The following is a 226,591-nucleotide window of genomic DNA, read 5'->3' on the forward strand; positions in this document are numbered from 1 at the left end:
CACAACGCTCAGGAGGCCCCGATGGTCTGCGGCTGGACCGGGCCCATCCACTGGAGATCATTTACGGGACAGCCCTTAGGCAGCGTCCTCGTGGCCTGGATTGGCCCGCCTTCTGCTGTAGAGGGCCACCGGGCAACGCTGCGTACCAGAGCCGCCCGGGCCCCGGCGTGCCCCTTTCGGCCCTTGTCGCCTTCCGGCCTGTGGCGGCACCCTCGCAGCAGAACACGGAGCGTGGACGACCGGAGAGCGCCATGGAGCACCCACAGACTGTCGACAACGTGATGCGGTGTTTGCCGGGCACGATGCACCGGTCAGGGAGATCATGTAGCCGATGCACCGCTGGGCTGTCAGTCCAATTCCCGTGCTGTCGGCCGAGGGCCGCGGGCCACGTGGTGTCCGAGGCAGACGTTTTGTCGTGTTCCTCCTGGCCAGGGCGCTATCTCCGAAGGGCCACTCCATGCGATCGTCGCGCTCCTGCCAGTAGTCGGTGCCGTTCCGGTTCCGAGATCTCCATCGCTACGGACATCGCCACCAAGGACATGCCGCACCAAGACACCACAGCTCGGGCCACAGGAAGTCCGGCCAGAGTGCCAGGGTGTCCGTCGGCAGCCGTGCCGCCCGCTCGGCTCACAGGTGACGACCATGTGCACCTGGACCGGTCGCATTCCGCTCCTGCCCGCCTCCGCTCTCAGCCGTCGACCCAACCCGACCATTAGGTCGAGAAGCGAGGGATCGCCATGACTTCCGTACACACCACCCGGCAGAAGGAACCCGCCCAACAGGCCTGGGCCGGTGGCCTGACCGTCTTCGCCGCCATCATGCTCGGGATCACCGGCCTGGCCGGGATCGTCCGCGGCATCATGGCGATCGCGAAAGACGATGTCTTCGTCATCACGCCGAACTACGTCTTCAAGTTCGACCTGACTTCGTGGGGCTGGATCCACCTGGCCCTCGGCATCGCCGCGATCCTCGTGAGCTTCGGCCTGTCCCGGACCTCGACATGGTCACGCATCGCCGGCGTGGGCATCGCCGCCCTCGTCATCATCGCCAATCTCCTCTCCCTGCCCTACTACCCGGCCTGGTCGATCCTGGTGATCGCGATCTCGGGATTCGTCATCTGGGCCCTGTGCGTGGTGAAGCGGGACTAAGGTCTGCCGACGGAGATCGACCGATTCCACTCGCCGCCGGTCCGGCCCTTCTGCGGGGAGAGCTCCCGCAGAAGGGCCAGGTCGTGATCTGCCCGCACCGCCGGTCTGCTGATAATCATGGGGCGCCGTGGCATCGGCCTCTCGGGCCGCCGGGACCCCTTATGAGTCAGGCTAAGGGCTGTCCCGTAAACGATCTCGGTCTCAGGGGCGTCGGGGGTAGTCAGGGTGATCGCCGTAAGGTGCCACGAGGTCGAGCAGGTCTTCGCATGGCCAGGTCTCGCCGTCGTACTGGCAGTCATCGCGGTTGGCCCACGGCAGTTCGGGGTCGCCCGTGGCGGGACTGAGTGCATGGCGGGCGAGCACGCGTCGCTTGGCTTCGACCTCCCGCAGGACGCGAGCCGGGTCGTGCAGCGCGACGTGCAGGGCGATCGTGGGATGGAAGCCGGAGAGTTCTACTTGGCAGAAGTCGACGGTGTGCCCCTGAGCGCTCCACTCCCCGCAGCCGTCCCCGTCGCAGCGTCGGGCCAGGTCGGCCTCCTCGTCCAGCCGTGCGTGGAGGAACGTCACAAGGTCTAGGCTCATGGGGTCATTCTGGATGATGGGGCAGGACCGGTCGCCTGATTTCCGTGCTGTGGGCAGGACCTGGCGGGCAGGCGGACAACTGGGATGATCTTGCTGTGGCTGGTGTGATCACGGCGTCGGAGCCGTCCTGGATATTCCCGTTCACCGGGCTGAGCCCGCGGCAGTTCGGGAAGCTGGTGACGGTGCTGCGGCGCGAGGGGGCAGACGCGGTCCGCAGGGGCCGGCCGTGGAGTCTTCCGCTGGAGGGCCGGGCATTGCTGGTCGCGACCTACTGGCGCACGAACCTGACCATGCGGCAACTCGCCCCTCTGTTCGGGGTGTCCAAGTCAGCGGCAGACCGGATCATCGACCACCTCGGGCCGATGCTTGCTCTCCAGCCCCGCAAGCGCTTCGCGAGGGACACCGTGCTCATCGTGGACGGCACCCTGGTCCCCACCCGAGACCACACTGTGGCCGAGCGGTCGAAGAACTATCGGTACTCCACCAACCACCAGGTGGTCATCGACGCCGACACCCGCCTGGTCGTCGTGGTCGGTCGGCCGCTCGCCGGGAACCGCAACGATTGCAAGGCGTGGGAGGAGTCGGGCGCCAAGACAGCCGTCGGCAACACTCTCACGGTCGCCGACGGCGGCTACCCCGGCACCGGACTCGTCATTCCACACCGCAGAAAGCGCGGCCAGAGCGAACTGCCGGCCTGGAAAGAGGAACACAACAAGTCCCACCAGCACGTCCGAGCCCGCGTCGAGCACGTCTTCGCCCGCATGAAGACTTGGAAGATCCTCCGCGACTGCCGCCTCAAAGGCGACGGCGTCCACCACGCCATGCTCGGCATCGCCCGGATGTACAACCTCGCCCTCGCCGGATAGGGCGGCGGGCGCGACGGCCCACCCTGCCCGAGGCGACCACAAGATCATTTACGGGACAACCCTTAGGCACGGTTCTTGCGGGAGGCGTACGCCTTGTCGGCGCGGACCCGGTCGGGCCGGGTCCGCGGACGCCCCGAACCCAGACGAGCGACACGGACCTTCTTCAGGACGGGCTCGAACTGCGGGGAGTCACCGCGATGCCCGGCAGTGATCACGATCGACATGGGCTTCTGCCCCTGCTCGACGGCCAGGTGAAGCTTGGTGGTCAGGCCGCCGCGCGAGCGGCCGAGCCCGTGGTCGTCAGGCTCAACGGCGATGCCGCCGGGCGGCTCGGCCTGCAGATCCCCCTTTTCCTCGCCCCGGTGGCGTGCTGGTGAGCCCGGCACACGGTGGAGTCGATGCTGAGGTCCCAGGTGATGAGCTCCCTGGCGTCGGCCTGGGCCTGAAGCTCGCTGAAGATCCACAGGTGCCGTTCCGCTGCCAGCGGCGGAACAGGTCGTACACCCGAGCCCAGGGCCCGTAACGCTCCGGCATATCCCGCCACGGGACGCCAGTGCGGGTGCGAAACCGTATGCCGTCGATCAGCTGCCGCCGGGTCCATACCAGCGGACGGCCCGGCTTCTTGCCCTTTGGCAACAACAACTCCAGCCGGGTCCACTGCGTATCCGTCAGATCTCCACGTGCCATCCGGTGATCATCACAGACCGTGATCTACTTCTGGGCAAGGTGCCGATGAACGAGAAGCCGAGGTCATGACCAACCACTGCTGCGAGGCGATGAGCCGCCGCGTGAACGTGCCCTGCGACCAGCACGACGACCCCTTCGCCTGTCCGGACGCGCTGATCAAGTTCAGCGCCAAGTTCCAGGAGTACGGGCTGATCATCCACGACGGTGGCACATCGAGCATCACTATCGACTTCTGCCCCTGGTGCGGACGACGCCTCCCCGAATCACAGCGGGACCGATGGTTCGACGAACTGGAACGCCGCGGGATCGATCCGTGTGAGGACGAAGTCCCAGCCCAGTTTCAGGACGACCGCTGGCTCACCATCCTGTCTCAGGACTGACGAACCAACAGCCTCTCAAGCCACTTCCGATACGCGCCCTAACGACCTCGTGCATGGTTGGCGGTAGCGCGTCGAGAGCCGAGGGCCGGGGGATGTGTTCACGTTCGTGTACCGCTGGCCGTGGCGGCCTGCTGGTGCGAGAGCAGTCCGGCGACGGCTTGGATGGTGTCACTCATGTGCTCGCGGCGGCCGTGGTGGCGGGCGAGGGATCGCCAGTTTTTCAGATGGCCGATGCCGTGCTCGACCCGGATGCGTCGTGAGGAGTGGGCCTTGCGCTGACGCTCGTGCATCTCCTCGTACCACTCGGGCGGGTTCTTCTTGAACTTGCGGTGCGGTGGCGTCACCACGCGGCCGCCGGTCTGTGCGTCCAGGCCCTGGTAGCCGGCATCGGCGAGGATCTCCACGGCCGGACCGTCGGCCAGGAGCTCGACCAGGCCCAGCTTCCGGGCGTGCGTGATGTCCGCGCAGCTCACAGGCTCGGCCGGACTGCAGAACAGCAGCCGCCCCTCGGCGTCCGCCGTCGGCGATCGTGAGGGTCTTGCCGACGGCGGCCTTGGCTCCGGATTCCTCCCATGCCTTGCAGTCGTTGCGGTTTCCAGCGAGCGGCCGGCCGACCACGACAACCAGCCGGGTGTCGGCGTCGATGACGACCTGGTGGTTGGTGGAGTACCGGTAGTTCTTCGACCGCTCGGCGATGGTGTGGTCGCGGGTGGGGACAAGAGTGCCGTCCACGATGAGCACGGTGTCCTTCGCGAACCACTTGCGGGGCTGGAGAGCGAGCATCGGCCCGAGGTGGTCGATGATGCGGTCCGCTGCCGACTTGGACACCCCGAACAGCGGGGCGAGCTGGCGCATGGTGAGGTTCGTGCGCCAGTACGCCGCGACCAGCAGGGCCCGGTCCTCCAGAGGAAGGCTCCAGGGCCGGCCCCTACGAACTGCGTCCGCACCCTGGCGACGCAGTACCGTCACCAGCTTCCCGAAAGCGCGAGGGCTCAGCCCGGAGAACGGGGCTATCCAGGACGGTTCCGACGCCATGATCACACCAGCCACACCAAGATCGTTCCATGGGTTGACTGGCGGCTCGGCCCGCCTCTCAGCTGCCGCTCAGCGGAGACGCCCATGTGGGGTCGTGTCGGGACCTCCTCGTGAGGTGGGCCAGTAGGTGCTCCGCCGCGATGGAGGCGGTGTCTTGCGGCGTGCCGATGAGGGCCAGGGCGGCGGTGAGCCTTGCCGATGCTGTTTCCGGCACGTCCGGGTCGGTGAGGAGGGGAAGCAGCAGCAGGAAGCGGATGGCCGTGTCCTGGACGCCTTCGGCCGCAAGGGACGGGCTGTCGGCGATCCGGATCAATTCGCGCCATGACAGCCCAGTGCCCGAGAAGTCGCCGTCCCAGCTGGCGATCTGCTCGACGTAGTTTCTGGCTGGATGGGTGAGGAGGTAGTCGGTGCCGTAGTCGCCATCCAGGTTGCGGTAGACCACCACGACTCCGGGGCCGTCCTCTGCCGGCACTCTGAACACCGGCCAGCGTTCAGGATCGAAGAGGACCTCGGACAGGGCATCGGCACCGGCGCCGTCCTCACCGAACCACTCCGGAACCGGCCGCTCGGCACACCCCCCGGCGCTGCACATCGACAGGAGGTAGTTCGACCAGAAGCCCGGGCGGGCCGGCAATGACTCGCCCGCCACCAACGGGCCGACGTCGTATCCCTTGATCAGCACCCGTCGATCCTGTCACCAGCCACCGACACTGTCCGATTGGGGATCAGCAAGGGGGCAGCGCCCAGTTACGGGACAGCCCTTAGAAGCCATCTCATTTGGTGAGTCGGCGGTAGCAGATGAGAGTGCAGGCGATGCTGGTGAAGGCGAGGAAGTGGTCGGCTTTGCGTTCGTAGCGTCGGTGTAGGCGACGGTGGCCGGCGAGCCAGGCCATGGTGCGTTCGACGGTCCAGCGGTGGCGGCCCAGCCGTTGTGAGGACTCGATTCCCTTGCGGGCGATGCGGTGGGTGATGCCGCGCTGGCGTAACCATCGCCGCAGGTGGGCGTAGTCGTAGCCCTTGTCGGCGTGGAGTTTGGCGGGCCTGCGTCGCCGGGGTCCGCGGCGTGAGCGGATCGGCGGGATGCCCTTGACGAGCGGGATCAGGGCCTGGCTGTCGTGCAGGTTGGCCCCGGAGATGCCGATGGATATGGGCAGACCGGACCGTTCCGTGATCAGGTGGATCTTCGAGCCGTACTTGCCCCGGTCGACAGGATTCGGACCCGTCAGGTCCCCCTTTTCAGGGCGCGCATGTTCACCGAGTCGATCGCGCACCGTGACCAGTCCAGCTCGCCGCGGGCACCGAGTTCGTCGAGGACCAGGCGGTGGAGCTTGGCCCACACTCTGGCCTTCGACCACTCCGAGAACCGCCGGTGGGCGGTCGCTCCGGACGGGCCGAACGACGCCGAAGGCAGCTGCTGCCAGGTACAACCCGACGTGGCCACGAAGACGATCGCGGCCAGCACTTCCCGGTCGCCGTGTCGGCGCCGGCCACCGCCCTGCGGCCGCGACGGCGCCTCCGGCACCACCCGCTGGAACAACTCCCACAACTCGTCCGGCACCAGCCGCTCAACGATCCCCACCATGACTCACAGAGTAGCGAGTCGCCCAAATGAGATGGCTTCTAAGGGAGGCAGTAGTCCAGAGAGACGCGTAAGGGAATCTGCCAGTGAGGTCATCGCATACGCGGGATCCAGGAGTTCGTACGCCCGACGACCCACCGGCGCCGGTCCGGTCAGTGGTCTTCGCGCCGCGCAGGGCGATACGGGCATCGATCTCGCGGCCGGCCAGGTCGTCGTGGATTCGGTAGTCGTAGCCGGTGCCCAGAGCAACAGGCGGATACTCCGGCAGCGGTCCGAGGACCTGTTCGAGGGGGTTGAAGCGGTCAGGGTGCCGGGCAGCAGGGCGTGGTCGCGGACGTTGGCCGGTGCCGGCTCGACGACCAGGGGTGTACCAGAGCAGTCGGTCAACTGCGAGCTTTTCCAACCGAGTTTGGCTCAATCGACCGGGCTCTTCCCGGCGCTCGAACCGCCGGAAGGCGGCTCGGTGAAGCAGCCGTCCGCGCTCAGGCGGTCATGTTCGAGGCTGATCATGCAGTCGTAGGCGGTGAGGGAGAGCAGCCGCAGGCTCTCCTCTCCATCACGCCTACGGAGGTCCACTCGTCACGGCGTCGGCGCAAAGTGGTGACCGAGCAGTGTTCGTCGGCGGCGCGTTCGTATCCGCAGCCGAAGACCAGGGACCTGCACCAGCCTGTCGGAGACAACGGCGTCGCTGATCCGGGGTTAGAGACAGCCCAACGGGTGCCGGTCCTCGCGCTCGGGCAGGGGCGCGAGGAACTGATCGCCGAGGGACCGGGGCGAGGTGCGCGATGGGACGGCAGGCACGGATCGCTCGGTGATCATGAAGCGTAGGGAACTCCATAACCGGGTGAACCGTGCCCTGCTCTGTTGCCAGCACCGACTGCCGATACGCTCGTACAATCGTGCGGAGCGCGAAGTACCCGGCCGAGATTCCGGCACCGGCGTGAGGAAGGGGTCAGGATGTTCGATTCGAAGAAGAAGCTCACCCTCAACATGTTCAGTGCGCAGAAGAAGCTCAACGATGTAATGGCACAGCTCAGACCCGACCTAAGTCGGGAATCGCTCGGTGTCGGGCCCGAATTCCCGGGCGTCGCCCCGAACCCGCTCCTGAGCAGTGATGCACGGCAGCGCAATGCGGAATTGCGTAAGGGAGAGCTTGCGCTCGGCGTTCTCGTTGACTGGCGGGAGGTCAACAGCAACCCGCGCGTGGTCTTGATGTTGGACGTGGAGACCGCCGACGGCAGTTCGTTCCGCGGTATCGCAGATGAGGACCTTACGATCACCGAGCTCGCCCGACTCGCCCCGGGACAGACATTGCCCGTGCTCTATCGGCCGACCGTCAGGGACCACTACGTCGCCCTTACCCGGTCCGCGGACCCCGCCCTCGTGCAGCGGCTATCCGAGGAGATCGCGAGCCGCAAGCGGACTTGACCCAAAGCCATTGGCGGGATCCCCGCACCGTCATCACGGTCCGCTGCCTGATCAACCCCCCTGGTCTTTCCACCGCTGGAGCGCCCGCCAGCGAAACCCGCGCATCCCATGACAAATTGGCGGCCGCCCCAAGCCGCCGAACTGGCCACTCTCATTCCGGACTCACCAGCAAGGGCCACCTCGCGGTCGAGCGATGCTGCCCCCCCCGGCGGGCAGGCCGCGGACCGCCCACGCCCCCCGGTCCTCTGCAAGACAGCGGTGCGTGTCCCGGTCAGCCGTTCCATGTGGCCGGCCGGACGCGGTTGCCGCAAACAAGGCGTACTCCAGCCCTGCCCAACGCGCCCACTGCGCAGAGGCGACATCAAGGCGGCAATTCCGGAGAGGCCGACCGACCGCCAGTCGCAGGGAGAAGGGATGTCGGGGGCGCTCGGTCGGCCATAGGTACACGCTGTGCAAGGACCGCAACCCAGTAGGTCGCGCCCTCAGCACATTCAAGAGACGGGGCGGCCAACAGCTACCACAAAGACGACCGGACAGCTGCGCCAAAGAACTCAACCTGCCAGGCCCATCCTTTGGATGTGCCCAGTCACCGCGCAAGCAATGGCAGGTCATGGGCGTTGCGGCGATCTCGTCGTCGTTGACGCGGATGCCGGTGGGGTACTCAGCGCCGTCGAGTTCTGCCTGAACGACGAGGGCGATGCGGCTGGTGGTCGCGGCCATGACCCGGCTCCGCTCCGCGAGGTGGTCCTTCGACCACGGGTGGGTAACCGTTGGAACTTTCCGCCGTAAGCGGTGATCAGCAGTGGCATTGCCCATCTGCCGGGGTGACGCACCCGCCCCAGCAGGGCCTGCTCGGATTCCGGTTCCGCCGCTCCCACACCGGCCCGTATGCTCCCGGCCCCTAAGCGGAGCGGTCCTGATCATGCCGTGGCGCCCCGGCAACAGTGCTTTCGCCCCTGTGTCCAGTCGACGATGATGCTCATCCAGATGCGACGACAACGCTTGAAGCGGTTAAGGGATCTGCTGGGTGAACCGTGCGCGCGCCTACGTAGAACGCATGGTCCCGGCCGCCTCGCCCTGCGCCGCATCGCCGGTCGGCTTGCCCAGCGCGACTGTTGATCCGGGCTCGGAGCCGGGTGATGCCGTAGCTGCCGTCGCTTCGCGGTCGAGAAAGGCTCCAAGGTCCCCGATCGTACTCATCAACGGTGCGGGGAAGACCACGGTGGTGTTCTTGTCCACACCAATTTCCACCAGGCTCTGCAGATTGCGAAGTTGCAGGGCGAGCGGGTGATCCATCATCGTGTCGGAGGCCTCGCCCAGGGAAGCGGCCGCCAGGGACTCGCCCTCAGCACCGATGATCTTGGCACGCTTCTCCCGCTCGGCCTCGGCCTGTCGGGCCATCGCACGTTTCATGGACTCCGGTAGTTGGATGTCCTTGAGCTCTACCAACGTGACCTCGACGCCCCACTCAGTAGTCGTCACGTCAAGCATCTGACGGATGTCCAGGTTGATGCGCTCCGTCTCGGACAGCGTCTGGTCCAACGTGTGCTGTCCGACGACCTTACGCAACGTGGTCTGGGCGATCTGGTTGATCGCGGAGTTGACGTTCTCGATCGCGATGACCGACTTGACGGCGTCGACCACACGGAAATAGGCCACCGCCGAGACATCGACGCTGACGTTGTCCTGGGTGATGATGCCCTGGGACTGGATGGGCATCGTGACAATGCGCAGCGAAACGCGATGCAAGACGTCGACGAACGGAATCATGAAGCGCAGCCCGGGTTCGCGCGTGCCGATCAGCCGACCGAACCGGAAGAGCACAGCCCGCTCGTACTGCCGGACAATCCGTACCGCCATCGCGAGCGTGATCAGTCCCAGGGCGAACAGAACAACCAGGGTGATGATCAAGATGGTCATGTCTCGCTCCAAACCAGGGTGAGCATCGGCGAGTGGCCGTAAGAACGCGACATCGCCTGACCAGGGCATCCCGCGTAGAGAGTTCCCGGTTACTGTCGAGGCTGCCGTACCAGACCCGCCGCAGGGTAGGGCCGACCGGCCCTGTATCTCCGCCACTCAGGCTGGCGGCACGGAGCGGGGTGCCGTCTCACGCGCTCGTTCCTGTGCCCGCGCGCCCCGGCACGACGCCGCCACGCGTGCTCGTGACGAGGGAGGCACGACGCCCCTGCTGCGCCATATCGGTGGTGGCCGATTGTCTTGTGGAGAGGGTTCTCGTTGCTGCACCCCTTACGACCGACCCTATGTGCGGGCTTGCGGTATATCGCTTCCTGGCCAGGCCGACTGTGAAGGAGTCAGTATGGAACCGACACTGATCAACGGAATTCCCGCCCACCCGCTTCTGGTACACGCCGTGGTCGTGCTGCTGCCTCTGGCCGCGCTGTGTCTGGTCGCGTGTGCGGCCTGGCCCCCCATCATGCGGCGCTTCGGACTGGCTCTGCCGGCCCTGGCGCTGGTCGCGCTCGTCTTCGTGCCCTGACCACGAACGCGGGAGAGTGGTTGGAGGAAAGGGTCCAGGAGACGTCGCTCCTGGAGAAACACACGGAGCTCGGCGATGGGCTGCTTCCGTGGGCGGTCGGCGTCTTCGTGACCGCGACGGCGATCTGGTTCGCCTACCGGCGCGCGTCCTCTTCGGGGATCCCTTCCTTCAGCACCGAGCTCGACGCAGCTGCGATGGCACGGCCACGAACCCTGGTCTGGGTGATCGCCGCCGTCCTGTCGGTCGCGGTCGCAGCGGGCTCGATTGTGCAGGTGTACCGGATCGGAGACTCGGGCGCCAAGTCCGTGTGGCAAGGGTCTTTCAGCACCACGGGGAACTGACACCGGTCGACAGGCTTTGCCGGGTGCAGGATGCCCCGCCGGGGTCTTCCGTGGCCCGCATGAGTCAGATTCCCGCCGATCCCAGGGCGGTGCCCACCGCGTAGGTGGCCGCCATCGCGAGTGCGCCGCCCAGTACGTTGCGGAGGACGGCCCGTTTCACGGGGGCGCCGCCCAGCCGGGCGCTCGCGGTTCCGGTGAACCACAAAGTCGCCAGAACCGCAGCGGCGGTGAGGGCTACCCGGTACGAGGCCGGCACCAGCAGGATCACGGTCAGGGGCAGGAGGGAGCCGACGGTGAAGGAGACGAAGCTCGCTCCGGCCGCATGCCAGGCGCTGGTGAGCTCCTGCGGGTCGATCTTGAGTTCCGCGTCGGCGTGCGCCGCGAGTGGATCCCTGGCGGTCAGATGTTCGGCCACTTCTCGGGCCATTGCGGCGGGGAGCCCCTTCGCCTCGTAGAGCCCCGTCAGTTCGTCCAGTTCGGCTTCGGGTGTCTCGTCCAGTTCACGCTGTTCGAGCCGCAGCGCGGCGCGCTCGGAGTCGCGTTGACTGCTCACGCTCACGTATTCGCCCACCGCCATGGACATGGATCCCGCAAGCAGGCCCGCCAGGCCGGCCGTGAGCAGCGCTGCGTGGGACGCGGTGGCTCCCGCGACGCCGATGACGAGGCCCGCGGTGGAGACCACTCCGTCGTTAGCTCCCAGCACGGCGGCCCGGAGCCAGTTGAGGCGCCGCCCCAGGGAAGGGTGGTGGGGCTCGTCGTGCGGTCGTCCGTCAGCCGCCATGAGGACTGCCTTTCGGGTGATGGGGGTTGCCCCTGAACGGGAGTTGAAGGGCGTAGGAGAAGCGGGCGTCAGTCGATGTGGAATGGGACGGTGGTGACGACCACCTTGGGCAGGGGCCTGAGGGCTCGGCGCAGCCGGCCGGCGATGCCGCTGTGGAGGGGGCGATGGCGCAACCGGCGGGTGACGATCTCGGGGAGGATCACGGTCACCGTGAGGTCGGGGTGCTCGCGGTGGATGGCTTCGACGTAGTGGACGAGCGGACCGGCGATGGCGCGGTAGGGGGAGACCAAGGTTCGCAACGGCAGATGGCCGCCCCATACTTCCCAGTAGCGTCGGAAGCGTGCGGCCTCCTCGTCGCTGGGGCTGATGTGCAGGGCGAGCATCGGCTGTTGCAGTGCGGCGGCATAGGCCAGAGCCCGTAGTCCGGCGAGGTCGAGCGACGCGATGGCCACCACGGCGAGGTGGTGAATCGCAGCGGGTGTCTCCTCCTGCTCTCCGCGGGATGGTTCGGTCAGGGCGCCTGAACCGGCCCGGTGGGAGGTGACGAGGGTGTGTCCGGGCCGTTCTGCAGAGTCGGGGTGCAGGCGCAGTGCGCGGGCCACTTCGTCGTAGTGACGGCGGATTCGGGTGGTGGCGAAGAGGAAGAGCGCAATGATGACGAGGGCGACCCATGCTCCCGCGGCGAACTTGGTGATCGCGGCGGTGACGAGCACGAGGGCGCAGAGCAGGCAGCCGATGGCATTGAACACCAGGCTCTTGTGCCAGTGGGTGTCGCGCAGGCGCCACCAGTGGACCACCATGCCGGCCTGGGACAGGGTGAACGCGAGGAAGACGCCGACGGCGTAGAGAGGGATGAGCTCAGCTGTAGAGCCGCTGAACGCGACGAGGACGAGGCCTGCGGCCACGGACAGCAGGGCAATGCCGTTGCTGAAGGCCAGACGGTCTCCGAGCCGAAGGAAGAGTCGGGGGGCGTAGCGATCGCGGGCAAGCAGGTACAGGACGCGGGGAAAGTCGTTGTATGCCGTGTTCGCGGCCAGGAGGAGAACCGCCGCGGTGGCCGCTTGAACGGCCAGGAGGTGGGCGAGTTGGGACAGGACCGTCTCCCGGCCGTTGGGTACCACTCCCGTCATGTGGGTGAGGAACATGACGCCTGCGAAGAGGGTGATGAGGAGGGTCGCCATGACCGTGAGGGTGACGCGGGCGTTGCGCCAACGCACCGGCTTGAAAGCGGGCACCGCGTTGGAGATGGCTTCGATCCCGGTCATCGCCGTTGCTCCGGAGGCGAAGGCCCGCATGATGAGCAGGAGCCCGAGCCCTTCGGCGGCGTGTGCGGTCGCCGGGGCGGAGATGGTCTGGAAGCCACGCTGGTACGCGTCGGCCGCCCCTGCGGCCAACAGGGCGAACATGGCCAGGAGGAAGGCGTACGTCGGGGCGGCGAAGAGGGCTCCCGCCTGCCGGATGCCTCTCATGTTGCCGGCGAACAGCACGGCGATGACCCCGACACCGATCGGCACGGTCGCACCCCCCAGGCCTGGCAGAGCTGAGGTGATGGCGGCTACTCCCGAGGCGATCGAAACGGCGACGGTCAGCACGTAGTCGGTCATCAGACCGGCTGCTGCCGCCAGCCCGCTCAGCCTGCCGAGATTGTCGCTCGCGACGATGTAGGAGCCTCCTCCTCGCGGGTAGGCTCGAACTGTCTGCCGGTAGGAGAGGCTGACGGCGAGCATCAGGAACGCGATGGCGCCGGCGATCGGGAGGGACAGGGCGAGACCAGCAGCCCCGGCGAGGACCAGGACGGCCAGCATCGCCTCCGGTCCGTAGGCGACCGAGGAAAGGGCGTCCGCGGAGAGGACCGGCAGCGCGACGAGCTTGCGCATGCTCTCCCGAGCCAGAGCCGTGCTCTTCAGCGGCGGCCCGAGCAGGGCTCGCCGGGCACGACCGGTCGGACCTGGCGCGCGCGGCACCTCGGACCCTTCAACCGCGCTCGTCGCTCCTCCGGCGGGCCCCCCGATGGTGACCAGTCGGCCGAACCCTTCCGGGGTGACCAGGTCGGCGGTTGGCAGTACACCGAGTCGAGGGTCCACGGGCAGGGACCGCCCAACGCCCGCCGGATAATGCGAGGCTCCGGTCCACTCCTGACCGACCCGACGGAGGAGGTCGAGTTGGCGGTCGTCGAGCTCCGGGAGTACGTCGGCGGGGCTGGGCATCCCGGACGTGGGACTGCCCTCCGCGGCGCGACTTTTATCGCGATCATCCGGCATGCACCGATTGTGCTTTTTCCTGACCAGAGATGCGGGGCGACGCGCGACGCACGGTTGGGCAAGGGCGTAGACGCCGACGCGGCCGGGTGCGCCGGAACCGGAACGTCGGCCGCGCAAGTCTCAGCGGGGCACCGTGAGACGGAAGGTGGTGCGGCCGGGACGGCTGGTGACGTGCACGGTCCCCCCGTGTGCGGTGACCACCGCTCGAACGATGGCAAGGCCGAGTCCGGTGGACCCTGTGCTGCGGGAGCGGGCCTGGTCGCCCCGGACGAAGCGGCTGAACACCTCCGGCTGAAGCTCGTCGGGGATACCCGGTCCGTCGTCGCTGACACTGATCCCGATGTCTGTCGCAGAGACCGTCAGTGCGATGGAGACCTCCGTGCCGGCGGGTGTGTGCGTACGGGCGTTGGCCAGGAGGTTGCCGATGGCCTGGTGGAGTCGGTGGGCGTCTCCGGTGATGACGACCGGAGCGTCCGGGAGGTCAAGTCGCCAGTGGTGGTCCGGGCTTGCGGCGCGCGCGTCCTCCGTGGCGTTCAGGATGAGGAGAGTCAGGTCGAGCGGCCGCTCTTCAAGAGGGCGCCCGGCATCCAGGCGGGCGAGGAGCAGAAGATCGTCGACCAGGTGTGTCATACGCCTCGACTCGCTGCCGATGCGTTCGAGTGAGTGCCTCACCTCACCGGGCACGGGGCCACGGTGACGCAGCGCGAGTTCTGCGTGCCCACGGATGTTGGCGACCGGCGTTCGTAGTTCGTGACTGGCGTCCGCCGCGAAATGGCGGAGCCTTTCCTCGCTGGCCTGACGGCGTACCAAGGCGTCCTCGACGTGGCCCAGCATCCTGTTGACAGCAGCGCCGAGCCCGCCGACCTCGGTACGGGGATCGGCATCGGGCAGGGGGCCGGGCAGAGCCACCCGGCCCGTGGCCAGGGGCAGGTCGGCCACCTCGGCGGCCTGCTCGCCGACGCGCCGCAGTGGGCGCAGCGAAACGCGGACCTACAAGCCTCCCGCGATGCCGGTGACGACGATCGCGCCTGCGAACAGGGCCGCCTCGACCGCCGCGAGGCGGTGCACCGTCTCTTCGACCGGGCGCAGGGGGAAGCCGGTGATGAGGGTGTCGTTGTCATCACCGCGCACGGCGGTGACCCGGTACTTGCCGCGGCCCGAGAGGGAGATGGTGTGCGCCCCCTGGTCCAGCGGGATGTCCTCCAGGGCGCGGCGGTCCTCGGCCGTCATGGGAAGCGGCCGGTCGGTGTCGTCCTCGACGACGGCGGCCTCGCTGACCCTGCCGTCCGTGATCCGGGCTCCGAGCGTTCGCTCCGCCTGGCCACGGGTGTCCGACCGGTTGTCCGCGTCGGGTTCGCTCTCGCGCTCCAGGCTGGCGGCGAACCGGCCGCCGGAAGCGTACAACTGCTCATCCAGACGGCCCATCAGGAATCCGCGGAGGGCGAGCACCGTGGTGACCCCGACCGCGAGGCAGGCGAGAGCGAGCAGCGTGACCAGCCCCAGCGTCAGCTGGCCGCGCAGCGTGCGCGGCAGGAGCCTCCTCAAGAGGTTTCCGGCTTCAGGACGTAGCCGACGCCGCGCACCGTATGAATCATCGGGGGACGGCCTGCGTCGATCTTCTTGCGCAGGTAGCTGATGTAGAGCTCCACGATGTGCGCCCGTCCGCCGAAGTCGTAGGACCATACGCGGTCGAGGATCTGTTCCTTGGAAAGCACCCGTCGCGGATTGCGCATCAGGAAGCGCAGCAGTTCGAATTCAGTCCTGGTCAGTTCGAGATCCGTCCCGCCCCGGCTGACTTCCCGGGCCTCCTCGTCCATCACGAGTTCTCCTACGGTCAGCCGGTGCGCTCCGGGCTCGGTGGCCATCCCGGCTCGACGGAGAAGGCCGCGGAGCCGGGCCAGGACCTCCTCCAGGCTGTAGGGCTTGGTTACGTAGTCGTCGCCACCCGCGGTGATACCGGCGATCCGGTCCTCCACTTCGTCGCGGGCGGTCAGGAACAGCACGCAGACCCCGGGGTCCGTCCGGCGGAGCAGGCGCAGGACCTGCGGGCCCTCCAGGTCGGGCAGCATCCGGTCCAGGACCACCGCGTCCGGGTGGAAGACGTCTGCCGCCGCGAGGGCGCTGGCGCCGTCGGCGGCGGTTCGGACCTCCCATCCCTCCGCAGTCAGGGCGGCGGCGAGGACATCGGTGATGTCGGGTTCGTCGTCGACGACCAGGATCCGGACCGGTTCTCCACCCGGGCTGCGGAGGCGGGGTGCCTCGTGTGTCTCTTCCATGATTACTTCGGCATCCCCCGGTGGGCGCGCCGACGGAGGGAGGCGTGCCTCTGAGTTTCCTCTGAATCGGCGCCGGGACCGGCCCCCGGGGCTGTTTCAGAGGGTGTGCAGAGGATGAGCTGTGAGGCTGGGTCGATCGTCGCCGCAGTCGGCCTGTCGCCGCCAGAGGAGCACATGAAAGCCCCGCAGTCCACCGCGTCCGCCCCGCCCCCCGTACGTCGTCGCGCTTCAGGCCGCCCCGCCACCCCCTTCGTGGTGCAACTGAGCATCTGGTCAGGTGCCACAGCTGTCCTGGCCTTGTGGTGGAGCAACACATCCTCCGTGGTCGGCCCTGCGGACTGGCTCACCGGCGCCGGACGCATCACGGGTCTGTTGGCCGGGTACGCCTGCGCGGTCCTTCTGCTTCTGATGGCCAGAATTCCGTTTCTCGATCACCGCATCGGGACCGACCGGCTCGCCCGATGGCACGCGCTGGGCGGACGCTGCACGATCTCGCTGATCATCGCGCACACCCTGTTGATCATCTGGGGCTATTCCCTGACCTCGCGCACTGATCCGGTCCGCCAGACCACCACGCCCGTCCCGTACTACCCTGATCTGCTCAAAGGCACCGTGGGCTTGCTGCTCTTCGTGGCCACCGCGGTCCTTTCCGCTCGCGCCGCCCGCCGCCGGATGAGTTACGAAACCTGGCACTACCTTCACTTCGCCACGTACGTCACGGTCTTCCTGGCCTTCGGCCACCAGCTTTCCGACGGAGCCGACTTCGTCGGGGACCTTCCGGCCCGAATCGCCTGGTACAGCCTGTTCCTCGGGGTCGCCGCGCTGGTGGCCTGGTATCGGTTCGCCGTCCCGATCCGGCGGGGCTTCCGCCACCGCCTCCGTGTCACCGCCATCCACCAGGAGGCACCCGACGTGGTATCGGTGCATCTGAGCGGACGGCATCTGGAGGAGCTGGGGGCGGAGCCGGGGCAGTTCTTCCGTTGACGCTTCCTGACCCGCGGCCTGTGGTGGGCCGCCAACCCTTACTCGCTCTCAGCTCCACCGCACCCCCGGCACCTGCGGATCACCGTGAAGACCGCCGGAGGCCACAGTTCCGCGCTCTCGCGCCTGATTCCCGGAACCCGGGTCTGGGCCGAGGGACCCTACGGCTCCCTCACGGCGGATCGCGTCTCAGCATCCCGCGTTCTGCTGGTGGCCGGCGGTGTCGGCATCACACCTCTCCGCGCTCTCTTCGAGACGCTGCCCGGTCGGCTGACACTGATCTACCGGGCCCGCCGTCCGCATGATCTTGCCCTGCGCGGCGAGCTGGACCGTATCGCCGCCGACCGCGGAGCCGTCGTCCATTACATCCTCGACGACGAACCGTCCGTGACGGCTCGACGGCTCAGCGCCGCAGGTCTCAGTTCTCTGGTGCCGGACCTCGCTTCACACGACGTCTACCTCTGTGGGCCGGAAGGCATGACCCGGGCGGCCATCAACGCCTTGAGGCAGGTGGGCATACCTGCCTGGCGTATCCACTACGAGTCGTTCGCGTTCTGAGGAGGAGCCACCATACGCCGAGCCGCTCTCGCCACCGCCGGAACGAGCGCCCTGATCGTTACGCTGCTCTCGCTCAAGCCGCATCACCCGGCCCCCATGACCACCAGCCCACCCCACACCGCCCCGGCTCCATCGGCGTCGGGAACCACGCCGGGCAGGACGACCGCCAACGGTACGTTCACCGGCGCTCCCATCGACACACCCTACGGTGCCGTGCAGGTGGCCGCCGTTCTCACCAACGGGCGCATCACCGCGGTCAAGGTACTCAAGGCACCGGATCAGAACGGTCGCGACCAGCAGATCGCCGCCTACTCCCTGCCCCGCCTCACCCACGAAGCCATCAAAGCTCAGAGCACCAAAATCGACGCCGTGTCCGGCGCCAGCTATACCAGTCAGGGCTACATACAGTCGCTGCAGAGCGCCTTGGACCAGGCCCATGGCTGAGTCAGCGCCAGCACTGCGGCACGCCGAACCGGTCATGGGAACGGTCTTCTCCTTCGATATCCGCGACCGTCCCACCTCATCCATCCGCGATGCCCTCACGGACGCCGTACGACTGCTCCACCGCATCGACGCGGTGTTCTCCACCTACCGGCCCGGAAGTCACATCAGCCGATTGGACCGTCAGGAGATTCCCCTCGGTGACTGCCCGCAGCAGGTCCGCGAGGTGATGCGCCTCTGCGATCTGGCCACCGCTCTGTCCGACGGCTGGTTCAGCATGACGCCCGCCGGGCGCCTGGACCCCTCAGGGCTCGTCAAGGGCTGGGCGGTCGATGCCGCGTCGCAGCTCCTCATTGACGCGGGCGCGCGGAACTTCTGCGTGAACGGCGGAGGCGACCTCCAGGTCAAGGGTCGGGCAGATGCCTGTGCGCCATGGCACATAGGCATCGCCCACCCACTGCGCCCCGGCACCATGGCCACGGTCATCACCGTTCACCATGATCTGGCCATCGCGACCTCGGGCACCGGCGAACGCGGCTGCCATATCCTTCACCCGGACACCGGCGTCCCGGTCACCGATCTCGCGTCCGTGACGGTCCTCGGCCCCGGCCTGACCATGACCGACGCGTTCGCCACCGCGGCCTTCGCCCGAGGCTGCGACGCGCTTGACTGGCTGGGGTCAATGACCGGCTACGAGGCGCTCGCGCTCTTCCCGGACGGCCGTGAAATGCGGACGTCGGGGTTCCATCGATTCGAGAAGGACAGCCCCGGCGCCGCATGACCGGAGGCGTCACCACAGAAGGCTCTATCTGTGCGCTTCCCAGTGGACCGTTCGGCCCCCTCGTTGTGCCACTCACCAAGGGACACTGGAAGGGGGGGGTACGGATCGGAGGCCGATGATGCGAACTCTTTCTCCCGCCCGGCTGGCCAACGCACTCAGCGCGCAGGATCGCGAGCGGCTCATGGAGTACGGTCGTGAGCACAACTTCCCCCAGGGCAACCGGCTTTTCGAGGAAGGCAGCGTCGCCGACCGCTTCTGGATCGTGCGATCCGGGGCGGTCACGTTGGACATGCGTGTGCCCGGCCGGGGGTCGGCCATCATCGAACGGCTCGGTCCCGGCGAACTCGTCGGCTGGTCGTGGTTGCTCCGGCCCTACATATGGCATAACAGCGCCGAGGCCGAGACGCCTGTGCGCGCCGACGAATTCGACGCGACAGCAGTCCGGACGGCCATGAACGAGGACCCTGCCTTCGGCGCGATGATCGGCAACTGGGTGACGTCCGTGCTCGCCTACCGACTACAGGGAACCCGGCTTCGACTGCTCGACGAGTACGCGCTTCACGGCGGCGTGGTCCTCACGAGCCGCACCTGACGAGCCTGAACCAATGGATGGCACCGCGCGCCCCGCTCAGAGGCCCAGGAACCATAGGTTCATTACCTGGGTGCTGCCGGAGAAGCAGGGTGTCTGTGACGTCACCGGGGGCCGTTCCGGTCAGGTTTCTGCCCTGGCACGACACCGGCACCAGTCGGATCCGGCGGCTCCCGGTGCCGGCGGCTCAGCCCCGCCTGTACGGCGCTCGCGAGCACCCGGGCGGCGACACCGACGAGCAGCAGTCCCCCTGCCATCTGCGCCATCGTAAGCACGCGTCCCGTCTGAGAGCGTGCTGTGATGTCGCCGAAGCCGACAGTGGTGAAGGTAGTCAGGGCGAAGTACAGCGCGTCCGTCCTGGTCAGCGCTTCGCTGAACGATCCGGGCTCGGAGCGGTCCAGCAGGTAGTAGGAGGCGGCGAAGAGGACCAGGAAGAGAACCAGCGTGGCAGCCAGGCCCTCGACGGCTCTCAGGCGGGGGTGCGGAGAACGCGTGATCGCTCGCACCTCCCAACAGAAGACAAGCAGGACGACAAGCAGCCCGGACACCAACAGCACCGCCGTGCCAGGCGTGAGTCGCTCGTCCAAAGGCAGTAGGTAGTAGGCGGTGACCAGCCCAACGGCGACGGACACGGCGCGCACAATCGCTACCGCCGCTGCCCCTCTGCGCGAACGATGCGCGCCGTTGAGGCCCGGCCCTGACAAGGTGCCGCCCCGGCTACGTCCGGAGGTCTCTTCGCTCATCTCATGTCTCTTCATCTCGTCCGGGCCTGACACGCGAATCTTCCCGTTTTCCGCCTCGCTCCTGCGCCGGCGGAAGAGGATCACCCCCTGGCGGGTGACCCCGGCCCCCAGGGCACCTAAGAGATATCCCCGAGACGCCTTGGAAAGGGGCATGCGCCTCGTCCTGACGATCAGATCGGCCCTTCCCCCGGGTGCGCGGGAGGGGCCGACCGGCCCCTTCCGCGCACCCGGGGGAGAACAGAGACTGGACAGTGAACAGGAGGAGGTCATCGTGTCTGTCACTCCGCACACCGTCAGTGACGTCATGTCCCATGCCCCCGTCGCCGTCGGCAGCCATGCCTCCTACCGACAGGTGGTGGAGCTGATGGCGGAGGCGAAGGTCAGTGCGCTGCCGGTACTCGCGGGCGAAGGACGTGTCGTCGGAGTGGTCTCGGAAGCGGATCTGCTTCACAAGGAAGCCTTTCGTGGGAGTGGTCCGCCTGCCGCCGCGCAACTCGACGAAGCTTTCAAGTCCGCCGCAGTGCTGGTGGAGGACCTCATGTCCAGCCCGGCAGTCACCGTGCACGCGGACGCCCCACTCGCCGAGGCGGCCCGCATTATGGCGCGCAAACACGTCAAACGTCTTCCGGTGGTCAACTCGGAGGGCATGTTGGAAGGAGTCGTCAGCCGAGGCGATCTGCTCAAAGTCTTCCTCAGACCGGATGAGGATCTCCTCGCCGAGATCAGAAGAGAGGTACTCCAACCGATCTCCCCACCGTCGGATCTCGACGCCACGGTGGAGGAGGGCGTGGTCACCTTGAAGGGCTCTATGGCGGACCGTTCCATGGTGCCCGTCCTGGCGAGGGCCGCCCGGGCGGTCGAAGGAGTCGTGGACGTACGGATGGATCTCGGCTAAAGGCTGTTGCGGAACGTCTGAGATAGGGCATTCCTCCTGTATGGGTGGGATGTTGCAGGCTGAGCCGATGTGGGACGGTTCGAGAAGTTGGTGAAGGTAGTACGGGAGCGGGGAGGGGATGGTCCCGCTGGCGGACCGGGTCCTGCTGGTGGCCGTCTACTACCGGACCAACCTCACGATGCGGCAGGTCGCCCCGCTGTTCAAGATCTCCCCGGCCACCGTCTGCCGGGTCATGTGGTTCTCAAGCTGGCCCCCTGACCGGTGGACACCGGAGGGCGCCGCAATCAGGTGACCCGGTGGGGCCGGTGTGATGTGACGGGGAGGCGGGCAAGGCCGCTGGCGCCTCGGCTGATGCGGCGGGTCATCAAGGCGATGCCGCCCAGGTACGGCCAAGGTCCTGCCCGGCCTCCCCCGCCTGAGCACCGAGACGGAGGCCGCCGTGGACGACGACATGAACCCGCTGACCACCATCGTGGACAGGATCCGCGAGTACCTCGACCAATCAACGCCACGAGGGCGGTGTGATCGAGGCCGGGAACCTTGGGGGTGCCGCAGCAGCAGCCTCGGCATACGGTGACGGTGGGCCGCGCGGCGGGTTTGTTCGCTCACGTGGCGTCCTTGGTGGGGCGGGGCCAGGCTGTTTCGCGCAGCAGGCGCAGGCCGTTGAGGCCGACGATGACGGTGGATCCCTCGTGGCCGGCGACGCCGAGGGGCAGCGGCAGGGTGCCGATCAGGTCCCAGGCGACCAGGACGGCGATGAACGTGCCGGCGATGGCCAGGTTCTGGATCACGAGGCGGCGGGCGGTGCGGGAGAGCTGCACGATCGAGGGGATGGTGGCGAGTTCGTCGCGGACGACGACGGCGTCGGCGGTCTCCAGGGCGAGGTCGGAGCCGGCCTTGCCCATCGCGATGCCGGAGTGCGCGGCGGCCAGCGCGGGGGCGTCGTTGACGCCGTCGCCCACGACCAGCACCCGGCGTCCCTGGGCCTCCCACTCCTTCACGGCCGCCACCTTGTCCTGGGGCAGCAGCCCGGCACGCACGTCGGTGATGCCGACCTCGGCGGCCAAGTGGCGGGCGGCGCGCTCGTTGTCGCCGGTCAGCAGGACCGGGGTGTGCCCGGTCAGGCGGGTGAGGGCCGCGACGGTGGCCGCCGCGTCCGGTCGCAGCCGGTCCGTGATCCCGAGCACGCCCACCGCCACCTGGTCGCGCACGACCACGACCACGGTGCGTCCGGCCTCCTCCAGCTCGGCCATGACCGCTTGGTGGGCGTCGTCGTTCAGGAGCCGGGCCGGGGCGCCGACCGTGATGGTCCGGCCGCCGACGGTGGCGGTGACGCCCTGGCCCGGGGTCGACGTGAAGCCCTCTGTGTCGCTCAGGGACAGGCCCCGTTCGCGGGCCGCGGCGACGATGGCGCGTGCGAGCGGATGCTCGCTGGGGTGCTCGGCCGACGCCGCCAGCGCCAGGAGCGCGTCCTCGTCCAGGCCGCTGTCGGGCAGCGAGTGCCGGTCGGTGACCCGGGGGGTGCCTTCGGTGAGGGTGCCGGTCTTGTCCAGGGCGACGGTGTCGATCTGGCCGAGGCGTTCCATGACGACGGCGGACTTGGCGAGGACGCCGCGGCGTCCTGCGTTGGCGATGGCCGAGAGCAGCGGCGGCATGGTGGAGAGCACCACCGCGCACGGCGAGGCCACGATCATGAACGTCATCGCCCGCAGCAGCGCCGAGGACAGGGTCGCGCCGAAGGCGAGCGGGACCGCGAAAACGGCGAGGGTCGCGATGACCATGCCGATCGAGTAGCGCTGCTCGATCTTCTCGATGAACAGCTGGGTGGGGGCCTTGGTCTCGGAGGCTTCCTCGACCATCTTCACGATCCGGGCGATCACCGAGTCCGACGGGTCGCGCTCGACGCGGACGCGCAGGGCGCCGGTGCCGTTGACGGTGCCCGCGAACACCTCGTCCCCGGCCTGCTTGGCGACGGGCAGCGGCTCGCCTGTGATGGTGGCCTGGTCGACGTCTGAGGCTCCGTCGAGGACCCGGCCGTCGGCGCCGACCCGCTCGCCCGGCCGGAACAGGACGATGTCCCCGACCGCCAACTGCTCGGTGCCGACCGTCTCCTCGGTGCCGTCGGGCAGGAGCCGGGTGGCGGTGGTGGGCGCGAGATCGAGCAGGCCGCGCACCGAGTCCGCGGTGCGGGCGGTCGCGACCGCTTCCAAGGCTCCGGAGGTCGCGAAGATGACGATCAGCAGAGCACCGTCGAGGATCTGGCCGATCGCGGCCGCGCCGAGCGCGGCGACGACCATCAGCAGGTCCACGTCCAGCGTCTTGTCCTTGAGGGCTTTGATGCCTTCCCAGCCCGGCTCCCAGCCGCCGGTGACGTAGGTGGCGGCGAACAGGGTGCCCCACAGCCAGGCCGGGCCGTCCAGCAGGCAGAGGGGCAGGGCGAGCAGGAACAGCGCGAGGGCCGCGAGGGCCCAGCGGGCTTGCGGCAGCGCGAGCAGGCGGGTGCGACGTCGGGGCGGTTCCGGGCGCACGGTGCCGACGGGCGGCGCGGACCGCTGCTGGTCCAGGACAGAAGGCATGACAAAACAACCCTTCACGGGCGGACGGGGCTACACCTCCACCGCACAGGAACATATGAACAGCTCTTCATGTGTCATCGGTATGATGGGGCCATGGGCCACGGACGCGACACCACCACCAGCAGCGCCAGCACCCGCGAACGTCTCGACGCGGTCGGCACCGCCGACGTCGCCGCTACCCTCCAGGCCCTCGCCACACCCTCCCGGCTCTACATCCTGGCCCGCCTCCAGGAAGGGCCCTGCGCGGTCGGCGAGCTCGCCGAGGCCGTCGGCATGGAAGCCTCCGCCTGCTCCCACCAGCTCCGGCTCCTGCGCAACCTGGGCCTGGTCACCGGTGAGCGGCAGGGCCGCTCCATCGTCTACTCGCTCTACGACAACCACGTCGCCGAGCTTCTCGACCAAGCCCTCTACCACGTCGAGCATCTGCGCCTGGGGCTCCACGACACCGCGGCCCGCACTGCCGTCCCGACCGCCACCGGGCGCTGAGCACAGGACCGAGGGGACCGGCGCCTCAGTCCTGCTGGCCATCCTCCTCCAACCCGGGTGCGTCCCGGTCGGAGCAGCGGGCGCAGGGCGCCGACCGCCGGAACGAAGTCACCGGATAGGCAAGCGGGAACCCTACGGGACAGCTCTTGGCCACATCCCTCTCGGCCGTGTGAGATCGACGGACCGGTCCACCGCATGCACCCGGACCTTCCCTCCTGGGACAATGACAGAAGGGGCTCAGCAGTCGCATCCGATGGCAAGGACCGGAGATGGGCGATACACCAACGCACACCGACACCGCCGTGACGCGCATTTTCCTGCTGGACGACCACGAAGTCGTTCGCCGTGGACTGCGGGACCTCCTGGAGGCCGAGCAGGATCTCGTTGTCGTCGGCGAGGCGTCCACAGCGGACCAAGCCCTGGCCCGCGGGCCGGCGCTGAGACCCGACGTAGCCGTACTCGATGTCAGGCTGCCCGACGGGAACGGCATCGCTGTCTGCCGGGAACTGCGATCACGCATGCCCGACCTCGCGTGCCTGATACTCACCTCGTTCGACGACGAGGACGCGCTTCTCGACGCGATCATGGCGGGCGCGGCCGGCTATGTGCTCAAGCAGATCAACGGTTCGGATCTGGTGTCGGCCGTCCGTACCGTGGCATCAGGACGGTCCATGCTCGACCCGTCGACCACTGCCAGGCTCATGCGGTCCCTGCGCGAGGCCGAGGCAGATGCGCCGCCGGAGGACGAGCGGCTCTCTGTCCTCTCCGAGCGCGAGCGCTCCGTTCTCGATCTCATCGGCGAAGGACTGACCAATCGGCAGATCGCCAAGCGGCTGTATCTGTCGGAGAAGACCGTCAAGAACCACATTTCCCGCCTGCTCGGGAAGCTCGGGGTCGAGCGGCGGGTGCAGGCAGCTGTCATTTCAGCCGAGGCCAGGGAACATCGGCAGCACGGGCAGTGATGGCACCCTCCGGGCTTCGGTGGACGGCTTTCACGTCAGTCAGGTGTGGGTGGGGAAAGAGGTACCCGCCATTCCAGCACGGTGCCTTTCCGTGGATGCGGCTTCGCGCGGACAGAAAGAGTGCCTCCCAACCCCTCAGCCCGTTCCGTGAGGTTGCAGATGCCGCCGCGCCCCCGATCGTCGGGTACGCGCAAACCGACCCCGTCATCGCTCGTCGTCACCGTGAGAACGCCGTCGTCGGCGACGACCGAGACTTCAGCCCGGCGTGCCCCCGCGTGTCGGGCGACATTGCTGAGGGCTTCGGCCACGACCGCGACCGCATGGTCGGCCACCATTCGCGGGACCTCGGTGTCGATCAGCCCTTCCATGCGGAGGGCTGGTGCGAATCCGAGGGCGGGGGTGACAGCGTCCACTGTCTGGACCAATCGGGAGCGAAGTTTCGACCCTTGTCCCGGAGTTTCACGCTCTCTGAGACCGAAAACAGTGGTTCGGATGATCTTGATGGTGGTGTCCAGATCATCAATGGCACGGGCCAGTCTCTCTGCCGCTTCCGGGTGTTCCACCAGGGGGCGGGCGCTCTGCAGCGTCATTCCGGTGGCGAACAGGCGTTGAATGGCCAGATCGTGCAGGTCTCTGGCGATCCGCTCACGGTCGGCCAGCAGACTCATCCGCTCGGAGTCGCTTCGGTGGTCGGCCAGTTCGAGTGCCAAGGCTGCCTGCCCAACGTATCCGGGCAGTGCTGCGATCTCCGCGTGCACGAACGCCGGCCTGTTCAGGACGCGTCCGAGAATCATGACTCCGCTCAGCCGTTCCTTGGTCCCCACCGTGACGGCTACCGCGGGCCCGAAGCCGTCCCACCGCTCAGGCTGTACCTGCACTCGCGGGTCGCTACTGACGTTCTCTACCGTGATCAGGCCCTCTTCAGCAAGAGCTGCGGCGGCGAGCGTGCCCCGACTGCTGGGGAGGACGACGCCCCGATGAGACTCGGCCTTCTCTCCCAGAGCCAGCGAACCGGTCATCTCCCCCGCAGGACCGATGAGGTAGAAGACACCGAGATCCGCTCCTGTTATGTCGACCGCCTGGGCCAGCATCTCCTCGAGAACCTCTGTCTCGTCCTCGCCCGACAACAGGGCACGGGTGAGGTCGGAACTGGCTGCGAGCCACCGCTCTCTGATGCGTCTCTCCTCGTAGAGGCGGGCATTCTCGATGGCTATTCCTGCTGCGACAGCCAGGGTCGAGACAACAGCCTCGTCCTCCGCGTCGAAATCAGAAGCCCCACGCTTCTCTGTCAGATAGAGGTTGCCGAACACCTCATCGCGCACGCGGATGGGGACTCCCAGAAAGGAGTGCATGGGCGGATGGTGCGGCGGGAATCCCGCAGACGCCGGATGGTCGGAGAGTTCGGACAACCGCAGCGGTTCCGGGTGGCGTATCAATTCGCCCAGGATTCCGTGTCCTGTGGGGAGGCCGCCGATCTGTCGCCATGTCTCGCCGTCGATACCGGTAGGAAGGAATTCAGCGAGCTTTTGATCGCTCCCCACCACACCGAGGGCTCCGTACTCGGCATCGACGAGGGAGACGGCGGCTTCGACGATGTCACGCAGGACCTGGGGAAGGGCCAATTCCCGTCCCACCGACATGACAGCGTCCAGCAAGCCGTTCAGCCGGTCCCGGGCTCCCCGAACCCGGTCGATATGTACCTGCAGCTCGTCGAGCAGCTCGTCCAGTTTCAGCCGAGGGAGCCGGTGATCGCCGTTACCGACATCGGCCATGGAGCACCTCCGACGGGCCGCGAGAGCGACGTACGGGCGTGAATCCAACGCGGTTCCAATCTAACTCTCGGGCTCGATCTCCTCATGTCGGGCCTGTTCGGCTCCACGCTGGTGGAGGTGTCGCGCATTCCCGGAGCGGAAGCCGAAGCGCGCGAGCCTGGCCGCAAGGAATCCTGCCGGGGCACAGGCGATCGCCAGGGCGGCGGCCCTCCACCCCAAGGGCTCCGTGTCCAGTACGGCAACCAGCGGCGGGAGGTAGAGCGCGGCCGCGGCCAGCAGCGCGGAGGCCAGGACGGAAACCAGGAGGAACGGGTTCTCCGCCGTCATGGGCCGGTCCCGGAGGCCGATGACCACTCCCAGCTGGGCGGCGAGGAGGGCCAGGAAGAGGACGCTCTGCCACGGCTCGTCCCAGGCCCGAGCCGCAAGCCCGGCACTGAGACTGACTACGGTGACGACAGCTGCTGTCAGCGACAACTGTTGCCAGGCACCCCCTCCCAGAATGTGCTGGTCCGCCCGGCGCGGGGGACGTCGCATCACTCCCGGGGAAGCCGGCTCCGCTCCCATGGCCACGCCGGTCAGCCCGTGGGTCAGAAGGTTGATCCAGAGGATTTGTCCGGCGCTCAGGGGCAGGGGGAGGCCCAGGAGTGGTCCGATCAGCATGACGAGTATCTCCGCCGCACCGCCCGCCATACCGTAGACGAGAAATCGCCGGATGTTGTCGAACACCCGGCGCCCCTCTTCGACCGCGGCGACCACGGTCGACAGCTCGTCGTCCGTGAGCACGAGGTCCGCCGCCTGGCGGGCGACCTCGGTGCCGCGTCCGCCCATGGCGATGCCGATGTCGGCCTGGTGGAGTGCCGGGCCGTCGTTGACGCCGTCACCGGTCATCGCGGTGATCGCGCCGCGGGCACGCCAGGCGGCCACGATGTCGAGCTTCTGCTGTGGGTCCGTCCTGGCGAACACTCGCACCGCCGTGAGGTCGGGCACGCTTCCTGAGGCCACGTCCTCGCCGGTGACGACGTGATCGGCAGCATTCTGCGCTCCGAGCAGTTCGACGCGGTCGGCCACCGCACGCGCTGTGGCCGGGTGGTCACCGGTGACGAGTATCGGTGTGATCCCCGCGGCCCTGCACGACGCCAGCGTGGCGGTCGCGTGTGGTTTCGGTGGGTCACTCAATGCCACCAGGCCGAGCAGCCGGAGGTCTGTCTCCCCGGCCATGACCGGTTTCGGCGTCTTTTGACGGGGGCCTGAGGCGACTGCGAGCACGCGGTACCCGTCCTCCGCGAACCGTGCCGCTTCCGCGCGCGCCAGACGCAGGGTCTCTGGGGAGTCGGTGAGGACCGAAGGAACGAGGACGGCTTCGGGAGCCCCTTTCAGACACACCAGAACGCCTCCGGAAGGCACCGTGTGGATGGTGCTCATCCTCCTGCGGACGCTGTCGAACGGTGCCTCCGCAACTCTGGGGTGGGTGGAGACCAGCTCTGTGCGGTCCGGGCACCCCACTTTGAGCGCGGCCGTGAGGAGAGCGCCCTCCATGGGGTCACCGAGAGCCTCCCAGCGGCTGCCGGGGGACGCGGATGACGGGGGCCTGAGGGCGGCGTCGTTGCAGAGGGCCGTCGCTGTGAGCACTTCCTGTGCCTCATGCCGTTCTGCCGGACTCGCGGCCCGCCCACGGGCCAGAATGTCCCCCTCCGGTTCGTAGCCGACCCCCTTGAGTTCGACGGTGCTGTGGGGCGTCCAGACGTGCTGGACCACCATGCGCCCCTCGGTCAGCGTCCCGGTTTTGTCGGTGGCAAGCACAGATACCGAGCCGAGCGTCTCCACTGCGGGGAGCCGCCGCACCAGCGCATGGCGGGCTGCCATACGTCGTGCGCCGAGAGCCAGGGCAAGGGTGACGACGGCGGGAAGCGATTCCGGCACCGCGGCGACAGCGAGACTGATCGCGGTCACTGCCATCGTGCCCAAGGGCAGCCCTCGTATGAGTCCCTGCGCGAGAACCAGCACGCACAGGACCAGCGTCACCATGGCGAGCACGCGTCCAAGGGAGGCGAGCCGCAGTTGCAGGGGCGTGGGCCGACGCCGGTCGTCCAGGAGGGCGGCGATGCGACCGAGGGCGGACGCTCCCCCGGTGGCGGTGACGGTCGCGACGCCTCTGCCCCGGACGACGACGGTTCCGGCATGCAGCGGCGCTCCCGTGTCCTTGTCCACGGAAACGGATTCTCCGGTGAGCATGGATTCGTCGACCAACAGCGCGGCCGCTTCGTCGAGCGCGGCGTCGGCGGCGATGATGTCGCCCTCGGCCAGGAGGAGGACGTCTCCGGGCACGACGGTGGCGGCGGGGACGTCGTGGTCCGTCCCCTCCCTACGGACCCGCGCGTGGGGCGCGGAGAGCGCGGACAGAGCCGCCACCGCATTGTCGGCCCGTATCTCCTGAGCGACACCCACCGTGGTGTTGACCACGATCACGAGTCCGATGACCACGGAATCGGCGTGATCACCGATCGCCAGGGTCAGGGCGACGGCTGCGATCAACACCATCACCAGCGGGTCCCCGAGCTGGGCGAGGACCCTGGAGTAGAGCGGGCGCGCCTTTCGGACGGCGACTTCGTTCTGCCCCACCTCGACAAGCCGGTGTGCTGCCTCGGCTTGGGTGAGCCCCGGCATCCGACGGCGAAGACCGACGTCCGTTCGACCCTCCGCAGCAGACATGACGATCCGCTCACAAGACAGGGACCGTAACCACAGGACAGTGGGCCCGGTGCAGAAGTCCGTGCACGACGGATCCGAGCCTCATCCCCGTATAGCCGCCTTCACCTCGCCGCCCCACCACGATGCCCAGTGTGTGCTCACCCGCTTTTGCCAAGACCTCGACCGGGGAGCCGATCTGCACATCGTGGTGCACCGGTACGTCGGGATACTGCTTCTCCCACCTCGCGACTGTCTCGTACAGCAGACGGCGCTGGTTGTGGAACAGCGTGTCCCCGGTACGAAGCGAGAAGACCGGAGGCTGCCAGACGGCTAGCGCGTACAGAGCGCATCCTCGGAGAGCAGCTTCCTCGAAGGCGAGGGCCAGGGCGGCGTTGGACGGCTCACTGCCGTCGACGCCCACCACGAGACGGGACGCATCCGGACTGCCGGCGCCCGGAGGGTCGCCCACGACGACTACTGGGCAGCGAGCCTGAGCGGTGACCGGAATGACCACCGAGGCGGAACTGAGAATCTCTTCGGCACGGTGCAGATGCCGCGAACCCAGCACTACCAGACGCACACGGTGGGAAAGGAGCGCCAGTTGTCGCCCTGGGAAACCGTCGAGGAGCGAACCGGTGATCTCGATATCGGGCCATCGTCCTTGCGTCCAGGAGATCGCGGCCTCCAGGGTCCGTCGGCCCTCCCTCGAGAGTGTCCAGTGGTGCGGGGCATCGTCGACGTGCTGGGTGTCGTGCAAAGGAGGGACGGACAGGGCTAGGCGAAGGTGCAGCCCGCGGAGGCGAGCCTCGTCGGCGCCCCAGGTGGCGGCGGGGTGCCAGTCCCCGCGAGGGTCGACACCCACCACGACTTCCTGACGAATCTCTGCGCTGCTCATAGCGTGCTCCGATGATCGCCATCCTGGCAATGAACACCCCGACGAGTCCCCTTTACGGGAGCGCGCCTCACACCGAATGGGGTGACTCTTCCAGGCTGACAGCCGGTCTCCTTCTCGAAAGGGGCCGCCGGGTGCAAACCCGGGGACCGAAGGACCCATGCCGCAGGCGTCCCCGGCGGGGGCAGACAGGGGGAACCGGTCGGCCTCCGGACGGGACCGTTCGGCCCCTCCAATTGGCATGCGGCGGTGTTCGAAGGTGGTACCGGAAGCGCTCCGCGCTGTGGGGAGAAGTGGAGGCGCAGCAGGATGCGACATCTCCGAGTAGGCGACCTGATGACGGACGAAGTGCTCACGGTCAGCTCGGCGACGCCATCAGCGGCCGTCGTCGGCCTGCTCGCACGGCACGGCATCAACGGCGTCCCGGTGGTGGGCGAGGACGATCACGTCGTGGGGTTGATTTCGGCCAGTGACCTGCCGAGTCGGTCTGCTGCCACGGTCGGCGGAATGATGTCGTCCCCGGCTGTCACCGTCTACGCGGAGCAGACAGTTGCGGAGGCCGCCCGGCTCATGGTCCGTCGTGGCTGCGAGCGACTCCCTGTCATCGACGATGAGGAGCGCTTGGTCGGCATGGTGACCCGACGTGACCTCCTGGGCTTCTTCCTCCGGCCCGACGCCGAGGTGGTGCTGCGGATCCGGGACGGCATACTCGGCGAAATCTTGCGGGTACAGGCCGATGCCGTGCAGGTGCACGTGCTCGACGGTGTCGTCGTTCTCACGGGCAGACTGCCGCAGCAAAGCCTGATCCGAATCGCCCTCGCGCTCACCTCTCGAACCGAAGGAGTCGTCGCCGTGGTGAACCGCATCTCGGTGGAGACCGACGGCACGCATTCCCCGAAGAGACCGGGAACCGCTTCCTGATCCACCCGAGACAGGCTCCGGCGCCCCCTCTTCGGAGCACGAGGGCATGACCGACACGAGACAGGAAGATCATGCTGTCGATCGAGCAACGCATCACCGCCGTCGTCCCGTCGCTCGTCGAGGAGGCCGTGACCGCGCCGTCCATGCACAACGCGCAACCCTGGAAATTCGTCCACCGTTCCGGGACGAACCTCCTGTCTCTGTACGGAGATCCTGATCGGGCAATGCCCGTCGGCGACCCCGACCACCGTGGCCTGCACATCGGATGCGGGGCAGCGCTGCTGAACCTGCGGGTAGCCGCGGCATACCGCGGCTGGAAACCCCTTGCCCAGCTTCTGCCCGACCACCGCGACCCATGGCGTCTCGCTGACGTCAGGCTGGAGGACTCCGGGAACACGGACCCTCAACTGGCCGACCTGCATCCTGCCGTGCGGCTACGGCACACCAGTCGCTACCCGTTCACCGAAGAGGCGGTCGCACCCGAGATCCTGGACGAGTTGAGCGCGGCCGCACTCCTGGAGGGGGCGCGGCTCATCGTTCCCGGAGTCTGGCACGCCGACGCCGTCCTGGACTTGGTACACGACGCGGAGCTCTACGAATCAGCCAACGAAGCCATGAGAGCCGAGATCATCACGTGGACCCGCACGGGCAAAGCCGGGGAGGGCCCGGACACCGAGGGCGTCCCCTCGTACGCCTTCGGTCCACGTCAGCACGGGGTGACGGCCCCGGTGCGGGATTTCGACGTGCCACGAAGCTCACGGGACCGGGCGTCCGCCACCTTCGAAGAGCGGCCGCAGATCGCCTTGCTGGGGACGAGGTCAGACCTCGCTGCGGACTGGCTCAGGGCAGGTCAGGCCATGGAGCGGATCCTCCTGCAGGCCACTCTCGACGGGCTTGCGACCTCCGTGATCTCGCAGCCCCTGGAGTGGCCCGAGCTTCGGCACCTGACGCGTGACCCGAACTCCACGATGGGCTTCGTGCAAATGATCATCCGGTTCGGGTATGGGCCGTCAGGCCCGGAAACGCCGAGACGACCCGTCACGGAGATTCTGGAGATCATTTGACAACGGCACTCGCCCGGTGCTGTCTACGCTCATTTCGGGGATTCCTGAAGCGGCAGATGAAACCAGTGCTCCCTCCCCGGCAGCACCGCTACCCTTCTGCCCTCCGGGAGCAGCACCACGAGTGGACCCTGAGGCGAAGAGGGAACGCTGATGCCGATGCGCCCAGGGAGCAGCCGGATCCGCACCCCCCTGTGTCCCCGGAAGCACAAAGTGAAGGAGAATCGAGGAATCTCTCTGAGGGCCACGGGGTCTATACGCAGACCCTCCTCACCGGCTTCCAGACCCGTGATGCCTCGCTCGACCAGATCAAGTGTGCCCGCCATGGCACCGAGATGGATGCCCTCGCCGGTCGTCCCGCCCTGAAGGTCGGCCACGTCGCTCAGAAGTGCCTCCTCCACGTACCTCCAGGCCTCCGGGCCCTTCTGACGTGCAAGTACCCAGCCGTGCACCAGACTGCTGAGCGTCGACCCGTGACTGGTGCGCGGCAGGTAATAGGCGACTGTCCCGTTCCAGATCTCGTCGTCGAGCCGGTAGCCGAGGCGGCCGAAGAGAGCGGTCAGGTCGGCGGGCCGGAAGAGATGGCCGAGCATGAGAGCGTCGGCTTGCTTGGACGCTTGGTAGTTGTTGACCGAATCACCCTCCGCCTCCAGGATCCGGTCCAGTCTCCGGATATCGGCGTAGCGGCGCCGATAGCGCTCCCAGTCGAGTTCCTTCAGGTCCCCGAAACCCTCGAACTGGCTCAGCACACCGTCATGAAAGGGCACGTAAAGGCGGCGGGAGACGTCCTCCCAGCGCGCATGCTCCTGCGCGTCGATCGCCAGTCGCTCCGCGAGCTCCTCACGCCTGGCATCGGGCAGGGCGTCGAAGACCTCCAGGGCCCGGGCCAGGACCCATGCGGCCATCGCGTTGGTGTAGGCGTTGTCGTCGATGCCCGGCCGGTCCGCGCCCGGATACGCGTCGTGGTACTCGTCGGGGCCGACCACCCCCCGCAGCCGGTAGCGGCCACGGCCGGGATCGAAGGCCGCCGTGCTCGCCCAGTACCGGGCCACCTCCAGCAGGATGTCCGCCCCGGCCGCGTGGAGGAACCCTGGATCACCCGCAGCCTGTGCGTACCGCCAGGCGTTGAGCGCCACCGCGGACCCCACATGGCGCTGGAGGTGCGAATGGTCCGGCAGCCACCGGCCGGAGACGGGATTGAGGTGCATCGCCTGGGTTTCTTCACGGCCGGAACTGGCACTCTGCCAGGGGTACATGGCTCCACGCGCCCCGGCACGTCGGGCAGCCGCTCGGGCTGCGGGCAGCCGCCTGTGGCGGTACATGAGCATCGCTCGGGCGACTTCGGGGAAATGAAGGGTGAGATAGGGCAGGACGAAGAGTTCGTCCCAGAACACATGGCCCCGGTACGCCTCTCCGTGCAGCCCGCGGGCCGGCACTCCGACATCGAGCTCCGCCGTGTGCGGCGACAGGGTCTGCAGCAGATGGAACAGGTGCAGGCGCAGCACGTGCCCGCTCTCCCCGGGTACGTGCAGCTCCGCCTGGTTCCACATGCGCTGCCACGCAGACCTGTGCGACCGGAGCTGTCGGCCGAAAACGGGGGCGTGGGCGAGGCACTCCAGCGCTGCGGCCAGCGGGTCACCGGCGGGGCGGTCGAGTGAGGTGTGCAGGGCGACCGTCTTGGTGACCGTCACCGAACTGCTGGGGGAAACCGGGAGCATGAACCGCTGCACGGCAGCACGGGCGGCGTGAACGTACTCGGCAGGTCGTGCCGGGCTGGAGGTGGTGCGGACGGCGAGAGCCAGGTGGACGGCCGACTGGACAGTCCGGCAGGTGAGCCAGGCGACTCCCCCGGGCTCCGCTCCCTTGCGGTGTTCGGTGAGGTGCTGCCCGTCGAGGTCGCCGTAGCGTTCCACTCCGGCATTGGTGACAGCGCCGTCGAGAATCGACTCGACCTCGAGGCGACCGGCCCAGCCGTAGGCTCTGAACGCGCTGCGCTGAGCGGCCAGGCAATCGGTTCCCATGTGGACGAACCGCTGATGGGTGACGCGCAGACCGCGCCCCGCACCGTCTCGGTAGAGCAGACGGCGGGTGAGGACACCGGCTCGTAGGTCCAGATGCGTGGTGCAACGTCTCAGTTCGGCGGAGTCCGGCGTGAGCCACTGCCCGGGTGGTCCGTCTTCGGGCAGGCAGCGATAGCGCACCAGCGTCCAGTTCGGAAGGTTGACCAGGTCCTCGTTCTCCACCGTCCTCCCGGCGACGGTGGATGAGAGGCGGTCGTAGCAGCCGGCCAGATAGGTCCCCGGATAGTGCGCGTCGTCCGCCGCGCATTCCGGAGCGCTGCCCCGCGTGGCGAATCTGCCGTTGCCGACGGTGCAGAGCGCCTCGACCAGCCGCTCCGTGTGCGGGTCATAGGCGGAGTAGTTCCAGCTCCAGGCGTCGTTCATGGACGTTCCGCCCGAAGCTCGTCGACGAGAGCGGCAAGGTCGCGCAGCACGACATCCGCCCCCATGGTGTGCAGCGCGACGGCCCTGCCGGCGCTCGGTGTCCGGTCCAGCCCGACGACGAGACCGAAGCCGCCACGGCGGCCCGCGGCCACCCCCGCCTCCGCGTCCTCGACCACTGCGGCTTCGGCCGGGCGCAGCCCCATCCGGGAAGCGGCCTCCAGGAACAGCGCGGGATCCGGTTTGCCGGGAAGCCCGAGGCGTGCGACGTCCCTGCCGTCGACCACGGCGTCGAAAAAGCCGATGATGCCTGCCGCCTCCAGCAGGTCCCCGGCATGCCGTGAGGCGGAGGCTGCGGCGCACCGAACTCCCTTGGCGCGAAGGGATCGCAGCGCGGGAGCCACATCGTCGAATACGGGAACCGCCCGGGTCGAGAGCATATGGGTGAAGGCCTGCTCCTTGGCGGCGGCGACCGCCCAGATGCTGGTGCAGCCGGGCTGGTCGTCCGGTGCGCCCGCCGGCAGCACGATGCCTCGGTCCTCCAGGAAGGCGCGGGCTCCGTCAAGCCGTGCTTTGCCGTCCACGAGGCGTCGGTACTCCGCATCCGCGTCGAAGGGAGGCTGTCGCAGGTCGTCGGGCCGCAGCTTCTCGATGCAGTGGTCGAACGCGACTTTCCAGGCAGCGGCGTGCAGGGAAGCGGAATCGAGCAGCACACCGTCGGTGTCGAAGACGACGCCGCGTGTGCCGGGAGCGGCACCGGTCGCGGTTCCCGCGCCGCTCTCCTCGGAGGGTGACGGCGGCAGGTGAGGCATCCGTGGGTCACTGCGGGGCATGGAGGGCGACCTTCAAGGCTCCGGTGTCCGCCGCCCGGGAGAACACGTCATACGCCTCCTCCATCTCCTCCAGTTCGAACCGGTGCGTGACCAACTCGGCCGATGGCAGCCTGCCGTTCGCCAGCATCCGCAGCAGCATGGGAGTCGATGCGGTGTCCACCAGTCCTGTGGTGATGGTGACGTCCTTGATCCAGAGATCCTCCAGGTGGAGGGTGGCAGGTTTGCCGTGAACACCGATGTTGGCGACCCGGCCGCCGGGCCGGACCATCCGGGTGCACGTCTCGAAGGTCTCTGGTACGCCGACCGCTTCCATGACCACATCAGCCCCCAGCCCGTCCGTGAGGTCCGCGACGAGTTGCCCAGGCTCCTCGTCGGCACGGACGGTGGCTGCGGCGCCGAGAGATCGGGCCGCCTCCAGCCGGGCGTCCGCGAGGTCGACCGCGATGACCCGCTCGGGCGAGTAGAGACGGGAGGTGGCGATGGCGGCCAGACCGATCGGGCCTGCGCCGACCACGACGACGGTGTCACCCGGGCTCACGCCGCCGTTGCGGACACCGACCTCGTAGGCGGTGGGGAAGATGTCCGCCAGGAGGACGGCGTCGACACTGTCGACGGAATGGGGCAGCGGATAGACCGAGAGGTCGGCGAACGGCACACGGACATACTCCGACTGTGTGCCGTCGATGGTGTGGCCGAGCACCCAGCCGCCTCCGCCCCGGCACTGTCCGTAGCGGGCTTCCCGGCAGTAGCGGCACCTCCCGCAGGCAGAAATGCAGGAGACCAGCACCCGATCCCCCGGCCGTACGGTCCGTACATCGCCGCCGGCCTCCACCACGGTGCCCACCGCTTCGTGGCCCAGCACCCGCCCCGGCGTCACTTCGGGCACGTCACCCTTGACGATATGCAGATCGGTACCACAGATAGTGACCGCTTCGACACGCACGATGACATCGGCGGCGTCCTCGATGTCCGGATCGGGAACATCCCGCCAGGTCGTGCGGCCCGGTTCCTCAAAGACGAGTGCCTTCATGGCATGGCCTCTTCCTTGCCTCAGTTCCACGGAGTCGCTTCCAGACTGACTCCGCCGACCAGTGGCCCGCATGGGCCGGTCGGTACCCATCAGAGCCCCTGCCAGGCCCTGATGTCCTGGAGTACCGATGGGACAGTGGGAGTGCGCCCCGCACCGACAGCAAGGGGGAACTCCATGTCGCAGCCGACGCCGCCACCCGTCCCCCCGGCTTCCCGTGCGGCACTGCTCACGTTCCTCGGTGCCACGAGCACCGTGACCGGCAGCAAGTTCTTGATCGAGAGCGACCACGCCCGCATCCTCGTCGACTGCGGGCTCTTCCAGGGTTTCGCCGATCTGCGCCGCCGCAACTGGGAGAAGTTCGCCCGGCCCCCGGCCGACATCCACGCGGTCGTGGTCACCCACGCCCATCTCGATCACTGCGGGTATCTCCCCCGCCTCGTCCGGCAGGGCTTCCGCGGCCCGATCCTCATGAGCGCCGACACGGCACGGCTCGCCGAGATCGTTTTGCGCGACAGCGCCAGGCTGCAGATGGAATCGGCCCAGCACGCGAACACCCACGGCTGGTCCAAACACCGCCCCGCCAAGCCGCTGTACGACGACGCCGACGTGGAGAAGACGTTGAGCTTCTTCGATCCCGTGGCGGTCGGCAGCGACGTCGAGATCATGGCGGGCACCCGCCTCACACTGCACCGCGGAGGCCACATCCTTGGCTCCGCCTGGGCACGTCTCACCCTGGAGGACGGTCACGCATTGGCGGTGTCCGGCGATCTGGGACGCCCGGGTCACCCTCTGCTGCTTCCCCCGGAGCCGTTCTCCGGCGCCGACGTACTGCTGGTGGAGAGCACCTACGGCGACCGCCGGCACGCCCCCACCGAGAGTCGCGCTGCATTCGCCTCGACGATAGGACGCACCCTCGCACGAGGTGGCACCGTCCTCATCCCTGCCTTCGCCATCGACCGGACCGAGGTCGTCCTCCACGAGCTCGTCGAGCTACGCGCGGCCGGCGTCCTGCCGGCAGCGGTACCCGTGTACGTCGACAGCCCCATGGCCCTCGCGGCGCTGGACGTCTACCGGCAAGCGGTGCGGGACCGGTCGCCGGAGCTCAGACCGGACGTTATGGACCAAGGCGCGGGAGCTCTGAGCCCTGACCCGTTCCTGGCGGCCCGCACGGTCCAGGAGTCCATCGCCATCAACAGCACGCACGGCCCGTGCGTCATCGTCTCCTCGGCCGGAATGGCCACAGGCGGCCGAGTCCTGCACCACCTGCGCCGGCTGTTGCCCGATCCGCGCAACACCGTCGTCGTCGTCGGCTTCGCCGCAGCCGGAACCCGCGCCAGAGACCTGGTGAACGGCGTACCCGCGCTCAAGATGTTCGGCGAGTACATCCCCGTCCGCGCCGAAGTGGCAGATGTTCCGCACTTCTCGGCACACGCCGACGGGAGTCAGATCCTCGACTGGCTGCGCGGCGCCCCGCCCCCGCACACGACGTACGTGGTACACGGCGAGCCGTCGGCCGCCGAGACGCTGCGCGCCCGTATTTCCGACGAGCTCGGCTGGACCGCCGTCGTCCCACGCTCCGGAGAAGCCGTGCTGGTCCGATGACCGAATGCGATAACGGCCCGGCCCCACGCGTTCACACCGCTGACCTGCGGCCGTCTTACAGGAGAGGATCATGACTCCACACCCGTACACCGTGGCCGACGTCATGACGAGGAAGGTCATCGCAGTCGCGCGGACGGCGTCGTTCAAGGACATCGTGACCGCGATGTCGCGGTGGTCCGTCAGTGCTCTCCCGGTCGTCGAAGGGGAAGGCCATGTCGTGGGGGTGGTCTCGGAGGCCGACCTGCTACCGAAGGAGGAGTTCCACGAGCGGAGTCCTGGCCTCCTGGAACAGATGCACCGCCTCGACGCCACAGCCAAGGCAGGCTCCCTGACCGCCGAGGACCTGATGACACGGCCGGCCCTGACCATCGGCCCGGACGCAACTCTGCCACAGGCCGCCCGGCTGATGGCGACCCGCGGAGTGAAACGCCTGCCGGTCGTCGAGGGGGACGTCCTCAGGGGCATCGTCAGCAGGTCGGACCTGCTGAAGGTCTTCCTCAGGCCCGACGACGAGATCGCCGAGGACGTACGGGAGCAGGTGGTCGCGCGGCTCTTCCCTGTATCGCAGCAGAAGGTGAGCGTCCAGGCCGATGCGGGCGTCGTGACAATGTCCGGCCTTGTGAGGGAGGCACGCCTGATCCCGGTGGCAGCCCGTCTGGCACGGGCATGCGCAGGAGTGGTCGACGTTCGGTGCGAGCTGACCGCCGCCGAAACCCGGTGACCGGCACCCGTGCCGCCGTGCACACCTCTGATGGGAGGCGCATGCTCGAAGCATGTCCCAGGTGACCACGACAGATCTGTACGAGGTCACGATGGCCCTGTCCTACGTGCATGAGGGCATGCAGGCACCTGCCACGTTCAGCCTCTTCGCGAGAAACCTGCCTCCCGGACGGGGATTCCTCGTCGCGGCGGGGCTAGAACCCGCACTCGACTACCTTTCCGGGTTCCGGGTCGAGGCGTCGGACGCGAACGAGTTCGCGTCCGTGCTCCACCTCCCGCCCGAGGACCTCGCGCCGCTGCGAGGACTGGCTTTCGGCGGCCAGGTCCGGGCTGTTCCCGAGGGACGGCTGGTCTTCGCAGGAGAGCCGTTGCTCGAGGTCACCGCCCCGCTGCCGCAGGCCCAGTTGGTGGAGACGTACCTCTTGTCGTTGGTCTGTCATGAGACGGCGGTCGCCGCCAAGGCCGGACGGTGCGTCCTTGCGGCGGCGGGACGTCCACTCGTCGATTTCTCCCTGCGGCGGTGCCACGGTCCGGAAGCAGGCTCCCAAGCCGCCCGGTTGTGCGCCATGGTGGGCTTCGCGGGCACCAGCAACGTCGCCGCCGCGGCCCGGTACGGTATCGACGCGTCCGGCACCATGGCTCACTCCTACATCGAGTGCTTCCGCTCCGAGGAAGAGGCCTTTCGGGCTTTCGCCCGAACTCACCGGGGGCCCCTGACCTTCCTGGTCGACACGTACGACACCGACCGGGGGGTGGAGACCGCCGCCCGGGTCCTTTCGGACCTGGCGCGCGGCCCGGGGTGTGGCATCCGGCTGGACAGCGGCGATCTCGGGCTGCTCGCGCGCAGGGCCCGCGAGACGCTTGACGCGGCCGGGCTGCGAGACGTGAGGATCATCGCGAGTGGAGGTCTGGACGAGTACGGGGTCGACGCCCTGGTGCGCGGCGGAGCACCCATTGACGTCTTCGCCCTGGGTACACGCGTCGGTGTCGCCGCCGACGCGCCCTATCTCGACGCTGCGTACAAGCTGGTCGAGTACGACGGCACACCGGTCATGAAGCTCTCCTCGGCCAAGGTCACCGCTCCCGCGCCCAAGCAGGTGTTCCGTGGTCCAGGTCTCCAGGACGTCATCGGCCTGGAGACCGAAGAGCCGCCCGCAGACACGGAGCCGCTGCTTCGGACGGTCATGCGTGACGGGGTGCGGAGCGGGCCGCCCGATGATCTGGGCGCGGCCCGTGCACGGTTCGAAGCCGACCTCGCCGAACTGCCGCCGGACGCCCGGCGCGTCGAAGAGCCCGTGCCACCGGTGCCACGGTCCTCGGCGCGGCTGGAGGAGGTCACCGCGCAGGTGCGGGAGCGGCTCGCGTCACGGAGGCATCATGGCCGGCCGGAGGAGCGTACCGGGCCGACCGGCTCTGCCGATCCCGCGTCCGGCCGGCTGTGACGCCTGCGTGCGCGTCGCATCTCATCCGTTCCCCAGACGATGAAGGGGAAGGTGGCGACCAGCGCGACGACGTCCCAGGGCAGCGCAGCCGTGCCGAACAGGTCCTGGAGCGGTGGGAGATAGACGAGGGCTGCGGTGAAGACGAGTTCGAAGGCGATGCCTGCCAGTAGCAGCGGGTTGGTGAACAGGCCGATGTCCCGTAGGGCGGCGTGGTCGGTGCGGGCCGCGATCGCGGTGCCGACCTGGCAGGTGACGATGCCGGCGAAGGTGGCTGTGGTGGCCATGGTGTAGGCGTGGTGGAGGGCCGCCCCGTCGCCGGTGGGTGCTCCGGGGGTCCAGCCCGAGCGCCAGAGCACGTAGAAGAACGCTCCCATGACCAGGGCCGCCGATACGAGACCGAGGTAGCCCCAGCTGCGTATCAGCATGTCACGGGAGATGACTCCTTGGCGGTGCGGTCGGGGCGGGCGTTTCATGGTGCCGGGCTCGGATCGTTCGCGGCCCAGGGCCAGTGCGGGCAGGGTTTCGGTGCCCAGGTCGATGGCGAGGATCTGCAGCACGGTGAGCGGGAGCGGGACGGCTCCGGCCGACAGCGCGAACACGAGGAACGGCACCACCTCGGGTGTGGTGTGCGCGAAGATGTAGACGATGAACTTGCGTACGTTGTCGTAGACACGTCGTCCGGATTCGACCGCGGCGACGATGGTGGCGAAGTCGTCGTCGGTCAGCACCATGGTGGCGGCCTCACGAGCCACGTCGGTGCCTGACTTGCCCATGGCCACACCGATGTGGGCTCGGTGCAGAGCCGGTGCGTCGTTCACGCCGTCCCCCGTCATCGCCACGATCCGGCCGTGGGCACGCAGGGCGTCGGCCACTTTGAGCTTCGTCTCCGGCGAGGACCTCGCGAAGACCACTTCCACGTCGTCCTCGACCAGAAGGCGGTCCAGCTCCTCGTCGGTGATCGATTCGGAGGCGGCTACGACGTGCAGACGCGGAACTCCTATCCCTACTTCACGAGCCACGGCAGCCGCAGTGGCACCGTTGTCGCCGGTCACGATGAGCACGCGGATCCCTGCTTCGTGGCAACGGCGTACGGCCTCGGCAACCTCCGTGCGCGGTTGATCGTAGAGCCCGACCAGCCCCAGCAGCGTCAGCTCGGATTCGGCGTCCTCGCGCTGCGACGGGGCTTCCGCGCCCATGGGGCACTCCCGGCCCGCGACCGCGAGGACGCGCATGCCCTTCCTCGCCATGCTCTCCGCGGCCTCACGTGCCGGCGCCACGTCCGCCTGGGCGTGGACCTGGGGCAGCACGGCTTCGGGGGCTCCTTTGACCACGACCCGGAAAGGCACGGTCCCCTCGCTCCTCTGAACGACCGACATCAACCGGAGCCGTGGGTCGAACCGGAACAGCGACTGCCGCCCCGCGTCACGCTCGGCCAGGTCCAGGGGCATGCCCCGGTCGGCCGCACCTTCGACGAGGGCCTTCTCCGTGGGATCGCCCTGCAGGGCCCCCTTCTCCGTACGGGTGACAGTGGTGCACAGCGAGGCGGTGTGCGCGAGCTCAGCCGCCCATGGGCCGGGCGAGGCGCCATGAGCAGGGGTCCACACCGCCTGCAGCCGCATTCGGTTGAGGGTCAGTGTGCCGGTCTTGTCGGTGCAGATGACGTCCGTGGAGCCCAGGGTCTCCACAGCACTCAGCCGCTTCACCACCGCTCCCCGGCGGGCGAGTGACCGTACGCCCACCGCGAGTGCGAGCGTGATCGTCGGGAGCAGGCCTTCGGGTACGTTGGCGACCAGGAGGCCGATCGCGAACGTCAAGGAGTCGGTGAGAGGCAAACCGACGGCCACCCCGACGACGAGGAAGACCATTCCCATCGCGACAGCTACAGCGGCGATGAGCCAAGCCACCTTCTTGACCTGCTGTTCCAGAGGACTCGGCTCACGTCGGGAACGCTGGCTGAGTGCCGCGATACGTCCGAGTTCCGTGCGGTCCCCCGTCGCGAAGACCGTGGCCCGGGCCTGCCCTCCCAGACAGGTCGTCCCGCTGAATACGAGGTTGGGTTCCTCGATGAGCGGAGCCCCCGCCCGACCGGCGGCATCCGTCCTCTCCACGGGCGCGGACTCCCCTGTCAGCATGGAGAGGTCGACCTCGACTCCGCCCTCGGTCACCCGCGCGTCGGCCGGGATCTTGCCCCCTTCCTCCAGGAGGATCACGTCGCCCGGAACAAGGTCCCGGGCCTCGATCTGCTGTGTCCTGCCGTCCCGCACGACGAAGGCCTGTTCGGGCAGGTAGTGGGCGAGGGTCTCGACGGCCCGTTCGGCCTGACGTTCTTGGAGCAGCGCGAAGGCGGCGTTGACCGCGATCACGGCGAGGATCGCCCAGCCCAGCACGCCCAGTCCGGCTACGAAGGCGAGGGCCGCGGCAGCCCAGAGCAAGAGGGCCAGAGGGTGGGCCAGCTGAGCTGACACGTCGCGAATGATGGAGGAACGCGCCTTGGACCGCACTTCGTTGGGGCCGTGGACAGCCAGGCGCCGCGAGGCCTCGCGCGCGGAGAGCCCCTCGGGACCGGTGGAGAGTTCACGTCTCAGACGGGGAACGGGCTCGCTGGGATCGAATGCCTCGCCCGGGGTGGGAAAGGCATTGCCCTGGCCTCCGGTCGGTGTCTGCGTCATCGCTGGCCCCGTCGCGTGACCTCGTCGGACGAGCCGAAGGGCCGCACGGATGGCAGAGCCGTGGAGCGGCCGTCGTCACCAGACGGCTCGTAGTCGGTGCCCTTCACCATGCTGTCCTCCTGCCTCGCAACGGCCCAGCACCGCGCGACAGATCAGCTGGACGAGCCGAGTTGGGATGCGATGTGATCGGCCCACCGGCGGATGCGTTCCGGGTTGCGGAAGTCGCCGCCCTTCCCGTGCCGGACCATGCTGTGGGCAATCAGGCCGGGCGTCTGCTCTGTGAGCGCTCCACCGAACGTGATGTGCTCCCGGGCGCCGAGACGCTGCATCCAGCGGGCGACCCCGCGCACCGGCGCGATATCGCGCCGCTCGGCCGAATCGTCGACCGGACCACTGCTGAAGAGCCAGACGGACCGCCTCCTCAGCTCGTCCGCATGGCGGCGGGCGCATCGGCGGGCCTCGACGTGCCAGCGTCCGGCGTAGACAGCGCCCCCGAGAATCACACCGTCGTAGTCGCTCACATCGTTGACACGGTCGGCGGGTATCACCACCGCGTCGACCCCCTTGGAGCGGAGTTCCTCTCCCAGCTCCTCAGCGATTCCCTGTGTCGCTCCGTGCTTGCTTCCGTAGGCGATCAGCAGTCGTGTGCCAGGCATGTCAGACACCTAATCCTGTATCTCCGCGGGAACGTCCCCCTGTGTGCGGGTGCTCTCGGCGCGCGCCACGTGTTGCTTCACCGTCGCGAAGCTGTCCGGAGCCACAGAGATCGAGTCGATACCGGCTTTCACGAGGAACTCGGTGAAAGCCGGATCGTCACTGGGCCTCTGACCGCACAGACCGACTCCACGACCGGCCTCATGCGCGCCGGCCACCAGGCGCTCGATGCTGCGCGTGACAGCCGGTCCGCTCTCGTCGAACAGATGGGCGAGCGCTTCCGAGTCCCGATCGACGCCGAGCGTCAGCTGGGTCAGGTCGTTGCTTCCGATGGAGAAGCCGTCGAACCGTTCGGAGAAGTCCCGAACAAGAATGATGTTGGAGGGTATCTCAGCCATGACGTAGACCTTCAGCCCGTTGTGGCCGCGCCTGAGGCCTTGCTCGCCCATCACGTCGAGCGCCCGGTCGGCCTCGCCGGGCGTCCGGCAGAACGGAATCATGACGACGACGTTGGTCAGGCCCATCTCGTCGCGGACCCGGCGCAAGGCGCGGCATTCCAAGGCGAATCCCTCGCGGTATCCGTCGCTGTAGTAGCGGCTGGCCCCCCGCCAGCCGATCATCGGGTTCGCCTCGTCCGGCTCGAAAGGGCGGCCTCCGAGCAGTCGCGCGTACTCGTTGGTCTTGAAGTCGCTGGTACGCACCACCACGGGGTCGGGCCAGCGCGATGCGGCGATCCGGGCGACGCCCCGGGAAAGCCGGTCGACGAAGTACGCACCCCGGTCCTGGTATCCCTCGGTGAGTCGCTCGATGCCGCGGCGGTCGTCCGCGTCGAGCTCCTCCGGGTGAAGCAGCGCCATGGGATGGGCCTTCACCTGATGAGCGACGATGAACTCCAGCCGGGCGAGCCCGACCCCGTCGGCCGGAAGGCGCCACCACCTCAGGGCGGCGGACGGGTCGGCGAGATTGAGCATGATGCGCGTACGCGTCTTCGCGACGGCCGACAGATCGGTCTCGCGCTCCTCGTACGGGATCAGACCGTCGTAGACGCGCCCGCGGTCTCCTTCCGCGCAGGACACCGTGACGTCGCTCCCCTGCGTCAGGACACGCGTCGCCGAGCCGGTGCCGATGACAGCCGGGACTCCGAGTTCCCGGCTGACGATGGCAGCGTGGGACGTGCGTCCGCCGTGATCGGTGATGATCGCCGAGGCACGCTTCATCACAGGCTCCCAGTCCGGGTCGGTGAGAGAGGTGACCAGGACGCCGCCCTCGGGAAACGTCTCCCGGGCGACCGGGGCGGTCAGCCGTACGACCGGTCCCTGTCCGATCGCCTCCCCGACGGCTGTACCTTCGATCAGTGGCCGGCCGGGGTCAGCCTCCAGCCGGCATTCACGGATCGCGGTGAGGCGCCGTCGGGACTGCACGGTCTCGGGGCGGGCCTGGACGATCGCGAGCTCTCCGGTGACTCCGTCCTTGGCCCATTCCAGGTCCATCGGGCAGCCGTAGTGCTCCTCGACAGCTCTGGCCCATCCGGCGAGGAGGCGGATGTCGTCGTCGCCGAGCACCCGTTGTGCCCGTTCGGCCGGAGTCGTGTCCACGGTGTGAGTGAGTCCGCTGTCCATGTACACGGTCTTGCGACGTTTGGCGCCCACCCGCATATCGATCAGCGGGTTCAGGGAGGGGTTCTTGAGGCTGGGCTTGAAGACGGTGTACTCATCAGGATCCACCTGCCCGCTCACCACCGTCTCGCCGAGTCCCCATGCCGCACTGACCACGATCACGTCGGGGAATCCGGTCTCGGGGTCCAGGGTGAAGATCACTCCTGCGCCGGCCAGGTCTGCGCGGACCATGACCTGGACACCCACCGACAGCGCGACGGACAGATGGTCGAAGCCCATGCGTTCCCGGTAGTCGATGGCACGGTCGGTGAACAGCGAGGCAAAGCAGCGATGGCAGGATTCGAGCAGCTGTTCAGGCCCGCGCACATTGAGGTACGTATCCTGCTGACCGGCGAAACTGGCCTCGGGCAGGTCTTCGGCAGTGGCGCTGCTGCGCACGGCTACGGAGGGGGCCTCGCCGCCCGTGCCGCGAGCGAGATCCTCGTATGCCGTGACGATTTCGCCGGGAAGCGACGGGGGCAGTGGTTCGCGGAGTATCAGCGCGCGGATGGCCCGCCCGACTTCTGCCAGCGGGGTGCCGTCACGCAGACGCGCGATCTGGTCCTCGATGGAGGCGCGCAGGCCGTGCGCGGCCAGGAGTTCCTCGTACGCCTGAGCAGTCGTGGCGAATCCGGGCGGGACGCGCACACCTGCGGCGCCGAGGTGTGCGGTCAGCTCACCGAGCGAGGCATTCTTCCCGCCGACGCTCGGGATGTCCTGTCGGCCGAGCTCCGCGAACGGAATCACGTAGTGCCGCGACGTCATGGGAGTCTCCGTGGTTGCGCGTACGTAGGCGGTAGATCATCAGCACCGGTGGGGCGCACCCCCGGGGGCGAGGCCGACCCGCCCCGCAGGTGCGGAGTCACTCCTGGTCGCCCGGGTCCACGTACTGAGGGGGGACGATCTCGATGGGACAGTGCCCGTGATGGAGAACGGCATGGCTGACCCTGCCGAGCGCCGGACCGAGGCCCAGCACGTGGCGACGGCTGCCCAGAACCATCAGATCGGTGTGCTTCGAGGCCTCCACCAGGATTCCGGGCACACTGGTCCCCGTCTCGACGTGGTGCGTGACCGTGAGATCGGGACACGTCTCCCGTATCCGTATCGCCATCGCCGATACCTCGTGCACCTGTTGTTCGGCGACCTCGCCGAGGCTGTCGAGCATGGTGGTGACCGCACCGACCTGAGCCAGGACGTTGCAGACGCTCAGCAAGCGAAGGGAAGCCTTGCGGACCTGAGCCTCGGCGGCTGCCAGCATCAGCCAGTCGAGGTCGGACGAGCCGCGCACCGCAGCTGTGATCACACCGGTCGCAGGCCGGTCCGGCTCGCCCCTCACAACGATCACGGGAACCTCGGTCCGAGCGACGAGCCCCAAGCCGACAGACCCGAGCATCAGGGCATCGAAGCCGCCCAGGCCTCTGCTGCCCACGACGATGGTGCCCCGCTCACCAGCCGCCGCGCGCAGCCCGCTCACCGGGCTCAGACGACTCAACTCTCGCGTCACCGTCAGGCCGGGGTGTCGGTGGCCCACTGCTTCCGCCGTATCGATCAGCAGGTCCCTGCCCGCCTCGCGGATCGCCTGGATGGCTTCCACACCCGCGTAGAGCATGCGGTGGTCGGTGTCAGCAGCATGGACGACATGAAGGGGCCGACCACGACGGTCCGCTTCCTCCGCAGCCCACAGCGCGGCCGTGCGCGCCGGGGCCGACGCGTCCACACCGACGACAAGGGGCCCGAGTTCGACTGGGCGGGGAGCTGCGCTGGTCATGACTCCTCCTCGGAATGGTCCAGAGACCTGCCCTCACCACGGTTCCACCGCGGCGCATGGCAGACATGGGCCGTTCGGTCCCGATCGAGACCTGTCGGCCCTCCCCACCTTCCGGATCACGGCGGGAAGCTGGTCACAGACTTCCGCACCAGGAGCCCCGTACACCGAGGAGGCACTGTCATGACACGCCACGTCACTGTCGGCCTGGACGAATCCCCCGAGGGTCTCGCGGCAGCGCGGTGGGCCGCTCGTGAGGCCATGCTGCGCGACGCCCCGCTGCATCTCGTACACGTGGAGGAGTGGCCGGTCACTCCGGAGATACCGCAGACCTTCACACAGTCACTCGTCGAACGGTACGAAGCCCTGCTGCAGGAGACTGCGGACCGGGCCCGCCGGGACCACCCCGGTCTTGAGGTGACCACGGAACTGGTGCAGGGCCGGGCCATCGACGAGCTGACGCGCGCCGCGGACGAATCGGTGGTCACCGCGCTGGGTTCACGGGGGCTCGGATCACTTGTCGGCTTCCTGATCGGCTCGGTTTCTCTGGGTGTCGTGGCGAAGACGCGGAGCCCGGTCGTCCTCGTACGTCCGGAGGGGACCGATACCGCCTCCCCCACCGAGGAAGCCTCTGCCGGCAACCCGGGGATTGTCGTGGGTATCGACGTCTCCCACCCCTGCGACCCTCTGCTCGCCTTCGCCTTCGAACAAGCGGCCCGCGCAAGTTCGGGACTGCAGGTAGTACACAGCTGGTCTCTCCCGGCGACGTACACATACGCAGCGATCCTGGACCCGAGCGTGGGCAGTGGAGTCGGTCAGCACGCCGCCCAGGAACTGAACGACATGCTGCGCCCCTGGCGGGAGAAGTTTCCGCAGGTCAGCGTCTCCGAGACCTTGGTCATGGCTCCGCCGGCCAGTGAGCTCGTCCGGGCGTCCCGGGGAGCCGAGCTGGTCGTGGTCGGACGGCGCGGCAGCCGACATGTGGGTCCCCACATCGGCCACGTCGCCCATGCTGTGATCCACCACGCCTCCGCGCCGGTGGCCGTAGTGCCCGTATGACTGACCTCAGCCGTGGGCAGCATCTCCCTGGCTTCGAGCCAGGCCGAAGCACCAGGGCCGCACGGGCCGCGTCAGTAGGCGTCTCCCGGGGCATCGGGAACGAGAATCCTCCGCCCCGTGATGCGCCTGGCCCTCAGGAGCATGACGTGTTCACGCTCTTGTCCTGCCCAGGGAGTCGAGAATGCCGCTTCCCTGAGCTGCCGGGACGCATCACCGTCCGCAACCGGTCGAACGGTTCCCACGATCAACACGCTCCAGCCTCTACTGAAGGCGTCGTCGAAATGGTCGGCCTCGAAGGCGATCTCCGTGTCCGCGGCAGCAGCGAGCGGGGAATCGTCTCCCGTCCTGAACATGACCTCGCCGTCCAGCACCTGGTAGTTGACCGGCAGCACGACGGGTCCGTCCTCCAGAGTCAGGGCAACCCGTCCTACGCCGTGGTCTCCCAGCCGCGTCCAGCACGTGCCCTCGTCGAGTTCGACCATCCGAGCTCTACGGGCTCCGCGGCCAACGGCGGGCGGCAGGTCGCCCGCACCCCCTGACAGTTCCTGAACCGTGGTCTCCAGCGCGTCGGCAAGCCTGAGCAGAAAGCCGACGCCCGGCGTGGCGGGCTGTTCCTCGACGTACTCGATATAACCGGGCGCGGCCCCTGCCCGCAGCGCCACGTCCTGCCGTGACAGTCCGAGCTGGAGGCGGCGTGCCGCGATGCGTCGGCCCAGGTCGCCTTTGGCCGGAGGTGGCGTTGAGGACATCGCTGGCTCCTTACTCCTCGGCTTCTCCCTCCGAGCGGGTCCTGCACTTCACGCTAGCCAGAGCCAGGAGCGGACGCAGCGCGGAGGGCGGTGCGGTGTGGGGACTCAGGCATCTGTCGTCGCAGCATCGTTGACGCGCTGGGGCACGACGGCGACGGGGCACGCGGAGTGGTGCAGCGCTCGGTGGACCACCCTGCCGAGCTCGAGGCCGATGAAGCTTCCCTGACGTCGTGCTCCGACGACCAGCAGGTCGGCTGCGGCGGATCGCTCGACCAAGATCTTGGCGGCCGGCCCCTCCGGGGTGGCCCTGCTCACCGGGACATCCGGGTACTCCCGGGCCGGTCCTTCGAGTGCCTTGTCGAGGAGGGCGGCGGCGCGTGCTTCCGCCGAGTCTGCCGGATCGCCGGTGACGAGCTGGTGCTCGGCAGGTCTCCCGGCAGGTTGGCGCCACGTCTTGAGCACGTGGAGTGCGCACCCGCGAGTGGCCGCCTCATGGAAGGCGAAGCGCACCGCAGGAGCCCCGACATCCCTGCCGCCCACCCCCAGGAGGATACGTTCGTGTCGGGAGGCAAGCGCCACCTCGTCCCCACGCACCACGACCACGGGACACACGCTGCGGGCCGCCACCACGAGGCTCACCGAGCCCAGCAACACGGAGGCCAGTTGACCTCGTCCCCGTGAACCGACGACAACTGCCGAGGCCGAGGCGCCCTCTCTCAGAAGGGCGCTGGTGGCGTCCTCGGCGAGGACGTCGGTGGAGACCGCCAGAGCGGGCACGCGGAGCCGTGCACGCTCGGCAGCGGCGCCGAGGATGTTCTCGGCGAGAACACGACCCGCCGGCCGTTCCAGGCCGCCCGTCGGTACCGCTCCCTCGTACCGCTCCCAGAGCGAGGCGTACACCATCCTCAGCGGAGTCGCATGACGCGCGGCCTCGTCAGCGGCCCAGTCCACCGCTTGGAGACTGGATTCAGAGCCGTCGACCCCCACCACCAGCGGCGCCTGCATGATGCCCACCACCCTTCTTCGAAGGATTGACTTCTCCCAGGCTGGCACCGGGCACCGTGCCGGGCCAGGGCCGGTCGGTCCCCACCTCTCTCCGACCGACCCAGGAGCGGTAGGACTGGGTGCGCTGTGGGCTGATCGGTACCGGGCAGGGCCGCATGCCCCCTCCTCGGTCAAAGCACCCACATCAATACGCAGCAACGGGTACGAGCGCATGCCGCCCCGTTCCCCGTCGTGCTCGGTCAGCGGCTGCGCAGTTCCGCCAGCGTGCGGTCGAAGTCGAGGGCGCGGGGTCGGTTGTACGGGAGCTTCGCGAGGATCGCTGCCATGCCGCAGGTGTTGGTGAGCGCGGAGAAGACCAGCCCAGCAGCGATGCCGGCCGACAGGATCTGGAAGGCCGGGTGGATGAGAACGCCGAGCAGAAGGCCGAGCAGGACGAGGGCACCGGCAGTGAGACGGACCTGGCGCTCCATGCCCCACACGGTGCGGGCCGAGCCCTGCGGACGGTGGAGTTCGTGGCCGCCGGCAGCCCAGGCTCCGGTGCCGCCGGAGAGGGTCGAGGTGGTGATGCCGTTCTCGGCGAGGATCTTGCAGGCGTTTCCGGAGCGGGCACCGGATGCGCAGACGACCAGTACGTCCTTGCGGTGTGCAGCGTCGCGGATGTCGGACAGGGCGCGCTGGATGTGGTCCAGGGGGATGTTCAGGGCCCCGGGCAGGTGACCTGCGGCGTATTCGCCTGGGGTGCGGACGTCGATGACGGTCAGTTCGTGCAGGCGGGTGCGGGCTTCACCGGTACCGAGTGCGGTGGGCGTGGTCATGGCGGGTGTCATCCTTTGCTGTCGGCGGGGCTCCCACACGGGGGGAGTATATTTACCCCTGGGGGTATGTGATGAGGAGTGATGATGGAGCTTGATCTGGCGGGCGCGGAGCTGAAAGCGGTTCTGAACCGGCTGCGCCGGGCGCAGGGGCAGATCTCCGGGGTGATCCGGATGATCGAGGAGGGGCGGGACTGCGAGGAGGTCGTGACGCAGTTGGCGGCTGCGTCCCGGGCTCTGGACCGGGCGGGTTTCGCGATCATCGCCACCGGGCTCCAGCAGTGCCTCACCGAGATGGAGGACGGCAGTCGCTCCGGCGAGGACCGGGATGAGATGCGCGCCCGGCTGGAGAAGCTGTTCCTGTCCCTGGCCTGATGAGGCCGACCGGAGCGCGGCGGTGATGGTGCTCACCGCTCGGCTCAGATGACGACGTCTATGAGCATCCAGAGCGCCACCGCCAGCAGAACGTAGGCGAAGATGCGCTGGAGGCGCTGCCCGCTAATCTTGGTGGACAGGCGTTTTCCGTCCCAGGCGCCGAGGATCGCCGCTGCGGTGAAGGGGGCGATCACTTCCCAGCGCACGGCTCCTCCAGCCCCTGTTCTGGCGGTGAGGGCGGCCAGGGAGCTGACGGTGATGACCAGGAGGCTGGTGCCCACTGCCTGCTTCATCCGCAGCCCGAGGGCGCTGACCAGGGCGGGGACGGCGAGGAACCCACCGCCGACGCCGAGGAACCCGGTGACGGCGCCGAGCCCGGCTCCGGTGGCGGCCGCTTTGGCCGGACGTATCCGCTCGGGCGGCGCCGATCCGGTGGGGCGCAGCATGCGCAGGGCGGCCAGGGCGGCGATGGCTGCGAACGCTGCGGTGAGTACGGCGGCGGGCAGGTGCCCGGAGGCGGCCCCGGCGAGGAAGGCGGGCACGATGCCCGCGAGTGCGAACGGGGCGCCGGTCTTCCAGGCGACGTTGCCGTCGCGGGCGTGGGCGTACAGGGCAGTGGCGGAAGTCGCGGTGACGATGATCAGGCTGGCGGTGGTGGCCGAGGCCGGTGAGAAACCGAGCAGGTAGATCAGCGCGGGGACCGCGAGGACGCTGCCGCCACCACCCAGGGCGCCGAGGGCCAGACCGATGACAGCCCCGGCGACGAGGGCGAGTATGAGGGTGCTCACGCTATCGAGCCGCTGTTCCCGCGCTCGTCGACGACCGGATACCCGGCGGCGGCCCACGCGTTCATGCCGCCCTCCACGTCCACCGCGTCCGCGCCCCGTTCGGCCAGGAGCTTCGCGGCCTGCTGCGAGCGGTGCCCGCTGCGACAGATCACCACCAGCGCCCGGCCCTGCGCAGTCGCGGGCAGGGCCCCAGCCGTGACCAGGCCGGTCAGCGGGGCGTGCACAGCGTTGGGGGCATGCCCGGATTTCCACTCGTCTTTCTCGCGCACGTCCAGCAGAACGGCATCGGACTGATCACCATCGGTGATGTCCTGCGCCTCGTCGACGGACAAGCGCTTTCGGCTCTTGCGGAAGAGGAACATCAGATACTCGCCTCATCTTTCGTCGGCGCCCCGTGCGGGGGCGCCCGCCTGGTGCTGGTGCCTGGTCAGCCCGTCACGACGGTCAGCCCGGCCTTCTCGGCAGCGTCGAAGCCGTCGTCCACGGCCACCACCCGCCGACCGGCGGCGTCCAACAGGGAGGCGGCGATACCAGCGCGCATTCCGCCCGCGCAGTGCACCCACACCGTCCCGTCCGGTACCTCACCGATGCGCTGGTGCACCTGGTGGATCGGGATGTGCACCGAGCCGGCTATCCAGCCTTCGGCCCGCTCGGAATCGCGGCGCACGTCCAGCACCACGACCTCGTCCAGGTCCTGACCTGCCAGCTCGGCGAAGGTGGCGCGGGCGAACGAGGCAGGACGCTCCCCTTCACGCAGCCATTGCGCCGGTCCACCGGTCGCGGCGGAGGCGGGCCGGTCGATGCCGACGCGGACCAGCTCCCGCTGGGCCGCCGCCAACTGCTCGGCACTCTCCGCGAGCAGGGTCACGGGCTTGCCCCACGGAATCATCCAGGCCAGATACGTCGCGAGCTTGCCGTCCAGCTCGAAGTTGAACGAGCCCGCGACATGCCCCTCGGCGAAGGCGATCCGGCTACGCAGGTCCACGACCCACTCCCCGGCCGCGAGCCGGGTGGCGATCTCCCGCGGATCGGCGACCGCGGGCGGAGTCATGTCGACCGGGTCGGGCCCGCCGGCGTTGGCCGGGCCCATGTGCGCGTAATAGGCGGGCACGTCCTCCAGTCCGGCGAGCAGGTCGGCGACGAACGTGTCCACGTCCACCGTCAGGGCCGCGTTCGCCGTCTTCTCCTTGCCGATCGTCGTGCTGTCGCCGTCGGCCTGCGCGGAGGAACAGAAGCTGCCGAACCCGTGGGTGGGCAGCACGGCCGTCTCGTCGGGCAGCACTTCGGCCAGGCGGTGCGCCGAGGCGTGCTGGGCACGCGCCAACTCCTCGGTCAGACGGGGCTCGACGAGATCGGGACGACCGACCGTACCGATCAGCAGGGACCCGCCGGTGAACGCGGCCACCGGCCGGCCCGCCTCCCGCAGCACGTACGCGGTGTGGTGCGGAGTGTGCCCGGGAGTCGCCATCGCCGCCAGGTCCAGGCCGGCGGTGCCGTCAATGTCGACCGTGTCCCCGTCGTGCACGGGAGTGCGGGCGAAGGAGACGTGCGCACCGGCGGGCACCAGGTAGACGGCGCCCGTGATCCGGGCCAGCTCCAGTCCGCCGGTGACGTAGTCGTTGTGGATATGGGTCTCCACCACGTGCGAGATACGGACCCCGCGCCGGGCGGCCGCTGCCAGCACCTGATCGATGTCCCGGGGCGGATCGACGGCCACCGCGGCCGCCGGACCGCCGGCGAGATAGCTGCGGTTGCCCAGACCCTCCAGCTCGATCACGTCAACGAAAAACACCGTGATGCTCCTTCCGTGCGAGAATTACCCCCCGGGGTATGCAATCCACCGTAGCACCCTTACCCCCGGGGGTATATTTCGACTCGGGTGGCAGCAGTCATCCGCACGGCAGACCGGCCGGTGCTCCGGCCGACCGCTCCCGCGAACAAGGAGGCAGGCAATGGGCTACGACCGCACCGTGAGCGTGAAGGGGACGTTCGAGCAGGTTCAGAGCGAGGTCCGTGACGCACTGGCCGAGCAGGGCTTCGGGATCCTGACGGAGATCGACGTGCAGGCCACACTGAAGGCGAAGCTCGGGCATGACATGGAGCCCTACCTGATCCTCGGCGCCTGCAACCCGCCCCTCGCACACCAGGCCCTGGAAGCCGACCGCTCGATCGGCCTGCTGCTGCCGTGCAACGTCGTCGTGCGCGCCGACGGCGACCAGGTGGTCGTGCAGGCCGTCGATCCCGGCACCATGGTCACGCTGACCGGACTCGACGCGATGGCGCCCGTGGCCCGGGAAGCCACCCTCCGCCTGGACGCCGCCCTCGCCTCCCTGAAGGGAACCGGCGCGTGAGGACCGACACCGGGAACCACGCACAGACGGAGCACTGATCTTCCACTACCAAGTGGGACTGCGCGAGCACACCCCGACCCGGCACGGCCACAACGTCCGCAGCCTCGGCGGCGGGTACTTCGCCTGCGCCGCCGGCAGCCGCCGCTGATCAACCCCAACTATGGTCAGCCGCCCCGGTCTCGCTGCGACCAGGTTGTGCAGTAGCCCCAGCAGGTGGCACCGATCACAGCAGCATCTGAAAGGCTCTGACCTACGCCGACCACACCCCCGACATCGTCCGCGTCGTGATGGCAGCACCTCAGCCAGAGCGTGTCACCCGCGCTGCGGCCAACCTCACCGCTGCGGCCGAGCCGGGGTTCACGGACGTGTACCCCGGCTCGGCCCTTGCCACTGGCAGAGAGCACATGACCGCCTCCCGGGCACTGCCGCGGACTCCGCTGAACTCGCGGGCCGGCCTCCAAGAACTCGCATCGGCTGAATGCATGGCGTCAGGCGTCTCCCTCGCACGAACGGACCGGCCGAGATGCGCCCGCCGAGCCTTCGTGGTCGCCTGACGTCACGGGCACCACTTCGCCACGGCCTCGTCCCGAGGGACCCCCTACGGCCGCCGGCAACGCGACCCCTCCCCAAATCCACCGAGCCCATCCGGAGACGGCTGGTGTCCGAGCGAACTGTTACAACCACGTCCGACTCTTGCCCGAACGCTTGCGGCGCCCCAGCTCACGGCGACACCGTGCGAGAGTCCTTCGAGAGCATCTACACCCGCTGGCATCCACAGGTGCTTCGCTGGGCCAAGCGCCGCTGCGTCGATCCGCAGGAAGCCGAGGATGTCGCGCAGCAGGTGTTCGCCGACGTCTGGCGCTACTCCGGCAGGTACTGCCCTCGCCGAGGGGAGATCGGCCCCTGGATGTACGGCATCACGGTGCACAAGGCCGCCGACGCGTCTGCCGCTGTCGCCCGCAGGTACGAGGGGTTGCGCCGTCTGATCAGGAGCCCCGTCGCCGCGAACCCTGACGTCGGCGCCGGAGCCGTCGAGCGGCTGCACATCGCATCCTTCCTGTCGGAATTGCCGGACCAAAAGCGCGAGGTGCTCCTCCTGGCCTATTACCTGGACCTGACACAGCCGGAGATTGCACGGTTTCTCGACCTGCCTTTGGGGACGGTCAAGAGTCACACCAGACGGGGGCTCAGGGCTCTCGCCCGCCGCCTCGATGAACATGCGTGAAGGTATGACTCAGGAGTCCTCAGTGATGCCGCCCATGGCCTCAATCAGCCGACTTGCCATCCAGTCCGGTCCGCGCTGTCCGACCTCCCGCGTCCAGCGCGGCAGACCAGCGGGAAGGTCCGTCAGCAGCTGCCGCACCGCGTTTCCGGCCATGCGCGGACTGAGCCGGGACGGGTCGAGACAGGTCGCGACCTCGGCCCTCTCGGCGTCGTGGGCGATCGAGAACTGATCGCTGGAGAACGGCAGGATGAGCGCTGGAGTGCCGGATGCCAGGCATTCCGTGAAGGAATTGTTCCCACCATGATGAACCATGGCGTCGGCCCGCCCGAGGAGCCACCGCTGGGGGACCACATCCGCGATGTGCACGTTCGGAGCGGAGAGATGGGCAAGCGCTGCTGCGCTTTCTCCCGCGGCGACGACAACCGCTGCCTCCGGGACCTCGAGAAGCACACCTCGTACGAGCTTTGCCAGTACGTCGTCACGAGCCGACAGGAAGGTGCCGAGAGCCACGAGTACCAACCGGCTGTGCGTCTCTCTCAGCCTGTGCACGAGACCCTCCCACGCCTCGCCGGGGCTCGGCTCCGCGGCCGGTGCGCAGTGGCCCCCGTACAAGAACCTCGTGCCGTTCCGTGGATGCTCCGGAAGCCACTCGAATCGCGGATAGTTGAACAGCACGGCATGCCGGGAGGCGAGAGCGAAGGCTCGAACAGGTGTCCGGACCGTGGGCGCGTGCGTGCGCACGACTTCCGCGAATCGTTGCGTGAACGCCACGTCGTTGGCTCTCGCCGCCCGCCGCAGCTCGGCGACACGGCCCGGGGCGGGCTGGATCGCACGCGGCCAGGCGTAGGGAACGCCGAAAAGAGTGTCCGCCGTTTGGGGAACGTACGTCGGGTGCCCTGGACAGAACGTGGCATAGCGCAGCCCGAGGCAGTGAAGCGCCAGCGTGACCGGGTAGCTCAACTGGTCGACGACGTACCAGTCCGGCGACAGCCGAGCATCCAGGGTCCGTATCCCGGCGAGCACCCCCACCGGATCCGAGAGCATGTCCTCCCCGCGGTGCCGGGACTGGGTGAGCAGTGCCGCGATCGCACCGTCCCGGGTCGAACCGAGGAATTCCTCCAGTCGCTCTGCCTCCCGCGCGCCCTGCCGGGTGCGCTGGGCGATTCCCGTGTTCGCGTTCGGGCTGACGGTCAGGGAGACGAACTCGACGCCCGCCGAACGGGCGAGCGGCGCGAAGGAGGGCGCGCTGCCGAAATACACGTCGGCACCGCAACGGGCGAGCGCGCCCGCCAACACGGACAGGGGCTGGGCGTGTGAAAGGAAGGGAGGACTGACGACCGCGACGCGGGGCCGCCGGGCGTGACGCAAGGACCTCATGCCGAGACATTCGCCCCGGGTCGATGTCACGGATGCACGGTCCCTCACTCCTCCTCACGGCCGCGAGGGAAAAAGTCTGACCTCTCTGCGGCTCGCGCATCCATTCTCTGGCTCGGCGACGAAGCACTACCAGCCGACCGTCGTCGTCGAGGAGTTCCGATGAATCGCTCGCACCCTGCCGCGACCAGCGCTGATCGCACCCCGCGAAGCTGCGCGGCGTTCGCGTCCGATCCGTTCGTGGCGGCCAGGGCGGACCACTGGCGACGGTCGACCTGTGACCCTCCAGGATGGCGCGCGCCACATCCGAACCTGCTGGCAGAACTCGTTCAGGCCGAGTACCGACCGGATGGTGGTACGGATGGTCCGCCGACGCTTGCCTCCCGCAGGGATATGGCTCTGGCCCGATTGCGTCACCGGATGCGGTCCGCGAACGTACCACCGCCGTTGGAGTGCATCCGGCTTCTCGCCGGTGGTGCCCTGACCGGGGCAGCCGTCTTCGACGCATGGCCCTATGCCGTCCGGCGCCATGGGCCGAGGAGCGCCAGCGCCGCCTTGGAGCACGGCCTGCGAAAAGCCCGCGATCCCGACTCCGTGCGGTTCCTGCTCGATCTGGCCGCATCCTCGCGCCTGCGCCCACTGACCGAGGCGCAACTGCTGGCGCTGTCGGTGGGAAGGCACCGGGCAGTGCGCCATGCCGCCTGGCGCCTTATCGCCGCCTACGACCGCATCCATCTCCTGCCCACCCGAGCAGAGCACCAGGAAGACCCCTACGAGCGGCTACTAAAAGGTGCCCTGCGCAACGTCCCTCTGCAAGGCGCCGATGCCGTGGCCCTGCCCCCCGGAATCCTCGTGGCTCAGTCCATGCTCGTCGGACAGCTGGACCGCCCGGGCGAGGGTCTCAGCGGCGGTCTCAGCGTTCTTCTGGGCTCCCTGGGAGACGCTCTGGCACAGACCGGACGTGTCGCCGGCGTAATCACCGTGGTGACCGCGAGCCGACCGGAACTGGAAGCGGATCCGGTGCTTCTGCTCCGGAGGGCGAACGGGCACTGGATCCTCAGACTTCCCGTGGACAGCCCCCGCCGCGTACGACCCGAGGAGATGGGAAGCCACCGGGAGGCGATGGCATGGTGGGCGGCCAAACTCTTCGCGATGCTGGGCAGGTCGATCGACGTGCTTCACGTCCGCTACGCCGACGACGGATCGCTTGCGGTCGCCGAAGCCGCACGCAGGGCGGGGCTGGGGCTGGTGTTCACCGCGACACCGGACCCGCACCGCCAGATCACCGAACGGCACGACGTGGCCGGTGCGGAACCCAACAGCCTCCGCCACGACCTGCACCGGGTTTTTCTCGCGGATCGGCTGATCCAGCGAGCCGACCTTGTCCTCGGAATCGCAGCCGGGGACGAGGGATCGACCGGACTGCGCTCATACTTTCCGCAACTGAGCGATTTGGCCGGGAAGGGACCGGTCCGCACGACGCCGGAGGGCATCCCTCCCTACCGGCCACCGTCGAACGAGGTTCGCCGCCGCCGGCAGCTTCTCGCCGGGATCGATGCGATCGCCCTTGCCGACCCGGCCCGCATACCAACAGTTCTGCTCAGCGTAGGCAGGTTGCACCCCGTCAAACAGCAGGATCTCCTTGTGCGTTCCTGGGTGGATTCGGGGTGCTGTGAGAAGTCGGTTCTCGTCCTTGTAGGAGGCAGCCCGCCGAAGGACGAGGACGCCGTGGAGCGTTCCATGCGCGACCGCATCGGCGAGGCCGTCGCTTCCTCCCCCGAGGCCAGGAAGCGGCTGCTCCTCCTGCCGGCCCTGTCCAATGCGGAGGTGCGCTTGCTGGAGCATTCCCTGGCGGACCCAGCGAGGCGCATTCGCGCCCGGTATGTGTGTCCGAGCGCGAAGGAAGAATTCGGTCTCGCGGTGCTCGAAGCGATGGAGGCCGGACTGATGGTTGCGGGTCCGAAGCGCGGGGGCGTGTCGCACTACCTCGTCGACGGAACGAACGGCCTCCTGCTGGACACCTCGAACTCACGCACTCTCGGCGAAGGGCTGCGTCGCCTGGTCAGCATCGACGACGAGAAAGCCGATGCAATGGCACGCCGGGCCCAGAAGCTCGTCCGCTCGACGTACTCGTCGACGGCCATGGCTCAGGCGCTGGCTGATCACTATGCGTCCGTGCCGAGAGAAGCGGATTGCGGGACGGGCGGCCATCGCCGAGCCCTTCAATCGCCCAGCCACGTCCGCTCATGACCCGCGAGCGAGCGGCGGACGCGGCAGGCGCACGCCGTCCGAGGCGATGCCACCCCGTTTCGCGGACGGCGGACCAGATGGCGGCCTCTGCCTCTACGCCGAGGGCGGATCTTGTCGGATTCCGATCCGCCCCCGGGTCGACCGTCAACGGTCAGCGGTCAGCACCGCAGTCAGCGACACAGCGAAGCCGGCCGGGCAACGCCGCCGTCCTGACGCGTGAGGCGAAGCTCGCACGGGTCGACGCCGGCATCGGTGAATGCCTCGATCGCTGCGGCCGATGCCTCGGACCCCAAGGCCGGTGTCCGGGACAGGAGGAACCCTGCGGACCGCTCCTCGTTGGTCACGGCTGCCCAGGAGTAGTCAGGGGCCAGCCCCACCACCACGTAGTTGGCATTTTTGCCGTGGACGAAGCCGCCGCCGGGCCTGGGTGCGAAAGAGACGTTGAGGCGCGTGTTGGACTCGTCCAGCGACCGTGCCGCGCCGTTCACCTCGCTGGTGGACCCCCACCACGTGGTGCAGGAGTTCCGGACAGCGACGCCCCCATCCGACTGCGGGGTGTACTCGGCCCGCACATTCTTCTTGCACTGAATCTCGAACAGCTGGGGCACTGCCGCAATTTGGTACCAGGTACCGGCATACCGGCCGAGATCGACCCGGCTGACCTGCTGCGAGTCGGCGGCACTTACGCCGGCGGCGCCGGCCAGCGCCAGAGCGGTGCTGACAGCAACAGCCGCGGCGCGTCGGATCAAAGCAGTCACGATCACTCCTTGCTCGGTGGTCTACAGCACTGTGTGTTCAGCGCTGGAGGTCTGTTTGGATGCATCCCCGACCTCATCGCCGCGACGCCAGACGTCCTCCCCGACCCACTCGCCGACGATCTCCGTGTTACTGTTTCAACGATTGAGAATTTAGCGAGACGAACTAATTTGATTTTGGGTGAAGGGCTTGGCAGCGCGGCGTCCCCCCTACCGCTCGAATGGCGGCGCCTCACCGCCGCGGGGAAGATCGTTCCCGAGGGCCATGAAGACTGCACACCGGCTCCGTCGGGGCTCGCTCGTACTCCGGCCGATGCAGCGTCAGTCCTTAGTCCCCTGGTGAGCAACTACCCCCATAAGAGGTGAAGGCATGTCACACCACCGTGCTGTGCGGGCTCCAGCCTCCCCGTACGCAACTCACCACGGCCACGCCCAAGAAGTGCGAGCAAAGGAGGCGTTTCACTCCGCCCCGCAGGACGCTCAAAGTGAGCATGAGAAGGAAGGCCACGCCACGGAAGCCGAGGGCCATCCCGACAGGCCGTCAGCCGACTTCGGCCCAGACCCTGACTCCGACACGGCGAGAGCCGTGGAGCACGTGCTGGACGTTTACACCGGGCAGCGCGTACGCGACGCCCGGACAGTCGACCCGTTGTTCGCGCGAGAGGTCGCTGAACGAGTGCGGCTCTTCGCGTTGCGCGGCGGCAAACGCATGCGGGCACGATTCGCCTGGTGGGGCTGGCGTGCGGGTGGCGGCTCCCCCACCGGGAAGGACGCCGAGTCCGCCCTCCGGCTCGGAGCCGCTCTGGAGTTGATCCAGACCTGCGCGCTCATCCACGACGACGTGATGGACGGGTCGTCCCTGCGGCGCGGATCGCCGGCACTCCACGTCGAGTTCGCCGACAACCACGTACGGTCCGGCATGCGGGGAGACCACAATGCTCACGGGCGGGCAGCGGCGATCCTGGCCGGCGACCTGGCCCTGGCCTGGGCGGACGACCTTGTCGCCGACATCCTGACCGGATCAGCGAACCGTGAAGACGTCCAGAGGTTGTGGCGTGCAATGCGCGGTGAGATGGTCGCAGGCCAATATCTGGACATGCGCGCCCAAGCGGACGGCTCATCCACCACGGATCGGGCTTTGCGCATCGCCTGTCTGAAAACGGCTCTCTACACGGTCGAACGGCCCCTGGCTCTCGGCGCGGCACTCGCCGGAGCCGACGGCCGGACGACGTCCGCTCTGTGCTCCGCGGGGCGCAGCGCCGGTATCGCCTTTCAGCTGTACGACGACCTGCTGAGCGTGTTCGGCGACTCGTCGGTTACCGGAAAGCCATCTGGGGAGGACATTCGCGCCGGGAAACTCACGTACCTGACCGCGGTGGCGCGGACGTTGTCGGAAGAGGCCGGGGACGCCGCCGCTCGGCACGTGCTGAACCGATCACTGGGCGATTCCTCTCTATCCGGTGCCGGGCTGGACGAGCTGCGCCGAACCCTGGAGCACACGGGGGCTCGCAGGGCGACAGAGGTGGAGATCGATCGCCTCGTGTCGGACAGTCAGGAACATCTGTTGAGGGCCGCGCTGTCCGCGCCTGTGCACGGGCGGCTCTCCGCTCTGATCGGGTCAGTCGTCGGAATGCCCCTCGCCTACCTGGCCCCTGACGGCGACGTGGTCGGACAGCGGCCCTCCAGCACCTGCCGCGAGACAACGAAAGCTCCCTCACCAGGAAAGGGAATCAGGTGAAATCAGTACCGGGACCGACGGATCATGTGGTCGTCGTCGGAGCAGGTCTGGCAGGTCTTTCCGCGACGCTGCATCTTCTTGGTGCCCAGCGTCGTGTCACGGTGATCGAACGCGAGGCGTCGCCGGGCGGACGCGCAGGACGCTTCGACATGGGCGGGTTCCGCGTCGACAGCGGACCCACCGTGATGACCATGCCCGAGATCGCCGACGAAGCCTTCGCCGCCGTCGGCGACCGCTTGGCCGACCAGGTCGAGCTGCTGGAGCTACATCCCGCCTACCGGGCGCAATTCGCAGACGGAGCCCAACTGGATGTGCACACCTCCGCAGATGCCATGGAAGAGGAGATCCGCCGTTTCGCGGGCGACCGTGAGGCAGCAGGATACCGACGTCTGCGATCCTGGCTCACCGACTTGTACGCCGCGCAGATGCGGCGCTTCATCGATACCAACTTCGACTCACCCCTGCAATTGATGCACCCCGACCTGGCACGGTTGGCGCGTCTACGCGCCTTCGGACGGTTGGATCCCCAGATCGGTCGTTTCCTCTCGGACGAGCGCCTGCGACGGGTGTTCTCCTTCCAGGCCCTGTACGCGGGCGTGGCCCCCGAACGTGCACTGGCCGCCTATGCGGTGATCGCCTACATGGACACCGTGGCGGGCGTGTACTTCCCTCGCGGCGGGATGCACGCACTCCCTCGCGGCATGGCCGAATCGGCTGCGCGGGCGGGAGCGGATTTCCGCTGGAGTACCGAGGTCGAGCGCCTCGAACACAGCGGCAGCCGGATCACCGCCGTGGTGACGGCGCAAGGTGAGCGCATCCCGTGCGACGCCGTGGTCCTCACCCCGGATCTTCCCGTCGTCTACCGGCTGCTGGAGCGAGCTCCCCGACGAGCGGTGAAGCTTCAGCATTCTCCGTCCGCCGTGATCCTGCACGCCGGCACGGACCGGACCTGGCCTCAGCTGGCCCACCACACCATTTCCTTCGGCGCGGCCTGGAAGACCACCTTCCGGGAGCTGACCGTCGACGGGCGCGTGATGAGCGACCCCTCGCTCCTGATCACCCGGCCCACGACGCACGACTCCTCGCTGGCTCCCGAGGGCAAACACCTCCACTACATCCTGGCTCCGTGCCCCAACACGGACATCGGCCCCGGGGTGAGCGAGTGGCAGGACCTGTCGCCGCGGTACCGCGACAGCCTCGTCACCGAGCTGGAACGCCGTGGCCTGGACAACCTCGGCGCGTCGATCGAGGAAGAGTGCCTCGTCACTCCGGCCGACTGGACGGCCCAGGGGCATGTGGCGGGTACACCGTTCTCGGCCGCACACACCTTCGCCCAGACCGGCCCCTTCCGGCCACGCAACCTGCTGCGCGGAATCGACAACGCGGTCATCGCGGGCTGCGGCACCACCCCCGGCGTCGGCGTGCCCACCGTGCTGATCTCCGGCAAACTCGCAGCGTCCCGCGTCACCGGGCGTACCGGCACACCACGCGGGACGTCCGCGGCTCGACGCAGCGGCCCTCCCGCCCGGACAGCCTCCACCAAGGCTGTGAACTCATGACGCGACGAGAGCTCGACGCCGCCGGCATCGATGAGCCCGCACTGCGCGCGGCGTACACGCACTGCCGGCGACTCAACGCGCGGTACGGCAAGACCTACTTCCTCGCCACTCGTCTGCTGCCCGTCTCCCGCAGGCCCGCCGTTCACGCCCTGTACGGGTTCGCCCGCTGGGCCGACGACATCGTGGACGATCTCAGCGGCAACGCCACGCGAGCCCAGCGTGACAGGGCCCTGCACACGCTGCGGGACCGCCTGGACACCGGTCTGCGCACCGGTAGGAGCGAGGAACCGGTGGTTCAGGCACTCGTTCACACAGCCGTGCGGTACGACATCGACCACAGCTACTTCGTCGACTTCATGGCCTCGATGCTGAGCGACCTCGACGTCACCGACTACCCCACGTACGAGCATCTCGCCAGGTACATGCACGGCTCGGCCGCGGTGATCGGTCTGCAGATGCTGCCGGTGCTCGGGACCGTGACGCCCATGGAGGAGGCAGCGCCGCATGCGGCGGCCCTGGGTGTCGCTTTCCAACTCACCAACTTTCTCCGAGATGTCGGCGAGGATCTCGACCGGGGGCGGGTCTACCTGCCGGCCGACCTTCTGTCAGCCCACGGGGTGGACCGCGAACTTCTGCTGTGGAGCCGCAGAAGCGGACGGGACGACCCACGGATCCGGGCGGCCGTCCTGGACGTCGTGGCACTGACACAAGACGTCTACCGGCAGGCGGAACCGGGGCTGGACATGCTCGATCCGGTCACTCGGCCCTGCATGCGAACGGCGTTCACGCTCTACCGCGACATCCTGGGAGCGATCGAGGCGGACGGCTTCCAGGTCGTACACCGCCGTTCGGTGGTGCCGCGGCGACGCAGGGCTGCGGTCGCCCTCGCGGGGGCGATCCGGATGGCAACGGCCCGACGCGCGGGCGGCGGCCATCCGCGGGGCCTGCGCGACACTGCCCCGGACGCCCCGGGAGGAGAGCCGTTCCTTCACCGGCAGTCTGCACTGCGGCAGGAGAAGGAGCTGCCTCGGCTACCGCCTCACCCGTGACCTTCGGGGTTCGGTCCGACGCGAAGGGGAAACCGGCCTCGCGGGCTATGTACAGCGACCTCATGAGGAGAGATCCCGACATGACAGGACCGGACAACGGCGGCGGATCCAGTCGGCCGGAACGCCACCGCAGCCTGCGCAACCGTGTTCCGCTGCGTCTACGGAAGCCGGTTGCCTGGCACCGGCAAGGAGCCACCTGGCGCGAGGCGAAACCGGCGACCATCGCGGGGGCTCTCAAGCGGGCGAACGCGCTGCCCTCCGGGAACTGGTACGTGATCGGGGCGAGCCGGGAGATCGGAGGGCAGAAGCCCTTCGGCCGGAGCGTCGCGGGAACCGATGTCGTCGTCTGGAGAGACACGAAGGGCCGTCTCAAGGCGGGCCCCGGCAGTTGCCCGCACCTGGGCGCTCCGCTGCGGGACAGCCCGGTGGTGTGCGGAACTCTGGTCTGTCACTGGCATGGACTGGCCCTGGAGGGCGACGCGTTCGCCGGGTGGACGCCCTATCCGGTGTACGACGACGGCGTGCTGGTCTGGGTCCGTCTGGACGCCACCGGCGGGGAAGCCCCCCTTGACCGGCCCGTACTGCCGGCGCGACCCGATCTCATGGGTTCCGTCGCCGCCGTCTACACAACCGTGGGCACCTGTGAACCGGAGGACATCATCGCCAACCGGCTGGATCCGTGGCACGGCGCCTGGTTCCACCCGTACTCGTTCATCGACCTGAAAGTCCTCGACACGTCACACGGATCATCGCCTGACCATGAGGACGGCTTCGCGGTCGATGTCTCCTTCAAAGTCGCCGGCCGTGCCGTCATGCCCGTGCGGGCGGTCTTCACCACGCCAGAGCCTCGCACCGTGGTCATGCACATCACCGAGGGTGAGGGTGAGGGCTCAGTCGTCGAGACGCACGCCACCCCGCTGGAGCCCGACGCGCTCGGCAACCCTCGCACAGCAGTCATCGAGGCGGTCATCGCTACCTCCGGCCGCCCCGGGTTCGCCATCGCCAGGGCAGCCGCGCCGCTGCTTCGGCCCTTGATGCGCAGCACGGCGGGACGACTGTGGCGCGACGATCTGGCCTACGCGGAGCGGCGTTGGCACCTGCGCAGCAAGGGAAAGTTCCCGGGCTGAGCAACGGTGCGGAGCGGTAAGAGCCAGAGTCTCTCAGCCCTCAGGACACCAGCTGGGACCGTCGGAACTGCCGACGGTCCCAGCCTCAGGTCAGCGGATGAGGGTCATCCGCTCGTGGCCATCCCGGCGAGCAGACGCATCGCCCGGGACCTGCCGCTGCGCGGCACCGTCCACAACGCCTGCCCCCGCACTCCCCACCTTTCGAGCAGGGCGTTCGCGGCGAGGAATCCGCTGGTCGCGGCGCGCTCCATCAGAGCGACGGGCAGGTCGGTCCGCACCAGGTCACCCGCCAGCACGAGCGTGGGATCCGCGGTACGCACCTCGGGCCGGTCGGAGTAGGAGCCCACGGGGAACAGGGGGCAGTCCGCTCGCCACTCGTGCCGGGCGTCGACGATCTTCGCGTCCCGGCACTCCGGATAGACGCGGTACAGCTGGTTCAGCAGCCGTTCCTGTTCGACCGGCCTGTCGGCACCCGGTGCGACAGCGTAGGCGTGGAGCTCCACCACCGAACCTCCGGTGCGGGCGGCCCATCGGGCGGCCTCCCCTTCCCAGCGCTCCAGGACGCTGATGTTGTCGAGCGACTCGTAGCCGCCCGTGCCGAGGAAGCCCGCTCTGTCGGCTCGTACCGGACGGTCCAGCCACAGTCGGGAGACCAGGAAGGGCGGGGCGCTGCGAAGCCGGGAGATGCCGTCACGCCACTCGGTGTCGACGAGGTCGGGCGATGCCTCGACCAGCCGCCGCAAGCCCGGAACATCCAGGGCGAGAACGGTCGCGTCGAAGTGCTCGGCGGCTTCGCCGGCCGTGATCCGGTAGCCGCCCGAGCGCTGCGTTGCGACCGTCTCCACGAAGCTGCCGGTGCGCAACTGGACGCGGTGACTCTCCAGATAGGCGGCCAGTGGATCCCACAGAGCCTGCGGGAAAGGCTCGTCGGGAACGTCGAAGAGCAGGCCCTCGCTGGACCCCAGGAAGTAGATGTGGAACATCAGGACCAGTTCTGCGGCGGACAGTTCCCGCGGATCGGCGAAAAAGCTGCGGGAGAAGACCTCGAAGGCCAGATGCTGGGCTGCCTCGGGAAAGCGGATACCGGCCAGAAAGTCATGAGCGCTCATCGAGTCGAGCTGTCCGTAGACTTCCGGCACACGGACGTCCAGCAGCGGAAGCGCGGCACGCGGGTCCATACGTGCCATGTCGCGCCAGCCGAAGCTGGGACTGAGCGCCGCGAAGCCCAGCGCACTCCACGGCGGCGTGCGAGGGACTTTGGCGAAACTGTCGTAGAGACCCGAACTGTGCCGCAGCGGGTAATCCGGTACGGACGTCAGCATGCCGAGATTGCCGTCGATACGACGCAAGAGGCCGCGGAGGTTGTAGTACTGCCGGAAGAACGCGTGGAAGCCACGGCTCATGGTGGCCCTCGAACCGTCGGCCAGTTCCACCGGCCAGCCCGCGAGCCGGCCGCCGAGCGTCGCCTCGCTCTCGTACAGGGTGACGTGAGCGCCGCGCTCGGCGAGGCCGGTCGCGGCGGCCAGACCGGCGATGCCCCCACCGACCACCGCCACGCGTGGCGCGTCACCGGCGAACCGGGAGAGCCCCGGCTTCGGACGCAGAACCTCCGCCTGCCTGTCCCTTCCCCGGCGAGGGGTACTGCGGTCAGCGTTCCAGCGTGGTGACATCTGTGTGTTCCTTGTCAGGCGGCGGACGAGTAGAGGGCATGGGGAGGGCAGTCGCGCGTGCGGAGCACACAGGCCGGGCTCAGAAGCGCAGGTCTGCGGCCAACCGGCGGACCTGACCGCGAACGACCCGTTCATCACGAAGCCCCGCGGCGCAGAAAGGGCATCTCTGCGACGGTGCGCAGCATCGGCAGCACGGGAGTGGCGAAACCGATCGTGAGATCCTCACGGACGCTGGTCCGGCCGTCGAGGAAGCGCAGCATCCGCTCCATGGGAACGTGCTCGAAGAGGCGAGTGAAGAAGTCCGCACCCGCCACGCGTCCGCTGTCGAGAGCGCGCAGCATGACGGCGTCCAGGGCCAGCGAACGCCGGGAGTGGGCCTGTGGTGGAGCGGGCAGCGCACCCCGACGGTAGGCGGTAGCGATCGCGAGGCTCTGGCGCTGCACGGAGGCGAAGGTGTAGCCGGTCGCGGGCCTGGTCGCGCCTCCGCTGGTGCCGATGCGGAAGGTGTGGCGCCCGGTCTGCCGCGGAAACCGTGCGTCTGTCATCGGGATGACGCCCTGCTCGGTGTCCCAGACCTCGAACGACCCGAGACCGAGGATCTGGGTCGTGTAGTGCTCAAGCGCGGCATCGTAGGACGCCCGCGACAGCGGTGCCGCGGAGAATTCCGTGTACTCCACCAGTGCCCGGTCGGGTCCGAGGGGGAGGAGATAGCCGAACGAGAGCCCGCGCGCCGGTTGCGGGGTGCGGAAGTCCATGAGGCAGGCGGTGTCTTCAGCGAGGGGCGCGGTAGCACTGGCCAGGGGGGCATCGGTACGGACGAACCAGCCGCGGAAGTGCTGCAGCATCGTGGTGCGGCCGGGCGGCAGTTCCCGCTGCGGCCGCGAGTCGTACACCCAGCGTGCGTGCAACTGCACCTGCTTCCCGTCAGGTGTGGTGGCCGTGATCTGGGCGCTGTCGGGCAGATCCGCCACACGGTCGACGGTGGCGGTCAGCCGCTCCACGAGGGAGGAACCTGCCAGCCGGCGATCGACGAACTCCTCGAAACCACATGAGCGAATCATCTTGTAGCGCCAAGGGTGCGGCCGGCTTTCCCACTCCCGCCCGTCCGGCCCGCGGACGGACAGCCGCTCCCACGATCGGACCACCACGTCGTCGAAGTCACCGCGCCCCCGCTCCCAGAAGCACCACGTGCGCTCCGGAGGCCGCAGAGGGCCCGGCGGAGCATCGATCAGAAGCACACGTGGGGCCGGCCGACCGCAGCGGATCGCAGATGCCTCACCGAGGCGGGCGGGCGGGGACGTGAACCGGTAGGCGAGCGACAGCCCAGCGGCCCCCGCCCCGACAATGACGATGTCGGCGTCTGTCACAAGTACCTGTCTCTCCTCACGCAAGGCGGCTTCGGCACGCTATCCGCCATCAGAGATCACGAATTGTTCCATCACCGCACCCACGTGAGCAGCGCGGTAGGGGTGCCCGGCTCCGGAAGCACCGCGGCCCGCCCGATCGGACGAATTCTGCGTGTTCAACACCTTCCACCTGCATCCGAATCATGAATCTCCGCGAAGTCACGGATAGTTCCGTCCGTCACAGAGGCAAGGGGTACTGGTGCTCACGTTCGAAAGGAAAAGCATGGTGTTCATGAGGGTCGGGGGGCAAGAACACGCATCTGCTTCCTCGACCGCTGTACGTCGATGGGTGGGAGCGCGATGAAACTCAAGGACGAACTCCCCACCGATCACCATCTGGTCAGGGTGTACCGGGTAGGAGCCGCTGTGTGCGGGTGCATTCTGCTCGTCTTCGGATGTCTGGGCTTCGCGGACGCTCTGAGCCCCTTCAACACGTCGGGCGACCGCATCGCGGGCATGGCGACCAACATCGCTCTCAGTTGGGTTTCCGTCATCGTCGGCCTGGCCCTGCTCGCCGGTGCCGCAGTGGGCGGAAACTTCGCCTCCACGTTGAACATGACAATCGGAGCGCTCTTCATCCTGAGCGGCTTCTATCATCTGTTCGTTCTGGACAGGTCGGCCAACTTCCTCGACTTCGGTATGACGAACGTCATTTTCAGCTTCGTCATGGGGCTGCTGATTCTGACGTTCGGCATGTACGGGCGGGTTTCCAGCAAGCTGTCGCACGACAATCCCTACTGGCGCAGGCGGCACCCGCGCGAGGCTGCTCGGGAGGCGGCCCTCAAACGCCGTATCGCCATCGCGTCGGCCACGGACTCGGTGGAACAGCCCGGCCCGGAACGCCGACACCCGCTGGTACGAGGGGACGGCACCAACACTCCCTGAGGCCGGTTGGGGCCCGCGGCGTGGCCGCGGGCCCCAACCCGCCCCCCTGGTTCCGGAGCGAGGGTGAGACCTCTGGAATCAGGTGGAGGCGAAGGCTCCGCGGACCACGCTGTTGCCCGAGTGCTCGGGACTGCCGTTGAACTCCTGGACCGATACATCGACGATCGGGTACTCGCCCAGGTCAACGTTGTCCGGCACGGGCAGGACGGCGTGGCCGTCGGCGCCCAGGACACCCATGGAGATGAGTTTCTTGTGGCTGCGGTCCATGAGCCAGACCTCGAAGTAGCCTGTGGTCTTCGGCAGTCCCTCGACCTTGATGTCCAGCTTGCGCTGCCCCGCCGCGTCCCCCATCCGCGCGGAGCCGAGCGCGCTCGGCAGCAAGGGGTCGAGTGCCCTGCTCGTTCCGGCGACGGTGGACGGCTCCTGGCGATCCACCGCCCACCAGGTGAGACCGCTGCCCGCTGCGGCGCCGAGCAGCGCGGCCGCAGCCGCCAGCGCGAGAGCGGAGCGCCGCCGCCTGCGCCCGTTTCCGTCGCCCCCGGCCCTACCGTCCGGGACGGTACCGACATCTTCCACCGAGCTCGGCGGCGAACCGTACGTCGGGGAATCCTCGCCGGGGGTGGGCGAGTCCGCTCCCTTGGAAGACAACCCCAGTTCCGCGCAGATGCCCGACCACACCTCCGGCGGCGGCTCCACGAGTTCCAGTGGCTCAGCAGTCGATCGGCCGACATCGAGCACCCGGCGCAGGTCGGCCAGCTCCGCCGCACACTCGGTGCAGTCGAGTACATGAGCCGCGACGGAGGGCGGCGGTACGTCGCCCAGGGCGAGCATCGCCAACTCGTCCAGATCACTGTGCTGCACCGTCCACCTCCTCCATCTTGCGCTTCAGCGCGATGAGTCCACGCCGTGCATGCGTCTTCACCGTGCCCAGGGGAAGTCCGGTGCGCTCGGCGATCTGCATCTGGGTCAGATCGTCGAAGAAGGTCATCTCGAGCACCTGACGCTGGGCATCGGAGAGATCGGCGAGACACTCCCGCACCAGGAGTTGATCGACGACCGCGTTCGGGGTGGCCTCGGCCACCAGGGTGTGCTCGGCCTTGGCGGCGGACACCGCCTCCAGTTCACGCCGACGGCGCGACCGCTGATCGAGAGCGTCGGCGATCTTGAAGCGCGTGATACCCATCAGCCAGCCGGGAAGCGTGCCCCGCTCCGGCAGGAACCCCGCCCTCCCCCGCCAGGCTCCGATGAAGACCTGCTGCGCCACGTCCTTCGCCTCCTCCGAGTCCCCCAGCGCGCGGCTGGCCGCGCTGTAGACGAGGGACCCCCATCGGCGATAGGCCGCGGCCAGACACGCTTCATCGCCCAGAGCAAACCCCTTGGCAATATCCTCATCCGTCGTCGGCACGCCGTACAGACTAGTAGCCAGAACCCGAGGTCCACCCCAGGACATCGTCAGCTCGATTCCGGTACAGCAGTGATCACCAGGTTGTCCTGATAGCCGCCTCGGTCCTTCAGGTACGGCCCCGTGCAGGTGATCAAGGTGAGGACGGGCGGGCCGTCCCTTCGGAAGACACCGGAATCCGCGAGTTCTTCCTTGGGCACCGTCTCCCGGGAGGCGATCCGGTACACGCGAGTCGCCCCGTCCGCGGCACGCACCTCGACACGGTCGTTCTGCTCGACGTCGCTGAGCTCGGCGAGCACCCCCAGGCCCTGGGTCTGCGAATCGACGTGGCCGACAATCACCGAGGACCCCTCGGCGGCGCCGGGGGCCGGACCGAAGCGGTACCAGCCCACTCGGCGGGCGTCGTCGGGGACCTCTGCCTCGCCGTCGGGTGCCACCCCGACGGCGTCGACGGGCGCTTCCACACCCAGGCGCGGGATCACCAGCGAGCGCGGCGAGGCGATCACCGGCCTGGATGGACTCGAGGACGGCTCGGCACCCGGCGCGGAGGGCTGCGTCGAGGAGCCCGACGGCCCCCGGCTCGTCATGGTGGGCCGGGGGTCGAGCGGAGCCCCGAAGTCCGCCGGAACGTCGTCGTCGGTGAGCCGCTCCGTCGCGAAGACGACAAGCATCAACAGGACCGTGAGGGCGGCGGCGAGGAACCCCCAGCGTTTACGTGGGGAACGATGCTTCATCGACGAAGACCTCTGCTTCGGAAAGGGACGAGGGGGAGGGCAGCGGGACGGATCAGTCAGCTGCGCGCGTCCGTCCCGCCGGGTGTCGACGCTGTTCAGCGCTGCGAGGCGAACAGTCGGCGTCCGCCGACGACCGCACCCGCGAGAGCCAGGCCACCGAGCGCCAGGGACCAGCCGGGGAGTCCGGTGGTGTTCACCGCGTTCTCACCCGTCTCGCCTGCCGGGACTCCGTGCGGGGCGGAGTGAAGGTCCTTGAACGTCTGCGTCTTGAGCGCAAGGTTCTTGTCGTCGGCGCTGCCCCACGCGTAGACGACGGTGTTGGTTCCCTCGGCCAGGTCGAGGTCGGCGGGGCCGATGGCGACCGTGTCGGTGCCGGCCAGGGTCACATCGGCCTTGACGGTGCCGGCGTCGACCTCTCCCTTGACCTCCTTCGGGTTCACCAGGCCTTCGAAGACCGGGGTGCCTCCGGCGCGCACGTCGACGGCCGGAGCGGCGGCGACATGGCGGACCGTCAGTCGCGCCTTGCCCGCGGGAACCTTGGACAGGTCGTTGACGAAGGCGTTCAGGGCAGGCTTGCCGTCAGCGGTCAGGTGGGCGACGAGCGTGGCATTGGCTCCGGCGGGCACATCGACCTTCTTCTCGATGGCGGGCGTGCCGTCGGGGCCCTCGCCGTCCTTGAAGACCTTGATGTCGTAGCTGCCTGCGTCGAGCTTGAGCGGGTCGGTCAGAGTGCCGGGCGCGAAGTCGGGCAGCAGTTCCTTGCCGTTGGCGAAGACGTCGACCTTCAGACCGGGTACGGCGTGGAAGACCGAGACGGTGGCCTGGTCGTCCTTGGCGGCAGCGGGCGCCGCCACTGCGGGGGCGGCCGCGGTCGCTCCGATGACCGTGGCGGTGGCCAGGGTGAGCGCTGCCGTGATGGGCCGAGGAGTCATGAAAGTTCCCTTCTACGGGACTCCTTGACTGGAGTCTGTGCGAGGGATTCCGCCAAGGACGACGTCGCGGTTTCACTTCCCCTTGAAGATGTTCTATAAGAGCTTCAACAGACCATCAGCGTGTGCAGAGCTCCAGCGAGCGTGATATAGCTCGGGCAGGTCACAGGTCGGGGCGCCAGGCCGACTCGGGCCGGCGGTCCACACGCCCTGGAACAGGGAAGAGGCGTACGCCGCGACGTCACCGGCTGCGTCGGCGAGTGCGGCGGGACCAGGAGCGAGCGGGAGGCTTTCCGGTAGGCCAGGACATAGCCCGCGACAGATGTCACCGACCTCTCGCGGTGACTCCCCGGGTGTACGCCACCACGCAGCAGCTCCGCTCGCCCAGCCCTGCCCGGAGCTGGGCCTCTCTCACCTGGTGCGGCCGGACATCACGCCGGACAGAACAGGTGCGCAGGAAGTGGAAGGCGGTGGTGGCGAGAGCGCGTTCCGAGGCTTCGTACCTCAAGATCATGGGGGGGGTGGCCCAGGTATCGCTGGCCGCGTACGACATCCCCGCCGAGCTGCCGCCCGGCGACTGCGCTGGCCGGATGCTGACGCTGCGCCGGGCGGGGTGAAGACGCTGCTCGGACTGCAGCCGCAGTTGGTGACCGGCGTCCCGTTGCAGAGGTCGCGGTCCGGAATGCCGTCGACGACGCTGCGCAGGTAGTAGCCGCAGGTGGGACGGTTCTTGAAGTCGGAGGTCCCGCCGGGGCGCAGCCGCCAGATCCTGTAGTCGTCGTCGGTGAGGTAGCGGTCGGGGTCGGCCTGCGCGGGACGGTGGTCGCCCAGTACGACGAAGGTGTCGACTCCGGCTGCCGTGGCCAGGCCGTTCTTGTCGATGCCGTCGTCAGCACCGACACCCCACGCGGCTCCGCCCGTGGTGAGACCGTCCTCGATGGCTCGGGCGACGAAGGCCATGCTGCGGCCCATACGGTCGCGGGAGACGAAGTGCGAGTCGTTGATGGTGCCCGCGTAGTTCGGCCAGGAGAACATGCCGGTGGTGAAAGTGATCGCCGGGTCGTAGGGGTCGTAGAGCGCCTCGTCGGAGGTGACGCTGCCGCCGCAGGCGTCGTAGACGACGGCGCTTTTGATGCGGTGGCCCGCGCTGTCGCCGCCGAAGCCGCCTCCCTTGGCGACGACGGAGTTCTGGAGCGCGGTGCCTTTCCAGCCGGCGTAGTCGCGCTGAGGGCCTTCGCGTCGCGGAACGGGGCATGCCAGGCCCGAGCGTCCGGTGAGAAGGGTCGCGGCCAGGGGCCTTCCGGGCCCTTGGGAGAGCCGAGCAGTCGGCCTACGTGCCCACGACCGGCGTCGGAGCAGGGCCGACCGTCCCCGATAGGGACCGTTCGGCACTGCCCCGAGGCCGGCTCCACACGGCAGGGTGGAGATTCCGGGGGAAGAGCGCTCCGGGAAAGAGGTCGTCAATGTTGTACCGCACGGTATTCGAGGTGATGACCCACGACGTGTTCACCGCCGGCCCCAGGCTCCGTTCGACCTGCCCACCCAGTCCGCCTCTGCTCTCAGATGTCGACCAATCCCGACCATTCGATCGAGAAGCGAGGGATCACCATGACCTCCGTACACACCACCCGGCGAAAGGACTCCGCGCGCCAAGCCTGGGCCGGTGGCCTGACCGTCTTCGCCGCTGTCATCCTCGGGATCACCGGCCTGGCCGGGATCGCCCGCGGCATCATGGCGATTGCGAAGGACGAGGTCTTCGTCACCACGCCCAACTACGTCTTCACGTTCGACCTGACCTCATGGGGCTGGATACACCTGGCCCTCGGCATCGCGGCGATCCTCGTGAGCTTCGGGCTGTCCCGGGCCTCGACATGGTCACGCGTCGTCGGCGTGGGCATCGCCGCCCTCGTCATCATCGCCAATCTCCTCTCCCTGCCCTACTACCCGGCCTGGTCGATCCTGGTGATCGCGATGTCGGGATTCGTCATCTGGGCCCTGTGCGTGGTGAGGCACGACGAAGGACCGGTATAGAACGACCGATTCCACCAAGGCGGTCCTGGCCCTTCGACGGGGGTTCTCCCGCCGAATGACGCCCGAGCGCGAGCTGGCCGCACCGCCGATGTGCTGGAAACCGCGTGGCAACGATGTCGAACGGCTCTCGGTCCCGGAGCGCAGCGAACTGAACGAAATGCGGCGCCCCAGGTGCCCTGAAAGCCACCGGAGGCGCCGCAGCGTCGACCTATCTCGGGTCGCCCACTCCGCCCACAGCTGGGCTCTTCCCCTTGGTGCGACCTGGTGCGGCCGGACATCGGTCCTCCAGTGACGGCAGTGGCAGCTTCACCCGAGGAACGACAGACGTACCCGACGGTTGGCATTGTCCTTATTGGTGTCCACCAAACTCCGTTAAGGCAACCCCGAGGATAGCCCCCGCTCATCGACCTCGGCGATGGAAGCCCTTGGCGGCGCGCGCAGGGGCGGGGCGGCTAGGCCGTGTCTTCAGCTGTACGCCGTAATCGGCGGGACCTTGCCGGTGAGAAGGGACGTACCAAGTTCCTGAGCCTTGTACACGAGGGGATCGTGCAGGGTGAGCGTTCGGGCATCGCGCCAGAACCGGTCGAGGCCCGAGGAGCGTGCCGTCGCCCGAGCTCCGGTGAGTTCGAAGATGCGGCTGGTCGTCTCCGTCGCCGTGCGGGAGGACACAACCTTGGCAGCGGAGACCGCCAGTGCGGCCCGGCCACGTTCGGCCGAAGTCAGCGCGAGACCAGCTGCGTCGGCGTCCGAGAAGGCACGGGTCGCTTCGTCGGCGAGGAGTTGTGTTGCACGGAGGTCAGCGTCGAGGTGCCCGTACCCGGCGAGGATGTGCGGGTCGTCGACGGCGTTCTCCAGACCACTTACCGGCCAGGGGCGCGAAATCTCGCGTGTGTACTGGGCGGCTTCGGCAAGGGCGCCCTCGACGATGCCGACGAGGACCTGTGTGAGCACCGCCTGGAAGGCCAGGGAGACGAGTGACAGGCGAAGCCAGCGCGTGCTCGAATCGTCCTCGTCGGCTGGGAACGTGCCCAGCACATCACCGGGGTCGGCTCGGACGTCCTCGAAGACGATGCTCCCACTCGCGCTCAGACGCTGGCCCAGGTTGTCCCAGTCCGACGGGTGCGAGATGCCGCCTGTACCCCGACGGGCAACGACCACGAGTCGCGCCGCGCGATCAGCGCGGGTCGAGCTGACGAAGATGCGGTCGGCCACCGCGCAGCCGGTGGCGAACGCGCCTCGGCCGGAGATTGAGAGCGTGTCGCCGGTCTCGGTGGCGATGATCGTGTCGCGCGGGTTACTCACGGCGGCCACGAACAACTGGTCGGCCGCGACTTCCTGCCGCAGTGAGCAGGCCAGTTCGCCGTTGTCGTAGAGCGAGGCACGCCACAGGTGGAGGTAGTGATAGCCGAGGAGGTGTCCGATCGAGGCGTCGCCGGCGGACACGAGCCGGGTGACGGCGTGCGTCGTGCGGTGGTCGTCGGGATCGACGGCGAGCAGCCCGCTCTCGCGCAGCATCTGGATCTCGGCCAGCGGCGGCTGGTTGGCGTGCTGTCTCTCGACCGCGTCCTTCCGCAACCGCTCGGCGACGGCGCGGGCGGTGGTGACAGCGTCTGCGGGGTTCATCACGAGCCTGTCCTTTCACGCTGGGGGCGCCGGAACCGGCGGTGCATGAGAAGCAGGGCCGGGGGAATCAGCACGCACTGGGCGGCGACGGCCACCCAGAATCCGGGCAGTTGTCCGGCGGTCTCGAACTGGTAGTAGAGCCCGCCGCCGACCAACCCGCTGAGGAAGGCGCCGACACCTTCGGCCAGGCGCTGGTGGCTGAAGACCACGGCTGGGGAGCGTTTCGAGCGGGCGAGTGCTTCGAGGACGTTCTTCAGGAGCAGTACGGAGTTTCCCGCGCCGATGGCGAGGATGCCGACGGTGAACGCCACCTCGTTGCCACCGGTGAACGCGATCATGCCGACTGCCAGGCCCCCGAAGCCGAGCGCCATCGCTTTGGTGTAGCGCATCTGCTCGACACGGTCGGCAATCAGGGGCTGGAGCACGGCCAACACCAGGGAGTAGCCCATCATGGCCGCGCCGTAGAACACGGTGGGGACCCGGTCCTCGGCGTAGGACGACAGGTACTGGTAGAAGTGCATGTGCAAGTAGAGCGTCAGAGCCGTTACGGCGAAGGGCAGGACGGCGAGCCCCCGGAGGGCCCGGCGCAGCGGCTCGACCACCACGTGGTCGTCCCTGCTCTCCCGGGGCAGGAACACATGGCCGACCGTCATGAGCGCGTGCAGCACGGTGGCGGCGACGAACATCCCGCCGGGTTCGTGGATGAGCAGGGAACCGACCACCGGGCCGAGTGCGACGCCGACGTTGCCCGTGGCGTAGCTCGCGGCCACCAGGCGTGGTCGTTCGGTCTCGCTCGCGCCGTGGACGGTATACCCTCTGACGCTCGGCGAGTAGAGAGCCGTGGCAGCCGATCGTAGGAACAGCGCGGCGATGGTCACCGTCGGCCAGGCACCGCCGACGACGAATCCCAGCGATCCGAGTGTCTGCAGGATCATCGAGATCAATAGGCAGCGCTGGAACCCGATGCGCTCGGCGAGGGCAGCTCCCGGCACGCCGCCGGCGAACTGCACGAAGGTGGCCAGTCCGAGGACGACTCCCACCTGGCCCATGCTGAGTGACATGCGGTCACGCAGGAGGATGGCCAGATACGGGTAGACGGAGAAGCTGATCACGTTGACGAGGAATCCGCTGCCGAGCAGGGCGCGCTGTGTGCCGGTGAACGAGCGGACGCCGGACAGTACGGAACCGCCCGGCGCCTCACGTCGAGTGAACGTCACGCCGTCCGTGCCTTCTTCCCCCGCATGATCAGGCGGGTGGCTCCGCCGTCGTACGGCCGGCCGTCCCAGTCACCGAAGCACTCGACCTCCTCGAAGCCGACCTGCTGGAACATGTCCCGCAGTTCCCTGGCGCTGTAGACGTAGCAGGTGAGGGAGGAGTGCTCGGCCGTGTTGCCCCGCACCATCGTCCAGTCGGTCCGGTACCGGGTCCAGTCGTCCAGGATGGTGTCGCGCATGACGACCATGCCTCCCGGAATGTCGACGATCTTCGGTGGGCCGACCCAGGACGCATACGTCTCCTTGCTGAGCAGGTCCACGATCAACTGTCCGTCCGGTGCCAGTGACTCGTAGGCGTTGCGCAGGACTTGGAGGTTCTCTTCGGGGTCCTCGAAGTAGCCGAAGGAGGTGTACATGTTCAGCACGACGTCGAATGCCCCCGGTGCCACGTACTCGCGCGCGTCCGCCTGGACGAGCGCGGCTTCGACCTTGGCGTCCGCGCAGACGACGGCAGCTCGTTCGAGCAGTTCGCTGTGGAGATCCACACCCGTGGTCCGGTAACCCTGAGCGGCCAGGGGCACGGTGTACACCCCGACGCCGCAGCACTGGTCGAGCACGCGGCTGCCCGCCGGGAAAGCGAGCAGCGGCGACGTGGTCACCACCTCGGCGGCCCGCCGCTCCCTCTCGGGCGAGAAGAGCACCGCAGAGAAGCCGGACCACAGGTTCAGGTCCTCGTACCAGTCCATCGTTCCCCTCCCGTCGTGCGACGCAACGCGCGTCCCTTCTACATGTCGTGCCGCGAGCGGGAGAAGTTCCCGCTTCCGGGTGGCGGTCAGCGTGACGGGCGGACGCCCAGGCCCGGTTCGTCGCCCAGGACGATACTGCGGTCGTAGAGACGGAGTCCTCGGAACGGGGGGTCGCTGAGGTAGAGGTGTCCGTCCATATCGATGTGGTCGGCGAGCGGAGCGAGCTGCGCGGCCTGGCTGATGGCCAGCTCGGACTCGCACATGCAGCTGAGCATGGTCCGGAGCCCGGCTTCCCGGCCGGCCTCCATGACCCTGCGAGCCCCCCGGATCCCGCCGGCCTTGCACAGCTTGACGACGATGCCGTCGGCGTACGAGCGTGCGGCAAGAACACTGGCGACGTCGGTGCACCCCTCGTCGAGGAAGACCGGCAACCGGTCCGGGAACTCCCGGTAGCGGTGGTAGTCATCTACGGCCGTGGTGGGGAAGGGCTGCTCAATGAGCTGGATACCCAGTTGGCGCAGGCGGGGTGTAAGCGCGCGTGCGGTGTTAAGGTCCCACGCCTCGTTCGCGTCGATACGGACGGGCAGCGCCGTCACTGCCCGAATCGCCTCCAGCGCCTCCAGGTCGTCCGGCCCTCCGACCTTCACCTTGAGCGCACCCACCTCCGGTGCCTTGCGGACCGCGCTCACGGCTTCGTCCGGACTCGCCATGCTGATGGTGTAAACCGTAGGCCCCAGGGTTCTGGGCATGTTGAACAGCTCCCAGGTCGGCCGGCCCGCGGCCTTGCCGATCCAGTCGTGCACCGCACCGTCCAAAGCCATCCGTGCGCCGGCCGGCGCGTCCCAGTTCTCGATGCGGTCGAGGGCGAGCTGCGGGTTGTTCAGGTTCGGCCCGAGGATCTGCACGCCCTCGGCTTCCACCGCGTCCACGACGTCGTCGGCGGTCACTCCGCTGTACTCGGTCGGTGTGCCCTCGCCGAAGGCGGTTATCCCGTCGTACGTGAGGGTGACCATGCAGGTGTCGACGGAGTTGATCTCGCCTCGGGAGCTTTTCACCGTCTCGATGAGCTGCAAGGACTCGCGTCGCACGGCGAGTTCGGTCCTGCCGGAATCATGATCCATGGGTGAGCCTCTCTCGGTCGTTCAGGTCTTCTGGAACTTGGCGGGTCTCTGTGCCGACTTGTTTCACAAGGGATACGCGTGACGAGTGAAGGAGATGGCGATGGAATGGTTCGAGGACGAGACGTTGTGGGTCGATTTCTCGGATGTGTTGTTCTCCGCCGGACGTGCCGAGGAGGCCCGGGCCAGGGTCGGCTCGTCGCCGCTGCTGCGGGTGCCTGCCGGTGCCGCGGTGCTCGATCTCGGTTGCGGGCCGGGGGCGTACGCGATTCCGCTGGCCGGGAGCGGGGCCGCGGTCACCGGTGTGGATCTCAGTGAGGCTCTGCTCCGGCGCGCGAAGGAGGGGGCGTCGGAAGCCGGAGTGGAGCTGCGGCTCGTCCGAGCGGACATGCGTGAGTTCATCGAGCCTGACCGGTTCGATCTGGCCATCAGCATGTACACCTCTTTCGGTCTCTTCGCCGATCACGACGAGAACATGGGGGTCCTGCGGAATGTGCGGGCGAGTCTCAAGCCGGGAGGTCACTTCCTGATCGACCTGTACGGGAAGGAGATCCTGGCCCGGGACGGCGGTCTGCCGCACATCTTGGATGTCGAGGGCGGCACGATGATCGTCCGTGGCACGATCCTCGGTGACTGGGAACGGTTCCGGGACGACTTCATCCTGGTCCAGGGCGAGCGGGCCCGGACGGCGTTCGTCGAGCACACCCTCTACAGCGCGTTCGAGCTGAAGACGATGCTCGTCGAGGCGGGGTTCACCGACGTCGAGTGCTTCGGTGGCTTCGACGCCGAGCCCTTCGACAATCACGCCCGACGGCTGATCGTGCGAGGCAGTCGCGGGTCGGAAGCGGCCTAACACCGCGGGCGCGTCTCGGCATGCACGGCTCCCGCCGCGGTGACCGCACGGTGCGTGGCGATCTCCGCGGTGGGGCCCTCGGCGAGCACGATGCCCACATAGCCGCGTCCGTCGGTCAGTTGGTCGATGTTCGCTCCGATCGCCTTCGTCGGATACCAGGTGGGCTGCCCCGGGTAGCGGGAGATGTCCTCAAGACCGTGTACGGCGACGAGTTCGCCCGCCTGTGTCGGGTAGGCAAGGACGAACGCGACAGCCGGGCCTCCGGACAAGGGGGCGTCGAGCAGCCGTGGCCGGACGCCGAGTGCGAGGTCGACCAGGCCGCCGTACACGTTCACGTCGAGCGCGCGGCACATGGATTCCCCGACCAGCGCCCCGCCGATGCGGGGATTCACCTCGATCAGCCGTGGCCCGTCGGCCGTCATCGACAGTTCGATGTGGGCGAACCGGTCGGTGTATTCGAGAGCCGCGAGGACCTCCCCGAGCCACGCCTCGATCTCCCTCAGCTCGGCCGGCGGCAGCGCCACGGGAAACGCCGTCACGTCCTCCCGGAAGAAGGGCTGCGCGGACATGAGGCGGCTGGAGAGGCCCAGCAGCCTCGTCTCCCCCGCCCAGGTCACCGTCTCCGCGCTGTAGACCGGTCCGGCGAGGAACGGCTCGGCGAACAGTCCTCCGAAAAGGGAGGCGCCCTCGGCCTCCCGGTGGAAGCGGGAGAGGTCCTGAGCGTTGCGGATGAGCCACACGTTCTGGCTGCTGGTGCCTGCCGTGTCCTTGACGATGGCGGGCAGCCCGACGGTCGCGGCGAGCCGTTCCAGATCCACCGCGGCCGCCTCCTCCACCGGCATGGCCCCGAACGGGCTGAGTCCCTTGCTGTACAGGAGGTCGCGGACGCGGGCCTTGTCGCGTACGAGGCGGATGACGGCCGGGGCGATGCCGGGCAGGCCGAACTCGGCGGCGAGTTCGGTACCGGCCACGCCCCAGGTGTCCGTCGAGCTGATGAGGCCGCGAAGGTCCTCGATCGACGTGAGAGCCTCGGTGACCGCCTTTCGGTCGCCGGTGTCGACCGCGACGACTTCGACGGATCCGGCGGGCAGGGTGGCGAGTTCGTGCAGGTACAGCGGCTCCACACCGGTCAGCAGCACCAGTCGCTCGCCCGACTCGTGTGCGGCGCGGGCGAGGTGGGCGAGGCCGAAGGAGAGCATCTCAAGACAGGCGATGGTCATACCTACATGTCGGTCCCATGTCCGGGAAAGTTCCCGCTATAAGCGGATCCGAAGGCAGTTCCCGCCCGTGTGGACCGGGCTGCCCGGAATGATCCGTGATCAGCTCCGAACGGCGTCCTCGGCCGCTCGTATCTCCAGGGTGGGGATGGCCGCGAGGAGACTGCGGGTGTAGGCGTGGCGGGGGCGCGAGGTGAGATCCTCGGTGCGGCCCTGCTCGACGATGCGGCCGTCCTGCATGACGGCGATCCGGTCCGCCAACTGCGAGACGACGGCGAGGTCATGGGTGATGAACAGGCATCCGAGGTCGAGTCGTTCCCGCAGATCGCACAGGAGGTTGAGGACCTTCGCCTGGACGGATACGTCGAGTGCCGTGACCGGTTCGTCACAGATGAGCAGCCGGGGTTCCAGAGCCAGTGCGCGGGCGATCGCCACCCGCTGCTGCTGTCCTCCGGACAACTGGCGGGGGCGGCGGTCCCCCACCTCCGGGTTCAGCCCCACGAGGTCGAGGAGTTCAGCGACGCGCGCCGACCGGGACCGTGCGTCGCCCAGCCGGTGGATGCGCAGAGGTTCCTCGATGGCCTGCCGTACCGTCTGGCGCCCGCTGAGCGTCAGAGAAGGGTCCTGGAACACCATCTGGACCTGTCTCCGGTGCGCGCGAAGAGCGCGCCGCCCCCGGATCGCGTGTACGTCCGCCTCTCCCACGCGCACCACCCCCGTATCGGGGCGGTGCAGCCCGGTCACGACGCGCGCCAGGGTCGTCTTGCCGCAGCCCGACTCGCCGACCAGCCCCACGATCTCACCGGCCGCGACACTCATCGTGACGTCCTTGACCACCGTCACGGCGTTCGGACCGCCGTGACGAGCGCTCACCTCCACGATCTCTAGCACGAGGTGTCTCCCTTCCCCACGGCGACCGTCGGCCCACCGGGGTGCCGAAGGCAGGCCGACCAGTGCGTGGCCGCTCCTGCGAGTGCTTCCAGAGGAGGCGCCGCGTCCACGCAGGAGGCCACGGCAAGGGGGCAGCGGGGGGCGAACCCGCAACCGATGGCGTCGTCCGGGCCGGTGCCTCCCTGGCCCGGCATGGTACGGAACCGGGTACCGGGTGCCGTGCCCGGGCGCGGGACCGCGTCCAGCAGCCCCCGCGTGTACGGGTGGTCGGGCCGGGTGAGCACGGCGGCGAGGGGTCCCGTCTCCACGATCCGGCCGGAGTACACGACGGCGACTGAGTCGGCCAGCCGGGTCACCACCCCGAGGTCGTGGCTGACGACGACCATGGACATGGCCAGCTCCTCGCGCAGGCGGGCCAACAGGTCGAGCAGTTGGGCCTGCACGGTGACGTCGAGGGCGGATGTGGGCTCGTCGGCGATCAGCAGCTCGGGCTCACAGGCCAGAGCCATGGCGATCTGCGCCCGCTGACGCATTCCGCCGGACAGCTGGTGGGGGAATTTGCGTGCGACCGTGGTGGGGTCGGGCAGGCCGGCCAGGTGCAGGAGTTCCTCGGTGACCCGGCGGGTCGCGGGGCGCCGCCCTCCGCGGCCCGCATTGCGGACCGCCTCGTCGACGTGCGCCCCGATCGTCCTGAGCGGGTTTAGAACAGCCCCGCTGTCCTGGAAGACCACCCCGACCTTGTGGCCGTTGATCCGGCGGCGCTCCGCCGTGGTGAGCCCGACCATCTCGCACGTTCCGGCGCCGTCCGCCAGCGCGGCGGAGCCGGTGACCACCGCGTACGGGTCCAGCAGGCCGAACGGGGCCAATGCGGCCGTGGTCTTGCCGCTGCCGGTCTCGCCGACGAGGGCGAGGACTTCGCCCCGGCGGACCTCGTACGACATGCCCGCGACGACGCGACGCCGCTCACCGTCCCGCGGGTAGGTGACGGTGAGGTCCCGCACGCGGAGGACCGGGGTCACCTCGGGGCGTCCTCGCAGCGTCTCCGGTGGGGAGGATGTCGTACGCTCGGCGGCGCGGGGCGCGGACGGTGCGGCCTTCCGGCGCATCGGCCACGCCGACCCGGTTCGTGTCGGCCGGACCAGGCGGAGGACGGAGGGCCGTTCCTCGCCGGCCGCCAGCCGCTCACCGAGCAGGTTGCTGGCGAACACCACTGCCGTGATGGCGATGCCGGGCGGATAGGCGAGCCACCACGCGGAGTCCATGAACGCCCTGCCCTCGACGAGCATCTGTCCCCACTCGGCGTTCGGCGGCGCGACACCCAGGCCGAGGAAGCTCAGCGTGGCCACGCCCAGGACGATCGTGCCGACATCGGTACTGGCGTAGACGAGGCAGGGCGCCAGTGCCGGCGGGAGCAGGTGCCTGCCGAGGATGCGCGCACGGCCCGCGCCCAGCAGACGAAGTGCGTCCAGATGAGGGCTCTTGCGCAGGTCGGCGACGCGGGCGCGCGCGATCCGCGCGTACGGCGCCCACGACCAGAGGGACAGCGCCAGGATCAGGTTCTCCACACCGGGACCGCGTACGCCGATGACCGCGAGGGTCACCAGCATTCCGGGAAGCGAGACCACCACGTCGATCACCCGGGAGACGGCCCGGTCGAACCATCCGCCGAGATAGCCCGCGGCGGCCCCGATGACGGTACCGGCCGTCAGGGCGACCGCGAGCACGGCGGCGGTGACCGAAAGGGAGATCCGAGCACCGTGCAGGATCCGGCTGAGCTGGTCCCGGCCGAGCTGATCGGTACCGAGCGGGTGCTCCGAGGACGGCGGCAGCAGCCCGGCCGTGAGGTCGTTGGCGGTCGGATCGGCCGGGGAGACGACCGGGGCCAGTACCCCGACGACCGCGAAGAGGATCAAGGGCAGTGCCAGCAGCACCGTGCCGATCCACGCGCGGCGCCCCGGACTTCGTGCCTCAACGGTCATGGCAGCTCCTTCCGGGTTCGCGCTCCCGGAACACCGACCGGTTCGCGGAGCGCCGCGTCCGTACCCGAGGTCTTGCTCCACGGGAGCATGGGCCGACGGCGGGAACGGGCGTCCCCGCCCCGCCGGGAGCGGGGATCTATGAGCCCCTGGAGCACATCCGCACAGCGGTTGGCGAGGATGAAGCCGCCTCCCATGACGAGGGTGGCCGCCTGGAGCGCCGGGACGTCCCGGGAACCGGCTGCCTGGACGAAGTAGGCGCCCATGCCGGGCCAGCCGAAGATCTGTTCCACCACGACGGTGGCCACGAGAAGGCTGCCGATGCCGAACGCGGCGACGGAGAGGATCGGTCCGGCGGCATTGGGCAGTCCGTCCCGGATGACGATCGACAGCGTTCCACTGCCCCGTGCCTGCGCCGCGCGTACGTAAGGCCGATCGAGGGCATCGCGCAGCGTGACGGCGACCACGCGGCTGAGGACACCGGCAACGGGCAGGCCCAGTACGGCCATCGGCATCAGCCACGTCGAGGGGCCCGCCATCCCTGATGTCGGGAGCAGCCCGAGGCGGATCGCCAGATACAGGACGAGGAGATAGCTCAGCCAGAACGACGGGATCGAGCTGACCAGCAGCGCGCCGGTGCGCAGCGCCCCGCGCAGGACCCCGCGCCGGAGTACCGCACCGGCGACGCCGACGCCCACGCCGACCACGACGGCGACGACAGCGGATCCGCCCACCAGCGCCAGCGTGACACTCAGCCGGTCCGCGACTTCGGGGCCGATCGCGGCGTCCGTACGCAACGAGCGCCCGAAATCGCCGGTGCAGGCGTCGGCGAGCCACCGTACGTAGCGCACGGGTGCCGGGTCGTCGAGCCCGAGTTCCCCGCGGACGGCCTCGATCTGCTCCGGCGTGGCGGGGCGGCCGGCCCGGGTCGCCGCCAGCACCGCCGCGGGGTCGCCCCGCGCGAGCAGGACGAGGGCGAAGGTCCCCACCGACATCGCCAGCAGCACGCCGACGGTGTCCACGGTCCACCGGGCGACGTGACCGCCGGCGGTCGCCAGCCGGCCCAGCGGTCTCACCCGACCGTCACCCCGGTGAGATCCAGGTCCACGTCCGTGGGCGGGACGGCGAATCCCTTCACCGTGTCCCGGGTCGCGTAGATGCGCGGCCGGTAGACCAGGGGGACGAATCCGGCGTCGGCTGCGACCTCGTCGTAGAGCTTCTGGTACGCGGCGGCGCGTGCGGTGGGATCGTCCGCGAACACCGCCTTGTCGACCAGGTCTTCGGTGGCCTTGGTCACCCAGAGCGGGCCGCGGGCTCCGGAGGTGAACATGGAGACGATCGAACCCGAGGGGTCGTAGGGCGCGCCGAGTCCCTCGAAGAAGGTGATGTCGTAGGTTCCTTCCGCCCGCTCGTCGTAGTACGCGGCGGCGTCGACCGGGGAGATGTCGACGGCGATGCCGACCTCCTTGAGGGATCCGGCGACGGCCTCGGCCATGGAGCGGGGGTCGAGCTGTCCCTGGGCGGGGGTGGCGGGGATGAGCAGTTTGAGGGAGAGGCGCTTTCCGTCCTTGACCCGGTTTCCGCCGTCGAGGGTGTACCCGGCGGCGTCCAGTGTGCTGCGGGCCGCTGCCTGGTCGAAGTAGTCCGGCAGGTCGGTGCCCGAGTCGGGCACGTTCGGGGGGAACACCCGCCGTGCGGGCTTGCCGTAGCCCTGGAACAGGGCCTTGGTGAGGGCGCTGGTGTCGATGGCCTGGCGTACCGCCTCGCGCACGGCTCGGTCTCCGGCCGGGCCGCCGGCGTTGAACCCGAGCATGATCGAGACGTCCGGATCGCCGACGAGCGACGTGATGTCTCCGCGCCCGCTCAGTGTCTTGGCCTCGACCGGTGTGATCGGGGCCTGGTAGGCGCCGCCGATGAGGTCGATCTCCCGGTTGCTCAGAGCGTCGAGCCGGGCCTGGGAGTCCGGTATGACCTTGAACTCGACCCGCTCCAGCTTCGGCCGGGTTCCCCAGTAGTCGTCGTTGCGTACCAGCTTGGCCCCGGTCGCGGAGTTGGCCTCCAGCTTCCACGCCCCGGTTCCGACAGCCTTCTGGAACGTGCCGTCGGCTTTCGCCGCCTTCGGACTGAGCAGTCGTACCGGCCGGATGATCGACAGTTCCTGCAGCAGCGGCTCGTACGGCTCCGAGAGAGTTAGCCTGACGGTGTCCTTGTCCGGGGTCTCCACGGCCGAGATGACCTGGGAGGCCCGGAAGAAGGTGAACTTCTTGTTGCCCACCCACCGGTCGAAGTTCCACTTCACGGCGGCGGAGTCGAAGGGCGTTCCGTCGGTGAAGGTGACGCCGTCCCGCAGGTCGAAGCTGACGCTTCTGCCGTCCTCGGCGACGCTCCACGACTCCGCGAGTCCCGGCTTCAGCTTCCCGCCCTCCGCGTAGGTGACGAGGGGCTCGTAGACGGCGTCGAGCAGGACGAAGTTGCCGGTGAACGCATGGGGGTCCAGGGCCCCGGACTCCTCGCTCAGGCCGACGCGCAGCACCGTGCTGGTGGAGCCCGATGTGCCGGGGCCGGCGGAGCACCCGCCGATCAGCACGGTCGAGGCGGCGAGGACGACGAGGGTGGCGCGGGGTCGTAGCACGGACACTCCTGGCGGACGGTAGCCATGGCACGGTGGGGGATCGCCCACCGCGGGAGTAGTCGGTGGGCCGGTACGGATAGTTCCCGCCGATCACCAGATGCTTGCGTGGTCATAGTGACGCCCGTGCCTGACCGGCCTCCCTCGTCTCTGCCAGCGGATGCGCTCCGTACGCGATCCGCACGATCCCGTCGTCGTGCCGCGTGGTGGTGGCTTCGACGCCGAAGACCTCGCGCATGACCGCGGGGGTGAGGACGTCGAGCACCGGGCCGGCGGCGACCGCCGCGCCGTGGTCGAGGACGACGATCAGGTCGCAGAGGCGGGCGGCGAGGTCGAGGTCGTGGAGGACGGCCAGGGTGCTGACGCCGGTGGAGCGGATGAGGTGGAGGAGTTCGAAGCGGGCGCGGATGTCGAGGTGGTTGGTCAGCTCGTCCAGGACCAGCAGGCGCGGCTCCTGGGCCAGGGCGCGGGCGAGGAGGACGCGTTGGCGTTCGCCTCCGGAGAGGGAGGCGTACTCGCGTGTGGCGAAGAGGCGGATGCCGCAGCGGTCGATGGCGTCGGCGACGGCGCGCCGGTCGTCGGGGCCCTCGCGGCCGACCAGCCCGTGGTGGGGAGTGCGACCGAGCTCGACGATCTCGGCCACGGTGAGGCCACCGGTGCTGCCCGCCGGGTCCTGGAGGACCGCGGCGGTACGGCGGGCGGCGGTGCGGGGCGCGAGACGCCAGACGTCGTCGTCACCGACCCTCACGACACCCTTGGTGGGCCGGAGTGAGCGGTAGACGGTGCGGAGGAGGGTGGATTTGCCGCTGCCGTTGGGGCCGACGAGTCCGACGACCGCTCCGGGCAGGACTTCCAGGTCGACCCCTTGGAGGACGGGTGTGCCTTCCAGTTCGACGTGGACCTGGTCGACGGTGAGCTTCATACGGTGTCCAAGCCCTTGTTGCGGCGCAGCAGCCAGACGAAGAACGGGGCGCCGAGCAGCGCGGTGAGGATGCCGAGCGGCAGTTCGTTCGGGCGGATGAGGGTGCGGGAGAGGAGATCGACGAGGACGAGGTAGACGGCTCCGAGCAGCGCGGTGAGCGGGAGGAGCCGCCGGTGGTCGGCGCCGACCGTGAGGCGTACGAGATGGGGGATCATCAACCCGACGAAGCCGATGCCGCCGGCCACCGCGATGACCGAGCCGGTGAGCAGCGCGGTGATGACCAGCAGGACGGCACGCAGCCGGTTGACGTCCACGCCGAGGGCGGTGGCGGATTCGTCGCCCGCCAGGACGGCGTTGAGCTGCCGGCCGAAGAGCCCGAGCAGGGCCGTGCAGGTGAGGACGATGGTGGCGACGACGGGCAGTTGGTCCCACTGGGCTCCGGCAACGCTGCCGAGCATCCAGAACATCACCGTGCGCAGCTCGGTGGGGGTGGCCCAGAGCTGGACGAAACTGGTCGCGGAGAGCAGAACGTATCCGACGGCGACCCCCGCGAGCACGAGGCGGGTGGGAGCCAGGCGGCCTCGGCGGCGGCCCAGGGCGAAGACCACCGCCCCGGTGGCGAGAGCGCCGACGAAGGCCGCTCCCGCCACGCCCACTCCCCCGATGCCGATCCCGCCGAGGGTGATGACCAGGACCGCGCCGAAGGAGGCTCCGTAGGAGAAGCCGAGCACGGTCGGGTCGGCCAGCGGGTTGGCGACGAGGGTCTGTAGGACGGCACCGGCCACCGCAAGCCCGGCACCTGCGAGGGCCGCGAGCAGAACCCGGGGCGTGCGGAAGTTCCACACGATCTGGTCCAGTGCCGGGTCGTCGGTGGCCCCCTGTCCGGTGAGGTGGTGGGCCACGACGGTCCAGACATCGGCGACCGGGATCGTCACCGCGCCGATGCTGATCGCCGTGATCATGGCGGCGATCAGCGCGACGAGCAGGACGGTGACGCCGAGGGAGAGCCGCAGCCCCGTCAGAACGCGTCGGGGTGGAGTGCCTCGGCGATCTTCTCCACGGCCAGGTCGTTGCTGGGGCCGAGGTAGATCGAGTCGGACAGCACCACGTACGCGTCGTTCTTCGAGGCCGTCCACTGAGGGAACTCCTTGAGCAGCTTCTTGGCGTACGCCGTGGGGTCGGGGTCGTTGTAGCTGATGACGACGAGGGCGTCCACGTCGGCGGCGGCGACCTTCTCCTTGCTGAGGTCGGCGAAGGAGCCCTTGGCCGCGTTCTCGAAGGCGTTGGTGCCGCCCGCGTTGGCGAGGACGTCGTTGTAGATGCCCTTGGCGACGACGGAGCTGAAGTCGTTACCGCCCATGCTCATGTTGGAGAAGAGCACCATGACCTTGGGCTTCTTCTCGCCCTTGACCTTTTCGGCGACCTCGGCGATGCGCTTGTCGGACGCGGCGATCAGCTTCTCGGCCCGGTCGCTGACACCGAAGACCTTGCCCATGTCGCGCAGCAGGGTCCGGCTGTCCTCCATGGTCATCTTGGCGGCGTCCTGGTCGCAGCCCTGCGGCGAGATGTAGCTGTTGGCGCCGACCTGCTTCAGCTGGTCGCGGGTGGCGAAGCCGTTCTTGGCGTCGAAGCCGTAGGCGGTGGTGGACAGGACGAGGTCGGGGCGCTGGGCGAGCATCGCCTCGCGGGGGATGTCGAAGGCGTCGTTGAGCTTGATGTCGCCCTTCGGCAGCTTCTTGATCTCGTCGGCGCGGCCCGGGACCTCGGACATGCCGTAGGTCTGCTGGTTGACGACGATGCGTTCCTTCAGCCCCAGGGACAGCAGTGTGGAGACCTCGGCGACCGAGGCGCCGTTCATGACGACGACGCGATCGGGGGCCTTGGTGAAGGTCTGCCGCACCCCGCAGTTCTCCAGCGTCACCGGGTAGCCGCCGGACGAGGACGAGGCGGCGGGCTTCTCGGCCGCCGCCGTCTTCCCGTCCGACGAGTCCCCGCATCCGGCGGTCGCGAGGCCGACGACGGCCATCATTCCGAGGGCGGCGATCCGCTTGGTGGACATGTGTGCTCCTAGTTCATGGCCGGCCCATGGCCGGGGTTCGCATCAAAAGTCGGACGGGAGTCGGCGCCAGTTCCCGGCTCATGGGAGCCGGGCGCGGTCGGGGCCGGGAGATCGCCCCGGGCCACGCAGTGGTCCAGCTGCCGGAAGAAGGCAGCCCGGACGATCACCGGGTGATCGGGCGGGAGAGAACCTGCCGCTGCCGTGAGGCCGGTGCGCACGTGGTCGGCCTGAACGGCTGCCAGGGCGAGGTCTCCGTCCGTGCCGATCGGTGCTTCGGGCAGGGAGTCGAAGAACGCCAGGACCGCTGCGGCGTCCTCGGTGTCCTGGGATATCCGCTCCCGCCAGGTGTCCAGGGAGAGCGTCTCGACCGCGTAGCCGTACTCGCGCAGCCAGCGGTGCAGGTCCTGCTGGCGTACCGGGGTTCCCGCGTGGTGGTGGACCACCGCGGCCGGGCGCCGCGTTCCGGGGCCGGTCGCCACGATCTCGGCGGCCACCCGGTCGGCCGGGGTCCACGACTCCTCCGTGAAGAGGTCGGGCACGACGCCGACGGGTACTCCGGCGCGCAGGACCGTCCACAGGAAGTCCTGGCGGTTGACCGTTCCCGTACCGATCGGTCCGACGACGCGGCCGAGCCGGTGAACGGTCACAGGCAGACCGCGCTCGGCGGCCTGTTCCAGAAGGCGTTCGGAGGCCCACTTGGTCTGCTGGTATCCGTAGCGCAGCCCGTTGTGGGCGGCGAGGAACGACTCCGGGAACTCGGGGCTCAGGGCACGGGGCGGGCCGACCGAGAGGGTGGAGACGTAGTGCAGCGGGACGCGTCGCGGTGCGGCCAGCCGCAGGAGGGCGTGGGTGGAGTCGGTGTTGGCCGGGCGGAGCGCGGTGTAGTCGCGGACGACACTCACCGCCGCACCGTTGTGGACGATGGCGTCGACGGTGGTCCCGAGGTCGTCGAACTGCCCCTGCTCCAGGCCCAGAAGAGGCCGGGCGAGGTCAGCCGGGAGCGGGATCACCCGGCGGTGCTGGTCCGGCGACAGCGACAGGCCGGCCGCCACCAGTGCCGAGTGGACACGTTCCCGGGCTGCTTCGGGGCTTGCCGCCCGTACGGCGCAGACGACCTCGGCAGCGGTGCGGCGCAGCAGTTCGGCGAGCAGGTGGGTACCGACGAAGCCCGTGGCCCCCGTGAGCAGGATTCTCCGGGGCGGCCAGGCGGCCGTGTCGCCCCCCGGTCGGATGTCGGGGGCGAGGACGGTGTCGGCGGCCAGGGTGGACGGCAGTACGGACCCGGTCGCCGGGTCGCCCGGACGGGAGCCGGACTCGGTGGCCAGGAACGCGGCGAGGGCGGCGGAAGTGGCGTGCTGGAAGAGCCAGGCCACCTTCACCTCCCTCCCCAGCTCGGTGGCCAGGCGGTTGGCGGCCTGGATGGCCTGGAGGGACTGGGCCCCGCGGTCGAAGACGTCGTCGTGTTCGGTGAGGTCACCGGCCGCCAGTACCTGCCGCCAGACATCGGTGACGGCCTGCGTCAGCGTGTCGTCCCCTGAGGTGGCGTCAGCGGCTCCCGGCGAGGGGATCCGTTCGATCAGGGCGGTGCGGTCCGTCTTGCCGGACGCCGTGCGCGGCAGGCGGGGCAGGAAGCTGAGCAAGGTGGGGATCATCGCCGCGGGCAGCCGGGCCTTGAGGTGGTCGCGTACCGCGGAGAGCGAGGGCGGGTCCTCGGCAGGGACCAGGTGTGCGGTGAGCCTGCGGGCACCGTCGGGCAGCACCTGCCCCACCACGGCCGCGTCCTTGATGCCGGGGTGGGCGAGCAGGGCGCTCTCGACCTCGGCAGGCTGGACCCGGTGGCCGCTGATCTTGAACTCGTCGTCCACGCGGCCGAGATAGCGCAGGAGACCGTCCGCCCCGACCTCCACGCGGTCGCCGGTGCGGTAGGCGCGTGGCGCGGCGGGCAGACCGTCCAGCCGCACGAATCGCGCGGTGGTCTCTTCCGGCAGGTTGCGGTAGCCGTGGGCGAGCGCGGGACCCAGCAGGTACAGCTCGCCGTCGATCACGGCGACCCGGCTGCCGGGCAGTGGGCGGCCCACGGGGGTGTCATCGGGGGCGAGAGCCGGGTCGTTGAGGTCGGCTGCGGTGGCCACCACCGTTCCCTCGGTCGGCCCGTAGGTGTTGACCAGGCGAACGTCCGTCCCGACGGCCTTGCGCCACCGGGCCGCCCGCTCGGGCAGGGCCGCCTCGCCGCCGATCACGACGGTACGTACGCTGCCCGGCAGTGTGGCCGCACCGGTGGACAGGGCGTAGGCCACTTCGTGCCAGTACGCGGTCGGCAGGTCGAGGAACGTGACGGCCAGGCGCTCGCACACGGCGAGGAAGTGCGGGATCGAGTCCGTCATGTCCGGCTCGCGGATCGCCAGGGTGGCGCCGGAGCACAGCGTCAGGAAGATCTCCTCGATGCTGGTGTCGAAGTGGAGGGGCGCGAACTGGAGGACGCGGTCGGTGCGCCCGGGCCCGTAGCGGAGGCCGGCGGCGGCAATGAAGTGGGCCAGTGCGCCGTGCCCGACCTCGACGCCCTTGGGCTGCCCGGTGGAGCCGGAGGTGTGGAGCAGGTAGGCCAGGTCGTCCGGTCCCGGCGCGGTGAGTCCCGCGCGCTCGGGCTCCGTACCTCGCGGGCCGTTGGTCAGCAGGATCTCGCTGTCGGGGAAGAGATGGGCGTACCGCTGTTCGGTGACGACGAGGGCGGGGGCGGCGGAGGTGAGCAGGGCGGCGGTACGGTCCGCCGGGGCGCTCGGGTCGAAGGGGCAGTAGACGGCCCCGGCGGCCATGGTGCCGATCAGGACGGTGACGGCTTCGATGCCCCGGGGCAGTACGATGGCGACCCGGTCGCCGCTGCTCACACCGCGTCCGGCGAGTCGGTGGGCGAAGCGGCGGGCTTCGCCGAAGAGACCGGCGTACGTGAGGCTCCGCCCGCCCTCCTCGACGGCCACCGCACCGCCGCGGCGGGCCGCGTGGTCGGCGATCAGCGAGAGCACGGGGAGTGGCGGCGCGGGCAGCGGGTCACCTTCCAGCACGTGGATCGGTGGTGTGCCGCTGGTGGTCCGCGCGGAGGGCAGGGCGGTGAGCGGCTGTTCGGGCTCGGCGACCGCCTCCGTCAGCAGGGTGAACAGCGCCCTGCGGTGCTCCCTCACGTCGTCGGCGGTGTACAGGTCGGGGTTGGCGTCCACGGCGAAGCGCAGGCCGGTGCCTTCGGAACGGTCGTACACGTTGACGGCGAGGTCGTCGACGGGGCCGGCCGAGACGTTGTGGACGGTGCTGCGGTGTCCGGCGAAGCGCAGATCGTAGGCGAAGGGCATGATGTTGACGCCGGGGCCGGAGAGGCGTCGCCCGCCGCCCACGAGCCGCAGGTCGCGGCGGATCTGCTCGTAGCGGTAGCGCTGGTGCGGCAGAGCGGCGCGTATCTCCCGGGAGACGGTGGTGACCAGGGTCCGCAGACTGTCGTCCTGGCCGACGGGCACGCGCAGCGGCAGGACGTTGCGGACCATGGCGGGCACGCGCAGGGACACCGATCCGAAGCGGCCCATCGCGGGCACGCTGAGCACGATCTCCGGTGCCCCGGTGGCGCGGTGGAGGTGGGCGGCGGTCACGGCGAGGAGGATCTCCGACCAGGACACCTTCAGGGCGCGGGCGGTGGCGCGCAGCGCTGCCGTCTCTCCCGCGTCGAGATCGGCTGTGTCCCGGAGGAAGGAGGCGGCCGGGAGTGCGGAGCGGCCTGCGGGGGTGGCGACCTGGGGCCGGTCGGCGTACCTGCGGTTCCAGTGGTCCCGGTCACGGGCGAATTGCTCGGACGCACGGTAGGCGGCCTCCTCCTCCCGTACGGAGGCGAGTGTGCCGAAGCCGCTCGGGCCCGGCTCGGTGCCGGCCACGAGGGAGGTGTAGAGGTCGGCGACGCGGCGGGCGACGAGGGAGAGGCCGAAGCCGTCGAGCGCGATGTGGTGGACGCGGTGGTACCAGAGGTGCCGGTCGTGGGCCAGCCGGAACAGGGCATGGCCGAACAGCGGGCCGTGGGTCAGGTCGACGGGGCGGGCGATGTCCTTGTCCATCCAGCGCAGTGCGGCGGCGTGGGGGTCGGGTGCCTCGGAGAGGTCGGCGGTGTGGAGGTGCCACCCGGGTGTGGCTGTGTCGACCTGCCCGGGGCGGCCCTCCTCGTCCGCCGTGAAGACGCAGTGCAGTGCCTCGGTCTCCTCGACCGCCCGGCGCAGGGCGGCTTCGAAGTGGTCCACGTCGACCGGGCCTTCGATCACCACGTACTCGGCGGTGTTGTAGGCGGGGCTGGAGGGGTCGAGCTGGTGCCCGGTCCAGATGCCCTCCTGGGCACCGAGCAGCGGGTGGCGGCGAAGAGCGTGTTCAGGCGGTGCCATGATTTCCTGCTTCCTGTCGTGCTCGCTGCCGTTCGTCCAGGAGCTGCCACCAGTGCTGAAAGGTGGGGAGTTCGGCGAGGTCGATGAAGGAGACGTCGATGCCGTACTCCTGCCAGCGCTCGGTGAGCGTGACGAGGCGGAGGGAATCGAGCCCCGCGCCGACGGGGTTGTCGTCGAGGTCGACCTCTTCGGGCTCCTGGTAGAGCAGTTCGGCGAGATCGGCCCGGAACTGCTGGAGGGTGAGGGCTGCGGGCATGGTGGTCCCTTCTCCGTGCGCGGTGTGCGGTTGCCGGTGGGCAGCGCTCAGTTGACCTTGCGGTCGGCGTTGTCCCAGAAGCGGTCGCGGAGTTCGCGGCGGAGGATCTTCCCGCTGGGGTTACGGGGCACGTGGTCGATGAACTCGTACTTCGCGGGCAGCTTGAAAGCGGCCAGCCGGGGGGTGAGGAAGGTGTGGAGGTCGCGGGCGCGGACGGGTGCTCCGCCCCGGTCGGCGGGGACGACGAAGGCGTGGACGTACTCGCCCCACCGCTCGTCCGGCGCGCCGACGACCACGGCTTCGGCGACGCCGGGGTGGTGTTCCAGGACGTTCTCGATCTCCGCCGGGTAGACGTTCTCCCCGGCCACGAGGATGGCGTCCTTGATCCGGTCGCGGATGAAGACGTAGCCGTCCTCGTCGACGAAGCCGGCGTCCCCGGTGCGTATCCAGCCGTCGACGAGGGTCTCGGCGGTCTTGTCGGAGAGGTTCCAGTACTCGACCATGTGCGCCGGGGTGGCGAGGCAGACCTCGCCGACGGCTCCGGGCGGCAACGCGGTGCCGTGGTCGTCGATCACCTGGACGCGCACGCCCGGGTAAGGGCGGCCCGCGGCCTGCATGAGGGGCGACCCGGGTTCATGGACAGCAGGCGGCAGGCAGACGGCGGTGTTGCCGGTCTCGGTGAGGCCGTAGATCTGGGCGAACTCACAGCGGAACACGGCCAGGCTCTGCTCCAGCAGGGTTTCGGAGATCGGGGATCCGCCGTAGACGATCTTGCGGAGGGTGGCGAAGTCGGCCGGGGTGACGCCGGGCCGGGTCAGCATCATTCGCAGCATGGCGGGAACGACGCAGGCGGTGGTGATGCCGAGCCGGTGGATCAGCTCGACCGCCAGGGCCGCGTCGAAGGCGGGCATGGACACGACGGTGGTGCCGGCGTTGAAGTTCTGCGTGGCCCACCACAGGCCGCCGATGTGGAACCCGGGGATGCCGATCAGCGCCATGTCCCCGGCCCGCCAGTCGATCCAGTCCACGTCCGCCTCGGCCATGGCGTCCGCGATGGCGAAGAAGCTGCGGTGGGCCAGGACGACGCCCTTGGGGAGCCCGGTGGTGCCGCTGGTGTAGAGCTGGGCCACCGGGGTGTCACGGGTGGCCGGGTACGCCTCGCCGACTCCGGTGCCGGTCGCCTTCCAGAGGGTGTACCCGTCGTCCGTGTCGAGCGCCACGATGTGTTCGGGCGAGGTGGTGGGCATGCCGTCCACGACGGTGCGGAACTCCTCCTCGAGGAAGAGGAGCCGGGTGGCGGAGTCCTGGAGGATGTGGCTCACCTCGGGTGAGGTGAGCCGCCAGTTGACCGGGACGAGGACCGTGCCGGTCTTGGCGCAGGCGAAGAGGACCTCGTAATAGCGCTCGGACTCCTTGCCGAGGTAGGCGACCCGGTCCCCCGCCGTCAGCCCCTCCGCACGCAACGCCCGCGCGGCCCGGTCGCTCTCGCGGTGCAGATCCGCGTAGGTGAGGGTGGTGTCGCCGCAGATGACGGCCGGGGTGTCCGGCCGGTGTTCGGCGTGGAAGCGGGCGGTGTCGGTCAGTGTCGTGAGGCCGTGGTGCAGCCGGTCGCCCGTCTGCGGGCTGTCGGGGGATGCCATGCGTGATGTCCGTCCGGTGCCGGCCCGCGCTGGCGGGCGGGGAGGGGTCAGGTGATGTTGACGAAGGCGAGGGTGCCGTCGCCGTCGCACCGGCCACCCCGGGCGTCGCCGTAGCGGTAGGCGGTGGTGGCCATGAGGAGCGGCTTGCCGCCGGGCGCACGTCGCTCGACGGAGCGGAACTCCATCTCGCCGTGGAAGTCCCTGGCGTCGATGGGCCGTTGGAAGCGGGAGGCAAAGCGCGCGATGAGGATGTCGGGGAGCTGGTGACGCCAGAAGTCCTCCAGCGTCCAGCTCTCGAAGCCGGTCAGCAGCCCTTCCTTGACCGACTTGGCAACGAGGTAATACATCATCTGGTTGTAGGCGATGTTCACTTCGACCGCGTTCAGATGACCGGTGTCGTCGATGTAGCAGGACTCCGCGATCGCGAAGGTCGCGCGCACCCGGGTGAGCCCGCCGGGCAGGGCGGACACCTCGGCACTCAGCAGATAGCGGCAGTGGTCCTTGTACGGGGCGAGCACCCGGGGCAGCAGGTCCTCGTCCGTGGCGAAGAACCGTGTCGCGGTCGTGTCCGTGGCGGTCATGCCGCCTCCAGGCCCGCGTGGAGCTTGCGCTCGTCGTGGACGGTCACGCGGAAGGAGACCGTGGGCTCAGGTGTGGTGGTGTGCCGGGCGCAGTGAACGAGGCTGCGGTTGTCCCAGACGAGCAGGTCGCCCTGTTCGAAGCTCTGGAGGTGGATGTTCTCGTGCTCGAAGGAGCGGTCGAGCTGCCCGGTCGCTTCGAAGAGCCGCTGGAGCAGTTCCTCATCGAGCGGGTTGCCGTCCTCGTCCTCGATGCCGACGGTGAACCCCTCACTGAGGTAGAGCACCTTCTCGCCGGTCATGGGGTGGGTGAAAACAGTGGGCTGGCGGACGGCGGGGGTCTTCTCCTCGACCTCCTGGATGATCTCCGAGAGAGGGCGATAGACGTCGTGCGGGCGGACCTTGAAGTACTTGCGCACGGAATGAAGGCAGTGCGTGCCGTCGATCTCGTCCTTGAGGTCCTTCGAGAGCCTCTCGTAGGCGGCGCCCATGTCGATGAAGTACGTGCCACGGTTCTTGGCCGGTATGACCTGGGGGTAGATCAGGGTGATGCCGAACGGGTCGGGCATGAACTGGTAGTCGGCGTGCCAGAACTTGCCGGTCTTGGGGACGCCGATCTGCTTGCCGTTCTCGGGGACGTTGGAGGAGACGAACACCTCGGAGACGTCGGGGTGCTGGTACATCGGCTCGTAGTACGTCTCGGGGCGGCCGAGTCGGCGGCCCAGCTCCAGGAACGCCTGCGGGGAGAGGTCCTGTCCCTTGAGGACGGCGATCTTGCGTCGGTAGACGGCCTCCTTGAGAGCCGAGATGTCGTCCTCGGACGCCGAGGTGTGGTCGAAGTCCTCTACGGACGCGCCGATGGCGGTGGTGGTGTCGGTGATGCGCATGGTGGCGCTCCTTCCGGTTCGGTGGCGGGGGTACGGGCCGTGGTCGGTTCAGGCGGCCAGTCGGGCATCGATCAGCTCCGCGGTGGCGCCGAGGGTGAGGTCGGGAACGAGCTCGCTGTCGTCGACGGTCACGCCGAGGTGGCGCTCGATGTGGATGCTGATCTCGACCATCGTCAGCGAGTCGACGTCGAGGTCGGCGTAGGTCGCCTCGGGCCGGAAGTGGTCGGCGGGAGCTCCGTGCAGGGTGGTGAGGATGGACACCAACTGCTTGTAGGTGGCGGTCACGGGGTGGATTCCTCTTCGTGGTGGGCGGGTTCGGCGGCCGGGGGCAGATCCGGCCACGTAAGGAGGCAGGAGCCCCAGGTGAGGCCGCCTCCGAAGGCGGTGAGCAGGACCCGGTCGCCCGGTCGCAGGGACCGGTGCGTGTGGTCGTCGGTGAGGGCTAGCGGGATGGAGGCTGCTCCGGTGTTTCCGGCCCGCTCCACATGCCTGGCGCAGCGGTCGGCGGGCAGGCCGAGGTCGATGGCGACGGTGCGCAGGATGCGGAGGTTGGCCTGGTGCGGTACGAACCGGTCGACGTCGTCCGGGGTCAGGCCGGAGCGTTTCAGCACGGTGCGCGCCGATTCCGTCATCCGGGTCAGCGCATGCCGGAAGACCTCCTTGCCCCGCATGGCGAAGTGGCGTTCAGCGTGTGCGGTACGGGACGGGTCGGCGGGGAGGCGGGAGCCGCCGGCCGCGACAGTGATCATGTCTTCGTGGGCGCCGTCGCTGCCGAGGTCGAAGGCACTCAACGCCCCGGGCTCGTCGGCGTACCCGGCGCGCAGGACGAGGGCTCCGGCACCGTCCCCGAACACCACCGCGTTCTGCCGGTCGTCCGGGTCCACGATGCGGGAGTACACGTCCGCGCCGATGACCAGGACACGATCTGCGACGCCCGAGGTGATCAGGCCCGCGCCGGCGGCCAGGGCGTAGACGAACCCGGTGCACACCGCGCCGACATCGAATGCCGCCACCCCGGTCAGTCCGAGCCGCGCGGCGACCAGCGGAGCCGTGGCGGGACAGGTCCGGTCGGGGGTGGTGGTGGCCACCACGACGGCATCGGCCCTGTCCATACCGGAGTTGGCGAGGGCCCGGCCGCCTGCGGCCACGGCCAGGTCGGAGGTGGCCTCGTGCGGGGCCGCGATGTGCCGGGACCGGATGCCGGTCCGGGTGCGTATCCAGGCGTCGTCGGTGTCGAGCCGAGCAGCCAGCTCGGCGTTGTCGACCCTGCGTCGGGGCAGCACCCCTCCGACGCCGCACAGCACGGCGGCGCGGTCGGACCGCTCGGCGGAAGACACAGTCATCGTTCTCCTGGCCAGTGGTGGGGAAGCGGGTGTCGGAGCGTTCACGAGGAGGTCGCCCTCCGGGCCATGAGGGCGGTGAGCGCGCCGAGCGCCAAGGCCCCGGACATCACGAACAGAGCGGTCCGGATGCCGTCGAGGAGGTCCGCCGCCGAGGACTGCTGGCCGATGCCGGAGGCTGCGGCGACCAGCAGCGCGAGGCCGACGGCACCGCCGACCTGGAGCGAGGTGGACGCGATCCCGGAGGTGATGCCCTGGTCCCCCGGAGCGATCCCTGAGGCCGCGGCGATCCACAGGGCCGTCCACGCGGAGCCCTGCCCCAGACTGATGAGCACGATCCCCGGCAGCAGCGACAGGTAGGAGCCGTCCGACGAGACGGCGGGAATCAGGGCGAGTGCGCCGACGGCGCCGGCTGCCAGTCCGCCCACCAGTAGCCGCAGCATCCCGAAGCGGGCGACAGCGGGCGGCCCTGCCTGGGTGCCCGCCGCGACGACGACGGCCGGAAGCAGGAAGCAGAGGCCCGTGACGAACGCGTCGTAGCCCCGCACCGCCTGGAAGTACAGGGTGAGGAAATAGGGCAGCGAGCTGAACGTCGCGCTGAACAGGGCCGCGACCGCCGTGGCCATGACCAGCCCCCGGTTCAGGAAGAGGCGCACGGGCACCAGCGGGTCGGGCGCTCGGCGCTCGATGGCGGCGAAGAGGACAAGGAAGACCAGCCCCATCCCTGCCGCGGCAAGGGAAGCGGAACGCGTCCAGCCCTGGGCGGGCGCGTACACCAGCAGGAAGACGACCAGGGTGAGTCCGGCGGTGGCGACCAGGGCCCCGGCCGCGTCGAAGCGGCGTGTGCGGTCCCGGGGCTGATCGGCCGGAAAGAGCATCCGTCCCAGGACTGCCAGAGCGAGGGCCACGGGAACGTTGACCAGGAACACCGAGGGCCAGCCGTACCCGTGGACCAGGACACCGCCGAGCAGCGAGCCGAAGCACAGGCCACCCGCTCCGGCGGCGCCCCAGATCGCGAGCGCTCGGTTACGCACCGGGCCTTCGGCGTACGTGGTGTTGATCAGCGACAGCGTGGCGGGGAACAGCAGGGAGCCGCCGATGCCCTGCGCCGCGCGGACGGCGAGCAGCACTCCGGGCGACTGGGCCAGCCCTCCTACCAGGGAGGAGGCGGCGTATATCGCCGTGGCGAGGACGAACATCCGGCGACGGCCCAGGAGATCGGCCGCGCGCCCGCCGAGCAGCAGGAAGCCGCCCGTGGTGACGACGTACGCGCTGACCACCCACTGGAGGTCGTGGTCGGAGAACCCGAGTTCCGCGCCGATCTCGGGCAGGGCCACGTAGACGATGCTGTAGTCGAGGGAGATGACGAGCTGGGCGAGCGCCAGGACGACCACGGGGAGGCCGAGGCGTCGGCGCCCCGCTGTCGGCTCGGCGGCGGTCGCGGACATGATCGTCCCTTTCTGGGAGTGGATCCGGCGTACGGGCCGGGAAGGAGCGGACGGTGCGTGCGGGCATGCCGGAGACCGCCCCGGCGTCGGGCGTGAGGGGGCGTCGGGAGCACGTCCCGCAGGGGCCGGTGGGCCCTGTGCGGGGCGCGGTAGGGATCACATGTCGGCGAGGAGCTTCCGTACCTCCGTCACCAGGACGGTCAGTGCCCGGCGTTCGGCCAGGGTCGTCTCGGGGTGCCAGAGGTCGACGAGGAGACAGGTCCGCGGCCGGTCACCGCGGTTCTCCGCGTGGTGCTCGAAGGAGTAGTCGAAGAGCAGACAGCGTCCTTCTTCCCAACCGCGGGTCTCCCCGGCGACGGTGATGTCGCAGTCGGCCGGGATGTCGACGGCGAAGTGGAGGTTGATGCTGAAGTTCCACAGGTCGCTGTGGGGAGCGATGCGGGACCCCGGGAGCAGGGTGGAGAAGTGGCTTTCCAGGAGAGGGCAGATCAGGCTGTCGGCGACGCCGACGTCCCTGATGACGCCGAACGCGGTGGGGGCCAGGTCGGCGGACGCCACGTTGAGCTGACCGTCCTGGTAGAGGTAGAGGGACTGCCAGTCATCCTGGCGGGTCAGGTAGTGCTCGTAGTCGGAGAACGCCGTACGCCGGGTACGCCACGCCCGCTCGTGCTCGGCACGGATCGCGCCGTGCGCGCTCTCCAGCGCGTCGACCAGCGAGCCGATGGCCGGATCGCTCCGCGGATCGTGCCAGGGCCGCTGCGAGATTCCCGGCAGAATCCACTTCGCGCCCGCTTGGAGCGGATGTCTCGGAATTCCACCTGGCGCCATCATCTCCTCCACCCGCGCCAGCGAGTCGGGGCCGAACTCCGCACGTATAGCGGCGAACTGCTCGTCCGTCGTCTGCATCACGCATTCCTTCCCGCCCGAGCCGAAAAGGTCTGGACCATAAAGACCCATCCTTAGCGGCAGCGACCTCATCGAGGGTTGGTGGCCGCTTCGTATCAAAAGTCGAACGGGGGTCCGGTCGAGTTCCCGTCATGGGCGAAAGAACTGATCGAATCTGCACACGACGGAGAAGGAACAGCGTGGCTCAGCCGCTCTCTTCCTGCGCGTCGGAGCCGAAGACGGTGAAAAGGGTCTGGACGACCTCGTCCGAGGCCGTCTCCCTGCTTCCCGCGTTGTACGGCGGCTGCGGCGCGTACTCGATGAGAAGTTGCACGGCCTGGGCCACGTCGTCGCCGGAGATCTGACCGGCCAGCGTCAGGGCCATGTCGATACCGGCCGACACGCCGGCACCGGTCGCGTAGTGACCGTCGATGACGACGCGTTCAGGCGTGGGCGTCACGCCGAATTCGGTGAGCTGGTCCAGCGCTCCCCAGTGGGTCGTAGCACGCCGACCGGCCAGGACCCCGGCGGAGGCCAGCACCAGCGAGCCCGTGCAGACCGAGGTCATCCAGGTCGCCGTCCGGTCGGCATCACGCAGCCAGGCGTGCAGAGCGCCGTCCGTCATCTGCTCGGCCTGCCCGGGACCACCGCCGATCAGCACCACATCAGGGGCAGGCACCTCATCCAAGCGCTTCACCACGTCGATCGACAGACTGCCCAGGTCGTTGGTCACGAGCCCGGGGTTCTCGGCGACGAATACGGTCCGGACCCCTGGCAGGCGCCCCAGGACTTCATAGGGGCCGATGACGTCCAGCGCGGTGAATGCGGGGTAGAGAACGATCGCGACCTGCACGGAAATCTCCTCCGGTGAATCGGCCATGGCACATGCGTGAAAACGCGTGGCAATTAAGCCGACGGAAGAGACCGTCGTGATCTTCGCTTGGCCTACTCGCCCTCACCGCCCGGAAGCGGACTCAAGGGAAAGCGACGACGTCCCGTCGGATCAGCTACCGCGCTGTCCCATAAGTCGGGCGCAAGAGCTTCCGGGTTCCCGGGCTCGACGGAATTCTTCGCCGGGATCGCGAAAGACCACGAAGGACGTTCACTCGCCTCGCCTTCAGGGTGCGGACCCCAGGGTGACCGGCCGGACGTCGGCTTCCACCGTGATCGTCCCGGACCGCTGGAATGCGAGAGTGAACGCGACGCGCTCCCCCGGCCGCCACGAAGGATCGGAGCGGACGGTCACCGCCGAGCCGTGCGGGGACATCGCCACCTCCCCCTCCGCGGGGACCTCCACGCTCCCGGAGCTCTCCCGGAAGGCCCCGTTCTCCTCGTTCATGCGGTGCACGGTCAGCTCGGCGGCCGAGACCGCCGGCGAGGTGACCGAGAGGAGCCGGTCAGGCGCACCACCGGTGTTGACGATGCGGAAGTAGGCGTTGGTGTTCCGGCCCGGCATCACCGGTAGCAGGACCCGGGCTTCCCTGACCTCGATCTTCGCGGGGCTGCCCGCATGGCCGGCACCTGCCCAGGCCGAGAGGCAGCCGATGGCGGCGAGTGAGACCAGGGCGACGACCAGGCCGGTGCCGGTCGCCTCGCGTGCACGGCGCAGACGGGAGGAAGCGGAAGGTAAGGAGTTCATGTACGCGCGGTTCCTCGGCGAGAGACGGATATGAGCTGCGGTGGAGCGTCGTGGGTGGGATCAGTGCGCGTCACACCATGCTCCGTGCGGCGGTACGGGGGCGGGGACGGGACTTACCGGCCGGTGAGGGCTGCCAGGTGCGCAGCCGCAGGCTGTTGGCCACGACGAGGACCGAGCTGAGGGACATCGCGACGGCCGCGACCATGGGGTTGAGCAGCCCGACCATGGCCAGGGGCATGGTCACGGCGTTGTAGCCGAAGGCCCACACCAGATTGGTGCGGATGGTGCCAAGGGTATGCCGGGCCAGCCGGACGGCGTCCGCGAGTGCCTCGATGTCGCCGCGTACGAGGGTGACGTCGGCGGCGCCGATGGCTACGTCCGTCCCGGTGCCCATGGCGATGCCCAGGTCGGCCCCGGCGAGTGCGGCGGCGTCGTTGACGCCGTCCCCGACGACAGCGACCCGACGCCCCTCGGCCCGCAGTCGGCGCACCAGTTCGGCCTTCTCCTGGGGAGTGCACCGGGCGTGGACTTCCGCGATGCCGAGTTCCTCGGCGACCGCCCGTGCGACGGGGGCCCGATCACCCGTGGCGAGCACCGGCCGGACGCCGAGCCTGCGCAGCCGGTCTACGGCGCGGTAACTGCCGGGCCGTACGAGATCGGTGACCTCCACGATCGCGGCGGCGGCGGCGTCCACGCGAACCAGCACCGCCGTACGGGCGGACTCATCGGCCTGCTCACATGCGGCGCGCAGTGGGGCGGGCAGTTCGGAGCCGTCCGGTGTCAGCACCTCGACCTCGCGCCCCTCCACCGTTCCGCTCACCCCGTGGCCCGCCGTGGCGCGGAAGCCGGTCACCACGGGCAGGCCGTCGTTTCCGGCGGCGCGCCGGGCGAAGGCCGTGATCGCGTGGCCCAGCGGGTGCTCCGAGCCCTGCTCCAGCGCACCCGCCAGCCGAACGGTCGCGTCCGCGCCCGGGCCGTCGGGCGCGGCGGTGACCCGGCCGACGCTCATGCGTCCGGAGGTCAGGGTCCCCGTCTTGTCGAGCACGACGGTGTCGACGTGCTGGAGCCCTTCGAGTGCCTGCGGTCCACTCACCAGAACGCCCAGCCGCGCCCCGCGTCCGGTGGCGGCCATGAGTGCCGTCGGGGTCGCGAGCCCCAGCGCACACGGGCAGGCGACGACGAGCACCGCGACAGCGGCGGTGATCGCGGCCTGGGGGTCGGCGCCGGCGCCGAGCCAGAAGCCGAGCGTCGTGGCCGCGAGCGCCAGGACGACGGGGACGAAGACTCCGGCGACGGTGTCGGCCAGCCGCTGGGCGCGGGCCTTGCCGGCCTGGGCGTCGGTGACCAGCTGGGTGATGCGGGCCAGCTGGGTGTCCGCGCCGATGGCAGTCGCCCGCACCAGCAGCAGGCCGCCCATGTTCACGGCACCGCCGGTGACCGAGGCCCCCGGCCCCACCTCCACGGGTTCGGACTCCCCCGTGACCAGGGACAGGTCGACGGCCGAACTGCCCTCCGTCACCTGTCCGTCCGTGGCGACCCGCTCCCCCGGGCGCACCACGAAGGTGTCGCCGGTCCGCAGCTGCTCGATCGGCAGGAGTTCGTCCGCGCCACCCCGGCGTACGGTGACCTCCTTCGCCGCGAGGCGGGCGAGTGACCGCAACGCCGCCCCGGTCCCCCGCCGGGCCCGGCCCTCCAGGAACCGGCCCAGCAGGACGAACAGCGGTACGCCCACCGCCGCCTCCAGGTAGACGTGCGCCATGCCGTCGGAGGCCGAGGGGATCAGGCTGAACCCCATACGCATGTCGGGCATACCGGCACCGCCCAGGAACAGGGCGTACGCGGACCAGCCGAACGACGCGAGGACGCCGAGCGAGACCAGCGTGTCCATGGTCGCCGTCGAATGCCGCAGACCGCTCAGCGCACGACGGTGGAAGGGCCAGGCACTGGCCGTCGCCACAGGGGCGGTGAGGACGAAACACAGCCACTGCCAGTTGTCGAACTGCAGGGCCGGAACCATCGACAGCACGAGCACGGGGACCGACAGCACGGTGGTGACGAGCAGACGCTCCCTCTCCCGCCGCGCCTCTTCGCCGGACGCCTCATCGGCCTGGGCGGGCCGTTCCTCCTCTCGCGGCTTCACCGACTCAGCGGTGTAACCGGCCGCGACAACCGCGGAGATCAGCTCCTCCGTTGTCACCTCCGCCGGATGGCTGACCCGGGCCCGACCGGTGGCGAGGTTCACCTCCGCCGTGACACCGTCCAGCTTGCCCAGCTTGCGCTCGACTCTCCGGACACAGGCCGCACACGTCATCCCCCCGACCGTGAGGTCGGTGGCGACGACAACAGGAACCACGTCAGCCGCCATCAGTGACCGCCCCCGTGCTCCGTCGGCGTATCCGCGTCCCGTGAGGGCGAGTCACTCGTGACCCCGGGGCCATGCATCCCCGGCGCGACCGGCCCAACGGCCCGGCCCACCGCGTAGGCCCCCGCGAACACCACACCCAGCAGCAGGAGGAACGCCCAAAACGCCGGTGGCGGGAGCGAACGGGCGGTCTTCGCCCCGGGCCAAGGGTCTGCCTTCTGCTCCACAGGTGGCTCCTCGCCGTTCGGGACACGAACCGATACACAACGGCTCGCGGTATTCCAGAAGTCGAAGAGAAACCGGCGAAAGTTCCTGGGCAGCCGGGTGAACAGCGTCACAGCGCCCGTACGGGTGAAGGAGGGAGCAGGCCCGGGTCGGCGAACGACCCCTGTGGTGACCGGCTCACCGAAACTGCCGCCCGAGCGGCCGGTGAACGCCGACCCCCCGCTGTCCGTACAGGCAGGGGACCCACACAAGGAGCAGAGCATGAACGAGAACCGCTACCGCGTCGCCGGAATGACGTGCGGCCACTGCGTGGCAAGTGTCACCGAGGAAGTCGCCGAGGTACCGGGCGTCGACGCGGTGGAGGTCGATCTTCCCGACGGGACGGTCCAGGTCCGCGGCAAAGACCTCGACGACAACCGGATCCGCCTGGCCATCGCCGAGGCCGGATACACCGTCATCGAGCCGGTAGGGGTCTGACACCACGGTTCGCGATGCGGAGCGATGATCTCCGCACCGCCCGGGTCCGGGGTTGGGCGCGGGTCCGGGAAGCCCCACTCCCCGGACCCGCGTGGCCGTCATGCGCTGACGGCTGCGTCGAGGCGGCCGGCCTTGGCCTCCTCGATCAGGGACCCGAACTGGTCCGCGCTCATCTGCACCCGCTGCCCGAAGTCGTCGGTGATCACGATCCGGCGCTCGGGCGGGGCGGCCTCGTCGACGAACAGTTCCGGACAGCCGCAGTTGCAGTTGCCGCAGAAGGTGGCCAGCGGTTCGGGTGATCCGGTCATCGTCCACTCCTCCACATCCATCGGCCCCGGGCAGAGCCAGGAGCCCGAGTACCGAGGTGATGCCCAGCACCTCCGGGCAACAAGCTCGGTCGATGCCGAGCGTGGAGGCACGGCGCATCGGCCGCGTGCACCCGATGCACCCGGAACTCTCGGATGGCCGGGAACTGGAAGCCGGTGCCGTACGACCATTCGGATGTCGGCGAGGTGGGCTTTCGGGCAGCAGGGCAAAGCACGGAACACGCCGAAGGGGACCCGGTATGGAGGTGTGGGCGGGGCAGTGCCAGGATCGGGAAACATGTCGGTGGGATGGCGGTTTCGCGCCACACGGTCCGCGCTCTTCGCGGTCGTGTGCGTTTCGCTGGCTGCCCTCGGTCACGCCCTCATGTCCGACGCCCCGCTCCCGTGGTGGTCTCTGGGGCTGAGCCTCGCCGGAGTGGGCACGCTGACCTGGCTCGTCGCGGGAAGGGAGCGAGGCCAGGCCGGCGTCATCGCGTTCACCGTCGCGGTGCAGGCGGCCCTGCACGCGGCCTTCACGCTCGCCCAGACCATGCAGCAGACAGCTGTGGGGGCCGACGGCGAGTCCGCCCTCGCAGCCAGATGGGCGGACGCCTTGCTGTGCGGCCCCCACAGCAACACCGCTGCCGCGGCCCGCGCCTATGACGTCGCCGCCCAGGCTGGGCTGACGGAAAGCATGCCGCTGCCCAATCTGGAAGGCGGCTCCTCCGCCATAGCGGCCATGGGGCACGCCTCCCACGGAGCCCATGCCGCCCACGGAGCCCACGCGGCCCAGTCCGCACACGACATGACCGCGATGACCGGGACCGCCTCCTGGGGCATGCTCCTGGGACACGTCGTGGCGGCACTGCTGTGCGGACTGTGGCTGGCGCGCGGCGAGCGTGCCGCCTTCCAGATCCTCCGCGCCCTCGCGGAACGCGTCGCCCTTCCCTTCTTCCTGCTCGACGCGCTCCGCCCTCTGCCTTCCGCGCCCCCGGCCTCCGCCTACGACCGCTCCGTCACGCGCCCGCAGTCGCGCCTGCTCTCCGACACCCACGTCACCCGGGGACCGCCCCGAGAGATCGCTGTCCACTGACAGCCGGCTCACGTCCGCCGCTCAACGCCGCCGACGTGCACCCCCGTGTCTCCTGCGCGGGTGCGATCTCTCATTCTCCGGACCGGCACACGCCCACAGGCCGCGCCCTGTCCGGACACCCGGAAGGAACCGCAGTCCCATGCTTCCTGCCCAAAGACACACCGGGGCGACGGAGGACGAAGTAACTGCCTGGGCTCTCGGCGCCGCAGCGGGCGACGCCGACGCCTTCGAGCATGTCTTCCGAGCCCTCCACCACGACGTCCGCCGCTATGTCACGGCCCTGGCCGACGACTCACAGGTGGCCGAGGACCTGGTCCAGGAGACGTTCCTGCGTGCCGTGTCCACCGTCCACCTCTTCCAGGGACGCGGCTCGGCCCGCGCCTGGCTGCTGACCATCGCCCGACGAGCGGTCGCCGACAGCCTGCGACGCGCCGCTTCCCGCCCCCGCCTGGCCGACACCCCGGACTGGCAGTTCATCGCGGAGTGCAGCCAGCCGCGCGACCTGCCCGGCTTCGACGAAGGCATCGCCCTGATGTCGCTCGTCGAGGCGCTGCCGGACGACCGCCGCGAGGCGTTCGTCCTGACCCAGCTCCTGGACATGCCGTACGACGACGCGGCCCGCACCAGCGCGTGCCCCGTGGGCACCATCAGATCCCGGGTGTCGCGAGCACGCACAACGCTCTGCGCGATGCTCGACGACAGAACGCCGGCTCTGGCCTGCTAATTGCGGCCGGACTCCGTCATCGCGGTTGTTCGGGGCGAGTCCGTCCCGAACAACCGCGAGACTACGGGTTGTCCCAGAACGACCCGTCACAGCTTGGGAAATGGTGGCGTCGTCCATCAACGGCAGCAGCTTCTGGGCAGGCATCGCCTCCTCCGGCCGCACGGAGGAAGCCATCACAATGGCTGACTGGCCCGCGTATCGGCAGCCCTCCTGGATCGCGCGCAGTTCCGTCTGCGCGCCCCAGGCCTCCATGGTGAAACGGTTCTCGTCGGCACGGTCCAGGCGCCGTCGTGCCCATACTTGACGAGCGTCTTGTTCTCGCCCCGCACCTTGTAGCCGGTGTTCCGGCAGTCGACGACATTGCGGCCGAGCCGGTCCAACGCTGCGGCGGCCAAGCCGTCGTACGGTCCCTCAAGTCACGGAGCCACGGGCCCTGACCGGGACGGTTCACAGGATCCGTGGTGCCGGAGACCTCCCAGTCGTAGTCGGGGGCACGTCCCAGCTGAACAGCCTTGGTCAGCCGAGGAAGCTCAGCCGCACCTGGCGGTCCGGGTTGTCACGGTTCGTATCCACCAAACTCCGTTAAGGCAACCCGAGGATAGAGCCAGTCAACGAACCCCGCTAGGTTCTGTCGTCAAATGTCACGCCCACATCAGGAGTGAGGCGAGGGTGACGGCTGCTTCGTAGGACTGGACGGTCTTGTCGTAGCGTGTGGCGATGCCGCGCCATTGCTTCAGACGGTTGAAGCACCGCTCCACGACGTTGCGGTGCTTGTAGGCCTCGCGGTCGAAGGCCGGCGGGCGGCCACCGCGGCTGCCCCGCCGGGCCCGGTTGCCGATCTGGTCGGCCGCTCGGGAATCGTGTGGGGGATGCCGCGGCGGCGGAGCCAGGTGCGGATCGCCTTGGAGCTGTAGCCCTTGTCGCCCAGGACGTGATCGGGCCGGACGCGGGGACGGCCGGGGCCGATCCGGGGCACCCTGATCGCGTCCATCACGGCGGTGAACTGGGTGCAGTCGTTGGTGTTGCCGCCCGTCACGACGAAGCCGAGCGGACGGCCCCGGCCGTCGCAGGCCAGGTGCACCTTGCTGGTCAGACCGCCCCTGGACCGGCCGAGGGCCGGGTCGCAGAGCCCCCTTTTCGAGCCCCGGCAGCATGCTGGTGAGCCCGGACGACCGTGGAATCGACCGACACCAGCCACTCGATGTCGCCCGCCGCGTCGGCCCTCGCCTGCGCGGCCCGCAGCATCCGTTCGAACGTCCCGTCCGCCGCCCACCTGCGAAAACGCGTATGCAGCGTGGCCCACGGCCCGTAGCGCTCGGGCACATCCCGCCAGGCCGTCCCGGTCCGGAACTTCCACACGATCCCGTTCAGGACCTTGCGGTCATCCAGCCGCTTCCGCCCCCGCAACGACACGGGCAGCAACGGCCGGACGAACTCCCACTCAGCATCAGACAGTTCATGACGACGTATCACGACACCATGATCCACCAACGATGATCATTTGAAGACACCGCCTAGTTCGGGTCGCGGTTGAACTGCGCTGTCGACCAGCGGTACCCGAGTGCGGTCAGGCCGGCGCACCAGGCGATCGTGAGCCAGCCGTTGTTACCGATCTCGGTGCCGAGGAGAAGACCGCGGAGGGTTTCGATTGCGGGGGTGAAGGGCTGGTACTCGGCGATCGGCTGGAACCATCCCGGCATGGTCGCCGCGGGGATGAAGGCGCTGGAGATGAGGGGCAGGAGGATCAGGGGCATCGCCATGTTTCCGGCCGCCTCGGGGTTGGGGCTGGCCGCGCCCACCGCGACCGCGATCCAGGTCAGTGCCAGGGCGAACAGCGTTGCCAGCCCGAGTGCCGCGGCCCACTCCAGCAGGGTGGCGTCCGTGGTGCGAAAGCCGATCGCCACCCCGACCGCGCCGACCAGGACCACGCTCATCACGCACTGCAGCACGCCGCCGACGACATGCCCCACCAGCAGAGACCCCCGGTAGATCGCCATGGTGCGGAAGCGGGCGGTGAGGCCCTCGGTCATGTCCGAACAGACGGACACCGCGGCTCCGATCACGGTGCTGCCCACGGTCATCAACAGCAGACCGGGGACGATATAAGCAATTATTCGGAGCGGTCCGCGCCACCGCCACCGATGCCCGCGCTCATCACGTCGCCGAAGATGTAGACGAAGAGCAGCAGCATCATGATGGGTGTGAGCAGCAGGTTCAGGGTCCCGGACGGGTAGCGCCAGGCGTGCAGGAGATTGCGGCGCAGCATCGTTCTCGAGTCGCGTGCAGCAAGGTAAAGGCTGCTCATCGGGCGTTCTCCTTGGGCTGGTTGTGCTGGGCCGGGACGGTGGAGGCGGTGAGGGCGAAGAACACGTCGTCGAGGTCGGGGGTGTGGACGGTGAGTTCGTCGGCTTCGACACCGGCCGAGTCCAGCCAGTCCAGGATGGAGCGCAGTTCGCGCTGGCTGCCGTCGCTGGGGATCTGCAGCGCCAGCGCCTCGTCGTCGCGGACGGCCTCGCGCAGGGCGGAGGCGGCGGACCGGTAGGCGCCCGGGTCGGTGAAGCGGAGCTTGACGTGCCCGCCCGGGACGATCCGCTTGAGCTCTTCGGCGGTGCCCTCGGCGGCGATCTTCCCGCCGTGGAGGACGGCGATACGGTCGGCCAGCTCGTCGGCCTCCTCCAGGTACTGGGTCGTGAGGAAGACCGTCACACCGTCGGCGACCAGCTCGCGGACGATGCCCCACATGGTGTGGCGGGAGCGCGGGTCGAGCCCGGTGGTCGGCTCGTCGAGGAAGATGATCCGCGGCCCGCCGACCAGAGTCATGGCGATGTCGAGGCGGCGCTTCATGCCCCCGGAGTAGCCCGCGGCGGGCTTCTTGGCCGCGTCCACCAGGTCGAAGCGCTCGAGCAGTTCGGCGGTGACGCGTCGCCCCTCACGCTTGGACAGGTGGTGCAGGTCGGCCATCAGCAGCATGTTCTCCTCGCCGGTGATCAGCCCGTCGACGGCGGAGAACTGACCCGTGACACCGATCGCGGCACGCACGGCCTGCGGATCGGCGGCCGGATCGTGGCCGCCGACGCTCAGTTCACCGGCGTCGGCGGTGATGAGGGTGGAGAGGATCTTGACGGCGGTGGTCTTGCCCGCACCGTTCGGGCCGAGCAGGGCGAAGACCGTGCCCTGCGGCACCGAAAGGTCGATACCGTCCAGGACGGCCTTGTCGCCGTAGGACTTGCGGAGCCCGACGGCGGAGAGCGTGGCCGGCGCCGGGCGACCGTCGCCCCTCCTTGATTCGTGCATGACAGATGGAGGCATATGGTTTCCTGATCGGTCAGGGGAATCGGCTACGTCGGCGCACAGGATCGCGGCACCACGCGGTGGGCTCGGACCACGTCTGATCGCGTTGTCCGAGGCTGAGGAATCACGTGCGGGGCAGGCCCGCCGGAGCGAGGCGGGGCCTACTTTTCAGTGGTGCCAGATGCCCTACTGGCGGACTCTTGACAGATGTCCGCGTAGGTACGAGATTCCTTGATCAAGCCGTCACAGAAGGCGGCGACATCCGTGCCGATCAGTTGCAGGACCCCCTTGCCCGCAGCGACGCCCTCCTCGAAGAAATCGACGATCCCGGGGAGCAGAGGTCCGTCGGGCAGGTCGACCGGTCCGACTTTGAAGAAGTACTTCTGCATTTCCTGGCAGACGATCCGGTAGTCGGGCGGAAGTGTCTTGACGCGAGCCGTGTGCGCGCGCCACTGCTTCTTGCCTTCGATGATGTCCTGGATGCCCACGTCAGCCTCCCAGCCGGTTCAGTTTCCTTGCGACGTTCCGGTTCAACTGCTCACGCCACCGGTCGCGGTAGGCTCGCGCGCCTGCGCCACCGACCAACGCCGCGCAGAATCCCTGGATATCGTCGCCGAGCACTTCCTTGGCGCCCTGCCCGTCCGCAGCTGTTTCTTCGAGGAGCCCCAGCGCGGGATCCAGGATCGGCATCACATTGCGGCCGGTGAAGTTGCCGTGGGGCAGGAGGTGGACCTTGATCCGCCCCTACGCCTCCCGGTGGTCGTCCGGCAGAACCGCAGCCCTGACTTCGAACGCCTTCCACTCCCTCGTGAGATCGCTGCCGGTGGTGGTCTCCCAGAAGCTCATCGCCCGCCCTCCTTGAGCTTGTCGATGCGTGTTGAGACGTACTGCCACTTCGCCCAGAACGTCGCGAGTTCCGTGCGGCCGGCGTCGTTGAGCGCGTAGAACTTGCGCGGCGGACCGACCCCGGACGGCCGTTTCGTCACCTGGACGAGCTTGTTCCTCTCCAGCCGCAGCAGGATGGTGTACACCGTCCCCTCGATGACGTCACCGAAGCCGAGGTCGTTCAGTTGGCGAGTGATGGCGTACCCGTAGGTTTCCTCGCGGTCGATGATTTCGAGCACGCATCCTTCGAGCGTGCCCTTCAACATCTCCGTCAGGCCGTCCATGGCGGTGCCTTCCTCACCCGCTCGGTACTCCGTAGTACCGAGTACCACTACACAGTATCACCGAGTACCGGTGATACGAAGGACTCGTCTGCATCAGGGGTACTCCCGGGGGCCAAGCGGGCGGGCGGGGACGGTGCGCGGGCAGGACCGGGCCGACGCCGTGACGATCGACGCCTGCTTCACCGCGGGCGTCATGGGCCTGTCGCTGCTGCCCCGCCTCGCCCGGGACTTCGAACATCGCGTCACCGATACCGAAGTGGAGAAATTGCGCGACGGTTCCTCCGTGACACCGCCAGCCGCACCATCCGGTTCGTCACCGACGAATCCGGCAGCAACGCCCAAACATCCAGTTCGAGTGGATCCGACGTGTCAAAGGCCACCGTGTACCGGTACATGAGGCTACTGGCCGACGGCAGCGCGCTGGAGGTCGAGGGCGAGCAGCGGGCGCCGGGAGGCTGTTGGGCGGCTCTATCGGCTGCGGCGCGAGCGGGCCGTGATCGGCGCCGACACAGCTGCCCCGGTTCCGGCCGAAGGGCACCGGCAGGTGTTCGCCGTGGCGATGGCGACCCTGCTGGCCGAGTTCATTGCCCACCTCGACCGACCTGGTGCCGATCCGGCCGCCGATCTGGTGGGCTGTCGCCGGCACCTGATGTGGCTCAGCCGGGACGAACTCACTTCGTTGATCGGCGAGATGCGTGACGTCTTGGTGCGCCGGATCACCAACGAGCCCTCGCCCGAGCGCAGCCGCTATCTGATCAGCCCGGCCCCTTTCCCCGCCGAGGAGTCCCCCGTCGGGACATGGTGGGGCCGCCTTTCAGACGGTCTGGCCGACCAGCGAGTCGGCGAGTTTGGAGAGGCGCTTGACCGCGCGGGGCTCCTCGGCGACGGCGGCCGGAGGGACACGCTGATCGCGGTCGTAGTAGGCGCCGTTGACGATCTCCACCGCCGGGTCGCAGAGCCGGACGACATGGGCCGCTCCTTCGGCCGGCGCTCCGCCCTCGTGGGCGTAGAGCGGCAGCAGGCTGGTGACGCAGACCCCGGGGTGTACGGAGACCGCGGCGACCCGGGGGTCCGCGGCGAAGACGGTCAGGGCCAGCTGGGACTGGGCGTAGGCCGCGAGCCGGGAGTAGCGCTTGGTCCTGTTGACGTCGTTCCACTGGATGGAACCCGCGCGGTGGAGCGAGGAGGACACGTTCACGACGCGGCCCCCGGGGTCGGCCGTGAGGGCCGGTTCGAGGAGGTGTGTCAGGAGGTAGTGGGCGAGGAAGTTGACCTGGAACGCGATCTCGTGCCCGTCCCCGGTGGTCGTGTGCCGTTCGGGGGCGGCCATTCCGGCGTTGTTGACGAGGACGTCCAGGCGCGGGTGCTTCGCGAGGATCTGCTGAGCCAGTTGCTCGACCTCTTCCAGTCGGGCGAAGTCGGCCCCGTGGGCGCAGAGTCGCTCGGCGGGCACGTCCGAGAGGGTGATCAGCCGGTCGGCGGCGGCGTGCGCCTCCTCGGCGGTCCGCCCGTGCAGGAGCACCGTCGCTCCGCGTTCGGCGAGCAGCCGAGCGGTCTGATGGCCGATACCGGTCGTGGCTCCGGTGACGAGAACGGTGCGTCCGGACAGGGAAGAAGACATGCGTCATCCAAGATTCTGGGAACGATGAGAACGAAGAGGCCCCGCGGCACGATGCTCGCGGGGCCGGAAGGTCGGGTTGCGGGGCGTCAGCCCTCGACACGCTCACTTTCCGAACAGCAGGCCGCGCGGCCGGACGACGCCTGATGAGGCGGCCGGTCGAGCAGGAGCCAGGTGCTGTTCACCCCTCCATGGAATCCCTTGCCGTTGCCGGAGACAAGCACGGCAGCACTCCTCTTACGCCCCTCTGACGGTGTGGCTCGGGGGCGCGGACCGTGGCCGGCCACCACGCTCTCAGGCGTCACCGGCATGACCGGCGTCGCCCGGTCTCGCGGTGTCTCCCCGGGGCAGCGTCAGGACCATGGTCAGCCCGCCGCCCGGAGTGTCTTCGGCAGTGAGGGTGGCCTGGATGGCTTCGGTGAAGCCTCGTGCGACGGCCAGGCCGAGCCCGACGCCCGCGCCTCGCGGGGCGTCGCCGAGTCGCTGGAAGGGTTCGAAGATGTGCTCCTTGGCCGTGTCGGGGACGCCGGGCCCGCGGTCGACGACGCGGAGTTCGACGCGGTCGCGCAGACTGCTGGCGGAGACGAGTACGCGCCGGTCTTCCGGGCTGTACTTGACGGCGTTCTCGACGATGTTGGCGACGATGCGTTCCAGCAGGCCGCGGTCGACGGCGACCATCGGGAGGGTTTCCGGGATGTCCAGTTCCACGCTGCCGTCGGGGACGCCGCGCAGCGCCATGGGAACGACCTCGTCGAGGTCCGTCTCCCGGATCAGCGGGACGACGGTCCCGGTGTTGAGGCGGGACATGTCCAGGAGGTTGCCGATGAGCGCCGAGAGGCGGTCGGCTCCGTCCTCGATGCCTTCGAGGAGCGCCTCGCGATCGGTCTCCGACCAGTCGACGTCGTGGGAGCGCAGTGAGGTGACCGAGGCCTTGATGCCGGCCAGGGGGGTGCGGAGATCGTGGCTGACGGCCGCGAGCAGTGCGGTGCGGAAGCGGTCGCTCTCGGCGAGTTTGCGCGCCTCCTCGGCCTGTCCGACCAGTCGTTGGCGGTCCAGTGCCACCGCTGCCTGGGCGGCGAAGGCACCCAGGACCCGGCGGTCCTCGGCCGGAAGAGCCCGGCCGCTCAGGACCAGGGCCAGGTTCTCCCCCACCGGTATGTCGACGTCGGCGGCCTCCGGGCGGTCGACCGGAGGCGTGCCGACAGCCGCCGTGCACGTCCAGGGCTCGACCTCGCTGGTCCGTTCCAGGAGGGCGACGGAGTCCATGGCGAAGGTTTCCCGGAGTCGCTCCAGCAACGCGTCGAGGGAGTTCTCGCCCCGCAGGATGCTGCCGGCGAGGAAGGAGAGGATCTCCGACTCGGCGCGCAGCCGGGCGGCCTGGTGGGTGCGGCGGGCCGCGAGATCGACGACCGAGGCGACGGAGACGGCCACCGCGACGAAGATGACGATGGCGACGATGTTCTTGGGGTCGGAGACGGTGAACCGGTGCAGCGGGGTGGTGAAGAAGTAGTTCAGCAGCAGAGACCCGAACGCGGCTGACGCGAGGGCCGGGAGCATTCCCCCGAGGAGGGCGGCCGCGACGGTGGCGGTCAGGAACAGCAGCATGTCGTTGGCGAGCCCGAGGTCGGGCACGACGGTGCTGAGCAGCAGGGTGAGGAGGGCGGGACCGGCGACCCCGGCCAGCCAGCCCCAGATGATCCGGGCCTTCCCCAGCCTGGCGCCTCGGGCGATGGGCAGACCTCGGCCCTTGGCGACGGAGTCGTGCGTGACGATGTGGACGTCCAGGTCGGGGCCCGACTCCCGGGCCACGGTGGCGCTGACGCCGGGGCCGAGCATGTACTGCCAGGTCCTGCGACGACTGACGCCGAGGACGATCTGGGTGGCGTTGACGCCCCGGGCGAACTCCAGCAGGGCTGCGGACACGTCGTCGCCGATGACGTGGTGGAAGGTGCCGCCGAGGTCCTCGACCAGCGTCCGCTGAAGGGCCAGCTCCTTGGGGGAAACCGCCTTGAGCCCGTCGCTGGCCGCGATGTAGACGGCCAGCACCTCGCCGCCGGCGCCCTTTTCGGCGAGGCGGGCCGCCCGGCGGATGAGGGTGCGGCCCTCGGGCCCGCCGGTCAGCCCGACGACGATGCGTTCGCGGGCCTGCCAGGTGGTGCGGATGTTGTGCTCGCCCCGGTACTGCTGGAGGTACTCGTCGACCCGGTCGGCGACCCAGAGCAGGGCCAGCTCGCGCAGGGCGGTGAGGTTGCCGGGGCGGAAGTAGTTCGAGAGGGCGGCGTCCATCTTGTCGGGCTGGTAGATGTTGCCGTGCGCCATCCGGCGGCGCAGCGCCTGGGGCGACATGTCGACCAGCTCGATCTGGTCGGCCCGGCGGACCACCTCGTCGGGGACCGTCTCGCGCTGCCGGACGCCGGTGATCGACTCGACGACGTCGCCGAGTGACTCCAGGTGCTGGATGTTGACCGTGGATATGACGTCGATGCCGGCCTTGAGCAGCTCCTCGACGTCCTGCCAGCGCTTGGCGTTGCGGGAGCCGGGGACGTTGGTGTGGGCGAGCTCGTCCACCAGCGCCACGGTCGGGGCGCGCTCCAGGACCGCGTCGACGTCCATCTCGGTGAACGTGCTGCCCCGGTACTCCAGCTCATGGCGCGGGAGGAGTTCCAGTCCGTGAAGCATCACCTCGGTGCGCGGCCTGCTGTGGTGCTCCACAAAGGCGATGACCACGTCGGTGCCGCGCTCGACCCGGCGGTGCGCCTCGGACAGCATCGCGTACGTCTTGCCGACACCCGGTGCGGCTCCGAGGTAGATGCGCAGCTTTCCGCGTCCCATGATGACTTCTCGTTCTTCCGTGGTGGATGGGCCGTCAGAGCTCGAACCGGTAGCCCATACCGGGTTCGGTGATCAGATAGCGGGGATGGGCCGGGTCTGCTTCGAGCTTGCGTCGCAGCTGGGCCATGTAGACCCGCAGATAGTTGGTGTTCTCCGCATAAGCGGGTCCCCAGACCTCCCGCAGGAGGGCGCGCTGGGAGACCAGACGGCCCGGACTGACGACCAGCATTTCGAGGATGTGCCACTCGGTCGGAGTCAGCCGGACGTTGGCGCCGTCCCGGTAGACCTTCTTCGCCACCAGGTCGATGGTGAAGCCGTCCGTCGTGACGACGGGCGAGGTTTCCGTCCCGGCTCCCGTCCGGCGTCGCCGGGTGGCCGCTCGCAGCCGCGCCAGCAGCTCGTCCATGCTGAACGGCTTGGTCACGTAGTCGTCGGCGCCCGCGTCCAGCGCACGGACCTTGTCCTCGGACAGGTGCCGGGCGGACAGGACCAGGATGGGTACCTGGCTCCACACCCGGATGGCCTTGATGACCTCGACACCGTCCATGTCCGGCAGCCCGAGGTCCATCAGGATGGCGTCGGGCATGAGGGATGCGGTCAGCCGCATCGCCGCATCGCCGTCGAGGGCCTCCTCGACCTCGTACGCACGTGCCTGGAGGTTGATTCTGAGGGCGCGTACCAGTTGTACGTCGTCCTCCACGACGAGTACCCGGGACATGGACTGTGCACTTTCCCCTTGGTTGTGGACAGCTAAGGAGCCGGTGGGATGCGGACTCTCCGTATCCCACCGGCTCACGTTCTGTCGGCTCGGTTCCATCAGTCCTGGACGAGATTTCGGAGCGCGGTGTTCAGCTCCAGGACGTTCACCCGGGGCTCTCCCATGAAGCCGAGGAGCCGGCCGGTCGTGTGGTCCTTGACGAGGTCCTCGACCTTCTTGACGTCGAGGCCGTTCTTCTCGGCGACCCGGTGGGCCTGGAGTTCGGCGTACGCCGGTGAGATGTCCGGGTCCAGGCCGGAGCCGGAGGACGTGACGGCGTCGGCCGGGACATCGGCGGGCTTCGCCTTGTAGGTGGGGGTGGAGTTGTCCTTCACCACGGCGGCCTTGGCGTCCTTCACCCACTGGATCAGTTCCTCGTTGTCGCCGGAGCGGTTGGTGGCGCCGGAGAGGAGCAGGGCGTACTGGGTGTTGACGCTGTTGGTGCCGAGGCCGTTGGACGGGCGGGGCTGGAACCACTTCAGGTCCGGGGCGGGTGACTCCTCCCCTTCCTTCAGCGGGAGGTCGTAGCGCTGGCCGATGAGGGACGAGCCGACGACCTGCCCTTCCTTGTCCTTGATCTCGGAGCCGTTGGCCTTGTCGTTGAACAGGGCCTGGGCCACGCCGGTCACGGCGAGCGGGTAGATCACTCCGCAGACGAGGGTCAGGACGAGCAGGGCGCGGAGCCCCGCACCGAGCACGCGCGCGGTGCTGCTGGCGGTGTTGTTGGTCATGGCGGATCAGCCGATTCCGGGGATGAGGGTCAGGAGCAGGTCGATGAGCTTGATGCCGATGAACGGGGCGATCAGGCCGCCGAGTCCGTACAGGGCGAGGTTGCGGCGCAGCATCTTGTCCGCACTGGCGGGCCGGTAACGGACGCCCTTGAGGGCGAGCGGTACCAGGGCGACGATGACCAGGGCGTTGAAGATGACGGCGGAGAGGATCGCGGACTCGGGCGAGGTCAGGCCCATGATGTTGAGCTTGTCCAGCGACGGGTACGCCACGGCGAACATGGCGGGGATGATCGCGAAGTACTTCGCGACGTCGTTGGCGATCGAGAAGGTCGTGAGCGCGCCCCGGGTGATGAGGAGTTGTTTGCCGATCTCGACGATCTCGATGAGTTTGGTGGGGTTGGAGTCGAGGTCCACCATGTTCCCGGCCTCCTTGGCGGCCGAGGTTCCGGTGTTCATCGCGACGCCGACGTCGGCCTGGGCCAGGGCGGGGGCGTCGTTCGTGCCGTCGCCGGTCATCGCGACGAGCTTGCCGCCGGCCTGTTCCCGCTTGATGAGGGCCATCTTGTCCTCGGGCGTCGCCTCGGCCAGGAAGTCGTCGACCCCCGCCTCCTCGGCGATCGCCTTCGCGGTCAGCGGGTTGTCACCCGTGATCATGACCGTCTTGATCCCCATCCGACGCAGCTCGTCGAACCGCTCCCGCATGCCCTCCTTCACCACGTCCTTGAGATGGATGACACCGAGCACGCGTGCCCCGCGGGCGTCCTCCACGGCCACCAGCAGCGGTGTGCCGCCGGCCTGGGAGATCTGTTCGGTGATGGCCTGCGCGTCCTCGGATTCGCTCCCTCCCCGCTCCTTGACCCAGGCCGCGACCGAGCCGGTCGCGCCCTTGCGGACCTTGACCTCGGCCAGGTCGACGCCCGACATCCGGGTCTGCGCGGTGAACGCGATCCACTCGGCGTCGGTCAGTTCCCCCTGGTCCCGCCCGCGCAGCCCGTACTTCTCCTTGGCCAGCACGACGATCGACCGGCCTTCGGGCGTCTCGTCGGCCAGGGAGGAGAGCTGCGCGGCATCCGCGAGTTCCGTCTCCTTCACGCCCTGGACCGGGACGAACGCGGCCGCCTGGCGGTTGCCGAGGGTGATGGTGCCGGTCTTGTCGAGGAGCAGGGTCGACACGTCGCCTGCTGCTTCGACCGCGCGGCCGGACATGGCCAGGACGTTGCGCTGGACCAGCCGGTCCATCCCGGCGATCCCGATCGCGGACAGCAGCGCCCCGATCGTGGTGGGGATCAGGCAGACGAGCAGGGCCGCGAGGACGATCAGCGAGGTCTGGTCGTCGGCGCCCGCGTAGATCGCGAACGGCTTCAGGGTGACCACGGCCAGCAGGAAGACGATCGTGAGGGACGCCAGCAGGATGTTGAGGGCGATCTCGTTGGGCGTCTTCTGCCGGGCGGCGCCCTCGACCAGGCCGATCATCCGGTCGATGAAGGTCTCGCCCGGCTTGGTGGTGATCCTGATGACGACGCGGTCGGACAGCACCTTCGTACCACCGGTCACCGCGCTGCGGTCCCCGCCGGACTCCCGGATGACCGGCGCCGATTCACCGGTGATCGCGGACTCGTCGACCGAGGCGACGCCTTCGACCACATCGCCGTCACCGGGAATGACGTCCCCGGCCTCGCAGACCACCAGGTCCCCGATCCGCAGATCGGTCCCCGGGACCTGCTCCTCGTCCGCACCGGCCAGCCGGCGGGCGACGGTGTCGGTCTTGGCCTTGCGCAACGTGTCGGCCTGCGCCTTGCCCCGGCCCTCCGCGACCGCCTCGGCGAGGTTGGCGAAGACGGTGGTGAGCCAGAGCCAGGCGGTGATCGCCCAGCCGAACCAGTCGGTCGGGTCGGTGAGCGCGAGGACCGTGGTGACCACCGAGCCGACCAGCACGACGAACATCACCGGCGACTTGATCATCACGCGCGGATCGAGCTTGCGCAGCGCGTCCGGGAACGACTTCAGCAACTGCTTCGGGTCGAACAGCCCCCCGCCGACACCGCCCCCGGAAGGCGACAGGTCTCCGTGCGGAGCTCGGGTGGGAGTGGGAGTGACGGTGCTCATGAGGCGAGCCCTTCGGCGAGCGGACCCAGCGCGAGGGCGGGGAAGTAGGTGAGTCCGGTGATGATGAGGATCGTGCCGACGAGCAGCCCCACGTAGAGCGGCTTGTCGGTGCGCAGCGTGCCCGCGGTCTCCGGCACCGGCTTCTGCTCGGCGAGCGAACCGGCCAGGGCCAGGACGAAGACCATCGGCAGGAACCGGCCGAGCAGCATCGCGATGCCGATGGTCGTGTTGAACCACTGGGTGTCGGCGTTGAGCCCGGCGAAGGCGGAGCCGTTGTTGTTGGCGCCGGAGGTGTAGGCGTACAGGATTTCGGAGAAGCCGTGCGCGCCCGTGTTGGTCATCGAGTCGGCGGGGGTCGGCAGGGCCATCGCGACCGCGGTGAAGCCGAGCACGAGCGCCGGGGTGACGAGGATGTAGCAGGCGGCGAACTTGATCTGCCGGGTGCCGATCTTCCTGCCGAGGTATTCGGGTGTGCGTCCGACCATGAGACCGGCGATGAACACGGCGATGATCGCCATGATCAGCATGCCGTAGAGGCCGGAGCCGACGCCGCCGGGAGCGATCTCTCCGAGCTGCATGCCCAGCATCGTGATGCCGCCACCGAACCCGGTGTACGACGAGTGGAACGAGTTGACGGCACCCGTCGACGTCAGCGTTGTACTCACCGCGAACAACGACGAGCCGGCGATCCCGAAGCGGGTCTCCTTGCCCTCCATGGCCCCGCCCGCGATCTCGAAGGCGGGCCCGCGGTGCGCGAACTCCGTCCACATCATCAGCGCGACGAAACCGACCCAGATCACCGCCATCGTGCCGAGGATGGCGTACCCCTGCTTCAGCGAGCCGACCATGCGGCCGAAGGTCCGCGTCAGCGCGAACGGGATCAGCAGGATGAGGAAGATCTCGAAGAGGTTGGAGAGGGGGTTCGGGTTCTCGAAGGGGTGGGCGGAGTTGGCGTTGAAGTATCCGCCGCCGTTGGTGCCCAGCTCCTTGATGGCCTCCTGGGAGGCGACCGCGCCGCCGTTCCACTCCTGCGTACCGCCCATGAACTGGCCGACCTGGTGGATGCCCGAGAAGTTCTGGATCGCCCCGCAGGCGACCAGGACGATCGCGCCGATCACCGAGATCGGAAGCAGGATGCGGACGGTGCCGCGCACCAGGTCGGCCCAGAAGTTGCCGAGCTCGCCGGAACGGGACCGGGCGAAGCCCCGTACGAGGGCCACCGCCACGGCCATACCGACGGCGGCGGACACGAAGTTCTGCACCGCCAGGCCGCCGGTCTGTACGACGTGGCCCATGGCCTGTTCGCCGTAGTACGACTGCCAGTTGGTATTGGCGACGAAGGAAGCGGCGGTGTTGAACGCCTGGTCCGGGTCGATCGAGGAAAAGCCGAGCGATCCGGGCAGCGAACCCTGCACCCGTTGCATCAGGTACAGGAACAGGACGCTCACCGCCGAAAAGGCGAGCACGGCGCGCAGATAGGCGGGCCAGCGCATTTCGGCGGCCGGATTGGCGCCGATGGCCTTGTATATCCACTTCTCCGGTGTGTAGTGCTTCTCGGAGGAGTAGACCTTGGCCATGTAGTCGCCCAGCGGACGGTAGGCCAGTCCAAGGGCAGCGATAAGAACGGTGAGCTGGAGCACACCAGCGATCTGGGAACTCATATCAGAACTCAGAACCTCTCCGGGTAAAGGAGAGCCAGCACCAAGTACCCGACCAAGGAGACGGCGACGATGAGGCCGACGACATTCTCGATACTCACAGCTTGGTCACCCCCCGGGCGACGAAAGCCACCAGCGCGAACACCGCGACTATGGTGACGACGAAGGCCAGATCGGCCATCGCGAGCTCCTGATTGACGTGGGAATGGAAACCGGCCGTGTGGCCGGATACGAGCAAACCTCGACTTCAGCTCATCGATGCGCCATTTTTACGGGCTTCATACGAACACCGGTCATCCTTTGACGCCAATCTGACAACGCCGAGCAGAGACCGATTACGGAGCGTTCCCATCGGTGACAGAGGGGCGCACAGCAGCAGCGTGCGACGGGGCCGCTCACCGCGATAGGAGCCTCTCCGGCTCAGAACCTGTCCGGCTTCACCAGCGCCACGACGAGATACCCGAGCAGGCACAGGGCGACGATCAGCCCGACCACGTTCTCCGCGTCCATCAGCGTTCCCTTTCGTCATGTGGGGGCCCGGCGGGATCCACAGGCCCATCGTCACCCGCCACCGGGCCGCGCGCGCTCCGCGTACCGGCTCATTGGCGCAGCCCTAGCGCCGGTCGCGCAGGAGCGGCGTATCGAAAGCGTGAAAAGCAGCCGGGCCGCGCGTACGAATCGCGCCAAGCCCCGTCGACGGTGGCGCGGAGAGGTCCGACGCTTTCCTCATCCCCACTCGTCTCTCGTCAGAAGGCACTGCCATGTCCGTACATCCAGGTGACCCGATAGCGGCCGTCCGGCCGACGCCCAGCTCGAACAAGCCGCCCGACACCCGCCACGGGGCAGCCGGCGAACGTCACCGGCTGACGGCTCTCCAAGGGCTGTCCGCCCTGTCGCTGGACGCGATGGCGTCGGTCGCCTACGGCCCCGAGTCGATCGTGCTCGTCCTGGCCGCGGCCGGCGCGTACGGACTGGGCTTCACCCTTCCGGTCACCCTCGCGATCGCGGTCCTGCTCGCCGTGCTCGTCGCCTCCTACCGGCAGGTGATCGCCGCGTTCCCGGACGGTGGCGGCTCCTACGCGGTCGCCAAAAGGCACCTGGGCCGCCGGACCGGTCTGGTGGCGGCGGCCTCGCTGATCCTGGACTACGTGCTGAACGTGGCCGTTTCCGTAACCGCCGGTGTGGCCGCTCTGACGTCGGCGTTCCCTCAGCTGTACGGGGAGCGGACGTGGATCTGCCTCGGTGTCCTGGTGCTCGTCACGGCGGTCAATCTGTTCGGGGTGGTGAGCTCCGCGAGGGCGTTCATCGTGCCGACCGCCGTCTTCGTCGGCTCGATCCTGGTGATGATCGCGGTCGGTCTCTTCCGGGACGGTCCGGCGAGCACCGCATCCGCCGCGGGGCACGCCTCGGCACTCGGGGAGGGCGCCACCACGGTCGGCGCCCTGCTGCTGCTCAAGGCCTTCGCGGCCGGCTGTTCGGCCCTCACCGGCGTCGAGGCCGTGGCCAACGCCGTCCCCTCGTTCCGCGCCCCGGCGGCACGACGGGCCCAGCACACCGAGGTCGCGCTCGGCGCTCTGCTCGGGGTGATGCTCATCGGGCTGTCCGTGCTGATCGGCCGCTTCCACCTCCAGCCGGTCGAGGGCGTCACCGTGCTGGCCCAGCTGGCAGACGCCTCCTTCGGGCACAACGCGGCCTTCTACGTGGTCCAGTTCGCCACCATGGTGTTGCTGGCACTGGCCGCGAACACCTCGTTCGGCGGACTGCCGGTGCTCATGAGCCTGCTCGCCTGCGACAACTACCTGCCGCACGTCTTCGCGCTGAAGGCCGACCGGCAGGTGCACCGGCACGGCGTGATGTGGCTCGCCGCCGTCTCCGGTGTTCTGCTGGTCCTCTCCGGAGGGGACACGAACACCCTTGTTCCGCTCTTCGCCATCGGGGTGTTCGTCGGCTTCACCATCTGCCAGGTCGGCATGGTGCGCCACTGGTACGTGCTGCGGCCCGGCGGCTGGCGGGTCAAGGCCGCCCTCAACGGCTTCGGGGCATCGCTCACCGGTGTCTCCGCCGTCGTCGTCACCGCCGTGAAGTTCACCGAGGGCGCCTGGCTGATCGTCCTGGCCCTGCCTCTGCTGGTGCTCACCTTCGGCAGGATCCACCGCGCCTACGAACGGATCGGCGCCCGTCTGGAACTGGGCCGGATACCCGAGCCTCCGCACCGGTCCCCGTCATTGGTCGTGGTCCCCGTCTCCGGCCTGTCGAAGCTCACCTGCCAGGCGCTGACCGCTGCCCGGTCCCTGGGCGACAGCGTCCTCGCGGTCACCGTCACCCACCCGGGCGACGAGGACCGTCGGTCGGCGGAGGCCCTTCGGCGCGACTGGGAACTGTGGAAACCCGGGGTGGAACTGGTCGAAGTCCACTCCGAACGCCGGGAGCTGGGCAGCCCCTTCTCCGCGTACATACGCACGTTGGGCGAGTCGCATCCGGGATTCCACGTCACCGTGCTCATTCCGGAAACAGAACCGGCCCACGTCTGGCAGCGGCTACTGCAGAATCAGCGAGGCTCCGTCATCGCCCACGCCGTTCGCCGGGACACGGCGGCGATCATCTGCCGACTGCGTTTCCGGGTCACCACCGAATCGCCCTGACGCATTCCTGACGGCATCCTGACGTCATCTCCCGTCCAGCCGTCAGAGGAGCGCCAATTCCCCGTCGCGGCCATGCAATTGCCTGGGCGGAGGCGATAAGTTTTCTTCGGCCGCCGGTGACCCGCATCGCAGATGACAGCCCGTGGGGGGCGATGGCGAAAGGTCCCGGCGGCCCTCCTCTTTCCTCGCCCGCGCCGGTTTCGCGGCGGTGGGTGTCCCTCTGATTCTCCCGAGAAGGCGTTCCCATGCCTCGCGCCGTCCTGCACAGCTCTCCTCCGAATACAGGGGAAGCACCGCCGTCTTCGCCCTCCCCGACGTCCCGCAGACGTCCAGGCGCGGTGAGCATTCTCCGCGAAGGGCACTTCGCCCACTGTGTACGAGATGCGCTGCGCAAGCTCAACCCCGGCGAATTGGTGCGGAAACCCGTGCTGTTGGTGGTGGCCGTCGGGTCCACACTCACCACTCTTTCCGCCGTCGCGCACCCTTCCGTGTTCTCCTGGTTCATCAGTTGCTGGCTCTGGCTCACGGTCCTGTTCGCGAATCTGGCCGAGGCGGTCGCCGAAGGCCGGGGCCGCGCCCAGGCGGCGTCGTTGCGCAGGACGCGCACGGAAACGATCGCGCTGCGGTTGGAGCACTGGACGTACGGTGCGAACCCGCGGCACGCCAGGACCGAAGCCGTCACACCCGCGGAACTCCAGCCCTTCGACTTCGTCCTCGTCCGGGCCGGCGAGACCGTCCCCGCCGACGGCGATGTGGTGGACGGAGCCGCGATGGTGGACGAATCAGCGGTCACGGGTGAATCGGCCCCGGTGCTGAGGGAGTCGGGCGGCGATCGGTCCGGAGTCACCGGCGGCACGACCGTACTGTCCGACGCGATCGTGGTCCGCGTCACCGCTCGGCCGGGCGACAGCTTCATCGATCGAATGATCGCGCTCGTGGAGGGCGCCTCACGGCAGAAGACACCCAACGAGATCGCCCTGAACATCCTGCTCGCCGCGCTCACCGCCGTGTTCCTTCTCGTCGTGATCACTGTGCAGCCCATGGCCGGTTACGCCGGGGCTGCACAGTCCACAACCGTTCTCGTGGCCCTGCTGGTCACCCTCATCCCCACCACCATCGGCGCGCTGCTGTCCGCCATCGGCATCGCCGGAATGGACCGTCTGGTACAGCACAACGTCCTGGTGATGAGCGGGCGGGCTGTCGAGGCGGCCGGGGACATCAGCACCCTGCTCCTCGACAAGACCGGAACCATCACCTTCGGCAACCGGCAGGCCGCCGCCTTCACCCCGATGCCGGGTGTGGACCACACGAAGCTCGCGGACGCGGCCCAGCTGTCCTCCCTCGCCGACACGACCCCCGAGGGCAGGTCCGTGGTCGCGCTGGCCGCACGCTACGGCCTGGTCGCGCCCCGGGAGGAGGAGCTGAGCAACCCCCGTTTCGTCGAATTCACAGCGCGCACCAGGATGAGCGGCGTGAACCTCACGTGGCCCAACGGGGCCGGCTGCGCCATTCGGAAGGGCGCGGCGACACAGATCGCCGAGTGGGTAGAGCAGCGCGGCGGCTGTGTGCCGCCCGAGGCCGCACAGTGGTCGGCGGCCGTCTCCGTATCGGGCGGCACCCCACTTCTGGTGGCCGTTCACGACTGGGACGGGCCGAGGGTGCTGGGCATCATCCATCTCAAGGACGTGGTGAAGGAGGGCGTACGGGAGCGGTTCGAGGAACTGCGCCGGATGGGCATCCGTACGGTCATGATCACGGGTGACAACCCGCTGACCGCGAAGGCGATCGCCGAGGAGGCGGGGGTCGACGACTTCCTGGCCGAGGCGACGCCCGAGGACAAGATGGCCCTCATCAAGCGGGAACAGGCCGGCGGCAAGCTCGTCGCGATGACCGGCGACGGCACGAACGACGCCCCCGCCCTGGCCCAGGCCGACGTCGGCGTCGCGATGAACACCGGAACCTCGGCCGCCAAGGAGGCCGGGAACATGGTGGACCTCGACTCCAACCCCACCAAACTCATCGAGATCGTCGAGATCGGCAAACAACTCCTCATCACCCGGGGCGCGTTGACCACCTTCTCGATCACGAACGACGTGGCGAAGTACTTCGCGATCATCCCCGCGATGTTCGCGACCGCCTACCCGGGCCTGGACGAGCTCAACATCATGGGCCTGCACAGCCCGCAGTCGGCCATCACCTCGGCCATCGTCTTCAACGCGCTGATCATCATCGCTCTCATCCCGCTCGCCCTGCGCGGCGTGCGGTACAGGCCCGCATCCGCCGAGGACCTGCTCCGCCGCAATCTCGCCGTCTACGGGCTCGGCGGCCTGGTCCTCCCGTTCGTCGGGATCAAGCTGATCGACTTCGTCATCTCCACCCTTCCGGGCTTCGGATGATTTCCGTCAGAGGGCCGTCAGGACCGCGTACATGCCCTTGAGTCGCAGGACTCGGAGACATTGACTGAGGGGGACCAACAGCAAGACCGGCTCTGTCGGGGCAGCCACCCACCTCTGTCAACGGCGTGGCTCACGACCACTTCCTCGCGCCGGTCCTTTCGAGCCCTGCTGCCGGCCGCGCCCGGGCCGGTCGGCAGCAGGCACCACGTGACCATGGCCCCCAAGGCCGGCCAGCGCTGCCTCCCGAGCCGCTGGCTCCTCCGCGGGGGCGGTCTCCGTCCAGGCCGCCCCCGCCCCTTCACAGAACGCGACCAGATCGGCTCACCCACCGAAGAAGCTCAACCGGACCTGACGGTTGGCATTGTCCTTATTGGTATCCACCAGGCAGACCGACTGCCACGTCCCCAGCTCCAGTCGGCCACCGATCACCGGCAGCGTGGCGTGGGGCGGGACCAGGGCCGGGAGTACGTGGTCGCGGCCGTGGCCGGGGCTGCCGTGGCGGTGCTGCCAGCGGTCGTCGGCGGGGAGCAGGTGGTGGAGGGCGGCCAGGAGGTCGTCGTCGCTGCCCGCGCCCGTCTCCAGTACGGCGATGCCGGCCGTGGCGTGGGGGACGAAGACGTTGAGGAGGCCGTCGCGGCCGGGGGCGGTGCGGGTGAGGAACTCCTCGCAGGCGCGCGTCAGGTCCGTGACCGTCTCGGCCGTACCCGTGGTGATGTTCAGGACCGTGGTGGTGAAGGAATCGGACATGCCTCCATCATCACCTCACCAGGGTGAGATGAGGCGTCCACGCTCCGAGACGCCATTGACCGTGTCCCGACCGGATGGCTACGTTCAGCGCCATGTTCCGATCAGCTCTGCTCACTTCGCGCGGTCACATCGACCTGCTGCGAGTGGCTTCCGCCGCGTGTTGTCGCGGCTGCTGACGTTCCCTCGGCGACTTCCGGGCCGCGCCCGCGCTGCCTGTCGTATTCCGTCGCTCCTTCTGCCGTAGTCGCGTACGGCTCAGTGCCGCTGCGCATCCGCACCGGCATCCGCTGAGCTTCCCCGCTTCGTCTCCCGCTTCGCCTTCGCCGGCCTTCCGTCGGTCCTTGTGCATGCGTGGTCACGGGGTTGCTCCGGCATGTCCGTGACGCCCTGGCCCGCTGCCCGCCTGCCCCTCTTCTCGCCCGCATTCCCTCTGTGCGCATCCGCGCGTCCCTTCCTGGAGCCGCCATGACCGTCAGCCACGCACCGCCGTCCGCGATGCCCGCACCCCTCGAGAAACCCTCCGCGCCGACGCGTACGCCGCCCGAGCTGGAGGCCGTCGTCCCGGCCTCCGTCCGGCGGTCGCGGTTGCGAGCCGCTCCGCGGTGGGTGCGGCGTGCGGTGGGGCCGCTGCTGTTGCTCGTGCTGTGGCAGGTGTTCAGTGCCACGGGGGTGCTCGATCCCGATGTCCTCGCCTCGCCCGGGACCATCGCCCGGTCCGGTGCCGATCTGATGGCCGACGGGACGCTGCCCGCCGCGATGGGAGTCTCGCTCCAGCGGGTGGTCGTGGGGCTCCTCCTCGGCGGGGTGATCGGGACGTCGCTCGCGCTCGTGTCGGGGCTCTCGCGGCTCGGGGAGGATCTGGTCGACGCGACCGTGCAGATGCTGCGCACCGTGCCCTGGGTGGGGCTCATCCCGCTGTTCATCATCTGGCTCGGGATCGGCGAGGCGCCGAAGGTGGCCCTCATCGCCCTCGGAGTGGCCTTCCACCTGTATCTGAACGTGTACGCGGGCATTCGGGGTGTTGATGCCCAACTCATCCAAGCCGGTACGTCGTTGGGGCTCGGGCGATGGGGTCTGGTGCGGCATGTCGTGCTGCCGGGGGCGCTGCCCGGGGCCATGACAGGGCTGCGCTACTCGCTGGCGACGGCCTGGCTCGCCCTCGTCTTCGGTGAGTCGATCAACGCCGACGCCGGGATCGGGTTCCTGATGAACCAGGCCCGGGAGTTCTTCCGGACCGATGTGATCGTCGTCTGTCTCGTCGTGTACGCCTTCCTCGGCCTCACCGCCGACGTCATCGTCCGGATCCTCGAAAGGCTGCTGCTGCAATGGCGACCGACCTTCACCGGCCAGTGAAGACCCTCCTCGAAGCCGGCCCCGCCGACACCTCTCCTCCGGCGTCCCACAACGGCGCCGAAGCCGCCGTACGCGTCGAAGGGCTCACCCGCTCCTTCGACGGGCGTGCCGTCATCGACGACCTCGATCTCAACCTGGAAGCAGGCGAGTTCACCGTCCTTCTCGGACGCAGCGGGTGCGGCAAGTCGACCCTGCTGCGGGTGCTGGCCGGGCTCGACCGGGAGATCTCGGGCACCGTCCTGGTCCCCCGCCGCCGTGCCGTCGCCTTCCAGGCCCCGCGCCTGATGCCCTGGAAGCGGGTGTGGCGCAACGTGCTGCTCGGGCTGCCGGGGAAGCCCGAACGTGCCGTCGCCGAGCAGGCGTTGGCGGAGGTCGGTCTTGCGGAGCGGGCCGGGGCGTGGCCGAAGACGCTGTCCGGCGGCGAGGCCCAACGGGCTTCGCTGGCCCGGGCCCTGGTGCGCGAGCCCGATCTGCTGCTGCTCGACGAGCCCTTCGGAGCGCTGGACGCCCTGACCCGGATCAAGGCCCAGCAGCTCGTGGCCGAACTCTGGCAGCGGCGCGGCTGCGCGGTGCTCCTGGTCACCCATGACGTGGACGAGGCCCTGCTGCTGGCCGACCGGGTGCTGGTGATGCGGGACGGGCGGATCGCCTACGACACGTCCGTCGCGCTGGACCGGCCGCGCGAGGTCGGTTCGCCCGGCTTCACCGATCTGCGCTCCCGGCTGCTGAGCGAACTGGGAGTCGAGGGCGCCGGCCGCGCCACCGGCCTCGGCGTCGAGGACGCCGGCCATGCCCAGGCCCGTACGGAGAGCGCGGAGAGCCCCGACCCATCGCCCGCGCGCCCCCACCCCCGTCACGGAGACCCGTCATGAAACGCCGCACCCTGCCCGCCCTGCTCCTCCCCCTCGCCCTGCTCCTCTCCGCGTGCGGCGGCGCCTCGTCCGCCGACTCGGGCGGCAACACCGACGGCAAGGGCAGCCTCACGCTCAACGTCGGTGACCAGAAGGGAGGTTACGAGGCGATCCTGCGGGCCTCCGGAGAGCTCGACGACCTCGACTACCGCATCAAGTGGTCCACCTTCACCTCAGGGCCACCCCTGCTGGAGGCCGTGAGCGCCGGGGCCGTCGACATCGGCGGCGTCGGCAACACGCCGCCCGTCTTCGCCGCCGGGGCCGATTCGAACATCACCGTCGTCGGCGCCACGCACGGCTCGCCGGCCGGTGAGGTCATCGTCGTGCCCGAGGACTCCCCGCTGAAGGAGCCCGCCCAGCTCAAGGGCAAGTCCATCGCCGTGGCCCAGGGCAGCTCCGCCCACTTCCAGCTGGTCGCCTCGCTCAAGAAGGCCGGGCTCGGGATCGGGGACGTCGAGCTGAACTACCTCCAGCCCGCCGACGCGCTCGCCGCGTTCAGCCGGGGCAAGGTCGACGCCTGGGCGATCTGGGACCCGTACACCTCGCAGGTCCTGCGCACGGCGGACGCCCGGGTGCTCACGACCGGCGAGGGCGTCGTCAACGGCCTCGGTTTCCAAGTGGCTTCGCCCGCCTCGCTCAAGAACGCGAAGAAGTCCAAGGCCATCGGCGATCTGCTCGTCCGGCTGGAGCGGGCCCAGAAGTGGGTGTTCGAGCACCCGGAGGAGTGGGCGAAGGTCTGGGCGAAGGAGACCGGGCTTCCGTACGACGTGGCGCTGGACGCAGTGAAGCGCTCCTACGGCACCCGCGTGCCAGTGGCGATCGACGACGCCGCCATCGCCTCCGAGCAGGAGATCGCCGACACCTTCGCCGAACTCAAGCTGATCCCAAGGCGGTTCGACTTCGAGGACTACGTCGACACGCGGTTCGACCGCGACCTTCCTCCTTCCTCCACCACGCCGCGCTCCTACGGAAAGGCCTCCTCATGAACGTCCATCTGCACTGGTTCCTGCCCACGGGCGGTGACGGCCGGACGCTCGTGGACCGGCACGCGTACACCGACGGCGGTATCAAGCGCGACCGGATCACGCCGGTGAGCGGGGTGCGTGCCCCCGATATCGAGTATCTGGCCCAGATCGCCAAGGCGGCCGAGCAGTTGGGCTTCGAGGCCGTGCTGACGCCCACCGGAACCTGGTGCGAGGACGCCTGGCTGACCACGGTGGCGCTCGCCCAGCACACCGAGCGGCTGAAGTTCCTGGTGGCGTTCCGGCCGGGGGTCATCTCGCCCGTGCTGGCCGCGCAGATGGCCGCCACCTATCAGCGGATCACCCGGGGGCGGCTGCTGCTCAATGTCGTCACGGGCGGTGACTCGACCGAACAGCGGCGCTTCGGGGACCATGTGGACCATGACCGGAGGTACGCGCGCACCGCGGAGTTCCTGTCGGTGGTGCGGGGCGCCTGGAGCGGGCAGCCGTACGACTTCGACGGGGAGCACTACCAGGTGGAGGGCGGGCTGACCGCGCTGCCGCCGGACCCGCTGCCGGAGATCTTCTTCGGCGGGTCGTCGGCGGCGGCCGGGCCGGTCGCCGCCGCGCACGCGGATGTCTATCTCACCTGGGGCGAGCCGCCGGCCGCCGTGAAGGAGAAGATCGACTGGATTCGCTCTCTGGCCAAGGAGCAGGGTCGTACAGTCCGGTTCGGCATCCGGCTGCACACCATTTCGCGGGATTCGTCGCGGGAGGCGTGGGCCACCGCCGACCGGCTGCTGGGCGACCTCGATCCGGAGACGATCGCGGCGGCGCAGCAGGCGCTGGGGAAGAGCGAGTCGGTCGGGCAGCAGCGGATGCTGGCGCTGCACGGCGGTTCGCGGGACAAGCTGGAGATCGCGCCGAACCTCTGGGCGGGCGTCGGTCTGGTACGCGGCGGGGCCGGGACCGCGCTGGTGGGCAGCCATGCGGAGGTCGCGGACCGGATCGAGGAGTACCACGCGCTGGGCGTGGAGCACTTCGTGCTCTCCGGATATCCGCATCTGGAGGAGGCGTACTGGTTCGGCGAGGGTGTCACCCCCGAGCTGTCCCGCCGTGGGCTGCTGCCGACCGTGCCCGCGTCGCCGCTGCTGGGCGTGAACGGTGCAGAGAGCCGGACCGCCACGGCGCCTGGCGGGGCTCCCCTGTTGCTCGCCGGGGGTCGCTGAGCCGTGCGGTGACGCTCGTCGGGCGCTCGGGAAGATCCCGGGCGCCCGACGAGTTAGTAGAAGCGTGAACATTTCTGGGGCACGCGAGCTGGACGTGGTCGTCATCGGCGCGGGTCAGGCGGGGCTGTCCGCCGCCTACCACCTGCGTCGCGTCGGGCTGGAGCCGGACGACGACTTCGTCGTGCTGGACCACGCACCCCGGCCGGGCGGCGCGTGGCAGTTCCGCTGGCCCTCGCTGACGTACGGCAAGGTCCACGGGATGCACGCGCTGCCGGGCATGGAACTGACCGGGGCCGACCCCGACCGGCCCTCGTCGGAGGTGATCGGCGCGTACTTCGCCGCGTACGAGGAGCGCTTCGAGCTGCGGGTCCACCGGCCCGTGGAGGTGAGCGCCGTACGGGAGGGAAGCGGCGGGCGGCTGCTGGTGGAGACGTCCGAGGGGACGTACGCGACGCGGGCGCTGATCAACGCGACCGGCACCTGGGATCGGCCGTTCTGGCCGCGCTATCCGGGCCAGGAGACCTTCCGCGGGCGGCAGTTGCACACGGCGAACTACCCGGGGCCCGAGGAGTTCGCGGGGCAGCGCGTCCTCGTGGTCGGAGGCGGCGCTTCCGGTACGCAGCATCTGATGGAGATCGCCGAGCACGCGGCCGACACCTTCTGGGTGACCCGCAGCGAACCGATATTCCGCGAGGGGCCGTTCACCGAGGAGTGGGGGCGGGCGGCCGTGGCGATGGTGGAGGAGCGGGTACGCAACGGGCTGCCGCCGAAGAGCGTGGTCAGCGTGACCGGGCTGCCGCTGAACGACGCCGTGCGGCGGGCCCGGGCCGAGGGGGTGCTGGACCGGCTGCCGATGTTCGACCGGATCACGCCGACCGGTGTGGCCTGGGACGACGGCCGTACCGTCGAGACCGACGTGATCCTCTGGGCGACCGGGTTCCGGCCCGCCGTGGACCACCTGGCACCGCTGAAGCTGCGCGAGCCGGGTGGTGGCATCCGGGCCGAGGACACCCGTGCCGTACGGGACGGGCGCGTCCACCTCGTCGGGTACGGCCCCTCCGCCAGCACCATCGGCGCCAACCGCGCGGGCCGCGCGGCGGTCCGGTCGGTCATGCGGCTGCTGAAGGAGACGGGCGGCGTGCGGGCCGGCGAGGAAGCGGGGCCGGCCGGGGCGGCCGTCGCCGTGTCCGTCCCGAGGGCGTGAACTCGAACCTGTTGCGCGGGGTCCCGTCGGCCTCGCCCCTCTCGTCGGCCGATTCGGTCAGCCCGTCGTGGCGGAGCCGCGGCTGCGGTTGAACTCCTCGACGTTCCTCTGCTGCTCGTCGTAGCTGTCGGTGAAGCGCGTATCGCCGGGGCCGAGCGTGACGAAGTAGAGCCAGGGGCCGGGCGTGGGCCTGACGGCCGCACGCAGCGCCTCCTCCCCCGGATTGCCGATGGGCGTCGGCGGCAGGCCCTTGATCCGGTAGCTGTTGTACGGGCTGTCCAGCTGCGTGTCGGCGGTCGTCGTGTCCAGGGTGGAGCGCTTCAGGGCGTAGTTGATGGTGGAGTCCATCTGCAGCGGCATGTCCTTGAGCAGCCGGTTGTAGACGACCCGGGCCACCTTGCCCATGTCGGCCGGGGTGTCGGCCTCCGCCTGGACGATGCTGGCGATGGTGACCGTGTCGTAGACGGAGACGTTGTTGCGCTGGGACCCCGCCGTCACATGGTCCGCGGCGAAGTGCTTGCGGGCGGTGTCGGCCATGTAGCGCAGCAGGCCCGCGGGCTCGGTCGCGTCGTCGATCGGATACGTGGCCGGGAAGAGGTACCCCTCGGGGTTGCCCTCGGCCTGGGCGGGCAGCTCCAGGTCCACCGTCGACGCCGCCTTCAGCGTGCTGCCGGGCTTCAGGTCGAGCGCCTTGTCGACCGCTTCGTACACCTGCGAGACACGGCGGCCTTCGGGGATCATCAGCGTGTTCTGCGGGCTCTCCCGCTTCCTTGGCGGCTCGTCCGATCCGGTCAGGGACAGCGGGATCAGGACGGCGGCCGACACGACGAGCAGTGCGCCGACGGCCAGGACGATCTTTCCGCGGCGGGTCGGGCGGAGTCTGCGACGGGGGCGGGCGTCCGGGGACTCGTTCACCATGCGGGCACGTTAACCCGGGGTGCGAGCCACGGCCGGTAGCCCGACCACGGCGTCGGCTCCGGCGACACGAACGCCGTACGGCGCGAGCAGAACACCCGTAGCCGGAACACACGAACAAGGGATCGGGTGTTCGCTGGAACGCGTGATCGTCAGGGGATTCGTTGCTCTTCACTCGTCCGGGGCGTGATGATTGCAGAGCGCAGTCAACGGGCTGCAGACCGCTACTGCGCAGTCCCACAGATGCACCACGTACAAGGAGAAAGACCAGATGAACTTCCTGACCAACCTGCTTGCCGGCGTCGTCCACTTCGTGGGTTGGCTCGTCTGACCATTGCTCCGCCCGGCGCCGTCGCTCCCCGTCCCACGGGAGCGGCGGCGCCGCCGTGTGTGGTGCTGCGGGTACGCCGCCGTTCGGCTCAGCCGTTCGCCGCGGCCGGTCCGGTGAAGGGCGGCAGTGCGGCGAACTCGGGCGCCACCGTCACCGCCGCCGCGAGGGTGTCGAGCGTCCGGCGGACCCGGGTGAGCGGGTGGTCCGGGAATTCCGTGTCCCACTGGGCGTGGTCCGCCGCGTGGAAGGGCAGCCCGCCCTGGACCTCGGGGGCGTAGGGGTGCGGCCGGAAGTACTGGTCGGGGCCGAGCTTGGCCATCACCACGGCTTCCCGCATGCCCGTCATACCGCGCTCCGCCGCCTGGATCTTCACCACGGTGCTGCATCCGGCGCGCGGCACCGTGAAGCTGCCGATGAATGCCTGGCCGTTGGGCTGGTTCGGCAGCGGCAGTTTGAGTATCTGCCGCAGGGCGGGCAGCTCGCCCAGTCGCTTCACCGATGCCTCGATGAGTCCGCCGCCCGCCCGGGCGGTGAAGTGGGTCAGACCGTGCCGCAGGGTCGGGCCGTCGTCCAGCGCGGCCGGCAGGTCCGGCGACAGGTCGAAGAAGTGCAGCGACAGCACATCCCCGTGGTCGTTCAGCCAAGCATCGGTGTCGACGGTGCGGTAGCCGGGGAGTTCCACCCCGAGGAGAGCTCTCATGCGCGGCGATCATGCCGTATGCGGGCCCTGGCGGTGACGTCAGGGGCGGCCTGATCGAGGGCCGGCCCGACAAGAGCGGTCAGGGGGCAGGGGCCGGGACCGGGTGGGAGTCGCGGCGGATCAGGGCGGCGTACCGGCCGTCGCGGTCGAGCAGTTCCTCGTGCGTACCGCGCTCGGCGACCCGGCCGTCCTCCAGGACGACGATCTGGTCCGCGTCGCGGACGGTGGAGAGCCGGTGCGCGATGGTGAGCGTGGTCCGTCCGGCGGACAGGGCGTCGATCGCCTCCTGCACGGCCTGTTCCGTACGGGTGTCGAGCGCGCTGGTCGCCTCGTCGAGGATCAGCACCGGAGGGTCGCGCAGGATCGTGCGGGCGATGGCGAGGCGCTGCTTCTCGCCGCCCGAGAAGCGGTAGCCGCGCTCGCCGACCATCGTGTCGTAGCCGTCGGGCAGGGAGGCGATGTGGTCGTGGATCTGCGCCGCGCGGGCCGCGGCCACGATCTCCTCGTCGGTGGCCTCCGGCTTGGCGAAGCGCAGGTTCTCGGCGACCGAGGCGTGGAAGAGGTACGTCTCCTGGGAGACGACGCCGACGGCCCGGGCGAGGGTGTCGAAGTCCAGGTCGCGGACGTCGATGCCGTCGAGCGTGACCCGGCCGCCGGTCACGTCGTACAGCCGGGGTACCAGGTAGCTCAGGGTGGACTTGCCGGAGCCGGTGGATCCGACGACCGCGAGGCTGTCGCCCGCGGGGACGGTCACGTCGATGCCGGTCAGCGTCGGGCCGTTCTTCTCGTCGTAACTGAAGTCGACGTCCTCGAAGGCGATCTCTCCGCGGATCTTCTCCAGGCGGACCGGATGCTCCGGTTCGGTGATGTCCACCGTGAGGTCGAGGTATTCGAAGATGCGCTGGAAGAGGGCGAGGGAGGTCTGCATCTGGACGCCGGTGGAGAGCAGGCTGACCGCCGGGCGGAACAGCCCCTGCTGGAGCGTGACGAAGGCGACGAGCGTGCCGATGGAGACGGCGGCGGCCCCGGAGGCGAAGGTGAGTCCGGCCGCCCAGTAGATGACGGCAGGCATGGCGGCCATGACGATGCCGATCGTGGACATCCGCCAGCGGCCGGCCATGTTGGAGCGCACTTCGAGGTCGACCAGGCGCTCGGACTCCTCGGCGAAGCCTTGGGTGAGGGAGTCGGAGCGGCCCATTGTGCGGCCCAGGAGGATGCCGCTGACCGAGAGGGACTCGGTGACCGTGGCGGCCATCGCGGCCATCTGCTTCTGGCGCTGGGTGGTGATCTTCTTGCGCTCATTGCCGACGCGGCGGCTGATCGCGACGAAGACCGGCAGCAGGAGCAGCGAGACGACGGTGAGCCGCCAGTCGAGGGCGAGCATGGCGACGACGGTCGCGATGACGGCCGTGAGGTTGGAGACCAGCGAGGTCGCGGTGGAGGTGACCGTCGCCTGCATGCCGCCGATGTCGTTGGCGATGCGGGACTGGACCTCTCCCGTGCGGGTCCGGGTGAAGAAGGCGAGCGGCATCCGCTGGAGCTGGGTGTAGACGGCGGTGCGCAGGTCGTGCATGACGCGCTGGCCGACGGTGGTCGAGATGAGGGTCTGGAGCACGCCGAAGACGCTGGTCATCACGGCGGTGAGGATCATGCCGAGCGCCAGCAGGGTCAGCAGGCCCGTGCGCCCCTGCGGGATGGCGGTGTCGAGGATCTCGCGCAGCAGGAACGGGGAGGCGACCCCGACCAGGGAGGATGCGCCGACCAGCAGGCCGACGACGGCCAGGCGGCCGCGGTAGGGGCGGAAGAGGCGGAGGATGCGGCGCACCTCGGCGGGCCGCCGGTCGGCGTCGGTGCGGGCATCGGGCGGGGGTGTCCACGTGGGTTCGTCGGGTTTCATGGGCTCCTTCGTCGGGCGTGAGGCGGGGCCGGGCAGTCCCGGTCCCGCACAGTGAGAGCCTAGCTCATTGTTACCCCTACTCACAATGAACAAGGTCCTGATATTGTTCCCGTATGGACGCCCCGGATTCCCCCGACCCCTCCGACTCCCCTGACTCCCCTGGTTCCCGCGATTCTCGTGATTCCCCCGACGGCCTGCTCGCCGAGCAGCTGCTGCGGCTCACCCGGCGGCTGCACCGCATCCAGCGCCGCCAGCTGGATCCGATCGACATCACTCCGGCCCAGTTCCGGCTGTTGCGGACGGTCGCGAGTTACGACGCGGCCCCCCGGATGGCGGATCTCGCCCGCCGGCTCGACGTCGTCCCGCGCGCCGTGACCACGCTGGTCGACGGCCTGGAGGCGAGCGGCCGGGTGCGCCGCGCCCCGGATCCCGACAGCCGCCGGGTGGTCCGCATCGAGATCACCGACGAGGGGCGCGCCACGCTGCGGTCCCTGCGCAGCGCGCGCCGGGCCGCCGCAGAGGAGATCCTGGCTCCATTGACCGCCGATCAGCGCGAGGTGTTCGGTGAGCTGCTGTCCGCTCTGGTCGACGGAATGCCGGAGCGCCACTGCTGAGCGGCGTTGCCGCGTGCCACCGCTGAGCGCCGAGCCGAGGGGAAGGCCGACATGCCGCTGCTGGAGCCCGATCCGGAAGCCCTGCGCCCCGGAACGGCGCGGGACCCCGCCCCCGACCGGGTGACCGACCGCAGCGCGGGCGGCACCCCGGAGCCGCTGCGGAGCGACCTGATCGCCCTGCTCGGCGCGGACAAGGTGCTCTGGAAGGTCTCCGACCTCGTGCGGTACGCCTCCGACGCCAGCCCCTACCGCTTCCTCCCCCGCGTCGTGCTGGTCCCCGAGGACCTCGACGACGTGTCCGCGATCCTGTCGTACGCCCATGGCAAGAGCCGTTCCGTGGTGTTCCGGGCCGCGGGCACGAGCCTCAACGGCCAGGCCCAGGGCGAGGACATCCTCGTCGACGTACGCCGTCACTGGACCGGCGTGGAGGTGCTGGACGACGGGGCGCGGGCCCGGATCCGGCCGGGCACCACCGTCATGCGGGCCAACGCCACGCTCGCCCGGTACGGCAGGCTGCTCGGCCCCGATCCGGCCAGCGCCATCGCCTGCACCCTCGGCGGGGTCGTCGCCAACAACGCCTCGGGCATGACGGCGGGCACCACCCGCAACTCCTACCGGACGCTCGCCTCGCTCACCTTCGTCCTGCCGAGCGGCACCGTCGTCGACACCGCGGACCCCGCCGCCGACGAGGAGCTGGCCCACGCGGAACCGGAGCTGTGCGCGGGGCTGATGGAGCTGAAGGCGGAGATCGAGGCGGATGCGGAGCTGACCGCCCGGATCCGCGCCAAGTACACGATCAAGAACACCAACGGCTACCGCCTGGACGCCTTCCTCGACGGGGCGACGCCGGTGCGGATCCTGCGAGGGCTGATGGTCGGCTCCGAGGGGACGTTCGGTTTCATCTCCGAGGTCGTGTTCGACACCCTCGCGCTCGACCGGCGGGTCTCCAGCGCCCTGTTGTTCTTCCCCTCCCTCACCGCCGCCGCGGCCGCCGTGCCCCGGTTCAACGAGGCGGGGGCGATCGCCGTGGAGCTGATGGACGGCAACACCCTGCGCGCCTCCGTCAGCGTGCCGGGCGTCCCGGCGGACTGGGCGGCGCTGCCCCGGGAGACGACGGCACTGCTGGTGGAGTTCCGGGCAGCCGACGAGGCGGGCCAGGCGGCGTTCGAGCGGGCGGCGGACACGGTCGTGGCCGGTCTGGACCTCGTCCGTCCGGCGGCGTCCGTGACCAACGCGTTCACCCGGGACGCCGGGACGATCGCCGGTTACTGGAAGGCCCGCAAGGCGTTCGTCACCGCCGTCGGCGGCTCCCGGCCCTCGGGCACCACCCTGATCACGGAGGACTTCGCGGTGCCGCCCGCCCGGCTGGCGGACGCCTGCGCCGCGCTGCTGGAGCTCCAGTCGCGCCACGGGTTCGACGCTGCCGTGGCGGGTCACGCGGCGCACGGCAATCTGCACTTCCTGCTCGCGTTCGACGCGGCGAAGCCGGCCGATGTGGCCCGGTACGACGCATTCATGCAGGAGTTCTGCGCGCTGGTGGTGGACCGGTTCGACGGGTCGCTCAAGGCGGAGCACGCCACCGGGCGCAATATCGCGCCGTTCCTGGAGCGGGAGTGGGGGCCGCGCGCCACCGAGCTGATGTGGCGGACCAAGCAGGTCATCGACCCCGCCGGGGTGCTCGCCCCGCGCATCGTGCTGGACCGGGATCCGCGGGCCCATCTGCGGGGCCTGAAGACCATTCCGAAGGTGGAGGCGGTCGCCGACCCGTGCATCGAGTGCGGATTCTGCGAACCGACCTGCCCCAGCGAGGATCTGACGACCACTCCGCGCCAGCGGATCGTGCTGCGCCGGGAGATGATGCGGCAGACCGACGGCTCACCGGTCGAGGCCGGCCTGCTGGACGCGTACGGCTACGACGCCGTGGACACCTGCGCCGGCGATTCCACCTGCAAACTCGCCTGCCCGGTCGGCATCGACACCGGGGCGATGATGAAGGGCTTCCGGCATCGCCGGCACACCCCGCGCGAGGAGCGGATCGCGGCCCTCACCGCGAAGAACTTCCGGGCGGTGGAGGCCTCGGCGCGGCTGGCCGTGGCGGCGGCCGACACGGTCGGGAACCGGGTGGGCGACGCGCCGCTCCAGGCCGTGACGCGGCTCGCCCGCAAGGCCGTGCGCCCCGATCTCGTACCGGAGTGGCTGCCGCAGATCCCCGGTGCGGCGGCGCGGAAACTGCCGGACACGGCACGCGTCGGGGCGAGCGCGGTGTACTACCCGGCCTGCGTCAACCGCATCTTCGCCGGGCCGGACGACGGCGACGCGGGGCCGGGACTCTCCCTGGCCGAGGCGGTGGTGGCCGTGTCCGGGCGGGCCGGAAAGCCGGTGTGGATCCCCGAGGACGTCACGGGGACCTGCTGCGCGACGATCTGGCACTCCAAGGGATACGACGCGGGCAACAGGATCATGGCGAACCGCATCGTGGAGGCCGCCTGGGGCTGGACAGCGGGCGGGACGCTGCCGCTGGTCGTGGACGCCTCCTCGTGCACGCTCGGCATCGCCGAGGAGGTGGTGCCCTACCTCACCGAGGACAACCGGGCGCTCCACCGCGAACTGACCGTCGTGGACTCGCTGGTGTGGGCGGCCGAGGAGCTGCTGCCGCATCTGACGGTGTTCCGGACGGCCGGCTCGGCGGTCCTGCATCCGACCTGCTCGATGGAACATCTGGGAGATGTCGGGCAGTTGCGGGCGCTGGCCGAGGCCTGTGCGCAGGAGGTCGTGGTCCCGGACGACGCGGGGTGCTGCGCGTTCGCGGGCGACCGGGGCATGCTCCACAAGGAGTTGACGGACTCGGCGACGGCCAAGGAGGCCGCCGAGGTCGACCGCCGCCCCTACGACGCCTATCTGTCGGCGAACCGGATGTGCGAGATCGGCATGGAACGCGCCACCGGGCACCCGTACCGCTCGGCGCTGATCGAACTGGAACACGCCACCCGGCCGACTCTCCCGTGAATCGGTGACGGCGGGCGCCAACACCCGCTCCGGCCTGCACAGATGAGCGTCTTACGGCCCCGATTGGTTGCACCAGTCGGGGCTTCGGCGTGCCGTGAGAAAAGTCCAAGGTTTGAGGACAAGAGTCCAAATACTTCCCTTGCGCACCATCAGCCTCACCCTCCAGGGTCCTTACCGAGCCCCGGTCCCGCCCGTACTCCGTACGGCGGGACCGGGCGTGCTCGCGCACCGTCTGAACCCCCACACCCCACCTGGAGGCTCGATGAACGACGACGCCCGGCCCGCACCGGAACCGCAGGACATCCCCCCGCACAGCGGCGCGGCCGACGAGGTGAACCGGCAGGATCCCAGCCGCCGTTCGGTGCTGTGGACCACGGCGGGCGTGGCCGGGGCCGGACTCGGCCTCGGCACACTGGGCGCAGGCACCGCGTCGGCGGCCGGGGCGCGTGGCCCCGAGGCCGTCACCGCCGCGGAAGCCGTGGCCGCCGCCCCTCCCCGGCAGGGCCGCACCATGGCGGGCGTGCCCTTCGAGCGGCGCTCCACGGTCCGGGTCGGCATCATCGGCCTCGGCAACCGCGGCGACAGCATGATCGACCTCTTCCTCGCCCTCCCGGGCGTCCAGGTCAAGGCGGTGTGCGACACGGTCCGGGACAAGGCGGAGAAGGCCGCCAAGAAGGTGACGGCCGCCGGTCAGCCCGCCCCGGCGATCTACGCCAAGGACGAGCACGACTACGAGAACCTCTGCAGGCGCGGGGACATCGACTTCGTCTACGTGGTGACGCCGTGGGAGTTGCACTTCCCGATGGCGAAGACGGCGATGCTGAACGGCAAGCACGTCGGGGTGGAGTGCCCGATCGCGATGCGCCTGGAAGAGCTGTGGCAGCTCGTGGATCTCTCCGAGCGCACCCGGCGGCACTGCATGCAGCTGGAGAACTGTTGTTACGGCAAGAACGAGATGCGGGTGCTGCGGATGGCGCACGCGGGTCTCTTCGGCGAACTGCAGCACGGCGCGGGGGCTTACAACCACGATCTGCGTGAGCTGATGTTCGACCCCGACTACTACGAGGGTCCGTGGCGGCGGCTGTGGCACACGCGGCTCCGCGGTGACCTCTACCCCAACCACGGCTTCGGTCCGGTCGCCAACTACATGGACGTCAACCGGGGCGACCGGGTCGTCAGCATCAGCAGCGTCGGCACCACGCCCCTGGGGCTCGCCGCGTACCGCGAGGAGCACATGCCTCCGGGCGACCCGAGCTGGAAGGAGTCGTACATCGGGGCCGACCGGACGATCAGCCTCGTGCAGACCGCCAAGGGCCGGGTGATCCGGCTGGAGCACGATGTGTCGTCGCCGCACCCGTACTCGCGGATCAACAGCCTCGGCGGGACCAAGGGCGTGTTCGAGGACTACCCGGAGCGGATCTATCTGGAACCCACGAACACCAACCACCAGTGGGACGACTTCAAGAAGTACGCCGAGTGGGACCACTGGCTGTGGAAGGAGCACGCCAATCCGCCGGGCGGCCACGGCGGGATGGACTACATCATGGTGTTCCGCCTGATGCAGTGCATGCGGCTCGGTCTGGTGCCCGACTTCGACGTGTACGACGCGGCGGTCTGGACGGCCCCCGTGCCGCTGAGCCATCTGTCCATCAAGGCCAAGGGCGCGCCCCTGCCTATCCCGGACTTCACCCGGGGCGAGTGGAAGAAGGCCCGGTCCGGCATGGACTCGGAGAAGCCCGCGGAGTGACGTCTCCGGGGTCCCGGGCCTGCTGGGCCCGGGACCCGCGGGGCGGGGCGACCGGGAGAAAACCGGTTGCCCCGGAACGGGACGAACAGGGACTCTTGCACGTCACCCTGTCTTCGAGGTCCGTCCGGATCTCCGTTTCACGAGCCCTGGGACGTCATGCAGATTCGCGACCTTCCGTATTCGGATCCCGGCGACCCCGATGTCCGTTCGGGTCCTCGCTTCCTGTTCTGGCTCGGCCGCAATCAGCTCGGCGGGCAGCTGAAGTCCCTCTCCTGGGGGCTGCTGCACCAGCTGGCCATCGCCGGTCTGCCGGTCACCGTCGGGCTCGCCGTCCAGGCCGTCATCGACCGCTCCGGGGGACGACTCGCCCTGGCGGGCGGCCTCATCGTGGCCCTCGGCGTGCTGGTCGCCGTCGGCGACACCATGCTCCACCGGACCGCCGTGACCAACTGGATCACCGCCGCCGCGCGGGTCCAGCAGCTGCTCGCCCGCAAGACCGCCGAGCTGGGCTCCGCGCTGACCCGCCGGGTCGCGGCCGGTGAGGTCGTCGCCGTGTCGACCGGCGATGTGGAGAAGATCGGCTGGTTCGTCGAGGCGCTCTCCCGGTTCGCCGCCGCGGCCACCGCCCTCGTGGTGATCTGTGTCGGCCTGGCGTTCTACCTCCCGTCCCTCGGGCTCATGGTGGCGCTCGCCATGCCCGTGCTCGCGCTGGCCGTGCTGCCGTTGCTGCCGCGTGCCACCCGCCGCGCCGACGAGCAGCGCGAGAAGGCGGGCAAGGCCACCGAGCTGGCCTCGGACACCGTCGCCGGGCTGCGGGTGCTCCGCGGTATCGGCGGTGAGGAGCTGTTCCTCGGCCGCTACCGCCGCGCCTCGCAGGAGGTACGCCGCGCGGCCGTGCGCAGCGCCAGGATGTGGGCGCTGATCTCGGCGGTGCAGGTGCTGCTGCCGGGGATCCTGCTGATCTCCCTGGTCTGGTACGGGGCGACGCTCGCCCGGGACGGCCGCATCGACGTCGGCCAGCTCGTCACCGTCTACAGCGCGGCCACCCTGATGCTGTTCCCTCTCCGCCACTTCGAGGAGATCGCGATGGCGTACTCCTTCTCGCGGCCGTCCGCCCAGCGTGCGGTGCGGGTGCTGTCGCTGCACCGCAGTGCGCAGGAGGCCACCGTCGAGGGGGTGGCGCCCACCGGTGATCTGTACGACCCGGCGACCGGTCTGATGGCCCCGCGCGGGCAGTTCACCGCCGTGGTCTGCGGCGACCCGGACGAGGCGGGCCGGCTGGCCGACCGGCTCGGCGGGCATGCGGAGACCGGCGAGGAGGACGAGAAGGCTGCCGCGGCGGCCCCGTCGGTGCTGCTCGGCGGGGTCGCCCTGGACGAGATCCCGCTGGACGCCGCACGGGCCGCGGTCCTGGTCCAGGACAAGGACCCGGTGCTGCTGTCGGGCACGCTCCGGGAGCTGCTGGACGTCCCGTCCTCGGGCCTGGTCACCGCGGACGCGGCGCTGGAGGCGGCCCAGTGCGCCGATGTGCTGAGCGCCCTGGCCCAGGCGTCCGCCGACAACGACGGGGACCCGATGCGGACCCGGATCACCGAGCGCGGCCGGTCCCTGTCCGGCGGTCAGCGCCAGCGCCTCGCGCTGGCCCGGTCCCTGGTCACCGACCCGGAGGCGCTGGTGCTGGACGAGCCGACCTCCGCGGTCGACTCGCACACCGAGGCACGGGTCGCCGACGGGATCGCGAAGCTGCGCCAGGGACGTACGACGGTGGCGTTCGCCTCGTCGCCGCTGCTGCTCGACGCCGCCGACCGGGTGGTCCTCGTCCACGAGGGCACGGTCGTCGCCGTGGGGAACCACCGCGACCTGCTGCGCACCGAACCGCGCTACCGGGCGGTCGTCACCCGCGAGACCGACGACGAGGCGGCCGCGGCGGACACGGCGAACGGCGTCGGCGACGTCCCCGCCCCGAAGAGCGACGACGTCCCCGCCATGAAGAGCATCGAGGAAATCGAGGAGAGGGCATGATCGGCGTCGCACCCCCGGCGTACGACCCCGCGGCCCCGGAGTCGGCGACGACGCTGCCCGTGGGCACACCGACGACCGTGCGGAGTTACGTACGGAGTCTGCTGCGCCGGCACCGCAGGGCGTTCACCATTCTGATCGTGGTCAACGCGGTGGCGGTGATCGCCTCGATCATCGGACCGTATCTGCTGGGCGGTCTGGTCGAGGACCTCTCGGACGGGGTCACCGACCTGCATCTGGAGCGTACGGCCGCGATCTTCGCGGTGGCGCTGGTCGTCCAGGTCGTGTTCACCCGCTCCATGCGGCTGCGCGGCGCGATGCTGGGCGAGGAGATGCTCGCGGATCTGCGCGAGGACTTCCTCGTCCGGTCCGTCGGACTGCCGCCCGGTGTGCTGGAGCGGGCCGGGACGGGCGATCTGCTGTCCCGGATCACCACGGACATCGACCGGCTGGCGAACGCGATGCGCGAGGCCGTGCCGCAGCTGGCGATCGGTGTCGTGTGGGCGGGTCTGCTGATCGGCGCGCTGACGGTGACCGCTCCCCCGCTGGCGCTGGCCGTGCTGATCGCGCTGCCGGTGCTGATCGTGGGCTGCCGCTGGTACTTCCGCCGGGCCCCCTCCGCGTACCGCTCGGAGGCCGCCGGTTACGCCGCCGTCGCCGCGATGCTCGCGGAGACCGTGGACGCGGGGCGGACCGTGGAGGCGCACCGCCTCGGCGGCCGCCGGGTGGCGCTGTCGGACCGGCGGATTTCCGAGTGGACCGCGTGGGAGCGGTACACGTTGTTCCTGCGCTCGGTGCTCTTCCCCGTCATCAACGCGACGTACGTGACGATCCTCGGCGCGGTCCTGCTGCTCGGCGGCTGGTTCGTGCTGGAGGGCTGGCTGACGGTCGGGCAGCTGACGACGGGGGCGCTGCTGGCCCAGATGATGGTCGACCCGATCGGTCTGATCCTGCGCTGGTACGACGAACTCCAGGTCGCCCAGGTGTCGCTCGCGCGGCTGGTCGGCGTCCGGGACATCGAGCCGGACGCGGGCGACGCCGAGGTCGGCCCCGACGGCCGGGACGTACGGGCGGACGAGGTCCGCTTCGGGTACCGGGAGGGCGTCGACGTCCTGCACCAGGTGTCGCTCGACGTGGCTCCGGGCACCCGGCTCGCCCTGGTCGGCCCGTCCGGCGCGGGCAAGTCGACGCTGGGCCGGCTGCTGGCGGGGATCTACGCACCGCGCACCGGCGAGGTGACGCTCGGCGGGGCCGAGTTGTCGCGGATGACGGCCGAGCGGGTCCGTGAGCATGTGGCCCTGGTCAACCAGGAGCACCATGTCTTCGTCGGTTCACTCCGGGACAATCTGCGCCTCGCCCGCGAGGGGGCCAAGGACGCGGAGCTGTGGGCGTCGCTGGCCGCGGTCGACGCGGACGGCTGGGCGAAGACGCTGGAGAAGGGGCTGGACACCGAGGTCGGTTCGGGCGGGTTCGCGCTGACCCCGGCGCAGGCGCAGCAGATCGCGCTGGCCCGGCTGGTGCTCGCCGATCCGCACACGCTGGTGCTGGACGAGGCGACCTCGCTGCTCGACCCGCGGGCCGCCCGCCATCTGGAGCGTTCCCTGGCCCGGGTGCTGGAGGGCCGTACGGTGGTGGCGATCGCGCACCGGCTGCACACCGCGCACGACGCGGATGTGATCGCGGTCGTGGAGGACGGCCGGATCAGCGAACTGGGCAGCCATGACGAGCTGGTGGCGGCGGGCGGCGCGTACGCGTCGCTGTGGCGGTCCTGGCACAGGTGAGGCAGCGCGTCGGAACGGCCCGGTGACCCCCGCCCGAACAGCCTGGGGTCACCGGGCCGTTCGGCGTCACCGAGGAGTCCGGATATCACAGGCGGTTCGGGCGTCACCGAGCCGCCCTGGGCGTCACCGGGCCGTTCGGACGGGGTGGGGCTGGAGGAGCTGGTCGACGGGCGCGTGGTCGTCGGTGAGCACCCGGGCGTTCCCCGTCCAGGTGGTGAGGGTGTCGCCGGTGGCGATCCTCCAGCCGACGTCCCGGGCGTCCATGGCTTCCTGGAGGGCGGGGGCGTCGAGCGGCCGGGCGGAGGCGACGACCACCATGTTGCCGCCGATGCTCGATGCCGTGGGGTCCAGGCCGATGTCCGCGGGCTTCCCGAGCAGCGCGACATGCGGGAAGGTCGCGGCGAGGGTGGCGACCTCGGCGCGGGCGAAGGCGAGCCGGCCGTGGTCGATGAGGTTGGTGACGTACAGACCGTCCGCGTCGAGCGCCCGGCGTACGTCCTTGAGCGCCTGGGACGTCGTGAGGTGCCAGGGCGCGCTGACGCCTCCGAAGGCGTCGCCGACGACCAGGTCGTGGCTGCCCTCCTCCAGCCGCCGCAGACCGAGCCGCCCGTCCTCCACCCGTACGTCGATGCCGGTCGCGGCGGGAGTGCCGAGGCCGAGCCGGTCGCGGTCGATGCGGACGACCCCGGGGTCGATCTCGGAGACGAGGCTGCGGGTCCCGGGGCGAGCGGCCGCGAGGTAGCGGGGGAAGGTGAGGCCGCCGCCCCCGATGTGGTGGGCGGTGAGCGGCTCGCCCTCGGGGAAGGCGGTGTCGACCACGGAGGCGAAGGCGCGTACGTAGGCGAACTTCAGGTACGCCGGGTCCGCCACGTCGACGTAGGAGTGGCGCAGACCGTCCAGGACGAGCGTGCGGCCGCTCTCCCGCTCGGGGTCCGCGACGACCCGGGCGCAGTGGTAGCGGGTCTCCGCGTCGCAGCCGCCGGGGGCGAACCCGGTGGCGAGGGTGCCCGCGACGACCGTGGCGAGGGCCACGGCCGTGGCGCGCCGCCACCGCCGGGCCTGCCAGCCGACCAGGGCGGCCCCGAGGACCAGCAGCGTACCGAGGCCGATCAGGATGGAGCTGACGGGCAGCCGGGAGACCAGGACGAATCCGGTGAGCACGGTGCCGACGATGGCTCCGAAGGTTCCGACGCCCGACAGCCGTCCGACGACCGTCCCGGTCTCGGCGAGGCTGGTGAGCCGCAGCTTCGTCACGAACGGGGTCACCGCGGAGAGCAGCGCCCCCGGCACCAGGAGGGTCGCCGACGCGACCAGCAGGAGCAGCGCGGGCGACCACTCCGCGGTGGTGCGCAGCAGGAGCGGGGTGAGCGCGACGACCACGCCCGACACCCCGAGCGCGGGGGCGATGAGCCGGTGCGGATCGACCTGGTCCGCGATGCGCCCGCCCAGCCAGGAGCCCAGGGCGATGGCGGTCAGCGCGATGCCGATCACCATCGTGCTGGTCTCCAGGGTGAGACCGAGGTACGGGGCCAGCAGCCGCAGGGCGACGATCTCGACCACGAGGACGGCGGCCGAGGACCCGAAGACGAGGACCGCCGCGGCCCGGGAGCTCAGCCCCTGGCCGCGGGGCGGGGCGTCGTCCACGGAAGACACGGGAGAGCCGTCGGCCACGGGCGAGGAGGGCGAGGTGGTCACCGCAGCATCCTCGCACGGGGCGGGCGGCCGAACTCCCGCCGTTCCAGAGGCCGGAGGGGGAGGACAACCGATCCGGGCAGGACGGGAACGGAAGTTCCCGGAAATTGCGGTGCGTCCGCGCCGGGGCCGGTGGTCCCATGATCAGGTGCGCAGAGACGAGAAGCCCGGGCCCGAAGCGGCCATGACCGCCGTGACCACGCCTGCCGTGGCCGGAGCCGACGCGACCACGACCACGACCGTTGACCGGGGACGTTTCCCGGACGCCGTGACGCCCTGGGAGGACCCGGTCTGGCGCGCGGAAGCGCTCGCCTGGGTGGCGGAGGGCCTCGCCGCTCAGGGGCTGGTGGAGTCGGGCCCCCGGGCGGTGCGGCTGCGCCCCTGGTCGGTGCTGGTGCGGCTGACCGTCGCCGGGTCCGCGCCCGTCTGGTTCAAGGCCGTTCCGCCCGCCGCGGCCTTCGAGGCGGGGCTCACGGAGGCGCTGGCACGCTGGGTCCCGGCCCAGGTGCTGGCCCCGCTCGCCGTCGAGGCGGCACGGGGCTGGACGCTGACTCCGGACGGCGGTCCGGTGCTGTCGGAGGTCCTCGACGGACGGCCCGGCGACCCTGATCCCGGGTACTGGGAGGAGCCGCTGCGGCAGTACGCCGCGATGCAGCGGGAGCTGACCCCGTACGCGGAGGCGATCGAGGCGCTGGGGGTTCCGGCGGCCCGGCCGCGCGACCTGCCCGCGCTGTTCGACCGGCTGGTCGCGGGGAGCGCCGCGCTGACCCGGGAGGACCGGGCGGCGCTGGAGGCACTGCGGCCCCGGGTGGCCGACTGGTGCGAGGAGCTGGCGTCGTCGGGGGTGGCGGACTCGTTGGACCACGCCGATCTGCACGAGAAGCAGTTGTTCGCACCCGTGGCCGGGCGGTACGCGTTCTTCGACTGGGGCGACGCCCTGGTCGGGCATCCGTTCTGCAGTCTGCTGGTGCCCGCGCGGGCGGCCCGTGAGCGCTGTGGCCCCGAGGTGCTGCCCCGGCTGCGGGACGCCTATCTGGAGCCGTGGACCGGCGGGGGTGTCACGACGGCCGGGCTGCGCCGTGCGGTGCGCCTGGCGTGGCGGCTGGCGGCGCTGGGCCGGGCCGCATCGTGGGGGCGGATGTTCACCGTACCGCCGGGTGGTCCGGGCGTGTCCGGGGATGCCGAGGGCGCCTACTGGCTGCGGGAGCTGTCGGCCGCCCCGCCCCTCTGACCGGGCCCCGTTTCACCCCTGCCAGGAGGCGGATGCCGGAGCATCCGGTGAGGATGAGGGGTGAATCACCCGGTAAACGGGGCAGGCGAGCGCAGAACCACGCAAGCCCGAGAAGGGACGCAGACCGTGGCACCACCCAGGATTCTCGTCGTCGGCGCCGGCTTCGCAGGCGTCGAGTGCGTACGCCGTCTGGAGCGCAGGCTCGCTCCGGGCGAGGCCCAGATCACGCTCGTCACACCGTTCTCCTACCAGCTCTATCTGCCGCTGCTCCCCCAGGTGGCCTCCGGGGTGCTCACGCCGCAGTCCGTTGCGGTGTCGCTGCGCCGCAGCCGCCGCCACCGGACCAGGATCGTGCCGGGCGGCGCGATCGGCGTGGACACGCAGGCGAAGGTCTGCGTGATCCGCAAGATCACGGACGACATCGTCAACGAGCCGTACGACTACCTCGTGCTGGCGGCGGGCAGCGTCACCCGGACGTTCGACATCCCCGGGCTGCTGGACAACGCCCGGGGGATGAAGACGCTGGCCGAGGCCGCGTACGTCCGCGACCACGTCATCGCCCAGCTGGACCTGGCGGACGCCAGTCACGACGAGGCCGAGCGGGCCTCCCGGCTCCAGTTCGTGGTGGTCGGCGGCGGGTACGCGGGCACGGAGACGGCCGCCTGCCTCCAGCGTCTGACGACCAACGCGGTGAAGCACTATCCGCGGCTGGACCCGCGCCTGATCAAGTGGCATCTGATCGACATCGCGCCCAAGCTGATGCCGGAGCTCGGCGACAAGCTCGGCCTGGCCGCGCTGGAGGTGCTCCGCAAGCGGAACATCGAGGTGTCGCTCGGGGTGTCGATCGCCAAGGCGGGGCCGGAGGAGGTCACGTTCACCGACGGCCGGGTGCTGCCCTGCCGGACGCTGATCTGGACCGCCGGGGTGGCCGCGAGTCCGCTGGTCGCCACGCTCGGCGCGGAGACGGTACGCGGTCGGCTCGCCGTGACCCCGCAGATGCAACTGCCGGGCGCGGACGGGGTGTTCTCGCTCGGCGACGCGGCCGCGGTGCCCGACCTGGCGAAGGGCGACGGGGCGGTCTGCCCGCCCACCGCACAGCACGCGATGCGCCAGGGCCGGGTGCTGGCGGACAATCTGATCGCCTCGGTGCGCCACGAGCCGCTCAAGGACTACGTGCACAAGGACCTGGGGCTCGTCGTGGACCTCGGCGGCAAGGACGCCGTGTCCAAGCCTCTGGGCATCGAGCTGCACGGGCTGCCCGCACAGGCGGTGGCCCGGGGCTACCACTGGTCGGCGCTGCGGACGAACGTGGCGAAGACCCGGGTCATGACGAACTGGATGCTGAACGCGGTCGCCGGTGACGACTTCGTACGGACCGGGTTCCAGTCCCGAAAGCCGGCGACGCTGCGGGACTTCGAGTACACGGACGTGTATCTGACGCCCGAGCAGATCAAGGAGCACACGGCGGCGACGGTCATCAAGCACTGAGCCGCCGAGCCCTGTACGAGCGCGCCCCTTCAGGACAGGGGGCGCGCTCACCGCTGCCGGGACAGCACCGTCTCCACGGTGTCCGCCTCCTGGGCGGTCTTGTCGTCGCGGTAGCGCAGGACGCGGGCGAAGCGGAGGGTGACCCCGGCGGGGTAGCGGGTGGAGCGCTGGAGTCCGTCGTAGGCGATCTCCACGACGAGTTCCGGGCGTACGGTGACGACGTGGCCGTCGTCGTCGGTGGCCAGCTCGCCCAGCCTCTCGGTCTGCCACTCCAGCACGGCGTCCGTGAGCCCCTTGAAGGTCTTCCCGAGCATCGCGAACGTACCGTCGGAGCGCCGTGCGCCCAGGTGCAGGTTGGAGAGCTTGCCGGTGCGCCGGCCGCTGCCCCACTCGACGGCCAGCACCACGAGGTCCAGGGTGTGCACGGGCTTCACCTTCAGCCAGGACGCGCCCCGGCGGCCCGCGCTGTAGGCGGCGGCGAGGTCCTTGACGACGACGCCCTCATGGCCGCGCTCCAGGGTGTCGGCGAGGAACGCGTCGGCCGCCGCGCGGGCCTGCGGGTCCTCCGCGTCGGGGACGAGGGTGCGGCGGACCCGGAGGTGCTCGGGGAGCAGCCGGGCCAGGGCCGCGTGGCGGTCGGTGAAGGGCAGGTCGAGCAGGTCCTCGTCGTCGACGAGGAGCGCGTCGAAGAAGACCGGGACGACGGGCACGTGCGCCGCCGCCTCCGCCACGTCGCGCCGTGAGCCCACCCGGGAGGCGGTCTCCTGGAACGGCCGGGGTCTGCCGTCCTCCCCGAGGGCGATCACCTCGCCGTCCAGGATGAAGCGGCCGGCCGGGAGGGCGGCGACGGCGGCGGTCAGCTCGGGCAGCCGATCGGTGATGTCGTCGAGGGTCCGGGTGTAGACGCGGATCCGGTCGCCGTCGCGGTGGACCTGCACCCGGATGCCGTCGAGCTTCTCCTCGACCGCGCACGCGCCCAGTTTGCCGAGGGCCTCGCCGACCGAGGCGGCGGTGTGCGCCAGCATCGGCTGGACGGGCCGCCCGACCGTGAGCCGGAAGGCAGCGAGCGCCTCGGGCCCGTCCGCGAGGAGGACCCCGGCGACCTCCTGGAGCGATCCGGCGAGCATCACGGCCCGCCGGACGTCGGCGGGCGGGGCGTCGGCGGCATGCGCCAGGGCGTCGGCGGCGACGGCGTCCAGGGCACCCTGGCGCACCTCGCCGGTGAGCAGGGCCCGCAGGAAGCGCTGTTCGTCCTCGGTGGCGGCGGCGAAGAGGGCGCGCAGGTGCTCCTTGCGCCGGGCCTGGGAGCCGGGTCCCGAGACGGCGGCGAGGGCGGTCAGCCCGGCGTCGACGCCGGTGACGGTGAGAGTGGGTTCCGCCGCGGGCTCCACGGGGTCGCCGAGGGACCGCCATCCCACCCCGATCCGGCCCTGGGGCAGCCGTCCGGCGAGGTACGGGATGACGACGGGGACGTCCTCGGGTCCGGCGTCCCGGAAGAGGCCGGCGAGGAGCGCCACCTTCTTGGACCGGGCGGAGGTGGCGGCGACCTCCAGGGACACCTGGGCGAGCTCGGCGAGCAGCATGCGCCCATGGTGCTACGGGGCGGAGCGCGCCGCCCGCCGGAAGGGCGCCGGGCGCGCCGCCCGCCCGCCGCGCGCCGGGTACGTCATATGAAGTTGAGGGCGGCCGCCCCGCCCACTCCCCCGAGGATCATGAAGGCGGGCATCAGCAGCTTGATCTCCACCCAGCTGCCGGCCCGGAAGCGCATGAACTTCGGCGGGCCGAGGGGGTACCACCGCTTGCCGCCGATCGGAAGGGGCCACAGGATCGGGCAGCCGGAGATGGTCAGGGCGTCGCCGATGTCGTGCACGAGGGCGCCGAGCACGATGGGCAGACCGAGCCACATGTACTCCTGGCCGGGGGCGTCGAACAGCCAGCCGGCCCCGTTGCCCGGCTGGTCGAGGACGCCCGCGAGGATCCAGGCGCTGGTCGCGCCGAGCATCCACACCAGGACGTCGCTGGAGACCCGGGCCGCTCGCCAGAGCAGACCCTCCACGGCGAGCACCAGATGGACGAAGAGGATCGCGAGGACCGCCCAGCGTCCTCCGGTGACGGCGGCGAAGGAGCAGCCGGCCCCCATCAGCACCGCGAAGAACCAGGTGTGGGTGAGGGTGCGGTGGCCGCCGCTGCGGCGGGGGTCCGCGGTGCTCTTGGTGGCCTTGTAGACGGCGTAGGAGAGCTTGTCGGTGATCTCGCAGAGAGCCTTGGAGATCGGGCCGAAGGCGCGCGAGATGGTCGCGGCCTTGTGGTCGAGGTCGGGGGCGAGCGCGGCTCCCGCGGAGATCAGGGCCCCGACGAGCAGGACCGGCCAGGGCATGGTGTAGCCCGTGGCAGCGGCCGCCGCGCCGACCCCGAGCCAGGCCGCCGCTCCTGAGAGCGAATGTGCCGGTCCCATCATGATCTTTTCCCGCCCCCAGTGGTTCGTGCGCCCATCACCGCTATGGAGCGGGCAGGTTGAGACCGCAGCGTATCGCCCATGATCTTGGTCGCGTCGGCCGGTTCCCTCATCCGGCCGGAAGACAGGCAAGATGGGGGCGTGACCCTCATCGACCAGCTTCCCCAGACCGCCGACCCGGACGCCCTCTTCGAGGCCTTTTCCTCGTGGACCGAGAGCCAGGGCATCACGATGTACCCGGCTCAGGAGGAGGCGCTGATCGAGGTGGTCTCCGGGGCGAACGTGATCCTGTCCACCCCGACCGGCTCGGGCAAGAGCCTGGTGGCGGCGGGCGCGCACTTCACGGCGCTGGCGCAGGACAAGGTCACCTTCTACACGGCTCCGATCAAGGCGCTGGTGTCGGAGAAGTTCTTCGACCTGTGCAAGCTCTTCGGCACCGAGAACGTCGGCATGCTGACCGGTGACGCCTCGGTCAACGCGGACGCCCCGGTGATCTGCTGTACCGCCGAGGTGCTGGCATCCATCGCGCTGCGCGACGGCAAGTACGCCGACATCGGCCAGGTCGTGATGGACGAGTTCCACTTCTACGCCGAGCCGGACCGGGGCTGGGCCTGGCAGATCCCGCTGCTGGAGCTGCCGCAGGCGCAGTTCGTGCTGATGTCGGCGACGCTCGGCGACGTCGCGATGTTCGAGAAGGACCTGACCCGCCGTACCGGCCGCCCGACCTCCGTGGTGCGCTCGGCGACCCGCCCGGTGCCGCTGAGCTACGAGTACCGCTTCACCCCGATCACCGAGACGCTCACCGAGCTGCTGGACACCCGGCAGTCGCCGGTCTACATCGTGCACTTCACTCAGGCGGCGGCCGTCGAGCGGGCGCAGTCGCTGATGAGCATCAACATGTGCACGAAGGAGGAGAAGGAGAAGATCGCCGATCTGATCGGCAGCTTCCGCTTCACCACCAAGTTCGGCCAGAACCTCTCCCGTTACGTGCGCCACGGGATCGGGGTGCACCACGCGGGGATGCTGCCGAAGTACCGCCGGCTGGTGGAGAAGCTGGCCCAGGCGGGGCTGCTGAAGGTGATCTGCGGGACGGACACGCTCGGCGTCGGCGTCAACGTCCCCATTCGTACGGTGCTGTTCACGGCGCTCACCAAGTACGACGGGAACCGGGTGCGGACCCTGCGGGCGCGGGAGTTCCACCAGATCGCCGGGCGGGCCGGGCGGGCCGGGTTCGACACGGCCGGGTTCGTCGTGGCGCAGGCCCCCGAGCATGTCATCGAGAACGAGAAGGCGCTGAAGAAGGCGGGCGACGACCCGAAGAAGAAGCGCAAGGTGGTCCGCAAGAAGGCCCCCGAGGGCTTCGTCGCCTGGTCGGAGTCGACGTTCGACAAGCTGATCCAGTCCGAGCCGGAGCCGCTGAACTCCCGTTTCCGGGTGACCCACACGATGCTGCTCGCGGTCATCGCGCGCCCGGGCAACGCGTTCGAGGCGATGCGGCATCTGCTGGAGGACAACCACGAGCCGCGCCGGGCGCAACTGCGGCACATCCGGCGGGCCATCGCCATCTACCGCTCGCTGCTGGACGGCGGGGTGGTGGAGCAGCTGGACACCCCGGACGCCGAGGGCCGGATCGTGCGGCTGACGGTCGACCTCCAGCAGGACTTCGCGCTGAACCAGCCGCTGTCCACGTTCGCGCTGGCCGCGTTCGACCTGCTGGACGCCGAATCGCCGTCGTACGCGCTGGACATGGTCTCGGTCGTCGAGTCGACCCTGGACGATCCCCGGCAGATCCTGGCCGCCCAGCAGAACAAGGCGCGCGGCGAGGCCGTGGGGCAGATGAAGGCGGACGGGGTCGAGTACGAGGAGCGGATGGAGCGGCTCCAGGAGGTCACGTATCCGAAGCCGCTGAGCGAGCTGCTGTGGCACGCGTACGACGTGTACCGCACGAGCCACCCGTGGGTGAACGACCACCCGGTGTCGCCGAAGTCGGTGATCCGGGATATGTACGAGCGGGCCATGACCTTCACGGAGTTCACCTCGCACTACGAGCTGGCCCGCACCGAGGGCATCGTGCTGCGGTATCTGGCGAGCGCGTACAAGGCGCTGGAGCACACGATCCCGGACGACGTGAAGTCGGAGGACCTCCAGGACCTGATCTCCTGGCTGGGCGAGATGGTGCGTCAGGTGGACTCCAGTCTGCTGGACGAGTGGGAGCAGCTGGCCAACCCCGAGGTGGAGACCGCGGAGCAGGCGCAGGAGAAGGCGGACGAGGTCAAGCCGGTCACCGCGAACGCGCGCGCCTTCCGGGTGCTGGTGCGCAACGCGATGTTCCGCCGGGTGGAGCTGGCCGCGCTGGACCGCGTACGGGACCTGGGCGAGCTGGACGGTGACTCCGGGTGGGACGAGGACGCGTGGGGCGAGGCCCTGGACACGTACTGGGACGCGCACGAGGAGATCGGGACCGGTCCGGACGCGCGGGGCCCGAAGCTGCTGAAGATCGAGGAGGACCCGGCGCACGGGCTGTGGCGGGTCTGGCAGGCGTTCGCCGATCCGGCGGGCGATCATGACTGGGGCATCAAGGCCGAGGTGGATCTCGCGGCGTCCGACGAGGAGGGCCGGGCGGTCGTCCGGGTCACCGAGGTCGGCCAGCTGTGAACCGGACTCCGACGCGCAACGGGAGAGGTACGGCATGACGAACCCGGCCGAGCATCTGGTCGATCTTCTCGACCTGGAGCCGATCGAGGTCAACATCTTCCGGGGCCGCAGCCCGGAGGAGTCCCTGCAGCGGGTCTTCGGCGGGCAGGTCGCGGGCCAGGCGCTGGTGGCGGCGGGCCGGACGACCGACGGGGAGCGGCCGGTGCACTCGCTGCACGCCTACTTCCTGCGGCCGGGGCGTCCCGGGGTGCCGATCGTCTACCAGGTGGAGCGGGTGCGGGACGGCCGGTCCTTCACCACCCGCCGCGTCACGGCGGTCCAGGAGGGCCGGACGATCTTCAACCTGACGGCGTCCTTCCACCGCCCCGAGGAGGCGGGCTTCGAGCACCAGCTGCCGCCGGCCCGGATCGTCCCGGACCCGGAGGAGCTGCCGACGGTCGCCGAGGAGGTGCGTGAGCATCTGGGCGCGCTGCCGGAGGCGCTGGAGCGGATGGCCCGTCGCCAGCCCTTCGACATCCGTTACGTCGACCGGCTGCGCTGGACGAAGGACGAGATCCAGGACGCCGATCCGCGCAGCGCGGTGTGGATGCGGGCGGTGGGCCCGCTGGGCGACGACCCGCTGGTGCACACCTGCGCGCTGACGTACGCGAGCGACATGACGCTGCTGGACGCGGTCCGTATCCCGGTGGAGCCGCTGTGGGGTCCGCGTGGCTTCGACATGGCCTCCCTGGACCACGCCATGTGGTTCCACCGGCCGTTCCGGGCGGACGAGTGGTTCCTGTACGACCAGGAGTCGCCGATCGCGACGGGCGGCCGGGGCCTGGCGCGGGGCCGGATCTACGACCGTTCGGGGCAACTGCTGGTGTCGGTGGTGCAGGAGGGTCTTTTCCGGCGGCTGGCGAGCGACTAGAGCAGCCTTTTACGTGCCCGGCAGCGGGTCCTGGTCGACCTCGTGGCGGCGGGTGCGGATGTCCGGCGGCGCCGGGTGCAGCTTGGCGTCGCAGGACGGGCCGAGGCCGGCCCGCCGCGAGTCGGTCCCGGTCAGGGGGCGGCCGCAGAGCCGGCAGCGGACGAGGCGGCGGCCCTCCGGCGTTCCGTCGTCGGTGGCCGACTCCTCGCGGACCGCTTCGTCGGCCCCGGGCAGGGGTTCGGGAAAGGCATCGGGTGTGTCCACCCCTCGATGATCCCAGCCCGGGCGGGCCGCCGCCCGCGGCCCCGGCCTTCCGGCCGGGGCGCCCGGTTTGCCGAACGGTGCCGGGGCCGCGTTACTGGAGTGAGCCCCGGGCCGCCTGCCGGGCACAGCTCCGTGCGACGGGGCCGGGAGCCGCGGAGGTGCCGGGATGGACATGATCCACATCCGCGCGGTGAGCCCGCCGGACCTGACCGACGAGGTCGTCGGCCTGCTCGCGGCCGACCCGTGCGTCCTCAACCTGATCGTCCAGCGCGACGCCGCGCGACGCCCCGACGGCGACGCCATCGCCTGCGACGTACTGACGGGGGCGGCCAACGACGTACTGCACCGGCTGCGTGCCGTCCACCTCGACCGGCGGGGCTCCCTCGTCATCGAACCCGTCGACATGGCCTTCTCCGGTGCGGCCACCGAGGGCGGGCAGCGCGAGCTGGGGCCGCTGAGCCGGGCGCCGGTCTGGGAACAGGTCGAGGCACGCATCAGGTCCGGGGGCCGGTACCCGCCGAGCTTCTACCTCTACCTGGTCATCGCCGGTCTGATCGGGTCGGTCGGCATCGTCACCAACTCGCAGATCCTGATCGTCGGGGCGATGGTTGTCGGTCCGGAGTACGGGGCGATCGTCAGCGTGGCGCTGGGGATCGACCGGCGCCACCGGTCCATGGTGCGCAGCGGGCTGGCCGCGCTGGGTGCCGGCTTCCTCCTCACCATCGTGGTCACCTTCCTCTTCGCCCTCCTCATCCGGGGTTTCGGGCTGGAGTCGACGGCGTTCGACCGGGGGCTGCGGCCCGTCTCCAACCTCATCAACACGCCGAACTTCTTCTCCGTCGCCGTCGCCACCCTGGCCGGGATCGTCGGGATCGTGTCGCTCACCGAGGCCAGGACCAGCGCCCTGCTCGGGGTGTTCATCTCCGTGACGACGATCCCGGCCGCCGCGGACATCGCCGTCTCCTCGGCCTTCACCAGCTGGTCCGATGTGCGGGGCTCGGCCATCCAGCTCGCCGTGAACATCCTCGTGCTGATCGTGGTGGGCACGGCCACGCTCAAGGCCCAGCGCACGATCTGGCAGCGGATCCGCCTGCGCCGCGACCGCCGACTCGCCGAGAGCACCTGAGGAACACCGGAAGGAGCCACCTCATGGACCGGGAAGCCGAGGCGCGACTGCGCGCCGCACCGAACGCGACGCCGGCCGAACGCGCGGCGCTGGGCAGGGCCGCCCGCCGGAAGGCTCCGCGGTCGAGTCATGCGGAGTTCTCCCCGTCGCCGCACCGGCCCGATCCGCTGAGCGTGCTCGAAGCGCAGTCGGCGGAGCGCGTTCCGGAACTGGTCCCGATCCGCTATGCCCGGATGACCGAGTCCCCGTTCCGCTTCTACCGGGGCGCGGCCGCGCTGATGGCCGCCGACCTGGCCGGCACCCCGGTCTCGGGGATCCGGGCGCAGCTGTGCGGGGACGCCCATCTGCTGAACTTCCGGCTGCTGGCCTCCCCCGAGCGGAACCTGCTCTTCGACATCAACGACTTCGACGAGACGCTGCCGGGACCCTGGGAGTGGGACGTCAAGCGGCTCGCGGCCAGCCTCGTCATCGCGGGGCGGGCGAACGGCTTCACGCACCGGGAGCGGGCCGGGATCGTGCGGGCCTCGGTCCGCTCGTACCGGGAGGCGATGGCCCGGTACGCGGGCATGCGCAATCTGGACGTCTGGTACGCGCGGACGGATGCCGAGCGGCTGCGCACGGTGGCCGCGGAGCAGTTGGGCGGGCGGGGGCGCAGGAATGTCGACCGGGCGTTGGGGAAGGCCCGGTCCCGGGACAGTCTGCAGGCCTTCGGGAAGCTGGCCGAGGTGGTCGACGGGCGGCTGCGGATCGCGGCGGACCCGCCGATGGTCGTCCCGCTGACCGATCTGACGCCGGGGGTGGACCGGGATGCGGTGTTCCGGCAGTTCGGCTCCATGCTGGCGGGGTACGCGTGCAGCCTGCCGCCCGACCGGCGCAGCCTCCTGGAGGACTTCACCCTGGTGGACGTGGCCCGGAAAGTTGTCGGCGTGGGCAGTGTCGGCACCCGGTGCTGGATCGTCCTGCTGCTCGGCCGGGACGGCGGGGATCCCCTCCTGCTCCAGGCCAAGGAGGCCGGTCCCTCGGTGCTCGCCGAGTTCGCCGGGGCGAGCCGGTACGCGAACCAGGGGGAACGGGTGGTCGCCGGGCAGCGGCTGATGCAGGCGGCCGGTGACATCTTCCTCGGCTGGGAGCGGGCCGACGGCCTCGACGGCCGGAGCCGGGACTTCTATGTGCGCCAGTTGCGCGACTGGAAGGGCATCGCCGAACCGGAGGCGATGGCGCCGAAGGGGATGCGGGTGTTCGGCGAGGTGTGCGGGGCCACGCTGGCCCGCGCCCATGCCCGGTCCGGGGACCGGATCGCCATCGCCGGCTATCTGGGCTCCAAGGACGTCTTCGACCGGGCGATCGCCACGTTCGCGGAGTCGTACGCGGACCGCAACGAGCTGGACCACCGGGCACTGGTGGACGCGGTGGCCGCGGGGCGGCTGCCCGCGGCCGGCGCGGACGGTCTTCCGGGGCCGGGCGGCTGACCTTCCGCACCGGAGGGTGTGTTCCCGGCGGCGGAGTGCGGCCCGGTCCGCCGCCGCGTGGTATCCCGGCGTGAAGCCGTGGGGGATGCCCTCTTCCGATGTCCGACGGCCGGGTGGGGTGTGCCCCTGCCCGACGGCCGGGGGGACGCCCCTTTCCCGACCGTCGTCACGCCGAGGAGCCGCGCCCATGCCGACCACGCCTCCGGCCACCCCCGTCACCGCACCGAAGGACCCGTACGCGGCGGTCCGTACGCGGAAGTACGCGGGGCTGCTGCTGATGGCGGCCGTCCTCGGGGTGCCGGTCTCCGCGATCGCCTTCGGCTTCCTGGCGCTGGTCTCGGAGCTCCAGTCGCTGACGTACACGGAACTGCCGAAGGCGCTGGGGTTCGATGCGACCCCGTCGTGGTGGCCCGTTCCGCTGCTCGGCGTCGCCGGGCTCCTGGTCGGGCTCGTCGTGCGCCGGCTGCCGGGCGGGGGCGGGCACCGGCCGGCGGAGGGGCTGGTCTCCACCGGCGCGCCTCCTGCGGCGGATCTGCCCGGGATCGTGCTCGCGGCGCTCGTCTCGCTGGGCGTGGGCGCGGTGCTGGGGCCGGAGGCGCCCCTGATCGCGCTGGGCGGCGGGCTGGCCGTCTGGGCGGCGGACCGCGTGAAACGGGACCTGGCACCGGATGCGCGGTCCCTGGTCGGGGCGTCGGGCAGCTTCGCCGCGGTGAGCGCCCTGCTGGGGTCGCCGCTGCTGGGCGCGTTCCTGCTGATGGAGGTGGCGGGTCTGGCCGGGCCGATGCTGGGCGTGGTCCTGGTGCCCGGGCTGCTCTCGGCGGGCATCGGCGCGCTGATCTTCACCGGTCTGGGGTCCTGGACGGGGCTGGGGACGTACTCCCTGACGCTGGGCGAGGTGCCGCCGGCGGCCACCCCGGATGCCGCCGGGTTCGGGTGGGCGCTGGTCCTGGGGGTCGCGGCGGCCTTCGCGGGCGCGGGCATCCGCCGGCTCTCGCTGGCCCTCCAGGAACGCGTGGAGCGGCGGACGGTGGTGGCCACGGCGGTCATGGGCCTCGTCGTCGGCGCACTGGCGCTGGTGTACGCCGAGACGTCGGGCAAGGAGGGTTCCGAGGTGCTGTACTCGGGCGAGCACGAGCTGGGCCACCTCCTCTCCACGAGCGCGGAGTACTCGGTCGGCGCGCTCGTCCTGCTCATCGTCTGCAAGTCGCTCGCCTACTGCGCCTCGTTGAGCTGCTTCCGGGGCGGCCCGGTCTTCCCCGCGATGTTCGTGGGCGCGGTGGGCGGTGTCGCGCTGTCCCATCTGCCGGGGCTGCCTCTCACGGCGGGGTTCGCGATGGGCGTCGGGGCGATGTGCGTGGCGATGCTGCGGCTGCCGATGACCTCGGTGCTCCTGGCGACGCTTCTGCTGGGCAGGGAGGGGCTCACCGTGATGCCTCTGGTGATCGTGGCGGTGGTGGTGGCGTACGTGGTCACCCTCCGGCTGACGCCCGCATCGGCGGACCGGGGCGGGGTACGGCCGGAGGCCGGGTGAGATCTCCCGTACCGGTGTCATCCGTACCGGTGGCGAGCAGCGCATCCGGGTAGGGGGTGGACGGCACCGGTGGAGGTGACGGTCGCCGGGGTGGCGCACACCGTGCACCCTGGAGGCAGCCTCCGCCCCGGGGCGCGCGGCCCGCTCCCGGCTGCGCCGCCGCGCCCCTTCGACCGTTCCGCCGTGAAAGGACCCCGCGCATGACCGAGATCGTCCATGTGTCCGCCCCCGAGCTGGTCACGTACGCCGACGACCTGGCCGGCCTGCTGGTCGAGACCGTCGATGAGGGGTCCTCGGTGGGCTTCCTGGCCCCGCTGGACCGGGAGGCGGCCGCGATCTGGTGGCGGGAGCGGGCCGCCGCGGTGGAGGCCGGGAGCATCGGCATCTGGATCGCCCGCGAGGGCGGCCGGGTCTCCGGGACGATCGCCCTGGTCCGCGCCCCGCTGCCGAACGCCCGCCACCGCGCGGAGGTCGCCAAGCTGATGGTGCGCCCCTCCGCGCGCGGCCAGGGGCTGGGCAGGGCGCTGCTCGCGGCGGTGGAGGCGTACGCGGCGAGCGAGGGCATCACGCTGCTGATCCTGGACACCGAGACCGGCAGCCTGGCCGAGCAGGTCTACTGCGGGGCGGGGTGGACAGAGGTCGGGAGCGTGCCGGGATACGCGGCCGATCCGGCGGGCAGCCTGAAGCCGACGACCTTCTACTACAAGGAGCTCGCCGCTCCGTGAGCGGCGGGCGGCACAATGAGCGGTACCACGCAAGGAACAGGGAGAGCTTCATGACGCTGCACGACATTCCGCTGCGCACCCTCACGGGCGAGCCGACCACGCTGGGCGCGTACAGCGGCCGGACCGTCCTGGTGGTGAACGTGGCCTCCAAGTGCGGGCTCACCCCGCAGTACGAGGGCCTGGAGCGGCTGCAGCAGAACTACGGGGACCGGGGTCTGACCGTGCTCGGCGTCCCGTGCAACCAGTTCGCCGGGCAGGAGCCGGGCAGCGCGGAGGAGATCCAGACGTTCTGCTCGACGACGTACGGGGTCAGCTTCCCGCTGCTGGAGAAGGTCGACGTCAACGGCGGTGACCGGCACCCGCTGTACGCGGAGCTGACGCGGCTGGCGGACGCGGACGGGGAGGCCGGGGACGTCCAGTGGAACTTCGAGAAGTTCGTGATCTCGCCGGCCGGTGAGCCGGTGGCCCGGATCCGGCCGCGCTCCGAGCCGGAGTCCACGGAGGTCGTGGCGGCGATCGAGGCGCACCTGCCCGCCTGAACAGGGGAAGGGGCCGTCCGGAGCAGGTCTCCGGGCGGCCCCTTCCGGCTGTCCGCTAGCGGATCGGCATGCCCGAGAGGGTGCGGGCGATGACCAGGCGCTGGATCTCGCTGGTGCCCTCGAAGATGGTGTAGATGGCCGCGTCGCGGTGCATGCGCTCGACGGGGTACTCGCGGGTGAAGCCGTTGCCGCCGAGGATCTGGATCGCCTGCGCGGTGACGTCCCGGGCGGTCTCGCTGGCGTACAGCTTCGACATGGAGCCCTCGGCCGAGGTGAACGGCTTGCCGGTGGTGGCCATCCAGGAGGCGCGCCAGACCAGCAGCCGGGCCGCGTCGATGCGGGTGCGCATGTCGGCGAGCTGGAAGGCGATGCCCTGGTTGTCGATGATCGGGCGGCCGAACTGGCTGCGGGTCTTCGCGTAGTCGAGGGCGACCTCGTAGGCGGCGCGGGCGGTGCCGACGGCCATGGCGCCGACGGCCGGGCGGGAGGCCTCGAAGGTGGCCATCGCCGCGTTCTTGACCCGCTCGCCGCCCGCCTTGGCGCGCTCCCGGGCGCGGGCGAGGCGCTCGTCGAGCTTCTCCTTGCCGCCGAGCAGGCAGTGGCCGGGGACGCGGACGTCCTCCAGGACCACCTCGGCGGTGTGGGAGGCGCGGATGCCGTGCTTCTTGAACTTCTGGCCCTGGGAGAGGCCGGGGGTGTCCGGCGGCACGATGAAGGAGGCGTGGCCCTTGGAGCCGATGTCGGGGTCGACGACGGCGACGACGACGTGGACGTTGGCTATGCCGCCGTTGGTCGCCCAGGTCTTGGTGCCGTTGAGGACCCACTCGTCCTTGGCCTCGTCGTAGACGGCCCGGGTGCGCATCGAGGCGACGTCGGAGCCGGCGTCGGGCTCGGAGGAGCAGAAGGCGGCGACCTTCACGTCGTCGGCGTCGCCGTACATCTGCGGGATCCAGGTGCCGATCTGCTCCTCGGTGCCGTTGGCGAGGACGCCGACGGCCGCCAGGCCGGTACCGACGATCGACAGGCCGATGCCCGCGTCGCCCCAGAAGAGCTCCTCCATAGCCATGGGGATGCCCAGACCCGTAGGGTCGAAGAACTGCTGGGCGTAGAAGTCCAGGGAGTAGATGCCGACCTTGGCCGCTTCCTGGATGACGGGCCAGGGCGTTTCCTCACGCTCGTCCCACTCGGCGGCGGCGGGGCGGATGACATCCGCCGCGAAGCCGTGGAGCCACTCCCTGACCTGCTTCTGGTCGTCGTTGAGCTCAAGCGTGAACTCGGCCATGTTTCCCCTCCAGGCACTGCGGTGAAAAACCATGCGTTACTCGCGGTAACCACAGTCTGTTACCGGCAAGTAGGTACTGTCAACCGTCATGGAGCCGATCCGGCGCCCGCCCCGTGGAGTGTTACGTTGCGCGGGCGTGCAGGAGCGGTGCGACGGCATCGCGTGGCCAGGGGTGGGAGAGACGACATGGAGACCGCACGAAGCTCCGAGCGACAGCGGACCGCGGCCGAGCGCCGCCGCCGCGAGTTGCTGGAAGCGGCGGACCGGGTGGTGCTCAGAGACGGACCGAAGGCCTCGATGAACGCCATCGCCGCCGAGGCCGGGATCACCAAGCCGATCCTCTACCGCCACTTCGGGGACAAGGGCGGCCTCTACCGCGCGCTGGCCAAGCGCCACACCGACGCCCTGCTCAGCGCGTTGCGCGCCGCGCTGGACGCGCCCGCGGAGCGGCGCGCCCGGGTGGAGGCCACGCTCGACACCTATCTCGCCGCGATCGAGGCCCGCCCGCAGGTCTACCGCTTCCTGATGCACCCCGCCGACGGGGCCGACGGCACCGCCGACGCCTCCCCCTCCGCCGAGCAGGGCTTCGACGTCGGCCGGCACTCCGCACCGCTGCTGCGCCGCCTCGGCGAGGAGCTGGGCCAGGTGATCGTCGAGCGGGTCGACCTGGGGCCGGACAGCGAGCAGATGGCCCGCATCTGGGGCCACGGGATCGTCGGCATGATGCACGCGGCGGGCGACTGGTGGCTCGCCGACCGGCCCTGCTCCCGCGAGCGGCTGGTCAGCAGCCTCGCCGATCTGCTGTGGGGGCGGCTGGCGGAGGCGGGCGACCGCGACGTCAAGGGCGGCCCGGGGTTCTGAGGTCCTGAGACACCGGCGCCCCGGGTGGGCTCAGCCCTGCCGCGCCCAGGGAGCCTTGCGCGCGGCGCGCAGTACCCGGGAGCGCCGCAGCCCGGTCAGCCGGTCGGGGTAGACGGTGCCCTCCAGGTGGTCGCACTCGTGCTGGAGGCACCGGGCGAACCATCCCGTCCCGGCGATCCGGACCGGCTCGCCGGTCATCGTGAGCCCCTCGACGACCGCGTGGTCGAAGCGTTCCGTGCCCGCTTCCAGACCCGGAAGTGACAGACAGCCCTCCGGTCCGCGTACGGTGAGTCCGTCCGCCTCGACCAGTTCGGGATTGACCACGTGTCCCAGATGGCGGACATCGTCGTCGTCCGGGCAGTCGTAGACGAACACCTTGAGCGGGACGCCGATCTGGTTGGCGGCGAGCCCGACACCCTGTGCGGCGTACATCGTGGCGAACATGTCCTCGACCAGCTTCGCGAGCGACGGGCCGAAGTCCGTGACGTCCTCGCAGGGCCGGTGGAGCACCGGGTCGCCGAGCAGACTCATCTCACGGACGAGTCCGGAACTGCCGGGGATCGGGCGGTTTCGCATGGCGGCAAGCGTACGTTCCGCCGGGGCCGGTCAGTTCCCGTGGTGCCGCGGTGCGGTCGATGCGGCGGACATCGATAGGCTGGGCGCGGACCGATGCAAGGAGGATCTAGGACGATGGCAGGCAACACGGAGCCGTTGTCGCCGCGGGCCAAACTGGCCGTGACGGCGGGCAAGGCCGCGGCGGCGGTGTCACGCGCCGCGGGGCGGGGCAGCGGATCGGTGATCGGCGGCCGGGTGGCGCTCAAACTCGACCCCGACCTGCTGGGGCGGCTGGCGCAGCACCTGGACGTGATCCTCGTGTCGGCGACGAACGGCAAGACGACCACCACCCGGCTGATCGCCGAGGCGCTGCGGGCCGCCGGGCCCGTCGTGTCGAACGCGCTCGGCGCGAACATGCCCGCGGGCATCACCTCGGCGCTGGCCGGCGGCTCGGACGCGAAGTTCGGCGTGATCGAGGTCGACGAGAAGTATCTGGCGGGGGTGGCCCGGGACACCACGCCCAAGGCCATCGCGCTGCTCAACCTCTCCCGCGACCAGCTGGACCGCGCGGCGGAGACCCGGATGATGGCCGAGCACTGGCGCGAGGGCCTGTCCGGCTCGAAGGCCGTGATCATCGCCAACGCGGACGACCCGCTGGTCGTCTGGGCGGCCTCCTCCTCGCCCAACGTGGTGTGGGTGGCGGCCGGTCAGGCGTGGAAGGACGACGCGTGGTCCTGCCCGTCCTGCGGCGGTGTGATGCAGCGTCCGGGCGACGACTGGTTCTGTGGGCAGTGCGGCTTCCGCCGCCCCGCCCCGAGCTGGGCGCTGAACGGCGACTACGTCCTGGACCCGCACGGTTCGGCGTGGCCGATCCACCTCCAGCTGCCGGGCCGCGCGAACAAGGCGAACGCCACCAGTTCGGCCGCCGTGGCCGCCGTCTTCGGTGTGCCGCCGCAGGTCGCGCTGGAGCGGATGTACCAGGTGCAGGCGGTCGCCGGACGGTACGACGTCGTCACCTTCCAGAACCGTGAGCTGCGGCTCCTGCTGGCGAAGAACCCGGCCGGCTGGCTGGAGACGTTCTCGCTGATCGACCCGCCTCCGACGCCGGTGATCCTCTCGGTGAACGCCCGCGGCGCGGACGGCACGGACACCTCCTGGCTGTGGGACGTGGACTACACCCAGCTGGCCGGGCACCCGATCTTCGTGCTCGGCGACCGGAAGCTGGACCTCGCGGTCCGCCTCGAAGTGGCCGGTCTCGACTTCCGGGTCTGCGAGAACCTCGACGAGGCCGTGCAGTACGCCCCGCCCGGCCGCATCGAGGTCATCGCCAACTACACCGCCTTCCAGGATCTGCGCCGTCGTGTCGGCAACTGACCCCGGCCCCGGCCATCTCCGGAGAGGACGAAGTATGAACAACGGTCTGCGTCTGGTCTGGGTCTACCCCGACCTGCTCAGCACCTACGGCGACCAGGGCAACGCCCTGGTCGTGGAGCGGCGGGCCCGGCAGCGCGGTCTGGACGTGCAGCGCGTCGACGTGCGCAGCGACCAGCCGGTGCCGACGTCCGGCGACATCTATCTGATCGGCGGCGGTGAGGACCGGCCGCAGCGCCTGGCGTCGGAGCGGCTGCGCCGCGACGGCGGGCTGGCCCGGGCCGCGTCCAACGGCGCGATCATCTTCTCGGTCTGCGCGGGCTACCAGATCCTCGGCCACGAGTTCGTCAACGATCTCGGCGAGCGCGAGCAGGGTCTCGGTCTGCTCGACGTGGTCTCCACCCGCGGCGAGGGCGCGCGGTGCGTCGGCGACGTCCTGGCGGACATCGACCCGCAGCTCGGGCTGCCGCCCCTGACCGGGTTCGAGAACCACCAGGGCGTCACCCATCTCGGCCCGACGGCGCGGCCGTTCGCCCGGGTCCAGTTCGGCCGGGGCAACGGCACCGGGGACGGCACGGAGGGCGCGTACAACGACACGGTCTTCGGGACGTACATGCACGGTCCGGTGATGGCCCGCAACCCGCAGATCGCCGATCTGCTGCTGAAGCTGGCCCTCGACGTGAACGCGCTGCCGCCCACCGACGACCGCTGGTACGAGGCACTGCGCGCCGAGCGGATCGCCTCGGCGACCCAGCCCGCCTGAGGCACATTCCGCTCGCATGAGCAAAGCCCTCCTGAGAGGGCTGACGCTCGGTTGAGCGACGGCCCGCCTGAGGGGTTTTCCGCTCGGTTGAGCGAAGTCCAGCAGGCGGACGGCCGGTTCGGCCCCGCCACTCTGCGCCGGTAGGGTGGCGGGGATCCAACCGGACGGCGTGGTCCGGTCGTCGACTTACACGTTGCAAAGGTTCCCGGGCCATGCGCATTGGCGTACTCACCTCCGGCGGCGACTGCCCCGGCCTCAACGCCGTCATCCGTTCCGTCGTGCACCGCGCGGTGGTGGACCACGGCGACGAGGTCATCGGCTTCCACGACGGCTGGAAGGGCCTGCTGGAGGCGGACTACCGCAAGCTCGACCTCGACGCGGTGGGCGGCATCCTGGCCCGCGGCGGCACGATCCTCGGATCCTCCCGCGTCCAGCCCGCGCATCTGCGCGACGGGGTCGAGCGCGCCCGCGGTCATGTCGCGGACCTCGGCCTGGACGCCATCATCCCGATCGGCGGCGAGGGCACGCTGAAGGCGGCCAACCTCCTCTCCGGGGCCGGGCTGCCCATCGTCGGGGTCCCGAAGACCATCGACAACGACATCGCCTCCACCGACGTCACCTTCGGCTTCGACACCGCCGTCGGTGTCGCGACCGAGGCGCTGGACCGGCTGAAGACCACCGCCGAGTCCCACCAGCGGGTGCTGATCGTCGAGGTCATGGGCCGTCACACCGGCTGGATCGCCCTGCACTCGGGCATGGCCGCCGGCGCCCACGCGATCGTGGTGCCCGAGCGCCCCTTCGACATCGACGAGCTGACCGCACTGGTCGGCAAGCGGTTCTCGGCGGGCAAGAAGTTCGCCATCGTGGTCGTCGCCGAGGGCGCCAAGCCGCGTGAGGGCTCCATGCAGTTCGAGCAGGGCGTCAAGGACATCTACGGCCACGAGCGGTTCGCCGGGGTGGCCACGCAGCTCTCCGGCGAGCTGGAGCAGCGGCTCGGCAAGGAGGCCCGCCCGGTCATCCTCGGCCATGTCCAGCGCGGCGGCACGCCGACCGCGTACGACCGCGTCCTCGCGACCCGCTTCGGCTGGCACGCGGTGGAGGCGGCGCACCGGAGCGAGTTCGGGATGCTGACCGCACTGCGCGGCACCGACATCGTGATGGTCCCGCTGGCGGAGGCGGTCGAGACGCTGAAGACGGTCCCGGCCGAGCGGTACGCCGAGGCGGAGTGCGTGCTGTAGGAACACGTCGTCCCAGAACTGCCCCCGGCCGCAAGAGCGGCCGGGGGCAGTTCTACTCTGGACCGGACAACCGGCACGAAACGGGGACGTGTCCCCATCGGGAGTGAACAGATGGATCACAGCGGGCACGGCATGAACATGGATCTGCCGCCGTTCACGCTGGGACGGGGGCTGGAGCTCTCCGTCGAACCGTTCTTCCTGACCGGCTGCATCCTCGCGCTCGCCCTGTACGGGTACGGCGTGGTGCGGCTGCGTCGGCGCGGGGACGGCTGGCCGGTGAGCCGGATCGTGTTCTTCACGGTGGGCGTGCTGAGCATCGCGCTGGTGATGTGCACCAAGCTCAACGACTACGGCATGGTCATGTTCAGCGTGCACATGGTGCAGCACATGGTGATCAGCATGCTGTCGCCGATCCTGCTGCTGCTGGGCGCCCCGGTGACGCTCGCGCTGCGCGCGCTGCCCCCGGCCGGCCGGGGGCGGACCGGGCCGCGCGAGCTGCTGCTGAAGCTGCTGCACAGCCGCTACATGAAGATCATCACGCATCCGGTGTTCACGATCCCGCTGTTCATCGCGAGCCTCTACGCGCTCTACTTCACGCCGATCTTCGACTTCCTGATGGGCTCCAAGCCGGGCCACATCGGGATGATGGTGCACTTCCTCGCGGTCGGCCTGGTCTTCTTCTGGCCGATCATGGGCGTGGATCCGGGTCCGCACCGCCCCGGCTATGTGATGCGGATGCTGGAGCTGTTCGCCGGGATGCCGTTCCACGCGTTCTTCGGGATCGCGCTGATGATGGCGTCGACGCCGATGGTGAAGACGTACGAGAATCCGCCCGCCTCGCTGGGCATCGACGCCCTGAGCGACCAGAACTGGGCGGGCGGCATCGCATGGGCGTTCAGCGAGATCCCCTCGGTGCTGGTGCTGATCGCGCTGGTCTACCAGTGGTACAACTCCGAACAACGTGCCGCCCGGCGCTCGGACCGGGCCGCCGACCGCGACGGCGACAAGGAGCTGGCGGCGTACAACGCCTATCTCGCCTCTTTGCAGGCGCGCGGACAGTAGCGCGGATGGCGCATACGGGGTGACCATGGGGACAACGGCCGCGCGGCCGACGAGGAGCGTGCGCGCATGTCCGGATCGACGAAGACCATGGGATACATGACCGTCGGGGCGCTGGTCGCGGTGACCGCGTACACGGTGGCACTGGGAAGCAGTGGCTGGCTCTGGTTCGGCTGGGTGGTGCTGGGACTGTGCACCATCGGCATGCTGGCCACGCAGGACACGTGAGCCGTCACGGCGGGTGACCACGCCTGACGGACCCGGAGCCGGGTACGCGTCGGGACAGCGCTTACCGTCCCTGGTGGTGCCGGGACCCTGCGGGTAGGGTCCCGGCACCACCATGACCTGGTAGTACGCAGTCCTGAGTCGGCCCGGCAGAGCGAGGTGCACCCACAAGGTGTTTTATTACATCCTGAAGTATGTCGTTCTGGGACCCGTTCTGCGGCTCTTGTTCCGCCCCCGTATCGAGGGTTTGGAGAACATCCCTACGGGCGGCGCGGCGATCGTCGCGGGCAACCACCTCTCCTTCTCCGACCATTTCCTGATGCCGGCCATCCTCAAGCGCCGCATCACCTTCCTGGCGAAGGCCGAATACTTCACCGGCCCGGGGATCAAGGGCCGGCTCACGGCCGCCTTCTTCCGCAGCGCGGGCCAGATCCCGGTGGACCGGTCCGGCAAGGACGCCGGTCAGGCCGCGATCCGCGAGGGGCTCGGCGTGCTGAGCAAGGGCGAGCTGCTGGGGATCTATCCCGAGGGGACCCGCTCGCACGACGGCCGGCTCTACAAGGGCAAGGTCGGGGTCGCGGTCATGGCGATCACCGCGGGGGTGCCGGTGATCCCGTGCGCCATGCTCGGCACGTTCGAGATCCAGCCGCCCGGCCAGAAACTCCCCAAGATCAAGCAGGTCGCGATCCGGTTCGGCGAGCCGCTGGACTTCTCGCGCTACGCGGGCATGGAGGATCAGAAAGCCGCGATCCGTGCGGTGACGGACGAGATCATGTACGCGATCCTCGAACTCTCCGGCCAGGAGTACGTGGACGAGTACGCGGCCAAGGTGAAGGCGGCCGAGCAGGCAGCAGCGCCGGCGAGGAAGTTCCCGAAGCTGCGACGCTGAGGGCGGATTCGCCACCGGCAGAGCGGTCTCGTCCGGGAGGCCCCGCTCCCCTAGCGTCGGATGCATGAGCAACGGACACGCATGGGTGCTGGGAGCGACGGGCCAGATCGGGCGGGCAGCGGTCCGCGCGCTGGCCGCCGACGGCTGGGAGGTCACCGCGGCCTCGCGCGGCGGAGGGCGGGACGAGACGTGGGACGCCGGGGTCCGGACGGTGGCGCTCGACCGCGACGCGGAAGGGGCGCTGGGGAAGGCGCTGGGCGACGGCTGTGACGTCCTGGTCGACATGGTCGCGTTCGACGGGGCGCACGCCCGGCAGTTGACCGGGCTGGCCGGCCGGATCGGCTCGGCGGTCGTGATCTCCAGCGGCGCGGTGTACGAGGACGAGCGGGGCCGCAGTTTCGACACCCAGGCCGAACCGGACGGCTTCCCGCGCTACCCGGTGCCGCTGCCGGAGAACCAGGCCACGGTGGCGCCGGGGGGCGCCACGTACGGCACGCGGAAAGTCCTGCTGGAGCAGGAGTTGCTGGCGGCGGGCGAGGCGCTGCCGGTGACACTGCTGCGCGCGGGCGCGGTCCACGGCCCGTACTGCCGCACACCGCGCGAGCTGTACGTGGTGAAGCGGCTGCTGGACGGGCGGCGGCGCCGGGTCCTCGCGTACGGCGGGGAGAGCCGCTTCCACCCGGTGCATGTGTCCAACGCGGCGGAGCCGATCCGCCTGGCCGCCGGGGAGCCGGGTTCGCGTGTGCTGAACGCGGCGGACCCCGAGGCGCCCACGGTCGCGGAGATCGCGGCGGCGATCGACGCGGTGCTGGGGCGGGAGACGGAGACGGTACTGATCGACGGCCCGGCGCCCGAGGGGCAGGTGGGCGAGACACCGTGGAGCGGCGCGCACCCGGTGGTCTACGACATGACGGCCGCCGGTGAACAGCTCGGCTACCGCCCCGTGACGGGGTATGAGGAATCGCTGCCGGAGACGGTCGAGTGGCTGGCCGGGGAGCTGACGGGGCGCGACTGGCGGGAGGCGTTCCCCAAGATGCTCAAGAGCTACGGCGAGGGCCTCTTCGACTACGCGGCGGAGGACGCCTGGCTGGCGGCGCACGACCGGGGCCGCCGCTGAGCGGCCCCGGTCGTCCACCGCAGGGGCGTCCTACGGCTTCGGCGTGGCGTGCGGGGTGCACGTCACGTCGCGCCGGTCGGTCTTCCCGGTGAGCAGGTAGGTGTCCACCCGCTCATTCACGCAGGGGTTCACCAGCCCGGTGACGCCGTGGGATCCGGCGTCCTTCTCGGTGATGAGCCGGGAGCCCTTGAACCGCTTGTGCAGCTCGACCGCGCCCGCGTACGGGGTGGCGGCGTCGCGGGTGGACTGCACGATGAGAACCGGCGGCAGGCCCTTGCGGGTCTTCACGTCCAGCGGGGTCTGCTGCTTGGCGGGCCAGGTGGCGCAGGGCAGGTTCATCCAGGCGTTGGCCCACGTCATGAACGGGTACTTCTCGTGCAGCCGGGTGTTGTCCCGGTCCCAGGTGCGCCAGTCGGTGGGCCACTTGGCGTCGGCGCACTCGACTGCGCTGTAGACCGCGTTGCCGTTCTCGGATGCGGCGTTGCCCGCGAGGTCGCTCATGTCGGGGGCGGCGGCGTCGATCATCGCCTGGGTGTCACCGGCCCGGTAGGCGCTCCAGGTCTTGGCGGTGGGGGCCCAGGCGGAGTCGTAGTACGGGGCACCCTGGAAGAAGGAGATCAGCTCGGCGGGTCCGACGACGCCCCCGATGGGCTTCTTCTTCGCGGCGGCCCGCAGCTCCAGCCAGGCCTTCTCGACCTTCTGCGGGGTGTCGCCGATGCCGTAGACATCGTCGTGCTGCGCGACCCACGCCTTCCAGTCGTCCCAGCGCATCTGGAAGGCGATGTCCTGGTTGAGGTTCGCCCGGTACCAGATGTTCTTCCGCGACGGGTCGACCACGCTGTCGACGACCATGCGCCGGACGTGGGTCGGGAAGAGCGTGCCGTAGACGGCGCCCAGGTAGGTGCCGTAGGAGACGCCGAGGAAGTTGAGCTTCTTCTCCCTGAGCGCGGCCCGGATGACGTCCAGGTCGCGTGCCGTGTTCGGCGTCGTCATGTGCGGCAGCATCGCGCCGCTGCGCTCGCCGCACCCCTCGGCGTACTCGCGGGCCAGCTTGCGCTGGGCGCGCTTGTCGGCCTCGCTGTCGGGGACCGGGTCGGCCTTGGGCGCCTTCACGAACTCCTGCGGGTCGACACAGGAGATCGGGGCCGAGTGGCCGACGCCGCGCGGGTCGAAGCCGACGAAGTCGTACGCCTTCGCGGTCTTCGTCCAGAGCGGGTTCTTGGCGGTGATCCGGGTGGGGAAGCGCATCCCCGAACCGCCGGGCCCGCCCGGGTTGTAGAGCAGGGCGCCCTGCCGCTCGGCCTTCGTGCCGGTACTGACGTGCCGGTCGACGGCGAGCTTGATCTTCTTGCCGTGCGGCTTGGCGTAGTCGAGCGGCACGGTGACCCAGCCGCACTGGATGGGGGCGCTCAGACCCCAGTCCTCCGGGCAGTCCTTCCAGTCGATCCCGCTCTTCGCCGCCCGCTGCGCCGCGACGGCGACCCCGCGCGCCTCGGCGTCGCCCCGGCCGTGGTGCCGGCCGTCGGCGCTCGCCGCGGGTGCGGCCATGGCCCCCGCTATGAGCGTGCCCGCGACGAGAGCCCCGGCCGAGCCGAGCACTGTCGTACGTCTCACGTGAATCCCCCTTCATCCGATCCGCCGCCGAGGGGGCGGAGTGGTCATCGGTACGTCGCGGGGATCCTTTCGTCTGTGGGGCACCTGGGGCCAGGGCGTACACCTGTTTCTTTACCGAACCCATAACCGGTGAAGGAAGTTCGCTGAGCGGACTCAGTCCTCGAAACTCTCCTTCAGCCCGTCCAGCAGTTCTCGCATCGCGTCGTCCAAAATCCCGCGTAGCAGGCGGGCGTCCGCTGCCACCGCGGTGACCAGGACGGCGGGGCCCGCCAGTGGGGTAAGCGCTGCGGTGGGGCCGAGGAGGCGGGCCGGGAGCGGGGCGTCCTCGAAGGACGGGTCGGCGAGGAGGAGTTGCCCGACGGCCCGGTGGCCGGCGAGGACGGCCGGGCCGTCCCAGCCGTCGGGGGCGTCGGGGCCGTAGGCCACTTGCTGGTCGAGGAGGGGGCGGCCCGCGCGGTGGACGGTGAGGCGGGTCGTGAGGGCGCCGGTGGGTTCGCCGTGGCGGCCGAGGATCTGTTCCTCGCGCAGCAGGAGGCGTGCGGTAGGGGCAAGTTGGACCCGGGTGGCCTGGTGCAGGCGGCTGCCGTGGGCGGAGACCAGTTGTTCGGGGAGCCAGTGCAGGATCGCCCCCTCCCCCACGGTCAGGTCGACGGTGTACGAGGACGGGTCGGCGTCCGGTCGTGGGCCCGGGAGGGCGACGGTGGCCGCCGCCGCATCGACGGTGAGGCGTGCGCCGTCGGCGGCCTCGGCCTCGATGGCGAGGCGGTCGCCGTTGAGCGGGGCGCTCATCGCGCCGACCACGGTGACCCGGGCGTACGGGGGGTGCGGGGAACGGGTGCGACGCAGGGCGAGCGGGCCTGCGCTCTCCAGGACGGGCAGGGCGGTGCCGCCCCGCCCGTCCGGCACCGCGCGGAGCCGGGCGCGCGCGTGGACGCTCACGCGGTCCAGGCGGTGAGCTGTGCGCGCACCCAGTCGGCGACCGGTCCTACGCCCTCGGCCGAGGTCAGGGAGGTGAAGGCGACGGGGAGGTCGCCGCGCTGCTTCTTGGCGTCCAGGGCCATCTGCTCCAGGTCGGAGCCGACGTACGGGGCGAGGTCCGTCTTGTTGATGACGAGGAGGTCGGCGGTGGTGACGCCGGGGCCGCCCTTGCGCGGGATGTCGTCGCCGCCCGCGACGTCGATGACGAAGATCTGCGCGTCGACCAGGCCCTTGGAGAAGGTGGCGGTGAGGTTGTCGCCGCCGGACTCGACGAGGATCAGGTCGAGCGGGCCGACCGCGTCCTCCAGGTCCTCGACCGCTTCGAGGTTGGCGGAGATGTCGTCGCGGATCGCGGTGTGCGGGCAGGCGCCGGTCTCGACGGCCTGGATGCGCTCGGGCGGCAGGACGGCGTTGTTCAGGAGGAAGTCGGCGTCCTCCCGGGTGTAGATGTCGTTGGTGACGACGGCGATGGAGAGACGGTCGCGCAGTTCCCGGCAGAGGGCGGCGACGGTGGCCGTCTTACCGGTGCCGACGGGGCCGCCGAGGCCGATGCGCAGGGCGCGCCGGGTGCCGTCGGGGCGGGTGGCGTCGGCGCTGACGGCGGCGGGGCCGTCGTGGGTGTGGCCGAGGTGCATGGGGCTGCTCCTGTTTCTTGGAGGTTCAGGAAGCTTTCTTGGAGGGTTACGAGGCGAACAGGCGGACCGGCCAGGCGGCGTGCGCCTCGGCGGTGATGTCGAGGAGCGGGGCCGAGGCGGCGGGCAGGGCGTCGATGCCCTGCCGGGCTGCCTCGGCGGCCTGTTCCGCGACCCGGTCCAGGTCCGGGGCGAGCCGGGCCAGGACGGCGGTGGCGTGGAAGGGGTCGAGGGAGAGGAGCCGGACGACGGCGGTGGCGGGGCCGCTGACGGTCTCGTACGCGACACAGTGCGCGGCGTCCTCGGGGCCGAGGCCCGCCGACCGCGCGGTGACCCCGAGGACGACGGGCTGGTGGGCGCCACGTGGCCGGGCCGCGGCGAGCGCGTCCAGTTCGGGACCGGGCCAGGTGGCGCGGGCCGCCCGCATCATCTGCCGGCCCAGCTTCCGGGCGGTGGCCCGCAGGGCTGGCGAGGGCGTACGGGCATCGGCGGCCTCGTCGAGGGCGAGCGGGTCGAGGCCGTGGGCCGCCGCCGCGGCGAGGGCGGCGGCGGTGAGGCCCGCGGTGTGCAGACGGCCCCGGCAGAAAGCGGCGAGGGAGTCGGCGTCCCGGACGCGGCCCTCGGCGACGGCCGGTTCGGCGCCACCGGAGTGGGCGTGGCCTCCGGCGGGGAACCGGCCGTCGGCGAGGACGAGGAGAGCTGCACGTGACATGGCTGTGGTCCGCCGGCTCTCAGAAGAGGAAGTAGCGCTGGGCCATGGGCAGTTCCGCCGCAGGAGCCGGCTCGACCGGATCGCCGTCGATGGTGACGGCGAAACTGTCCGGGTCGACGTCGACGCGGGGCACGGCGTCGTTCTCCCGCATGTCCGCCTTGGTGACCCCCCGGGTGCTGGTGATCGGCACGAACGGCTTGTCCAGGGCGAGCCGTTCGGGCAGTCCGTCCTCGATCGCGGCGGCGGAGACGAAGTTGAACGAGCCGCGCGCGGCCGCCCGGCCCAGTGCGCCGAACATCGGCCGGGGCATCACCGGCTGGGGCGTCGGGATGGAGGCGTTGGCGTCGCCCATCTGCGCGTACGCGATCTGACCGCCCTTGATGACGGTCTGCGGCTTCACGCCGAAGAACGCCGGATCCCAGAGCACCAGGTCGGCGAGCTTGCCGGTCTCCACGGAGCCGATCTCGCCGCCCATGCCCTGGGCGACGGCCGGGTTGATGGTGTATTTGGCGACATAGCGACGGACCCGGTGGTTGTCGGCCCGGCCGTCACCGGGCAGGGCTCCGCGCCTCTTCTTCATCACATGGGCGGTCTGCCAGGTCCGCAGGATCACCTCGCCGATCCGCCCCATGGCCTGGGAGTCCGAGGAGATGATCGAGATGGCGCCGAGGTCGTGGAGGATGTCCTCGGCCGCGATCGTGGAGGGCCGGATCCGCGACTCGGCGAACGCCAGGTCCTCGGGGACGGCGGGGTTGAGGTGGTGGCAGACCATCAGCATGTCGAGGTGTTCCTCGATGGTGTTGACGGTGTGCGGCCGGGTGGGGTTGGTCGAGCTGGGCAGGACGTGCGGCTCGGAGACCACGCTGATGATGTCGGGCGCGTGCCCGCCGCCCGCCCCCTCGGTGTGGTACGCGTGGATCGTCCGGCCGGCGATGGCGGCGAGGGTGTCGGCGACGAACCCGGCCTCGTTGAGGGTGTCCGTGTGGATGGCGAGCTGCGCGCCGGTCCGCTCGCAGACGGTGAGGCAGGCGTCGATGACGGCGGGCGTGGCACCCCAGTCCTCGTGGATCTTGAATCCCAGTGCCCCGCCGCGCAATTGGGAGTGCATGGCGTCCTGCGACATCGTGTTGCCCTTGCCGAGCAGCCCGATGTTGACCGGGAAGGTCTCCAGCGCCTCGAACATCCGGGCCAGGTGCCAGGGGCCGGGGGTGACGGTGGTGGCCTTGGTGCCTTCGGCAGGGCCGGTGCCGCCTCCGACGAGGGTCGTGATGCCGCTGGAGAGCGCCTGGTCGACGAGGGTGGGCGAGATGAAGTGGACGTGGGCGTCGACCGCCCCGGCCGTGAGCAGCTTCCCGTTGCCCGCGATGACCTCGGTCTCCGGGCCGATCACCAGGTCGGGGTGGACGCCGTCCATGGTGTCCGGGTTCCCGGCCTTGCCGATGCCGGTGATCCGGCCGTCCCGGATGCCGATGTCGGCCTTGACGATGCCCCAGTGGTCGATGACGACGGCGCCGGTGATGACGGTGTCGGGCGCGCCTTCGGCCCGGGTGGTGCGGGCCTGGCCCATGGACTCGCGGATCACCTTGCCGCCGCCGAACACCGCCTCGTCGCCGGCGTTTCCGGGGCCGCCGGAGCGGTCCTCCTCGATCTCGACGAGCAGATCCGTGTCGGCGAGCCGGATCCGGTCGCCTGTGGTGGGCCCGAACAGGTCGGCGTACACCGCCCGCTTGAGGTCAGGCATCGAGGGCACCTCCGGTTTCGCCGCGCAGGCCGGGGACGACGCGGCGGCCGGCGAGGGGGACGAGTTCGACGTCGGTGGGGATGCCGGGTTCGAAGCGGACCGCCGTACCGGCGGCGATGTTCAGCCGCAGGCCGTGGGCGGTGGTGCGGTCGAAGTGCAGCCCGGGGTTGGCCTCGGCGAAGTGGTAGTGGGAGCCGACCTGGACGGGGCGGTCGGCGGCGTTGAGGACGGTGAGGCGGGTGACCGGTCGCCCCTCGTTGACGGGGATGTCCCCGTCCCCGTACAGGATCTCTCCGGGAATCATCGGCGCTCCCCCGTCAGACGATCGGGTCGTGGACGGTGACGAGCTTCGTGCCGTCGGGGAAGGTGGCCTCGACCTGGACGTCGTGGAGCATCTCCGGGATGCCTTCCATGACGTCGTCCCGGGTGAGCAACTTCCGCCCCGATGCCATGAGTTCGGCGACGGTGCGGCCGTCCCGGGCGCCTTCCAGGAGGTGGGCGGTGATCAGGGCGACAACCTCGGGGTGGTTGAGCTTCAGCCCGCGCGCCCGGCGCTTCTCGGCCACGTCGGCGGCCACATGGATGAGCAGGCGCTCCTGCTCGTGCGGGGTCAGTTGCACGCTTCCACCTCATCGTCTTCCGCCCGGTTCCTGGCTCCGGACGCAGCGGGACCCTATCCCCGTTCAACAACTCGTTGAACGGGAACGGAGGTCTCGCGACCAGGCATTGCACGTTAGGGCGGAAGTTTTTCCATTGCGTTAACTGATCTTTTGCGGGGTGATGGACATCAGACCGCGCAACCCACCCTCCAGCACCTCGGGGCGCACGTCCCCGAACAGCGCCTCCTGCACGATGAAGCCCTGCGCCGTCGCGATCATCGTGCGCGCCACATGGTCGCCGGGCACGTCGCTGCTCAGGATCCCGGTGGAGCGGTAGGCATCGACGAGCCCCCCCCCAGGCGACACGCATGATGGCGTACCCCTCGTCGAGGAGTGCGGCGAGCCGCTCGTCGCGCAGCGTCTCGGACGCGAGCTGGACCACGAGCGCGGCGAAGATACGGCGTTCCAGTCCGTGCACCTGACCCGAGAGCACCCCGCCGAGCACCCGGCTGAGCAACGCGTCCGGGGTGGGGGGGGCGGCGTCATGCGGGCGGCCTCCTCCACCGCACCCAACCGCCGCGCGGTAGCGGTGATCCTGCTGATCCCCCTGATGGTGACCCTCGCCCTCTGGGCCTTCGCCTGGCCCGCCGCCCGGATCGCGCCGCGCGACCTCCCGGTCGGCGTCGCGGGCGCGGCGCCGGCCGCCGAGCAGCTGGAGCGGCGGTTCGAGCAGCGCGACGGCGCCTTCGAGGTGCACCGTTACGCCGACGAGGCCGCCGCCCGGGCCGCGATCGAGGACCGGGTCGTATACGGAGCGGTCGTCGCCACCCCGCAGGGGCCGCACCTGCTCACCGCGTCGGCGGCGAGCCCGGTCGTCTCCCAGCTGCTGCGCGAGGCCGTGACCGCGTCCGTCCCGGAGGGCACGCAGGTCGAGGTCACCGATGTGGTCGCCGCACCGGTCGGGGACCCGCGCGGCAGCGCGCTCGGCGCGAGCGTCCTGCCCTTGGCCCTGGCGGGAATGGCGGCCGGAGCCGTCGTCACCCTCATGGGGCTGCGCGGGGCGCGCGGCGCGTTGACCCTGCTGGCGGCGTCCGCACTGGTGGGGCTCGCCGCCGCGGCCGTGGCCCACAGCTGGCTCGGCGTGATCACGGGCGACTGGTGGACGGAGGCGGGCGTGCTCGCGCTCACCGTGCTGGCCATCGGCTCGGCGGTGGCGGGGCTCGGCGCCCTGTTGATGGTGCTGCTGGGCAACTCCTTCTCCGGTGTCACCAGCGCACCGCAGCTGCTGCCCGAGCCCGTCGGGGCGATCGGCCAGTGGCTGCCGCCGGGCGCGGGTGGTTCCCTGCTCCGCTCGGTCGCCTTCTTCGACGGGAGCGCGGCGGGCGGGCCCGTCCTGACGCTCACGCTCTGGTCGGCCCTCGGACTGGCGGCGGTGCTGCTCGCCCGGCGGACGCCGAAGCCCGCCGAAGCGGCCCCCGCCGAGCCCGCCCGGGAGCCGGCCCTGACCGGCTGAGCACCGGGTCCGGACGCGCCGAGCCGGGTGGCCCCTCCTCAGGGAGGGGCTGCCCGGCTTCGTGCTGTCGCGAGCGCGGTCCGGCGCGGACGCCGTCCGGTCCGAGCGTCAGGCGTCCCGGTCGTCGCCGTTGCCGTTGCCGCCGTGGGGGCGGTGCTCGGCGGCGATACCGAACCGGCGCCGTTCGCCCTGAGAGGAGGGCGCGGAGTTGATCGAGGAGACCGAGCTGATCACCTGCTCCTCGGCAGCAGCCTCCTCCGCTTCGAGTCGTTGCAGGTCAGCGGCGGAGACCAGCGCGATGAGGGGCTTGCCGTGCCGGGTCACCACGACGCGTTCGCCGCCGTAGACGACACGGTTGATCAGTTCGGCGAGCTCCGCCCGTGCTTGCGTCACCGGAATCTCGTAGGCCATAGTCACCATCATAACCTTCTGTACGTCCTGTACATTTTTTACGGATGGCCGGACACCCAGACGGATGGTCAGCTCCAGGAGAGAGGCACGCCATGATCCGCCCCGCCGCCCGCTACGTCCTTCCCGAGTTCACCGAGCGCACCGCGACCGGGACCCGGACGCAGGACCCGTACTCCAAGCTGCTGTCCGAGCGGATCGTCTTCCTCGGGAGCCCGATCGACGACACCGCCGCGACCGATCTCATCGCCCAGCTCATGTATCTGGAGCACGCCGATCCGGACCGTCCCCTGTCGCTGTACATCAACTCCCCCGGCGGTTCGTTCCAGGCGATGGCGGCGGTCTACGACACGATGCAGTTCCTGACCTGCGAGGTGGAGACCTTCTGCCTGGGGCAGGCCGGCTCCTACGCGGCGGCTCTGCTGGCGGCCGGGGCGAAGGGGCGGCGACATGCACTGCCCGGCGCGCGGGTAGTCATTCAGCAGCCCGCACTGGAGGAGCCGATGCGGGGCCAGCCGTCCGACCTGGAGATCCACGCGCGCGAACTGGTGCGCACCCGCGAGATGTTCGCGGCCATGCTGGTCCGGCACACGGGCCGGACCGCGGAGCAGATCACCGCCGACATCGAGCGCGACACCATCCTCGACGCGAAGGCCGCCCTCGCCCACGGGCTGGTCGACCACGTCGTGGAGAACCGCTGACCCACCCGGCCGCCGTACGACCGGCGCCCTACGACGCGAGGTGAGACGCCGATGGAGCCACCCGAGTTCCCGCCCCTGCCCGCGCTGACCCGCGCCGAGGGCGAGTTCGTCGACTGCTATCTGGCCGTGCTCGACCAGGTGGGCCGGATCAACCCGGCGCACGGCGGCGACACCTACAGCGCGCTGCGGGCCGCCCAGGCCCTGGCCTCCGGGGCGGCGGCCCTGCGCGACGCCCTGGCCCTGATGCACGAGCGCGGCGAGTCACGGCTCCACGCCGCCACCCTGGCGCGGGCCCTGCGCGTCCTGGACGGGGAGCGCCGGGCGGGCCGGGTCGCGATGCCTCCGCCGGTGACCGACCACCGGTGAACCGACCCGAAGTGAACTGACCCGAAGTGAACTGACCACCGGTGAACCGACCCGCCCGGCGCACCGAGAGCGCCTTACGGGAGCGGACCGGTCGGGCCGCCGCACGACACGCCCGATCCCTCGATCACATTTCCTCGCTCGTTCGGCGTAGGCCATCACCCGCGCGAGCGACGGCCCAACTTGCGTTCGGAGCGCGGCCCGTACTCGAAATGCATGCTTTCGTCCCTGGTGCGAGGGTGTGCGCCGGGCTCGTCGGCGAGCGCGAATCCGGCCTGTCCACCTGAATGGATCAGTGGTGAGGAGACTCACAAATCGCCGTTTCAGCTCGGAAATCCGGCACGGAGTGCGTCAAGATCCCTGGGACGACAAGCCCCCGCCGCCGCGGCGGGGCGGTCCGGGCGGACGCCGAGTCCTGCCGCCGCCCGGATGACTGGTCGACAGAAGTGGATCGGCAGGAGTGGAGGACCCGAGCACAACGGGCCGACCGGGAGACCGGGAAGCCCTCGGGGTGAAGCCGCGACGCGGCCGGGCAACTTCGCCAGCCCGAACCCGACAGGTCATCCTTCACAGGCGGCTGACGAAGGGTTGCGCATGTCTGCGCAGGTTCATGTCCCGTCTCTGTTCGCCCGGGTCGGTACGGCTTCGGCGCTCACCCTGGCCGTGACGTCCTCGATGCTGGCGCCCGGTCTGGTGAGCGATGCCGAGGCCGCCACCGCCCACTCGACGAAGGCCCTGAAGGTCGCCGCATCGAAGAAGGGGGCTCCCTACAAGTACGGAGCGTCGGGCCCCAGCCGCTTCGACTGTTCGGGGCTGACGCTCTACTCGTTCAAGAAGGCCGGCAAGAAGCTTCCCCGCACGGCACAGCAGCAGTACAACAAAACGCGCCATATCGCGAAGTCGCAGCGTAAACGCGGCGACCTCGTCTTCTTCCATTCGGGGCGCAGCGTCTACCACGTGGGCATCTACGCCGGGGCCGGGAAGATCTGGCACTCCCCCAAATCGGGGGACGTGGTGCGACTGGCGAAAATCTGGTCCAAGAGCGTCTGGTACGGACGGGTCCGCTGACCCACCGACCGGACGCTCTTTCCTTGCGCCACCGGCCCCGGCCGCCTCCCCTGCCGCCCTCCCCTGCCGGCACCGCCCCTGCCGGGCTCCGCTCTCAGCGCAGCAGCGGGCCGGTGACCAGGGCGAGTCCCAGTCCGGTGAGCGCCACCCCGCTGCCGCCCTCGATGGCGCGGGCGGTACGCGGGCGGCGCAGCCACCGGCCCAGCCGGTCCACGAGCAGGGCGACGGCCGGGAACCAGATCAGCGCCAGCACCACCACCAGGGCCGCGAGCAACAGGGTCCTGGGCAGCGGCGGCTGACCGTCGGGCACGAACTGCGGCAGCAGGCTGAGGAAGAGGACCGGGGCCTTCGGGTTGAGCGCGTTGGTCAGGAACCCCTGGCGCCACGCGCGTCCGAACTCCCTGGGCGCGGGTCGCTCCGGCTCGTCTTCCGGCGCCCCCGAAGGCGTACCGGATCCGTCCTGCGCCGGGCGGCGGCGGATCGCGTACAGCGCGCTGAGCCCGAGGTAGAGGACGTACGCACCGCCGAGCAGCTGGACGGCGCGGAAGAGCACGGGCATCGTCACCAGCACCGCGGCGAGTCCGGCGACCGCGAGGGCGGTGTGCACCAGCAGTCCTCCGGCGACGCCGAACGCCGAGGCCAGGCCCGCGGTGCGCGAGGCCAGGGCGTTGCGGACGACGACGGTGAAGTCGGCGCCGGGCAGCGCGACCATGCCGGCGGCGACCCCGGTGAAGGCGATCAGTTGTGCGTCCATGAGGTCCACCTTGGACCTGCGCAGCCTTTAGCGTGTACTTGCAATCTTCTGGGTCTGCCTAAAGGAACGCTTTCATGTACGACCCGACACGGCTCGCGGCGCTCGTGGCGGTCGCGGAGGCCGGATCGATCACCCGGGCGGCCGCCCGCCTCGGCTACACCGCGCCCGCGCTCTCGCAGCAGCTGGCCAAGCTGGAGCGGGAGGCGGGGGCGGCGCTGCTGGTGCGCCACCATCGCGGGGCGCGGCTCACGGCGGCGGGCGAGCTGCTGGCGGGCCGGGCCCGGCGGGTGCTGGACGAACTGGACCAGGCACGGCACGAGCTGGCGCAGCTGGCCGGGCTCTCGGGCGGCAGGCTGCGGGTGGGGACGTTCACGACGGCCGGGATCCATCTGCTGCCGCCCGTCCTGAGCGCCTTCCGGCGGGCCCACCCCGAGGTCGAGCTGGCCGTCGCCGACCACGAGCCGCCCGGCGGCATCGCCGCCGTCGCCGCGGGCGAGGTGGATCTCGCCCTGACGCACGCCTACGCACCGGGCGCGGTGGGGCCACCGCCGACGGGCGTGCTCGTCGACCCGCTTCTGGTCGAGGAGCTGGTGCTCGTCACATCGGTCGGGCACCGGCTCGCCGAGGGCACCGGGCGGCTGCCGGTCGGCGAGCTGGCGGGGCGCCCGCTGATCAGCAGTGCGCCCACCCATCCGCCCCGGCGCGGGGTCGAGGACGCGCTCGCCGAGGCCGGGGCGACGCCCGCGGTGGTCTGCGAGTCACCCGGGTACGCGCTGGTGTGCGCGCTGGTCAGTGCGGGGCTCGGCGTGGCGGTGGTGCCGGAGATGGTCGCCTCGATGGCACCGGCCCCCCTGTCCGTCCGGCGGCTGGAGCCCGCGTCGTTCCGCCGGACCATCTCGGTGGTGCACCGGGGCGACCGGTCGAGCTCGGCCGCGGCGACGCTGCTCGCTCTGCTGCGCAGCGGCTTCGGCCGCGGGGGCACGGCCCCGGGGCCGAACCGGGCTCCGGCGGGCTAGCCGCCCCACCGGGTCCGCGCCGACCGGTCGGGGCGGCGGCCGGTCGGTGCCGGGTACGCTCCGGCCGGTGAGCCGCTCCGGCGGGCCCGCCGGCCCGCGTGGCCCGCGCCGATCGGTCAGCCCATCGAGCCCGGCCCCGACCAGGTCAGCCCTGCACCGCGACGACCCAAGGCAGCGCGATCCAGACCGTCTTGCCGCCCTCGGCGGTCGGCGTGACCTGGAGCCGTCCGCCGCGCTCCTTGGCCAGCATCCGGATGATGACCATGCCCCGGCCGTTGTCCTGCCGTACGGCGGCGGGCAGTTTCTGGGGCCACCGGGGGTGACTGTCCGTGACGCCGAGATAGAGCTCCTCGTCGCGTTCGAGGCGCAGGTCCACGGTGAAGGTGGGCGACTGGCCGAACGTGTGCTGCACGGCGTTGGTGGCCAGCTCCGAGACGATCAGCCGGATGGTGTCGGCGAGCTCGCTGTCCTCCGACAGGCCCCATTCGGCCAGGGTCCTGGCGACATGTCTGCGGGCCACGGAGACCGAGACCGGATCGCTCGGCAGAGTGACGGTTGCTTCCTGATGGTCCGCCATGGCGACACCGCCCCTTTCCCGCCCTGGGCCGAGCGACGGTCGGCCGGGCTTGTGCTTCGCGCCAGATTGCCATTGATGCAGCTCCCTGTAACGAGGTTCGGCCAAGATATGCATATATCTGTCGCTCGAAGCGGTGAATTCGGGACCCGTACGGCGTGGACGGACGGCACACTGGCCCCTCTGCGGGTCGGCCCCGGCGACGGCTCGGCCCCTCCCGACAGCGGAAGGAGACCGGCATGCTGCACGGCCCCGTCGTCCGGCGGCGCAAGCTCGGTGAGGAGCTGCGGAGCCTGCGTCACGCCTGCGGGATGACCAGCCGGGAGGCGGCACGGCTGCTCGGCTGGCACCAGTCGAAGGTGAGCCGTATCGAGACCGGTGCCAGCGGGGTGACCCCGGCCGATGTGGCGCGGCTGCTGGACGTCTACGCGGTGTGCGACCCGCAGTTGCGCTCCCTGCTCGAAGTCCTCGCGGGGTCGGCGGGCGGCGGTGGTTCCGGCTGGTGGCACGCGTACCGGGGGCTGATCCCTCCGCAGTACCGCGACTTCATCAGTCTGGAATCGCAGGCCAGTACGGTCCGGACGCTGGAGACGTCGGTGGTGCCGGGGCTGCTCCAGACCGCCGGGTACGCCCGCGCCGTGACCCGCGCCTCGCTGGACGGGTTACCGGACGGCCGCCTCGACTCCCTGGTCGAGGTCCGGCTGACCCGTCAGCGGGTGCTGCGCGCGAGCCCGCCGCTGCGGTTCACGGCGGTGCTGGACGAGGCGGTGCTCCATCGTGAGGTAGGCGGTCCCGAAGTGATGCGGGACCAGCTGCAGCACCTGGCTCAGGTGTCTCAACTGCCGCACGTGGAACTCCAGTTGCTGCCGTTCTCGGTGGGCGGGTACGTCGGACTCACCGGCCCTTTCGTCATCTTCTCCTTTCCGAACATTTCTGATCTGGATGTGGTCGTTCTTGACCACCTGACGAGTAGCCTCTATCTGGAGCGGAGAGAAGACCTTGAGGCGTACAGCTCGGCCTTCCGTACCTTGCAGGCGCATGCGCTGTCGCCCGAACGCTCGCTGGACCTCATCACCGAGATCGGACGTAGCTTCAGACGCAGCTGAGGGGGCCGCCATGTCAGACCGACGCGCACTGCCCGCCGCACCGCCGCCATCGATGGCACCGCCGTCCACCCCGCCGCCCGCCCCGCAGTGGCGGCGCAGCAGCCGGTCGACCGGGATGAACAACTGCGTGGAGACCGCACGGTTCGCCGACGCGCTCCTTGCCGTACGCGATTCCAAGGACGTGGACCGGCCGCCGCTGCGGTTCTCGGTGGCGGCCTGGACCACCTTCGTGGACGGGCTCGGTGCGCGCGGAGCCGGTCCCGGGCCCGTCAGCTGACGTCGGCGCCCGCCTGCCGGGGGGCGGTGGCGACGATCGTGGCCACCGCGGTCGTGATCTGCTCCTCGGTCAGGTCGGCGCGCGCGGTCAGCCGCAGCCGGGAGATGCCGTCCGGAACGGACGGCGGGCGGAAGCAGCCCACCGCCATTCCGGCCGTGCGGCAGTCGGCCGCCCAGCGCACCGCCGCGTCCGCCGACGGCGCCCGGACGGAGACGACGGCCGCGTCGGGCCTCACCGCCTCCAGCCCGGCGGCGGTGAGCCGCGTGTACAGCGCGGTGGCCACCTCCCGGGCGCGGGCCGCCCGTTCGGGTTCCCGGCGCAGCACTCCGAGGGCGCCGAGCGCACCGCCGACGGCCGCCGGGGCGAGTCCGGTGTCGAAGATGAACGTCCGGGCCGTGTTGACCAGGTGGTCGATGACCCGGGCGGGCCCGAGAACCGCTCCGCCCTGGCTGCCGAGCGACTTGGACAGGGTGAGGGTGGCCACGACCCCGTCGCCGCCCGCCAGTCCGGCCGCCGCGAGCGCCCCCCGTCCGCCGTCGCCCAGGACGCCGAGGCCGTGGGCGTCGTCGACCAGCAGGGCGGCGTTCGCGGAGCGGCAGACCTCGGCCAGGGCCGGGAGCGGGGCGGCGTCGCCGTCGACGGAGAAGACCGAGTCGGTGACCGCGAGGGCCCGCCCCTCATGGGCCCCGAACGCCTTGGCGACGGCGTCCGGGTCGGCGTGGGGGACGACGGCGGTCTCGGCGCGGGAGAGCCGGCAGCCGTCCACGATCGAGGCGTGGTTGCCCGCGTCGGAGACGATGAGGGAGCCGCGCCCGGACAGCGCGGTCAGCGCGGCGAGGTTGGCCGCGTACCCGGAGGAGAGCACGAGGGCCGCCTCGAAGCCGCAGAACGCGGCCAGCTCCCGTTCGAGTTCGGCGTGCAGGGCGGTGGAGCCGGTGACCAGCCGGGAGCCGGTGGCGCCCGCGCCCCAGCGGTGGGCGGCGGCGGCCGCGGCGGCGGTGACCTCGGGGTGCCGGGTGAGGCCCAGGTAGTCGTTGCTCGCGAGGTCCAGCAGCTCCGGCTCGGCGTCGCGCGGACGCAGGGTGCGTACGAGTCCGGCGGCGGCCCGGCGGCGGGCCTCGGCGTCGATCCAGTCGAACGGGGCGAAGGACATGGGGCGGTCCCTGTCTTTGTAGGCAGCCCACAGACCCTAGCCGGGTGCGCAGCAGGTCAGGGTGTGGCAATACACACACCCCCGCCCGGGTCTCCTGTCTGGTTCCTCCTTGGCTGGAGGCGGTGCCGTAGGCCAGGATCATCTTTCATGGACCTGCTGAACACGCTGGTGGACAAGGGGCTGCGGCGCGAACTGCCGAGCCGCGAAGAAGCGCTCGCCGTACTGGCGACCTCCGACGACGAGCTGCTCGACGTGGTGGCCGCCGCCGGGAAGGTGCGCCGTCAGTGGTTCGGGCGGCGCGTCAAGCTCAACTATCTGGTCAACCTGAAGTCCGGGCTCTGCCCCGAGGACTGCTCCTACTGCTCGCAGCGGCTCGGCTCGAAGGCCGGAATCCTCAAGTACACCTGGCTGAAGCCGGAGGAGGCGTCCAAGGCCGCCGCCGCCGGGGTCGCGGGCGGCGCGAAGCGGGTCTGTCTGGTGGCGAGCGGACGCGGTCCCACGGACCGGGACGTGGACCGGGTCACCAGGACCATCGAGGCCATCAAGGAGGAGAACGAGGGCATCGAGGTCTGCGCCTGCCTCGGTCTGCTCTCCGACGGCCAGGCCGACCGGCTGCGTTCGGCGGGCGCCGACGCGTACAACCACAACCTGAACACGTCCGAGGAGACGTACGGGGCGATCACCACCACCCACACCTACGCGGACCGGGTGGAGACCGTGCAGCAGGCCCAGGCCGCCGGGCTCTCGGCGTGTTCCGGGCTGATCGCCGGGATGGGCGAGAGCGACAAGGACCTGGTCGACGTGGTGTTCGCGCTGCGCGACCTGGACCCGGACTCGGTGCCGGTGAACTTCCTGATCCCGTTCGAGGGGACGCCGCTCGCCAAGGAGTGGAACCTCACCCCGCAGCGCTGCCTGCGGATTCTGGCGATGGTCCGCTTCGTCTGCCCCGACGTCGAGGTGCGGCTCGCGGGCGGCCGTGAAGTGCATCTGCGGTCGATGCAGCCGCTGGCGCTGCACCTGGTCAACTCGGTCTTCCTGGGCGACTACCTGACGAGCGAGGGCCAGGCAGGTCAGGCCGACCTGGACATGATCGCGGACGCCGGTTTCGAGGTGGAGGGCGCGGGCACGACGACGCTGCCGCGCCACCGGGCCGACGCACTGGCCGGCGGCTGCGGTACGGCGGCGGAGCCAGCCGGGTGCGGAACGCAGGAGTCCGCGGGGTGCGGTTCGCACGGGGGCGATGGCGGCTGCGGACCGTGCGGCGGCCACGCGGAGCAGGAACCGGTGGCGGTCGCCGACACGGACGCGGACGTTCCGGCCGGGCGTACGGAGGCGAACGGCGCGCCGCGCACGGATCTGGTGGCGGTCCGCCGGCGCGGTGCGGGAACGGATCTCGCCCCCAATGCCTGAGCCGTACGCCCCCGCGCTCCCCCGGCAGGCCGCGCACTCCGGAGCCGCCGCGCCGAAGCCGTACGCCCCCGACGAACTGCGGGCGCTCGACCGCGCGCACGTCTGGCACCCGTACGGTCCGATGCCCGGCCGCCAGGAGCCGCTGATCGTGGAGTCGGCCTCCGGGGTACGGCTCCGGCTCGCCGAACCCGTGGAGGGGCAGCGCGAGTTGGTGGACGGCATGTCGTCCTGGTGGTCGGCGGTGCACGGCTACAACCACCCGGTCCTCAACGAGGCCGCACGCGGCCAGCTGGACCGGATGAGCCATGTGATGTTCGGCGGGCTCACGCACGAGCCAGCCGTCCGGCTGGCGACCCGGCTGGTGGAGATCACTCCGGAGCCGCTCCAGCATGTCTTCCTGGCCGACTCCGGTTCGGTGTCGGTCGAGGTAGCGGTCAAGATGTGCCTGCAGTACTGGCGTTCGGCCGGCCGTCCGGCCAAGCGGCGGCTGCTGACCTGGCGCGGGGGCTACCACGGGGACACCTGGCAGCCGATGTCGGTGTGCGACCCGGAGGGCGGGATGCACGAGCTGTGGTCGGGCTCCCTTCCCCGGCAGGTCTTCGCCGACGCCCCGCCGGACGGTTTCGACGCGAAGCCGGATGCCGGGTACGTCACGCATCTGCGGGAGCTGATCGCCGCGCACGCCGAGGAGTTGGCGGCGGTCATCGTGGAGCCGGTCGTGCAGGGAGCCGGCGGGATGCGGTTCCACTCCCCCGCCTATCTCCGGGTGCTGCGCGAGGCGTGCGACGAGCACGACGTCCTGCTGGTCCTCGACGAGATCGCGACCGGTTTCGGGCGTACGGGCACGCTGTTCGCCGCCGGGCATGCCGGGATCTCGCCGGACGTCATGTGCGTCGGCAAGGCGCTGACCGGCGGCTATCTCACGATGGCGGCGACGCTGTGCACCACCCGGGTGGCCGAGGGCATCTCCAGCGGCGAGGTTCCGGTGCTGGCGCACGGGCCGACGTTCATGGGCAACCCGCTGGCCGCATCGGTGGCCTCGGCCTCGGTGGACCTGCTGCTCGGGCAGGACTGGGAGGGCGAGGTCGCGCGGATCGGCGCGGGGCTGCGCACCGGGCTCGCGCCCGCCGCGGGCCTCGCGGGAGTCGTGGACGTACGCGTCCTCGGGGCGATCGGGGTCGTCCAGCTCGACCACGAGGTGGACATGGCGGCGGCGACCCGCGCGGCCGTGCGCGAGGGCGTGTGGCTGCGGCCGTTCCGCGATCTCGTCTACACGATGCCGCCGTACGTCACGGGCGACGAGGACGTGGCCCGGATCTGCCGGGCCGTGTGCGCCGCGGCACGGGAGGGCTGAAGCGCTATGTCGACGATTCTGGTGGTGTCCGGTACGGGCACGGAGATCGGCAAGACCGTGGTGACCGCCGCGGTGGCGGCCGCCGCGCGGGACCGCCGGGTCGCGGTCCTCAAGCCCGCGCAGACGGGTCTCGCCCCCGGGGAGCCGGGCGACGCGGCCGAGGTCGCGCGCCTGGCGGGAAGCCATGTGACGGCGGTCGAACTGGCCCGGTTCCCGGAGCCGTTGGCCCCGGCCACGGCCGCCCGGCGGGCGGGTCTCGCCCCGGTGCGGCCGTTCGAGGTCGCCGAGGCGGCTCAGAAGCTCGCCACCGAGCACGACCTCGTGCTGGTGGAGGGTGCGGGCGGGCTGCTCGTACGGTTCGACGACGAGGGCTCCACGCTCGCGGACGCGGCCCGGCTGCTGTCCGCGCCGGTGCTGGTGGTGGCCCCCGCGGGTCTGGGGACGCTGAACGCCACCGCGTTGACGGCCGAGGCGCTGCGGAGCCGGGGCCTCGGCTGCCGGGGTGTGGTGATCGGCAGCATGCCGGCGGAGCCGGACCTCGCGTCCCGGTGCAACGTCGAGGACCTGCCGGTGGCGGCGGGTGCGCCGCTGCTGGGCGCGGTACCGGCCGGTGCGGGTGCGCTGCCGGGCGCGGACTTCGCGGCCGGCGCGGCGCGGTGGCTCGCGCCGGAGCTGGGCGGGAGCTGGGCCCCGGGGCGGCGCTGAGAGGCCAAGAGCTCCGCGACGGCTTCCGAGGCCCCGGGCCGGAGCCCCGGGGCCGTTCGGGGACGGTCCCGGGGGCTATCCGCAGGCAATTCGGGGGAGAATTGTCCAGGAGCCTCACGCCCACTCCGTAACGGAGGTCCGTCATGCAGCTGCGCAGCAGGAAGCTGCCCCGGGACGCCGTGCACCACCCGGTCTTCGCCCGCTTCTACGCCCGGTTCAGCGAGGCCGCGGATGTGAAGGGCGGCGTCGCCGCGTACCGCGAGGAGCTGCTGTCGGGGCTCTCCGGCCGGGTCATCGAGGTCGGTGCGGGAAACGGGCTGAACCTCGCCCACTACCCGGGCGCCGTCTCGGAGGTGGTGGCCCTGGAGCCGGAACGCTCGCTGCGGCAGCTCGCGGTCCGCGCCGCCCTGCGCGCCGAGGTGCCGGTGGACGTGGTGCCGGGGGCCGCCGAGGCGCTGCCGGTCAAGAGCGAGGCGTTCGACGGGGCGGTGGCGTCCCTGGTCCTGTGCACCGTACGGGATCTGCCCCGGGCGCTCGCCGAGATCAAGCGGGTCCTGCGGCCGGGCGGCGAACTGCGGTTCTTCGAGCACGGGCTGGCGCCGGGGCGGGCGCTGGCGACGGCGCAGCGGGCGGCCGACCGGACCCTGTGGCCGCTGCTCTTCGGCGGCTGTCACACGGCCCGGGACCCGCTGGCCGCGATCGAGGCGGCCGGCTTCCAGCTGGGCACGTACCGCAGGCTGCGCATCCCGGAGAAGGGTCTTCAGATGCCGTCGTCGCCCTGTGTCCTGGGCGTGGCCCGCAAACCGTTCACGGAGAACGGGGGCTGAGCCTCACACACTCCACTGACGCAGCTCGTCGGCGATGGCCCGGACATCCGCCTTGCCCTGCTTCACCAGCAGCGCCAGATCGCGGACCTGCTCGGGCGAGGTGATGACCTTGAGCCCGGAGGCGACGAGGTAGCCGTACGCGACGGCCGAGGCGAACATGGCGTTGGAGTGTTCGAGCGCGGGCACGTGCAGCAGCAGTTGCAGCAGAGCGGCCGCCCGTGCGTGCGGGTCGCTGTAGACGCTGCTGCCGAAGATCTCCGCGTCATGCCGTGCCACGGCGGCGACGAGCGCGCCCCAGTCGACGACCTGCGGGTCTCCGGGTGTCTTGTGCTCGGCGACCATCAGCAGCCAGGAAAGATCGATCCGCAGGTTCAACGGGTGCCTTCGCGCTCCGGGCCGAACTCCTCGGCGAACACCGACTCGTACTGCTTCATGAAGTCGGCCGCGGCCTCGACGAAGGTGTGTCCCACCTCGCCCGCGTCCTGCTGGACGAGTTCTTCTATGTAGCGGTTCACGCTCATCCCCCTCTGCAGCGCGCGCTGCCGCGCGGCCTCGGCGGTGGCCTCGTCCACTCGGACGTTCAGCTGGGTCTTGGGCACCTGACCACGCTAGCGCGGTCGCGCTAGCACCGGCAAGGGGAGCGTGCGACCGCCCTGCGGAATGCGATCGACGCCCCGGCGCGGCGGATGGTGGGATGGCCGCCATGAACGATCTTTCCCTGTCGATACGGTCCGCGGCACCCGCCGATCTGGACGAGGTCCTCGCCTTCTGGAAGGGGGCCGCCGAGGGCACCAGCATCAGCGACGACGGGGACGGGGTAGCCCGCCTGGTGGAACGGGACCCCGAGGCGTTGATCCTGGCCGAGCGGGAGGGGGAAATGGTCGGCACGGTCATCGCGGGCTTCGACGGCTGGCGCTGCCATCTCTACCGCCTCGCGGTCCGCCCGGACCAGCGGCGCCGGGGCGTGGGCAGCGCCCTCCTCGCGGCGGCGGAGGAACGGTTCACCGCTCTGGGCGGGCGGCGCGCCGACGCCATGGTCCTCGACCGCAACACCTCCGCCCACCACGCCTGGCGCGCCGCGGGGTACGGGCCCGAGCCGCAGTGGAGCCGCTGGGTGAAGCATCTGACGGACTGACGCGGTAGGAGGGGGCGCCGCTGGGCAGACGCCTACGATGACCATGCTCCACCGACACCGCGCGGTCCCCCCGCCCCTGCCCGATCATGGGACGGAGGTGAACCGATGACCGAAGTGCTTCTGCTGCTCGTCGCCCTGCTGCTCTGCGTCGCCTGCGGCGCGTTCGTGGCGGCGGAGTTCTCCCTGACCACGGTGGAGCGCAGCGAACTCGAACGGGCTGTCGAGCGAGGCGAGCGGGGTGCCGCGAGCGCGCTGAAGGCCGTCCGGAGTCTCACGTTCCAGCTCTCGGGGGCCCAGCTCGGCATCACCGTGACCAACCTGGTGATCGGCATGCTCTCCGAGCCGTCCATCGCCAAGCTGATCCGCGGCCCCGTCGAGGCGGCGGGTCTGCCTCCCGCCGCCGCGTCCACCCTGGCGCTCGTCATAGGTACGGCGCTGTCCACGGTGGTTCTGATGGTGGTCGGCGAGCTGGTTCCGAAGAACTGGGCGATCTCCTCCCCGCTGGCCGTGGCCAAGGCGGTGGCGACACCGCAGCGGGGGTTCACGGCGGTGTTCCGGCCCTTCATCAGCCATCTGAACAACACCGCCAACCGGATCGTGCGCCGCTTCGGCCTGGAGCCGACCGAGGAGCTGGCATCCGCCCGCAGCCCGCAGGAGCTGGTGGCGCTGGCCCGGCACTCCGCGAAGGAGGGCGCGCTGGAGGCGGACACGGCCGAGCTGTTCGTCCGCACCCTGAACCTCTCGGAGCTGACGGCGGAGAACGTGATGACCCCGCGGGTCCAGGTGACCGCCCTGGACCTGCAGGCGACGGCCGAGGACGTCGCCAACGCCACGCGGGCGACCGGGCTGTCCCGCTTCCCCGTCTACCGGGGCAGCCTGGACACCGTGGTCGGCGTGGCCCACATCAAGGACGTCCTGGCGATCCCCGCCGACCGGCGGCCCCGCACCCGCGTCTCGGAACTGCTGCGCGAGCCGCTGCTCGTACCGGAGACGCTCACCGTGGACAAGCTGCTGGACCGGCTGTCCGGCAAGCTCGCCATGGCCGTGGTGATCGACGAGTACGGCGGTACGGCCGGGGTCGCGACGCTGGAGGACATCGTCGAGGAGGTCGTCGGCGAGGTACGCGACGAGCACGATCCGCACGAGACCTCCGATCTGGCCGCCGCGGGGGAGGACACCGACGGCCGCACCCTGTGGTCGGCGGACGGGGCGGCGCGCACCGACCAGCTCCGCAGGATCGGTCTGCGGGTGCCGGAGGGGCCCTACGAGACCCTCGCCGGGCTGATCGCTGCCGAACTGGGCAGGATCCCCACGGCCGACGACACGCTCGAACTGGAAGGATGGCGGATCGACGTGCTCGACGCCACGGGCCGCCGGGCCGCACGGGCCCTGCTGCACGCCCCTCTCCCCGGGTCCCAGGACCGCGAGGAGGAGGGACAGTGATCGTTCTCCAGCTCTTCATCGGCCTGCTGACCCTGGTGGCCAACGCCTTCTTCGTCGGAGCCGAATTCGCCCTGATCTCGGTGCGCCGCAGCCAGATCGAACCGGAGGCCGAGGCCGGGAACCGGCGGGCCCGCAGTGTCATCTGGGGCCTGGAGCACGTCTCCGCGCTGCTCGCCGCCGCCCAGCTCGGCATCACCCTCTGCACCCTGGTGCTGGGCATCGTCGCCGAACCGGCCATCGCGCATCTGCTGGAGCCGGTCTTCGACGCGGTCGGGGTGCCGCACGGTCTGGTGCACCCGCTCTCCTTCGCCATCGCGTTGAGCGTGGCGACCTATCTGCACATGCTGCTGGGCGAGATGGTCCCGAAGAACATCTCGCTGGCCGAACCGACGCGCAGCGCCCTGGCGCTCGGCCCGCCGCTGGTCGCGATGGCCCGGGCCCTGCGGCCGGTGATCTTCGCGATCAACGCGTTCGCCAACGCCCTGCTCAAGCTGTTGCGGGTGGAGGCGAAGGACGAGGTCTCCGCGACCTTCTCGGACGACGAACTGGCCCGGATGGTGCAGGACGCCGGGGACGCCGGACTGGTCGACGACCGTTCCGCGCAGCGCCTCCACCATGCTCTGGAGCTGGGGCGCCGGCCCGTGCGGGATGTGGTGATGCCGGTCGACCGGGTGCTGTACGCCCGGGTCGGCACGACCCCGGAGGAACTGGAGCGGCTCTCGTCCGAGTCCGGCTTCTCCCGCTTTCCGGTGATGGACCGCGAACAGCGCATCCTCGGCTACCTCCATGTGAAGGACGCCCTGGACGCGATGCCGCGCGACGTGCCCTTCCCGGTGTCGGCGATGCGGCCGATCGCCCGGGTCCGGGCGGCGACCCCGCTGGACGACGCGCTGACCGCGATGCGCCGCAGCCGGACCCACCTGGCGGCGGTCCTCGACGAGAACGGGAAGCTGGCGGGCATGGTGACGATGGAGGACGTACTGCGCGAACTCGTCGGACGGCCGGGCTCCCGCTGACCGGCCGCCCGACTGGCCTACCCGACCTACCGGCCGGTACGCTCAACGGGCCATGGAATTGAATGCCTCCTACACCAGTCTCGTCGCGGTCGGCGACTCGTTCACCGAGGGCATGTCCGACCTGCTCCCCGACGGTACGTACCGGGGCTGGGCCGACGTCCTCGCCGCCCGGCTCGCGGTCCGGTCCCCCGGTTTCCGGTACGCCAATCTCGCCGTACGCGGGAAGCTCATCGGCCAGATCGTCGACGAGCAGGTGGAGGCGGCGGCCGCGCTCCAGGCCGATGTGGTCACGCTCGTCGGCGGGCTCAACGACACGTTGCGCCCCAAGTGCGACATGGGGATGGTCAGGACCCGGCTCGAAGAGGCCGTGGAGCGTCTCGCACCGACCTGCAAGCAACTGGTGCTGATGCGCAGCCCCGGGCGCAGCGGGCCGGTGTTCGACCGGTTCCGCCCCCGGGTGGAGGCACTGTTCGCCCTGATCGACGATCTGGCCGGGCGGCACGGCGCCGTGGTGGTGGACCTCTACTCCGCGCCCTCGATCGCCGACCCCCGGATGTGGGACGTCGACCGGCTCCACCTCACCGCCGAGGGCCACCGGCGCGTCGCCGAGGCCGTCTGGCAGACGCTGGGGCTGCCGGCCGAGCTGGACTGGCGGGCGCGGATGCCCGCGACCGCACCGCCGCGCTGGGCGGCCCGGCGAACGGAGGACGTCCGCTTCGCCCGGCAGCACCTGGCCCCCTGGATCGGACGACGGCTCACCGGCCGCTCCTCCGGCGACGGACGCTCGGGCGCCCAGTTCGACGCCGCGACGGGCAAGGCCTTCTGGATCACGCCCGCCGACGCCGAGAACCCCGGCCCGGTGACGGAGTGGCGGCGCGCCGCCTCCCCCGCTCCCTCGTAGTCGGGCCCTCCCTCATGACCGGCCCTCCCTCGTAACCGGCCCTCCTTCGTAGCAAGCCACAAACGGGGGCGCGGCGCTGGCCTGCACGAACCGCCAGTAGAATCCGTTTACGTGAACGCCGTGTCTGCGAAGCCTCGCATCCCCAATGTCCTGGCCGGCCGCTACGCCTCCGCGGAGCTGGCCGTCCTCTGGTCCCCCGAGCAGAAGGTGAAGCTGGAGCGTCAGCTGTGGCTGGCGGTGCTGCGCGCTCAGAAGGACCTCGGGATCGAGGTGCCCGACGCGGCGCTCGCCGACTACGAACGGGTGCTGGACCAGGTGGACCTGGCCTCCATCGCCGAGCGCGAGAAGGTCACCCGGCATGACGTGAAGGCCCGGATCGAGGAGTTCAACGCCCTCGCAGGGCATGAGCAGGTCCACAAGGGCATGACCTCCCGGGACCTGACGGAGAACGTCGAGCAGCTGCAGATCCGCCTCTCGCTGGAGCTGATGCGCGACCGCACGGTGGCCGTGCTGGCCCGGCTCGGCAAGCTCGCGGCGGAGTACCGCGAGCTGGTGATCGCCGGACGCTCCCACAACGTCGCCGCGCAGGCGACGACGCTGGGCAAGCGCTTCGCGACCGCCGCCGACGAGCTGCTCGTCGCCTACGGCCGTCTGGAGGACCTGCTCTCCCGCTACCCCCTGCGCGGGATCAAGGGCCCGGTCGGCACGGCCCAGGACATGCTGGACCTGCTCGGCGGCGACGCGGGCAAGCTCGCCGAGCTGGAGCAGCGGATCGCCGGTCATCTCGGCTTCGCCGAGGCGTTCACCTCGGTCGGCCAGGTCTACCCCCGGTCGCTCGACTACGACGTGGTCACCGCCCTGGTGCAGCTGGCCGCGGCGCCCTCCTCGGTGGCGAAGACCATCCGGCTGATGGCGGGCCACGAGTTGGTGACCGAGGGCTTCAAGCCCGGCCAGGTCGGCTCGTCCGCGATGCCGCACAAGATGAACACGCGCTCCTGCGAGCGGGTCAACGGGCTGATGGTGATCCTGCGCGGCTACGCCTCGATGACCGGTGAGCTGGCGGGCGACCAGTGGAACGAGGGCGACGTGTCCTGCTCCGTGGTCCGCCGGGTGGCGCTCCCGGACGCGTTCTTCGCGTTCGACGGCCTGCTGGAGACCTTCCTGACGGTGCTGGACGAGTTCGGCGCGTTCCCCGCGGTCGTAGCGCGCGAGCTGGACCGCTACCTCCCCTTCCTGGCCACCACCAAGGTCCTGATGGGTGCCGTACGGGCCGGGGTCGGCCGAGAGCTGGCCCACGAGGCGATCAAGGAGAACGCGGTCGCCTCCGCCCTCGCGATGCGGGAGCAGGGCGCCGAGCGCAACGAGCTGCTGGACAAGCTCGCCGCGGACGAGCGGATCCCGCTGGACCGCGCGCAGCTGGACGAGCTGATGGCCGACAAGCTCTCGTTCACGGGTGCCGCCGGTGACCAGGTGACCTCGCTGGTCGCCCGGATCGAGGAGATCACCAAGCAGCACCCCGAGGCCGCGGGCTACACCCCCGGCTCGATCCTCTGACCGGCACCGCCGTCACCGTAGGACGCGCAAGGCGGCCTGACACCCGTGGCCGCATGACACCGAAAGCCGTATGACGCCGGAAGAGCTGAACGCCGCCCGTGGCCGCATCGTCCCCGATGTGGCCGCGGGCGGTCTGCGCGTACTCTTCTGCGGCATCAACCCGAGCCTGACGACCGCGGTGACGGGTCACCACTTCGCCCATCCGGGGAACCGGTTCTGGCCGGTGCTGCACCGTTCCGGTTTCACCCCGCGGCAGTTGCGTCCGGCGGAGCAGGGCGAGCTGCTCGGCCTCGGACTCGGGATCACCAACGTGGTGGCGCGGGCCACGGCCCGGGCGGACGAGCTGGACGCGGAGGAGTTCCGCGAGGGCGGGGCCGCCCTGACCGCCAAGGTCGAACGGCTCGCCCCGCAGTGGCTCGCGGTGGTCGGCATCACCGCCTACCGCACGGCCTTCGGCGAGCCCAAGGCCCGTATCGGCCCCCAGGACCGCACGATCGGCGGGGCCCGGGTGTGGGCCCTCCCCAACCCCAGCGGCCTCAACGCCCACTGGACGGTGCGGACCATGGCCGAGGAGTACGCCCGGCTCCGGGAGGCCGCGCCCGACCGGCCCGGCTCGTAACCCGCGTTGTCCGGATTCGTCGCTTCCGGGCGACCCAGGTTGCGGCTCGATACCGGCTTCCCTCGCTGGTCGCAGGGGTCCCGGCCAGCGAGTACGATCCGGCAGAACATGCGCACGAGCTGGGAGGACATACCGTGGGCCGGCTGACCGGTGGGGACCCGTCGCTGTTGCGGCGGATCAATTCCGCGGTAGTGCTGCACGCGCTGAGGGGGGCCGGCGCGCCGACGCTGACGGACCTGACGCGGATCACGGGGCTGTCCCGGCCGACGGTCGAAGGGGTCGTCGAGGGGCTCTTCGAAGCGGGTCTTGTGGTCGAGGCCGTGCCCGACGAGAGCGAGGCACGACGCCAGGGGCGCCCTGCCCGGAGGTTCCGCTTCCGGGCCGAGGCGGGGCACCTGCTCGGTGTGGAGATCGGCCCGCACCGGGTCTCGGCGCTCATCTCGGGGCTGGACGGGCGGATCATCGGGGCCGGCTCCCGCGTGGTGTCGGAGACCGCGGGCGCGGACGACCGGCTCGACCAGGTCCGGGCCGTCATCGCGGACGTGCTGCGCCGCACCGGAGTGGCCCGGAGCAGTCTGCGCGCGGTCGGCGTGGGCAGCCCCGGGATCGTGGAGACCGACGGCACCGTGCGGCTGGGTACGGCGTTGCCGGACTGGACCGGCCTCCCGCTCGGGGAGCGGCTGCGCCGTTCGTTCCGCTGCCCCGTACTCGTCGAGAACGACGCCAACGCCGCCGCGGTGGCGGAGCACTGGAAGGGTGCGGCCACCGAGTCCGACGACGTGGTCTTCGTGCTGGCGGGGCTGAGCCCCGGTGCGGGGTCCTTGATCGGCGGGCGGCTGCACCGGGGGTTCGGCGGGGCCGCCGGGGAGATCGGCGCACTGCACCTGCTGGGCAGGGAACTGACGCCGGAGCATCTGCTGTCGACGACGGACACCCCGCTGGACCCGCTGGACGAGCAGGCGGTGGCCGTGGTGTTCGCCAAGGCCAAGGAGGGCGACGCGGGGGCCCAGGCGGCGGTCGAACGGTTCCTTCAGCGGCTGGTGCACGATGTGGCGGCGCTGGTGCTGGCGCTCGACCCGGAGCTGGTCGTGGTCGGCGGCTGGGCCGCCGGACTGGACGGGGTGCTGGAGCCGCTGCGCAAGGAGCTGGCCCGCTACTGTCTGCGCCCGCCGCGGGTGACACTGTCGCTGCTCGGTGAGGCCGCCGTCGCGACGGGGGCGTTGCGGCTCGCGCTGGACCATGTCGAAGAGGAGCTGTTCGCCGTCGAGGGAGCCGTGACGGCCCGCCGCTGACCGTGCGGCAGGGCGCAGGCGGGCCGGGACGGAGCGCGGCAGACGCGGGCGGATCGCCGCTGCCCCTGCGGCAGACGCGGACCTGAACGACGCGCGCCCGATGCTCTCCCCGAGGACCGGAGTCGTCGGGGAGAACGGCGGGCGCGGGGCCGAGCGGGCCGCAGCGTCAGGAGGCCTGGCGCTCCGGCTGTTCGTCGTGGCTGATCTCCAGCGCGCCGGAGTCCCCGAAGGTGAGCCGGCAGGTGTCCGCGCGGTAGGTGGCGACGGAGACGGCCGCCGTACCGTCCACGGTGAAGTAGCGGGTGGTGACGACGAGGACGGGGGCGCCGGGGAGCCGGTCCAGCTCCTTGGCGTCGTCCGCCCGCGCGGAGCCGAGCTCGACGGAGCGGTCCTGGCCCTGGAGGCCGAGGCGGTGCAGCTCGCGCAGGACGCTCCGGGCGCGGACCGGGCCGGACGGGGCTTCGATGGCGGAGAGGTCGGGAACCGAGGAGGCGGGGACGTAGAGAAGCTCCGCCGCCACCGCCTGCCCCTGGGTGTCGCGGATCCGGCGCACCACGTGCACCGGCTCGGCGGGGTCCGTTCCGAGCATCGCGGCCACCGGCGCCGGGGCCTTGACCATGGTGCTGTCGAGCGGCTGCCAGGCCTCGCCGCCGACGCCGTCCGCCCATTCCCGCTGGTCGGTGGAGACGGCGACGCCCACGCGCGGCGGGGCGACGGTCGTTCCGACACCGCGGCGGCGCTGCAGCCTGCCTTCGAGTTCGAGCTGCTCCAGGGCCTGCCGGAGCGTGGCTCGCGCGACACCGAACCGCGCCGCGAGGTCCCGCTCGTTGGGCAGGATCTCCCCCACCGCAAAGTCCGAGTCGAGTGCCTCACTGAGCACGGTCTTGAGGTGCCAGTACTTCGGCTCCTGTACCGATTCCAGCTGCGTGGTCCCCACCCTGATCCTCCGCAATCGCCCGGCGCCATTTCCGCGACGTTATTTATTAAAGGTTCCTGCCTTAACTGGAGACCCTAGGACGGCATACCCCCTTGGTCAAGACCAATCCTTATTCCGTAACGCAGTGAAACGGGACTCTGGCGCAGAGCGTTCACACGACGTTCGTGGTGCCGTGAGGCGGGCGCAGCACAGAGCCCCGCCATCGCAGGGGACGGCGGGGCTCTGACCAGGCACGCGGCAGGCCGGTGGGGCGCATGGGGCCCGAGCGGGTCCGTGGCGCGTGCAGCTATTCGACGGGCAATCCGGAGAGCTTGTCCGGATTACGAATGATATAGGCGCATTGAATGACACCTTGGCTGACTTCGATCTGAAAGACCGTGTCGGCCTTCCCTCCGGTGAAGAAGACCACGGCGGGTCCACCGTTGAGCTCCATGACGCGGATCTCTCCGTCGGGGTCGAGTCCGGCCGCCACCGTGAAGAGGAAGCGGCCGACCTTGTCGGCGGTCTCGATGGTCCGCAGCGCCGCCTTCGCCTTGCCGCCGCCGTCGCTGACGAGCCGGACGTCCGGGGCCAGCAGGGCGAGCAGCTGCTCGATGCCGCCTCCGGAGGCGGCGGCCAGGAAGCGTTCGGTGAGGTCGCGCCGTTCGGCCGGGTCGACGTCGTAGCGCGGCTTGCGCTCCTCCACATGCCGCCTGGCGCGGCCCGCGAGCTGCCGGACGGCCGCCTCGGTGCGGTCCAGGGCGGCGGCGATCTCGGCGTACGGGAATCCGAAGGCCTCCCGGAGCACGAACACCGCGCGCTCCAGCGGCGAGAGCGATTCGAGGACGACCAGCACGGCGAGTGAGACGGATTCGGCGAGGACGGCGCGTTCCGCGGTGTCGGGCGGGGCGGGGTCGAAGTCCGTGACGACCGGTTCCGGCAGCCAGGTCCCGGGATACGTCTCCCGGCGCGACCGGAGGTGTCTGAGCCGGTCGATGGCCAGCCGGGTGGCGATCCGCACCAGGAAGGCCCGCGGCTCCCGGACGTCCTCGCGCGGCGCCGCCGACCACCTCAGCCACGTTTCCTGGACGACGTCCTCGGCGTCGGCGACGCGGCCGAGCATGCGGTAGGCGACCCCGGTGAGTACGGGCCGGTGCTCTTCGAAGATCTCGGTCGCGGCGTCGGCGGTCATCGATCCATCCCAGCCCACGGGCCACAGGCTGTCCAGCGGGAATCGCCGGGCCTCTTGAACTACAAGCTACCCGGCGGTAATTGTTGTTGACGAGATGTCTAACCACTCCAGGGAGCAGCAGCATGACCACAACGGCCTCCTTCACCGTCGCAACGGCCGACGGCCCCCGTCCGGTCTCGGTCGCGTACGAACGGACCGGCTCGGGCGAACCGTTGCTGCTCCTGCACGGCATCGGCCACCACCTGCGGGCCTGGGACCCGGTGACGCGGATCCTGGCCGCCGAGCGTGACGTGATCGCCGTCGACCTGCCCGGCTTCGGGACCTCGCCCGCGCTGCCGGACGGAGTTCCGTACGATCTCGGGACCGTCGCCCCGGTCCTCGCCGCCTTCTGCGGCGAACTCGGCCTGGACCGCCCCCATGTGGCCGGGAACTCGCTCGGCGGGCTGCTCGCGCTGGAGCTCGGCCGCACGGACGCGGTCCGGTCGGTGACCGCGCTGTCCCCGGCGGGCTTCTGGACGGAGGCGGAGCGGCGGTACGCCTTCGGCACCCTGCGGGCGATGCGCCGGAGCGCGCTGGCTCTGCCGGTGCCGCTGATCGAGCGCCTGTCGGGCAGCGCGGCGGGCCGGACGGCCCTCACCAGCACCATCTACGCCCGGCCCGGCAGGCGTTCACCGGAGGCCGTCGTCGCCGAGACGCTCGCCCTGCGTGAGGCGACCGGCTTCCACCAGACGCTGGAGGTCGGCCGGGGCGCGGTCTTCGACGAGGACGTGAAGGGTGTCCCCGTCACCGTCGCCTGGGGCACCCGCGACCGGATCCTGCTGCGCCGGCAGGGGGTCCGCGCCAAGCGGGTCATCCCGGACGCCCGGCTCGTGCGGCTGCCCGGCTGCGGGCACGTTCCGATGAACGACGACCCTGCGCTCGTGGCCCGCGTCATCCTGGACACCAGCCGCTGAGCCGTCGCGCGGGGTCTCCGGCGTACGGCTCCCGGGCCGTACGCCGGAGGCCCCGCGCCGCCCGAGGACGCCGGAGCCGTACGCCACACCGGCGCCGACCAGGAGGCTTCCCGCGCCCTGGGCGAGGCCGTACGTCCCGGCTCCGACCAAGGGGGCGGTCAGGGCGGCGGAGACCGGGATCAGCCCGGAGAAGAGCGTGGCGCGTTCCGCCCCGATGCGCTGTATCCCGCTGTACCAGCAGACGAACCCGATCACGGTGACGACGACGGCCTGCCACAGCAGCGCCGTAGCCTCGCCGCCCGTCGGGACCCGCAGGAACGAGCCGCCGTCCAGCAGCAGTCCGAGCAGCGCCGACTCGCCGGCCGCGACGCCGCAGACCGTCGCGGAGAGGAGCTTCGGGCCCAGCGGCCGCAGGACCGGGACGGCCAGGGTTGCGAAGCCGACCTCGCCCGCGAGCGCGCCCACCGAGAACAGCACGCCCGCCAGGTCGGTGCGCCCCCAGCCCTGGACGGTGAACGCCCCGACGGCGACGAGGCCTGCCGCGTACAGCGTGACGCGGGACGGACGTCGGCCGTCCAGCAGCGGGACGAGCACGCCGACCACGATCGGCGCACAGCCCACGAAGACGCCCGGAACAGCCGGTTCCGCCGTCTGCTCCGCCGTCAGGACCGCCAGGTTGAACCCGACCATGCCCACGGCGGCGAGCAGGGCGATCCGCCCCCACTGGCGGCGGGTGAGGCGTCGGAGCCGGGCCGTCGCGGAGTCGGGATCGCGGCGAAGGAACGGGATGAGCAGCAGCGCGGCGAGGCCGTACCGGAGCGCCTGGCCGCCCGCGAACGGATAGTCGCCGAGGACACTGTTGGCCGTGAAAGATGCCCCCACCAGCACACACGCGAGGGCCGCGAGGAGGGCCCCGCGCAGAGAGGTTGCGTTCATGGGTCCGACGCTAGGGTCGGCGACGGACCGGTTTAAGGTCCACTTCCATGACGAGTTCGGGGACCAATTCGGGGGCGGAGGCGGGGGCCGAGGTGGGCTCCGAGGCGGGTGCCGACTCGGAAGCCGGTCCGGGGGCCGCTCCAGGGTCCGGTCCGCGTCGCCCGGCGGCGGAATCGCTCTCTCCGGCCTGGGAGTTGCTGCTGCCCGCCGCTGCCGCTCCGGCGCGCGGGCGGGGGCGTGCGCTGCGGTCCGCGCTCCGGGAGGCGGTGCGCTCCGGCCGTCTGGCGGGCGGCACGCGGCTGCCGTCCAGCCGTGAACTCGCCGCCGATCTGGGGGTGTCGCGGGGTCTGGTCACCGAGGCGTACGAGCAGCTCACCGCGGAGAGCTATCTGCGCAGCGGGCGGGGCGCGGGCACCTGGGTGAGCGAGGGTGTACGCGCTGCGGAGCGCCTTGTACGCGACCGTGCGCCGGGCGCGGCGGGCGCACGCGTGGACTTCCGGCCCGGCACCCCCGATCTGTCCCTCTTCCCGCGCAGCGCGTGGGCCGCCGCCCAGCGGACGGTGTTCGGCCGGCTGCCGCACGGAGCGCTGGGCTACCCCGATCCGCGCGGGCTGCCGGAGCTGCGCGAGGCCCTGACCGGACTGCTCGCCCGGCGCCGGGGTGTGGTGGCCGATCCGGAGCGGCTGGTGGTCTGCTCGGGGGTGGCCCAGGCGACGACCCTGCTCGGCTTCGTCCTCCGGGACGAGGGCGTGGTGTCGGTCGGGGTGGAGGATCCGGGCAGCCCGGAACACTCCTCGCTGTTCGCGGCGACCGGCCTGGGCACGGTCCCGCTCCCCCTCGACGACGAGGGACTCGCCCTCGCGCCCCTGGAGCGCTCCGGCGTACGCGCGGTGGTGACCACGCCTGCGCACCAGTTCCCCACCGGAATCGGCTACTCCGCGCAGCGGCGCGGCGAACTGCTCGGCTGGGCGCGGGACGCGGGCGCCGTGATCATGGAGGACGACTACGACGGGGACTTCCGGTACGACCGGGCCCCGGTGGGCGCCTTGCAGGGGCTGGATCCCGAGCGGGTCGTGTACACCGGCTCCGTGAGCAAGTCGCTGGCCCCCGGTCTGCGGCTCGGCTGGCTGATCGCGCCCGCCGCGCTCACCGATCGGATCGTCGCCCGCAAACGGACGATGGACCTGGGCAACCCGGTGCTCGACCAGGCCGTGCTGACGGATTTCATCGTGGGCGGCGGCTACGACCGGCAGTTGCGGCGCTGCCAACGGGCTTACCGGGAACGGCGGGACGCGATGGTGGCCGCGCTCGACGAGCACTTCCCCGGCACGGCGGTCAGCGGCATCGCGGCGGGGCTGCACGTCATCGCCCGGCTGCCCGCGCGGTACGGCCCCGAGAACGTCTTCCTGGAGCGGGCGGCGGGGGCGGGCATCGCCCTGCGGCCGCTGCGCGACTGCGGAACGGCCGGCTCCGAGGACGGCACCCTGCCGCTCGTCCTCGGGTACGCCCATCTCGCCCCCGGGGACATCGCCCGGGGGGTCGCGGCGCTGGCGGAGGCGTGGCGTACCGGACGGGCCGGTTCCGGCTGAGCGGCCGGACAGCGCCGCGCCCGACGGGCGTCGTTCACCCGGGGTTCGGTCCCCGGCCGCCGCGAGGCACTAGGCATGGCGCAGACCGGTTCCGTACCGGGACGGGCCGCGCCCTTCCCGGTACGGTGCACCGCCCGACCACCTCCCTGGAGGCGCTTCGATGCCCCACCGTCCGCACCGTCCGCTCGTGTCCTCTCCCGGCCGTCGTGCCGTCCTGCGCGGTTCGCTGATCGCCCCGGCGGCCGTCGCCCTCTCGCCCGCCGTCGCATCGGCGGCACCCGCGCTGCACCTGGCGGGGCGGCCCGAGGCCTCCTGGGGTGTGCAGGTGGGCGGCGTCACCTCCTCGTCGGCGCTGCTGTGGGTGCGCTCGGACCGGCCGGCCCGGATGCTGGTGGAGACCTCGGCGACCGAGTCGTTCCGGCGGGTCCGCAGGTGGCACGGGCCGTCGATCGGGCCCGGAACGGACTTCACGGGCACCACGCCGCTGTACGGGCTGCCGCCGGGCGAGCAGGTGCACTACCGCGTGACGCTCGCCGATCCGGCCGATCCGCGCCGTACCGGAAAACCGGTGTACGGGACCTTCCGCACCGCTCCGGCGCGGCGCCGGTCCGGGGTGCGTTTCCTGTGGTCGGGCGATATCGCGGGCCAGGGCTGGGGCATCAATCCGGACATCGGCGGCTACCGGGTGTACGAGGAGATGCGCCGCCTGGACCCGGACTTCTTCCTGTGCAGCGGCGACAGCATCTACGCGGACGGTCCGCTGGAGGAGAGCGTGGCGCTGCCGGACGGCCGGGTCTGGCGCAACGTCATGACCGAGGAGAAGGCGAAGGTCGCCGAGACGCTGGACGAGTACCGGGGCAACTTCCGCTACAACCTGCTCGACCGGAACGTCCGCCGCTTCAACGCGCAGGTGCCCTCCGTCGTGCAGTGGGACGACCACGAGGTGCGCAACAACTGGTATCCCGGCCAGATCCTCGACGACGCCCGCTACACCGAGAAGAACGTGGACATCCTCGCGGCGCGCTCCGTTCGGGCCTTCCAGGAGTACGTGCCACTCGCGCCGTCGCACGGTTCCGGGCGGCGGTCGCGGATGTACCGGGTGGTCCACCACGGGCCGCTGCTCGACGTGTTCGTCCTCGACATGCGGTCGTACCGCAACGCCAACTCCCCCAATCGGCAGGCCGACGACGCGACGGGCATCCTCGGCGCCGAGCAGTTGCGGTGGCTCAAGCGCTCGCTCGCCGCCTCCCGGGCGGAGTGGAAGGTGATCGCCGCCGACATGCCGCTCGGCCTGGTGGTCCCGGACGGTGCGACGAACTTCGAGGCCGTGGCGCAGGGTGACCCCGGGGCCCCGCTCGGGCGGGAGCTCCAGATCGCCGAGCTGCTCCGCTTCGTCAAGCACCGCAGGATCACCGGCACCGTGTGGCTGACGGCCGACGTCCACTACACCTCGGCCCAGCACTACGCGCCGGAGCGGGCGGCGTTCAAGGACTTCGCCCCGTTCTGGGAGTTCGTGTCGGGCCCGCTGGCCGCAGGCGGCTTCCCGGCCAATGCGCTGGACGGCACGTTCGGCCCCGACCGGGTCTTCGTGCGGGCCCCCGACCGGGCCAATGTCTCGCCGATGGAGTCGCCGCAGTACTTCGGCGAGGTGGAGATCGACGGGGGAAGTGCGGAGCTGACGGTGCGTCTGCGGGCGGAAGGCGGGTCGGTGCTGTTCACCAAGGTGCTCAGGCCGGGCCGCGTCGGCCAGTAGCGGCGGCGAACGGCTTCGGAGCGAACAGGGGCGGGTGAACGCGGCGTTCCGCAGCGAACGACGGCTTCGGCGACGGCCGTTGTCAGTGCTGGGTCCTACGCTTTTTTTCATGACCCGATCCGTTCAGGCCTTGGCCTACGCACGCCCGTCCGCCCTGGCGTCCTCGCAGGTGGGGCCCTCCCTCGGTCTGGAGACCGCAGGGGGGCTCACCCCGCGCGGAGCGGAGGCGCACCCGCGGTTCTTCGCCGGTTTCCTCTCCGATCCGCGGATAGCCGCGCGGGGGCTGCTGGCGGTGGCGGACGTGGCCGCCGCCCGCTACTACCAGCGCACGCTGCCCGCCTCGCTGGACCCGGTGGTGACGGGGAACGGAGACCGGCTGCGCTTCGAGTCGTTCTCCGGCTGCTGCGGGGTGTATGCCCGGCTCGATGTGCTCCGGGAAGGGCTGGACGGGCAGGAGACGGGCCACGGAACGACGAATGTGGATGTGAACGCTCCGCTGCGGGAGGCGCTTTCGCGGATCACGGCGGACGATCCGCTGCATCTGCGGGTGGGGCCCGATGAACTGGCGGTGACCACCCTGGACGGTCCGGTGGTGGAGAAGAAGGTTCCGCTGCCCGACCGGTGGCTGCGCGGTTTCGCGGAGGCTCAGGTCGCCTCGGCCGGATTCGATCTGCGGGCCGAGCTGACGGCGGCACAGGCGGTGGCGTTCCTGCGGTCGCTGCCCCGCACCCCGTCCTCGGGGAACGCTGGGCGCGGCGCCCGGTGGGTGGTGGCGTCGGGCGGGTCCCTGCGCCCCACGACCCGGCCGGTCCCGGGCGCGGTGTGCCTGCCGGGCCCGGAGCGGCTGGTGGCGTTGCAGCGGGTGCTGCGCGACGCGACGGCCCTGCGGGTGTACGGGCCGGTGGCCGACGGTGCGGCGGCGGCGAGCGCCTGGGAGGTGGTGCTGCCGGGGATGCGGCTCACGCTGACGCTCTCCCCCGATTCCGCTCGGGGGTTCTCGGGCGAGGGCGGCGTCCTGGAGGCGCTGGCCACGGAGGACGCGGCGGCCGACGCCGAGCTGGTGTCGGTGCTGCTCGCCTGGGAGCCCCGGATCGAACCGGCGTCGCTGGCCGAGCAGTCGGGGCTGAGCGTGGAGCGGGTGCGGGCCGCGCTGACCCGGCTGGGCACGGCGGGCCGCGTGGGGTACGACCTGTCGGACGCCGCGTACTTCCACCGTGAGCTGCCGTACGACGCGGACCGGGCGGAGCGGCACAATCCGCGTCTCGTGGCCGCCCGCCGGCTGGCCGGCGAGGGCGCGGTGTCGCTCGACGGTTCGCGGGCGACGGTCGTCTCCGGGGACCGCCGCTACCAAGTACGGGAGAGCGGTTCCGCGTTCAGCTGTACGTGTCAGTGGTGGGCGGGCTACCGGGGGCGGCGGGGTCCCTGCAAGCACGCGCTCGCCGTGCGCATGGTCCGCCGGGGTGCGACGGTCGCCGGAGGTGCGCGATGAAGGAGCTGCTGACCGCCGTGCGGGCGGGGCGTCACCACGATGTGCCGCCGTTGGTGCTCGCCCTGGACCGGCCCGGCCGCCGGTCCGCGCTCGCCGAGCTGAAGGAGCTGCGCAAGGAGGTGCGGGGCTGGGACTGGCAGCGGCGCGACAAGATCCGCAAGGCGCTGCTGGTGGCCGGTGCGGGCTGTCACACCGGGGCGGCGGGGTGTGCCGCCTGGATCGGCGGCCGTGATCTGCGGGACTGGACCCGCTCCCCGTATCCGTTGATCCTCGCCTCGCTGAAGGACCGCGATCCGGCGTGGCTCGGCGATCTCGCCCGCCGCTTCGCGGTGCGCTCGGCCCTCTCCGAGGCGGAGTACACCTTCGTCGGCGAGCTGACCCGCATCGCCCGGGTCCCGCTTCCTGTCACGGACAACCTCGTGACGGGCTGGACGGAGCTGGTCGGCGCGGCGCGCTGGCGGCGCCGGACCCGCCGCCCGCTGACCGAGATCCTGCGGGACGATCCGCACAGCGCCGTGCTGGCGCCCCGGCTGTTCGAGATGGCCGAGCTGCCGCCGCAGGTCGACTTCTACGACGCGCCGGATTCACAGGACCACTGGCCCGGGGCGCTGTGCGCGCTGGCCGGGGACGGGGTGCTGGACCGGTCGTATCTGGTGGAGCGGTGCGTGGCGCGTCTGATGCGTGGCGGCAGATCCGTCGACCAGCGGTTCTTCCTGGCCGTTCTCCAACGGCTGGAGGCGACGGAGGACGAGGAGCAGCGGCACCTGCGGGACTGGACGGCGATGGCGGCGGACGGCATCGCGCCGGTCGCCTCGCATGCCCAGCAGGTGCTCGTACGGCTCGACGCGCGGGGCGCGTTGCCGACCCGGGAGCTGGCGGACGTGTCGGGGGCGCTGCTCTTCCGGCCGGAGAAGAAGCTGGTACGGGCCCAGTTGACGCTGCTGGGCAAGGTGCTGCGCCGGGACTCCTCGACGGCGGGCGAGCTTCTTCCGGCGGTCGGCGAGGCGTTCGGCCATGAGGGCATCGACATCCAGGAGCGGGCCCTGAAGCTGGTCGCCCGGTATCTTCCCGCCGCCGGTCCGGAGGTGCGGGAGCTGCTGGCATCGGCCGCCGCGCAGTTGGGCCCCGTGCACCGGGAGACGGTCACCGCCCTGTTCGGCGGTCTCGTGGAAGAGGCGCCGCAGGTGGCGTACGAGGAGTTGCTGCCGCCGGCGCCGGTGCTGCGGCGTCTGGAGCCCGCTCCGAAGACCGTGGCCGAGCTCGTCGAGGAGGTGGCCGCCCGGGTGAAGGCGCACGCGTCGGAGCACTGGATTCCGGCGTCGGCCGTTCTGGACACCTCGGCCGGGATCACCGGATTCGAGCGGGCGCTCGACGGCCTCGTCCGGCTGGCCCGGAGCGACCGGGAGGAGCTGACGGGGGGTTTGCGGGAGGCGCTGGCCGGGGTGCATTTCGTCGAGCACGGTCTGTCTCCGTACATGGTCGATCCGCGCGGCGTCTCGACCTCGCACGGGCTCTCGGTCGTGGTGGCCTCGCTGCTGGGCCTGGTGTCCGAGCGGGACAGGGTCGCCTGGCGGGCGAAGACGGTCGTGACGGGGGCGGACGCCTGTGCTCATGCCGCGCTGAACGGGGTGCTGCTCGACCGGGTGTGGGAGGCGTCGGAGGCGATGGCCGCCGGGCGGGTGCCGTTCCTGCTGGCGACGCCGACCTGGCACACCGGGGCGGTCGAGGCGGCCGAGCTCGTGGAGCGGCTGCGGACCTACCGGGATCTGGATGTCCGCCCGGGGCCCGCCGACTTCGCCCAGGCCCTGCTGCGGGTCCGCCGGGGCAGTGGTCCCGAGCGGGCGGAGGCCGCCGCGGCGGCCGAGGCGCTGGGCACCGGCGAGGGCGACCGGCTGGCCGCCTGGATCCGGGCCGAGGCTTCGGTGGCCCCGGTTCTGCGGCATCCGGCGACCACCCTCTCCCGACCGTCGGCCGGCACGTGGTGGCAGCGCACGACGACCGGCGCCCGCCAGGTGCTGCCGGCGACCCGGGAACGGCTGGTGATCCAGCGCGATTTCCCGGAGGCGTTCCACTGGCTGGGCCGCGCCCAGCTCCCCCGCGCCCAGGAGTGCTACCACTGGGGACCCGAGCGGTCCTCGCACTGGACGGCCACCCTGCCCGGCGACCCGGAGACGCTGGCCGCCTGGCTGATGCCTGATCTGCTGTTCGCCGCCGATCAGGGGCAGCGGGGAGCCGCCGGGTTCCTGCCCGCGCTGGCCGAGAGCGCGGGCGAGACGGGCGGGGCGATGCATCTCGCGCTGGCCTACGCGCTCGGCGCCCGGCACCCCGAGGACCGGACGGCGGCGGTGGACACGCTGCTGGTGCTGGCCGCGCGGGGGCGGCTGGACGGGGCGATGCTCGGGCGGGAGCTGGCGATCCTGGTCGACCGCGACCTGGTGAAGGTGAACCGCACGGCCGACGCGCTCGGCACGGCGGCCGCCACCGGCGCCTGCCGGACGGTGCTGACCGTGCTGGCGGCGATGCTGCCCGGTCTCCTGGCGTACGAGAGGACGCCCCGGGGGCTCGGGGACCTGCTGTCCGTGGCGGCCGAGTGCGCCGAGCGCTGCGGTACGGGCGGAATCGAGCCGATACCGGGGCTCGCGGCGACGGCGGGGCGCAAGGGCTCGTCCCAGACGGTCCGCCAGGCCGCCCGGCTGCTCGCCACGTTCGGGGACCGGGAGATCGAGGAGCGACCGGTCCCGGGATCTGACCGAAAAGCAACGATAGGGGACCAGATCAACACGTAACCCATCAGTCACAAGGCGTTCGTGATCAGGCAACACCGTTCGTTCACAGTGAGGATATGACTGATGTGACCTCCGCGAAGAGCGCCCGCCGTCCGCACCACTGGCGGCGGGACCTGATCGAACTGGCCGCCCTGTTCACCGCCGTGGCCGTGGCCGACGCGATCGCCAACCTGATCGGACACCAGCCCGACGGCCCCTACCTGCTCATGGCGTCGGCGGTGGCGCTCGTGGCCACGGCCGCGTTCCACACGTGGTGGGCCCGGCGCCACAGTCACGCGCCCCCGTCCGAGGAGGCGGACGCCGTGCCGGTAGGGGCCGGCGCGGCGGGTGGGACCGGCGCGTCGGCGGGCGGGGCCGAGGGCGCCGGCGGGATCGTCGGCGCCGAGGAGACCGGGACCACGCTGTGGCGGATGCGGACGACGGTGCTCGACGCCCCGGGCAGTCTGGCCGCGCTGTGCACGGCGCTCGCCGGGCTCCGCGTCGACATCCTCACCCTCCAGACGCACCCGCTCGCCCAGGGCACCGTCGACGAGTTCCTGCTGCGGGCCCCGGCCTCGCTCCAGGCGCAGGAGCTGTCCCGGAAGATCGCGGCCGCGGGCGGCGCCTCCACCTGGATCGAGCGGGCGGACGCCCACGATCTGGTGGACACCCCGACCCGGGTGCTGTCGCTGGCCACCCGGACGGCACTGGACGCGGCCGAGCTGCCGCTCGCCCTGCGCCAGTTGCTCGGCCGGTGCACCATCCACTCGCTGCCCGCCGTCTCCGTGACGGGCCGGGCGACCGGCCAGAGCGCCCCGGTCGAGGGCGTGCTGGAGGAGACGGTGATGCGGCTGCGGGACCCGTCCGGCGGGGTGATCTCCGTCGAGCGGCCCTATCTGCCGTTCACACCGACCGAGTTCGCGCGGGCCCGCGCCCTGGTCGAGCTCGACGCCCGGCTCGGTCCCCGCGTGCCGCGCAGCGAGGACGTCCTCACGCTGCCCGAGGGCAACGAGATCACCGTGCGCCGCGCGGACCGCGCCGATCTCGCCGCCGCCCGCGCCATGCACGACCGCTGCTCGCAGGACACACTGGGCCTGCGCTACCACGGTCCCGTCGCGGACGCCGACCGCTATCTCGACCATCTGCTGAGCCCCCGTTTCGGCCGCACCCTGGCGGTGCAGACGGCTTCGGGCAGGCTGGTGGCGCTGGGCCACCTCCTCTGGGACGGCGACGAGACCGAGGTCGCCCTCCTCGTCGAGGACGACTGGCAGCGCCGGGGCATCGGCTCCGAGCTGCTCCGCCGCCTGGTGGCGCTGGCCGAGGAGGCGGGCTGCGACAGCGTGTACGCGGTGACGCAGTCCCGCAACACCGGCATGGTGGCCGCGATGCGCGCGCTGGAGCTGCCCCTCGACTACCAGATCGAGGAGGGCACGCTCGTCATCACCGCCCGGCTGTCGAGTGAAGAGGCCGCACGGCCGTCCGCGCCGACGGAACGGGCCCGTCGCTGAGCGCCCGGCACAGATCCGCCCACAGGTCCTCGACGTCCTCCAGGCCGACCGACATCCGCAGCAGCCGGTCGCCGACACCGGCCGCCCGCCGGTCTCCCTCCTCCACGATGCGGTGGCTGATGGAGGCCGGGTGCTGGATCAGCGAGTCCACGCTGCCGAGGCTGACGGCGGGCGTGATGAGCCGCACCCCGGAGATCACCCGGTGCGGGTCCCCGTACACCTCGAAGGAGATCATCGCGCCGCCGATCCGCGGGTAGTGCACCCGGGCGATCCGCGGGTCGGCGGTGAGCCTGCGGACGAGTTCGGCGGCGCTCGTCGACGCCGCCCGGACGCGTACCGGCAGCGTGGACAGACCGCGCAGCAGCAGATAGCCGGCCAGCGGGTGCAGCACCCCGCCGGTGGCGAACCGCACCTGGCGCAGGGTCGCGGCGAACTCCTCGTCGCAGGCGACGACCCCGCCCATGACGTCCCCGTGGCCGCCGAGGTACTTGGTGGCGCTGTGCAGGACGATGCGGGCGCCGTGTTCGACGGGGCGCTGCAGGACGGGGGTGGCGAAGGTGTTGTCGACCAGCAGCGGCACGGTTCCGCAGGCGTGGGCGACGGCCCGGATGTCGACCTCGGCCAGGGTCGGGTTGGCCGGCGTCTCGACCATCACCAGACCGGTGTCCGGGCGGATGGCGTCGGCGATGCCCGCCGGATCGGTCCAGGTCACCTCGGTGCCCAGCAGCCCGGCGCCGAGCAGATGGTCGCTGCAGCCGTAGAGCGGGCGGACCGCGACGACATGGCGCAGCCCCTGGCTCGCGCGGGCGAGCAGGACGGCGGTGAGCGCGGCCATCCCGCTGGCGAAGGCGACGGCGCTGTCGGTCCCCTCCAGCCGGGCGAGCGCCGTCTCGAAGCGGCCCGTGGTGGGGTTGTCGAGCCGGGCGTAGACCGGCGGCCCGTCCGGGAGGGTGCCCGTGGTGGCGAAGGCGTCGATGCGCATCGCCTCGTCGCGCGAGTCGTAGGAGGGGTAGGTGGTGGACAGGTCGATCGGCGGGGCGTGCACACCGAGGGAGGCGAGGTCGTCGCGTCCGGCGTGCACGGCTTCGGTGGCGAGAGCCCTGGACGGGGTGGGAGCAGGGGGCGTCATCGAGACTTCGTTGTCCATGGCGTCACTCTGAACAGTTACCGGTTCGTAGCGGCCGATACCCGTGCTACGTTCGCCACATGTCCGATTCTGTCGCTCTCGATCCGGTGGATCTGCAGATTCTGCGGCTGCTGCAGAACGATGCGCGGACCACGTACCGCGAGCTGGCGGCCGAGGTCGGCGTGGCCGCTTCGACCTGTCTGGACCGGGTGGCCCGGCTGCGCCGCAGCGGGGTGATCCTCGGGGACCAGTTGCGCCTCGATCCGGCGAAGCTCGGCCGGGGGCTCCAGGCGCTGCTGCTGGTGCAGGTCAGGCCGCACCGCCGGGAGTTGATCGGGCCGTTCGTCGACCGGATCAGGTCGCTGCCGGAGTCACGCGCGCTGTTCCACCTCACCGGCCCCGACGACTATCTGGTGCAGGTGGCGGTGGCCGACGCGGCGGACCTGCAGCGGCTGGTCCTGGACGAGTTCACCTCGCGCCGGGAGGTGGCCCGGGTGGACACGCGGCTGATCTTCCAGCAGTGGGAGTGCGGTCCGCTGCTGCCGCCCGCCGCGAACTGACCGGCCGGGTTCGGACACCGGGCGGCCCCCGGTGATGACGGAAGGGCCGCCTCCGTACGAGGATGTCCGCATGTCAGACACTTCGAGCAGCGCGCTGCCCCGTCAGGTCGCCGACGCCTACGTCGACGCACTCATCGAACTCGACCCCATCACGGGCACCTATCTGGGTGTGCCCGCAAGCTCGCGCCGGCTGCCCGACTTCTCACCGGCCGGCCAGGAGGTGTCCGCCGGCCTCCTCCGCGAAACGCTGCGGAAGCTGGACGCCGCCGAGCAACTGCCCGGTGCGGACAGCGATGCCGAGCGGCGCTGCGGACGGCTCCTGAGGGAGCGCCTGACGGCGGAACTCGCCGTGCACGAGGCGGAGGAGGGCCTGCGGGCCGTCTCCAACCTGTCGTCGCCCGCCCACAGCATCACCGAGGTCTTCACCCTCACGCCGACCGCGACGGACGAGGACTGGGCGGCGGTCGTGGAGCGCCTGCGCGCGGTGCCCGCCGCGTACGAGGGGTACCGGGCCTCGCTCGCGCTCGGTCTGGAGCGCAAGCTGTACGGCGGCCCGCGCGCGACCGCCACCTTCGTCGGTCAGCTCACGGAGTGGGGCGGGGAAGGCGAGGGCGAGGGGTTCTTCGCCGAGTTCGTCGCCCCCGGCCCCGCATCCCTGCGGGCGGAGCTGGACGAGGCGGCCGGACAGGCGACGGCCTCGGTGCTCGCGCTGCGGGACTGGATGCGCGACGTGTACGCCCCGGCGATCGAGGGCGCCCCCGACCCGGTCGGCCGGGAGCGGTACGCCCGTTGGTCGCGGCTGTACAACGGCACCGACCTGGATCTCGACGAGGCGTACGCGTACGGCTGGTCGGAGTACCACCGGCTGCTCGCGGAGATGAGGACCGAGGCGGAGAAGGTGCTGCCCGGGGCCGGTCCCTGGGAGGCGCTCGCCCACCTCGATGTGCACGGCAAGCACATCGAAGGGGTGGACGAGGTCCGCGAGTGGCTCCAGGGCCTGATGGACGAGGCGATCGAGGCGCTGGACGGCACGCACTTCGACCTGGCCGAGCGGGTACGGAAGGTGGAGTCCCGGATCGCCCCGCCCGGCGGAGCCGCCGCGCCGTACTACACCAGCCCCTCCGAGGACTTCTCCCGCCCCGGGCGTACCTGGCTGCCCACCATGGGTGAGACCCGTTTCCCGGTGTACGACCTGGTCTCCACCTGGTACCACGAGGGCGTGCCCGGCCACCATCTGCAGCTCGCGCAGTGGACGCATGTCGCCGACACCCTCTCCCGTTACCAGGCCTCGGTCGGCATGGTCAGCGCGAACGCCGAGGGCTGGGCGCTGTACGCGGAGCGGCTGATGGACGAGCTGGGCTTCCTGCCCGACCCGGAGCGGCGGCTCGGCTACCTGGACGCCCAGATGATGCGCGCCTGCCGGGTGATCGTCGACATCGGCATGCACCTGGAGCTGGAGATCCCGGCGGACTCCCCCTTCCACCCGGGCGAGCGCTGGACCCCCGGTCTGGCCCAGGAGTTCTTCGGCAACCACAGCGGCCGCCCCGCCGACTTCGTGGAGAGCGAGCTGACCCGTTATCTGTCGATGCCCGGCCAGGCCATCGGCTACAAGCTCGGCGAGCGCGCCTGGCTGCTCGGCCGGGAGAACGCTCGCGCCGCGCACGGCGACGCGTTCGACCTCAAGGCGTGGCACATGGCGGCGCTCTCCCAGGGGTCGCTGGGCCTGGACGATCTGGTGGACGAGCTGTCGCGGCTCTGACCGGGCCGGCGGTACGTACGGTCCGGAGTCTCCTCAGGTGAAGGAAGGCAGCCTGTCATGACCGAGCGCAGCGGATTCCTTTTCTGCGCCGACCCGTTGAGGGCGTCGCGGCCCGATCCGCAGTTCGCCGGGGACGTCGCGGCGGCGCGGGCGGCGGGCGGCCGGATCGCCCTGCTCGATCATGACGCGCTGCTCTCCGGAGACGCGGCCGGGGCGGTGGCCCGGGTCGCGCGGGACTCCGGACCGTACTGGTACCGCGGCTGGATGATCCCCTCCGCCCGGTACGCGGAGCTGGAGAGGGCCCTCGGCGCGCGGGGCTGCACCCTGCTCACCGACGCCGTCGGCTACCGGCGGGCGCATGAACTCCCCTGCTGGTACGGAGATTTCGACGGGCTGACGCCGCACAGTGTCTGGTGCGCCATGGTTCCGGGGGCGCCACCGCCCTCCGCCGAGGAGCTGGCCGGGCTGGCGGCGCCGCTGGGGCCGGGGCCCGGCATCGTGAAGGACTTCGTGAAGTCCCGCAAGCACGAGTGGCACGAGGCCTGTTACGTGCCGGAGCTCGGGGACCGGAGACACCTGACTTCCGTGGTCGGCCGGTTCGTCGAGTTGCAGGGTGACTTCCTCGCGGGCGGTCTGGTGCTGCGGGCCTTCGAGCCGTTCGTCGCGGGCGGCGAGGCACGGGTGTGGTGGGTGGACGGGGAGGCGGTGCTCGTCACCGCCCACCCGGACACCCCCGACCGGCGCCCCTCCCCCGAACTCCCCTCCGTGCGGGAGGCGGTGGGCCGTCTCGGGCTGCGCTGGGTGACCACCGACCTGGCGTTGCGCGAGGACGGGGTGTGGCGGGTGGTCGAGGTCGGCGACGGCCAGGTCAGCGGACTCCCCGCAGGGGCGGCGACGGGTGACCTGTTCACCGCGCTCGCCACCGCCGGGGCACGCTGAGCCCCGCAGGGGACCGGGGCGCCTCCGCCTGAACCCGGGGCGCTCAGCAGCCGCAGTCGGCCGCGTCGACCGGAGCGGTCAGCGGATCGGCCGCGCGCCGCTCGCCGCCCTCCCAGGTCTCGTAGGCGAACCCCTCGCGCACCCAGTACTCGAACCCGCCGAGCATCTCCTTGACCTGGAAACCCCGTTGGGCGAGGGCCAGGGCCGCGCGGGTCGCGCCGTTGCAGCCCGGACCCCAGCAGTACGTGACCACGGGCACGGCCGGGTCCAGCAGCGCCGCCGCCTGCTCGGGGATCAGGGCGGTGGGCAGGTGGACCGCCCCGGGAATGTGCCCCTGGTCCCAGGACGCGGCGGAGCGGCTGTCCAGGACGACGAACCCGGGGTCGCCGTCGGCGGCGAGCGCCGATGCGACGTCGGAGACGTCCGCGTGGAAGGCGAGCGAGGCACCGAAGTAGGCGGCCGCGGCGGCAGGCGAGGCGGGCGGGACGCGCAGGACGGGGTGGTCGGCCAGGGCCGTGAGGTGCGAGGTCATGACCACGAATCTATGGCCGCAAAACCGGCCCGGGAAGTGAGATTCCCCGGCACCCCTCTTGAATCACCGGGAAAATCCCTGTTCCCTCGGGGAGGTGACCGACTATTCCCCGGACGCCACCGACTGGCGCATCCTCGACGTCCTCCAGCGCGACGGCCGCGCCACCTTCGCCGAGCTCGCCCGCGCCGTCGCCATGTCCCCGAGCGCCGTGACGGAGCGGGTGCGGCGGCTGGAGGAGCTGGGGGTGATCAGCGGGTACGCGGCGGTGGTCGACGCCGAGCGGCTCGGGCTGCCCATCCTCGCCCTGGTACGCCTGCGCTATCCGAACGGGAACTACAAGCCCTTCCATGATCTGCTGGAGAACACGCCGGAGATCATCGAGGCCCACCACGTCACCGGCGACGACTGCTTCGTCCTCAAGGTCACGGCCCGCTCGATGAAGCATCTGGAGGAGACCACCGGGCGGATCGGGGCGCTGGGCTCCGTCACCACGAGCGTCGTGTACTCCTCACCGCTCCCCCGCCGCGCGATCGGCCGCTGAACCGCCCGGAGGGGGCCCGGCTCACACGAGGCGGTGCCGGACGGACGAGCCCTGCCGCTCCTTGACCACTTCGAGCCGGACCGGGATCCGGCGGCGCAGGTCGGCCACATGGCTGACGATGCCCACGCTGCGGTCCCGCTCCCGCAGGGAGTCCAGCACGTCGAGCACCTCGTCCAGCGTCTGGTCGTCCAGGCTGCCGAACCCCTCGTCGATGAAGAGGGTGTCCAGACGTACGCCACCGGCCTCCTCGGTCACCACGTCGGCCAGGCCCAGCGCGAGGGCCAGCGAGGCGAAGAACGTCTCCCCGCCGGACAGCGTCGCGGTGTCGCGTTCGCTGCCGGTCCAGGCGTCGACCACATGCAGCCCGAGCCCGGCGCGGCGACCGCCGGTGCGGGCGTCGGAGTGGACCAGCGTGTAGCGGCCCGAGGACATCCGCTGGAGCCGTGCGGTGGCGGCGGCCGCCACCTGTTCCAGGCGGGCGGCCAGGACGTAGGCCTCCAGGCGCATCTTGCGTTCGTTGTCGGCGGAGGTGCCCGCCGCCAGTCCCGCGAGCCGGGCGATCCGCTCGTACTCCTGGCGTACGGGCCCCAGCCGCCGTACCTCCTCGGCGGCCTGCCGGGAGAGCCGGGTCAGCTCGCCACAGCGCTCGTCGGCGGCGGCGAGCGCGGACGACGCCTCGCGCAGCAGCCATTCCGCCGTCTCGAACTCTCCCTGTGCCGCCGATGGTTGGGCGGGGGGCCGTTCGGCGGCCTCGCGGGCGTCGCGTTCGGCACGGCGGTCGGCCACCGCGGCGGCCTCGGCCTGCCAGACGTCGATGCGGTGCTGGAGGTCGCGTTGGGCCGCGGCGTCGAGGAGCGTCGCGGCGGCGGCCTCCGGGGTGTCGAAGCCCGCCCGGAACGCCGCGTCGGAGAGCCGGTCGTCGGCCTCCTTGCGCCGCTGGGCCGCGTCCTGTTCGGTGCGTACGGCCTCGGCGGCCTCCGCCAGCAGCTCCACCCGGCGGATGAGGCGGTCCGCGTAGGCGGCGACGGACCCGGACTCGCCCCGGACGGCGGTGAGTTCGTCGTGCAGCGCGCCCTGCTCGCGGTCGAGCGCCTCGCGTCGGGAGGTGCGGGCGGCGGCCCGGCGCTCGGCCTCCTGCCGGAGTTCGAGGCGGCCGGCGTGCTCGCGCTCGGCGGCGTCGAGGGCCTCGCGGGCGGCGTGCGTCCCGGCGGCGAGGCGGTGCGCCTCGGCGTGCTCGGCGGTCAACCGGTCGACGGTGTCGCGGAGTTCTTCGACGGACGGGCCGGGGTCCGTCACCGCCCCGTGGCCGCTGCTCGCCGTCGACGCCTCCATGCCACCGGAATCCGCGTCACGGTCGTCCCCGTCGCGGGCCTCCCCTTCACGCGCCTCCGCATCGGCGGTGGCGTGGCGTTCGCGGACGAGCCCGAGGGCCTGCTCCGCGTGGGTACGGGTCTGCTCCGCGCCGCGGTGGGCGTCGAGGGCTTTCTCCTCGGTGGCCCGGTCGACATGGCCGTCGCCCTCCGTGGCGGGGGCCGGGTGCTCGGCGGAGCCGCAGACGGTGCAGGGCGCGCCGTCGACGAGTCCGGCGGCCAGCTCCGCCGCGATGTCCCGCAGCCGCCGCTCCCGCAGCCCGAGCCAGGTCTCGTGGGCGGCGAGGGCGCGCTCGCGGGCCCCGGCGAGCTCCTCCCGGGCAGCCCGCACCTCGGCGGCCAGGGTGTCGCGGCGTCGGGCGGCCTCCAGTCGGCGGCGGGCCGGGGCGAGGAGCCCGGCGAGCTGTTCGGCACGGGTCGCGGCCTCCTGCGCGGTCGCGATGGACTCCCGGAGCCCGGTGTGGACGGTGTCCCAGCCCGCGAGCCAGACCTCCGTGTCCCGGACGGTCGCGTCGTCGGCCCGGGATTCGCGCTCCAGCCGGTCCCGCTCCTCGTCGATCTCGGTACTGCGCGCCTCGGCCCGGCGTGCGGACTCCAGGCCGCCCAGCTCCTGCCGGAACCGGCGCTCCAGCTCGGCGAGTTGGCCGGGACCCGCGTCGGCGAGGTCGGGCGGCAGCTGTGCCCTGGCCCGGCCGAGGGCGTCGGCCGCCCGGCGGTGGGCGCGCTCCGCATCCTCCCGCAGCTCCAGCGCCGGGGCGACCCGGTCCGCCTTGCGGGCGCGCTCCAACTCCTCCTGGCAGCGGTCGTGTTCGGGGCGCCGTTCCTCCAGCACCGCGGAGCGCAGGCGGGTCTCCTCGTACCGCTGCTGGAGGCGGGCGAGTTCACGTACGGCGTCCAGTGCGTGGCGGGCCTCGCGCTGTCGGCCCTCGGCCCAGGCGACGACGCGGTCGGCGATGTCGAGCCGTTCGCGGGCCGTGGACCGGGCGATCGCGGCCCACTCCAGCACCGCTGCGGCGAGGCCCGGTTCGCCGGGCCGGGCGGCGACCGGTGTGGCCTCGGCCCCGGCGGGTCCGGCGGCCTGGGCGATGCGCTGGGCGAGGGCGAGGATCCGTTCGTCGGCGGCGGTGACCTTGGCCTCGGCGCCCCGGCGCAGTTCGGCGAGCCGTTCCTCGACGGCGGCGAAGCGGCGGGTGTCGAAGAGCCGGCCCAGGAGCTTGCCACGGGCCTCGGCGTCCGAGCGCAGGAAACGCGCGAAGTCGCCCTGCGGCAAGAGCACCACCTGGCAGAACTGGTCCCGGCTCATGCCGATGAGCTGGGTCAGCTCCTCGCCGATCTCCTGGTGCGACTTGCTGAGGGCGTGCCAGCCGCGCTCGGGGTCGTAACCGCGCAGCCTGCTCTGGGCCTTCTCCATCGTGAAGCCGTCGCCCCGCTTCTTGGGGCGGGGCTGGGCGGGGCTGCGGGTGACTTCGAGGCGGCGGCCGCCGACGGTCAGTTCCAGCTGGACCTCGGTGGGCAGGTCCACGGGCGCGTGGTCGCTGCGCAGGGAGGCCCCGGGGCTCTGCCGGGCGCCGGGGACGGTCCCGTACAGGGCGAAGCAGACGGCGTCCAGGACGGAGGTCTTGCCCGCGCCGGTGGGGCCGTGGAGCAGGAAGAGTCCGGCGGAGGACAGGGCGTCGAAGTCGACCTCCTGAGTGGCGCCGAACGGCCCGAAGGCGGTGATGCTCAGGCGGTGCAGTCTCACCGGGACACCTCGCGCACGGTCTCGTCCACCCGTACGTCGTCGAACGCGGCGCGCAGCACGGTGCGTTCGAGGTCGCTGGGGCCGCTGCCGCCGCGCACGTGGGCGACGAAGTCCTCGGCGATCTGGTGGTCGTCGCGGCCCTTGAGGCGCTGCGCGTAGGAGGCCCCCGGGTCGTCCGGCGGCCGTTCGGGGTCGAAGACGAGGCTGAGGGTGTGCGGGAAGCGCCGGGCGAGGCGGGCCATGGGGTCGGCGGGGCGGACCGGGTCGGTGAGGGTGGCCTCGACCCAGGCGTGCTCGTGGCGGTCCAGGGCGGGGTCCTCCAGCAGGGTGTCGAGGCGGCCGCGGAGCCGGGCGAGGGGCCGCTCCACGGGGCAGTCGATCCGTTCCTCGGCGGCGATGCCCCCGTCGGCGTCGAGGTCGATGAGCCACATGGTCTTGCGGTGGTCGGCCTCGGAGAAGGAGTAGGCGAGCGGCGAGCCGGAGTAGCGGACCCTGGCCGTGACCCGCTGGGAGCCGTGGAGGTGGCCGAGTGCCGCGTAGTCGACGCCGTCGAAGACCCCGGCGGGGACGGCGGCGACCCCGCCGACGGTGATGTCGCGTTCGCTGTCGCTGGGCTCACCGCCCGCCACGAAGGCGTGTGCGAGGACGACGGAGCGGGTTCCGGCGGGACGGGTGGCGAGGTCGGCGCGGACCCGGTCCATGGCGGCGGTGAGGACCGCCTCGTGACCGGCCTTGCCCGCCCCCAGGACGTCCTTGACCAGGGCCGGTTCCAGGTAGGGCAGTCCGTAGAACGCCACGTCGCCGTGGTCGTCGGAGAGGACGACGGGGGTGGCGCAGCCCTCGGGGTCGGTCCGCAGATGGATCCCGGCGCGTTCGAAGAGCCCGGCGCCGACGCCGAGCCGGCGGGCCGAGTCGTGGTTGCCGGAGATCATGACGGTGGGGACGCCGGCGGCGGCGAGCCGGTGCAGCGCCCGGTCGAACAGCTCGACGGCGGTGAGCGGCGGTACGGCCCGGTCGTAGACGTCGCCCGCGACGAGGACGGCGTCCACCTCGCGCTCCTCGACGGTCGCGACCAGATGGTCGAGGTAGGCGGCCTGCGCGTCCAGCAGGGAGACACGGTGGAAGGACCGGCCCAGGTGCCAGTCCGAGGTGTGCAGGAGCCTCACGCCATCACTCCGCCGGTCTTGGCCTGCATCGTCGTCCTCCACCCCGTGGGCCGCGCACCGGCGGCCCGTGATCCCGCTCGGCACCGACCACGCTAACGCCGCCGGGCCGCCGAACCCGCATCGATCATGATTTTGGCCCCCGTGGGCGCCCGTGGGATTGCCCTCACCTCACGAGGTTCACGCGGTTCACGCGGTTCACGCGGTTCACGCGGTCGCATCCCCGTACGCCTCGCCGCCCAGTTCCAGGGTCGCGGTCCCCGCGGTCGTGTCGGCCAGCCAGGCGGTGAACGCCTCGACATCGCCGTCCGGCAGTCCGATCTCGATGGTGACGGCCTCGGCGTACCGCACCTCGCGGACGTCCCGCCCGGTGGCCCGCAGATCGTTCTCCAGCTTTCCGGCCCGCTGGTGGTCGACGTGGATCGTGGCGAGCCGGAAGCGCTGCCGGGTGAGGGTGCCGAGCGCGTCGAGGGCTTCGCCGACCACTCCCCCGTATGCCCGGATCAGTCCGCCCGCCCCGAGTTTGACCCCACCGTAGTAGCGGGTGACGACCGCCACGACGTACCGCATCTCCCGCCGCATCAGCATCTGGAGCATGGGGACGCCCGCGGTCCCGCCGGGTTCGCCGTCGTCGCTCGCCTTCTGTACGGAGGCGTCGGCGCCGATCACGTACGCGAAGCAGTTGTGGGAGGCGGTCGGGTGCTCCTTGCGGACGCGGGCGACGAAGTCCTGCGCCTCCTCCTCGGTGGCGGCGGGGGCGAGCGAGCAGAGGAAACGGGATCGGTTGATCTCGCTCTCGTGCACGCCCGCGCGGGCGACGGTCCGGTACTGCTCCTGCATCCGTCCACCCTATGCGCCGCCGCGAGGGCGGGTCCCGGCGGGAATGGGGAGGTGGGGGCCGTGGGTTGTCCCGGCATGAACGCAGACGGCAGGAACGCAGACGGCAACACGGACGGCGGCACCGCGGACGGCGGCAGCGCGGTGGACTCGTACGCGGACGACGCGACCATCCGGCGGATTCTCGAGGACACGGGCGACACCTGGGCGGTGGTCGGGCTGTCGAACAACTCCTCCCGGGCGGCGTGGGGAGTGGCTCAGGTCCTCCAGCGGTTCGGCAAGCGGGTGGTGCCGGTCCACCCGAAGGCCGAAACGGTCCACGGGGAACAGGGGTACGCCTCGCTCGCGGACATCCCCTTCCCGGTCGACGTGGTGGACGTGTTCGTCAACAGCGAGCTGGCGGGCGCCGTCGCGGACGAGGCGGTGGCGGCGGGCGCGAAGGCGGTGTGGTTCCAGCTCGGCGTCGTGGACCCGGAGGCCTGCGGGCGGACGCGCGCGGCGGGCCTGGACATGGTCATGGACCGGTGCCCCGCGATCGAGATCCCGCGGCTGGGTGCTCGCGCCTGAGCTGCCCGGGTGTGCGGGACGCTTCGGGGTGGGCAGAATCCCCGCCGTGAAGGACGTACTCGATGTGACCGACAGGGCCCGGACGACAGCCGCGCTGACCGCGCTCGGCGTACGGCCCGGTGATGTGCTCCTGGTGCACGCCTCGCTGCGGTCGCTGGGGCCGGTGGCGGGCGGGGCACGGGGGGTGCTGGACGCGGTGCGCCGGGCCGTCGGGCCTGCGGGGACGGTGGTGGTTCCCGCCTTCACCCCGGAGAACTCCGACACCTCCCCGCACTACCGCGAGCGGGTGCGGGGCCTGGACGCCGGGGCCGTGGACGCCGTGCGCGCCGCGATGCCGGCGTACGACCCGGCGCTGACGCCCGCGCCGTCGATGGGCGCGCTGGCCGAGACCGTACGGACGGCTACGGGGGCCGGGCGCAGCGCGCATCCGCAGACCTCGTTCGCCGCGCTCGGCCCCGGGGCTGCGCGGCTGCTGGCCGGGCACCGCCCCGACTGCCACCTCGGGGAGGACTCGCCGCTGGCCCGGCTGTACGAGGCGGATGCCCGGATCCTGCTGCTCGGCACCGGCTACGCCACGTGTACGGCGTTCCACCTGGGCGAGTACCGGATGCCCGGCCCGCCGCGCCGGAGCTACCGCTGTGTGGTGGCGTCGCGGGGGGTGCGGCGGTGGTGGGAGTACGAGGATGTCGCCCTGGACGACGGGGACTTCGCGGCGCTGGGCGCGGCGTTCGAGGAGACCTCGGGCGAGGGTGACGTACGGGTGGGGCGCGTGGGCGCGGCGGAGTGCCGGCTCGTCCGGCTGCGCCCCGCCGTCGACTTCGCCGCGGCCTGGCTCACGGAGCACCGGACGGCCGGGAGTTGACCCGGCCGCCCCCGGCCGTTCGGGGGAAGGGGAGGCTCAGACGCCGAGGCCCTCGACGATCACCGCGCCCGGGAGGGCGGCGAGCGCCTTGCCGGGGACGATGAGCTTGCCGCGCCGGCTGCCGCTGCCGATCAGGACCCATTCCTGGTCCACGACGGCGGGGTCCAGCAGGAGCGGCCAGGCGGCGGGCAGGCCGATCGGGGTGATGCCGCCGTACTCCATGCCGCTCTCGCCGACCGCCGTGTCCATCGGGGCGAAGGAGGCCTTGCGGGCGCCGAGGTGCTTGCGGACCGCGCCGTTGACGTCGACCCGGGTGCGGGAGAGGACGACGCAGGCGGCGAGGGTGACGTCCTGGCCGCGCTTGCCCGCCACGACCACGCAGTTGGCCGAGATGTCGAGGAGTTCGGCGCCGTGGTGCTCGGCGAAGACGGCGGTGTCGGCGACGGCCGGGTCGCTGTCGACGTGGACGAGTTGCTCGGCGGTGAACTCGCCCCAGCCCGCGGTCAGCGCCGCGACGACGGGGGCGGGGAGCAGGGCGAGCCGTTCCGCGGCGGGAGCGGCGTCCTCGAAGGTGCCGATGGGTGCGCGCATGGCGCTCACGCTAACAGCGGCGGGAGCGGTGCCGGCCGGGCGTCTCAGGAGACGGGCATGCCTGCGAGAGGCGCCTCGGCGAAGGAGCCTGCGCGAAGGCGTCTCAGCGGACGGGCGGGATGGCGACGGCCATGGTGAAGACCGTCGGTTCGCCGCCCTCGTTGCGGTAGCCGTGCGGCACGTGCGCCTCGAAGGTGGCGGAGGTCCCGGCGGGAACGGCAAGGACGAGACCGTCGACGAGGAGGGTCAGTTCGCCCTCGGTGACGTGGAGGAGTTCGACGGTGCCCTCGGGGTGCGGGTCGGACGTGGTGCCCTCCCCGGGCATCAGCCGGCAGGTCCACAGTTCGAGCGGGCCGCGGGCCTCCGTTCCGACGAGCAGGGTGGTGGAGCTGCCCGCCTCGGTGGACCACATGCGGACGGCCCGGCTCTCCGGGACCAGCCGGACCTGGGGCCCCTGTTCGTGGTCGAGGAGGGTGGTGATGGGCACGCCGAGCGCGTCGGCCAGCTTCACCGTGGTGCCGACGCTCGGGTTCGTCCGCGCCTGCTCGATCTGGATGATCATCCCGCGGCTGACTCCGGAGCGGGCCGCGAGGGCGTCGAGGGTGAAGCCGCGCTCACCCCGCCAGCGCTTGAGGTTGCGGGCCAGCGACTGGGTGAGCTGGTCGAGGTCGGACACGTACCGTCCCTGCGGTGGATGGTCGAGAACGCGGTCAAGAATATTGCACTGCCGGCTGCCGTACGGTGCACTCTCCCGCCGCACTCCCCCGTCCGCCGGGCCGTACCGCCGCCCCACCGGGGCTTACGGGGTTTCCCGCACCTCGTCCAGCTCGGCGAGGGCCAGCAGCTGCTCGGGCGTGACGCCCTTCGGGATCGGCACGGGGGCGGGCGTTCGCAGGGGCGGCTGCCAGCCCTTCTCCGGGTCCCAGCTGCGTACGACGCGGGCGGGGGCTCCGGCGACCACCGCGTGGTCCGGGACCTCGCCCCGGACGACGGCGCCCGCCGCGACCACCACGTTCCGGCCGAGCCGGGCCCCGGGCAGGATCACCGCGCCGGTGCCGATCCAGCAGCCGGGGCCGATCGCCACCGGCTCCATCCGGGGCCACTGCTTGCCCACGGGCTCGTGCGGGTCGTCGTAGCTGTGGTTGGTCGAGGTGATGTAGACGAACGGACCGCAGTACGTGTCCGAGCCGATGGTCACCGTCGTGTCGGCGATCACATGGCTGCCGCGGCCCAGCACCACCCCGTCGCCCAGGGTGAGGATCGGATCGGGTCCCAGGTCCAGGTCCGGCATCATCCCGGCGGTGAGGGTGACCTGCTCGCCGATGATGCAGTGCGCGCCCAGCTCGATCCACGGCTCCCCGAACACGGTCCCCTGCGGGAAGGCGAGCCGGGTGCCCGCGCCGATCGCGCCGAACCGCAGCCGCCCGGGGTGCTCGGCGGTGACCGCGCCCGCCCGCTGTGCCCAGGCCCAGCCCAGGTGGACCGCGCGGGAGGCGGCGCTGCGCGGCCAGCGGGCGAGGAAGGAGAACGTGTTTCGGTTCTTCGGCACGCGCTCACGGTAGTCGGCGACGC

At 70.5% G+C, this 226,591-nt stretch carries 199 protein-coding genes and 10 pseudogenes; 94 read left to right on the forward strand and 115 right to left on the reverse strand.

Going from position 1 to position 226,591, the window contains the following annotated elements:
* The first annotated feature begins 737 nt into the window (after positions 1-737).
* Complete coding sequence (locus WQO_RS03355; protein WP_010056781.1) at positions 738-1,148, forward strand: DUF7144 family membrane protein; 411 nt, start codon at positions 738-740, stop codon at positions 1,146-1,148.
* 201 nt (positions 1,149-1,349) lie between these two features.
* Here the strand turns inward: WQO_RS03355 and WQO_RS03360 are convergent, their stop codons facing one another.
* Positions 1,350-1,730: a DUF6221 family protein gene (locus WQO_RS03360; protein ID WP_010056780.1), complete on the reverse strand. Its 381-nt coding sequence runs from the start codon at positions 1,728-1,730 to the stop codon at positions 1,350-1,352.
* 95 nt (positions 1,731-1,825) lie between these two features.
* Here WQO_RS03360 and WQO_RS03365 point away from each other — a divergent pair, with 95 nt between their 5' ends.
* Complete coding sequence (locus tag WQO_RS03365) at positions 1,826-2,596, forward strand: IS5/IS1182 family transposase (RefSeq protein ID WP_029181943.1); 771 nt, start codon at positions 1,826-1,828, stop codon at positions 2,594-2,596.
* Between the two features lie 62 nt (positions 2,597-2,658).
* On the opposite strand, the gene WQO_RS36670 is transcribed toward WQO_RS03365, so the two are convergent.
* The gene (locus WQO_RS36670; RefSeq protein WP_010056778.1) at positions 2,659-2,982 is read right to left on the reverse strand and encodes an IS5/IS1182 family transposase; all 324 of its coding nucleotides are present in this window, start codon (positions 2,980-2,982) and stop codon (positions 2,659-2,661) included.
* On the reverse strand, positions 2,903-3,283 hold the full coding sequence (locus WQO_RS36675; protein WP_010056776.1) for a transposase: 381 nt from the start codon (positions 3,281-3,283) through the stop codon (positions 2,903-2,905). The genes WQO_RS36670 and WQO_RS36675 overlap by 80 nt, the downstream gene beginning before the upstream one ends.
* A 65-nt stretch (positions 3,284-3,348) precedes the next feature.
* On the opposite strand from WQO_RS36675, the gene WQO_RS03375 reads away from it, so the two are divergent.
* A complete protein-coding gene (locus WQO_RS03375) occupies positions 3,349-3,663 on the forward strand; it encodes a DUF6980 family protein (protein ID WP_010056774.1) in 315 nt (104 codons plus the stop codon).
* Positions 3,664-3,761: 98 nt separating this feature from the next.
* Here the strand turns inward: WQO_RS03375 and WQO_RS37360 are convergent, their stop codons facing one another.
* The 5 genes and pseudogenes from WQO_RS37360 to WQO_RS34730 all read right to left on the reverse strand — a co-directional run.
* Positions 3,762-4,136, reverse strand: coding sequence for a transposase family protein (locus WQO_RS37360; RefSeq protein ID WP_010056773.1), 375 nt, complete (start codon positions 4,134-4,136; stop codon positions 3,762-3,764).
* 4 nt (positions 4,137-4,140) lie between these two features.
* Positions 4,141-4,713 (reverse strand): annotated as a pseudogene (locus WQO_RS37365) (transposase family protein); the annotation flags it as partial.
* A gap of 43 nt (positions 4,714-4,756) precedes the next feature.
* Positions 4,757-5,380 carry a hypothetical protein gene (locus WQO_RS03385; RefSeq protein WP_010056771.1) on the reverse strand — a complete coding sequence of 208 codons (624 nt, stop codon included), beginning with the start codon at positions 5,378-5,380 and terminating at the stop codon, positions 4,757-4,759.
* Between the two features lie 91 nt (positions 5,381-5,471).
* Positions 5,472-6,280, reverse strand: a protein-coding gene (locus WQO_RS03390) for an IS5 family transposase (RefSeq protein ID WP_107115796.1) whose coding sequence is annotated in 2 segments (ribosomal slippage) — positions 5,472-5,932 and positions 5,932-6,280 — 810 coding nt in all. Because the reading frame shifts where the segments join, the coding sequence is not laid out codon by codon here.
* Between the two features lie 104 nt (positions 6,281-6,384).
* Positions 6,385-7,078, reverse strand: a pseudogene (locus WQO_RS34730) (IS5/IS1182 family transposase); the annotation flags it as partial.
* Positions 7,079-7,234: 156 nt separating this feature from the next.
* On the opposite strand from WQO_RS34730, the gene WQO_RS03400 reads away from it, so the two are divergent.
* Positions 7,235-7,705 carry a hypothetical protein gene (locus tag WQO_RS03400; protein WP_010056234.1) on the forward strand — a complete coding sequence of 157 codons (471 nt, stop codon included), beginning with the start codon at positions 7,235-7,237 and terminating at the stop codon, positions 7,703-7,705.
* A 1,044-nt stretch (positions 7,706-8,749) separates the two neighbouring features.
* On the opposite strand, the gene WQO_RS03405 is transcribed toward WQO_RS03400, so the two are convergent.
* Positions 8,750-9,625 carry a slipin family protein gene (locus WQO_RS03405; RefSeq protein WP_010056232.1) on the reverse strand — a complete coding sequence of 292 codons (876 nt, stop codon included), beginning with the start codon at positions 9,623-9,625 and terminating at the stop codon, positions 8,750-8,752.
* Positions 9,626-10,022: 397 nt separating this feature from the next.
* Between WQO_RS03405 and WQO_RS36685 the strand changes: the two genes are divergently transcribed.
* On the forward strand, positions 10,023-10,202 hold the full coding sequence (locus WQO_RS36685) for a hypothetical protein (RefSeq protein ID WP_010056231.1): 180 nt from the start codon (positions 10,023-10,025) through the stop codon (positions 10,200-10,202).
* Positions 10,203-10,222: 20 nt separating this feature from the next.
* A complete protein-coding gene (locus WQO_RS36690; protein WP_010056229.1) occupies positions 10,223-10,543 on the forward strand; it encodes a hypothetical protein in 321 nt (106 codons plus the stop codon).
* 64 nt (positions 10,544-10,607) lie between these two features.
* Here WQO_RS36690 and WQO_RS03415 read toward each other — a convergent pair whose 3' ends face one another.
* The 4 genes and pseudogenes from WQO_RS03415 to WQO_RS03430 all read right to left on the reverse strand — a co-directional run bounded on the left by WQO_RS03415 (position 10,608) and on the right by WQO_RS03430 (position 15,861).
* The gene (locus tag WQO_RS03415; protein ID WP_029181872.1) at positions 10,608-11,324 is read right to left on the reverse strand and encodes a VIT1/CCC1 transporter family protein; all 717 of its coding nucleotides are present in this window, start codon (positions 11,322-11,324) and stop codon (positions 10,608-10,610) included.
* 68 nt (positions 11,325-11,392) lie between these two features.
* Entirely contained in the window at positions 11,393-13,201 is a 1,809-nt protein-coding gene (locus tag WQO_RS03420; protein WP_202970402.1) for an APC family permease, read from the reverse strand.
* 504 nt (positions 13,202-13,705) lie between these two features.
* Positions 13,706-15,130, reverse strand: a pseudogene (locus WQO_RS03425) (sensor histidine kinase).
* Complete coding sequence (locus tag WQO_RS03430) at positions 15,127-15,861, reverse strand: response regulator transcription factor (RefSeq protein ID WP_010056226.1); 735 nt, start codon at positions 15,859-15,861, stop codon at positions 15,127-15,129. Before WQO_RS03430 ends, WQO_RS03425 begins: the two are co-directional and overlap by 4 nt.
* A gap of 174 nt (positions 15,862-16,035) precedes the next feature.
* Between WQO_RS03430 and WQO_RS03435 the strand changes: the two are divergent.
* The 4 genes and pseudogenes from WQO_RS03435 to WQO_RS03450 all read left to right on the forward strand — a co-directional run bounded on the left by WQO_RS03435 (position 16,036) and on the right by WQO_RS03450 (position 19,214).
* Positions 16,036-17,400, forward strand: a pseudogene (locus tag WQO_RS03435) (ferredoxin reductase family protein).
* Between the two features lie 96 nt (positions 17,401-17,496).
* Complete coding sequence (locus WQO_RS03440; RefSeq protein WP_010056225.1) at positions 17,497-17,844, forward strand: FMN-binding protein; 348 nt, start codon at positions 17,497-17,499, stop codon at positions 17,842-17,844.
* 34 nt (positions 17,845-17,878) lie between these two features.
* Positions 17,879-18,622 carry an FAD:protein FMN transferase gene (locus WQO_RS03445; RefSeq protein ID WP_010056224.1) on the forward strand — a complete coding sequence of 248 codons (744 nt, stop codon included), beginning with the start codon at positions 17,879-17,881 and terminating at the stop codon, positions 18,620-18,622.
* 115 nt (positions 18,623-18,737) lie between these two features.
* Entirely contained in the window at positions 18,738-19,214 is a 477-nt protein-coding gene (locus WQO_RS03450; RefSeq protein WP_010056223.1) for a cyclic nucleotide-binding domain-containing protein, read from the forward strand.
* 101 nt (positions 19,215-19,315) lie between these two features.
* On the opposite strand, the gene WQO_RS03455 is transcribed toward WQO_RS03450, so the two are convergent.
* On the reverse strand, positions 19,316-19,954 hold the full coding sequence (locus WQO_RS03455; RefSeq protein ID WP_029181870.1) for a potassium channel family protein: 639 nt from the start codon (positions 19,952-19,954) through the stop codon (positions 19,316-19,318).
* 271 nt (positions 19,955-20,225) lie between these two features.
* Here WQO_RS03455 and WQO_RS03460 point away from each other — a divergent pair, with 271 nt between their 5' ends.
* Positions 20,226-20,849, forward strand: coding sequence for a CBS domain-containing protein (locus tag WQO_RS03460; protein WP_029181869.1), 624 nt, complete (start codon positions 20,226-20,228; stop codon positions 20,847-20,849).
* A gap of 69 nt (positions 20,850-20,918) precedes the next feature.
* Positions 20,919-21,084 (forward strand): annotated as a pseudogene (locus WQO_RS34735) (helix-turn-helix domain-containing protein); the annotation flags it as partial.
* 370 nt (positions 21,085-21,454) lie between these two features.
* On the opposite strand, the gene WQO_RS03465 reads toward WQO_RS34735, so the two are convergent.
* Positions 21,455-23,425 (reverse strand): heavy metal translocating P-type ATPase, encoded by a 1,971-nt coding sequence (locus tag WQO_RS03465; protein WP_010056218.1) that lies wholly within the window; start codon positions 23,423-23,425, stop codon positions 21,455-21,457.
* A gap of 93 nt (positions 23,426-23,518) precedes the next feature.
* Between WQO_RS03465 and WQO_RS03470 the strand changes: the two genes are divergently transcribed.
* Positions 23,519-23,911: an ArsR/SmtB family transcription factor gene (locus WQO_RS03470; protein WP_010056217.1), complete on the forward strand. Its 393-nt coding sequence runs from the start codon at positions 23,519-23,521 to the stop codon at positions 23,909-23,911.
* 269 nt (positions 23,912-24,180) lie between these two features.
* Entirely contained in the window at positions 24,181-24,873 is a 693-nt protein-coding gene (locus WQO_RS03475; RefSeq protein WP_029181868.1) for a response regulator, read from the forward strand.
* A 35-nt stretch (positions 24,874-24,908) separates the two neighbouring features.
* Here the strand turns inward: WQO_RS03475 and WQO_RS03480 are convergent, their stop codons facing one another.
* The 3 genes from WQO_RS03480 to WQO_RS03490 are packed head-to-tail and all read right to left on the reverse strand — an operon-like array spanning position 24,909 to position 30,228.
* On the reverse strand, positions 24,909-26,645 hold the full coding sequence (locus WQO_RS03480; RefSeq protein ID WP_029181867.1) for a sensor histidine kinase: 1,737 nt from the start codon (positions 26,643-26,645) through the stop codon (positions 24,909-24,911).
* 60 nt (positions 26,646-26,705) lie between these two features.
* Complete coding sequence (locus WQO_RS03485) at positions 26,706-29,354, reverse strand: HAD-IC family P-type ATPase (RefSeq protein ID WP_107115797.1); 2,649 nt, start codon at positions 29,352-29,354, stop codon at positions 26,706-26,708.
* Between the two features lie 10 nt (positions 29,355-29,364).
* On the reverse strand, positions 29,365-30,228 hold the full coding sequence (locus WQO_RS03490; protein ID WP_010056211.1) for a universal stress protein: 864 nt from the start codon (positions 30,226-30,228) through the stop codon (positions 29,365-29,367).
* Between the two features lie 333 nt (positions 30,229-30,561).
* Between WQO_RS03490 and WQO_RS03495 the strand changes: the two genes are divergently transcribed.
* Together WQO_RS03495 and WQO_RS03500 are read left to right on the forward strand one after the other, a co-directional pair.
* Positions 30,562-31,146 (forward strand): CBS domain-containing protein, encoded by a 585-nt coding sequence (locus WQO_RS03495; RefSeq protein WP_010056210.1) that lies wholly within the window; start codon positions 30,562-30,564, stop codon positions 31,144-31,146.
* A gap of 71 nt (positions 31,147-31,217) precedes the next feature.
* The gene (locus WQO_RS03500; RefSeq protein ID WP_010056209.1) at positions 31,218-32,210 is read left to right on the forward strand and encodes an Acg family FMN-binding oxidoreductase; all 993 of its coding nucleotides are present in this window, start codon (positions 31,218-31,220) and stop codon (positions 32,208-32,210) included.
* Between the two features lie 29 nt (positions 32,211-32,239).
* Here WQO_RS03500 and WQO_RS03505 read toward each other — a convergent pair whose 3' ends face one another.
* From WQO_RS03505 to WQO_RS03515, 3 genes are all read right to left on the reverse strand, one after another.
* On the reverse strand, positions 32,240-34,651 hold the full coding sequence (locus tag WQO_RS03505; RefSeq protein WP_010056208.1) for a glycoside hydrolase family 65 protein: 2,412 nt from the start codon (positions 34,649-34,651) through the stop codon (positions 32,240-32,242).
* Positions 34,648-35,361 carry an HAD family hydrolase gene (locus tag WQO_RS03510; RefSeq protein ID WP_225976759.1) on the reverse strand — a complete coding sequence of 238 codons (714 nt, stop codon included), beginning with the start codon at positions 35,359-35,361 and terminating at the stop codon, positions 34,648-34,650. Before WQO_RS03510 ends, WQO_RS03505 begins: the two co-directional genes overlap by 4 nt.
* 106 nt (positions 35,362-35,467) lie before the next feature.
* Complete coding sequence (locus WQO_RS03515; RefSeq protein WP_010056205.1) at positions 35,468-36,511, reverse strand: zinc-dependent alcohol dehydrogenase family protein; 1,044 nt, start codon at positions 36,509-36,511, stop codon at positions 35,468-35,470.
* Between the two features lie 174 nt (positions 36,512-36,685).
* Here WQO_RS03515 and WQO_RS03520 point away from each other — a divergent pair, with 174 nt between their 5' ends.
* From WQO_RS03520 to WQO_RS03530, 3 genes are all read left to right on the forward strand, one after another.
* Complete coding sequence (locus WQO_RS03520) at positions 36,686-38,113, forward strand: MBL fold metallo-hydrolase RNA specificity domain-containing protein (protein WP_010056204.1); 1,428 nt, start codon at positions 36,686-36,688, stop codon at positions 38,111-38,113.
* A gap of 70 nt (positions 38,114-38,183) precedes the next feature.
* Positions 38,184-38,834: a CBS domain-containing protein gene (locus WQO_RS03525; protein WP_010056203.1), complete on the forward strand. Its 651-nt coding sequence runs from the start codon at positions 38,184-38,186 to the stop codon at positions 38,832-38,834.
* A 52-nt stretch (positions 38,835-38,886) separates the two neighbouring features.
* Positions 38,887-40,275, forward strand: a complete 1,389-nt coding sequence (locus WQO_RS03530; RefSeq protein ID WP_010056202.1) for a nicotinate phosphoribosyltransferase — start codon at positions 38,887-38,889, stop codon at positions 40,273-40,275.
* Here the strand turns inward: WQO_RS03530 and WQO_RS03535 are convergent.
* The 4 genes from WQO_RS03535 to WQO_RS03550 all read right to left on the reverse strand — a co-directional run bounded on the left by WQO_RS03535 (position 40,209) and on the right by WQO_RS03550 (position 47,021).
* Positions 40,209-42,944: a cation-translocating P-type ATPase gene (locus WQO_RS03535; protein ID WP_010056201.1), complete on the reverse strand. Its 2,736-nt coding sequence runs from the start codon at positions 42,942-42,944 to the stop codon at positions 40,209-40,211. The two genes, WQO_RS03530 and WQO_RS03535, sit on opposite strands and share 67 nt — an antisense overlap.
* Positions 42,945-43,096: 152 nt before the next feature.
* On the reverse strand, positions 43,097-43,600 hold the full coding sequence (locus tag WQO_RS03540; RefSeq protein WP_010056200.1) for a flavodoxin domain-containing protein: 504 nt from the start codon (positions 43,598-43,600) through the stop codon (positions 43,097-43,099).
* Between the two features lie 9 nt (positions 43,601-43,609).
* On the reverse strand, positions 43,610-46,018 hold the full coding sequence (gene ppsA / locus WQO_RS03545) for a phosphoenolpyruvate synthase (protein WP_010056199.1): 2,409 nt from the start codon (positions 46,016-46,018) through the stop codon (positions 43,610-43,612).
* Positions 46,019-46,115: 97 nt separating this feature from the next.
* A complete protein-coding gene (locus tag WQO_RS03550) occupies positions 46,116-47,021 on the reverse strand; it encodes a universal stress protein (RefSeq protein ID WP_010056198.1) in 906 nt (301 codons plus the stop codon).
* A 180-nt stretch (positions 47,022-47,201) separates the two neighbouring features.
* On the opposite strand from WQO_RS03550, the gene WQO_RS03555 reads away from it, so the two are divergent.
* Positions 47,202-48,077 (forward strand): universal stress protein, encoded by an 876-nt coding sequence (locus WQO_RS03555; protein WP_010056197.1) that lies wholly within the window; start codon positions 47,202-47,204, stop codon positions 48,075-48,077.
* 71 nt (positions 48,078-48,148) lie between these two features.
* Here WQO_RS03555 and WQO_RS03560 read toward each other — a convergent pair whose 3' ends face one another.
* The 3 genes from WQO_RS03560 to WQO_RS03570 form a co-directional block, all read right to left on the reverse strand.
* On the reverse strand, positions 48,149-48,826 hold the full coding sequence (locus WQO_RS03560; protein ID WP_010056194.1) for a helix-turn-helix domain-containing protein: 678 nt from the start codon (positions 48,824-48,826) through the stop codon (positions 48,149-48,151).
* 105 nt (positions 48,827-48,931) lie between these two features.
* Complete coding sequence (locus WQO_RS03565; protein ID WP_010056193.1) at positions 48,932-49,840, reverse strand: universal stress protein; 909 nt, start codon at positions 49,838-49,840, stop codon at positions 48,932-48,934.
* Between the two features lie 230 nt (positions 49,841-50,070).
* Positions 50,071-50,646, reverse strand: coding sequence for a rhodanese-like domain-containing protein (locus WQO_RS03570; RefSeq protein ID WP_010056192.1), 576 nt, complete (start codon positions 50,644-50,646; stop codon positions 50,071-50,073).
* 84 nt (positions 50,647-50,730) lie between these two features.
* On the opposite strand from WQO_RS03570, the gene WQO_RS03575 reads away from it, so the two are divergent.
* Complete coding sequence (locus WQO_RS03575) at positions 50,731-51,018, forward strand: metal-sensitive transcriptional regulator (RefSeq protein WP_010056191.1); 288 nt, start codon at positions 50,731-50,733, stop codon at positions 51,016-51,018.
* A gap of 44 nt (positions 51,019-51,062) precedes the next feature.
* On the opposite strand, the gene WQO_RS03580 is transcribed toward WQO_RS03575, so the two are convergent.
* The 3 genes from WQO_RS03580 to WQO_RS03590 form a co-directional block, all read right to left on the reverse strand.
* A complete protein-coding gene (locus tag WQO_RS03580) occupies positions 51,063-51,806 on the reverse strand; it encodes a sulfite exporter TauE/SafE family protein (RefSeq protein ID WP_010056190.1) in 744 nt (247 codons plus the stop codon).
* Complete coding sequence (locus WQO_RS03585; protein WP_010056189.1) at positions 51,803-52,168, reverse strand: rhodanese-like domain-containing protein; 366 nt, start codon at positions 52,166-52,168, stop codon at positions 51,803-51,805. Before WQO_RS03585 ends, WQO_RS03580 begins: the two co-directional genes overlap by 4 nt.
* A gap of 65 nt (positions 52,169-52,233) precedes the next feature.
* On the reverse strand, positions 52,234-53,598 hold the full coding sequence (locus WQO_RS03590; RefSeq protein ID WP_029181864.1) for an MBL fold metallo-hydrolase: 1,365 nt from the start codon (positions 53,596-53,598) through the stop codon (positions 52,234-52,236).
* Between the two features lie 160 nt (positions 53,599-53,758).
* Here WQO_RS03590 and WQO_RS03595 point away from each other — a divergent pair, with 160 nt between their 5' ends.
* Positions 53,759-54,157, forward strand: coding sequence for a DUF302 domain-containing protein (locus WQO_RS03595; RefSeq protein WP_010056187.1), 399 nt, complete (start codon positions 53,759-53,761; stop codon positions 54,155-54,157).
* A 733-nt stretch (positions 54,158-54,890) separates the two neighbouring features.
* Positions 54,891-55,382 (forward strand): RNA polymerase sigma factor, encoded by a 492-nt coding sequence (locus tag WQO_RS03600; RefSeq protein ID WP_010056186.1) that lies wholly within the window; start codon positions 54,891-54,893, stop codon positions 55,380-55,382.
* 9 nt (positions 55,383-55,391) lie between these two features.
* On the opposite strand, the gene WQO_RS03605 is transcribed toward WQO_RS03600, so the two are convergent.
* Positions 55,392-56,678, reverse strand: coding sequence for a glycosyltransferase (locus WQO_RS03605; RefSeq protein WP_237274097.1), 1,287 nt, complete (start codon positions 56,676-56,678; stop codon positions 55,392-55,394).
* A 633-nt stretch (positions 56,679-57,311) separates the two neighbouring features.
* Here WQO_RS03605 and WQO_RS34740 point away from each other — a divergent pair.
* Positions 57,312-59,006 carry a glycosyltransferase family 4 protein gene (locus WQO_RS34740; protein ID WP_158073247.1) on the forward strand — a complete coding sequence of 565 codons (1,695 nt, stop codon included), beginning with the start codon at positions 57,312-57,314 and terminating at the stop codon, positions 59,004-59,006.
* Positions 59,007-59,176: 170 nt separating this feature from the next.
* Here the strand turns inward: WQO_RS34740 and WQO_RS03620 are convergent, their stop codons facing one another.
* Positions 59,177-59,764 (reverse strand): lipocalin family protein, encoded by a 588-nt coding sequence (locus WQO_RS03620; protein ID WP_237274098.1) that lies wholly within the window; start codon positions 59,762-59,764, stop codon positions 59,177-59,179.
* A 583-nt stretch (positions 59,765-60,347) separates the two neighbouring features.
* Here WQO_RS03620 and WQO_RS03625 point away from each other — a divergent pair.
* The 4 genes from WQO_RS03625 (at position 60,348) to WQO_RS03640 (ending at position 65,234) form a co-directional block, all read left to right on the forward strand.
* Positions 60,348-61,499, forward strand: a complete 1,152-nt coding sequence (locus tag WQO_RS03625) for a polyprenyl synthetase family protein (protein ID WP_010056179.1) — start codon at positions 60,348-60,350, stop codon at positions 61,497-61,499.
* Positions 61,496-63,058, forward strand: a complete 1,563-nt coding sequence (locus tag WQO_RS03630; protein WP_032747341.1) for a phytoene desaturase — start codon at positions 61,496-61,498, stop codon at positions 63,056-63,058. Before WQO_RS03625 ends, WQO_RS03630 begins: the two co-directional genes overlap by 4 nt.
* On the forward strand, positions 63,055-64,107 hold the full coding sequence (locus WQO_RS03635) for a phytoene/squalene synthase family protein (protein ID WP_010056177.1): 1,053 nt from the start codon (positions 63,055-63,057) through the stop codon (positions 64,105-64,107). Before WQO_RS03630 ends, WQO_RS03635 begins: the two co-directional genes overlap by 4 nt.
* 80 nt (positions 64,108-64,187) lie before the next feature.
* Positions 64,188-65,234: a DUF5914 domain-containing protein gene (locus WQO_RS03640; RefSeq protein ID WP_010056175.1), complete on the forward strand. Its 1,047-nt coding sequence runs from the start codon at positions 64,188-64,190 to the stop codon at positions 65,232-65,234.
* Between the two features lie 104 nt (positions 65,235-65,338).
* On the opposite strand, the gene WQO_RS03645 is transcribed toward WQO_RS03640, so the two are convergent.
* Both WQO_RS03645 and WQO_RS03650 read right to left on the reverse strand, forming a co-directional pair.
* A complete protein-coding gene (locus WQO_RS03645) occupies positions 65,339-66,904 on the reverse strand; it encodes an FAD-dependent oxidoreductase (protein ID WP_029181862.1) in 1,566 nt (521 codons plus the stop codon).
* 134 nt (positions 66,905-67,038) lie between these two features.
* Positions 67,039-68,271, reverse strand: a complete 1,233-nt coding sequence (locus WQO_RS03650; protein WP_010056171.1) for a lycopene cyclase family protein — start codon at positions 68,269-68,271, stop codon at positions 67,039-67,041.
* Between the two features lie 339 nt (positions 68,272-68,610).
* Between WQO_RS03650 and WQO_RS03655 the strand changes: the two genes are divergently transcribed.
* On the forward strand, positions 68,611-69,195 hold the full coding sequence (locus tag WQO_RS03655; protein WP_010056170.1) for a DUF4383 domain-containing protein: 585 nt from the start codon (positions 68,611-68,613) through the stop codon (positions 69,193-69,195).
* A 78-nt stretch (positions 69,196-69,273) separates the two neighbouring features.
* On the opposite strand, the gene WQO_RS03660 is transcribed toward WQO_RS03655, so the two are convergent.
* The 5 genes from WQO_RS03660 to WQO_RS03680 form a co-directional block, all read right to left on the reverse strand.
* Positions 69,274-70,056: an anti-sigma factor gene (locus WQO_RS03660; protein WP_010056169.1), complete on the reverse strand. Its 783-nt coding sequence runs from the start codon at positions 70,054-70,056 to the stop codon at positions 69,274-69,276.
* Entirely contained in the window at positions 70,043-70,600 is a 558-nt protein-coding gene (locus WQO_RS03665; RefSeq protein ID WP_237274099.1) for a sigma-70 family RNA polymerase sigma factor, read from the reverse strand. Before WQO_RS03665 ends, WQO_RS03660 begins: the two co-directional genes overlap by 14 nt.
* Before the next feature lie 47 nt (positions 70,601-70,647).
* Positions 70,648-71,331 (reverse strand): class F sortase, encoded by a 684-nt coding sequence (locus WQO_RS34415; RefSeq protein WP_010056167.1) that lies wholly within the window; start codon positions 71,329-71,331, stop codon positions 70,648-70,650.
* A 95-nt stretch (positions 71,332-71,426) separates the two neighbouring features.
* Positions 71,427-72,263, reverse strand: coding sequence for a DUF4397 domain-containing protein (locus tag WQO_RS03675; protein ID WP_010056166.1), 837 nt, complete (start codon positions 72,261-72,263; stop codon positions 71,427-71,429).
* 507 nt (positions 72,264-72,770) lie between these two features.
* Entirely contained in the window at positions 72,771-73,652 is an 882-nt protein-coding gene (locus WQO_RS03680; RefSeq protein ID WP_010056165.1) for a peptidase S51, dipeptidase E, read from the reverse strand.
* Between the two features lie 216 nt (positions 73,653-73,868).
* Here WQO_RS03680 and WQO_RS03685 point away from each other — a divergent pair, with 216 nt between their 5' ends.
* Complete coding sequence (locus WQO_RS03685; protein WP_010056163.1) at positions 73,869-74,291, forward strand: DUF7144 family membrane protein; 423 nt, start codon at positions 73,869-73,871, stop codon at positions 74,289-74,291.
* A 465-nt stretch (positions 74,292-74,756) separates the two neighbouring features.
* Here the strand turns inward: WQO_RS03685 and WQO_RS03690 are convergent, their stop codons facing one another.
* The 4 genes from WQO_RS03690 to WQO_RS03705 form a co-directional block, all read right to left on the reverse strand.
* Positions 74,757-75,914: an acyl-CoA dehydrogenase family protein gene (locus tag WQO_RS03690; RefSeq protein ID WP_010056161.1), complete on the reverse strand. Its 1,158-nt coding sequence runs from the start codon at positions 75,912-75,914 to the stop codon at positions 74,757-74,759.
* Positions 75,914-77,131 (reverse strand): MFS transporter, encoded by a 1,218-nt coding sequence (locus WQO_RS03695; RefSeq protein ID WP_010056159.1) that lies wholly within the window; start codon positions 77,129-77,131, stop codon positions 75,914-75,916. The genes WQO_RS03690 and WQO_RS03695 overlap by 1 nt, the downstream gene beginning before the upstream one ends.
* Positions 77,128-77,874, reverse strand: a complete 747-nt coding sequence (locus WQO_RS03700) for a class I SAM-dependent methyltransferase (protein WP_010056156.1) — start codon at positions 77,872-77,874, stop codon at positions 77,128-77,130. The genes WQO_RS03695 and WQO_RS03700 overlap by 4 nt, the downstream gene beginning before the upstream one ends.
* Before the next feature lie 86 nt (positions 77,875-77,960).
* Positions 77,961-78,995, reverse strand: a complete 1,035-nt coding sequence (locus tag WQO_RS03705; protein WP_010056155.1) for an enolase C-terminal domain-like protein — start codon at positions 78,993-78,995, stop codon at positions 77,961-77,963.
* A gap of 100 nt (positions 78,996-79,095) precedes the next feature.
* Between WQO_RS03705 and WQO_RS03710 the strand changes: the two genes are divergently transcribed.
* Entirely contained in the window at positions 79,096-79,845 is a 750-nt protein-coding gene (locus WQO_RS03710) for a class I SAM-dependent methyltransferase (protein WP_029181860.1), read from the forward strand.
* On the opposite strand, the gene WQO_RS03715 is transcribed toward WQO_RS03710, so the two are convergent.
* The 20 genes from WQO_RS03715 to WQO_RS03810 form a co-directional block, all read right to left on the reverse strand.
* Complete coding sequence (locus tag WQO_RS03715; protein ID WP_010056153.1) at positions 79,842-81,065, reverse strand: ATP-grasp domain-containing protein; 1,224 nt, start codon at positions 81,063-81,065, stop codon at positions 79,842-79,844. The two genes, WQO_RS03710 and WQO_RS03715, sit on opposite strands and share 4 nt — an antisense overlap.
* Positions 81,066-81,164: 99 nt before the next feature.
* Positions 81,165-81,953 (reverse strand): ABC transporter ATP-binding protein, encoded by a 789-nt coding sequence (locus tag WQO_RS03720; protein ID WP_010056152.1) that lies wholly within the window; start codon positions 81,951-81,953, stop codon positions 81,165-81,167.
* Positions 81,947-83,932, reverse strand: a complete 1,986-nt coding sequence (locus WQO_RS03725; RefSeq protein ID WP_010056151.1) for a dipeptide/oligopeptide/nickel ABC transporter permease/ATP-binding protein — start codon at positions 83,930-83,932, stop codon at positions 81,947-81,949. Before WQO_RS03725 ends, WQO_RS03720 begins: the two co-directional genes overlap by 7 nt.
* Positions 83,929-85,005 carry an ABC transporter permease gene (locus WQO_RS03730; protein WP_010056150.1) on the reverse strand — a complete coding sequence of 359 codons (1,077 nt, stop codon included), beginning with the start codon at positions 85,003-85,005 and terminating at the stop codon, positions 83,929-83,931. Before WQO_RS03730 ends, WQO_RS03725 begins: the two co-directional genes overlap by 4 nt.
* On the reverse strand, positions 85,002-86,561 hold the full coding sequence (locus WQO_RS03735; RefSeq protein WP_010056148.1) for an ABC transporter substrate-binding protein: 1,560 nt from the start codon (positions 86,559-86,561) through the stop codon (positions 85,002-85,004). The genes WQO_RS03730 and WQO_RS03735 overlap by 4 nt, the downstream gene beginning before the upstream one ends.
* A gap of 109 nt (positions 86,562-86,670) precedes the next feature.
* Entirely contained in the window at positions 86,671-87,480 is an 810-nt protein-coding gene (locus tag WQO_RS03740; RefSeq protein ID WP_010056146.1) for an ABC transporter ATP-binding protein, read from the reverse strand.
* Positions 87,477-88,442: a FecCD family ABC transporter permease gene (locus tag WQO_RS03745; RefSeq protein ID WP_010056145.1), complete on the reverse strand. Its 966-nt coding sequence runs from the start codon at positions 88,440-88,442 to the stop codon at positions 87,477-87,479. Before WQO_RS03745 ends, WQO_RS03740 begins: the two co-directional genes overlap by 4 nt.
* Positions 88,443-88,498: 56 nt before the next feature.
* Positions 88,499-89,539 carry an ABC transporter substrate-binding protein gene (locus tag WQO_RS03750; protein WP_010056144.1) on the reverse strand — a complete coding sequence of 347 codons (1,041 nt, stop codon included), beginning with the start codon at positions 89,537-89,539 and terminating at the stop codon, positions 88,499-88,501.
* Between the two features lie 8 nt (positions 89,540-89,547).
* The gene (locus tag WQO_RS03755) at positions 89,548-93,945 is read right to left on the reverse strand and encodes a non-ribosomal peptide synthetase (protein ID WP_010056143.1); all 4,398 of its coding nucleotides are present in this window, start codon (positions 93,943-93,945) and stop codon (positions 89,548-89,550) included.
* Positions 93,932-94,201: a phosphopantetheine-binding protein gene (locus WQO_RS03760; protein WP_010056142.1), complete on the reverse strand. Its 270-nt coding sequence runs from the start codon at positions 94,199-94,201 to the stop codon at positions 93,932-93,934. Before WQO_RS03760 ends, WQO_RS03755 begins: the two co-directional genes overlap by 14 nt.
* A gap of 47 nt (positions 94,202-94,248) precedes the next feature.
* Positions 94,249-95,841 (reverse strand): long-chain-fatty-acid--CoA ligase, encoded by a 1,593-nt coding sequence (locus WQO_RS03765; RefSeq protein ID WP_010056141.1) that lies wholly within the window; start codon positions 95,839-95,841, stop codon positions 94,249-94,251.
* 47 nt (positions 95,842-95,888) lie between these two features.
* Entirely contained in the window at positions 95,889-96,422 is a 534-nt protein-coding gene (gene scoD, locus WQO_RS03770; RefSeq protein WP_010056140.1) for a (2E)-enoyl-ACP glycyltransferase, read from the reverse strand.
* Positions 96,419-97,306: a (3R)-3-[(carboxymethyl)amino]fatty acid oxygenase/decarboxylase gene (gene scoE, locus WQO_RS03775; protein WP_010056138.1), complete on the reverse strand. Its 888-nt coding sequence runs from the start codon at positions 97,304-97,306 to the stop codon at positions 96,419-96,421. Before scoE ends, scoD begins: the two co-directional genes overlap by 4 nt.
* Positions 97,307-97,354: 48 nt before the next feature.
* Positions 97,355-97,591, reverse strand: a complete 237-nt coding sequence (locus WQO_RS03780; RefSeq protein ID WP_010056136.1) for an acyl carrier protein — start codon at positions 97,589-97,591, stop codon at positions 97,355-97,357.
* Positions 97,588-98,649, reverse strand: a complete 1,062-nt coding sequence (locus WQO_RS03785) for a beta-ketoacyl-ACP synthase III (RefSeq protein WP_032747339.1) — start codon at positions 98,647-98,649, stop codon at positions 97,588-97,590. The genes WQO_RS03780 and WQO_RS03785 overlap by 4 nt, the downstream gene beginning before the upstream one ends.
* 41 nt (positions 98,650-98,690) lie before the next feature.
* A complete protein-coding gene (locus WQO_RS03790; RefSeq protein ID WP_010056133.1) occupies positions 98,691-100,094 on the reverse strand; it encodes an MFS transporter in 1,404 nt (467 codons plus the stop codon).
* A 156-nt stretch (positions 100,095-100,250) separates the two neighbouring features.
* Entirely contained in the window at positions 100,251-101,000 is a 750-nt protein-coding gene (locus WQO_RS03795) for an aspartyl/asparaginyl beta-hydroxylase domain-containing protein (protein ID WP_010056132.1), read from the reverse strand.
* A 184-nt stretch (positions 101,001-101,184) separates the two neighbouring features.
* Entirely contained in the window at positions 101,185-101,832 is a 648-nt protein-coding gene (locus WQO_RS03800; RefSeq protein ID WP_010056131.1) for a DJ-1/PfpI family protein, read from the reverse strand.
* A 264-nt stretch (positions 101,833-102,096) separates the two neighbouring features.
* Positions 102,097-102,618: a copper chaperone PCu(A)C gene (locus tag WQO_RS03805; RefSeq protein ID WP_010056130.1), complete on the reverse strand. Its 522-nt coding sequence runs from the start codon at positions 102,616-102,618 to the stop codon at positions 102,097-102,099.
* 70 nt (positions 102,619-102,688) lie between these two features.
* Complete coding sequence (locus tag WQO_RS03810; protein ID WP_010056129.1) at positions 102,689-104,983, reverse strand: heavy metal translocating P-type ATPase; 2,295 nt, start codon at positions 104,981-104,983, stop codon at positions 102,689-102,691.
* A 483-nt stretch (positions 104,984-105,466) separates the two neighbouring features.
* Between WQO_RS03810 and WQO_RS03820 the strand changes: the two genes are divergently transcribed.
* Entirely contained in the window at positions 105,467-105,682 is a 216-nt protein-coding gene (locus WQO_RS03820; protein ID WP_029181857.1) for a heavy-metal-associated domain-containing protein, read from the forward strand.
* A 98-nt stretch (positions 105,683-105,780) separates the two neighbouring features.
* Here the strand turns inward: WQO_RS03820 and WQO_RS03825 are convergent, their stop codons facing one another.
* Complete coding sequence (locus WQO_RS03825; RefSeq protein ID WP_010056124.1) at positions 105,781-105,990, reverse strand: hypothetical protein; 210 nt, start codon at positions 105,988-105,990, stop codon at positions 105,781-105,783.
* Between the two features lie 382 nt (positions 105,991-106,372).
* Between WQO_RS03825 and WQO_RS03830 the strand changes: the two genes are divergently transcribed.
* Both WQO_RS03830 and WQO_RS03835 read left to right on the forward strand, forming a co-directional pair.
* Positions 106,373-107,080, forward strand: a complete 708-nt coding sequence (locus WQO_RS03830) for a hypothetical protein (protein ID WP_237274100.1) — start codon at positions 106,373-106,375, stop codon at positions 107,078-107,080.
* 139 nt (positions 107,081-107,219) lie between these two features.
* On the forward strand, positions 107,220-107,804 hold the full coding sequence (locus tag WQO_RS03835) for a sigma-70 family RNA polymerase sigma factor (protein ID WP_010056122.1): 585 nt from the start codon (positions 107,220-107,222) through the stop codon (positions 107,802-107,804).
* A gap of 641 nt (positions 107,805-108,445) precedes the next feature.
* On the opposite strand, the pseudogene WQO_RS35600 reads toward WQO_RS03835, so the two are convergent.
* The 15 genes and pseudogenes from WQO_RS35600 to kdpF (WQO_RS03910) form a co-directional block, all read right to left on the reverse strand.
* A pseudogene (locus tag WQO_RS35600) lies at positions 108,446-109,274 on the reverse strand (IS5 family transposase).
* A 44-nt stretch (positions 109,275-109,318) separates the two neighbouring features.
* A pseudogene (locus WQO_RS03850) lies at positions 109,319-110,109 on the reverse strand (ABC transporter permease).
* Positions 110,106-111,098, reverse strand: coding sequence for an ATP-binding cassette domain-containing protein (locus WQO_RS03855; protein ID WP_058953863.1), 993 nt, complete (start codon positions 111,096-111,098; stop codon positions 110,106-110,108). The pseudogene WQO_RS03850 and the gene WQO_RS03855 overlap by 4 nt, the downstream one beginning before the upstream one ends.
* Before the next feature lie 158 nt (positions 111,099-111,256).
* Positions 111,257-111,583 carry a DUF1048 domain-containing protein gene (locus tag WQO_RS03860; protein WP_010056807.1) on the reverse strand — a complete coding sequence of 109 codons (327 nt, stop codon included), beginning with the start codon at positions 111,581-111,583 and terminating at the stop codon, positions 111,257-111,259.
* A 1-nt stretch (position 111,584) separates the two neighbouring features.
* Positions 111,585-111,941 (reverse strand): annotated as a pseudogene (locus WQO_RS36700) (DUF1048 domain-containing protein).
* Complete coding sequence (locus WQO_RS03870; protein WP_010056804.1) at positions 111,938-112,264, reverse strand: PadR family transcriptional regulator; 327 nt, start codon at positions 112,262-112,264, stop codon at positions 111,938-111,940. Before WQO_RS03870 ends, WQO_RS36700 begins: the two are co-directional and overlap by 4 nt.
* An 814-nt stretch (positions 112,265-113,078) precedes the next feature.
* Positions 113,079-113,885 carry an SDR family NAD(P)-dependent oxidoreductase gene (locus WQO_RS03875; protein ID WP_010056803.1) on the reverse strand — a complete coding sequence of 269 codons (807 nt, stop codon included), beginning with the start codon at positions 113,883-113,885 and terminating at the stop codon, positions 113,079-113,081.
* A gap of 291 nt (positions 113,886-114,176) precedes the next feature.
* Positions 114,177-116,714 (reverse strand): sensor histidine kinase, encoded by a 2,538-nt coding sequence (locus WQO_RS03880; protein ID WP_058953864.1) that lies wholly within the window; start codon positions 116,712-116,714, stop codon positions 114,177-114,179.
* 34 nt (positions 116,715-116,748) lie between these two features.
* Positions 116,749-117,432, reverse strand: a complete 684-nt coding sequence (locus WQO_RS03885) for a response regulator (RefSeq protein WP_010056852.1) — start codon at positions 117,430-117,432, stop codon at positions 116,749-116,751.
* Positions 117,433-117,530: 98 nt separating this feature from the next.
* Complete coding sequence (locus tag WQO_RS03890; protein WP_010056853.1) at positions 117,531-118,202, reverse strand: potassium-transporting ATPase subunit C; 672 nt, start codon at positions 118,200-118,202, stop codon at positions 117,531-117,533.
* Positions 118,203-118,208: 6 nt separating this feature from the next.
* Positions 118,209-120,308 (reverse strand): potassium-transporting ATPase subunit KdpB, encoded by a 2,100-nt coding sequence (gene kdpB, locus WQO_RS03895; RefSeq protein WP_058953865.1) that lies wholly within the window; start codon positions 120,306-120,308, stop codon positions 118,209-118,211.
* Entirely contained in the window at positions 120,305-121,969 is a 1,665-nt protein-coding gene (gene kdpA, locus WQO_RS03900; RefSeq protein WP_010056765.1) for a potassium-transporting ATPase subunit KdpA, read from the reverse strand. The genes kdpB (WQO_RS03895) and kdpA overlap by 4 nt, the downstream gene beginning before the upstream one ends.
* A gap of 8 nt (positions 121,970-121,977) precedes the next feature.
* Complete coding sequence (gene kdpF, locus WQO_RS03905) at positions 121,978-122,067, reverse strand: K(+)-transporting ATPase subunit F (RefSeq protein WP_032747605.1); 90 nt, start codon at positions 122,065-122,067, stop codon at positions 121,978-121,980.
* Entirely contained in the window at positions 122,064-122,204 is a 141-nt protein-coding gene (locus WQO_RS36090; protein WP_010056766.1) for a hypothetical protein, read from the reverse strand. The genes kdpF (WQO_RS03905) and WQO_RS36090 overlap by 4 nt, the downstream gene beginning before the upstream one ends.
* A gap of 182 nt (positions 122,205-122,386) precedes the next feature.
* Positions 122,387-122,476: a K(+)-transporting ATPase subunit F gene (gene kdpF / locus WQO_RS03910; RefSeq protein WP_010056767.1), complete on the reverse strand. Its 90-nt coding sequence runs from the start codon at positions 122,474-122,476 to the stop codon at positions 122,387-122,389.
* Between the two features lie 251 nt (positions 122,477-122,727).
* Here kdpF (WQO_RS03910) and WQO_RS03915 point away from each other — a divergent pair, with 251 nt between their 5' ends.
* Together WQO_RS03915 and kdpB (WQO_RS03920) are read left to right on the forward strand one after the other, a co-directional pair.
* On the forward strand, positions 122,728-124,608 hold the full coding sequence (locus WQO_RS03915; RefSeq protein WP_058953866.1) for an APC family permease: 1,881 nt from the start codon (positions 122,728-122,730) through the stop codon (positions 124,606-124,608).
* A gap of 245 nt (positions 124,609-124,853) precedes the next feature.
* Positions 124,854-127,004 (forward strand): potassium-transporting ATPase subunit KdpB, encoded by a 2,151-nt coding sequence (kdpB, locus tag WQO_RS03920; protein ID WP_058953867.1) that lies wholly within the window; start codon positions 124,854-124,856, stop codon positions 127,002-127,004.
* 321 nt (positions 127,005-127,325) lie between these two features.
* On the opposite strand, the gene WQO_RS03925 is transcribed toward kdpB (WQO_RS03920), so the two are convergent.
* Positions 127,326-127,751, reverse strand: a complete 426-nt coding sequence (locus WQO_RS03925; protein ID WP_010062383.1) for a secondary thiamine-phosphate synthase enzyme YjbQ — start codon at positions 127,749-127,751, stop codon at positions 127,326-127,328.
* A 92-nt stretch (positions 127,752-127,843) separates the two neighbouring features.
* On the opposite strand from WQO_RS03925, the gene WQO_RS37260 reads away from it, so the two are divergent.
* The 6 genes from WQO_RS37260 (at position 127,844) to WQO_RS03950 (ending at position 133,410) form a co-directional block, all read left to right on the forward strand.
* Positions 127,844-127,927: a putative leader peptide gene (locus tag WQO_RS37260; protein ID WP_311307964.1), complete on the forward strand. Its 84-nt coding sequence runs from the start codon at positions 127,844-127,846 to the stop codon at positions 127,925-127,927.
* Between the two features lie 289 nt (positions 127,928-128,216).
* Positions 128,217-129,104 carry an ABC transporter permease gene (locus tag WQO_RS03930; protein ID WP_010062382.1) on the forward strand — a complete coding sequence of 296 codons (888 nt, stop codon included), beginning with the start codon at positions 128,217-128,219 and terminating at the stop codon, positions 129,102-129,104.
* Entirely contained in the window at positions 129,077-129,976 is a 900-nt protein-coding gene (locus WQO_RS03935; protein ID WP_010062381.1) for an ABC transporter ATP-binding protein, read from the forward strand. Before WQO_RS03930 ends, WQO_RS03935 begins: the two co-directional genes overlap by 28 nt.
* Entirely contained in the window at positions 129,973-131,001 is a 1,029-nt protein-coding gene (locus WQO_RS03940; protein WP_010062380.1) for an ABC transporter substrate-binding protein, read from the forward strand. The genes WQO_RS03935 and WQO_RS03940 overlap by 4 nt, the downstream gene beginning before the upstream one ends.
* On the forward strand, positions 130,998-132,206 hold the full coding sequence (locus WQO_RS03945) for an LLM class flavin-dependent oxidoreductase (protein ID WP_010062379.1): 1,209 nt from the start codon (positions 130,998-131,000) through the stop codon (positions 132,204-132,206). The genes WQO_RS03940 and WQO_RS03945 overlap by 4 nt, the downstream gene beginning before the upstream one ends.
* A 64-nt stretch (positions 132,207-132,270) precedes the next feature.
* Complete coding sequence (locus WQO_RS03950) at positions 132,271-133,410, forward strand: NAD(P)-binding domain-containing protein (RefSeq protein WP_010062378.1); 1,140 nt, start codon at positions 132,271-132,273, stop codon at positions 133,408-133,410.
* A 57-nt stretch (positions 133,411-133,467) separates the two neighbouring features.
* Here the strand turns inward: WQO_RS03950 and mltG are convergent, their stop codons facing one another.
* The 3 genes from mltG to WQO_RS03965 form a co-directional block, all read right to left on the reverse strand.
* Positions 133,468-134,328, reverse strand: coding sequence for an endolytic transglycosylase MltG (gene mltG, locus WQO_RS03955; RefSeq protein WP_010062376.1), 861 nt, complete (start codon positions 134,326-134,328; stop codon positions 133,468-133,470).
* Between the two features lie 416 nt (positions 134,329-134,744).
* Complete coding sequence (locus WQO_RS03960; RefSeq protein WP_029182468.1) at positions 134,745-135,356, reverse strand: hypothetical protein; 612 nt, start codon at positions 135,354-135,356, stop codon at positions 134,745-134,747.
* A 79-nt stretch (positions 135,357-135,435) separates the two neighbouring features.
* Positions 135,436-137,253, reverse strand: coding sequence for an ABC transporter ATP-binding protein (locus WQO_RS03965; RefSeq protein ID WP_010062372.1), 1,818 nt, complete (start codon positions 137,251-137,253; stop codon positions 135,436-135,438).
* Between the two features lie 113 nt (positions 137,254-137,366).
* On the opposite strand from WQO_RS03965, the gene WQO_RS03970 reads away from it, so the two are divergent.
* The 5 genes from WQO_RS03970 (at position 137,367) to WQO_RS03990 (ending at position 146,420) form a co-directional block, all read left to right on the forward strand.
* Positions 137,367-137,867 (forward strand): MarR family winged helix-turn-helix transcriptional regulator, encoded by a 501-nt coding sequence (locus WQO_RS03970; RefSeq protein WP_010062371.1) that lies wholly within the window; start codon positions 137,367-137,369, stop codon positions 137,865-137,867.
* Positions 137,868-137,918: 51 nt separating this feature from the next.
* Positions 137,919-140,873 carry an FAD-binding and (Fe-S)-binding domain-containing protein gene (locus tag WQO_RS03975; protein ID WP_058953868.1) on the forward strand — a complete coding sequence of 985 codons (2,955 nt, stop codon included), beginning with the start codon at positions 137,919-137,921 and terminating at the stop codon, positions 140,871-140,873.
* Positions 140,874-141,135: 262 nt separating this feature from the next.
* Positions 141,136-142,620, forward strand: coding sequence for a Gfo/Idh/MocA family protein (locus tag WQO_RS03980; protein WP_010062370.1), 1,485 nt, complete (start codon positions 141,136-141,138; stop codon positions 142,618-142,620).
* A 156-nt stretch (positions 142,621-142,776) separates the two neighbouring features.
* A complete protein-coding gene (locus WQO_RS03985; protein ID WP_010062369.1) occupies positions 142,777-144,642 on the forward strand; it encodes an ABC transporter transmembrane domain-containing protein in 1,866 nt (621 codons plus the stop codon).
* Positions 144,639-146,420: an ABC transporter ATP-binding protein gene (locus tag WQO_RS03990; protein ID WP_010062368.1), complete on the forward strand. Its 1,782-nt coding sequence runs from the start codon at positions 144,639-144,641 to the stop codon at positions 146,418-146,420. The genes WQO_RS03985 and WQO_RS03990 overlap by 4 nt, the downstream gene beginning before the upstream one ends.
* 123 nt (positions 146,421-146,543) lie before the next feature.
* Here WQO_RS03990 and WQO_RS03995 read toward each other — a convergent pair whose 3' ends face one another.
* On the reverse strand, positions 146,544-148,115 hold the full coding sequence (locus tag WQO_RS03995) for a fused MFS/spermidine synthase (RefSeq protein WP_010062367.1): 1,572 nt from the start codon (positions 148,113-148,115) through the stop codon (positions 146,544-146,546).
* Between the two features lie 181 nt (positions 148,116-148,296).
* On the opposite strand from WQO_RS03995, the gene WQO_RS04000 reads away from it, so the two are divergent.
* A complete protein-coding gene (locus WQO_RS04000) occupies positions 148,297-149,343 on the forward strand; it encodes an aminoglycoside phosphotransferase family protein (RefSeq protein ID WP_010062366.1) in 1,047 nt (348 codons plus the stop codon).
* Positions 149,344-149,469: 126 nt separating this feature from the next.
* Positions 149,470-150,831 (forward strand): NAD(P)/FAD-dependent oxidoreductase, encoded by a 1,362-nt coding sequence (locus WQO_RS04005; protein ID WP_010062365.1) that lies wholly within the window; start codon positions 149,470-149,472, stop codon positions 150,829-150,831.
* Between the two features lie 47 nt (positions 150,832-150,878).
* Here WQO_RS04005 and WQO_RS04010 read toward each other — a convergent pair whose 3' ends face one another.
* Both WQO_RS04010 and WQO_RS04015 read right to left on the reverse strand, forming a co-directional pair.
* On the reverse strand, positions 150,879-152,414 hold the full coding sequence (locus WQO_RS04010) for an ATP-dependent DNA ligase (protein WP_010062364.1): 1,536 nt from the start codon (positions 152,412-152,414) through the stop codon (positions 150,879-150,881).
* 83 nt (positions 152,415-152,497) lie between these two features.
* The gene (locus tag WQO_RS04015) at positions 152,498-153,289 is read right to left on the reverse strand and encodes a metal-dependent hydrolase (protein ID WP_058953869.1); all 792 of its coding nucleotides are present in this window, start codon (positions 153,287-153,289) and stop codon (positions 152,498-152,500) included.
* A gap of 78 nt (positions 153,290-153,367) precedes the next feature.
* Between WQO_RS04015 and WQO_RS04020 the strand changes: the two genes are divergently transcribed.
* Positions 153,368-155,941, forward strand: coding sequence for a DEAD/DEAH box helicase (locus WQO_RS04020; RefSeq protein WP_193407161.1), 2,574 nt, complete (start codon positions 153,368-153,370; stop codon positions 155,939-155,941).
* Between the two features lie 34 nt (positions 155,942-155,975).
* Positions 155,976-156,851 carry an acyl-CoA thioesterase gene (locus tag WQO_RS04025; RefSeq protein WP_010062360.1) on the forward strand — a complete coding sequence of 292 codons (876 nt, stop codon included), beginning with the start codon at positions 155,976-155,978 and terminating at the stop codon, positions 156,849-156,851.
* A 9-nt stretch (positions 156,852-156,860) separates the two neighbouring features.
* On the opposite strand, the gene WQO_RS04030 is transcribed toward WQO_RS04025, so the two are convergent.
* Positions 156,861-157,115, reverse strand: coding sequence for a DUF6011 domain-containing protein (locus tag WQO_RS04030; RefSeq protein WP_010062359.1), 255 nt, complete (start codon positions 157,113-157,115; stop codon positions 156,861-156,863).
* A 166-nt stretch (positions 157,116-157,281) separates the two neighbouring features.
* On the opposite strand from WQO_RS04030, the gene WQO_RS04035 reads away from it, so the two are divergent.
* From WQO_RS04035 to WQO_RS04055, 5 genes are all read left to right on the forward strand, one after another.
* Entirely contained in the window at positions 157,282-158,241 is a 960-nt protein-coding gene (locus WQO_RS04035) for a DUF389 domain-containing protein (protein ID WP_010062358.1), read from the forward strand.
* Between the two features lie 23 nt (positions 158,242-158,264).
* A complete protein-coding gene (locus tag WQO_RS04040) occupies positions 158,265-159,710 on the forward strand; it encodes a DUF2252 domain-containing protein (protein ID WP_010062357.1) in 1,446 nt (481 codons plus the stop codon).
* A gap of 187 nt (positions 159,711-159,897) precedes the next feature.
* The gene (locus WQO_RS04045) at positions 159,898-161,241 is read left to right on the forward strand and encodes a chloride channel protein (protein ID WP_010062356.1); all 1,344 of its coding nucleotides are present in this window, start codon (positions 159,898-159,900) and stop codon (positions 161,239-161,241) included.
* A gap of 200 nt (positions 161,242-161,441) precedes the next feature.
* Positions 161,442-161,966, forward strand: coding sequence for a GNAT family N-acetyltransferase (locus WQO_RS04050; protein ID WP_010062355.1), 525 nt, complete (start codon positions 161,442-161,444; stop codon positions 161,964-161,966).
* Positions 161,967-162,016: 50 nt separating this feature from the next.
* Complete coding sequence (locus WQO_RS04055; RefSeq protein WP_010062353.1) at positions 162,017-162,505, forward strand: glutathione peroxidase; 489 nt, start codon at positions 162,017-162,019, stop codon at positions 162,503-162,505.
* Positions 162,506-162,560: 55 nt separating this feature from the next.
* Here WQO_RS04055 and WQO_RS04060 read toward each other — a convergent pair whose 3' ends face one another.
* Complete coding sequence (locus WQO_RS04060) at positions 162,561-163,787, reverse strand: acyl-CoA dehydrogenase family protein (RefSeq protein ID WP_010062351.1); 1,227 nt, start codon at positions 163,785-163,787, stop codon at positions 162,561-162,563.
* 186 nt (positions 163,788-163,973) lie between these two features.
* Between WQO_RS04060 and WQO_RS04065 the strand changes: the two genes are divergently transcribed.
* Positions 163,974-164,648 carry a TetR/AcrR family transcriptional regulator gene (locus tag WQO_RS04065; protein ID WP_010062350.1) on the forward strand — a complete coding sequence of 225 codons (675 nt, stop codon included), beginning with the start codon at positions 163,974-163,976 and terminating at the stop codon, positions 164,646-164,648.
* A gap of 30 nt (positions 164,649-164,678) precedes the next feature.
* On the opposite strand, the gene def is transcribed toward WQO_RS04065, so the two are convergent.
* Positions 164,679-165,224 (reverse strand): peptide deformylase, encoded by a 546-nt coding sequence (def, locus tag WQO_RS04070; RefSeq protein WP_010062349.1) that lies wholly within the window; start codon positions 165,222-165,224, stop codon positions 164,679-164,681.
* A 114-nt stretch (positions 165,225-165,338) separates the two neighbouring features.
* Here def and WQO_RS04075 point away from each other — a divergent pair, with 114 nt between their 5' ends.
* The 7 genes from WQO_RS04075 (at position 165,339) to WQO_RS04100 (ending at position 171,865) form a co-directional block, all read left to right on the forward strand.
* Entirely contained in the window at positions 165,339-166,577 is a 1,239-nt protein-coding gene (locus WQO_RS04075) for a MurT ligase domain-containing protein (protein ID WP_010062348.1), read from the forward strand.
* A 34-nt stretch (positions 166,578-166,611) separates the two neighbouring features.
* Positions 166,612-167,337 (forward strand): type 1 glutamine amidotransferase, encoded by a 726-nt coding sequence (locus tag WQO_RS04080; protein ID WP_058953870.1) that lies wholly within the window; start codon positions 166,612-166,614, stop codon positions 167,335-167,337.
* Between the two features lie 212 nt (positions 167,338-167,549).
* Positions 167,550-168,575: a 6-phosphofructokinase gene (locus WQO_RS04085; protein ID WP_010062345.1), complete on the forward strand. Its 1,026-nt coding sequence runs from the start codon at positions 167,550-167,552 to the stop codon at positions 168,573-168,575.
* 111 nt (positions 168,576-168,686) lie between these two features.
* Positions 168,687-169,637, forward strand: a complete 951-nt coding sequence (locus WQO_RS04090) for a cytochrome c oxidase assembly protein (protein ID WP_010062344.1) — start codon at positions 168,687-168,689, stop codon at positions 169,635-169,637.
* 66 nt (positions 169,638-169,703) lie between these two features.
* Positions 169,704-169,862 carry a hypothetical protein gene (locus tag WQO_RS36340; protein ID WP_006122878.1) on the forward strand — a complete coding sequence of 53 codons (159 nt, stop codon included), beginning with the start codon at positions 169,704-169,706 and terminating at the stop codon, positions 169,860-169,862.
* A 169-nt stretch (positions 169,863-170,031) separates the two neighbouring features.
* Positions 170,032-170,748 carry a lysophospholipid acyltransferase family protein gene (locus WQO_RS04095; protein ID WP_010062342.1) on the forward strand — a complete coding sequence of 239 codons (717 nt, stop codon included), beginning with the start codon at positions 170,032-170,034 and terminating at the stop codon, positions 170,746-170,748.
* 64 nt (positions 170,749-170,812) lie between these two features.
* On the forward strand, positions 170,813-171,865 hold the full coding sequence (locus WQO_RS04100) for an NAD-dependent epimerase/dehydratase family protein (protein WP_237274102.1): 1,053 nt from the start codon (positions 170,813-170,815) through the stop codon (positions 171,863-171,865).
* A 30-nt stretch (positions 171,866-171,895) separates the two neighbouring features.
* Here the strand turns inward: WQO_RS04100 and WQO_RS04105 are convergent, their stop codons facing one another.
* From WQO_RS04105 to WQO_RS04140, 8 genes and pseudogenes are all read right to left on the reverse strand, one after another.
* Positions 171,896-173,479, reverse strand: a complete 1,584-nt coding sequence (locus WQO_RS04105; protein ID WP_237274103.1) for an alpha/beta hydrolase — start codon at positions 173,477-173,479, stop codon at positions 171,896-171,898.
* Between the two features lie 153 nt (positions 173,480-173,632).
* Entirely contained in the window at positions 173,633-174,418 is a 786-nt protein-coding gene (locus WQO_RS04110) for an urease accessory protein UreD (RefSeq protein ID WP_010062339.1), read from the reverse strand.
* A complete protein-coding gene (gene ureG / locus WQO_RS04115) occupies positions 174,415-175,092 on the reverse strand; it encodes an urease accessory protein UreG (protein ID WP_010062338.1) in 678 nt (225 codons plus the stop codon). The genes WQO_RS04110 and ureG overlap by 4 nt, the downstream gene beginning before the upstream one ends.
* Before the next feature lie 46 nt (positions 175,093-175,138).
* Positions 175,139-175,801, reverse strand: coding sequence for an urease accessory protein UreF (locus WQO_RS04120; RefSeq protein WP_010062337.1), 663 nt, complete (start codon positions 175,799-175,801; stop codon positions 175,139-175,141).
* A 19-nt stretch (positions 175,802-175,820) separates the two neighbouring features.
* Positions 175,821-177,542 carry an urease subunit alpha gene (locus WQO_RS04125; RefSeq protein WP_010062335.1) on the reverse strand — a complete coding sequence of 574 codons (1,722 nt, stop codon included), beginning with the start codon at positions 177,540-177,542 and terminating at the stop codon, positions 175,821-175,823.
* A complete protein-coding gene (locus WQO_RS04130; protein ID WP_010062334.1) occupies positions 177,535-177,846 on the reverse strand; it encodes an urease subunit beta in 312 nt (103 codons plus the stop codon). Before WQO_RS04130 ends, WQO_RS04125 begins: the two co-directional genes overlap by 8 nt.
* A 13-nt stretch (positions 177,847-177,859) precedes the next feature.
* Positions 177,860-178,162, reverse strand: coding sequence for an urease subunit gamma (locus WQO_RS04135; protein WP_010062333.1), 303 nt, complete (start codon positions 178,160-178,162; stop codon positions 177,860-177,862).
* Positions 178,163-178,300: 138 nt separating this feature from the next.
* Positions 178,301-178,711 (reverse strand): annotated as a pseudogene (locus WQO_RS04140) (TetR/AcrR family transcriptional regulator); the annotation flags it as partial.
* On the opposite strand from WQO_RS04140, the gene WQO_RS04145 reads away from it, so the two are divergent.
* Entirely contained in the window at positions 178,686-179,654 is a 969-nt protein-coding gene (locus WQO_RS04145; protein WP_010062331.1) for a hypothetical protein, read from the forward strand. The pseudogene WQO_RS04140 and the gene WQO_RS04145 sit on opposite strands and share 26 nt — an antisense overlap.
* Before the next feature lie 108 nt (positions 179,655-179,762).
* On the opposite strand, the gene WQO_RS04150 is transcribed toward WQO_RS04145, so the two are convergent.
* Positions 179,763-180,065, reverse strand: a complete 303-nt coding sequence (locus tag WQO_RS04150) for a type II toxin-antitoxin system Phd/YefM family antitoxin (protein WP_010062330.1) — start codon at positions 180,063-180,065, stop codon at positions 179,763-179,765.
* Positions 180,066-180,157: 92 nt separating this feature from the next.
* On the opposite strand from WQO_RS04150, the gene WQO_RS04155 reads away from it, so the two are divergent.
* The 3 genes from WQO_RS04155 to WQO_RS04165 all read left to right on the forward strand — a co-directional run bounded on the left by WQO_RS04155 (position 180,158) and on the right by WQO_RS04165 (position 182,194).
* Entirely contained in the window at positions 180,158-180,763 is a 606-nt protein-coding gene (locus tag WQO_RS04155; protein WP_010062329.1) for an ATP-dependent Clp protease proteolytic subunit, read from the forward strand.
* 51 nt (positions 180,764-180,814) lie between these two features.
* Positions 180,815-181,129 carry a hypothetical protein gene (locus tag WQO_RS04160; protein ID WP_010062328.1) on the forward strand — a complete coding sequence of 105 codons (315 nt, stop codon included), beginning with the start codon at positions 180,815-180,817 and terminating at the stop codon, positions 181,127-181,129.
* 591 nt (positions 181,130-181,720) lie between these two features.
* Complete coding sequence (locus tag WQO_RS04165) at positions 181,721-182,194, forward strand: C40 family peptidase (RefSeq protein ID WP_010062327.1); 474 nt, start codon at positions 181,721-181,723, stop codon at positions 182,192-182,194.
* A gap of 94 nt (positions 182,195-182,288) precedes the next feature.
* On the opposite strand, the gene WQO_RS04170 is transcribed toward WQO_RS04165, so the two are convergent.
* Positions 182,289-182,948, reverse strand: a complete 660-nt coding sequence (locus tag WQO_RS04170) for a LysE family translocator (protein ID WP_010062326.1) — start codon at positions 182,946-182,948, stop codon at positions 182,289-182,291.
* A gap of 74 nt (positions 182,949-183,022) precedes the next feature.
* Between WQO_RS04170 and WQO_RS04175 the strand changes: the two genes are divergently transcribed.
* Positions 183,023-183,964 (forward strand): LysR family transcriptional regulator, encoded by a 942-nt coding sequence (locus tag WQO_RS04175; protein ID WP_010062324.1) that lies wholly within the window; start codon positions 183,023-183,025, stop codon positions 183,962-183,964.
* A gap of 145 nt (positions 183,965-184,109) precedes the next feature.
* Here the strand turns inward: WQO_RS04175 and WQO_RS04180 are convergent, their stop codons facing one another.
* Positions 184,110-184,541, reverse strand: coding sequence for an ATP-binding protein (locus WQO_RS04180; protein WP_010062322.1), 432 nt, complete (start codon positions 184,539-184,541; stop codon positions 184,110-184,112).
* Between the two features lie 236 nt (positions 184,542-184,777).
* On the opposite strand from WQO_RS04180, the gene WQO_RS04185 reads away from it, so the two are divergent.
* Both WQO_RS04185 and WQO_RS34750 read left to right on the forward strand, forming a co-directional pair.
* Positions 184,778-185,644 carry a helix-turn-helix domain-containing protein gene (locus WQO_RS04185; RefSeq protein WP_010062321.1) on the forward strand — a complete coding sequence of 289 codons (867 nt, stop codon included), beginning with the start codon at positions 184,778-184,780 and terminating at the stop codon, positions 185,642-185,644.
* Positions 185,645-185,654: 10 nt separating this feature from the next.
* Positions 185,655-185,921 (forward strand): DUF397 domain-containing protein, encoded by a 267-nt coding sequence (locus tag WQO_RS34750; protein WP_079055521.1) that lies wholly within the window; start codon positions 185,655-185,657, stop codon positions 185,919-185,921.
* Here the strand turns inward: WQO_RS34750 and WQO_RS04190 are convergent.
* Positions 185,914-187,074 (reverse strand): 8-amino-7-oxononanoate synthase, encoded by a 1,161-nt coding sequence (locus WQO_RS04190; RefSeq protein ID WP_010062319.1) that lies wholly within the window; start codon positions 187,072-187,074, stop codon positions 185,914-185,916. The two genes, WQO_RS34750 and WQO_RS04190, sit on opposite strands and share 8 nt — an antisense overlap.
* 147 nt (positions 187,075-187,221) lie before the next feature.
* On the opposite strand from WQO_RS04190, the gene bioB reads away from it, so the two are divergent.
* The 4 genes from bioB to WQO_RS04210 all read left to right on the forward strand — a co-directional run bounded on the left by bioB (position 187,222) and on the right by WQO_RS04210 (position 191,370).
* Positions 187,222-188,484 carry a biotin synthase BioB gene (bioB, locus tag WQO_RS04195; protein WP_010062318.1) on the forward strand — a complete coding sequence of 421 codons (1,263 nt, stop codon included), beginning with the start codon at positions 187,222-187,224 and terminating at the stop codon, positions 188,482-188,484.
* Positions 188,477-189,838 carry an adenosylmethionine--8-amino-7-oxononanoate transaminase gene (locus WQO_RS04200; RefSeq protein ID WP_010062317.1) on the forward strand — a complete coding sequence of 454 codons (1,362 nt, stop codon included), beginning with the start codon at positions 188,477-188,479 and terminating at the stop codon, positions 189,836-189,838. The genes bioB and WQO_RS04200 overlap by 8 nt, the downstream gene beginning before the upstream one ends.
* A 6-nt stretch (positions 189,839-189,844) precedes the next feature.
* On the forward strand, positions 189,845-190,543 hold the full coding sequence (bioD, locus tag WQO_RS04205) for a dethiobiotin synthase (RefSeq protein WP_010062316.1): 699 nt from the start codon (positions 189,845-189,847) through the stop codon (positions 190,541-190,543).
* Between the two features lie 143 nt (positions 190,544-190,686).
* Positions 190,687-191,370: a class I SAM-dependent methyltransferase gene (locus WQO_RS04210; protein WP_010062314.1), complete on the forward strand. Its 684-nt coding sequence runs from the start codon at positions 190,687-190,689 to the stop codon at positions 191,368-191,370.
* A gap of 3 nt (positions 191,371-191,373) precedes the next feature.
* On the opposite strand, the gene WQO_RS04215 is transcribed toward WQO_RS04210, so the two are convergent.
* Both WQO_RS04215 and WQO_RS04220 read right to left on the reverse strand, forming a co-directional pair.
* On the reverse strand, positions 191,374-191,745 hold the full coding sequence (locus WQO_RS04215) for a hypothetical protein (protein ID WP_010062313.1): 372 nt from the start codon (positions 191,743-191,745) through the stop codon (positions 191,374-191,376).
* Positions 191,742-191,969: a hypothetical protein gene (locus tag WQO_RS04220; protein ID WP_010062312.1), complete on the reverse strand. Its 228-nt coding sequence runs from the start codon at positions 191,967-191,969 to the stop codon at positions 191,742-191,744. The genes WQO_RS04215 and WQO_RS04220 overlap by 4 nt, the downstream gene beginning before the upstream one ends.
* 95 nt (positions 191,970-192,064) lie before the next feature.
* Here WQO_RS04220 and WQO_RS04225 point away from each other — a divergent pair, with 95 nt between their 5' ends.
* The 7 genes from WQO_RS04225 to WQO_RS04255 all read left to right on the forward strand — a co-directional run bounded on the left by WQO_RS04225 (position 192,065) and on the right by WQO_RS04255 (position 199,330).
* Positions 192,065-192,505, forward strand: a complete 441-nt coding sequence (locus WQO_RS04225; RefSeq protein ID WP_010062311.1) for a GNAT family N-acetyltransferase — start codon at positions 192,065-192,067, stop codon at positions 192,503-192,505.
* Positions 192,506-192,610: 105 nt separating this feature from the next.
* Positions 192,611-193,948, forward strand: a complete 1,338-nt coding sequence (locus WQO_RS04230; protein ID WP_010062310.1) for a hemolysin family protein — start codon at positions 192,611-192,613, stop codon at positions 193,946-193,948.
* Positions 193,945-194,964, forward strand: a complete 1,020-nt coding sequence (locus tag WQO_RS04235; RefSeq protein ID WP_010062309.1) for a hemolysin family protein — start codon at positions 193,945-193,947, stop codon at positions 194,962-194,964. Before WQO_RS04230 ends, WQO_RS04235 begins: the two co-directional genes overlap by 4 nt.
* A 52-nt stretch (positions 194,965-195,016) precedes the next feature.
* Entirely contained in the window at positions 195,017-195,865 is an 849-nt protein-coding gene (locus WQO_RS04240) for an SGNH/GDSL hydrolase family protein (RefSeq protein ID WP_010062308.1), read from the forward strand.
* A 120-nt stretch (positions 195,866-195,985) separates the two neighbouring features.
* Entirely contained in the window at positions 195,986-197,419 is a 1,434-nt protein-coding gene (gene purB / locus WQO_RS04245; RefSeq protein WP_010062307.1) for an adenylosuccinate lyase, read from the forward strand.
* Between the two features lie 70 nt (positions 197,420-197,489).
* Positions 197,490-198,038 (forward strand): G/U mismatch-specific DNA glycosylase, encoded by a 549-nt coding sequence (mug, locus tag WQO_RS04250; RefSeq protein WP_010062305.1) that lies wholly within the window; start codon positions 197,490-197,492, stop codon positions 198,036-198,038.
* Between the two features lie 134 nt (positions 198,039-198,172).
* Entirely contained in the window at positions 198,173-199,330 is a 1,158-nt protein-coding gene (locus WQO_RS04255; protein ID WP_010062303.1) for an ROK family transcriptional regulator, read from the forward strand.
* Between the two features lie 166 nt (positions 199,331-199,496).
* Here the strand turns inward: WQO_RS04255 and WQO_RS04260 are convergent, their stop codons facing one another.
* Both WQO_RS04260 and sigJ read right to left on the reverse strand, forming a co-directional pair.
* Positions 199,497-200,267, reverse strand: a complete 771-nt coding sequence (locus WQO_RS04260; protein ID WP_010062302.1) for a GntR family transcriptional regulator — start codon at positions 200,265-200,267, stop codon at positions 199,497-199,499.
* Positions 200,268-200,553: 286 nt separating this feature from the next.
* Positions 200,554-201,438, reverse strand: a complete 885-nt coding sequence (gene sigJ, locus WQO_RS04265; RefSeq protein WP_010062301.1) for an RNA polymerase sigma factor SigJ — start codon at positions 201,436-201,438, stop codon at positions 200,554-200,556.
* A gap of 122 nt (positions 201,439-201,560) precedes the next feature.
* Between sigJ and WQO_RS04270 the strand changes: the two genes are divergently transcribed.
* Positions 201,561-202,391: an alpha/beta fold hydrolase gene (locus WQO_RS04270; protein ID WP_010062300.1), complete on the forward strand. Its 831-nt coding sequence runs from the start codon at positions 201,561-201,563 to the stop codon at positions 202,389-202,391.
* 93 nt (positions 202,392-202,484) lie between these two features.
* On the opposite strand, the pseudogene WQO_RS34755 reads toward WQO_RS04270, so the two are convergent.
* Positions 202,485-203,327, reverse strand: a pseudogene (locus tag WQO_RS34755) (DMT family transporter); the annotation flags it as partial.
* 47 nt (positions 203,328-203,374) lie between these two features.
* Between WQO_RS34755 and pdxR the strand changes: the two are divergent.
* The 5 genes from pdxR to WQO_RS04300 all read left to right on the forward strand — a co-directional run bounded on the left by pdxR (position 203,375) and on the right by WQO_RS04300 (position 212,431).
* Entirely contained in the window at positions 203,375-204,916 is a 1,542-nt protein-coding gene (gene pdxR / locus WQO_RS04280; RefSeq protein WP_237274104.1) for a MocR-like pyridoxine biosynthesis transcription factor PdxR, read from the forward strand.
* 160 nt (positions 204,917-205,076) lie between these two features.
* Positions 205,077-206,669, forward strand: coding sequence for an alkaline phosphatase D family protein (locus WQO_RS04285; RefSeq protein WP_010062297.1), 1,593 nt, complete (start codon positions 205,077-205,079; stop codon positions 206,667-206,669).
* A 109-nt stretch (positions 206,670-206,778) separates the two neighbouring features.
* The gene (locus WQO_RS04290) at positions 206,779-208,158 is read left to right on the forward strand and encodes an SWIM zinc finger family protein (RefSeq protein ID WP_029182464.1); all 1,380 of its coding nucleotides are present in this window, start codon (positions 206,779-206,781) and stop codon (positions 208,156-208,158) included.
* Positions 208,155-210,944 carry a DUF7825 domain-containing protein gene (locus WQO_RS04295; RefSeq protein WP_010062294.1) on the forward strand — a complete coding sequence of 930 codons (2,790 nt, stop codon included), beginning with the start codon at positions 208,155-208,157 and terminating at the stop codon, positions 210,942-210,944. Before WQO_RS04290 ends, WQO_RS04295 begins: the two co-directional genes overlap by 4 nt.
* Before the next feature lie 65 nt (positions 210,945-211,009).
* On the forward strand, positions 211,010-212,431 hold the full coding sequence (locus WQO_RS04300) for a GNAT family N-acetyltransferase (RefSeq protein WP_010062293.1): 1,422 nt from the start codon (positions 211,010-211,012) through the stop codon (positions 212,429-212,431).
* Here WQO_RS04300 and WQO_RS04305 read toward each other — a convergent pair.
* A complete protein-coding gene (locus WQO_RS04305) occupies positions 212,364-213,578 on the reverse strand; it encodes a trans-sulfuration enzyme family protein (RefSeq protein WP_010062292.1) in 1,215 nt (404 codons plus the stop codon). The two genes, WQO_RS04300 and WQO_RS04305, sit on opposite strands and share 68 nt — an antisense overlap.
* Before the next feature lie 59 nt (positions 213,579-213,637).
* On the opposite strand from WQO_RS04305, the gene WQO_RS04310 reads away from it, so the two are divergent.
* The 3 genes from WQO_RS04310 (at position 213,638) to WQO_RS04320 (ending at position 216,815) form a co-directional block, all read left to right on the forward strand.
* Positions 213,638-214,117 (forward strand): Lrp/AsnC family transcriptional regulator, encoded by a 480-nt coding sequence (locus WQO_RS04310; protein WP_006122929.1) that lies wholly within the window; start codon positions 213,638-213,640, stop codon positions 214,115-214,117.
* 70 nt (positions 214,118-214,187) lie between these two features.
* Entirely contained in the window at positions 214,188-215,876 is a 1,689-nt protein-coding gene (locus WQO_RS04315; protein WP_010062291.1) for a DUF885 domain-containing protein, read from the forward strand.
* 57 nt (positions 215,877-215,933) lie between these two features.
* Entirely contained in the window at positions 215,934-216,815 is an 882-nt protein-coding gene (locus tag WQO_RS04320) for an ATP-grasp domain-containing protein (RefSeq protein WP_010062290.1), read from the forward strand.
* 43 nt (positions 216,816-216,858) lie between these two features.
* Here WQO_RS04320 and WQO_RS04325 read toward each other — a convergent pair whose 3' ends face one another.
* Positions 216,859-217,353: a rhodanese-like domain-containing protein gene (locus WQO_RS04325; RefSeq protein ID WP_029182463.1), complete on the reverse strand. Its 495-nt coding sequence runs from the start codon at positions 217,351-217,353 to the stop codon at positions 216,859-216,861.
* 88 nt (positions 217,354-217,441) lie between these two features.
* Between WQO_RS04325 and WQO_RS04330 the strand changes: the two genes are divergently transcribed.
* Positions 217,442-217,888 carry an Lrp/AsnC family transcriptional regulator gene (locus WQO_RS04330; RefSeq protein WP_010062287.1) on the forward strand — a complete coding sequence of 149 codons (447 nt, stop codon included), beginning with the start codon at positions 217,442-217,444 and terminating at the stop codon, positions 217,886-217,888.
* Between the two features lie 21 nt (positions 217,889-217,909).
* Here the strand turns inward: WQO_RS04330 and WQO_RS04335 are convergent, their stop codons facing one another.
* The 3 genes from WQO_RS04335 to WQO_RS04345 form a co-directional block, all read right to left on the reverse strand.
* On the reverse strand, positions 217,910-220,999 hold the full coding sequence (locus WQO_RS04335) for an AAA family ATPase (protein WP_010062286.1): 3,090 nt from the start codon (positions 220,997-220,999) through the stop codon (positions 217,910-217,912).
* Positions 220,996-222,165, reverse strand: coding sequence for an exonuclease SbcCD subunit D (locus tag WQO_RS04340; RefSeq protein WP_010062285.1), 1,170 nt, complete (start codon positions 222,163-222,165; stop codon positions 220,996-220,998). The genes WQO_RS04335 and WQO_RS04340 overlap by 4 nt, the downstream gene beginning before the upstream one ends.
* Before the next feature lie 204 nt (positions 222,166-222,369).
* Complete coding sequence (locus WQO_RS04345) at positions 222,370-223,002, reverse strand: YigZ family protein (protein WP_010062284.1); 633 nt, start codon at positions 223,000-223,002, stop codon at positions 222,370-222,372.
* Between the two features lie 75 nt (positions 223,003-223,077).
* On the opposite strand from WQO_RS04345, the gene WQO_RS04350 reads away from it, so the two are divergent.
* Both WQO_RS04350 and WQO_RS04355 read left to right on the forward strand, forming a co-directional pair.
* Positions 223,078-223,566 carry a CoA-binding protein gene (locus tag WQO_RS04350; protein ID WP_010062283.1) on the forward strand — a complete coding sequence of 163 codons (489 nt, stop codon included), beginning with the start codon at positions 223,078-223,080 and terminating at the stop codon, positions 223,564-223,566.
* Between the two features lie 46 nt (positions 223,567-223,612).
* Complete coding sequence (locus WQO_RS04355) at positions 223,613-224,428, forward strand: AAC(3) family N-acetyltransferase (protein ID WP_010062282.1); 816 nt, start codon at positions 223,613-223,615, stop codon at positions 224,426-224,428.
* A gap of 36 nt (positions 224,429-224,464) precedes the next feature.
* On the opposite strand, the gene WQO_RS04360 is transcribed toward WQO_RS04355, so the two are convergent.
* The 3 genes from WQO_RS04360 to WQO_RS04370 form a co-directional block, all read right to left on the reverse strand.
* The gene (locus WQO_RS04360) at positions 224,465-225,019 is read right to left on the reverse strand and encodes a YbaK/EbsC family protein (RefSeq protein WP_010062281.1); all 555 of its coding nucleotides are present in this window, start codon (positions 225,017-225,019) and stop codon (positions 224,465-224,467) included.
* 103 nt (positions 225,020-225,122) lie between these two features.
* Positions 225,123-225,695, reverse strand: a complete 573-nt coding sequence (locus tag WQO_RS04365; protein ID WP_058953871.1) for a helix-turn-helix domain-containing protein — start codon at positions 225,693-225,695, stop codon at positions 225,123-225,125.
* A 123-nt stretch (positions 225,696-225,818) separates the two neighbouring features.
* Complete coding sequence (locus WQO_RS04370) at positions 225,819-226,568, reverse strand: acyltransferase (RefSeq protein WP_010062278.1); 750 nt, start codon at positions 226,566-226,568, stop codon at positions 225,819-225,821.
* Between the last annotated feature and the right edge of the window lie 23 nt (positions 226,569-226,591).

Source organism: Streptomyces globisporus C-1027 (genome assembly GCF_000261345.2).
GTDB classification, from domain to species: Bacteria; Actinomycetota; Actinomycetes; order Streptomycetales; family Streptomycetaceae; genus Streptomyces; species Streptomyces pakalii.

Excerpts from the sequence above, each read along its gene's own strand:
- WQO_RS04200 (WP_010062317.1), top strand. The coding sequence starts at position 188,477 with ATGCCTGAGCCGTACGCCCCCGCGCTCCCCCGGCAGGCCGCGCACTCC.
- WQO_RS04060 (WP_010062351.1), bottom strand. The coding sequence starts at position 163,787 with ATGGCCGAGTTCACGCTTGAGCTCAACGACGACCAGAAGCAGGTCAGG.
- WQO_RS03870 (WP_010056804.1), bottom strand. The coding sequence starts at position 112,264 with ATGGACGGCCTGACGGAGATGTTGAAGGGCACGCTCGAAGGATGCGTG.
- scoD (WP_010056140.1), bottom strand. The coding sequence starts at position 96,422 with ATGACCGCCACGGACACGACCGCGACACGGTTCTTCGCCACGGACGAG.
- WQO_RS03875 (WP_010056803.1), bottom strand. The coding sequence starts at position 113,885 with ATGTCTTCTTCCCTGTCCGGACGCACCGTTCTCGTCACCGGAGCCACG.
- WQO_RS03970 (WP_010062371.1), top strand. The coding sequence starts at position 137,367 with ATGGACGCCCCGGATTCCCCCGACCCCTCCGACTCCCCTGACTCCCCT.
- WQO_RS04210 (WP_010062314.1), top strand. The coding sequence starts at position 190,687 with ATGCAGCTGCGCAGCAGGAAGCTGCCCCGGGACGCCGTGCACCACCCG.
- WQO_RS03725 (WP_010056151.1), bottom strand. The coding sequence starts at position 83,932 with ATGACCGTTGAGGCACGAAGTCCGGGGCGCCGCGCGTGGATCGGCACG.
- WQO_RS03880 (WP_058953864.1), bottom strand. The coding sequence starts at position 116,714 with ATGGGACGCGGAAAGCTGCGCATCTACCTCGGAGCCGCACCGGGTGTC.
- WQO_RS04075 (WP_010062348.1), top strand. The coding sequence starts at position 165,339 with ATGGCAGGCAACACGGAGCCGTTGTCGCCGCGGGCCAAACTGGCCGTG.
- WQO_RS04305 (WP_010062292.1), bottom strand. The coding sequence starts at position 213,578 with ATGGACAACGAAGTCTCGATGACGCCCCCTGCTCCCACCCCGTCCAGG.
- WQO_RS03830 (WP_237274100.1), top strand. The coding sequence starts at position 106,373 with ATGTCCGACGCCCCGCTCCCGTGGTGGTCTCTGGGGCTGAGCCTCGCC.
- WQO_RS04225 (WP_010062311.1), top strand. The coding sequence starts at position 192,065 with ATGGCCGCCATGAACGATCTTTCCCTGTCGATACGGTCCGCGGCACCC.
- WQO_RS04175 (WP_010062324.1), top strand. The coding sequence starts at position 183,023 with ATGTACGACCCGACACGGCTCGCGGCGCTCGTGGCGGTCGCGGAGGCC.
- WQO_RS04045 (WP_010062356.1), top strand. The coding sequence starts at position 159,898 with ATGCCGACCACGCCTCCGGCCACCCCCGTCACCGCACCGAAGGACCCG.
- WQO_RS04360 (WP_010062281.1), bottom strand. The coding sequence starts at position 225,019 with ATGCGCGCACCCATCGGCACCTTCGAGGACGCCGCTCCCGCCGCGGAA.
- WQO_RS04150 (WP_010062330.1), bottom strand. The coding sequence starts at position 180,065 with ATGGCCTACGAGATTCCGGTGACGCAAGCACGGGCGGAGCTCGCCGAA.
- WQO_RS04270 (WP_010062300.1), top strand. The coding sequence starts at position 201,561 with ATGACCACAACGGCCTCCTTCACCGTCGCAACGGCCGACGGCCCCCGT.
- WQO_RS03515 (WP_010056205.1), bottom strand. The coding sequence starts at position 36,511 with ATGAAGGCACTCGTCTTTGAGGAACCGGGCCGCACGACCTGGCGGGAT.
- WQO_RS03990 (WP_010062368.1), top strand. The coding sequence starts at position 144,639 with ATGATCGGCGTCGCACCCCCGGCGTACGACCCCGCGGCCCCGGAGTCG.
- WQO_RS03835 (WP_010056122.1), top strand. The coding sequence starts at position 107,220 with ATGCTTCCTGCCCAAAGACACACCGGGGCGACGGAGGACGAAGTAACT.
- WQO_RS03355 (WP_010056781.1), top strand. The coding sequence starts at position 738 with ATGACTTCCGTACACACCACCCGGCAGAAGGAACCCGCCCAACAGGCC.
- kdpF (WP_010056767.1), bottom strand. The coding sequence starts at position 122,476 with ATGGACGCGGAGAACGTGGTCGGGCTGATCGTCGCCCTGTGCCTGCTC.
- mltG (WP_010062376.1), bottom strand. The coding sequence starts at position 134,328 with ATGGTGAACGAGTCCCCGGACGCCCGCCCCCGTCGCAGACTCCGCCCG.
- WQO_RS03805 (WP_010056130.1), bottom strand. The coding sequence starts at position 102,618 with ATGAACTCCTTACCTTCCGCTTCCTCCCGTCTGCGCCGTGCACGCGAG.
- WQO_RS04320 (WP_010062290.1), top strand. The coding sequence starts at position 215,934 with ATGACCGAGCGCAGCGGATTCCTTTTCTGCGCCGACCCGTTGAGGGCG.
- WQO_RS03405 (WP_010056232.1), bottom strand. The coding sequence starts at position 9,625 with ATGACCATCTTGATCATCACCCTGGTTGTTCTGTTCGCCCTGGGACTG.
- kdpB (WP_058953865.1), bottom strand. The coding sequence starts at position 120,308 with ATGAGCACCGTCACTCCCACTCCCACCCGAGCTCCGCACGGAGACCTG.
- WQO_RS04080 (WP_058953870.1), top strand. The coding sequence starts at position 166,612 with ATGAACAACGGTCTGCGTCTGGTCTGGGTCTACCCCGACCTGCTCAGC.
- WQO_RS03420 (WP_202970402.1), bottom strand. The coding sequence starts at position 13,201 with ATGCGCAAGCTCGTCGCGCTGCCGGTCCTCTCCGCGGACGCCCTTTCC.
- WQO_RS03985 (WP_010062369.1), top strand. The coding sequence starts at position 142,777 with ATGCAGATTCGCGACCTTCCGTATTCGGATCCCGGCGACCCCGATGTC.
- WQO_RS03810 (WP_010056129.1), bottom strand. The coding sequence starts at position 104,983 with ATGGCGGCTGACGTGGTTCCTGTTGTCGTCGCCACCGACCTCACGGTC.
- WQO_RS03855 (WP_058953863.1), bottom strand. The coding sequence starts at position 111,098 with ATGCACGAATCAAGGAGGGGCGACGGTCGCCCGGCGCCGGCCACGCTC.
- WQO_RS36340 (WP_006122878.1), top strand. The coding sequence starts at position 169,704 with ATGTCCGGATCGACGAAGACCATGGGATACATGACCGTCGGGGCGCTG.
- WQO_RS03925 (WP_010062383.1), bottom strand. The coding sequence starts at position 127,751 with ATGTCCGATTCCTTCACCACCACGGTCCTGAACATCACCACGGGTACG.
- WQO_RS04065 (WP_010062350.1), top strand. The coding sequence starts at position 163,974 with ATGGAGACCGCACGAAGCTCCGAGCGACAGCGGACCGCGGCCGAGCGC.
- WQO_RS03645 (WP_029181862.1), bottom strand. The coding sequence starts at position 66,904 with ATGTCACCACGCTGGAACGCTGACCGCAGTACCCCTCGCCGGGGAAGG.
- WQO_RS03505 (WP_010056208.1), bottom strand. The coding sequence starts at position 34,651 with ATGAACGACGCCTGGAGCTGGAACTACTCCGCCTATGACCCGCACACG.
- kdpA (WP_010056765.1), bottom strand. The coding sequence starts at position 121,969 with ATGAGTTCCCAGATCGCTGGTGTGCTCCAGCTCACCGTTCTTATCGCT.
- WQO_RS03415 (WP_029181872.1), bottom strand. The coding sequence starts at position 11,324 with ATGGCGGCTGACGGACGACCGCACGACGAGCCCCACCACCCTTCCCTG.
- WQO_RS03915 (WP_058953866.1), top strand. The coding sequence starts at position 122,728 with ATGTCCGTACATCCAGGTGACCCGATAGCGGCCGTCCGGCCGACGCCC.
- WQO_RS03480 (WP_029181867.1), bottom strand. The coding sequence starts at position 26,645 with ATGGCCGATGTCGGTAACGGCGATCACCGGCTCCCTCGGCTGAAACTG.
- def (WP_010062349.1), bottom strand. The coding sequence starts at position 165,224 with ATGCGAAACCGCCCGATCCCCGGCAGTTCCGGACTCGTCCGTGAGATG.
- WQO_RS03550 (WP_010056198.1), bottom strand. The coding sequence starts at position 47,021 with ATGACCAGCGCAGCTCCCCGCCCAGTCGAACTCGGGCCCCTTGTCGTC.
- scoE (WP_010056138.1), bottom strand. The coding sequence starts at position 97,306 with ATGCGCATCACCGACACCACCACCGCCATCGGCGCGTCCGTAGAGGAC.
- WQO_RS04345 (WP_010062284.1), bottom strand. The coding sequence starts at position 223,002 with ATGCAGGAGCAGTACCGGACCGTCGCCCGCGCGGGCGTGCACGAGAGC.
- ppsA (WP_010056199.1), bottom strand. The coding sequence starts at position 46,018 with ATGACGTCGCGGCACTACGTGATTCCGTTCGCGGAGCTCGGCCGACAG.
- WQO_RS03890 (WP_010056853.1), bottom strand. The coding sequence starts at position 118,202 with ATGACCAACAACACCGCCAGCAGCACCGCGCGCGTGCTCGGTGCGGGG.
- WQO_RS03575 (WP_010056191.1), top strand. The coding sequence starts at position 50,731 with ATGGAGCTTGATCTGGCGGGCGCGGAGCTGAAAGCGGTTCTGAACCGG.
- WQO_RS04055 (WP_010062353.1), top strand. The coding sequence starts at position 162,017 with ATGACGCTGCACGACATTCCGCTGCGCACCCTCACGGGCGAGCCGACC.
- WQO_RS03450 (WP_010056223.1), top strand. The coding sequence starts at position 18,738 with ATGATGCGAACTCTTTCTCCCGCCCGGCTGGCCAACGCACTCAGCGCG.
- WQO_RS04100 (WP_237274102.1), top strand. The coding sequence starts at position 170,813 with ATGAGCAACGGACACGCATGGGTGCTGGGAGCGACGGGCCAGATCGGG.
- WQO_RS37260 (WP_311307964.1), top strand. The coding sequence starts at position 127,844 with ATGTTCCGATCAGCTCTGCTCACTTCGCGCGGTCACATCGACCTGCTG.
- WQO_RS03885 (WP_010056852.1), bottom strand. The coding sequence starts at position 117,432 with ATGTCCCGGGTACTCGTCGTGGAGGACGACGTACAACTGGTACGCGCC.
- WQO_RS36685 (WP_010056231.1), top strand. The coding sequence starts at position 10,023 with ATGGAACCGACACTGATCAACGGAATTCCCGCCCACCCGCTTCTGGTA.
- WQO_RS04035 (WP_010062358.1), top strand. The coding sequence starts at position 157,282 with ATGGACATGATCCACATCCGCGCGGTGAGCCCGCCGGACCTGACCGAC.
- WQO_RS36675 (WP_010056776.1), bottom strand. The coding sequence starts at position 3,283 with ATGGCACGTGGAGATCTGACGGATACGCAGTGGACCCGGCTGGAGTTG.
- WQO_RS04090 (WP_010062344.1), top strand. The coding sequence starts at position 168,687 with ATGGATCACAGCGGGCACGGCATGAACATGGATCTGCCGCCGTTCACG.
- WQO_RS03635 (WP_010056177.1), top strand. The coding sequence starts at position 63,055 with ATGACGCGACGAGAGCTCGACGCCGCCGGCATCGATGAGCCCGCACTG.
- WQO_RS03960 (WP_029182468.1), bottom strand. The coding sequence starts at position 135,356 with ATGAGAGCTCTCCTCGGGGTGGAACTCCCCGGCTACCGCACCGTCGAC.
- WQO_RS03525 (WP_010056203.1), top strand. The coding sequence starts at position 38,184 with ATGACTCCACACCCGTACACCGTGGCCGACGTCATGACGAGGAAGGTC.
- WQO_RS03765 (WP_010056141.1), bottom strand. The coding sequence starts at position 95,841 with ATGGCATCCCCCGACAGCCCGCAGACGGGCGACCGGCTGCACCACGGC.
- WQO_RS03745 (WP_010056145.1), bottom strand. The coding sequence starts at position 88,442 with ATGATCACGGCGATCAGCATCGGCGCGGTGACGATCCCGGTCGCCGAT.
- WQO_RS03755 (WP_010056143.1), bottom strand. The coding sequence starts at position 93,945 with ATGGCACCGCCTGAACACGCTCTTCGCCGCCACCCGCTGCTCGGTGCC.
- WQO_RS04165 (WP_010062327.1), top strand. The coding sequence starts at position 181,721 with ATGTCTGCGCAGGTTCATGTCCCGTCTCTGTTCGCCCGGGTCGGTACG.
- WQO_RS04285 (WP_010062297.1), top strand. The coding sequence starts at position 205,077 with ATGCCCCACCGTCCGCACCGTCCGCTCGTGTCCTCTCCCGGCCGTCGT.
- WQO_RS03700 (WP_010056156.1), bottom strand. The coding sequence starts at position 77,874 with ATGGACTGGTACGAGGACCTGAACCTGTGGTCCGGCTTCTCTGCGGTG.
- WQO_RS03455 (WP_029181870.1), bottom strand. The coding sequence starts at position 19,954 with ATGAGCGAAGAGACCTCCGGACGTAGCCGGGGCGGCACCTTGTCAGGG.
- WQO_RS03465 (WP_010056218.1), bottom strand. The coding sequence starts at position 23,425 with ATGCCTTCTGTCCTGGACCAGCAGCGGTCCGCGCCGCCCGTCGGCACC.
- WQO_RS03980 (WP_010062370.1), top strand. The coding sequence starts at position 141,136 with ATGAACGACGACGCCCGGCCCGCACCGGAACCGCAGGACATCCCCCCG.
- WQO_RS04040 (WP_010062357.1), top strand. The coding sequence starts at position 158,265 with ATGGACCGGGAAGCCGAGGCGCGACTGCGCGCCGCACCGAACGCGACG.
- WQO_RS03690 (WP_010056161.1), bottom strand. The coding sequence starts at position 75,914 with ATGAACCCCGCAGACGCTGTCACCACCGCCCGCGCCGTCGCCGAGCGG.
- WQO_RS03445 (WP_010056224.1), top strand. The coding sequence starts at position 17,879 with ATGGGAACGGTCTTCTCCTTCGATATCCGCGACCGTCCCACCTCATCC.
- WQO_RS04050 (WP_010062355.1), top strand. The coding sequence starts at position 161,442 with ATGACCGAGATCGTCCATGTGTCCGCCCCCGAGCTGGTCACGTACGCC.
- WQO_RS04185 (WP_010062321.1), top strand. The coding sequence starts at position 184,778 with ATGCTGCACGGCCCCGTCGTCCGGCGGCGCAAGCTCGGTGAGGAGCTG.
- WQO_RS03555 (WP_010056197.1), top strand. The coding sequence starts at position 47,202 with ATGACACGCCACGTCACTGTCGGCCTGGACGAATCCCCCGAGGGTCTC.
- WQO_RS03520 (WP_010056204.1), top strand. The coding sequence starts at position 36,686 with ATGTCGCAGCCGACGCCGCCACCCGTCCCCCCGGCTTCCCGTGCGGCA.
- WQO_RS03440 (WP_010056225.1), top strand. The coding sequence starts at position 17,497 with ATGACCACCAGCCCACCCCACACCGCCCCGGCTCCATCGGCGTCGGGA.
- WQO_RS04160 (WP_010062328.1), top strand. The coding sequence starts at position 180,815 with ATGGAGCCACCCGAGTTCCCGCCCCTGCCCGCGCTGACCCGCGCCGAG.
- WQO_RS03535 (WP_010056201.1), bottom strand. The coding sequence starts at position 42,944 with ATGACGCAGACACCGACCGGAGGCCAGGGCAATGCCTTTCCCACCCCG.
- pdxR (WP_237274104.1), top strand. The coding sequence starts at position 203,375 with ATGACGAGTTCGGGGACCAATTCGGGGGCGGAGGCGGGGGCCGAGGTG.
- WQO_RS03750 (WP_010056144.1), bottom strand. The coding sequence starts at position 89,539 with ATGTCCACCAAGCGGATCGCCGCCCTCGGAATGATGGCCGTCGTCGGC.
- WQO_RS03530 (WP_010056202.1), top strand. The coding sequence starts at position 38,887 with ATGTCCCAGGTGACCACGACAGATCTGTACGAGGTCACGATGGCCCTG.
- WQO_RS34750 (WP_079055521.1), top strand. The coding sequence starts at position 185,655 with ATGTCAGACCGACGCGCACTGCCCGCCGCACCGCCGCCATCGATGGCA.
- kdpB (WP_058953867.1), top strand. The coding sequence starts at position 124,854 with ATGCCTCGCGCCGTCCTGCACAGCTCTCCTCCGAATACAGGGGAAGCA.
- WQO_RS04010 (WP_010062364.1), bottom strand. The coding sequence starts at position 152,414 with ATGCTGCTCGCCGAGCTCGCCCAGGTGTCCCTGGAGGTCGCCGCCACC.
- WQO_RS03820 (WP_029181857.1), top strand. The coding sequence starts at position 105,467 with ATGAACGAGAACCGCTACCGCGTCGCCGGAATGACGTGCGGCCACTGC.
- WQO_RS03640 (WP_010056175.1), top strand. The coding sequence starts at position 64,188 with ATGACAGGACCGGACAACGGCGGCGGATCCAGTCGGCCGGAACGCCAC.
- WQO_RS04145 (WP_010062331.1), top strand. The coding sequence starts at position 178,686 with ATGCGGGCGGCCTCCTCCACCGCACCCAACCGCCGCGCGGTAGCGGTG.
- WQO_RS03790 (WP_010056133.1), bottom strand. The coding sequence starts at position 100,094 with ATGTCCGCGACCGCCGCCGAGCCGACAGCGGGGCGCCGACGCCTCGGC.
- WQO_RS04025 (WP_010062360.1), top strand. The coding sequence starts at position 155,976 with ATGACGAACCCGGCCGAGCATCTGGTCGATCTTCTCGACCTGGAGCCG.
- WQO_RS03655 (WP_010056170.1), top strand. The coding sequence starts at position 68,611 with ATGAAACTCAAGGACGAACTCCCCACCGATCACCATCTGGTCAGGGTG.
- bioD (WP_010062316.1), top strand. The coding sequence starts at position 189,845 with ATGTCGACGATTCTGGTGGTGTCCGGTACGGGCACGGAGATCGGCAAG.
- WQO_RS03375 (WP_010056774.1), top strand. The coding sequence starts at position 3,349 with ATGACCAACCACTGCTGCGAGGCGATGAGCCGCCGCGTGAACGTGCCC.
- WQO_RS04130 (WP_010062334.1), bottom strand. The coding sequence starts at position 177,846 with ATGATTCCCGGAGAGATCCTGTACGGGGACGGGGACATCCCCGTCAAC.
- sigJ (WP_010062301.1), bottom strand. The coding sequence starts at position 201,438 with ATGACCGCCGACGCCGCGACCGAGATCTTCGAAGAGCACCGGCCCGTA.
- WQO_RS03495 (WP_010056210.1), top strand. The coding sequence starts at position 30,562 with ATGACGGACGAAGTGCTCACGGTCAGCTCGGCGACGCCATCAGCGGCC.
- WQO_RS04290 (WP_029182464.1), top strand. The coding sequence starts at position 206,779 with ATGACCCGATCCGTTCAGGCCTTGGCCTACGCACGCCCGTCCGCCCTG.
- WQO_RS03475 (WP_029181868.1), top strand. The coding sequence starts at position 24,181 with ATGGGCGATACACCAACGCACACCGACACCGCCGTGACGCGCATTTTC.
- WQO_RS04155 (WP_010062329.1), top strand. The coding sequence starts at position 180,158 with ATGATCCGCCCCGCCGCCCGCTACGTCCTTCCCGAGTTCACCGAGCGC.
- WQO_RS04000 (WP_010062366.1), top strand. The coding sequence starts at position 148,297 with ATGACCGCCGTGACCACGCCTGCCGTGGCCGGAGCCGACGCGACCACG.
- WQO_RS03485 (WP_107115797.1), bottom strand. The coding sequence starts at position 29,354 with ATGTCTGCTGCGGAGGGTCGAACGGACGTCGGTCTTCGCCGTCGGATG.
- WQO_RS04240 (WP_010062308.1), top strand. The coding sequence starts at position 195,017 with ATGGAATTGAATGCCTCCTACACCAGTCTCGTCGCGGTCGGCGACTCG.
- WQO_RS03490 (WP_010056211.1), bottom strand. The coding sequence starts at position 30,228 with ATGAGCAGCGCAGAGATTCGTCAGGAAGTCGTGGTGGGTGTCGACCCT.
- WQO_RS03795 (WP_010056132.1), bottom strand. The coding sequence starts at position 101,000 with ATGCAGACGACGGACGAGCAGTTCGCCGCTATACGTGCGGAGTTCGGC.
- WQO_RS03500 (WP_010056209.1), top strand. The coding sequence starts at position 31,218 with ATGCTGTCGATCGAGCAACGCATCACCGCCGTCGTCCCGTCGCTCGTC.
- WQO_RS03560 (WP_010056194.1), bottom strand. The coding sequence starts at position 48,826 with ATGTCCTCAACGCCACCTCCGGCCAAAGGCGACCTGGGCCGACGCATC.
- WQO_RS03930 (WP_010062382.1), top strand. The coding sequence starts at position 128,217 with ATGACCGTCAGCCACGCACCGCCGTCCGCGATGCCCGCACCCCTCGAG.
- WQO_RS03430 (WP_010056226.1), bottom strand. The coding sequence starts at position 15,861 with ATGGAAGAGACACACGAGGCACCCCGCCTCCGCAGCCCGGGTGGAGAA.
- WQO_RS04125 (WP_010062335.1), bottom strand. The coding sequence starts at position 177,542 with ATGCCTGACCTCAAGCGGGCGGTGTACGCCGACCTGTTCGGGCCCACC.
- WQO_RS04085 (WP_010062345.1), top strand. The coding sequence starts at position 167,550 with ATGCGCATTGGCGTACTCACCTCCGGCGGCGACTGCCCCGGCCTCAAC.
- WQO_RS03570 (WP_010056192.1), bottom strand. The coding sequence starts at position 50,646 with ATGACCACGCCCACCGCACTCGGTACCGGTGAAGCCCGCACCCGCCTG.
- WQO_RS04350 (WP_010062283.1), top strand. The coding sequence starts at position 223,078 with ATGAACGCAGACGGCAGGAACGCAGACGGCAACACGGACGGCGGCACC.
- WQO_RS03825 (WP_010056124.1), bottom strand. The coding sequence starts at position 105,990 with ATGACCGGATCACCCGAACCGCTGGCCACCTTCTGCGGCAACTGCAAC.
- WQO_RS03705 (WP_010056155.1), bottom strand. The coding sequence starts at position 78,995 with ATGGATCATGATTCCGGCAGGACCGAACTCGCCGTGCGACGCGAGTCC.
- WQO_RS04120 (WP_010062337.1), bottom strand. The coding sequence starts at position 175,801 with ATGTCACGTGCAGCTCTCCTCGTCCTCGCCGACGGCCGGTTCCCCGCC.
- WQO_RS03710 (WP_029181860.1), top strand. The coding sequence starts at position 79,096 with ATGGAATGGTTCGAGGACGAGACGTTGTGGGTCGATTTCTCGGATGTG.
- WQO_RS03785 (WP_032747339.1), bottom strand. The coding sequence starts at position 98,649 with ATGACTGTGTCTTCCGCCGAGCGGTCCGACCGCGCCGCCGTGCTGTGC.
- WQO_RS04015 (WP_058953869.1), bottom strand. The coding sequence starts at position 153,289 with ATGATGGGACCGGCACATTCGCTCTCAGGAGCGGCGGCCTGGCTCGGG.
- WQO_RS03940 (WP_010062380.1), top strand. The coding sequence starts at position 129,973 with ATGAAACGCCGCACCCTGCCCGCCCTGCTCCTCCCCCTCGCCCTGCTC.
- WQO_RS03470 (WP_010056217.1), top strand. The coding sequence starts at position 23,519 with ATGGGCCACGGACGCGACACCACCACCAGCAGCGCCAGCACCCGCGAA.
- WQO_RS03975 (WP_058953868.1), top strand. The coding sequence starts at position 137,919 with ATGCCGCTGCTGGAGCCCGATCCGGAAGCCCTGCGCCCCGGAACGGCG.
- WQO_RS03715 (WP_010056153.1), bottom strand. The coding sequence starts at position 81,065 with ATGACCATCGCCTGTCTTGAGATGCTCTCCTTCGGCCTCGCCCACCTC.
- WQO_RS34415 (WP_010056167.1), bottom strand. The coding sequence starts at position 71,331 with ATGAAGCATCGTTCCCCACGTAAACGCTGGGGGTTCCTCGCCGCCGCC.
- WQO_RS03965 (WP_010062372.1), bottom strand. The coding sequence starts at position 137,253 with ATGAAACCCGACGAACCCACGTGGACACCCCCGCCCGATGCCCGCACC.
- WQO_RS03935 (WP_010062381.1), top strand. The coding sequence starts at position 129,077 with ATGGCGACCGACCTTCACCGGCCAGTGAAGACCCTCCTCGAAGCCGGC.
- WQO_RS03945 (WP_010062379.1), top strand. The coding sequence starts at position 130,998 with ATGAACGTCCATCTGCACTGGTTCCTGCCCACGGGCGGTGACGGCCGG.
- WQO_RS04190 (WP_010062319.1), bottom strand. The coding sequence starts at position 187,074 with ATGTCCTTCGCCCCGTTCGACTGGATCGACGCCGAGGCCCGCCGCCGG.
- WQO_RS03740 (WP_010056146.1), bottom strand. The coding sequence starts at position 87,480 with ATGAAGCTCACCGTCGACCAGGTCCACGTCGAACTGGAAGGCACACCC.
- WQO_RS03675 (WP_010056166.1), bottom strand. The coding sequence starts at position 72,263 with ATGACTCCTCGGCCCATCACGGCAGCGCTCACCCTGGCCACCGCCACG.
- WQO_RS04295 (WP_010062294.1), top strand. The coding sequence starts at position 208,155 with ATGAAGGAGCTGCTGACCGCCGTGCGGGCGGGGCGTCACCACGATGTG.
- mug (WP_010062305.1), top strand. The coding sequence starts at position 197,490 with ATGACGCCGGAAGAGCTGAACGCCGCCCGTGGCCGCATCGTCCCCGAT.
- ureG (WP_010062338.1), bottom strand. The coding sequence starts at position 175,092 with ATGCACCTCGGCCACACCCACGACGGCCCCGCCGCCGTCAGCGCCGAC.
- bioB (WP_010062318.1), top strand. The coding sequence starts at position 187,222 with ATGGACCTGCTGAACACGCTGGTGGACAAGGGGCTGCGGCGCGAACTG.
- WQO_RS04315 (WP_010062291.1), top strand. The coding sequence starts at position 214,188 with ATGTCAGACACTTCGAGCAGCGCGCTGCCCCGTCAGGTCGCCGACGCC.
- WQO_RS03760 (WP_010056142.1), bottom strand. The coding sequence starts at position 94,201 with ATGCCCGCAGCCCTCACCCTCCAGCAGTTCCGGGCCGATCTCGCCGAA.
- WQO_RS04310 (WP_006122929.1), top strand. The coding sequence starts at position 213,638 with ATGTCCGATTCTGTCGCTCTCGATCCGGTGGATCTGCAGATTCTGCGG.
- WQO_RS04020 (WP_193407161.1), top strand. The coding sequence starts at position 153,368 with ATGATCTTGGTCGCGTCGGCCGGTTCCCTCATCCGGCCGGAAGACAGG.
- WQO_RS04180 (WP_010062322.1), bottom strand. The coding sequence starts at position 184,541 with ATGGCGGACCATCAGGAAGCAACCGTCACTCTGCCGAGCGATCCGGTC.
- WQO_RS03685 (WP_010056163.1), top strand. The coding sequence starts at position 73,869 with ATGACCTCCGTACACACCACCCGGCGAAAGGACTCCGCGCGCCAAGCC.
- WQO_RS03360 (WP_010056780.1), bottom strand. The coding sequence starts at position 1,730 with ATGAGCCTAGACCTTGTGACGTTCCTCCACGCACGGCTGGACGAGGAG.
- WQO_RS03540 (WP_010056200.1), bottom strand. The coding sequence starts at position 43,600 with ATGCCTGGCACACGACTGCTGATCGCCTACGGAAGCAAGCACGGAGCG.
- WQO_RS03400 (WP_010056234.1), top strand. The coding sequence starts at position 7,235 with ATGTTCGATTCGAAGAAGAAGCTCACCCTCAACATGTTCAGTGCGCAG.
- WQO_RS03595 (WP_010056187.1), top strand. The coding sequence starts at position 53,759 with ATGGGCTACGACCGCACCGTGAGCGTGAAGGGGACGTTCGAGCAGGTT.
- WQO_RS04230 (WP_010062310.1), top strand. The coding sequence starts at position 192,611 with ATGACCGAAGTGCTTCTGCTGCTCGTCGCCCTGCTGCTCTGCGTCGCC.
- WQO_RS04170 (WP_010062326.1), bottom strand. The coding sequence starts at position 182,948 with ATGGACGCACAACTGATCGCCTTCACCGGGGTCGCCGCCGGCATGGTC.
- WQO_RS03585 (WP_010056189.1), bottom strand. The coding sequence starts at position 52,168 with ATGTTCCTCTTCCGCAAGAGCCGAAAGCGCTTGTCCGTCGACGAGGCG.